General features: G+C 34.2%; 184 protein-coding genes, 2 tRNA genes and 1 pseudogene (1 of these 187 cut by a window edge). 89 read left to right on the forward strand and 98 right to left on the reverse strand.

The features are described 5' to 3' along the window. Window positions 1-541: 541 nt before the first annotated feature. From thrS to rplT, 4 genes are all read left to right on the forward strand, one after another. Window positions 542-2,476 (forward strand): threonine--tRNA ligase, encoded by a 1,935-nt coding sequence (gene thrS / locus ICJ83_RS07700; RefSeq protein ID WP_188229812.1) that lies wholly within the window; start codon window positions 542-544, stop codon window positions 2,474-2,476. A gap of 30 nt (window positions 2,477-2,506) precedes the next feature. Beyond that, window positions 2,507-3,055, forward strand: a complete 549-nt coding sequence (infC, locus tag ICJ83_RS07705) for a translation initiation factor IF-3 (RefSeq protein ID WP_394354309.1) — start codon at window positions 2,507-2,509, stop codon at window positions 3,053-3,055. Window positions 3,056-3,188: 133 nt separating this feature from the next. Further along, window positions 3,189-3,386 (forward strand): 50S ribosomal protein L35, encoded by a 198-nt coding sequence (gene rpmI / locus ICJ83_RS07710; protein WP_027138918.1) that lies wholly within the window; start codon window positions 3,189-3,191, stop codon window positions 3,384-3,386. A 103-nt stretch (window positions 3,387-3,489) separates the two neighbouring features. Beyond that, window positions 3,490-3,834, forward strand: a complete 345-nt coding sequence (rplT, locus tag ICJ83_RS07715; RefSeq protein ID WP_044626052.1) for a 50S ribosomal protein L20 — start codon at window positions 3,490-3,492, stop codon at window positions 3,832-3,834. Window positions 3,835-3,905: 71 nt separating this feature from the next. Here the strand turns inward: rplT and ICJ83_RS07720 are convergent, their stop codons facing one another. Beyond that, complete coding sequence (locus ICJ83_RS07720; RefSeq protein ID WP_188229813.1) at window positions 3,906-4,328, reverse strand: secondary thiamine-phosphate synthase enzyme YjbQ; 423 nt, start codon at window positions 4,326-4,328, stop codon at window positions 3,906-3,908. 137 nt (window positions 4,329-4,465) lie between these two features. On the opposite strand from ICJ83_RS07720, the gene ICJ83_RS07725 reads away from it, so the two are divergent. Then, a complete protein-coding gene (locus ICJ83_RS07725) occupies window positions 4,466-4,909 on the forward strand; it encodes a hypothetical protein (protein ID WP_188229814.1) in 444 nt (147 codons plus the stop codon). A 7-nt stretch (window positions 4,910-4,916) separates the two neighbouring features. On the opposite strand, the gene ICJ83_RS07730 is transcribed toward ICJ83_RS07725, so the two are convergent. The 5 genes from ICJ83_RS07730 to tgt all read right to left on the reverse strand — a co-directional run bounded on the left by ICJ83_RS07730 (window position 4,917) and on the right by tgt (window position 11,439). After that, window positions 4,917-6,101: an asparagine synthetase B gene (locus ICJ83_RS07730; protein ID WP_188230284.1), complete on the reverse strand. Its 1,185-nt coding sequence runs from the start codon at window positions 6,099-6,101 to the stop codon at window positions 4,917-4,919. A gap of 188 nt (window positions 6,102-6,289) precedes the next feature. Next, complete coding sequence (gene dnaB, locus ICJ83_RS07735) at window positions 6,290-7,828, reverse strand: replicative DNA helicase (RefSeq protein WP_188229815.1); 1,539 nt, start codon at window positions 7,826-7,828, stop codon at window positions 6,290-6,292. A 169-nt stretch (window positions 7,829-7,997) separates the two neighbouring features. Next, entirely contained in the window at window positions 7,998-8,951 is a 954-nt protein-coding gene (locus tag ICJ83_RS07740; protein ID WP_188229816.1) for an acetyl-CoA carboxylase carboxyltransferase subunit alpha, read from the reverse strand. Window positions 8,952-9,165: 214 nt separating this feature from the next. Continuing rightward, window positions 9,166-10,251 carry an LptF/LptG family permease gene (locus ICJ83_RS07745; RefSeq protein WP_188229817.1) on the reverse strand — a complete coding sequence of 362 codons (1,086 nt, stop codon included), beginning with the start codon at window positions 10,249-10,251 and terminating at the stop codon, window positions 9,166-9,168. 57 nt (window positions 10,252-10,308) lie between these two features. Further along, window positions 10,309-11,439 (reverse strand): tRNA guanosine(34) transglycosylase Tgt, encoded by a 1,131-nt coding sequence (gene tgt / locus ICJ83_RS07750; RefSeq protein ID WP_188229818.1) that lies wholly within the window; start codon window positions 11,437-11,439, stop codon window positions 10,309-10,311. A gap of 205 nt (window positions 11,440-11,644) precedes the next feature. On the opposite strand from tgt, the gene ICJ83_RS07755 reads away from it, so the two are divergent. After that, window positions 11,645-12,226, forward strand: a complete 582-nt coding sequence (locus ICJ83_RS07755; protein WP_188229819.1) for an outer membrane beta-barrel protein — start codon at window positions 11,645-11,647, stop codon at window positions 12,224-12,226. A 63-nt stretch (window positions 12,227-12,289) separates the two neighbouring features. Here the strand turns inward: ICJ83_RS07755 and ICJ83_RS07760 are convergent, their stop codons facing one another. After that, the gene (locus ICJ83_RS07760) at window positions 12,290-13,312 is read right to left on the reverse strand and encodes an FKBP-type peptidyl-prolyl cis-trans isomerase (RefSeq protein WP_188229820.1); all 1,023 of its coding nucleotides are present in this window, start codon (window positions 13,310-13,312) and stop codon (window positions 12,290-12,292) included. 152 nt (window positions 13,313-13,464) lie between these two features. Between ICJ83_RS07760 and ICJ83_RS07765 the strand changes: the two genes are divergently transcribed. Continuing rightward, window positions 13,465-13,836, forward strand: a complete 372-nt coding sequence (locus ICJ83_RS07765) for an RNA-binding S4 domain-containing protein (RefSeq protein WP_188229821.1) — start codon at window positions 13,465-13,467, stop codon at window positions 13,834-13,836. 31 nt (window positions 13,837-13,867) lie between these two features. Continuing rightward, window positions 13,868-14,371 carry a phosphoribosyltransferase family protein gene (locus ICJ83_RS07770; protein WP_188229822.1) on the forward strand — a complete coding sequence of 168 codons (504 nt, stop codon included), beginning with the start codon at window positions 13,868-13,870 and terminating at the stop codon, window positions 14,369-14,371. Here ICJ83_RS07770 and ICJ83_RS07775 read toward each other — a convergent pair. After that, the gene (locus ICJ83_RS07775; RefSeq protein ID WP_188229823.1) at window positions 14,363-14,884 is read right to left on the reverse strand and encodes a shikimate kinase; all 522 of its coding nucleotides are present in this window, start codon (window positions 14,882-14,884) and stop codon (window positions 14,363-14,365) included. The genes ICJ83_RS07770 and ICJ83_RS07775 overlap by 9 nt on opposite strands. A gap of 143 nt (window positions 14,885-15,027) precedes the next feature. Between ICJ83_RS07775 and ICJ83_RS07780 the strand changes: the two genes are divergently transcribed. Both ICJ83_RS07780 and ICJ83_RS07785 read left to right on the forward strand, forming a co-directional pair. Further along, a tRNA-Lys gene (locus ICJ83_RS07780) sits at window positions 15,028-15,100 on the forward strand. 95 nt (window positions 15,101-15,195) lie between these two features. Further along, window positions 15,196-15,280: transfer RNA gene (locus ICJ83_RS07785), tRNA-Leu, on the forward strand. A 62-nt stretch (window positions 15,281-15,342) separates the two neighbouring features. On the opposite strand, the gene ICJ83_RS07790 is transcribed toward ICJ83_RS07785, so the two are convergent. Continuing rightward, a complete protein-coding gene (locus ICJ83_RS07790; protein WP_188229824.1) occupies window positions 15,343-17,985 on the reverse strand; it encodes a glycoside hydrolase family 3 protein in 2,643 nt (880 codons plus the stop codon). Between the two features lie 202 nt (window positions 17,986-18,187). Between ICJ83_RS07790 and ICJ83_RS07795 the strand changes: the two genes are divergently transcribed. Genes ICJ83_RS07795 through ICJ83_RS07815 form a run of 5 tightly spaced genes read left to right on the forward strand, consistent with a single transcriptional unit; the run spans window position 18,188 to window position 22,595 of the window. Continuing rightward, on the forward strand, window positions 18,188-19,087 hold the full coding sequence (locus tag ICJ83_RS07795) for a MerR family transcriptional regulator (RefSeq protein ID WP_188229825.1): 900 nt from the start codon (window positions 18,188-18,190) through the stop codon (window positions 19,085-19,087). 50 nt (window positions 19,088-19,137) lie between these two features. Continuing rightward, window positions 19,138-20,604, forward strand: a complete 1,467-nt coding sequence (locus tag ICJ83_RS07800; protein WP_188229826.1) for a phytoene desaturase family protein — start codon at window positions 19,138-19,140, stop codon at window positions 20,602-20,604. Beyond that, window positions 20,601-21,440 (forward strand): phytoene/squalene synthase family protein, encoded by an 840-nt coding sequence (locus ICJ83_RS07805; protein ID WP_188229827.1) that lies wholly within the window; start codon window positions 20,601-20,603, stop codon window positions 21,438-21,440. Before ICJ83_RS07800 ends, ICJ83_RS07805 begins: the two co-directional genes overlap by 4 nt. A gap of 9 nt (window positions 21,441-21,449) precedes the next feature. Beyond that, window positions 21,450-21,902 (forward strand): sterol desaturase family protein, encoded by a 453-nt coding sequence (locus ICJ83_RS07810; RefSeq protein WP_188229828.1) that lies wholly within the window; start codon window positions 21,450-21,452, stop codon window positions 21,900-21,902. Further along, window positions 21,903-22,595: a lycopene cyclase domain-containing protein gene (locus tag ICJ83_RS07815; protein ID WP_188229829.1), complete on the forward strand. Its 693-nt coding sequence runs from the start codon at window positions 21,903-21,905 to the stop codon at window positions 22,593-22,595. A 215-nt stretch (window positions 22,596-22,810) separates the two neighbouring features. Here the strand turns inward: ICJ83_RS07815 and ICJ83_RS07820 are convergent, their stop codons facing one another. The 11 genes from ICJ83_RS07820 to ICJ83_RS07870 form a co-directional block, all read right to left on the reverse strand. After that, window positions 22,811-23,251, reverse strand: a complete 441-nt coding sequence (locus tag ICJ83_RS07820; protein ID WP_188229830.1) for a hypothetical protein — start codon at window positions 23,249-23,251, stop codon at window positions 22,811-22,813. A gap of 137 nt (window positions 23,252-23,388) precedes the next feature. Further along, complete coding sequence (locus tag ICJ83_RS07825) at window positions 23,389-23,817, reverse strand: hypothetical protein (RefSeq protein ID WP_188229831.1); 429 nt, start codon at window positions 23,815-23,817, stop codon at window positions 23,389-23,391. Between the two features lie 1,060 nt (window positions 23,818-24,877). Beyond that, window positions 24,878-25,846, reverse strand: a complete 969-nt coding sequence (locus ICJ83_RS07830; protein ID WP_188229832.1) for a D-2-hydroxyacid dehydrogenase — start codon at window positions 25,844-25,846, stop codon at window positions 24,878-24,880. Beyond that, window positions 25,839-26,420: a TlpA family protein disulfide reductase gene (locus tag ICJ83_RS07835; protein WP_188229833.1), complete on the reverse strand. Its 582-nt coding sequence runs from the start codon at window positions 26,418-26,420 to the stop codon at window positions 25,839-25,841. Before ICJ83_RS07835 ends, ICJ83_RS07830 begins: the two co-directional genes overlap by 8 nt. 107 nt (window positions 26,421-26,527) lie before the next feature. Beyond that, complete coding sequence (locus ICJ83_RS07840) at window positions 26,528-27,394, reverse strand: anti-sigma factor (RefSeq protein WP_188229834.1); 867 nt, start codon at window positions 27,392-27,394, stop codon at window positions 26,528-26,530. A gap of 61 nt (window positions 27,395-27,455) precedes the next feature. Next, entirely contained in the window at window positions 27,456-28,136 is a 681-nt protein-coding gene (locus ICJ83_RS07845; RefSeq protein ID WP_188229835.1) for a Crp/Fnr family transcriptional regulator, read from the reverse strand. A gap of 125 nt (window positions 28,137-28,261) precedes the next feature. After that, on the reverse strand, window positions 28,262-28,699 hold the full coding sequence (locus tag ICJ83_RS07850) for a DUF5606 family protein (protein WP_188229836.1): 438 nt from the start codon (window positions 28,697-28,699) through the stop codon (window positions 28,262-28,264). Between the two features lie 54 nt (window positions 28,700-28,753). Next, on the reverse strand, window positions 28,754-29,344 hold the full coding sequence (def, locus tag ICJ83_RS07855; protein WP_188229837.1) for a peptide deformylase: 591 nt from the start codon (window positions 29,342-29,344) through the stop codon (window positions 28,754-28,756). A 119-nt stretch (window positions 29,345-29,463) separates the two neighbouring features. Next, entirely contained in the window at window positions 29,464-30,069 is a 606-nt protein-coding gene (locus tag ICJ83_RS07860; protein WP_188229838.1) for a T9SS type A sorting domain-containing protein, read from the reverse strand. A 67-nt stretch (window positions 30,070-30,136) separates the two neighbouring features. After that, window positions 30,137-30,547, reverse strand: coding sequence for a Holliday junction resolvase RuvX (gene ruvX, locus ICJ83_RS07865; protein WP_188229839.1), 411 nt, complete (start codon window positions 30,545-30,547; stop codon window positions 30,137-30,139). A 141-nt stretch (window positions 30,548-30,688) separates the two neighbouring features. Beyond that, window positions 30,689-30,994, reverse strand: coding sequence for a hypothetical protein (locus ICJ83_RS07870; protein WP_188229840.1), 306 nt, complete (start codon window positions 30,992-30,994; stop codon window positions 30,689-30,691). Window positions 30,995-31,415: 421 nt separating this feature from the next. Here ICJ83_RS07870 and ICJ83_RS07875 point away from each other — a divergent pair, with 421 nt between their 5' ends. Both ICJ83_RS07875 and ICJ83_RS07880 read left to right on the forward strand, forming a co-directional pair. Beyond that, window positions 31,416-32,231, forward strand: coding sequence for a 2,3,4,5-tetrahydropyridine-2,6-dicarboxylate N-succinyltransferase (locus ICJ83_RS07875; RefSeq protein ID WP_188229841.1), 816 nt, complete (start codon window positions 31,416-31,418; stop codon window positions 32,229-32,231). 295 nt (window positions 32,232-32,526) lie between these two features. Next, a complete protein-coding gene (locus ICJ83_RS07880) occupies window positions 32,527-33,462 on the forward strand; it encodes a glycosyltransferase family 4 protein (RefSeq protein ID WP_394354310.1) in 936 nt (311 codons plus the stop codon). Here the strand turns inward: ICJ83_RS07880 and ICJ83_RS07885 are convergent. From ICJ83_RS07885 to ICJ83_RS07895, 3 genes are read right to left on the reverse strand one after another with little or no spacing between them, the layout of a single operon-like run. Then, complete coding sequence (locus tag ICJ83_RS07885; RefSeq protein WP_188229843.1) at window positions 33,452-34,627, reverse strand: polysaccharide pyruvyl transferase family protein; 1,176 nt, start codon at window positions 34,625-34,627, stop codon at window positions 33,452-33,454. The genes ICJ83_RS07880 and ICJ83_RS07885 overlap by 11 nt on opposite strands. Window positions 34,628-34,650: 23 nt before the next feature. Beyond that, window positions 34,651-35,493, reverse strand: a complete 843-nt coding sequence (locus ICJ83_RS07890; protein WP_188229844.1) for a glycosyltransferase family 2 protein — start codon at window positions 35,491-35,493, stop codon at window positions 34,651-34,653. Further along, entirely contained in the window at window positions 35,471-36,295 is an 825-nt protein-coding gene (locus tag ICJ83_RS07895; RefSeq protein ID WP_188229845.1) for a glycosyltransferase family 2 protein, read from the reverse strand. Before ICJ83_RS07895 ends, ICJ83_RS07890 begins: the two co-directional genes overlap by 23 nt. Before the next feature lie 41 nt (window positions 36,296-36,336). Between ICJ83_RS07895 and ICJ83_RS07900 the strand changes: the two genes are divergently transcribed. Then, window positions 36,337-37,098, forward strand: coding sequence for a glycosyltransferase family 2 protein (locus ICJ83_RS07900; protein ID WP_188229846.1), 762 nt, complete (start codon window positions 36,337-36,339; stop codon window positions 37,096-37,098). Here the strand turns inward: ICJ83_RS07900 and ICJ83_RS07905 are convergent. Continuing rightward, a complete protein-coding gene (locus ICJ83_RS07905; protein WP_188229847.1) occupies window positions 37,095-37,859 on the reverse strand; it encodes a lipopolysaccharide kinase InaA family protein in 765 nt (254 codons plus the stop codon). The two genes, ICJ83_RS07900 and ICJ83_RS07905, sit on opposite strands and share 4 nt — an antisense overlap. Before the next feature lie 100 nt (window positions 37,860-37,959). Here ICJ83_RS07905 and ICJ83_RS07910 point away from each other — a divergent pair, with 100 nt between their 5' ends. From ICJ83_RS07910 to ICJ83_RS07925, 4 genes are all read left to right on the forward strand, one after another. Continuing rightward, a complete protein-coding gene (locus ICJ83_RS07910; RefSeq protein WP_188229848.1) occupies window positions 37,960-38,520 on the forward strand; it encodes an L-threonylcarbamoyladenylate synthase in 561 nt (186 codons plus the stop codon). 68 nt (window positions 38,521-38,588) lie between these two features. Beyond that, window positions 38,589-40,007, forward strand: coding sequence for a CCA tRNA nucleotidyltransferase (locus tag ICJ83_RS07915; protein ID WP_188229849.1), 1,419 nt, complete (start codon window positions 38,589-38,591; stop codon window positions 40,005-40,007). A gap of 42 nt (window positions 40,008-40,049) precedes the next feature. After that, window positions 40,050-41,078, forward strand: coding sequence for a COX15/CtaA family protein (locus ICJ83_RS07920; protein ID WP_188229850.1), 1,029 nt, complete (start codon window positions 40,050-40,052; stop codon window positions 41,076-41,078). A gap of 129 nt (window positions 41,079-41,207) precedes the next feature. Beyond that, window positions 41,208-41,726, forward strand: a complete 519-nt coding sequence (locus ICJ83_RS07925; RefSeq protein WP_188229851.1) for an IS1096 element passenger TnpR family protein — start codon at window positions 41,208-41,210, stop codon at window positions 41,724-41,726. A 5-nt stretch (window positions 41,727-41,731) separates the two neighbouring features. On the opposite strand, the gene ICJ83_RS07930 is transcribed toward ICJ83_RS07925, so the two are convergent. Then, window positions 41,732-42,823, reverse strand: coding sequence for a hypothetical protein (locus ICJ83_RS07930; RefSeq protein WP_223154657.1), 1,092 nt, complete (start codon window positions 42,821-42,823; stop codon window positions 41,732-41,734). 182 nt (window positions 42,824-43,005) lie between these two features. Here ICJ83_RS07930 and ICJ83_RS07935 point away from each other — a divergent pair, with 182 nt between their 5' ends. From ICJ83_RS07935 to uvrB, 7 genes are all read left to right on the forward strand, one after another. After that, complete coding sequence (locus ICJ83_RS07935; RefSeq protein ID WP_188229852.1) at window positions 43,006-43,902, forward strand: ABC transporter ATP-binding protein; 897 nt, start codon at window positions 43,006-43,008, stop codon at window positions 43,900-43,902. Window positions 43,903-43,920: 18 nt separating this feature from the next. Further along, window positions 43,921-44,745 carry an ABC transporter permease gene (locus ICJ83_RS07940; protein ID WP_188229853.1) on the forward strand — a complete coding sequence of 275 codons (825 nt, stop codon included), beginning with the start codon at window positions 43,921-43,923 and terminating at the stop codon, window positions 44,743-44,745. A 26-nt stretch (window positions 44,746-44,771) separates the two neighbouring features. Further along, entirely contained in the window at window positions 44,772-47,492 is a 2,721-nt protein-coding gene (locus ICJ83_RS07945) for a T9SS type B sorting domain-containing protein (RefSeq protein WP_188229854.1), read from the forward strand. 111 nt (window positions 47,493-47,603) lie between these two features. Then, window positions 47,604-52,469 (forward strand): T9SS type B sorting domain-containing protein, encoded by a 4,866-nt coding sequence (locus tag ICJ83_RS07950; RefSeq protein WP_188229855.1) that lies wholly within the window; start codon window positions 47,604-47,606, stop codon window positions 52,467-52,469. A gap of 89 nt (window positions 52,470-52,558) precedes the next feature. After that, window positions 52,559-56,140: a T9SS type B sorting domain-containing protein gene (locus ICJ83_RS07955; RefSeq protein ID WP_188229856.1), complete on the forward strand. Its 3,582-nt coding sequence runs from the start codon at window positions 52,559-52,561 to the stop codon at window positions 56,138-56,140. Window positions 56,141-56,367: 227 nt separating this feature from the next. Beyond that, window positions 56,368-61,491, forward strand: a complete 5,124-nt coding sequence (locus ICJ83_RS07960; protein WP_188229857.1) for a T9SS type B sorting domain-containing protein — start codon at window positions 56,368-56,370, stop codon at window positions 61,489-61,491. 28 nt (window positions 61,492-61,519) lie between these two features. Continuing rightward, window positions 61,520-63,523, forward strand: a complete 2,004-nt coding sequence (uvrB, locus tag ICJ83_RS07965; protein ID WP_188229858.1) for an excinuclease ABC subunit UvrB — start codon at window positions 61,520-61,522, stop codon at window positions 63,521-63,523. Window positions 63,524-63,564: 41 nt separating this feature from the next. Here uvrB and ICJ83_RS07970 read toward each other — a convergent pair whose 3' ends face one another. Continuing rightward, a complete protein-coding gene (locus ICJ83_RS07970) occupies window positions 63,565-63,969 on the reverse strand; it encodes a TerB family tellurite resistance protein (protein WP_188229859.1) in 405 nt (134 codons plus the stop codon). A 371-nt stretch (window positions 63,970-64,340) separates the two neighbouring features. Here ICJ83_RS07970 and ICJ83_RS07975 point away from each other — a divergent pair, with 371 nt between their 5' ends. After that, window positions 64,341-64,589 (forward strand): DUF1456 family protein, encoded by a 249-nt coding sequence (locus ICJ83_RS07975; RefSeq protein WP_188229860.1) that lies wholly within the window; start codon window positions 64,341-64,343, stop codon window positions 64,587-64,589. Window positions 64,590-64,631: 42 nt separating this feature from the next. Here ICJ83_RS07975 and ICJ83_RS07980 read toward each other — a convergent pair whose 3' ends face one another. Further along, a complete protein-coding gene (locus tag ICJ83_RS07980; RefSeq protein ID WP_188229861.1) occupies window positions 64,632-64,970 on the reverse strand; it encodes a hypothetical protein in 339 nt (112 codons plus the stop codon). 129 nt (window positions 64,971-65,099) lie between these two features. Beyond that, on the reverse strand, window positions 65,100-66,290 hold the full coding sequence (gene sucC / locus ICJ83_RS07985; protein WP_188229862.1) for an ADP-forming succinate--CoA ligase subunit beta: 1,191 nt from the start codon (window positions 66,288-66,290) through the stop codon (window positions 65,100-65,102). 198 nt (window positions 66,291-66,488) lie between these two features. On the opposite strand from sucC, the gene lysA reads away from it, so the two are divergent. The 5 genes from lysA to ICJ83_RS08010 all read left to right on the forward strand — a co-directional run bounded on the left by lysA (window position 66,489) and on the right by ICJ83_RS08010 (window position 72,571). Continuing rightward, window positions 66,489-67,724: a diaminopimelate decarboxylase gene (lysA, locus tag ICJ83_RS07990; protein WP_188229863.1), complete on the forward strand. Its 1,236-nt coding sequence runs from the start codon at window positions 66,489-66,491 to the stop codon at window positions 67,722-67,724. A gap of 276 nt (window positions 67,725-68,000) precedes the next feature. Beyond that, on the forward strand, window positions 68,001-68,735 hold the full coding sequence (locus tag ICJ83_RS07995) for a hypothetical protein (protein ID WP_188229864.1): 735 nt from the start codon (window positions 68,001-68,003) through the stop codon (window positions 68,733-68,735). A gap of 225 nt (window positions 68,736-68,960) precedes the next feature. Beyond that, complete coding sequence (locus tag ICJ83_RS08000) at window positions 68,961-70,136, forward strand: DUF1624 domain-containing protein (protein ID WP_188229865.1); 1,176 nt, start codon at window positions 68,961-68,963, stop codon at window positions 70,134-70,136. 13 nt (window positions 70,137-70,149) lie between these two features. Further along, window positions 70,150-71,571, forward strand: coding sequence for an amidohydrolase family protein (locus tag ICJ83_RS08005; RefSeq protein WP_188229866.1), 1,422 nt, complete (start codon window positions 70,150-70,152; stop codon window positions 71,569-71,571). Between the two features lie 55 nt (window positions 71,572-71,626). Then, window positions 71,627-72,571 carry a PD40 domain-containing protein gene (locus tag ICJ83_RS08010; RefSeq protein ID WP_188229867.1) on the forward strand — a complete coding sequence of 315 codons (945 nt, stop codon included), beginning with the start codon at window positions 71,627-71,629 and terminating at the stop codon, window positions 72,569-72,571. Here the strand turns inward: ICJ83_RS08010 and ICJ83_RS08015 are convergent. Continuing rightward, a complete protein-coding gene (locus tag ICJ83_RS08015) occupies window positions 72,568-73,116 on the reverse strand; it encodes a hypothetical protein (protein ID WP_188229868.1) in 549 nt (182 codons plus the stop codon). The two genes, ICJ83_RS08010 and ICJ83_RS08015, sit on opposite strands and share 4 nt — an antisense overlap. Before the next feature lie 73 nt (window positions 73,117-73,189). Next, on the reverse strand, window positions 73,190-74,041 hold the full coding sequence (locus ICJ83_RS08020; protein ID WP_188229869.1) for a PPK2 family polyphosphate kinase: 852 nt from the start codon (window positions 74,039-74,041) through the stop codon (window positions 73,190-73,192). Window positions 74,042-74,188: 147 nt separating this feature from the next. On the opposite strand from ICJ83_RS08020, the gene ICJ83_RS08025 reads away from it, so the two are divergent. Continuing rightward, window positions 74,189-74,950, forward strand: coding sequence for a hypothetical protein (locus tag ICJ83_RS08025; protein ID WP_188229870.1), 762 nt, complete (start codon window positions 74,189-74,191; stop codon window positions 74,948-74,950). A gap of 27 nt (window positions 74,951-74,977) precedes the next feature. On the opposite strand, the gene ICJ83_RS08030 is transcribed toward ICJ83_RS08025, so the two are convergent. From ICJ83_RS08030 to mnmD, 8 genes are all read right to left on the reverse strand, one after another. Then, a complete protein-coding gene (locus tag ICJ83_RS08030) occupies window positions 74,978-76,141 on the reverse strand; it encodes a sigma-54-dependent transcriptional regulator (RefSeq protein WP_188229871.1) in 1,164 nt (387 codons plus the stop codon). Window positions 76,142-76,169: 28 nt separating this feature from the next. Next, window positions 76,170-77,120 (reverse strand): mechanosensitive ion channel family protein, encoded by a 951-nt coding sequence (locus tag ICJ83_RS08035; RefSeq protein ID WP_188229872.1) that lies wholly within the window; start codon window positions 77,118-77,120, stop codon window positions 76,170-76,172. Between the two features lies 1 nt (window position 77,121). Next, entirely contained in the window at window positions 77,122-78,429 is a 1,308-nt protein-coding gene (locus ICJ83_RS08040; protein ID WP_188229873.1) for an ABC transporter permease, read from the reverse strand. 4 nt (window positions 78,430-78,433) lie between these two features. Then, a complete protein-coding gene (locus tag ICJ83_RS08045; RefSeq protein WP_188229874.1) occupies window positions 78,434-79,363 on the reverse strand; it encodes an ABC transporter ATP-binding protein in 930 nt (309 codons plus the stop codon). A 313-nt stretch (window positions 79,364-79,676) separates the two neighbouring features. Beyond that, the gene (gene dnaJ / locus ICJ83_RS08050) at window positions 79,677-80,789 is read right to left on the reverse strand and encodes a molecular chaperone DnaJ (RefSeq protein ID WP_188229875.1); all 1,113 of its coding nucleotides are present in this window, start codon (window positions 80,787-80,789) and stop codon (window positions 79,677-79,679) included. A 9-nt stretch (window positions 80,790-80,798) separates the two neighbouring features. Beyond that, window positions 80,799-81,344 (reverse strand): nucleotide exchange factor GrpE, encoded by a 546-nt coding sequence (locus ICJ83_RS08055; RefSeq protein ID WP_188229876.1) that lies wholly within the window; start codon window positions 81,342-81,344, stop codon window positions 80,799-80,801. A 101-nt stretch (window positions 81,345-81,445) separates the two neighbouring features. Next, window positions 81,446-82,390, reverse strand: a complete 945-nt coding sequence (locus ICJ83_RS08060) for a TIGR01777 family oxidoreductase (RefSeq protein ID WP_188229877.1) — start codon at window positions 82,388-82,390, stop codon at window positions 81,446-81,448. A 203-nt stretch (window positions 82,391-82,593) separates the two neighbouring features. Next, on the reverse strand, window positions 82,594-83,280 hold the full coding sequence (mnmD, locus tag ICJ83_RS08065) for a tRNA (5-methylaminomethyl-2-thiouridine)(34)-methyltransferase MnmD (RefSeq protein ID WP_188229878.1): 687 nt from the start codon (window positions 83,278-83,280) through the stop codon (window positions 82,594-82,596). Window positions 83,281-83,510: 230 nt separating this feature from the next. Between mnmD and ICJ83_RS08070 the strand changes: the two genes are divergently transcribed. Further along, on the forward strand, window positions 83,511-84,578 hold the full coding sequence (locus ICJ83_RS08070; RefSeq protein WP_188229879.1) for a branched-chain amino acid aminotransferase: 1,068 nt from the start codon (window positions 83,511-83,513) through the stop codon (window positions 84,576-84,578). Between the two features lie 54 nt (window positions 84,579-84,632). On the opposite strand, the gene ICJ83_RS08075 is transcribed toward ICJ83_RS08070, so the two are convergent. Both ICJ83_RS08075 and ICJ83_RS08080 read right to left on the reverse strand, forming a co-directional pair. Further along, entirely contained in the window at window positions 84,633-85,019 is a 387-nt protein-coding gene (locus tag ICJ83_RS08075) for a pyrophosphohydrolase domain-containing protein (protein ID WP_188229880.1), read from the reverse strand. A gap of 510 nt (window positions 85,020-85,529) precedes the next feature. Then, a pseudogene (locus tag ICJ83_RS08080) lies at window positions 85,530-87,517 on the reverse strand (dipeptidyl-peptidase 3 family protein). Between the two features lie 201 nt (window positions 87,518-87,718). Between ICJ83_RS08080 and ICJ83_RS08085 the strand changes: the two are divergent. Continuing rightward, complete coding sequence (locus ICJ83_RS08085) at window positions 87,719-88,744, forward strand: SRPBCC family protein (protein ID WP_188229881.1); 1,026 nt, start codon at window positions 87,719-87,721, stop codon at window positions 88,742-88,744. Window positions 88,745-88,748: 4 nt separating this feature from the next. Here ICJ83_RS08085 and ICJ83_RS08090 read toward each other — a convergent pair whose 3' ends face one another. Then, the gene (locus ICJ83_RS08090; RefSeq protein ID WP_188229882.1) at window positions 88,749-89,348 is read right to left on the reverse strand and encodes a DUF1684 domain-containing protein; all 600 of its coding nucleotides are present in this window, start codon (window positions 89,346-89,348) and stop codon (window positions 88,749-88,751) included. A 234-nt stretch (window positions 89,349-89,582) separates the two neighbouring features. Here ICJ83_RS08090 and ICJ83_RS08095 point away from each other — a divergent pair, with 234 nt between their 5' ends. Genes ICJ83_RS08095 through ICJ83_RS08105 form a run of 3 tightly spaced genes read left to right on the forward strand, consistent with a single transcriptional unit; the run spans window position 89,583 to window position 92,143 of the window. After that, window positions 89,583-90,785, forward strand: coding sequence for an MFS transporter (locus ICJ83_RS08095; RefSeq protein WP_188229883.1), 1,203 nt, complete (start codon window positions 89,583-89,585; stop codon window positions 90,783-90,785). Next, window positions 90,786-91,763: a YpdA family putative bacillithiol disulfide reductase gene (locus tag ICJ83_RS08100; protein WP_188229884.1), complete on the forward strand. Its 978-nt coding sequence runs from the start codon at window positions 90,786-90,788 to the stop codon at window positions 91,761-91,763. Between the two features lie 2 nt (window positions 91,764-91,765). Further along, window positions 91,766-92,143, forward strand: a complete 378-nt coding sequence (locus tag ICJ83_RS08105) for a VOC family protein (protein ID WP_188229885.1) — start codon at window positions 91,766-91,768, stop codon at window positions 92,141-92,143. Between the two features lie 36 nt (window positions 92,144-92,179). On the opposite strand, the gene ICJ83_RS08110 is transcribed toward ICJ83_RS08105, so the two are convergent. Continuing rightward, the gene (locus ICJ83_RS08110; RefSeq protein ID WP_188229886.1) at window positions 92,180-92,623 is read right to left on the reverse strand and encodes an Lrp/AsnC family transcriptional regulator; all 444 of its coding nucleotides are present in this window, start codon (window positions 92,621-92,623) and stop codon (window positions 92,180-92,182) included. Window positions 92,624-92,744: 121 nt separating this feature from the next. On the opposite strand from ICJ83_RS08110, the gene ICJ83_RS08115 reads away from it, so the two are divergent. Next, window positions 92,745-93,143 (forward strand): hypothetical protein, encoded by a 399-nt coding sequence (locus tag ICJ83_RS08115; RefSeq protein ID WP_188229887.1) that lies wholly within the window; start codon window positions 92,745-92,747, stop codon window positions 93,141-93,143. A 202-nt stretch (window positions 93,144-93,345) separates the two neighbouring features. Here ICJ83_RS08115 and ICJ83_RS08120 read toward each other — a convergent pair whose 3' ends face one another. Beyond that, window positions 93,346-93,501 carry a hypothetical protein gene (locus ICJ83_RS08120; RefSeq protein ID WP_188229888.1) on the reverse strand — a complete coding sequence of 52 codons (156 nt, stop codon included), beginning with the start codon at window positions 93,499-93,501 and terminating at the stop codon, window positions 93,346-93,348. A gap of 201 nt (window positions 93,502-93,702) precedes the next feature. Then, complete coding sequence (locus tag ICJ83_RS08125) at window positions 93,703-97,125, reverse strand: methylmalonyl-CoA mutase family protein (protein ID WP_188229889.1); 3,423 nt, start codon at window positions 97,123-97,125, stop codon at window positions 93,703-93,705. Between the two features lie 153 nt (window positions 97,126-97,278). On the opposite strand from ICJ83_RS08125, the gene purU reads away from it, so the two are divergent. Continuing rightward, window positions 97,279-98,133 carry a formyltetrahydrofolate deformylase gene (gene purU, locus ICJ83_RS08130; protein WP_188229890.1) on the forward strand — a complete coding sequence of 285 codons (855 nt, stop codon included), beginning with the start codon at window positions 97,279-97,281 and terminating at the stop codon, window positions 98,131-98,133. Between the two features lie 216 nt (window positions 98,134-98,349). Further along, window positions 98,350-99,450 (forward strand): OmpA family protein, encoded by a 1,101-nt coding sequence (locus tag ICJ83_RS08135; RefSeq protein ID WP_188229891.1) that lies wholly within the window; start codon window positions 98,350-98,352, stop codon window positions 99,448-99,450. Between the two features lie 30 nt (window positions 99,451-99,480). Here ICJ83_RS08135 and ICJ83_RS08140 read toward each other — a convergent pair whose 3' ends face one another. Beyond that, a complete protein-coding gene (locus tag ICJ83_RS08140; RefSeq protein ID WP_188229892.1) occupies window positions 99,481-100,614 on the reverse strand; it encodes a TlpA family protein disulfide reductase in 1,134 nt (377 codons plus the stop codon). Between the two features lie 121 nt (window positions 100,615-100,735). On the opposite strand from ICJ83_RS08140, the gene ICJ83_RS08145 reads away from it, so the two are divergent. From ICJ83_RS08145 to ICJ83_RS08155, 3 genes are all read left to right on the forward strand, one after another. Continuing rightward, window positions 100,736-101,443 (forward strand): DUF4197 domain-containing protein, encoded by a 708-nt coding sequence (locus ICJ83_RS08145; protein ID WP_188229893.1) that lies wholly within the window; start codon window positions 100,736-100,738, stop codon window positions 101,441-101,443. 109 nt (window positions 101,444-101,552) lie between these two features. Further along, window positions 101,553-101,750 (forward strand): Lacal_2735 family protein, encoded by a 198-nt coding sequence (locus tag ICJ83_RS08150; protein ID WP_188229894.1) that lies wholly within the window; start codon window positions 101,553-101,555, stop codon window positions 101,748-101,750. A 75-nt stretch (window positions 101,751-101,825) separates the two neighbouring features. Further along, window positions 101,826-101,972 carry a hypothetical protein gene (locus tag ICJ83_RS08155; protein WP_188229895.1) on the forward strand — a complete coding sequence of 49 codons (147 nt, stop codon included), beginning with the start codon at window positions 101,826-101,828 and terminating at the stop codon, window positions 101,970-101,972. On the opposite strand, the gene ICJ83_RS08160 is transcribed toward ICJ83_RS08155, so the two are convergent. From ICJ83_RS08160 to ICJ83_RS08190, 7 genes are all read right to left on the reverse strand, one after another. Then, window positions 101,929-102,738, reverse strand: a complete 810-nt coding sequence (locus ICJ83_RS08160) for an ABC transporter substrate-binding protein (RefSeq protein WP_188229896.1) — start codon at window positions 102,736-102,738, stop codon at window positions 101,929-101,931. The genes ICJ83_RS08155 and ICJ83_RS08160 overlap by 44 nt on opposite strands. 25 nt (window positions 102,739-102,763) lie before the next feature. Continuing rightward, entirely contained in the window at window positions 102,764-103,579 is an 816-nt protein-coding gene (gene pyrF / locus ICJ83_RS08165; protein WP_188229897.1) for an orotidine-5'-phosphate decarboxylase, read from the reverse strand. Between the two features lie 34 nt (window positions 103,580-103,613). Beyond that, a complete protein-coding gene (gene prfA / locus ICJ83_RS08170; RefSeq protein WP_188229898.1) occupies window positions 103,614-104,690 on the reverse strand; it encodes a peptide chain release factor 1 in 1,077 nt (358 codons plus the stop codon). 152 nt (window positions 104,691-104,842) lie between these two features. Continuing rightward, window positions 104,843-107,401 carry an adenosylcobalamin-dependent ribonucleoside-diphosphate reductase gene (locus tag ICJ83_RS08175; RefSeq protein WP_188229899.1) on the reverse strand — a complete coding sequence of 853 codons (2,559 nt, stop codon included), beginning with the start codon at window positions 107,399-107,401 and terminating at the stop codon, window positions 104,843-104,845. 282 nt (window positions 107,402-107,683) lie between these two features. Beyond that, window positions 107,684-108,643, reverse strand: a complete 960-nt coding sequence (locus ICJ83_RS08180) for a DUF3078 domain-containing protein (RefSeq protein ID WP_188229900.1) — start codon at window positions 108,641-108,643, stop codon at window positions 107,684-107,686. Window positions 108,644-108,793: 150 nt separating this feature from the next. Continuing rightward, the gene (locus ICJ83_RS08185) at window positions 108,794-109,972 is read right to left on the reverse strand and encodes an AIR synthase related protein (protein ID WP_188229901.1); all 1,179 of its coding nucleotides are present in this window, start codon (window positions 109,970-109,972) and stop codon (window positions 108,794-108,796) included. Window positions 109,973-110,109: 137 nt separating this feature from the next. Next, window positions 110,110-112,296: a glutamine synthetase III family protein gene (locus ICJ83_RS08190; protein WP_188229902.1), complete on the reverse strand. Its 2,187-nt coding sequence runs from the start codon at window positions 112,294-112,296 to the stop codon at window positions 110,110-110,112. A 264-nt stretch (window positions 112,297-112,560) separates the two neighbouring features. Here ICJ83_RS08190 and ICJ83_RS08195 point away from each other — a divergent pair, with 264 nt between their 5' ends. Continuing rightward, entirely contained in the window at window positions 112,561-113,583 is a 1,023-nt protein-coding gene (locus ICJ83_RS08195; RefSeq protein WP_188229903.1) for a glutamine synthetase beta-grasp domain-containing protein, read from the forward strand. Between the two features lie 153 nt (window positions 113,584-113,736). On the opposite strand, the gene ICJ83_RS08200 is transcribed toward ICJ83_RS08195, so the two are convergent. Next, entirely contained in the window at window positions 113,737-114,684 is a 948-nt protein-coding gene (locus ICJ83_RS08200; protein WP_188229904.1) for a calcium/sodium antiporter, read from the reverse strand. Window positions 114,685-114,834: 150 nt separating this feature from the next. Between ICJ83_RS08200 and ICJ83_RS08205 the strand changes: the two genes are divergently transcribed. Both ICJ83_RS08205 and ICJ83_RS08210 read left to right on the forward strand, forming a co-directional pair. Then, a complete protein-coding gene (locus ICJ83_RS08205) occupies window positions 114,835-115,698 on the forward strand; it encodes a hypothetical protein (RefSeq protein ID WP_188229905.1) in 864 nt (287 codons plus the stop codon). 596 nt (window positions 115,699-116,294) lie between these two features. After that, window positions 116,295-116,447 (forward strand): SsrA-binding protein, encoded by a 153-nt coding sequence (locus ICJ83_RS08210; protein WP_188229906.1) that lies wholly within the window; start codon window positions 116,295-116,297, stop codon window positions 116,445-116,447. Window positions 116,448-116,501: 54 nt separating this feature from the next. On the opposite strand, the gene ICJ83_RS08215 is transcribed toward ICJ83_RS08210, so the two are convergent. Beyond that, window positions 116,502-116,870, reverse strand: coding sequence for a winged helix-turn-helix transcriptional regulator (locus ICJ83_RS08215; protein WP_188229907.1), 369 nt, complete (start codon window positions 116,868-116,870; stop codon window positions 116,502-116,504). 100 nt (window positions 116,871-116,970) lie between these two features. Between ICJ83_RS08215 and ICJ83_RS08220 the strand changes: the two genes are divergently transcribed. Next, entirely contained in the window at window positions 116,971-117,603 is a 633-nt protein-coding gene (locus ICJ83_RS08220) for an NAD(P)H-dependent oxidoreductase (RefSeq protein ID WP_188229908.1), read from the forward strand. A gap of 216 nt (window positions 117,604-117,819) precedes the next feature. Then, window positions 117,820-118,242, forward strand: coding sequence for a DoxX family protein (locus tag ICJ83_RS08225; RefSeq protein WP_188229909.1), 423 nt, complete (start codon window positions 117,820-117,822; stop codon window positions 118,240-118,242). A gap of 30 nt (window positions 118,243-118,272) precedes the next feature. Here ICJ83_RS08225 and sppA read toward each other — a convergent pair whose 3' ends face one another. From sppA to ICJ83_RS08260, 7 genes are all read right to left on the reverse strand, one after another. Continuing rightward, on the reverse strand, window positions 118,273-120,036 hold the full coding sequence (sppA, locus tag ICJ83_RS08230; protein WP_188229910.1) for a signal peptide peptidase SppA: 1,764 nt from the start codon (window positions 120,034-120,036) through the stop codon (window positions 118,273-118,275). Between the two features lie 149 nt (window positions 120,037-120,185). Next, a complete protein-coding gene (locus ICJ83_RS08235) occupies window positions 120,186-121,250 on the reverse strand; it encodes an AMP-binding protein (protein WP_188229911.1) in 1,065 nt (354 codons plus the stop codon). Between the two features lie 112 nt (window positions 121,251-121,362). After that, the gene (locus tag ICJ83_RS08240) at window positions 121,363-122,526 is read right to left on the reverse strand and encodes a CPBP family glutamic-type intramembrane protease (RefSeq protein WP_223154661.1); all 1,164 of its coding nucleotides are present in this window, start codon (window positions 122,524-122,526) and stop codon (window positions 121,363-121,365) included. A 45-nt stretch (window positions 122,527-122,571) separates the two neighbouring features. After that, window positions 122,572-123,630 carry an o-succinylbenzoate synthase gene (locus ICJ83_RS08245; RefSeq protein ID WP_188229912.1) on the reverse strand — a complete coding sequence of 353 codons (1,059 nt, stop codon included), beginning with the start codon at window positions 123,628-123,630 and terminating at the stop codon, window positions 122,572-122,574. Further along, window positions 123,631-124,308 (reverse strand): metal-dependent hydrolase, encoded by a 678-nt coding sequence (locus tag ICJ83_RS08250; protein WP_188229913.1) that lies wholly within the window; start codon window positions 124,306-124,308, stop codon window positions 123,631-123,633. Between the two features lie 205 nt (window positions 124,309-124,513). Then, the gene (gene menA / locus ICJ83_RS08255; RefSeq protein WP_188229914.1) at window positions 124,514-125,416 is read right to left on the reverse strand and encodes a 1,4-dihydroxy-2-naphthoate octaprenyltransferase; all 903 of its coding nucleotides are present in this window, start codon (window positions 125,414-125,416) and stop codon (window positions 124,514-124,516) included. A 1-nt stretch (window position 125,417) separates the two neighbouring features. After that, a complete protein-coding gene (locus ICJ83_RS08260; protein ID WP_188229915.1) occupies window positions 125,418-126,257 on the reverse strand; it encodes a 1,4-dihydroxy-2-naphthoyl-CoA synthase in 840 nt (279 codons plus the stop codon). A gap of 55 nt (window positions 126,258-126,312) precedes the next feature. Here ICJ83_RS08260 and ICJ83_RS08265 point away from each other — a divergent pair, with 55 nt between their 5' ends. Further along, window positions 126,313-127,434, forward strand: coding sequence for a C1 family peptidase (locus ICJ83_RS08265; RefSeq protein ID WP_188229916.1), 1,122 nt, complete (start codon window positions 126,313-126,315; stop codon window positions 127,432-127,434). Between the two features lie 600 nt (window positions 127,435-128,034). Here ICJ83_RS08265 and ICJ83_RS08270 read toward each other — a convergent pair. Continuing rightward, window positions 128,035-128,700, reverse strand: a complete 666-nt coding sequence (locus tag ICJ83_RS08270) for a uracil-DNA glycosylase (RefSeq protein ID WP_188229917.1) — start codon at window positions 128,698-128,700, stop codon at window positions 128,035-128,037. Between the two features lie 92 nt (window positions 128,701-128,792). Between ICJ83_RS08270 and ICJ83_RS08275 the strand changes: the two genes are divergently transcribed. Then, a complete protein-coding gene (locus ICJ83_RS08275; protein WP_188229918.1) occupies window positions 128,793-130,286 on the forward strand; it encodes a YfcC family protein in 1,494 nt (497 codons plus the stop codon). On the opposite strand, the gene holA is transcribed toward ICJ83_RS08275, so the two are convergent. Beyond that, window positions 130,283-131,287, reverse strand: a complete 1,005-nt coding sequence (holA, locus tag ICJ83_RS08280; protein ID WP_188229919.1) for a DNA polymerase III subunit delta — start codon at window positions 131,285-131,287, stop codon at window positions 130,283-130,285. The genes ICJ83_RS08275 and holA overlap by 4 nt on opposite strands. Before the next feature lie 104 nt (window positions 131,288-131,391). Between holA and ICJ83_RS08285 the strand changes: the two genes are divergently transcribed. The 4 genes from ICJ83_RS08285 (at window position 131,392) to ICJ83_RS08300 (ending at window position 135,284) form a co-directional block, all read left to right on the forward strand. Further along, window positions 131,392-131,838 carry a type I restriction enzyme HsdR N-terminal domain-containing protein gene (locus ICJ83_RS08285; RefSeq protein WP_188230287.1) on the forward strand — a complete coding sequence of 149 codons (447 nt, stop codon included), beginning with the start codon at window positions 131,392-131,394 and terminating at the stop codon, window positions 131,836-131,838. Beyond that, window positions 131,835-132,824 (forward strand): glycosyltransferase family 2 protein, encoded by a 990-nt coding sequence (locus ICJ83_RS08290; RefSeq protein WP_188229920.1) that lies wholly within the window; start codon window positions 131,835-131,837, stop codon window positions 132,822-132,824. The genes ICJ83_RS08285 and ICJ83_RS08290 overlap by 4 nt, the downstream gene beginning before the upstream one ends. A 94-nt stretch (window positions 132,825-132,918) precedes the next feature. Next, window positions 132,919-133,758 carry an OmpA/MotB family protein gene (locus tag ICJ83_RS08295; RefSeq protein ID WP_188229921.1) on the forward strand — a complete coding sequence of 280 codons (840 nt, stop codon included), beginning with the start codon at window positions 132,919-132,921 and terminating at the stop codon, window positions 133,756-133,758. Between the two features lie 140 nt (window positions 133,759-133,898). After that, entirely contained in the window at window positions 133,899-135,284 is a 1,386-nt protein-coding gene (locus tag ICJ83_RS08300) for a sulfatase (RefSeq protein WP_223154663.1), read from the forward strand. Window positions 135,285-135,288: 4 nt separating this feature from the next. Here the strand turns inward: ICJ83_RS08300 and ICJ83_RS08305 are convergent, their stop codons facing one another. Beyond that, on the reverse strand, window positions 135,289-135,909 hold the full coding sequence (locus ICJ83_RS08305; RefSeq protein WP_188229922.1) for an L-threonylcarbamoyladenylate synthase: 621 nt from the start codon (window positions 135,907-135,909) through the stop codon (window positions 135,289-135,291). 170 nt (window positions 135,910-136,079) lie between these two features. Here ICJ83_RS08305 and ICJ83_RS08310 point away from each other — a divergent pair, with 170 nt between their 5' ends. Then, complete coding sequence (locus ICJ83_RS08310) at window positions 136,080-136,901, forward strand: thioredoxin domain-containing protein (RefSeq protein ID WP_188229923.1); 822 nt, start codon at window positions 136,080-136,082, stop codon at window positions 136,899-136,901. Between the two features lie 68 nt (window positions 136,902-136,969). Here the strand turns inward: ICJ83_RS08310 and ICJ83_RS08315 are convergent, their stop codons facing one another. Beyond that, window positions 136,970-139,333, reverse strand: coding sequence for an ATP-dependent helicase (locus tag ICJ83_RS08315; protein ID WP_188229924.1), 2,364 nt, complete (start codon window positions 139,331-139,333; stop codon window positions 136,970-136,972). 146 nt (window positions 139,334-139,479) lie between these two features. Here ICJ83_RS08315 and ICJ83_RS08320 point away from each other — a divergent pair, with 146 nt between their 5' ends. The 3 genes from ICJ83_RS08320 to ICJ83_RS08330 are packed head-to-tail and all read left to right on the forward strand — an operon-like array spanning window position 139,480 to window position 142,852. Then, window positions 139,480-140,748 (forward strand): amidohydrolase, encoded by a 1,269-nt coding sequence (locus tag ICJ83_RS08320; protein WP_188229925.1) that lies wholly within the window; start codon window positions 139,480-139,482, stop codon window positions 140,746-140,748. 9 nt (window positions 140,749-140,757) lie between these two features. After that, a complete protein-coding gene (locus ICJ83_RS08325) occupies window positions 140,758-142,314 on the forward strand; it encodes an FMN-binding glutamate synthase family protein (RefSeq protein ID WP_188229926.1) in 1,557 nt (518 codons plus the stop codon). Window positions 142,315-142,330: 16 nt separating this feature from the next. Then, on the forward strand, window positions 142,331-142,852 hold the full coding sequence (locus ICJ83_RS08330; RefSeq protein WP_188229927.1) for a DUF7935 family protein: 522 nt from the start codon (window positions 142,331-142,333) through the stop codon (window positions 142,850-142,852). Window positions 142,853-142,892: 40 nt separating this feature from the next. Here the strand turns inward: ICJ83_RS08330 and ICJ83_RS08335 are convergent, their stop codons facing one another. From ICJ83_RS08335 to ICJ83_RS08345, 3 genes are read right to left on the reverse strand one after another with little or no spacing between them, the layout of a single operon-like run. Next, the gene (locus tag ICJ83_RS08335) at window positions 142,893-143,807 is read right to left on the reverse strand and encodes a patatin-like phospholipase family protein (RefSeq protein ID WP_188229928.1); all 915 of its coding nucleotides are present in this window, start codon (window positions 143,805-143,807) and stop codon (window positions 142,893-142,895) included. Window positions 143,808-143,810: 3 nt separating this feature from the next. Further along, on the reverse strand, window positions 143,811-144,713 hold the full coding sequence (locus ICJ83_RS08340; RefSeq protein ID WP_188229929.1) for a patatin-like phospholipase family protein: 903 nt from the start codon (window positions 144,711-144,713) through the stop codon (window positions 143,811-143,813). Window positions 144,714-144,715: 2 nt separating this feature from the next. After that, window positions 144,716-146,719, reverse strand: coding sequence for a M1 family metallopeptidase (locus ICJ83_RS08345; protein ID WP_188229930.1), 2,004 nt, complete (start codon window positions 146,717-146,719; stop codon window positions 144,716-144,718). 84 nt (window positions 146,720-146,803) lie between these two features. Between ICJ83_RS08345 and recG the strand changes: the two genes are divergently transcribed. The 4 genes from recG (at window position 146,804) to ICJ83_RS08365 (ending at window position 152,428) form a co-directional block, all read left to right on the forward strand. Then, window positions 146,804-148,921 (forward strand): ATP-dependent DNA helicase RecG, encoded by a 2,118-nt coding sequence (gene recG, locus ICJ83_RS08350; protein WP_188229931.1) that lies wholly within the window; start codon window positions 146,804-146,806, stop codon window positions 148,919-148,921. Window positions 148,922-148,955: 34 nt separating this feature from the next. Then, window positions 148,956-149,537, forward strand: coding sequence for a tRNA-(ms[2]io[6]A)-hydroxylase (gene miaE, locus ICJ83_RS08355; protein WP_188229932.1), 582 nt, complete (start codon window positions 148,956-148,958; stop codon window positions 149,535-149,537). A 293-nt stretch (window positions 149,538-149,830) separates the two neighbouring features. After that, entirely contained in the window at window positions 149,831-151,996 is a 2,166-nt protein-coding gene (locus ICJ83_RS08360) for an endonuclease MutS2 (protein WP_188229933.1), read from the forward strand. 12 nt (window positions 151,997-152,008) lie between these two features. Next, window positions 152,009-152,428 carry a thiol-disulfide oxidoreductase DCC family protein gene (locus ICJ83_RS08365; protein WP_188229934.1) on the forward strand — a complete coding sequence of 140 codons (420 nt, stop codon included), beginning with the start codon at window positions 152,009-152,011 and terminating at the stop codon, window positions 152,426-152,428. A 2-nt stretch (window positions 152,429-152,430) separates the two neighbouring features. On the opposite strand, the gene ICJ83_RS08370 is transcribed toward ICJ83_RS08365, so the two are convergent. From ICJ83_RS08370 to aroC, 4 genes are all read right to left on the reverse strand, one after another. Beyond that, entirely contained in the window at window positions 152,431-153,045 is a 615-nt protein-coding gene (locus tag ICJ83_RS08370; RefSeq protein WP_188229935.1) for a YiiX/YebB-like N1pC/P60 family cysteine hydrolase, read from the reverse strand. A 20-nt stretch (window positions 153,046-153,065) separates the two neighbouring features. After that, entirely contained in the window at window positions 153,066-153,884 is an 819-nt protein-coding gene (locus ICJ83_RS08375) for a sulfurtransferase (RefSeq protein ID WP_188229936.1), read from the reverse strand. Between the two features lie 5 nt (window positions 153,885-153,889). Next, window positions 153,890-155,209, reverse strand: a complete 1,320-nt coding sequence (locus ICJ83_RS08380) for a dicarboxylate/amino acid:cation symporter (protein WP_188229937.1) — start codon at window positions 155,207-155,209, stop codon at window positions 153,890-153,892. Window positions 155,210-155,355: 146 nt separating this feature from the next. Further along, complete coding sequence (aroC, locus tag ICJ83_RS08385; protein ID WP_188229938.1) at window positions 155,356-156,420, reverse strand: chorismate synthase; 1,065 nt, start codon at window positions 156,418-156,420, stop codon at window positions 155,356-155,358. 186 nt (window positions 156,421-156,606) lie between these two features. On the opposite strand from aroC, the gene ICJ83_RS08390 reads away from it, so the two are divergent. After that, on the forward strand, window positions 156,607-157,452 hold the full coding sequence (locus tag ICJ83_RS08390; protein ID WP_188229939.1) for a UDP-2,3-diacylglucosamine diphosphatase: 846 nt from the start codon (window positions 156,607-156,609) through the stop codon (window positions 157,450-157,452). 6 nt (window positions 157,453-157,458) lie between these two features. Here the strand turns inward: ICJ83_RS08390 and ICJ83_RS08395 are convergent, their stop codons facing one another. Next, window positions 157,459-160,386, reverse strand: coding sequence for an FAD-binding and (Fe-S)-binding domain-containing protein (locus ICJ83_RS08395; protein ID WP_188229940.1), 2,928 nt, complete (start codon window positions 160,384-160,386; stop codon window positions 157,459-157,461). A 149-nt stretch (window positions 160,387-160,535) separates the two neighbouring features. Here ICJ83_RS08395 and ICJ83_RS08400 point away from each other — a divergent pair, with 149 nt between their 5' ends. Then, the gene (locus tag ICJ83_RS08400; RefSeq protein ID WP_188229941.1) at window positions 160,536-161,015 is read left to right on the forward strand and encodes a porin family protein; all 480 of its coding nucleotides are present in this window, start codon (window positions 160,536-160,538) and stop codon (window positions 161,013-161,015) included. Window positions 161,016-161,127: 112 nt separating this feature from the next. Further along, window positions 161,128-161,499: a VOC family protein gene (locus ICJ83_RS08405; protein WP_188229942.1), complete on the forward strand. Its 372-nt coding sequence runs from the start codon at window positions 161,128-161,130 to the stop codon at window positions 161,497-161,499. Here ICJ83_RS08405 and bshA read toward each other — a convergent pair whose 3' ends face one another. The 8 genes from bshA to ICJ83_RS08445 form a co-directional block, all read right to left on the reverse strand. Next, window positions 161,500-162,636: an N-acetyl-alpha-D-glucosaminyl L-malate synthase BshA gene (gene bshA, locus ICJ83_RS08410; protein ID WP_188229943.1), complete on the reverse strand. Its 1,137-nt coding sequence runs from the start codon at window positions 162,634-162,636 to the stop codon at window positions 161,500-161,502. A 21-nt stretch (window positions 162,637-162,657) separates the two neighbouring features. Continuing rightward, window positions 162,658-165,576 (reverse strand): glycoside hydrolase family 3 N-terminal domain-containing protein, encoded by a 2,919-nt coding sequence (locus tag ICJ83_RS08415; RefSeq protein WP_188229944.1) that lies wholly within the window; start codon window positions 165,574-165,576, stop codon window positions 162,658-162,660. Window positions 165,577-165,779: 203 nt separating this feature from the next. Next, entirely contained in the window at window positions 165,780-166,265 is a 486-nt protein-coding gene (locus tag ICJ83_RS08420) for an ABC transporter ATPase (RefSeq protein WP_188229945.1), read from the reverse strand. A 45-nt stretch (window positions 166,266-166,310) separates the two neighbouring features. Continuing rightward, entirely contained in the window at window positions 166,311-167,099 is a 789-nt protein-coding gene (locus ICJ83_RS08425; RefSeq protein WP_188229946.1) for a (Fe-S)-binding protein, read from the reverse strand. 30 nt (window positions 167,100-167,129) lie between these two features. Then, complete coding sequence (locus tag ICJ83_RS08430; RefSeq protein ID WP_223154665.1) at window positions 167,130-167,504, reverse strand: hypothetical protein; 375 nt, start codon at window positions 167,502-167,504, stop codon at window positions 167,130-167,132. A gap of 6 nt (window positions 167,505-167,510) precedes the next feature. Beyond that, entirely contained in the window at window positions 167,511-168,818 is a 1,308-nt protein-coding gene (locus tag ICJ83_RS08435) for a (Fe-S)-binding protein (protein ID WP_188229947.1), read from the reverse strand. Window positions 168,819-168,824: 6 nt separating this feature from the next. Next, window positions 168,825-169,757, reverse strand: a complete 933-nt coding sequence (locus tag ICJ83_RS08440) for an MlaD family protein (RefSeq protein ID WP_188229948.1) — start codon at window positions 169,755-169,757, stop codon at window positions 168,825-168,827. A gap of 50 nt (window positions 169,758-169,807) precedes the next feature. Continuing rightward, window positions 169,808-170,935, reverse strand: coding sequence for an N-acetylmuramoyl-L-alanine amidase family protein (locus tag ICJ83_RS08445; protein WP_188230290.1), 1,128 nt, complete (start codon window positions 170,933-170,935; stop codon window positions 169,808-169,810). A 186-nt stretch (window positions 170,936-171,121) separates the two neighbouring features. On the opposite strand from ICJ83_RS08445, the gene ICJ83_RS08450 reads away from it, so the two are divergent. Both ICJ83_RS08450 and ICJ83_RS08455 read left to right on the forward strand, forming a co-directional pair. Then, window positions 171,122-173,902, forward strand: a complete 2,781-nt coding sequence (locus ICJ83_RS08450; RefSeq protein ID WP_188229949.1) for a putative LPS assembly protein LptD — start codon at window positions 171,122-171,124, stop codon at window positions 173,900-173,902. Window positions 173,903-173,945: 43 nt separating this feature from the next. Further along, on the forward strand, window positions 173,946-174,326 hold the full coding sequence (locus ICJ83_RS08455; RefSeq protein ID WP_188229950.1) for a RidA family protein: 381 nt from the start codon (window positions 173,946-173,948) through the stop codon (window positions 174,324-174,326). Between the two features lie 6 nt (window positions 174,327-174,332). On the opposite strand, the gene ICJ83_RS08460 is transcribed toward ICJ83_RS08455, so the two are convergent. Then, entirely contained in the window at window positions 174,333-175,574 is a 1,242-nt protein-coding gene (locus ICJ83_RS08460; protein WP_188229951.1) for a response regulator, read from the reverse strand. Window positions 175,575-175,882: 308 nt separating this feature from the next. On the opposite strand from ICJ83_RS08460, the gene ICJ83_RS08465 reads away from it, so the two are divergent. The 5 genes from ICJ83_RS08465 (at window position 175,883) to ICJ83_RS08485 (ending at window position 184,946) form a co-directional block, all read left to right on the forward strand. Further along, window positions 175,883-176,923, forward strand: a complete 1,041-nt coding sequence (locus tag ICJ83_RS08465) for a GMP reductase (protein WP_188229952.1) — start codon at window positions 175,883-175,885, stop codon at window positions 176,921-176,923. Window positions 176,924-176,940: 17 nt separating this feature from the next. Next, window positions 176,941-177,945 carry a sugar kinase gene (locus ICJ83_RS08470; RefSeq protein ID WP_188229953.1) on the forward strand — a complete coding sequence of 335 codons (1,005 nt, stop codon included), beginning with the start codon at window positions 176,941-176,943 and terminating at the stop codon, window positions 177,943-177,945. A gap of 202 nt (window positions 177,946-178,147) precedes the next feature. Next, window positions 178,148-181,471, forward strand: coding sequence for a transglutaminase family protein (locus tag ICJ83_RS08475; RefSeq protein ID WP_188229954.1), 3,324 nt, complete (start codon window positions 178,148-178,150; stop codon window positions 181,469-181,471). Between the two features lie 13 nt (window positions 181,472-181,484). Beyond that, window positions 181,485-184,043 (forward strand): circularly permuted type 2 ATP-grasp protein, encoded by a 2,559-nt coding sequence (locus ICJ83_RS08480; protein WP_188229955.1) that lies wholly within the window; start codon window positions 181,485-181,487, stop codon window positions 184,041-184,043. A 3-nt stretch (window positions 184,044-184,046) separates the two neighbouring features. Further along, a complete protein-coding gene (locus tag ICJ83_RS08485) occupies window positions 184,047-184,946 on the forward strand; it encodes a transglutaminase family protein (protein WP_188229956.1) in 900 nt (299 codons plus the stop codon). 71 nt (window positions 184,947-185,017) lie between these two features. Here ICJ83_RS08485 and ICJ83_RS08490 read toward each other — a convergent pair whose 3' ends face one another. The 5 genes from ICJ83_RS08490 to ICJ83_RS08510 all read right to left on the reverse strand — a co-directional run bounded on the left by ICJ83_RS08490 (window position 185,018) and on the right by ICJ83_RS08510 (window position 193,777). After that, entirely contained in the window at window positions 185,018-186,250 is a 1,233-nt protein-coding gene (locus ICJ83_RS08490) for an ATP-binding cassette domain-containing protein (RefSeq protein ID WP_188229957.1), read from the reverse strand. Window positions 186,251-186,272: 22 nt separating this feature from the next. Continuing rightward, the gene (locus ICJ83_RS08495; protein WP_188229958.1) at window positions 186,273-187,136 is read right to left on the reverse strand and encodes an N-acetylglucosamine kinase; all 864 of its coding nucleotides are present in this window, start codon (window positions 187,134-187,136) and stop codon (window positions 186,273-186,275) included. A gap of 84 nt (window positions 187,137-187,220) precedes the next feature. Beyond that, on the reverse strand, window positions 187,221-188,222 hold the full coding sequence (gene gap, locus ICJ83_RS08500) for a type I glyceraldehyde-3-phosphate dehydrogenase (protein ID WP_188229959.1): 1,002 nt from the start codon (window positions 188,220-188,222) through the stop codon (window positions 187,221-187,223). Between the two features lie 17 nt (window positions 188,223-188,239). Beyond that, the gene (gene pfkA, locus ICJ83_RS08505; RefSeq protein ID WP_188229960.1) at window positions 188,240-189,226 is read right to left on the reverse strand and encodes a 6-phosphofructokinase; all 987 of its coding nucleotides are present in this window, start codon (window positions 189,224-189,226) and stop codon (window positions 188,240-188,242) included. Between the two features lie 159 nt (window positions 189,227-189,385). Beyond that, complete coding sequence (locus ICJ83_RS08510; protein WP_188229961.1) at window positions 189,386-193,777, reverse strand: translocation/assembly module TamB domain-containing protein; 4,392 nt, start codon at window positions 193,775-193,777, stop codon at window positions 189,386-189,388. A 234-nt stretch (window positions 193,778-194,011) separates the two neighbouring features. On the opposite strand from ICJ83_RS08510, the gene tsaD reads away from it, so the two are divergent. The 8 genes from tsaD (at window position 194,012) to ICJ83_RS08550 (ending at window position 203,669) form a co-directional block, all read left to right on the forward strand. Next, on the forward strand, window positions 194,012-195,034 hold the full coding sequence (gene tsaD / locus ICJ83_RS08515; protein ID WP_188229962.1) for a tRNA (adenosine(37)-N6)-threonylcarbamoyltransferase complex transferase subunit TsaD: 1,023 nt from the start codon (window positions 194,012-194,014) through the stop codon (window positions 195,032-195,034). A 3-nt stretch (window positions 195,035-195,037) separates the two neighbouring features. Continuing rightward, window positions 195,038-195,748, forward strand: a complete 711-nt coding sequence (locus ICJ83_RS08520) for a 16S rRNA (uracil(1498)-N(3))-methyltransferase (RefSeq protein ID WP_188229963.1) — start codon at window positions 195,038-195,040, stop codon at window positions 195,746-195,748. 10 nt (window positions 195,749-195,758) lie between these two features. Further along, complete coding sequence (locus ICJ83_RS08525) at window positions 195,759-196,400, forward strand: DUF4159 domain-containing protein (protein ID WP_223154666.1); 642 nt, start codon at window positions 195,759-195,761, stop codon at window positions 196,398-196,400. A 400-nt stretch (window positions 196,401-196,800) separates the two neighbouring features. Continuing rightward, window positions 196,801-197,301 (forward strand): TrmH family RNA methyltransferase, encoded by a 501-nt coding sequence (locus tag ICJ83_RS08530; RefSeq protein ID WP_188229965.1) that lies wholly within the window; start codon window positions 196,801-196,803, stop codon window positions 197,299-197,301. Between the two features lie 108 nt (window positions 197,302-197,409). Then, a complete protein-coding gene (locus ICJ83_RS08535) occupies window positions 197,410-199,764 on the forward strand; it encodes a glycoside hydrolase family 95 protein (protein WP_188229966.1) in 2,355 nt (784 codons plus the stop codon). A gap of 41 nt (window positions 199,765-199,805) precedes the next feature. Continuing rightward, entirely contained in the window at window positions 199,806-200,894 is a 1,089-nt protein-coding gene (locus tag ICJ83_RS08540) for an AI-2E family transporter (RefSeq protein ID WP_188229967.1), read from the forward strand. 6 nt (window positions 200,895-200,900) lie between these two features. Further along, entirely contained in the window at window positions 200,901-202,079 is a 1,179-nt protein-coding gene (locus ICJ83_RS08545; RefSeq protein ID WP_188229968.1) for a THUMP-like domain-containing protein, read from the forward strand. Between the two features lie 3 nt (window positions 202,080-202,082). Next, window positions 202,083-203,669, forward strand: a complete 1,587-nt coding sequence (locus ICJ83_RS08550; RefSeq protein ID WP_188229969.1) for an arylsulfatase — start codon at window positions 202,083-202,085, stop codon at window positions 203,667-203,669. Window positions 203,670-203,730: 61 nt separating this feature from the next. On the opposite strand, the gene ICJ83_RS08555 is transcribed toward ICJ83_RS08550, so the two are convergent. Both ICJ83_RS08555 and ICJ83_RS08560 read right to left on the reverse strand, forming a co-directional pair. Next, a complete protein-coding gene (locus ICJ83_RS08555; RefSeq protein ID WP_188229970.1) occupies window positions 203,731-204,186 on the reverse strand; it encodes an RNA methyltransferase in 456 nt (151 codons plus the stop codon). 39 nt (window positions 204,187-204,225) lie between these two features. Then, entirely contained in the window at window positions 204,226-205,719 is a 1,494-nt protein-coding gene (locus ICJ83_RS08560) for a retropepsin-like aspartic protease (RefSeq protein ID WP_188229971.1), read from the reverse strand. A gap of 341 nt (window positions 205,720-206,060) precedes the next feature. Between ICJ83_RS08560 and ICJ83_RS08565 the strand changes: the two genes are divergently transcribed. Further along, a complete protein-coding gene (locus tag ICJ83_RS08565; protein ID WP_188229972.1) occupies window positions 206,061-206,810 on the forward strand; it encodes a GDSL-type esterase/lipase family protein in 750 nt (249 codons plus the stop codon). A gap of 75 nt (window positions 206,811-206,885) precedes the next feature. On the opposite strand, the gene ICJ83_RS08570 is transcribed toward ICJ83_RS08565, so the two are convergent. From ICJ83_RS08570 to ICJ83_RS08600, 7 genes are read right to left on the reverse strand one after another with little or no spacing between them, the layout of a single operon-like run. Beyond that, window positions 206,886-208,637: a RagB/SusD family nutrient uptake outer membrane protein gene (locus ICJ83_RS08570; RefSeq protein ID WP_188229973.1), complete on the reverse strand. Its 1,752-nt coding sequence runs from the start codon at window positions 208,635-208,637 to the stop codon at window positions 206,886-206,888. A 32-nt stretch (window positions 208,638-208,669) separates the two neighbouring features. Then, window positions 208,670-211,831 (reverse strand): SusC/RagA family TonB-linked outer membrane protein, encoded by a 3,162-nt coding sequence (locus ICJ83_RS08575; protein ID WP_223154668.1) that lies wholly within the window; start codon window positions 211,829-211,831, stop codon window positions 208,670-208,672. A 20-nt stretch (window positions 211,832-211,851) separates the two neighbouring features. Then, window positions 211,852-213,312 (reverse strand): fasciclin domain-containing protein, encoded by a 1,461-nt coding sequence (locus ICJ83_RS08580; RefSeq protein WP_188229975.1) that lies wholly within the window; start codon window positions 213,310-213,312, stop codon window positions 211,852-211,854. 37 nt (window positions 213,313-213,349) lie between these two features. After that, window positions 213,350-215,029, reverse strand: a complete 1,680-nt coding sequence (locus ICJ83_RS08585; protein WP_188229976.1) for a fasciclin domain-containing protein — start codon at window positions 215,027-215,029, stop codon at window positions 213,350-213,352. Window positions 215,030-215,040: 11 nt separating this feature from the next. Then, a complete protein-coding gene (locus ICJ83_RS08590) occupies window positions 215,041-216,531 on the reverse strand; it encodes a RagB/SusD family nutrient uptake outer membrane protein (RefSeq protein ID WP_188229977.1) in 1,491 nt (496 codons plus the stop codon). A 13-nt stretch (window positions 216,532-216,544) separates the two neighbouring features. After that, complete coding sequence (locus tag ICJ83_RS08595; protein ID WP_188229978.1) at window positions 216,545-219,829, reverse strand: SusC/RagA family TonB-linked outer membrane protein; 3,285 nt, start codon at window positions 219,827-219,829, stop codon at window positions 216,545-216,547. 1 nt (window position 219,830) lies between these two features. Next, on the reverse strand, window positions 219,831-222,065 hold the full coding sequence (locus tag ICJ83_RS08600) for a fasciclin domain-containing protein (RefSeq protein WP_188229979.1): 2,235 nt from the start codon (window positions 222,063-222,065) through the stop codon (window positions 219,831-219,833). Between the two features lie 490 nt (window positions 222,066-222,555). Between ICJ83_RS08600 and manA the strand changes: the two genes are divergently transcribed. After that, window positions 222,556-223,761, forward strand: a complete 1,206-nt coding sequence (gene manA, locus ICJ83_RS08605; protein ID WP_188229980.1) for a mannose-6-phosphate isomerase, class I — start codon at window positions 222,556-222,558, stop codon at window positions 223,759-223,761. Window positions 223,762-223,970: 209 nt separating this feature from the next. On the opposite strand, the gene ICJ83_RS08610 is transcribed toward manA, so the two are convergent. Both ICJ83_RS08610 and ICJ83_RS08615 read right to left on the reverse strand, forming a co-directional pair. Next, a complete protein-coding gene (locus tag ICJ83_RS08610; RefSeq protein WP_188229981.1) occupies window positions 223,971-225,332 on the reverse strand; it encodes a glycoside hydrolase family 88/105 protein in 1,362 nt (453 codons plus the stop codon). Between the two features lie 76 nt (window positions 225,333-225,408). Beyond that, complete coding sequence (locus ICJ83_RS08615) at window positions 225,409-227,202, reverse strand: hypothetical protein (protein ID WP_188229982.1); 1,794 nt, start codon at window positions 227,200-227,202, stop codon at window positions 225,409-225,411. A 384-nt stretch (window positions 227,203-227,586) separates the two neighbouring features. On the opposite strand from ICJ83_RS08615, the gene ICJ83_RS08620 reads away from it, so the two are divergent. The 3 genes from ICJ83_RS08620 to ICJ83_RS08630 all read left to right on the forward strand — a co-directional run. Beyond that, on the forward strand, window positions 227,587-228,465 hold the full coding sequence (locus ICJ83_RS08620) for an inositol oxygenase family protein (protein WP_188229983.1): 879 nt from the start codon (window positions 227,587-227,589) through the stop codon (window positions 228,463-228,465). 30 nt (window positions 228,466-228,495) lie between these two features. Then, window positions 228,496-230,067, forward strand: coding sequence for a solute:sodium symporter family transporter (locus ICJ83_RS08625; RefSeq protein WP_188229984.1), 1,572 nt, complete (start codon window positions 228,496-228,498; stop codon window positions 230,065-230,067). Between the two features lie 308 nt (window positions 230,068-230,375). Further along, window positions 230,376-230,686: the 5' portion of a SusC/RagA family TonB-linked outer membrane protein gene (locus ICJ83_RS08630; RefSeq protein ID WP_188229985.1), read on the forward strand. 2,647 nt of this gene lie beyond the right edge of the window; 311 of the gene's 2,958 nt are visible here — the first part of the coding sequence; its start codon is at window positions 230,376-230,378; the stop codon falls past the right edge of the window.

Here is a 230,686-nt window from a genome sequence, read left to right on the forward strand (position 1 = left end):
CTAGCAACATCGCCGCTAACGGGCTGCAAATATACCCCGCTTTTTCCTTACCAAACAAACTTTTTTTATCCTTTTTTTTACCTCCCTAGCTAAGCCCTTGTTTTCTAAAACTTTAATTTCTTTAATAATAAAAATCAATAACCGATAATGGAGAATGAAACGTTATAGTATACATATTATTATTGTTAACTGGTTTGGGTTTTACTAAATGAAAACCTTTAACTGTAATTTATTTGTTATAAGTTGTAAGCAATAAGAATCTTTAGCCTTTTGGGCTTTAGACCTAACCAAATGTTCTCGACACTATTTCTCGTAGTCTCGAACCCACCCATACTGACACTCATTTTTCCCTTGTTTGCGTTAGGGATAGTAGTGGATAGCCCACAGTGAGGTACGAGCGAGGACTTGTAACGTATAGCCCGACCCGAAGCTTAAGCGAAGGGAAACGCCCTATTCTATTAATTTAATAAAATTATACATACATATATATTGTATGTCTTTTTTTATCCTATTATCTTTGCAGTCGAATTTAAAATATTTTATGATACATATAACATTGCCCGACGGAAGTGTAAGATCGTACGAAGCGAACGTTACACCTATGGATGTCGCTAAAAGCATAAGTGAAGGATTTGCCCGAAATGTAATTTCGGCTAGTTTTAATGGTACAACAGTTGAAACAGTAACCCCTTTAACCACCGATGGCTCGCTAGTGTTATATACATGGAATGATAAAGCAGGTAAAACCGCTTTCTGGCACTCTTCTGCTCACGTATTAGCACAAGCTATTGAGGAATTATACCTTGGAGCCAAATTAACTATTGGTCCAGCGATTGATAATGGCTTTTATTACGATGTAGATTTTGGTGAACATTCGGTATCGGAAAAGGATTTTAAAGCTATTGAAAACAAAATGCTAGAAATAGCCAGAGGAAAGCATGATTTTAAAATGCGCTCAGCAACTAAGGCTGAAGCGTTGGCTTTATATGAGAACAATCCGTTTAAAACAGAATTAATTGAAAATCTGGAAGACGGTACGATCACATTTTGTGATCACTCGACTTTTACCGATTTATGTCGTGGAGGCCATATTCCTAATACTGGAATTATTAAAGCTGTAAAAATATTAAGTGTAGCTGGCGCTTACTGGAGAGGAGATGAAAACAAACCACAACTTACACGCGTGTACGGTATTTCATTTCCGAAACAAAAAGAACTAACGGAATATCTGGCTTTATTGGAAGAGGCAAAAAAACGTGACCACAGAAAATTAGGTAAAGAATTAGAGTTATTTACATTTTCGACTAAAGTTGGTCAAGGTTTACCGTTGTGGTTGCCAAAAGGTGCTGCATTACGTGAACGCTTAGAAAACTTTTTAAAGGCAGCACAAAAGAAAGCTGGATATGAAATGGTGGTAACCCCACATATAGGACAAAAAGAATTATACGAAACCTCTGGGCATTATGCTAAGTATGGTGCCGATAGTTTTCAACCTATTAATACACCAAAAGAAGGTGAAGAGTTTTTATTAAAACCTATGAACTGTCCGCACCACTGTGAAATTTACAATAACAGCCAGTGGTCGTACAAAGATTTACCAAAACGCTATGCCGAATTTGGTACCGTTTATCGTTATGAACAAAGTGGTGAATTACATGGTTTAACGCGTGTTCGTGGTTTTACTCAAGATGATGCCCACTTATTCTGTACGCCAGATCAGTTAGATGCCGAGTTTAAAAACGTGATTGATTTAGTATTGTATGTTTTTGGCTCGCTAGGTTTTGAAAACTTTACTGCACAGGTTTCTGTAAGGGATCCTGAAAATCCCGACAAATACATTGGTAAGGTTGAAAACTGGGAAAAAGCCGAACAAGCCATTATCAATGCTGCTAAAGACAAAGGATTAAATTTTGTTATAGAAACAGGCGAAGCCGCTTTTTACGGGCCAAAGCTTGATTTTATGGTAAAAGACGCGCTCGGTCGTCAATGGCAATTAGGAACGATTCAGGTAGATTACAATTTACCAGAGCGTTTCAATTTAACTTATAAAGGAAGTGACAATGAGCTGCACCGTCCAGTTATGATTCACCGTGCTCCTTTTGGAAGTATGGAACGATTTATTGCTATTTTACTCGAACATACAGCTGGAAATTTCCCGTTGTGGCTCATGCCAACACAGGCTATTATCCTGTCAATTAGCGAGAAATATGAAAAATACGCGGAAAAAGTTTTAAATTTGCTAGAAAATAACGAAATTCGCGCCCTTGTAGACCATAGAAATGAGACTATAGGGAAGAAAATTCGGGAAGCCGAAATGCAAAAACACCCGTATATGATTATAATTGGTGAGCAAGAAGCAAACGAAAACAAAATCACTGTGCGTCAACATGGTGGAAATGATTTAGGGATGATTTCAGTAGAAGATTTCTCTAAAATTATAACAGAAGAAATAAGCAAAACGTTAAAACCGTTTTAAAAATAAAGTTTAACTAAAAATTTAAGAGCCATAGCAATTAGAAGAAAATCACAGCCCAAGTCAAGGGTTTCAAAAGAGGACAAACACAGAATTAACTCTAGAATTACCGCGCCTAAAGTTCGCCTTGTTGGTGATAACGTTGAAGTTGGAATTTACTCTACAAAAGACGCTTTAAGAATAGCGCAAGAACAAGAGTTCGATTTGGTAGAGATTTCTCCAAATGCAGACCCTCCTGTTTGTAAAGTGATGGACTACAAGAAGTTCCTTTACGAACAAAAGAAACGTGATAAAGCATTAAAAGCTAAGGCTACAAAGGTAGTTATAAAAGAAATTCGTTTTGGACCGCAAACCGACGATCACGATTACGAATTTAAAAAGAAACATGCTGAAAAGTTTCTAAAAGAAGGAGCTAAACTTAAAGCATTTGTATTCTTTAAAGGACGTTCTATTATATTCAAAGAGCAAGGTCAGATACTGTTGCTTCGTTTGGCACAGGATCTTGAAGAGTATGGTAAAGTAGAACAAATGCCTAAATTAGAAGGAAAGCGTATGACTATGTTTATTGCTCCTAAAAAGTAATAAACTTTTAATCACGTAAAAAGAAATGTATTAGGTGCTGAAATGAATAAAATTTCAGCAAAAAAAGATAAGATGCTGAACTAAATTCAGCATAGAGATATTAAGCGAGATAATTAAAACCTAGGAAAAGAAGATGCCTAAAATGAAAACTAAATCTAGTGCCAAAAAACGTTTCAAGTTAACCGGTACTGGTAAAATTAAAAGAAAGCACGCGTTTAAAAGTCACATCTTAACAAAGAAGTCTAAAAAACGTAAGTTAGCTTTAACTCATGACACTTTAGTAGATAAAGCAGATGAGAACAATGTTAAAACCATGTTACGTTTAAAGTAACAAAAGTTTTAACCGGTTATTAAATAAATTATAAACCCTGGAGTTAGGCAAATAAAAGAATTCAGAATTATAGAATCGCCTACTACAAAAAACATTTTAAATTATGCCAAGATCAGTAAATTCTGTAGCAAAAAGAGCCAGAAGAAAAAAGGTTCTTAAACAAGCTAAAGGTTACTTCGGACGTCGTAAAAACGTTTGGACAGTAGCTAAAAATGCGGTTGACAAAGCGATGCAATACTCGTACAGAGACCGTAGAAACAAAAAGAGAACATTCCGTGCATTATGGATTACACGTATTAACGCTGGAGCCCGTTTACATGGTTTATCTTATTCTCAATTTATGGGGAAATTAAAAGCTAATGATATCGAATTAAACCGTAAGGTTTTAGCCGATTTAGCGATGAATAACCCAGAGGCTTTTAAAGCCGTAGTAGAGAAAGTAAAATAAGGCGTTCCGCCTATTGTAAAACATATTATATTCGCTTAATAAAAAATCCGATTCGAAAGAATCGGATTTTTTTATACCCCAAAAGCGGTAATAACCAAATGGCGTTTACCTCCATAATCACGATGCTCGCATAAATAGATACCTTGCCAAATGCCCAAATTTAATGTTCCGTTAGTAATAGGAATTTGTACCGATGTTCCCAAGAGTGAGGATTTTATGTGCGCTGGCATATCATCAGAACCTTCGTAGGTGTGCTTATAATAAGATGCATTTTCAGGAACCATTACGTTAAAATGGCTCTCAAAATCTTTACGAACGGTATAATCGGCATTTTCATTAATAGTTAAACTAGCCGAAGTGTGTTTTATAAAAACCTGTATCTGCCCCAACTTTATTTGTTTTATTTCTGGTATAGCTGCTAAAATTTCATTTGTAATTAAATGAAAGCCTCTAGAATAAGGTTTCAACGTGATTTCTTGCTGGAATATTTTCATGATAATGGGTTACGATTAATTTATAATGCAAACATGTTATCCCTATAAATTAATAGTTACAAAACTACTAAAGAAACTTTACGCAGAATCACGCAACCAATATTAATATTTTACATCTTATTTAAAAACCAATTAAAATGAAAAAACTGTTTTTAATATTAAGTTTAACCTACCTATTTAGTTGCGGTATTAGCGATGATAATTCTGATAATGTAACGCCACAGGCTGTTCGTGTAGAATGGCATCTCATAAAAGTTACCGGAGGTATATCTGGTGTAAATAACAACTTCGAATTGTACGATATTGTTTGGGAATTTAATGATGAAACAGGGCAATTCACGGTGAACAACACAAACGAAGATAGTTCAATTGAAGACGGTCTAGATAGCGGTACATATGTGTTTTCAATTTTAAAAGAAGACTCGTCAAACTATTTTATTGTAAACGACACTGAATTTGCAAATATTCTGGTTGATAATAATGCTGGAGAAATGACGCTGGATCAAAACGTAACTACAGCTGGCGTAGGTTCTGATGGCTATATTTATTATTTTAAAAGTATTATTATATACTCAGAATAAACTAACATTAAGTCTTTTGTTTCTTCTTTTTTGCAGCTGGAAATAAAATATTGTTTAAAATTAAGCGATATCCTGGTGAGTTGGGATGCAAGTCTAGCTCCGTTTTTGCATCACCTACCCTATGCTGGTAATCTTCTGGATCGTGTCCGCCATAAAAAGTAAAAAAGCCTTTTCCTTTAATGCCGTGAATATATTTTGCTTCGCCATTAGCTTTATTTTCGCCCATAACTAATACATTCGATTTTATTTCATCTCGGGAGAAAGCTGTTGTTTGTCCCATAAACCCTTTTACTAAAGCTGTATGGTTTTGGCATAACATGGTAGGGATAGGATCCCATTTTGCAGAAAACTCCATCAAAGAAAAATAATCCACCGACGAATGAATCATTCGTTTTCTTGTCATGTCTATAGATGAAAACTCATAAATTGTAGGGCTACGCTCCAAAGTAAAGTCGGTAAACGCAAAGGTTCGGTTGTAATCTATTTTATTTTGATAACGAGCATCGCTTGCATCACCATCAAACATAGGCTCGCAAATATCAACCCCTTCTGCTGCTAATGCGATATCAAAACTATCGGTAGCACTACACATAGCAAACATAAACCCTCCACCAATAACATAATCTCTTATCTTTAAAGCCACAGCAAGTTTCTCTTCAGAAACCTTATTATAACCTAATTTTGTGGCTAAAGTTTCAGCTTCTTTTTTCTCTTCTATATACCAGGATGTGGCTTTGTACGCACCATAAAATTTACCGTATTGCCCTGTGAAATCTTCATGATGCAAATGCAACCAATCGAATAATAATAAACCATCGTTTAGCACCTCCTCATCATAAACTGTTTCATACGGAATTTCGGCATATTCCAACACCATGGTAACCGCATCATCCCAAGGTAATTTTCCTTTGGGTGTGTATACCGCTACCTTTGGAGCTTTCTCTAAAACTACCGCTTCCATATTCTGGCTAGGACTACTAATTTCCTCTAGAATTTGTTCTGTTTTAGCGTTTGAAATAACTTCGAAAGATACGCCACGAATTTGGCATTCGCGCTGAATCTCCTCAGAATCGGGTAACAAAAAAGAACCTCCGCGATAATTTAGCAACCATTTCACCTTTTGTTCTTTGGTTAATATCCAATAGGTTAAACCATATGCTTTTAAATGATTTTTTTGTCCATCAGCATCCATGGGGATAAGAATATACGATGCATAGGCATTAAAACATATACCTATTAATAGGCAAGTAAAAAGTATCTTTTTCAGCATTAACAATACAGTTTAAAGGTTATCTTAATTCGAAATGACCAATAATTATGATACCTGAAAGATACTTAAAAAAAAAATTCTGTAGCGTGATTTTAACGGATTGTTAGATATTAAAATGGTACTTCGTCGTCATTATCATCGTTAAATGAACTGCCGAACGCCTGATCTGGACTCGCCTTAAAATTATCCGAGTTAAAGGTATCTTCTCCTCCTTCATTCATTTTAGAATGAAATTCGAAAGGTGAATCAAAATCATCTAAATTATCGAATTTACCTAAGTGCCCTAAGAATTTCAATCGTATATTCTCTAAGCCACCATTACGGTGCTTAGCGATAATGAATTCGGCCTGACCTTCGGTTGGTGAGCGTTCTTCATCATCCCATTCATCAATTTTATAATATTCCGGACGGTAAATAAAACTCACAATATCGGCATCCTGTTCAATAGCTCCAGATTCACGTAAATCTGATAGTAACGGACGCTTACTACCACCACGAGTTTCTACAGCACGCGAAAGCTGCGACAGTGCAATAACAGGCACCATTAATTCCTTAGCTAAAGCCTTTAAGTTTCGCGAAATCATCGATATCTCCTGCTCACGGTTACCGGCGTGGGCGCTTCCTCCAGTCATTAACTGCAAGTAATCAATCATAATAAGTTTGATACCATGCTGTGATGACAAACGGCGAGCTTTTGCTCGTAAATCGAAAATTGAAAGCGATGGTGTATCATCGATGTATAAAGGTGCTTTCTCTAAATCTTTAACCTTAACATTTAATTGTTCCCATTCGTGTTTTTCAAGCTTACCTGTTCTTAATTTTTCTGAAGACAATCCTGTTTCACTAGAAATTAAACGTGTAATTAACTGTACCGATGCCATCTCTAATGAAAAGAAAGCTACAGGAATATTTTGGTCTACCGCAATATTTCTCGCCATCGATAAGGTTAAGGCGGTTTTTCCCATACCAGGACGTGCCGCAACGATAATTAAATCGGATGGTTGCCACCCTGAGGTAAGTTTATCGAGTTTTGTAAATCCTGTTGGAATACCACTCAACCCTTCTTTATTAGAAATCTCTTCAATTTTCTTTTTTGCTTGAATTACTAATTCTTGCGCCGATTCACTCGATTTCTTTATATTTCCTTGAGTAACTTCGTATAGTTTCGATTCGGCATTATCTAATAAATCAAAAACATCTTTAGTTTCGTCGTAAGAATCTTCTATAATTTCATTCGAAATCTTAATTAAACTTCGTTGAATAAATTTTTGAAGAATAATACGCGCATGGAACTCAATATGTGCAGAAGAAGACACTTTTTGCGTTAAAGAAATGAGGTAGAAATCGCCACCTGCCAATTCTAGCTTCCCATTTTTCTTTAATTGTGTTGAAACGGTTAATAAGTCAATAGGTTCGCTATTCTCGAACAACTGAAATATAGCATCAAAAATGTGTTGATGTGAATCTTTATAAAACGCATCGGCACTTAAAATATCAATAACTTCATCAACCCCTTTTTTATCAATCATCATTGCCCCTAACACAACTTCCTCTAAATCAACAGCTTGAGGCGGTATCTTTCCTTTTTCAAGGTTGATAAGTGTACTCTTGTCTACTCTATATCCTTTAATTTGTTCGGGTTGTTTCATGTATACGAATGTAACTAAAATGAATCTTTTATCGAACAGAAAATTCATTTTGATTGTTAACTAATAGTCAACAATCTAACTGTTAATAACTTAAAATAATTGTGAATAACCATAAAAAAATCTGAAGTGTTGAACTTCAGATTTTTAATATATACTGTCTTTACAAGGCCTACCCTTTAAATACCCCCATATTAGAATATTTATCCATACGGTTAGATACTAACTCTTCTGGTGATAAGTTTTTAAGTTGATCATAAACTTTTACGATAGTATTACTAACTGTTTTGAAAGTCTTTTCTCGATCTCTATGCGCTCCACCTAACGGTTCTTTAATAATTTCATCAACTAGTTTTAATTTTTTCATATCACTAGCTGTTAATTTTAACGCTTCGGCTGCTTGCTCTTTGTATTCCCAGCTACGCCATAAAATAGAAGAACATGATTCGGGAGAAATTACCGAATACCAAGTATTTTCTAGCATTAATACCACATCTCCAACACCAATACCTAGGGCTCCACCAGAAGCTCCTTCACCAATTACTATTGTAATTACAGGAACTTTTAAGCGGGTCATTTCTAAAATGTTTCTGGCAATAGCCTCACCTTGTCCACGCTCTTCAGCTTCTAAGCCTGGATAAGCTCCTGGTGTATCCAGTAGGGTTACCACAGGAATACCAAACTTCTCTGCCGACTTCATTAAGCGAAGTGCTTTGCGGTAGCCTTCTGGGTTGGCCATTCCAAAATTTCTATATTGACGTGTTTTAGTGTTGTATCCTTTTTGCTGACCAATAAACATAAAACTTTGGTCACCAATTTTACCTAATCCACCAATCATTGCCTTATCATCTTTAAAACTGCGATCACCATGCAGTTCTAAAAACGTATCTCCACAAATTGCCTTAATATAGTCCAAGGTATATGGTCTATTTGGATGGCGCGATAATTGTACGCGCTGCCAAGGCGTTAGGTTTTTATAGATGTCTTTTTGGGTTTCTTTTAATTTACTTTCGATGTTTTTACAGGTTTCTGTAACATCTACTTCGCTTTCTTCTCCAATGACTTTACATTTTTGAAGTTGCTCTTCTAAATCTTTGATAGGGAGTTCAAATTCTAAATATTCCATAAGAATTTTTAATTATGGCTGTTTATTTATTTTAGCCTACAAACCTACATATTTTTTCATTTTAAACTAAGAAAAAATAGGAATTATTGGTTCTTGTTAATATCTGTACAAAAGTAGGCAATATCTAATACATAACGAAAAAAATAACTTACCTAACGACCTCATTTCATTAAAATTAAGTAATGGAAACTTAAGTTATGATAATAATGCAAAATTAACGTTTCGCTTTTTGTAACAAGAAAATGGATAGTATTCCAAAAATTACATTTGGAAACCAAGCGGCTATTATAGGTGAGAAATCCGATTGCTCGGCCATAACACCAAATATTTTGTCAAAAAAGACAAATACCATGGCAATACAAATTCCTATTGCCAAATTAACTCCCATACCTCCGCGACGCTTCATCGACGAAACAGCTACGGCAATTATGGTAAGTATAAACACAGAAACCGGTAAACTCCATTTTTTATAAAGTACCAGTTTAAAACGTCCTACATTAGAAGAACCTCTTGCCTCTTCTTTAGCAATAAATTCCTTTAACTCACCATATTGTTTTACTTCTGCGGCATAAATTTCTGGAGTTAAGTCTTCCACTTTAAAATCAAATAAAGTGTCTTTTCTTCGTTCTACTTCTGCCAGTATATCATCGTTTTTTCCTATAATACGTTTAACATAATTGGTTAACCGATAGGTTGTATCTTCTTCTATATACCTAATACTATTGGCTGTAATTTTATACGCCAGTTTATTATCTTCAAAATGCTCTAAAGTAAAGTTACTACCATTTTTGTTCTTCACATCAAAGCTACTAACATATATAATATCATTATCATTTAATTGTCTAAACATATCAACGTTAGCACCGTCGTAAGCACTTTTACCTCGTTTTAAATACTTATATGAAAAGTCATTAAACCCTTTACTAGCCTCTGGTGCCAAATACAGTCCTAATACTATTGACAACACTCCAACAATTAAAGCGCCAAGCATATACGGACGTAAAAATCTGTAAAAGGACACCCCTGAACTTAAAAAAGCAATAACCTCGGTATTGTTGGCTAATTTTGAAGTAAACCAAATAACCGATAAGAATAAAAATAAAGGAAAAAGGAGGTGTGCAAAATAAATGGTGAAATCTAAAAAGTATAACAACACCTCACCAATTGGTACTTCATTCTCTAAAATTTTTCCAATTTTTTCTGCTAAATGCACCGTTATACCAATAGGAATAAATAGCAAAAGCATCATGAAAAACGTAAATAAATAACGTTTTAAAATGTACCAATCTAAAATTTTCACACGCTTAAATTATTATTTTATAATAGATATTACAATCGAACTAGGTTCTTTATAGTTTTACAAACGCTTATCCATTTGCTTCACCATTTGGTCTTTCCATGTTCTAAAATCTCCTGCTAATATATGTTTTCTTGCTTCTCGAACCAACCACAAATAAAATCCTAAATTATGAATCGTTGCTATTTGTTTCCCTAAATATTCATTTACCGAAAACAAATGACGTAAATATGCTTTGGAATATTCGGTATCTACGAATGTTATGCCCATCTCATCAATAGGTGAAAAATCGTCTTCCCACTTTTTATTCTTAATATTTATGGTTCCATGAGCCGTAAACAGCATACCATTTCGAGCATTTCGAGTTGGCATTACACAATCAAACATGTCTATACCTAACGCTATATTTTCTAAAATATTGATTGGTGTTCCAACTCCCATTAAATAACGTGGCTTATCTTCGGGAAGAATTTCAGTAACCACTTCGGTCATCGCATACATTTCTTCGGCTGGTTCTCCTACCGAAAGTCCACCAATAGCGTTTCCTACAGCACCTGCATTAGCAATATACTCGGCTGATTGACGTCGCAAATCCTTGTAAGTACTTCCTTGAACAATTGGAAAAAACGCCTGATCGTAACCATACTTTAACGGTGTCTTTTCTAAATGATTAATACATCGGTCTAGCCAACGATGCGTCATGTGCATAGAACGCTTGGCATAATGATAATCGCATGGGTAAGGCGTACACTCGTCAAATGCCATGATAATATCGGCACCAATAGTACGCTGAATTTCCATCACATTTTCCGGAGTAAACGTATGGTAACTACCATCGATATGCGATTTAAACTTTACACCTTCTTCCTTTATTTTTCTATTAGAAGACAATGAATATACCTGATACCCTCCTGAATCGGTTAGTATATTTCTATCCCAGTTCATAAATTTATGCAGACCACCAGCTTGTTCCAAAATCCTGGTTTGAGGTCGTAAATATAAATGATAAGTGTTTCCCAAAATAATATCGGGATTTATATCATTTTTAAGTTCCCGCTGGTGCACACCTTTTACAGTAGCTACTGTCCCTACCGGCATAAAAATAGGTGTTTCAATCACCCCATGATCGGTTGTTATTTTACCCGCTCTTGCCTGGCTTTGCGGATCTTTTGATTTTAATTCAAATTGCATATTCCTAATTGTTCTTCCAATGGCAAACCTACATATTTTTTTAGTTTTAAATTATACTTTTCACTTGGATTTATGATTTAGTTACCCCCATGATTATTTCGCTTGAAGTAGTCGTTATTTTATTTTGGCCTGAATATTGATAAAACTGTAATACTATATTTTAAGATATAGCGTTTTTGAATTTATAAACCCTAAAAAACTAATTATGAAAAAGAACCTGTTTATTTTATTTGTAACATGTATGTCTATAGCCTCTTTCGCTCAATCTGTTCCTGGATTTGGTATAAAGGGCGGATTAAATTACAACGCTAATGGCGATTATTTTGAATCGATTAGTGACAATTACCAAAACCCTGATAGAAATGTAGGGTTTCATATTGGGCTATTTGGCAAAGTTGGAAATCAGATTTTCTTCAAACCTGAACTAGTTTACACCAGTACTAAAAGCGACTATAATGACGATAGCTTTAAAATGAAAAAACTAGACGTTCCTCTTTTAGTTGGAGCTAAAATTATTGGTCCGCTTAACGTATTTGCTGGTCCTTCATTTCAATATATTTTAGATACTGAGTTTGAAAATATCACTATTGACGATGTAGATAAAGACTTAACTGTTGGTTTAAATTTTGGCATTGGAGTTAACTTTAGAAAAGTAGGTCTAGACCTAAGATACGAGCGTGGTTTTAGTGAAAACGAAGCTACTTTTTTAAACAATAACGGTATTGGGACCGATAGAATTGACACCAGACCCGATCAGCTTATTTTAAGCTTATCATTATTGATTTAAGGTCAAAATCATTTAAATAAAAAAGCCTCGCATTAGCGAGGCTTTTTTATTATTTATCATTATTTAATTTGCTTCCGGATCTAAATAATCTGGAGTACCATCGCCATTTGAATCTATAAGCTTTACAATGGTTCCGATATAATTTCCGTTTTTATCCTTTTCTATAAAGTTTAAAAGTACCTCATCTTCAGTTAAAGGCTCAGCTAAAACTTCTTCACGCATTGTTTTAGTTACAGTTCTTACTTCAATTTCATCTGCTGTAAAAACACCATCACCGTCATCATCGGCATCAATATAATCATATCTTGGATATAATCCGAAACCATCCGAATACGTATCTTCGTCTGTGTTTTCAGTCAAACCTTCTAAATAAGAAGGAATACCATCGGCATCATGATCATTTTGCCCCATTTGTAATAATTCAAATTTAAAGACTATTGGCGAATACGCCGAAATACCACCTGTTGCGTTCGCAAAATAAGCCAATCCTGAAGGCAAAAACATCACGCCTACTCCCGAATTATTATATGAAATTGTTCCGTCACCATTATCGGTATAACTTTCGGATGTGTTGTAATCTGGGATTACATAACGCCAACCTTGAATTAATCCTGTTAAATCTAAAGGGTTATTATCAGGATAATATTTACCATCAAAAACCTTATCTTGAAGTGTAAAACCCTCATAAAGAATTTGAACATTATCTGCTAATGTTGGAGAATCGTAGCCTCCACCTTGATTTAATTTAAGAACATAATATTCGTAATCTGTATCGGCGTATTCTACAGCAATCGGATCGCCTACGGCATCGATTAACATCATATGCCCTTCTGGTAAAGTTTCACCATCAACTAATTCTGTTATAACAACATCTTCAATCCCAATATTAGGCACAGCCGCATCAATCTCAGCTTTATTGTAATAATGATTATTTAAATATTTAAGGATAGAATCATTGTCTGCTTTTTGCTGCTCAGCGCGGTCCCTTATTTCAACTTGAGGTATTTCATTATCATCATCTTTCTTACAAGACACAATACCAACCGCTAAACATAAGGCTAGCAAACTTAAACTTTTAAATTTCATGCAAGGCTATTTTTTGTCGTCTATTTAAACATTGGAATTTATAAGAAACTTTAATTGTTCCAATATTTTAATATTCTTTATTTTTGAGCACGCAAGATACAATTTTAATATAATCTTGCATAAAAGGTTAACGTAGTTTTTAGAATTTAAATATGCGAATAGATAAGTATTTATGGTGCGTAAGGTATTACAAAACTAGAAGTATTGCCACTACAGCTTGCAAAAAAGGACAAGTTAAAGTTAATGGCGACGTTGTAAAACCAAGTAGAGAAGTATACCCTTTGGACACTATTGAACTAAGAAAAGACCAGGTCAATTATAAATTAAAAGTAAACGATGTTCCCGAAAGTCGCGTAGGTGCTAAATTAGTTGAAATTTACAGAACGGATATCACACCCAAAGAAGAATTTGAAGCGCAAGACCTTTTAAAATTTGCTAAAGACTATTATAGAAAAAAAGGAACAGGCAGACCCACCAAAAAAGATAGGCGCGATATTGATGATTTTACAAACGAAATTGAGTAATTTTACCCTCTAAAAATAATACCAGCAAATTATGAACGTTACGAATAATATTATTCTAAATCATGACGAAATAAATCATAAAATTAGGCGTATCGCTTTTCAAATATATGAAAGCAACGTTTATGAATCCGAAATTATACTAGCTGGTATAGATCGTAATGGTTACATTTTTGCTGAAAAATTAAAATCTATTCTCGATGGTATTTCAGAAATTAAGCCGGTTTTATGCAAAGTAACTATTGATAAAAAACACCCGTGGAAACCGATAGAAACTTCTATAAGTAAGGAAGCCTACGAAAACAAATCGTTGGTTTTGGTTGATGATGTATTAAACTCGGGAACCACACTAATTTATGGAGTAAAACACTTCTTAGATGTCCCGCTTAAACAATTTAAAACTGCTGTTTTAATAAACCGAAATCATAAAAAATATCCGGTTAAAGCCGATTTTAAAGGTATTTCATTATCAACGTCGCTTCACGAGCATGTTCATGTGGAGCTTGATGGTAATAAGTTTGAGGCTATATTAAAATAAAGCCTCGTTTAATTCCTCCAAAATTTCCCCAACAGGTTTATTGTCGGTAGACAAAACAATACCTGACTGGTTGTAAAAAGTCGAACGCTCAAACAAATGTTTGCCTATAAATTCGGTTAACTCCTCATCTGACTCGATATGAGCAACTAAAGGACGTTTTCCTTTTTCTGTTTTTAATCGACTCACTAAGGTTGGAATTGAGGCCTTTAAGTACACACTTTTTGTGTTTTGAGCTTCCAGTATGTCCTGCATATTATTGCCATAGCAAGGCGTTCCACCACCAAGCGACAGAATTAAATTCTTGTTGCTATTAAGAAGTTCTTTTAAATATTTAGTTTCTGCTTTTCTAAAATATATTTCTCCCCTTGTTTTAAACAAAGATGCTATTGAAGTATTTTCTTTTTCTTCAATAAACTCATCTAAATCTAAAAATTCATAATTTAATTTATCAGCTAACATTCTACCCAAAGTAGACTTGCCTGAAGCCATATATCCAATTAAAATTACAATCATCCTGCAGGTTATAAATTGATTATTAAAAACATAGGTTTTCGTGTTGCAAAAAAACAAAAAATTCTTCAGAATTTCCCTTGTTTTTCTGAAAATAGGTTTTATATTTGCACCCGCAAACGCTAACGTATTGGTGTTTGAGGAAAGACTAGGTAGCTCAGTTGGTAGAGCATTTCACTTTTAATGAAAGGGTCCTGGGTTCGAGCCCCAGCCTGGTCACAGATTAAAAAGTTAAGCATTGTGCTTAACTTTTTCTATTTTTATTGCATTGTAAAATTAAATTCAGGTATTAACCGGATTTAACAAAATTTAATGCGCACGTGGCGGAATTGGTAGACGCGCCAGCTTGAGGGGCTGGTATTCGCTTAGAATGTGGAAGTTCGAGTCTTCTCGTGCGCACATCATAAAAAAAGACCTCAAGGTTTCCCTTGAGGTCTTTTTTTATCCTTTATTAGGTTTTCTTATTCTAACACGCTAAACTTAGCTTTTATGACATCGTTGGAGTTTCCGCCTACCATAACTATAAATTCACCAGGTTCAACCACTCGTTTCATATCACGATTCCAAATAGCAAGTTCATCCGAGGTTAATTCAAACTCGATAGTTTTTGTTTCGCCTTTTTTAAAGAATACTCTTTCGAATCCTTTCAACGTTTTTCTGGGTGTTGTAACAGAGCTGTAAACATCATTTATATACAATTGCACCACTTCATCACCATCATATTCACCTGTATTTTTTACATCAACCGATACTTTTACACTGCCATCAACATGTATCTTATCTGAACTAACTTTCAAATTAGAATATTCAAATTTTGTATAACTTAATCCGTATCCGAAAGTGTATAATGGATTTTCGCTTTCACTCACATAACGGTGTATCGCCGAAGGTTTCTGATTATAATAAATAGGTAGCTGACCTACTGATTTTGGAAATGAAATTGGTAAACGTCCTCCTGGGTTGTAATCACCAAATAACACATCGGCTACGGCTCTACCACCTGCTTCACCTGGAAACCAAGCTTCCAAAATTGCTGGAACATTTTCATTAATCCAATTAACAGATAGTGGTCGTCCGTTTAGCAGCACACAAACCACCGGTGTACCAGTAGCTTGTATAGCTTCAATTAACTCTTGTTGCATACCATGTAAATCTAAGGTGGCTACATCTCTATTCTCTTCCACCAACTCTCTCGATTCTCCCAGAACCACAACCGCCACATCGGCATTTTTAGCGATATCTACCGCTGGCTGTAAGTTTATTTTTTCTAGATTCCATCGGAAATGCGCTCTGGCTCCCCAGCCCCCTTCCCACATTTCTATGCGAATTTTATATTTCTTTCCTGCTTCGATGTATTTTGGTGTTGTAACAATATTTGTCGCTCCTTTTCTCCAATTATCTATCACTAACTGATCGTCTATCCACATTCTGATGCCATCATCTGAACTCAAACCAATCCAACCATCAAAAGAAGTGTCGGATTGAATATATCCCGTCCATCGAATTGAAAAATCATCATCATTAACACCTTCGCCTGGATTCCAAGGCCAATCGAATTCTAGTTTTTCATCAATTCGAGTTAACGCAGGACTACCCTCAACTTCTCTATTATTGAAATATTCCCCTTTTAATCCATGTTGTTTTCCATCTGGAGTATATAAGTATTTTGAAGGAATGATTTGCCCTTTTACAATTAAAGGTACACCTTCTTCATACAGTACATTTGTATTTTTACCTGCAACTTCTTTTATACCTTGCAAAACGGTAGTTGCCACTTTATTCTTTACAGAATACCCTCCCAATCGAGAAGCGTCTGCATTTGGCCCTATTACGGCAATAGATTTTAAATCCTTATTTAATGGCAATAAATTATTTTTGTTTTTCAATAAACTAATGGATTTTCTACCAGCCTCGAGCGCAATTTCCTGATGTTCTTTAGAATGGAAACGCTTTTCAATCAACCCTTTTTCGGTGTAAGGGTTTTCAAATAATCCTAATACAAATTTAAGTCTTAGTACGCCACCAGCAGCACGATCAATATCTGCCATTGACAGTTTTTCTTCGTTTACAAGCTCTATTAATGTGTCTTGCCAGAATTCATTAGAAAAATCATAAAACTGCATATCGACTCCTGACGAAACTGCCTGACGAATACTTTCTTTCGGGGAATCGGCCACATAATGTGTTGTTTGAATATATTTTATAGCTCCTAAATCACTTACTACAATTCCTTTAAATCCCCATTCGTTCCTTAAAACGTCTGTTAAAAGCCAATGGTTAGCAGCACAAGGAATACCATCTAATTCAGAATAAGCACACATGGCTCCCAATGCACCTCCTTGTTTATACACTTTTTCGAATGTAGGTAAAAAGTCCTCTCGAGCTGTTCTTTCCCCTACGATTACGGGAGAAGAGTTCCCTCCTGCTTGCGGATAACTATGCACCGCAAAGTGTTTTGGCTCCGAAATTATAGCCCTATCAGATGCTAAAGTATCACCTTGTATACCTTTTAACATGGCCAATCCTAATTCGCCAGCCAAATATGTATCTTCACCAAAGGTTTCGGCCACGCGTCCCCAACGTGGTTCACGACCTATACCTAAAACGGGGCCCAATCCGAAATGAACACCATGAGCTCTTGCCTCGGCTCCTATGACCCTTCCTACCTTTTCCATTAGCGCCGTATCCCAAGTAGCGCCCAAACCTATATTCATAGGGAATGCAGTGCTACCTTCATCTAAATACCCATGCAACATTTCACACATGATTAAAGCTGGAATACCCCAACGGTTATTTTTAATCACATGTTTTTGTAAGTCATTAATCATTTTTGCAGAACGCGGGTATATATCATGGATAGCCCCAACTCCAAGATCTCCAATTTTCTCATTGGTTTTTGCTCTATCGAAATCTTCGCCGTCTTTAAAAAATTCACCTTTATACATATCCATTTGGCGAACTTTCTCCTCGAGACTCATACGATTTAATAAATCAGCGATCCGCTCCTCGACAGGCAAATTAGAATTTTGATAAGGGTAGTTTTGTGCTTTTCCTTTGTAAAAAACAGCAAAAACAAATACCAAAGTTAATATTAGTTTTTTCATTTACAGTTGATTATAATTAAATTAAATTGAGTTAATACATGTTGTTTAAACGCAATATTATAAGGTATTTAGAATTTAAAATATTTTTTTCGACGAGCGGTGTAATGTATACACTTAAGGTTTATTTTGTATCATTTTTTGAGAATATGGTTCATTCTTAAAGACTTATTGTTTATTTTTGTTTAGCTAAATTCAAATATTAATGAACAAAATACAAGTTAACTTCAGCATAAAAGATCTTGAAAACCTTTCCGGAATTAAAGCCCATACTATAAGAATTTGGGAAAAACGCTATAATTTGCTAGAACCCAACCGAACCGATACCAATATCCGTACTTACAACACAAGTAGTCTACAAAAATTACTAAACATCACTTACTTATACAACAATGGCTATAAAATTTCTAAAATAGCTCGTTTAAAGGCATCCGAAATACCCGAAACCGTAAAAGCCATTGCTGAAGAAAGTAGCAAAAACAACTATGCTATTTCAACTTTAAAATTGGCAATGATTAATTTTGATCAGGATTTATTTGAAAAAACTTATCAGGAACTAAATAAAACCTTATCTTTTAAAGACATATTTTACGCTGTTTTTCTTCCTTTATTAAGCGAAATTGGTATGCTTTGGCAAACCAACACCATTACGCCTGTTCACGAGCATTTTATTTCTGTTCAAATTAAACAAAAATTATTACTTGGCATTGAAAAACTTGGTTACAATAACGATTCGCAAGATTCCAGAACCTTTGTATTGTTTTTGCCTGATAACGAAATTCACGACATCGGACTACTTTTCGTCAATTATCTATTGAAAAGTAAAGGCTACCAGACTATTTTTCTAGGTCCAAGTGTACCAATGACCAACCTTCAAGAACTTTACGAGTTTTTCGATAATATCGTATTTATTTCTTATTTTACTATCTTTCCTGAAGAAGATCAGATTGAAAATTACCTAAATGAATTCAACAACCTATTGCTTAACAACGATAAATCTCATCTTTATTTATTTGGAAATAAAATAGTTAACATTAAAAATGCTAATTTACCGGAAAAAGTTAAGGTATTTAATAGCATAGAAAATTTCATTAAAGAAATGTGATATAAAGTGTAATTTTGTTTAACTTTTTATTACATTTGTTAAACAAAATTATGAAAACAACTATTTCTATATTAGGTTCCGGATTTTCATCGTTAGCAGCCTCTTGTTATTTAGCAAAGGCAGGTTACGACGTTACAATATTTGAAAAGAATGATACTGTTGGCGGTAGAGCCCGACAATTAACCAAAGCGGGTTTTACATTTGACATAGGTCCTACATGGTACTGGATGCCAGATGTTTTTGAACGCTTCTTTAGTGATTTCAATCGAAAGCCTTCCGATTATTATCAACTTGAAAAACTCAATCCTGCTTACAGCGTATATTTTGGAAAAGGTGACTTTATTACTATTGAAGACACTTTAGACAAAATTTGTGATGCCTTTGAACGAGAAGAACCAGGCAGTTCAAAAAAGCTTAAAACATTCATAGAGACCGCTAAAAGTAATTATAACATTGCGATAAAAGATTTAGTTTACAATCCTGGTGTTTCTCCTTTAGAACTGATTACTCCAAAAACTATTACGAAACTAAATCAGTTTTTTAGCAATATTAAATCGGATGTTAGAAGGAGTTTCAAAAATAAACGATTAGCTCAAATATTAGAATTTCCTGTATTATTTCTTGGGGCTAAACCTAGTGATACGCCATCTTTTTACAGTTTTATGAATTATGCCGATTTCGGTATTGGCACATTCCATCCGCAAAAAGGCATGTATCAGGTAATTTTAGCATTAAAAAGTTTAGCTGAAGAATTAGGTGTAAAAATAAATACCAGTAGTCCAGTTAAAAAGATAGTTGTAAATGAAGGTCATGCTACAAGTATTGTATCAAACGGAAAAACGATTCATTCAGACATTGTTGTTAGTGGAGCGGATTATCATCATACCGAAACACTTTTAGAAGAACCTTACCGCCAATACTCCGAAAATTACTGGAATAAAAAAACGTTTGCCCCATCATCCCTTTTATTTTATGTTGGGTTTAACAAAAAAATTGAGCATGTAGATCATCATACCTTGTTTTTTGATGTCGATTTTGATGAACATGCAAAAGCGATTTATGATGCCCCTGAATGGCCTGAAAAACCACTTTTTTATGCTAGTTTCCCAAGTAAAACAGATAATAGCACAGCCCCTGAAGGAAAAGAGGCCGCTATATTTTTAATCCCACTGGCGCCAGGATTAAATGATACTCCTCAGCTAAGAACAACCTATTTCAACAAAATCATTAATCGATTAGAGTATTTAACCAATCAGGAATTAAAATCAGAAATCCTTTTTAAGGAAAGTTATTGTATTAACGATTTTGTAGCAGATTACAATTCATATAAAGGTAACGCCTATGGCATGGCCAATACGTTAATGCAAACCGCTTTTTTAAGACCAAAATTAAAAAGTAAAAAAGTTAACAATTTATATTTCACAGGGCAATTAACCGTCCCTGGTCCTGGAGTACCACCCTCGCTAATTTCAGGAAAATTAGTAGCCGATTTAGTAACTAAAAACCATACCCTATGAAACAACTATTCGATACCGTGTCCTGCCAATGCAGTAAACTAGTTACCAAAACTTATAGCACATCCTTTTCTCTTGCTACCAAAATGCTATCTAATGCCATTAGAGAAGATATTTACAATATTTATGGATTTGTGAGACTAGCCGACGAAATAGTCGATTCGTTTCATGATTACGATAAAACCAAACTTTTTAATGATTTCGAGGAAGACTTATATGAAGCCTTAAGTAACAAAATAAGTGTCAATCCTATTTTAAATGCGTTTCAACATACCTATCATAAATATGGTATTGAAAAAAGTATGGTTGAAGCGTTTATGAAAAGTATGCGTTTGGATTTAAATAAATCTGATTATAAAAGTCTTGAAGAATATAAAGAATACATTTATGGTTCGGCTGATGTTGTTGGTTTAATGTGTCTTAAAGTTTTTGTAAATGGTGACAACGATAAGTACAATGAATTAAAGGCATCGGCAATGTCATTGGGATCTGCTTTTCAAAAGGTCAATTTTTTAAGAGATTTAAAAGCAGATGTTGAAGGATTAAACCGTAGCTATTTTCCAAATATTAACATGGATGCCTTGGATGAAAATTCAAAACAGGAAATAATTAGCGATATAGAATACGACTTTGAACGCGGTTTACACGGAATAAAAAAACTACCTATTGAGGCTAAATTTGGTGTGTTTATGGCTTACAGATACTACAAACAACTCCTTAAAAAATTACAAAAAACACCAGCTTTACAAATTAAAAATTCAAGAATTAGAGTATCAAATCCAAAAAAAATTGAACTATTAATGCGTAGCTATGTAAAATATCAATTAAATTTAATGTAAAATTAAATTATGCAAACACTTTATTGGATACTTATCTTTCTAACCGCCTTTTGTATCATGGAATTTATGGCGTGGTTTACCCATAAATACATCATGCATGGTTTTTTATGGCATTTACATAAAGACCATCATAAAAAAGATCACGATAGTTGGTTTGAACGTAACGATATCTTTTTTATTTTTTATGCAGTAATTAGCATTGGATTTATTTTACTTTGGGAATTTGCAGGATTCTGGGCTGGCTTACCAATTGGTTTAGGTATTTTTGCTTATGGACTTTCTTATTTTTTAGTACATGATATATTTATACACCAACGGTTTAAGTGGTTTAGAAATGCTAATAATTGGTACGCTAAAGGGATAAGACGTGCACACAAAATTCATCATAAACATTTAGAAAAAAAAGATAGCGAATGCTTTGGCATGTTATTCGTACCGTTTAAATATTTTAAACAATCCTAAATGCATTACTTGTACTTGCTCCTAAATCTGGGGTCGCTTTCTGTACCTTTTATCTTTAGCTTTCACCCAAAGCTTAAGTTTTACAAACATTGGAAAGGATTAGCTATAGGCACTCTAATTGGTCTTTTGGTTTTTATTCCTTGGGATGTATTTTTTACTTTAAATAATTACTGGGGTTTTAATCCGAAATATTATCTTGGAATAACCTTGTTTGGTTTACCTATTGAAGAGTGGCTCTTTTTTTTATGTATACCTTATGCTTGTGTCTTTACACATTATGCACTTCTTTACTATTTCCCAAATTTAAAACTTAAGGCAGGTGTTACCAAACTTATTGGTTACCTCCTGATATTTATCTTTTTTATCATTACCATTTACAATTTCGACAAATGGTATACTAGTGTTAACTTTGGACTTGCTACAATTTTAACCATATTGGTAGTAAACAAAGATTACGATATACTACAATCGTATTTAATCACTTTCCTTGTTATGCTTATTCCTTTTTTTATTGTAAACGGTTTCTTAACAGGTAGTTTTATTCCTCAAGAAGTGGTATGGTACGACAATACTGAAAACTTAGGTATTAGAATGTTTACCATACCTGTAGAGGATAGTATCTACGCTTTCTCTTTAATATTACTTAATTTATTGGTTATTAAAAAAGTTGAAAATAAAAAGAAAACCACTTAAATATAAAGTTTCTACTTAAAGCCTTTTAAATTAATTAACTACGTTTTTAAGATTTCCTTTTAAATGGGCTCCAAGTCACATATCTCTTATTTTATTAAACGATTTAGAACTTCTTCTAAACCCCATGCCATATGAAGCGAAGGGATACAGTTGCAGAAAATCTTCTTTTTAATTGTATTAATATAAAATAACTGTTTTCAATATCATGCTTTAAATTATAAATCGCATTTGTCAGATTCAAACCCCTTTGGATAACCAGTTTTTATACAATCTTTGTAAAATACAATATAATTATCGGATGTATCTGCAAGAATAAGAACCTCTGTTTCTATTGTAGATACAAGATCATATACTTTTTCTTTATTTTCAGGAATAGAATTAAAAATTATTTCAAATTGGCCATAATGATATCCTAGTAGCTCTTCTGGCTTGTATACTTTAATATAGTATTTATATTTATTTATTAAAGTATCTTTATAAAATTCTTTACATATTCCATTTTTAAAAATAACTTTTTTATTTGTATCGGCAGCACAACACCAGTTTTGCTCTAATATTTCATTTAAGTGATTCTCTACTGTTTCTTTCGAATGAAAAAAACAAGAGCTATTTATTAAAACTATTATTAAATATGTAAAAATCCGTTTTCTAATCATTACAATGCATTGTTACTATAATTGACCTTACAGTAGGCACTTTTGCTCTAAAAACAGGATTTCCAATCAATTGATTAAAGTACCTATAGATTAGGACTAGATTGAAAAATTATCAATTAACTAAAGTTTCATACTATCTAAGCTTGATTAGGCACAAACTCTTCAGCTAAATAATACGTTTGAAATTTAGTGTCTGGGTCTATTGTAGTTTTTATCATAAATGATTTATAATCTGGGTAAAACTCAATAACATATATTGCTTTTTTAGTAACTATATGATTTCCCGCAGATATTCTACCTATCTTCGCACTATCAAAGCTAAAAGAATCTTGTACTTCATTATACTCTGCTAAATAATAATTTTCTGTACCAATTTTATTTTTATTCATATATAATGATAAATCATTTTGAGTGAATTGAAATACCACCTTACTGGTACTAGTAGCATCTGAACTCCAGTATTTGTTAACTAAATGACTTTGAATATTTGATGTTACCATATTTGTTTGACTGTTTACTCCTATGCTTGTAAAAAACAATGCTAATACTAATAATTTAATTTTCATTTATTTTAATTTATTAATGTAGTATATTAAAAGGATAAATATTAAAACGATAACTCTACTTATATTTTTTTGTTTTGTGCCAATTTGTATACGCATTACTTCTCTTATGTTTAACTTATAGGCTATAAATAGAGCTAGTATAATGTAAACTAGGAATACATCCCAAAAGTGTCCATCTAAATTAATACCGTTTTTAATATTAAAGATGTATTTTATTTTTTTACTTATAACTAAAAATGGAATAATTATATAGGCTCCCAACAAATTACCCATAATTAATCTTACTCTAAGAACTAAACTATTGCTTGATTTAATATATGCTAGAAATCGAGCAATTTTAAAAGTTGAAATAAGTATATAATTTTTAAGAAACATAGTATTATTACACAAATAAGAACGTCATAAATATTAAAAAGAATAACCAACCTATTAATATTCTGTGCTTAAACAGAATATTTTTAATAGATGTAACTTTCTTTAATAATAAGGTTATTACTACTAACGAAAAAAACAAAACTTACTATTACAACATACAATAAGTAAATACCAATTATATAATATATAACATCTGAGTTATACCAAATATCCATTACTTTTTCTTTACTGATAAACAGCGTAAGCGATCCTAGCACAAAAAAAACGAACACAAGAATTGTAAATAAAATTGTACTTATAAAGTTTACAAAATTAAGTTTTCTCACTAACTCTTTCATTACCAAATTAATACACGGATTACTATTTCCATTATATGTGTTCTAAACTTACTGTAGAACCATTCTTTTTTACCTGTAGAAAAGTAAATAACTTACTAGGGAAAACATTAATGGTATAATCTTTATAGGTATTAGAGGAATTTTAAATTTGGGTTTTAACACAGGAATTTGTTTGGGATTATTAAAGTCCGCAAAACTAAAAATAGTTATTAATAACCAACTATCTTTTTGTTCTTTTTGTTGCTTTTCTTAAGAAAACTCTATTAATTGCTTGTCGCTATTGTATTCTAGGCTGGCTTTTGTTAACCTGATGTTGCTCCAGCTGAATTTAATTGCAACATCATGCCTTAATTAACCACATTTACAGGACGCCCTTCAATAAAAGCTTCTAAATTCTGAACAGCTGTATGCATTAACCTGCTTCTGGCTTCTTTTGAAGCCCAGGCTATATGCGGTGTAATAATACAATTTTTAGCTTTTAATAATGCATTATCAACTTCTATGGGCTCCCGTGAAACGACATCAACTGCTGCTCCTGCTATTTTACCAGCATTTAAGGCATCAGCTAAATCTTTTTCAACAATTAAACCGCCCCTCGAGGTATTTATTAACAAAGCTCCTTCCTTCATCTTACCTATATTTGCTTCATTTATAAGCCCTTCAGTTTCTTTTGATAAAGGACAATGTAAACTTATAATATCTGATGATTCGAATAACTCATCTAGTGATACAAAACTGCATGTTTCTGTTTCTAATTCTGGTTTTATTGTTCGACTATAAACAACAACATTCAATCCAAAACCTTGAGCGATCCTAGCTGTGGCCTGTCCGATACGTCCAAACCCTATAATGCCTAATGTTTTACCATCTAACTCGATTAAAGGTGTTTTCCAGAAGCAAAAATCTGGAGATTTTGTCCATTCCCCTGATTGTACAGCTTGATTATGCAACCCAATATGATGACACATCTCTAATAATAAAGCCATAGTGAATTGCGCCACGGCCCGAGTACCATACGTGGGTATATTTGTAACAACAACATTTAGTTCTTTTGCTTTTTCAATATCCACTACATTATACCCTGTCGCTAAAACCCCAATATATTTCAAATTTGAAACCTGATTTAAAACCGCTGCAGGTAAAGGTGTTTTATTAGTAAATACTACTTCGGCATCTCCTATGGTTTTTACCACATTATTAATTTCAAAATCTGTTCGATCATGAACTATTAAATTTCCAAATTGCTTCATCCCTTCCCAGGATAAATCTCCAGGGTTTAGGGTGTAACCATCTAATACAACTATGGTTTTATTCATTTGAAGTTTCTTTTAATAAATTATCTATTGTTGTTCTTACTTTGTCACTATTCCAGTTTGCTGTTCGGTTTTCATCAATTATAATTCGACCAGATTTATCTAATAAAAAGGTTCGTGGTATGGATCTAATATTAAAATATGCAGGATAATCTTTCACAGGTCGATACACTTTAAAATTATATTGATGAGTTAATAAAAACTTGGATACTTTTTCGAAATTATCTCCGGTAACAAACAAAAATTCAATTTGGTTTTTATAGTCATCATACAACTTTTGCATACTTGGCATTTCAGCTATACATGGCGGACACCAAGTAGCCCAAAAGTTTATTAAAACTACTTTTCCTTTTGCACTAACAAAATCATAAACCTGCTTATTTTCACCAACTAATTTCCAATTGTAATGTGGAATTGTTTTTATATCTGTTTCATTTTCTAAAGAAGGTGAAAACAAAGCGATTCCACTTTGCAAAAACACCTGAATTGGTTTACGGGTTTGTGGAATAATTACTAATATAATTAGTCCCCAAAACAACACATTTCCTATTTGACGTCTGCTTAGTTTTTGAAACATGATAAATTGATACTATACTTTAAAAGTTAAAATAAAAAAAAGTATAGTGCTAAATTAAAAATATCTAACACTATACTTTACTGAATTATAAACTTTCTTAAAAGTCTTTATCTGGAAACCGTTCCTGTAAGCTCAGACAACGGACCTACAGTTAAACTTAAAGTAGCATGGTCCGCGGCGTTTGTGGGTATGTTGGCCATTAGTGGTTTAAATGCAAATGGAGCAGAACTATTGTCAGGATATGGCTCCACTGAAATAACAGTTACAGCACCTCTTAAATCCGTTGGGAAGGTAAGACCGGTAGGTGCATTTTGGATATAATCTTCACCCGGAAAAGGAGGCCCGTCGTTAATACTACCTTTAAATGTAGAAGTTGTAGCATTATCATCAAAACCAGAAACACTACTAAAAGTACCTGTGCTAATAGGCTGACCATTCATAACTACCCATCCTTCATATTTCCACCCAGAATTTAACTCAGGTAAGTCTAGACCTGTGGCTGGTGAACCACTAGATAAATCCAAAAACCAAACACCACTAAATTCATTGGTATTATTGCCGTTAGTAGGTGTTGCCAGAATATATTTTCCTGAAGATTCTGAAAAATCACCTACTACGGCTTTGGAATTAATTATGGCTTGATTCAGGGCAAAATCACCAGCTAATATTTTTGTATTGGAGGGAGCAGGGTCTGTATCATTTTTTGGCTCAATAGATAAAACAAAGGTTGTCGCAAGTTGCAAATCTTTAGCACTTACTGTAAACTCCTGAGGAAAGGTAACACTTGAGAACACACCTGTTGATATAGGTGCCCCATTAACAATTATCCAACCTTCATACACAAAATCATCACCAAGCGCCTCTAAACCTTGTAGATTTAGTGTTAAAGTGTTACTAGTATTGTCATCGTCATCGGAACAGGAAAACACGAAACTAGTTAACACCAGCAAGAGAATAAACGTTTTTTTCATCATAACTTTTAATTTTTTAAATTATTAATTAAAATTAGGTGTTATGATTTGCACAAAATGTTAGCTAGCTAACATTTGGTAATTTTTTTCGCAATCGGATTTCCTTTCGGTTAAAGTCTATGTACTGTTCTTCTTTTAGTTCTTTTAATAATATATTTAAAGTAGGTCGCGACGTCCCGATTAATGACGCAATATCCTTTTGAGTATAGGGGTGTTTTATAATAGTTTGTTCAGTTTCTTTGCAATCGTAGCCATATTCCGCACACATATCGCCAAGAAACTCTATTAACCTGGTTTTACAATCTTTAAACATTAGCAACTTTAGTCGCCGTTCTAATTTTTTAAATCGAAAACCGATGAATTTATATATTTTAAAACTAAATGTTTGATTATCGCGCATTAAATTATACATCGTATCGACACCTATAGGGCATATACTTGTTGCGTTGTCTATGGATTGAGCGAACTCTTGCCGAACAGATTCCCCTAATATAGCAGTCTCACCGAATAATTCGCCTTTTGTTAAAATAGCCTTTACAACTTCCTCACCATCTTCACCATAATAACCCAGTTTTACCTTGCCTTTTTCAATAAGGTAAACTTTACTTGCCTGGTCGTCTTCAAAATAAATATAATCGCTTTTTTTATAATGGTCGAATTCGTGATTAGCTTTATAAGCTTTAAACTTATGCGGACAAAGAATTTTAAATAAATTTACGTCTTCAAAAAACCAAATGGGGCTCATTTTTTTGTTATTTAATTAATTTACAACTCATAGACTAAAGTCGTAAATAGTTGAAAATATTACAAAAAGGCACAAAAAAACCTCCATAATAGGAGGTTTTAAAAATAAGTATTTGGACGATACTTTTATTTTTCTGTTTCGTTAGAAACAGGAGTTTCCTCTGCTTCTTCGTCATTAAAGTCTTCTAATAAACCGTGCTTTTGTAAGAGGTTATACCATTGAATAACTTTCTTAATATCGCTGGCGTACACGCGATCTTCATCGTAATCTGGTAAGATTTCAAAGAAATACTCTTCTAATTTATCTTTACTAGCCTTAGGTGCCACTGATGCTATCTCGCGGTTTTCTTTCGCTTTAATGTTTTCAAAAACCTGCTTTAATGGTACTTCTTCTGTTAAAGTATAAATAGCAATTTCACTTAAAACACTAACATTTTGTTGAATACCAACAGAAATACGTTTATTATCTATTAATGATTCTGCAACAAAACCTGCACGCGTTTGTGCTACTAATTTATACAAACCCGGTTTTCCTGCGATTGAAAGTACTTTATCTAAATTCATATTTTATTTTTTGAAAGTCGCAAATATCAACTGTTTATTGATGTCTTGCAAATATTATCGTTTCTTTTTTTGAGCTGGAAAACGCATTCTGTAATCCACATTTATTTTCCCTTTCGAGATATTTGCTAAACGTCCTTTGATTAAGCGCTTTTTTAATGCCGATAACTTATCCGTAAATAATATCCCCTCGATATGGTCGTATTCATGCTGAATGACACGAGCTATCAAACCATCGAAAACTTCGGTTTTCTCTTCAAAATTTTCATCCAAGTATTCGATAGTTATTTTAGGTTTTCTGTAAACGTCTTCACGCACATCTGGAATACTTAAACAACCTTCATTAAACCCCCATTCTTCGCCTTCCTCTTCTACAATTGTAGCATTTATAAATACACGCTTAAATCCATCTAATTCCTTTTTCTGATCTGCTGTTAATTCTTCATCTTCAGCAAAAGGAGAAGCATCTATTACAAACAATCGAATTGGTAAACCTATTTGTGGCGCTGCCAAGCCAACACCGTAAGCATTGTACATGGTTTCGAACATATTACCGATTAACTCGTCTAGTTTAGGGTAATCTTCATTTATATCTTCTCCTACTTTTTTTAAAACAGGATCGCCATAAGCTACAATAGGTAATATCATATTTGTTATCTGTTATATTTTTTGCAAAAATACAATTCTAAAAAATAAAACCTGTTAAATAAGTCCATAAAAAAACTCTCCGAATTACGGAGAGTTTTTTTTATGTTTAAAATTAAATGTTATTTAGAAATAACAATTTTTTTAGATATTGTTATTTGCTCTGTACTTAATTTAACAAGATAAAGACCATTAACCAAGTTACTGATATTTATATCTTTAGATTTAGCATCGACCATATTACCGACAAAAACTAAACGTCCGGTAATATTATAGATTTCAATTTTTGCCGATAAATTAAAAGCAGAAGCAACATTAATAATATTCCCCTTCACAACAGGGCTAGGGTAAATTTTTAATTCTTTATTAATTAATTCAAAAGCTTCAACCGGTAAAGTCCCTCCTGAATATGAGCAGCTCGTATCAAAACCACTACTCACAACAAAACCTTGTCCTGTAAGCGCATCATTTCCTGAATTTAATGTGTAAGAAGACAATGTTGAACTACATGCACTTGTATCTAAAGTAAATGTAGAGGAAACTGAAGTACCATTATCTACCACTGTAATAGACGATGGCATCGAAGCACAGGCTACAGAGTTATTAGGATAATAAAACACAATAGCTGTTCCGTTTTGGATAGCACCTCCAGATTCTGGACAGGGCTGCGCAAAACTAAAATTAACACATAGCATGAAAGCTATAAGTAAAAAGTAAATTTGTTTCATAATTAAAAATTGGTTTAGGGTTAATATGTAAAATTTGAACTTTTATCATGAAACCATAACATTCTAATTATTTAGAATACAAATAACTTTGTAAGATAAGTGTGGCACTAATTTCATCAACTAATGCTTTATTTTTTCGTTGCTTCTTTTTTAACCCGCTATCTATCATGGTTTGAAAGGCCATTTTAGAAGTAAAGCGTTCATCAACTCTAAAAACTGGTATATTTGGGATTTGTTTACTTAATTTTTCTAAAAAAGGAATAATTAATGCCTCGCTCTCAGATGCCGTATTATCCATTTGCTTAGGCTCTCCTACTACAAATAATTCTACATCTTCTTGACTCGTATAATCCTTTAAAAAGGCTATTAATTCTTTTGTATCAACTGTGGTTAGCCCAGATGCAATAATTTGTAATTCATCGGTAACAGCAATTCCTGTTCGCTTCTTCCCATAATCTATCGCTAATATTCGAGCCATTAAAAGTGTTTAATCAAAAATAGTATTTAATATTAATAAACTGACATAATTATCAAAATTATCGCTAAAAAAAATGACTACTAAGGTTAGTAGTCATTTTTATATATAAACTTAAAATATCAACATGCATCAAATGCTTTATTATGCTTTAATAACTTTATTGATTTTAGGAAATAAAAGGCTTAAATTATCTACGTTTCTAATTTTGTTATAATACTTTCTTATATCACTAGTAGATTGAGCAATTGCTTCTTTAACTTCTGAAGAATCAATAAGTTCAACCATATTTGAATTATTTGTTACCTTCTTATTAGAAGTAACAACCTCACGACTTACTTCTGAAACCTTAACAATGGTATCTTCATTATTTACTTTAGAAGTATTTTGTGCACTAGCAATAGAAACTGAAAATAAAAAAACGATTAGGATGTAGATATTTGTTTTCATATTGTTTGGGGTTGTTTGTTGAGTCAAAGATATATTCACATCGCGCGTTCATCACAAATTATTAGATGTAGCATACTGATTTTTCGTTAATTAGAACAGTGACTTTTTTTATCGACAAACAGATAAAAACACCAATTTTTACGTTTAAAAACATCTAAAATGTATTTTATCGATGATTTTATTTTCTTAAAAGACAAAACACCTAGATTTCCCAGCGGAAAATCATCGATAAACAACACTCTTAAATTGTGGTACGCCCCTATTATTAAAATAGGATTTTACACTAGTATTCAATTTTTACATCCAATAAACAACATGAAAATCCAATAAATCTCAATAATGAAAACAATCAATTTTAATTATAGTTTATTACGCCTTATTTAAGCTATACATATTATATTTGTGCAAAATTTTATTACTGATGACAGAATTAAGAGAAATCATTGAACAAGCTTGGGAAAACAGAGATCTATTAAAAGATGAAAAAACAACATCGGCTATTAGAAAAGTTGTTGACCTTATAGATAAAGGAGAATTAAGAGTTGCTGAACCAGTAGAAAATGGTTGGCAAGTAAACGAATGGGTTAAGAAAGCCGTAGTGTTGTACTTCCCGATTCAAAAAATGGAAACTATAGAATGTGGACCGTTAGAATTCCACGATAAAATTCCTTTAAAAACAGGTTATGCTGAAAAAGGAATTCGTGTCGTACCACACGCTGTTGCAAGACATGGTGCTTATATATCTCCAGGAACGATTTTAATGCCTAGTTATGTAAATATTGGTGCTTACGTAGACGAAGGCACTATGGTTGACACTTGGGCTACTGTTGGAAGTTGTGCACAAATTGGTAAAAACGTACACCTTTCTGGAGGTGTTGGAATTGGCGGTGTTTTAGAACCATTGCAAGCTGCTCCAGTAATTATTGAAGACAATGTATTTGTTGGTTCGCGTTGTATCGTTGTTGAAGGTGTTCATGTTGAAAAAGAAGCTGTATTAGGTGCTAATGTAGTTTTAACCATGAGTACTAAAATTATTGACGTAACTGGAGATGAGCCTGTTGAAATGAAAGGACGTGTTCCAGCGCGCTCTGTAGTCATTCCAGGAAGTTACACTAAAAAATTCGCTGCCGGTGAATACCAAGTACCATGTGCTTTAATCATTGGAAAACGTAAAGAAAGTACAGATAAGAAAACATCTTTAAACGATGCACTTCGTGAGAATGATGTAGCTGTTTAATACAAAAAATATTATATATAAGAAATAACTACCTTGATATACATAAATTGAGGTAGTTATTTTATTTTTATCCCAAATTAAAAGTCGATTTTAAAAAACTTTAACCATTCAAAATATGCGTATTTGCATTACCCGTTCTGAAAAATATGCCTACTCCGAAACCTTTATTCGTGACCAAATAAAAGGATTTTCTGAATTGGCAGAAGTATTCCCTGTTCATAGCGGACGCTTTCCTGAACGGGAGGAAAATGGTAAGTTACTGAGCCCTTTACCTTTTTGGGCGCTGCATAAATTATTGAAAACCTTTATAGGTAGAAATAACTTTTTCAGCAATTATGGCATGAAAACGTTTTTCAATACCCATAAAATTAATGTTGTTTTAGCTAATTATGGCATATCTGCCGCGCACATGGTTCCTGTTTGTAAGGCCTTAAATATTCCCTTAATTGTTATATTTCATGGACATGATGCAACCAATAAGAAAACACTAAAAAAGTATCATGAGAAATATTTAAAACTATTTGATTATGCATCGGTTATTGTGGCTGTTTCTGAGGTTATGAAACAAGGATTAATTAAGGAAGGTGCCAATACTGAAAAAATCTATGTAGTTCCTTGTGGCGTAGACATTGACAAATTCACAGCGAATTTACAGCTGAAGCACAATAAAGATTTTCTTGCTGTTGGACGATTTACACAAAAAAAAGGTCCGTTACATACCATAAATGCTTTCAATAAAGTTCTAGAAAAACATCCTGACGCGACTCTAACTATGGTTGGAAAACAAAATGGTTTATTTGAAGACTGCGAACAATTAGTGAAGCACTTAGGTATCGAAAAATCGGTGTGTTTTACTGGTGTATTAGATCAAAAAGATATCGCTAAGCTCATGCAAAAATCGCTAGCTTTTGTACAGCACTCTATGGTGGCACCCAATGGTGATATGGAGGGCACACCTGTAAGTATCATGGAAGCTTGTGCCTCCGGATTACCTGTAGTAAGCACTTTTCATGGAGGTATTCAGGATGCTGTAATACATGAAAAAACAGGCTATTTAGTCGAAGAAGGCCATATTGAAAATATGGCTAAATATATGATTTCTCTATGTGACAACCCAAAAAATGCACAAGAATTAGGTTTACATGGTTCAGAGCATATTAAACTAAACTACAATCAAGACAAGCAATTGAAAAAACTTTATAAACTCGCTAAACAAGCCATTACAAAGTAATTACCTGATTAGTTTTTTGTAACTCCATTTTTTCTATGAAGCAGTTTAAGTCATTTAAACTTTCTTCATGTACTTCTAAAATCTTATCGTAAAGCGAAACTTTAATGTGATGCAAATTGTTCATAAAGGCGTCTATTTTATCCATTGATTTATCTTTACAATCATTAAAATCAACTGAATACTCCTGCATTCCCAGATAGTTATAACACTCCTTGCCTTTTACTTCATAACTAATATTAAAAGCTGGTGTTCCATTAATCATCGATAATATACACATATGCAATCGTGTACCTATAACAAAAGCATATTTAGTGTTTAAATAATCTGTTAACTCATAAAAGGTATTATAGCTCGAATTAACACGAACTCTACCAACAACATCTGGCCGACTTGCTAATATGTTTCTTTTAATTTTCATTGCGGTTTTCGAATCATCTACATAGCCCTCAACGCCCTGACAAGTAGATATAAATTCAATATCGAATCCGTTATCTAAAACTCTATTACACAATGATTCTATTAACTCGTAATAAGCATCCATACTTCTGTTATCATGCTTCCAAGGACGAACAGACACTGCCACCAAATTCGATTTTTCTGCTTTAGAAACTCTTGGTTCTAATAAGAAAGCAGCATCTTTAGTTTGATAGATATCTGAATCTACAGTTGTAGAATCTACAACTTCTTTAGAAAAATTATCTCTAACTAAAATTAAATCAATAGACTGGCTATATTGATTTAGCAAGCCTTTATCTCTTTCATTTAATGGCCCGATAGACTGTGAATAAACTGCTGTTTTCTTATCATCATTCTTAGCTTTCTCTAACGGTAACAAACATTTTTTTAATCCGTAGTAAGAATTCATATAACCTCCTGGGCTTCCTACATAAACATCAAAACTTTTGTATTTTCTATTTACCAAGTAATTTGCCTTTAAAAAGATTTTTTTTACAAAGGTAGCTCCAACAAGAAGGTTGTAATCCAACAATTCTCTTACCAAAGGAAGGTTTGGATATTTTTCTTTTAAGAACTTATAATAAAAGGTAGCGATAGACACATCAAAACCTTTCTTTTTTAAAGCTTGATACAAGGCTAAAACTAATGCCATATCTCCAACATTTACGGCATAAGCATTTGTAAGTAGTACTTTTGTTTTCTTTGACATAAAGCTATATACGTTTAAAACAACTATTTAGTTCTTTTTATTCCAAAATTTGTCCATGCAAGTTTTTGGGATTTCGTATTTGCCCGTATTGCCAAATTTTTATTAATTGATTCTTGATTTTTATACCCTCTCGGATGGTCTAGATGCAAACAAATAGCACTGTAACGAATTTGTTTCGACTTGATACCTAAATTAAATAGGCGCTCACCTAATTCACGATCTTGACCACCATATTGCATACGTTCGTCAAAACCGTTTACCGCTAAAATATCCGATTTCCAGCCTGAAGCATTATGCCCGTTCCAGCTCGCATTGGTAGGCGTTAAAGTATTTAATACTTTTTCTTTTAATCCTGTGGCTGTTAATTTATTATTTTTAAAAGACGATTTTAATCCTTTTGATTTTAACCAAGGTAACTTAAAGCAATTTTGTGATAAAATATCAGCCTTTGTTATGGCTTTAGAAATAGTCATGGGCAACATAAAATACCCCCCAGATAAAAAATACCCCGCTTCCCTATTATCCATATGGACCTGAACATAATCTGCTCTAGCAATACAATCGCCATCACTCATTAAAATGTAATCGGCATTACACTTTACAATGGCTTTGTTTAATATCTGTGATTTTTGAAAACCATTATCTTCATGCCACACATGAATAATTGGATAATGCACTTCCTTCTGCATTTGCTCGATCAAATCGAATGTGGGTTGTTTCGATCCGTCGTCGGCAATGACAATTTCAAAATCTTTAAAGGTTTGCGCCTCATAACTCCAGAGCACTTTTTCTAACCATGCTTCCGAATTATAAGTACTTATAATGATAGAAATTTGTGGGGTACTATTTGTACTTTTTAATTCCAAACTTTGTAATCTTATGTTTATTCGTTTTTGTCGCTTTACGAATAGCCTTGTTGAATTTTATTACCTCTTCATTTTTATAAGGCCTATCGTGGTGCAAATGTACGCAAATCGTACTATATCTTACCTGCTTAAATTTTATTCCGTTATTAACAAGTCGTTCACCAATTTCACGGTCTTCACCTCCATATTGCATACGCTCATCAAAACCATTCACATCTAAAATAGCTTGTTTCCATCCAGAAACATTCATACCGTCAAATGTTGCTTTAGTTGGTGTAAATGTGTTTAGAAGCCAGGATTTCATTCCATCAGCAGTCAATTTATTGGTTTTAAATGATTTTTTTAATCCATTATTTAAAAGCCATTCAAGCTGAAAACAACGTTGGCTCACAATATCTTCTTTTGATATTACATTTGAAATGTGCTCAGGAAGTTTAAAATACCCCCCAGACAAAAAGGTGTTACTTGTTTTTAATTTTAAGTGCGTTTCAACAAAATCGCTTCGTGGAATACAATCCCCATCAGTAAAAATTAAATAATCTGAAGTCGTTTTTAAAATGGCTTTATTTAAAATTTTTGTTTTTCGAAACCCATCATCCTCCTGCCAAACATGCGTAATCTTTAAATGGGACGTCTCTTTAAATTTAGTTATTAACTGTTGTGTTGAAACCCCGGAACCATCATCGGCAATAATGACTTCGAAATTGGATTCGGTTTGAAGTTCATAACCCCAAAGCACCTTTTCTAACCATTCCGGTTGATTATAAGTACTAATTATTACCGATGCTTTATATACGCTCATTGCGGCAAAAATAACTATTTTTACCAACCTAAACACAGAACATGATTAAACTATCGGGGGTTATTATAACATTTAATGAAGAACGTAATATTGAAAAATGTCTGAAATCTTTAATAAATGTGGTCGATGAAATAGTTGTAGTAGACTCGTTTTCTACGGATAACACTAAAGCCATTTGTTCCAGATACAAGGTAAAGTTTATAGAACAAAAGTTTTTGGGTTACATCGAGCAAAAAAACTTTGCACTGGCACAGGCTAGCTTTAATTATATTGTCTCACTAGATGGTGACGAAGCCTTATCTGAAACTCTCCAAAAGTCCATTATTAAGCTAAAAAGCAATTGGACACTTAATGGATACTATAGCAATCGTTTTAATAATTTTTGCGGTCAATGGATAAAACATTCCGATTGGTATCCAAACAAAAAACTACGGGTTTTCGACCGACGTAAAGCCCAATGGAAAGGTATAAACCCGCACGACAATGTGGTTTTGCATCATCCAAACGATAAAACAGGCTATTTAAAAGGTGATATTTTACACTGGACTTACCAGACATATTCAGAATTTAATTTAAAAACAGAACATTTTTCAAGCATTTCCGCTAAGGCTTATTTCGATTTAGGCAAAACAGCGCCTATTTGGAAAATCGTTTTTAATCCCACTTGGGCATTTTTTAAAGCCTACTTTTTGAGGTTAGGATTTCTTGATGGATTGAATGGTTTTGTAATTTGCGTTCAAACGGCAAACATTACCTTTTTAAAATACACCAAACTCAGAGAATTAATTAAACAGACATCTTAAGTGTTCTTCCAGAATTTCAATTTTTTCTTTAATCTTTTCTTGCGATGAAAACGCTCCTGAAAGGCTTGCGTTTCACCCCACATTAAATTAAAAATCTTCTCATAATCATACCCTGAACATTTTGCATATTCATCACTCATAACTTCGACCATAGATTTATGAATAGTTAAACGGGAAAAATTCTCAATTCGGGTTTTAAAATCCAATGTTCCAAAATGCATGCGGTTTAAATCGACTAAATAAAAGCCATAAGTATCACCTTCTTTTCTTATTAAGGTGTTTCCCGGAGAATGATCTAGAAAATGAATTCCTTTTTCATGCAAGCTGAAAGTAAATCTGGTAAAAGCCCTTAAAATATTATCGTAATCTGGGTAATCAAATTGCTTTGTAAGCTCCCGATAAGTCAGGTCGCACTCCAATTGTTCGCTTACATAATAACTTTTAGTAAAAAACAAAAACGATTTATACTCGAAATAAGCTAAAGGCTTTGGGGTACCAACACCCATTTCCATAAGTTTACTCGCATATAAAAAAGAACGTTCTGCCTTACTTTTTCTAAAAAAATTATAGACAATTTTATTTAAAATATTAGGAACTTTAAAGGCCTTGATATTAATATTGCAATCTTGAACTTTTACTATTTTTATAATGTTACGTTCTCCCTCGCCTCCTTTTATAGTATCAAATTCATGAATAATCTGTTTTAATTCTTCTTTAAAATACGACTCTAAACCTTTACTAAAAACCTTAACTTCTTTCATGTATAAAAATAATGACATATAAATTAAAAATTGCCATACACAACAAATCATTTCGTCGAGTATTGTAAATTTGCAGGGTTGCAAATATAAGGTTGAAAATATGATTAAAGAAATAAATAAAGCTTTAGAAGTTTTAAAAAATGGAGGTATAATTCTTTACCCTACCGACACGGTTTGGGGTATTGGATGCGATGCTACAAATCCAGAGGCCGTTAAAAAAGTGTACAATTTAAAAAAACGTGCCGATAGCAAAGCGCTTATTTGTTTGGTAGCCGATGACCGCATGCTAAAAAAATACGTTAAGCAAGTGCCTTTAGTGGCTTTGAATATTATAGATGTTACCGATAAACCTACTACCATTATTTACGACGATGCCCGAAATTTAGCTAAAAATTTAATAGCTGAAGATGGCACTATTGCTATTAGAATTCCTGACGATGAGTTTTGTTATCAGTTAACACGCCGACTTAATGGCGCTTTAGTTTCGACATCGGCAAATATAAGTGGTGAACCCACTCCCAAAGCCTACAAAGAAATAAGCCAAGAGGTTTTAAAAGGTGTAGACTATGTTGTAAATTTGCACCACGAAAAAAAATGCGACAAACCATCATCAATCATTAAATTGAGCAATAGTGGTGTTGTGAAGATAATTAGACCTTAAAAATACATACTTTCAAAAACTAACAACCTCATAAAATATTGGTGTTTAGTGCTTGAAATTTGATAATTATGAACCATAAGCAAGCTCTAGAGCAAAACATATTTAAAGTAATTTCTCAATCTGCCAAAGAATTAAATTTAGAAAGCTACGTTATTGGTGGTTTTGTTCGCGATTATATTTTAAAACGCGGAACTGCCAAAGATGTTGATGTTGTTGCCGTAGGTGATGGTATTAAACTAGCGAAACAGGTTGCTAAAAATCTTCCCAACAAACCAAAAGTACAGGTTTTTAAAACTTACGGTACAGCTATGCTGCGCTATAACGACATTGAAATTGAATTTGTTGGCGCTCGAAAGGAGTCTTATGACGAAAACAGCAGAAACCCCGCGGTTGAAAACGGCACCTTAGCCGATGACCAAAACCGTCGTGATTTTACAATAAATGCTTTAGCGCTTAATTTAGGAGAAGACCATTTCGGAGATTTATTAGATCCATTTGATGGAATTAAGGATTTAGAAAACAAAATTATCCGTACGCCTTTAGATCCAGATATTACTTATAGCGACGACCCATTGCGTATGATGCGTGCCATTCGATTTGCTACGCAACTTGGGTTTAAAATTGAAGATGAATCACTAAAGGCAATTACTAGAAATAATCAACGTATTGAAATCATAACCAATGAGCGTATTGTTGTTGAATTAAACAAAATTCTGGAAAGCAATACGCCTTCCACAGGTTTTCTTTTATTAGAAAAAACAGGGCTCTTACTATACATTCTGCCTGAGTTAATGGCTCTTAAAGGCATCGATGAAAAAGAAGGTCAGCGCCATAAAGACAACTTTTATCACACTTTAGAGGTGGTTGATAATATTGCAAAAAACACCGACAACCTCTGGCTTCGCTGGGCCGCCTTGCTACACGATATAGGTAAAGCCCCAACAAAAAAATTCAGTAAAAAGGTTGGTTGGACCTTTCACGGACATGAGTTCGAAGGTTCTAAAATGGTGTATCACTTATTCAAAAGATTAAAAATGCCATTAAATGACAAAATGAAATTTGTTCAAAAAATGGTGCTTATGAGTTCACGTCCTATTGTCTTAGCCCAAGATATAGTAACAGATTCGGCGGTACGTCGTTTAATTTTTGATGCTGGCGATTACGTAGATGACCTAATGACGCTTTGCGAAGCCGACATTACGACTAAAAACCCTAAAAAATTTCAAAAATACCATAACAATTTTAAGATTGTTCGCGAGAAAATTATCGAAGTTGAAGCGCGCGATCACGTTCGTAATTTTCAGCCACCTGTTTCAGGCGAGGAAATTATGGAGACTTTCAACCTAAAACCATCAAGAGAAATAGGAATAATAAAAGAAGCCATAAAGGAGGCTATTTTAGAAGGCGAAATTCCTAACGAACACGAGGCGGCTTACAATTTAATGCTTAAAAAAGGGGAAAAATTAGGTTTGAAAGCAACAAAGTGATTTGGTCACGATATAATTATTAAAATTTAGACAATAAAAAACTTGAAAAGAAATAAATCAAATAAAGATAACAAAGCAGTAATTTACTGGCTTTTATCGGGGTGCTTACTCATTTTTATAATGGTTATTGTTGGTGGTATTACACGCTTAACCGACTCAGGTCTTTCAATTTCAAACTACAAGTTAATTACCGGCACTATTCCCCCAATTGGCGAACAAGAATGGCAGGAAGCTTTCGAGCTATATAAGCAATATCCAGAATATCAAAAACTTAACAGTCATTTCACCATTGAAGACTTTAAATCAATTTATTTCTGGGAATGGTTACACCGGGTTATTGGCAGAACCATTGGGTTAGTATTTATTGTACCTTTTATTTATTTCTTAATTAGAAAGAAACTCACCAAAAACACCATTAAAAAATGTATAGTTCTTTTAGCCCTTGGTGGTTTTCAAGGCTTTTTGGGGTGGTATATGGTAAAAAGTGGCTTGGTAGACATGCCCGATGTTAGTCATTTTAGATTAGCAGCACATTTAATTACTGCCTTTATAACGTTTGCAGCAACACTATGGGTTGCCCTGGATTTAATTTATCCGAACAGAAAACCAACCAACAAACCCATGAAGAAATACATTATTATTGGTTATAGCATTTTAATTCTTCAAATTATATATGGTGCATTTGTTGCTGGGTTAAAAGCTGGGTTATTACATAATCACTGGCCATTAATGAACGATGGCAAGTTTATTCATTTTACCGCTTATGTTTTGGAACCATTCTATAAAAACTTAATCGAAAACCCAAGCGGTATTCAATTTGTTCATCGTACTCTAGCATATTTAGTTGTAATTAGTATGATTCTTATTTGGCATAAATCGAAACAATATAATCTAACCACTTTACAACAAAAAGGCGTTAATAGCTTAGTTATTTTGGTTTTTGTTCAATTTATATTAGGTGTGTTTACTATATTACTTCAAGTACCTTTATGGTTAGGCGTTGCACATCAAATTGGTGCATTTTTCTTATTAAGTGCAATGACATTTACGCTACATCGCTTTGCTAAATAATTGACACTTAAAAGACTTGATTAAATATTAAAACCTAAGAAAATAATTTTTAAAAAAGCTTGCAGAGTTTACGTTGTCCTTTATTCAGTGAAACAAAAAAAACATACCTTTGCACTTTAACTTTTTACAATGATTTACAGATTTAGAGTTATACTTGATAACGATGTAGAAGAAGACGTATTTAGAGATTTAGAAATACGTGAAAGCGACACACTTGAAGACTTACATAATGCCATTACGCAATCTTTTGGATTTGACGGAAACGAAATGGCTTCATTTTATTTAAGTGATGACGAGTGGAATCAAGGTGAAGAAATCTCATTATTCGATTTAAGCGATGATAACTCGTCGCGTTTAATGAACGAAACCACAATAAACGACACTGTAAATACCAGCCAAACCAAATTAATTTACGTTTACGATTTTTTAAGCATGTGGACGTTCTTTGTTGAACTTGCTGAAATTGTTGAAGAAGCTGATGGCGTCGATTACCCAAACCTTATGTATGTTCATGGTCAAATACCTGATTCAGCTCCAGAAAAAAACTTTGAAGCCGAAGACGAATTTGATGAATTTGGTTCTGAATTTGACGATGAACTGGATTTAGACGATTACGACAGTTTCGACTTTGACGAAAACTGGAACTAAAATTTCTACTTAAACTTTAAGGGATTTACATTCTCATAATTATGGGTTAAATATTCTAAAGAACGCTTTAGGATATTTCCCATAGATTTACATTTCTTAAAATTGGTATCTAAAGTATAATCGTAAATTTTATTTTTAAGTAAATCGATGTTTTCCTTTTTTGAAATCGTATCGTTTTCCATACAAGCCAGTAACTCATCAATACGATCATGAAAACTTTTTAATCGCTTTACCAATATGGAACGTTCTTCAATTTTATATTGATCGATGGATAATCGCTGAAATGTTTCCGAAACCAATTCTACCATTTTCAGATTTTCTTTAAAAAACTGCGGACGATAAATATTAAACTTTCCTTCGTAAGACTGCTGATCAAAATCTATTGCCCTGATTTTATAAACCACATGATCGAAATCGTGTGTAGGGACAATAACATAATTATATGAGCGCATATCACCTAAAAGCCGAATCATGCAACGCTCGTTAAATTTTACAAACTCTTTGGCTATTTGTGATTTTTCAGATTTATCGCATTTGGGTAAAAATTTTTTAATAAACTCATCACCTGGAATGCCCGCAATATGCTCCTCGATTAACGTGTCTTTATACACTAAAAAATTTAAATTATAAGGCGACAACATATGCTCAAGCTCTAAACCATAAACCCTTGAAGCATCTGCCTTCTTAATATAAAAATACGTATAATTGTCGTTTAAAATGTTTCTAACTTTAATTCGGAATGGTTTCGAATTTCCGAACGTACAATAATCAATAGCGTCAACACTTAAAAAAGGTAATGTGTTTTCATTACCATCAGAATGCAAAATGGTGTAAACCTTTTTTAGCGACAATTCAATCTCTTCACGCTCAAAATCGTTGTAGTACACTCTAATCCACAATGTATCATTATCCTCTTTATCGTAAACCACAATCGACCCTTGAAACCTCAGCAAATCATCATAAAAAATAGGCAACTCAATGTTCCTGTTATATTCGGTTAAATAGGCATCTAACTTTTCGGTAATCGGGTATGAAGGTTTTCGCTTCGAAATTATTAAATCATCCATATCATGCAAACTTACGCTCAAATCTAACATTATTTTGGCGTTACCACAAGGGTCGGGCTTTCCGCTATATCTTTTTCTTGTGCAAAACGTTTTCGCTCAATAAAAAGGATGCCGCTGCAATCCCTAACGCATTTTTTAAAAATCAACCTTTAATTGTAACAAATCAATCTCATTATCGTCGTATTAGAAACGAACTTAAAAAAACGATTTATTTGGAGCCAATACTAACCATTAATAACCTTACAAAACAGTTTGGAACATTAACCGCAGTTAACAATTTATCATTTACAATAAACAAAGGGAATATTTATGGCATTTTAGGCCCTAATGGAAGTGGCAAATCTACAACTTTGGGCATAGTGCTGAATGTAGTGAATAAAACCAGCGGTGATTTTAAATGGTTCGATGGTCATACCACAACACACCATGCTTTAAAAAAAGTAGGAGCCATTATAGAACGTCCTAATTTTTACCCTTACATGACGGCTACCCAAAACTTAAAACTTGTCTGTAAAATAAAAGGCGTAAACACTAATAAAATTGATGAAACGTTAGAAACAGTAGGCCTTCTAGACCGAAAAAACAGTAGATTTAGTTCTTATTCGCTGGGTATGAAACAGCGTCTTGCCATAGCCTCTGCCCTACTTAATGATCCAGAAATATTAATACTAGACGAACCTACAAATGGTCTGGATCCACAAGGCATTCATCAAATAAGAGAAATAATTAAACAAATTGCCGAAAAAGGAACTACTATACTACTCGCCTCTCACTTACTTGATGAAGTCGAAAAAGTTTGTACACATGTGGTCGTGCTTCGAAAAGGAGTAAAACTATATTCTGGTCGCGTAGACGAAATGATTTCGAGTCATGGGTTTTTCGAGCTTAAATGTAATAATCAGGACGCCCTTATTAAGATGTTAGAAAATCACAAATCATTTTCCAAAATAAAAACAAAAGATGGTCTGATAACAGCTTTTTTAAATGAACGTATGGATAGCGGAACGTTTAACCAATTCCTCTTTGAAAACGGCATTATTCTAACTCATTTAGTGCAACGTAAAGAAAGTTTAGAAGAACAATTTTTACAACTAACCGATAAACTTTAAACGCTCAACCCACTAGCTATGATTCGATTATTAAATTTAGAATTACAGAAACTTTTACTAAACCGAACGAGTAAAATTCTTATATTCATATCGTTTATTCTACCTTTTTTGGTTATACTATTATCTTCTATAAAATTCAATGTTTTTGGTTTATTTACTTTGGAGTTAGGCGAATTGGGCGTATTTAATTTTCCTGTAATCTGGCATTTAACCACCTTCTTTGCGTCACAATTTAAGTTCTTTTTCGCTATTGTTGTGGTAAGTATGATAGGTAACGAATACAGTAACAAAACCATAAAGCAAAACTTAATTGATGGCCTAAGCAAAAAAGAATTTATTTTATCCAAATTCTATGCTATTGTTTTCTTCTCTTTAGTATCTACTATTATCATCGGGTTTATATCCTTGTGTATTGGTTTATATTACTCTAGTTATAATGAGTTTAATATTATTATTAGAGAAACCAGTTTTTTAGTCGCATATTTTGTCAAACTAGTCGGTTTTTTTAGTCTTTGTTTATTTTTTGGAATGCTTGCAAAGCGCTCGGCTTTTGCTCTGGCTTTTATCTTCATTTTATTCATTATGGAGTGGATTGGCTTCGGACTAATAACCTGGAAATTTAATGCGGATATAGCAGAAAAAATTCAAAACTTTTTTCCTTTAAAATCCATGTACAAATTAATCGACCAACCTCTTCAACGCATCGCTATGAGTAAGTTTCCTGAAAAAGAACAACTACTCTATGATTATGGTGTACACACCTATGAAATTCTTATAGTTTTAGTTTGGACAATGCTTTTTATCCTTTTATCGTACAGACTGTTAAAAAAGCGCGATTTGTAACTATCTTTTTATAGATTTGTTACAATATGAAAAAGAAAATAACGGCCTTATTAATATTCTTTTATACGCTTACAGGTTTTTCTCAAGGTGAAGCATCTAACTGGTTTTTTGGTGATAATGCCGGAATCCGGTTTAACCCCGATGGAACAATTTCTAATCTTAGTAATGGGCAATTAAGCACCACTGAAGGCTGTGCCACAATTTCTGATTCTAATGGAAACTTATTGTTTTATACAGACGGCGTTACTGTTTGGAACAAAAATCACCAAATGATGCCAAATGGTTTTGGTCTTTACGGTGATGCGTCCAGTACGCAATCGGCTATAGTAGTACCGCACCCAAGTGACTCTAATCTTTATTTTATTTTTACAGTAGACACCCGAATTTTTAGAGAAGATCCAGATTTTGGTTTTAATTATTCTATGGTCGACCTTAATAGAAATAATGGCCTTGGTGATGTGACTATTAAAAATGTTAATCTGCTTCCAAATTCTTCTGAAAAAGTTACTGCCGTTGTAAAAGACTGTCAGAGTCAATCTATTTGGGTTATTACTTTTGCCCCTGATGGCGGCCAATTTTTTGACACATTTTATGCATACGAAGTAAGCACATCTGGTCTTAATACCACGCCAGTAAAGTCTAAATTTAATATTTCTATTGTGGATGATCGCGGGTATTTAAAATTGTCGCCCGATGGTACCAAACTGGCCTGTGCTAATGCGAGTTCAGGGTTATACCTTTACGATTTCGATAAAACTACCGGTATAGTAAGTAATCAAACAAATATCAAAATTAAATTCTCACTCAATAATCGAAAACTTCAGTTGCCATACGGAGTTGAATTTGCACAAAACAACGAACTGCTTTATATATCGACATATTACGAAACTACCGAAGAAGAAGGCTTTGATCCTACTGCACAATACGGCGCTTTGCTTCAATACGATTTAACAGATACAGACATTGCAAACACCGAATTTGTTTTAGACCACAGGCAAACTTATAGAAGTGGATTGCAATTAGGACCTAACGGTAAAATATACAGGTCCATGAATATTAATTACCTAAGAGGGTTACCTTATTTGTCTGTAATAAATGAGCCAAACAAAAAAGGTGCCGATTGCCGATATGAACACAACGCTTTAAGTCTTAATCGCAATGGACGTCAAGGCTTACCGCCATTCATTACTTCCTTCTTTTCTGAAAAGATTGATATCATAGGAAACAATAGTAGCACTACAGAATTACACTTATGTGAAGGTGAAAGTTATACATTACAAGCACCAGAAATACCTGGCGCAACCTATACATGGTCTTACAATGGTACAGAAATACTAAATTCCAATTACACGCTTAATATTGATAAGGCTGGTGTTTATTCCGTTTTTATCGACCCCAATACAGGTGACTGTGATAAAACTCTAGAAGGCTTAGCAAATGTAATGTACAATTCTAATCCTCAAGCTTTCGATTATACCCTAACCCAATGTGATGAAGATGCTACGCCTGGTGGTTTTACCCGATTTAATTTAACAGAAGCTACTAGTTTTATAACCAATAATGACGACAGGATGGTGGTTGAATATTACACAGATCCCGTATTAAATAATAGAATTACTTTACCCGAAACTTACAATTTTAATGCGGATCAGCCTCAACCTGTTTATGCCAAAGTTATTAATCCTGATTTAGGATGTTATTCCGTTTCAACATTAACTCTTGATGTAAGTATTAATCAAATTCCTGATTTTACAGTAACTCCGGTTTGTGATGAAATTAATTCCGAAGACGGACTTAACACATTTAACCTTAACACTATAGCAAATCAAATTCAAACTTTAAATAACACATCGTCTTCTATTTCCTTTTACACCTCTTTTGATGACGCTTTGCTGGAGCAAAATAAACTTAGTACTAGTTTTAAAAACACAACACCTTATAGTCAAACCATCTATTCCAGAATTGAAAATAGTAATAGTTGCTTTGGAATAAACAAGGTTTTTTTAACCGTTAACAAACTACCTGAAATTGAAGCAACAGCGCAAGCTGTATATTGCTTAAACAGCTATCCTCAAACCATACAAATCGATGCTGGAATAACGAACGATGACCCTAACAATTACACCTATAGCTGGTCTAATGGAGAAACAACACACGATATCGCCATTAACGAAGTTGGTGTGTATACGGTTACAATATCAAATGTGGCAGGATGTAGCAAGGAGCGAACTGTAACGGTTGATGCTTCTAATATCGCAACAATAAACAATATAGAAGTTAAAGATGCGTCTAGTAATAATTCAATTACTGCTTTGGTTTCAGGTGAAGGAGTATATGAATTCGCACTATACACTGAAAACCATGAACCAATAACAACATACCAACAAAGCAATACCTTTACAAATATTAGAGCAGGTATATATAATGTTTATGTTAATGATGTAAAAAACAATTGTGGCACAATTTCTCAAACGGTTTCTGTAATTGGATTTCCAAAAGTGTTTACCCCCAATAATGATGGCTTTAATGATACCTGGCAAGTTTATGGCACCTCTAAAATGTTTCAAGCGAACACTAAAATTAAAATTTTTGATCGCTATGGTAAATTGCTAAAAGAATTAACTCCATTAGTTGGCGGTTGGGATGGAAGTTTAAATGGCAAAACCCTTCCAACTGATGATTACTGGTTTTTTGTCACTCTTGAAGACGGTCGTATTTTTAAAGATCATTTTACTCTAAAACGATAATTTTAGCTAAAACTCTTAGTTTCATCGTGTTTTTCTTGCATTACATCTGAAATTTAGCTAATTTTCGTGACCTAAAACTTGGCTTTAATTTGAGCTCCCAACTTTTTAACTGTGGACAAAAAAACACAAACCTACCTAAGCTTATTCTTTATCGTTATTGGTTGTCAAATTGTTCTTTCTCAACAAATAACTATAGATAATACAGTAACCGAAACCGACCTGATCGAAAATCACCTGGCTACAGGTTGTGTTGAGATTAGCAGTGTTGTTTCTCCCGTGAACGGAAGCACAAATGGCTTTTCAAGTTTTGGCTCTTTCGATAGAGGAACAACAAACTTCCCTTTAAGTAGCGGTATTGTTATTTCTAGCGGAAATGCAGCCTCCGGAGCCAATAATACAATTTCAGATGACTTGAGTGATGGGGATTTAAACTGGGGAACAGACCCAGATATTTTAAATGTTTTGGGTATTGATAATACTGCAAACGCCACAGTGGTCGAGTTTGATTTTGTAGCCATATCCGATGTTATTCAATTTAATTATTTAATGGCTTCCGAAGAGTATTATGCAAATTATCAATGTGATTCTGATGATGGCTTTGCTTTCTTAATTCGTGAAAGCACCGCTACAACATATCAAAATATAGCTTTGGTTCCTGGAACCAACGACCCCGTTACGGTTCGTAACATACATGAAGAAGTTTTAAATATTTGTGGGGCTTCTAACGAAGCTTATTTTGACGACTATAATGCTGGTAATACCAATTATAACGGAAGAACTACAGTTATGACAGCTTCCGCCAATGTCATTCCTAATACAAGATACCACATTAAACTACTCGTATTCGATTATGGTGGCGATGGCGAATTTGACACCTCTGTATTTATCGAAACCAATTCATTTTCAACTTTGTCATTAGGTGAAGACATTACAACCTGTGCTAATTCCACAACCTTGGATGCTAATTTAAATAACCCTTTAGCTACTTACCAATGGTTTCTAGATAACAACTTAATTCCAAATGAAAATGGTGAAACTTTAACAGCTACAGCAAGTGGCACCTATCGGGTTGAAGCAACAATACCTGTGGGCGATTCAACCTGTGTTGAGGATGACGAAATAGTGGTAACTCTAAACACTGAGACACCAATCGACCCGGTTTCCGATTACACCTTGTGTGATGCTAACGGTGATGACGTAGAAACGTTCGATTTGTCAACAAAAGATAATGATGTAGCAAGTGTTATCCCTTTTAGTAATTATTCATTTACTTACCATCCTTCGGAGGCCGATGCAAGAGCGAATAGCAATCCCATTTTAGCACCAATACAAAACACAACAAACCCACACCCTATATATGTTCGTATTGTTGATACCGATACTGGATGCCCAGCCTACACTTTTTTCAATTTAATAGTAAACAACCTTCCAATAATAAATACCCCTAGCAACTTACCCGTATGCGATAACGATTCTAATCTGGATGGTTTTACTGCTATCAATTTAACCCAAAAAGATGATGAAATTACTGGTGGTGACACGAATTTGGTCGTTACCTATCATGATTCGCAAATCAATGCCAACTCTGGTTCAAACCCATTAAATAGTACAAACTACACCAACTCATCGAACCCGGAAACCGTGTATGTGCGAGTTACGAACACCCAAACAGGCTGTGCTAATACAACAACCCTAACAATCGATGTTACTTTGAGCCCAAATGTTCTTCGTGACACGCAATACATAGACGCCTGTGACACCGATAGAGATGGTAATGCCATTTTCGATTTAACTATTCGGGAAGACGATATATTACAAGGACTAAATGGCGTAACCGTAACCTACCACCAATCTGTAGCTGACGCTAATTCGGGTACCAATCCTATTAATGATCCTAATAATTTCGAATATACCAACTCCACCCCAGAGCCGGGCGAGGCAACCATTTACGTTCGTATTGAAGACGATAACACGGGGTGTGCTACCGTTGTTCCTCTAGAAATACATACTAATTTACTACTTACTGGAACCGACACTAATGAGTTTGCTTTATGCGACGATGGTAATGGTAGTGGTTTTATAAACTTCGATTTATACACCGTTGAAGGCTATATTATAAACGATTTACCCTTCCCTATTTCTGTGAATTTTTATGAAAATCAAGCCGACTTAGATAATGGAAATAATATAAACAAAGCAAATCCTTATCCGGTTAGCAATACAACCCCAAAAACATTACTCATACAAATTTATAATACCGATACCGGATGTGTTGAAAATGAAGATATAGTTTTACGTGTTAATCCCATACTGCTTTTTACCCCTATCGATCCTCTCCCATTTTGTGATAATGATGATGATGGTGTCGCTAACATCGATTTAACCCTTTTTGATGATGAAATATTAAATGGAAATACAAACTTCTTTGTCACCTATTTTGCTTCCGAGGATGATGCCAGACAAAATATAGCACCTTTACCAAATCCGTATCCCGTAAATCAATCTGCAAATATTTGGGCTAGGATTCAAAGTACGACAACGGGATGTCATACCGAAAATAATTTCACTATAGAAGTCGTGCCTGCTCCAACCACTTCCCAACCTTCAGATATTATAATTTGTGATGCTGACCAAGATGGTTTTTCTATCGTAAACCTTGAAAATACATATTCTGAAATCGTATCTAATCCAAATAACCATGATATATCGTTTCATACATCTTTAGATGATGCCAGAACAGGATCCAATGCCATATCTAGCCCTAGTAGCTATAATGCCAATACGCAATTGCTATTTATTAGAATTGTCGAAACCAATGCTAATACAAGCTGTCCTGCCATTGAAGCTTTACGTATTATCGTTAATACACTTCCTGTAATTCAAGATATTAGTAATTATAAAATTTGTGTAGATAGTGGTACGACCTCAGCAAATTTCTATTTGTATGAAAAAGATGCTGAAATTTTAAATAATCAAATTGGTAAAGAGGTGTTTTATTTTGAAGATGCTGCTTATAATATACCTTTAAACAAATATTCTGCGTATAATAGCAGTGGAAGTCAGACCATATATGTTAGAGTTGAAAATACTTCGGATCCAAATTGTAATGCCACCTCTTCTTTTCAACTTGAATTAGCCACAAACCCTGAATATAACACCGGATTTACAGACTTCCCTCCTGTATGTCAATCCATACATGGTGATTACACCTTCAATTTAGAAGAAAAACGTCAGGAATTTATGCAAGGAAGTCCCGATAATTTAGTTATCAATTTTTATCTAAGTGAAGCAGACGCATTAAATAACGCCAATACAGCATTGCCAGATGCCTTTACATATACCGAACGCCAAGGCCAGTTTTATGTTCGTATTGAAAAATCTGAAAATTCCTGTGCGGTAGTTGAAGAAATTAGTTTTGTAACCTTCCCTACACCATATATTGAATCGGCTACTATTCCTGCAGTATGTGACTCCGATTACGACGGAATTACAACCATTGATTTGGAAACAACCTCATATAATATTGAAAATGTCAGATTTAGTGATGTCGAAATTTCATTCTACGAAGATTACGATGAGGATACCATGACACTCACAAACCAGATTCCGGATACGCAAATTAATACTTATCCCGTAACTACAAGTAAAACCATATATGTAAAGGCAGAAATTACCCAAACCACATGTTTTGATGTTTACGCCCTAGACCTCGTAGTTAACCTTCCTCCTGAAGTTAATACAATTGACCCTATAGTTTTTTGTGACAATACAACCAGTACATACGATTTAACCCTGGTAGACGATATGTTGGTTGATAATTCCAATAACATAACGATCACATATCACAACAGTCAACCAGACGCGGATACTGGAGCGAACCCTTTAAATAAAAACTACACATACAACAATAATAATCCTACCATTTTTGCAAGAATAGTAAATAATACAACAGGATGTTTTATAACACAAGCGTTCCAACTTCAAATTAACCCTAATCCAATTGCGAATACACCTCCTGATTTAGAAGATTGCGACGATGATTTTGATGGTTTCTTAGAATTTGATTTAACGGTAAATAATGCAGCCATTCTAGGAAATCAAAATGCAGCTGACTATACAATAACGTATTACAATGATATGAATGATGCGCTTGATGCTAGAAATCCTTTAGGTGATATTCATGCAGCAGTAAATACAGAAATAGTTTATGCCAGAATAGAGCATAACATAACCGAGTGTTTTGATGTTACGCAATTTTCAATTTATGTAAATCCATTACCCGTAATCCCTCTAGAAGATGTAGAACCCTTATGTATAAATGACCTACCTCAAACTTTTAATGCTGATACTGGAATGGCAGGAGATACTTATTTGTGGGACACTGGTGAAACTACTCCTGAAATCCAATTAGATAAAAATGATTTAGGAATGCACTGGGTACAAGTTACAACATTAAATGGTTGTTCGTTTACTAGAAACTTTGAACTAATTGAGTCTGAAGATGCGACTATTAACTTTACAACAAAAGTAGACTTCCAAGATCCTAACAGCATTACAATAGATGTAAGCGGAATTGGAAACTATGTGTATATTTTGGATGGCGGTGAACCACAAACCTCAAATGTATTTAATAATGTGACTTTCGGACTTCATCAAATTACCATACGAGATTTAAATGGTTGTGAAGATGTAATTACCGAAGTTTATGTATTTGATATTCCCAAATTTTTTACACCGAATAACGATGGTGTTTTCGATAATTGGCATGTTATAGGTATTGAGCAACTTCCTGGAACCATAGTTTATATTTACGATCGGTATGGAAAGCTTTTAAAAACACTACCACATAATAGCATTGGTTGGGATGGTACTTTTAACGGCAATAACATGCCTTCAAACGACTATTGGTTTGTAGCTAAAATAATGCAAGATGGAAACCTTAACGAAATAAAAGGACACTTTGCACTTAAGCGGTAAATTAACTTTTTCTAAGAAATTAAAAAACTAGTTTTTCAACCTCTATTAATTATTAAAATCATTATTAATTATTTATATATTTGTTAGTTATGATAACTAACAAACAACTAAACTACCTTTGCATACTATTTACTATTTGCTTCCTGAGCACTAGTAAAAAAATATATTCTCAAGCAAGTTGCTCACTAGGAAACCCTGTATTTACAGAAAATTTTGGTTCGGGTGTAGCACGCCTGGGGCCTTCGCTAAATCAAGACCCAAATGCCGATGTGCATCCTAATTTCAGGCCTGCTCAACTGTATACTTACATAGGAGGAAACGGCACAGTTGGCTATGACCAATACGGATTAATGAAAAACCCGTATGATGCCGCTCCTGGTGGCGCTACATGGAATAATAGTTTTACAGACCATACCGGTAACACCAATGGCTATATGTATTATTGTGATGCTGGGACAGATTTAAACGTATTTTATGCTCAAAAAATTGATGGTCTATGCAATGACATCGAATATGAACTATCGGCTTGGTTTGCAAAGTCAAACGAACCAGGGTACTTTATAGATCCAGATATTAAATTAATTGTAGGCTTTACCGATGCTAACGATATACCGTTAGGCAACATAATAGAAGCTAATACAGGTTCTATTTCCGGTATTGGAGCTAACCGCTGGCATCAAAAAACGTTGGTTTTTACGGTCCCTTCTGGAACCGAAAACATTTATTTCATGCTAAAGAATAATGTTTCCGGACAGGCTGGAAACGATTTGGCTATCGATGACATTGAAGTTAGACCTTGTGGCCCACTAATAGATATTAAGGATGCCGCTAACAACGTTACAAATAACGAATCGCATTGTCTGAATGGTACTGTTGACAACAATATTTCATTAAACGCAGAAATTCCTAATAATTTTGTTATGATTTGGCAAGAATCAACAACGCCAGGTGTTTGGACCGATTTGCCCAATGAAACTTCAAATACACTTAATTATACAATTTCAGCCAGCTCAAATCCGTTTCATCATTTTAGATTGAAATTTGCTCACAATGCGAACAACCTGTTAAATTCTAGTTGTAATTTCTTTTCTGACCCTATTTTATACTATTTTACAAACGCTAATACGGCGCCAAATTTAGAGTTGTGTGATGATGATAACGATGGAGAAATGACTTTCGATTTAACTCAGCAGAATAATCTCATTTCAAGTAATCCAGATGTAACCATTACGTATTACAATAGTTTAAACGATGCTCAAACTGGCCCATCATACATAGCAACACCAAACAATTTTTTAAGTACTAACACTACCATTTACGCACGAGTAGAAAACAATTATAATCCCGATTGTTTTTCAATTTCGACGTTTAAACTAGAAGTTTACCCTTCGCCTTTTCCTCTAAATTCAAATAGCATCAACCCAATTCAGGAATGCGATGACGCTTCGGTGGGAACAGATACCGATGGTTTTAAAATTACCGATATTACACAAAGAGCTAATGACATTTTAAACGGACAACCGGCTACCGACTTCACTTTAACTTATTTTACAGACGGCTTGTATGTTAATGAAATTTTAAACCCCACAACGTTTATAAACACTATTTCTGGAGGTCAAACCATTTATGTAAGAATGTCCAATAATAATAAAAGTGAATGCTATGCCGATACTAATTTTATTTTAGACATACCTGAATTACCCACAGTAATGGCACCTGGAATTTATGCCCAATGTGATGATGCTTCAAACGACGGTATTGCTCTGTTCAATCTAACTTTGAATGAAATAAAAACAGAAATTAACCCAAACTTTATGGCCGAAGGCCTAACCTTTACTTATTATAACGACCCCAATGAAGCAGAACTTAAAGGTGCCAATATTCCGTCACCCGAAAGCTATCAAAATAGTTTAGCGTTTAGTGAAACTATTTATATTCGTGTGGAAAACCCCAACACCTGCTACAGGGTTGTTCCTTTACAATTACAAGTAAATCCTTCCAGCAGTGCTTTAGATAGTTATAATCCAACAGCTATTCACCAATGTGATGACGGTGCCGATTTTAGAGATGGTATTTCTACTTTTAACATGTCCGCCATAAAAAGTCATATTTCTAACACGTTATTTTCTTCAATTCCTGCATCCGTACATTTTTATGAAAGTCAGAACGATGCCGAGTTAGAAATTAATGAAATTATTAATATCGATGCTCATGAAAACACTAATTCGCCAAACAGTCAAAATATATGGGTACGTATTAAAAGCAGTTTGGGAAATGACTGCCTTGGTTTAAAAGAATTTCAAAATTTATTAGTGGTTGAACCTTTGCCAACAGCTAACCCCGTTACCATCGCGGCGCAATGTGACTTTGACATCTCTGATAACGTTCTAAATTTTCCGTTTGACATCTCTCCAATAGAAAATATAGTATTAGGAACACAAGACCCTAATTCTGTTACCGTAAGCTACTACGACGCCAGCGGGGCAATGCTACCAAGTCCGCTACCGAATCCGTTTTTAACAGAAACGCAAACCATAACTATTCGTGTAACTAACAATGTGACACAGGATCCAGATGGTGCCTGTTACGCTGAAACCACTTTAGACTTCGTGGTGGACCAACAACCGGTGGCTCATCCTGTGGCTTCACAAATTTTTTGTGACGATGGTAGCGATGGAACAGCCATAAATGACGGATTACATACTTTCGATACATCCACGTTTTCAAATACCATTTTAGGGAATCAATCTAATATGGAAATCTATTTTTCATATGATGATATTGATGGAAATACCATTACCGACGCCACTACTCTACCAAATCCTTTGGTTTCCGATTCTCAAACAATAAACGTTAACGTTATAAACCCGATTAACACAAGCTGCGTAGCTACAACAACCATCGATTTAGTCGTTAATCCTATCCCTGAGTTTTACATGAACGAAGAAGAAATTGTTTGTACCTCAGACCCCAGTTTTACAGTGACACTAGCTCCTGTGCAAAATAACCCTTCTGAGACCTTTGATTATTCCTGGTCCTTTGAAAATGGTAACGAAATTTCCAACGATAAAACTCTTGATGTATCCACTCCTGGAACTTACAGCATCACTTTAACCAATCCAGCAACTTTATGCAGTACTACAAAATCTGTTATAGTTAAAGCTTCAGAACTAGCAACGATTACACAGGATGATATTACGGTGGTCGATATTTCAGATCATAACAGTGTTACCATTAACAACCCTGCGAGTTTAGGCTCGGGAAGCTACAAATATGCTTTAGAATCAAAAGATGGTTTAATCATTTTCCCTTATCAGGATCAACCTGTATTTAATAACGTTAGAGCCGGTGACTACACTCTATTCGTCAAGGATGATATTTGCGGAATAGCTGAATTAGATGTATTCGTAATTGGTTATCGTAAATTTTTCACGCCTAACGGCGATGGCCAGAACGATTACTGGAAAATTCAAGGTTTAGATCAATCTCAAACTACAAGTATGGTTTATATTTACGATAGGTACGGCAAATTAATAAAACAATTGGATCCTTTGGGTATTGGTTGGGATGGCACGTTTAAAGGTAAAGTTCTCAGCTCCGACGATTATTGGTTTAAAGTTCAACTTACCGATGGAAGAACCTTTATGGGGCATTTTACTTTAAAACGATAAATGGTTATAGTCTTGTTGGTTTCTAAAGTTATAAGTTTATAAAAATGCTTTTATTTTATTTAATTAAAAATCAGTAGTTATTGATGAATTTTACTATTTTGTCTAGGATATTTTTTAATAGATGTATTTTCAATAATATGTGGTAAATGGATACTAAACGCACTATTAAGAGCTTCAATTTCAAAACATAAAAATATTAACCAGAACCTTTTACACGCATTTAAAGTATGCCGCTTAAAACTAATTTTAAAATAATTACAATTATTTTAACCCTATGCTTTTCTGTAAAGGCCTTTTCTCAATTAAGTAAAACCCACTACATTCCACCACTAACAAGCGCTGAATTTGGAAACGCTAATCCTGAGGAACAATATATTTATATCTCTACTCCAAATAATGCTAATATTAACTATACGATTAAACCAGTAGGACAAACGACTACGAACTATATAACAGGGACTGTTTCTAAAACATCACCAAGAGAAATATTCATAGGATCAGGAAACGGACAACTTTTTGTGGCTTCGTCCCAAACGAGCAATATTCATAGTAATAAAGGTTATATAATAGAAGCTGACGACCCCATATATGTTTCTGTTAGAATGAATGCTGGCGGAGGTGCGCAAGCAGGTGCTTTGGTTAGTAAGGGGTCGGCAGCTTTGGGGAAAACCTTTAGAGTTGGTAGCTTTACTAATGAAAATCCGCAATCTAATTATTTAAATTTCGTTTCGGTAATGGCAACTGAAGATGACACGCAAATTACGTTTGATGACCTTCCTTCAGGATTAAATGTTGAAAATTACAGTGGTACTTTCCCCATAAATACAACGTTAAATAAAGGGGAAAGTTATATTGTGGCCACCAATTCGGCTAACAGCAGTATTAATAGGGATGGACTTATAGGTACTTTAATCACTTCAACCAAAAATATAGTTGTTAATTGTGGTTCCGCCAACGGTAGCTTTCATAACGGAAATGGTCGTGATTACGGCATTGATCAAATTGTTGATTTATCAAAAATAGGAAGCGAATACATTTTTGTTAAAGGTTCTGGAAATAATGAATGGGAGAATATTTTAGTAGTTGCCCATTCCAACAATACTGCAATTTATATTAACGGAAATGCAACTCCTATAGCTACGATAAATGCCGGACAATATTATCTTATTGAAGGTAATTATTACAACTCCAATGGCAACATGTATCTTGAAACATCGCAACCTGTATTTGTTTATCAAGGTATTGGAGCGACCACCAGTGAAGCTAATCAAGGAATGTTTTTTGTTCCTCCTCTTAGTTGTGAAGCTCGAGGTAATTTGGATAATATTGCTTTTATTGAAAACATCGGATCTACCACCTACAGCGGCGGTGTTTCGATTGTTACTAAATTGGGAGCTACCGTTACGGTAAACGGCAACCCTATAAGTGTTAGTCCTAACAGTGTTACCGGAAATCCAGATTATGTAACTTATAAGATATTGGGACTATCTGGGAACGTTTCCGTAGAAAGTACCGATGAGCTCTACTGTGCTTATTTTAATTACAACGGTGCAGCCACATCAGGCAGTTTTTATTCAGGTTTTCCTTCTCCTCCGGAAATTAATTTTAATATAGATTTAAACCCGTTAGGGATATGTATACCTAATGTTCGCTTAGAAGTTGCTAATCTTGGAAATTTCGATAGTATAGAATGGTTTTATAATGATGGAAGTGGCTATATTTCAACTGGTAGCCAGAGCTTAGAATACACACCAACGCAATCGGGAACTTATAAACTTGTTGGAGTTTTAACCTGTTCAAACCTAACTTTAGAGTCGGTTGAAGTCCCCGTAAGCATATGTCCTGACGATATTGACAATGATGGTATCATAGATAATATAGATATTGATAATGACAACGATGGAATCCTGAATTGTACAGAATCCTATGGCGACCAGCCGCTAGACTTAACTAATATTTTGTCAGGTAGCACATCCGTTGGAAACTACACCTTTAACGGAACAGTTACTACGGAAGGAAATACATCTTTAACACCAGTTTCTGGAACCTCTGATGGCACTATAATTTCTGAAACTCCAAATAAAAATGGAACTTCGGAAACCAGTGTTAACTATCAATTAAATTTTAATAAAAATATTCACCTAAAGGTTGAATACCCCTCAAGTACTCCATCAGGAAATGGAACTTTAACTGGAGATCAATCCTTTATTATTCGTGTACCCAACACCAGAACAATTACTCTTCTTGATCTGGATGACCAACTATTAATTGATACGAATTTTGATGGAATATACGAATCCAATGTCACGCAAATTTCAGCTTACGAAATCAGGTTTAAAATCAAAAGTAACACTTTAGCTTTTGGTCAAGGGACTTTTGGATTTTACGCAAACAATATAGACGCCCTTACTGTAATTCATAGAAACAACTCCGAAACGGGTGGCAATTATGCTGCTTTTTCAATTACTGCAACCTGCATCGATAAAGATACTGATGGCGATAATGTGCCCGATGCCTTGGATCTTGATAGCGATAACGATGGTGTTCCTGATTCTGTGGAAAATACAGGTATTTTAATACCACTATCCTACATAGATAATGATTTAAATGGCTTAGACGATAGTTATAACATTGCTTCTTTGCCCATGGATACAGATAACGATGGCGTTCCAGATTATTACGATCTTGATAGTGACAATGACGGTATTTTTGACCTGACCGAAACTGGTGCTTTAGGTACCTTTTTATCAGATACTGATATAAATGGCGTGATTGATAACGGAAGTTCTTTTGGAACAAATGGTTTATTAGATTTTGCTGAAACAAGTCCTGACAGCGGTATTACAACCTACGTATTGGACGATTTAGATAACGATACAATTTTTAGTTATATTGATTATGATAGTGATGGCGATGGCTGTAACGATGTAATTGAGGCTGGCTTTTCCGATGCCAATAACGACAATTATCTTGGTGATTCACCTACGTTAATAACAAACAATAATGGGGTTGTTACCAATGCTTCAGGTTATACCCTACCGCTACAAAATTACAACATTCCTGCTCCCATAATAATAACGGCTCAACCTATTAACACCGAAGTCTGTAACACTTACAACACTGAAATAACCATAACAGCAAATGCGGACAGCTATCAGTGGGAAGTGAGTAACGATGGTACAAACTGGCTTAATATCACAGATAACGCAAATTACAATGGTGCACAAACCGCAAATTTAATGATACTAAATGCACCAATAAATTCTAATAATTACCAATTCAGAGTACTACTTAATAAAACAGGAAACAGTTGTGGTTTATATTCGGATGTAGCTTTACTTACGGTCCATACTCTTCCCTTAATTAATACTCCAGTTACTTTAATTCAGTGCGATGATGATACAGATGGTATCAGCTTCTTTAACCTTACGGAAGTCAATTTTGAAATTTCAGCAAATGCATCAAACGAAAAGTTTAGCTATTTTACATCTCAAACTTCGGCTGAATCGGGAGATATAAACAGCAGTGACTTTATTGAAACACCAACAGCATACCAAAATGCAAACAATCCTTATAACGACACGGTATGGGCACGCGTTGAAAATGAATTTGGTTGTCCTTCAGTTGCACAAATTCAATTATCAGTTGGCGTTAGTCAAATTCCAAACGGAGCCATTAACGAAATACTGACAGCTTGCGATGACTTTTTGGATATTAATGGCATAGATAACATCAATAATGATAACAGAGATGGTATAGCATCCTTCGATTTTAGCTATGTGAAAACAATGGTAGAAAACCTGTTTACACCACAAACGCCTGAAATTAATTTTTACAGAAATGAAGCAGATGCTTTAGCCGAACAAAACGCCATTATAAACACCGCAAATTATCGTAACATAGGATACCCTGGCACACAAAATATATACATAAGAGTAGATAGTCCGGTTAGTAACGATTGTCAGGCCTTAGGACCCTATATCACTTTGGTGGTTGAAGAGCTCCCGGTTGTAAATTCTGTTTCTATACCCCGTGTTTGTGACGATGACTTTGATGGGGCTTACCCTTTTGATGTCTCTACCGTTGAGAACATCGTTTTAGGAAACCAATCTCTAAACGACATATCAATTGATTATTTTGATGCTTCCGGAAACCCTTTAAACGACTTTAATGGTTCTCCTGTTACAAGTCCTCTGCCAAACATCTTACTAATGGATAATCAAACCATTACCATTAGACTTACAAATAAAACCCCTAATGCCTGTTACGCTGAAACCACTTTAGACTTCGTGGTCGACCAACAACCGGTGGCTCATCCTGTGGCTACACAAATTTTTTGTGACGATGGTAGCGATGGAACAGCCATAAATGACGGATTACATACTTTCGATACATCTACGTTTTCAAATACCATTTTAGGGAATCAATCTAATATGGAAATCTATTTTTCATATGATGATATTGATGGAAATACCATTTCCGACGCCACTACTCTACCAAATCCTTGGGTTTCAGATTCTCAAACAATAAACGTTAACGTTATAAACCCGCTTAACACAAGCTGCGTAGCTACAACAACCATCGATTTAGTCGTTAATCCTATCCCTGAGTTTTACATTAATGAAGAAGAAATTGTTTGTACCTCAGACCCCAGTTTTACAGTTACTCTTGCACCGGTGCAAGATAATGCCAACGAAGTTTTAGAATATACATGGTTTGATGAAAACGGCAATCAAATCTCAAACGAAACAACGCTTGATGTGTCAACTCCTGGAAATTATTCTGTTACTTTAACCAATCCAGCAACTTTATGTAGTACTACAAAATCTGTTATAGTTAAAGCTTCAGAACTAGCAACGATTACACAGGATGATATCACGGTGGTCGATATTTCAGATCATAACAGTGTTACTATTAATAATCCATCAAGCTTAGGTTCGGGAACCTACCAATTTGCTTTAGAATCTAAAGATGGTTTAGTTATTTTCCCTTATCAGGATCAACCTGTATTTAATAACGTTAGAGCCGGTGACTACACTCTATTCGTCAAGGATGATATTTGCGGAATAGCTGAATTAGATGTATTCGTAATTGGTTATCGTAAATTTTTCACGCCTAACGGCGATGGCCAGAACGATTACTGGAAAATTCAAGGTTTAGATCAATCTCAAACTACAAGTATGGTTTATATTTACGATAGGTACGGCAAATTAATAAAACAATTGGATCCTTTGGGTATTGGTTGGGATGGCACGTTTAAAGGTAAAGTTCTCAGCTCAGACGATTACTGGTTTAAAGTTCAACTTACCGATGGAAGAACCTTTATGGGGCATTTTACTTTAAAACGATAATCGTTCATATTTTATGTAAATTTGCGTCATGCGTTTTAAAATTGAATCAGAATTTGATCCCACAGGAGACCAGCCAGAAGCTATAAAGCAATTAGCTCAAGGCATAAAATCCAATGAAAAATACCAAACCTTACTTGGAGTAACAGGTTCAGGAAAAACCTTTACAGTTGCCAATGTGATACAGGAAGTTCAACGCCCTACTTTGGTATTGGCTCATAACAAAACTTTAGCCGCTCAGTTGTATTCTGAGTTCAAACAATTTTTTCCAAATAACGCTGTTGAATACTTTGTTTCTTATTACGATTACTATCAGCCAGAAGCCTATATACCCGTAACTGGGGTTTACATTGAAAAAGATTTATCGATTAACGATGAAATCGAAAAAATGCGATTAAGCGCCACCTCTTCACTCCTTTCTGGCAGAAGAGATGTTTTAGTGGTCGCATCAGTTTCCTGTTTGTATGGTATTGGTAATCCTGTAGAATTTCAAAAGAATGTCATTTCGTTGGAACGTGATCAGGAAATTTCGCGAACTAAATTATTACATCGATTAGTCCAAAGCCTTTATTCAAGAACTGAAGCAGAATTTAATCATGGGAATTTCAGAATAAAAGGCGACACGGTAGATGTTTTTCCGAGTTATGCCGATTATGCGTTTAGAATTCACTTTTTTGGAGATGAAATTGAAGATATAGAGGCATTCGACATTCAAACGAATCAGGTTATTGAAAAATATGACCGCTTAAATATATACCCGGCGAACATGTTCGTCACCTCTCCCGATGTGCTACAAAATGCAATTAAAGACATCCAGGACGATTTAGTAAAACAACATGATTATTTTAAAGAAATTGGCAAACATCTTGAAGCCAAGCGTTTAAAAGAGCGTACTGAATTCGATTTGGAAATGATACGTGAATTGGGATATTGCTCAGGTATTGAAAATTACTCCCGCTATTTAGATGGGAGAAAACCAGGTACAAGACCTTTCTGTTTATTAGATTATTTCCCAGACGATTACTTAATGGTTGTTGACGAAAGTCACGTTACCATTTCGCAGGTACATGCCATGTATGGTGGTGACCGAAGCAGAAAAGAAAATCTGGTAGAATACGGTTTTCGATTACCGGCTGCCATGGATAACCGCCCATTAAAATTTGAAGAATTTGAGGCAATACAAAACCAGGTTATTTACGTAAGTGCCACACCCGCGGATTATGAACTAAAAAAAACTGATGGAATTTATGTGGAACAAATTATTAGACCAACAGGCTTACTGGATCCCGTAATTGAAGTACGTCCAAGTTTGAATCAAATTGATGATTTAATTGAAGAAATTCAGCAACGTGTAGAAAAGGATGAACGCACATTAGTAACAACGCTTACCAAACGGATGGCTGAAGAACTAACAAAGTATCTGGACCGTATTCAAATCCGATGCCGTTATATTCATAGCGATGTCGATACATTAGAACGTGTAGAAATCATGCAAGATCTGCGTAAAGGCTTATTTGATGTACTTGTTGGTGTAAATTTATTACGTGAAGGTCTAGATTTACCTGAAGTATCTCTTGTGGCCATTTTAGACGCCGATAAAGAAGGTTTTTTACGTTCGGCACGTTCGCTTACACAAACTGTTGGTAGAGCTGCAAGAAACTTAAACGGTAAAGCAATCATGTATGCCGATAAGATTACTAAAAGCATGCAGCAAACCATAGATGAAACGAACTATCGCAGAGAAAAACAAATTAATTATAATACCAAGTTTGGCATTACTCCTAAAGCACTAAATAAAAGCTTAGATAATGCCTTGGCTAAAAATTCGGTGAGTACTTATAGTTATGAATTGGAAGCCGCTAAAGCCGCCGAACCAGAAAGTGCATATTTAACCAAACCTGAATTAGAAAAAAAGATTAAAGAAAAGCGAAAACTCATGGAACAAGCAGCCAAAGCCTTAGACTTTATAGTGGCAGCTAAACTTAGAGATGAAATAAAAGGGTATCAGGACAAAATAGAAAAGCTAAAAGTGTAACACTTTTAGCTTTTTTATATGAGTTCCCTTAATAACGGGGTTTAGTTATACTGCGTTTTAAAAATATCTATTAATACATCAGGTGGAACAATTTTGTTTGGAAAACTTTCCATTAAGTATAACACCTTCGAAATAGATTCATGACTTAAACCCATTCGTAATCCAAAGTTATAGAGTTTTACAATTTTTTTAGAATCACTATGCTCATTATCTATATTCATTAATAAAACCAAACGATGAAACTGAACAATACGTTCACTGTGTGATTTTAAGTGAATATAATTAATGGGATGTTCAATGAGATAGTCGAAATCCTCACGAGAGATTTCAAGCTGCTTGGCAACACCTAGTAAAAAATTATATTCTATAGCTTTAATATCATTATCATGCTTTGCAAAAGCAATCATTTCAGACAAGAGGCTTAGTTTTTCGACTCTATTAATCATACTTTCAAGGGATTAATTAATTACACTATAAAGATACGAACAACCTTAAATTAATAATCGTAGATATATTGTATGTCGTCGAAAACAGCTATGTATTTGGTCGCTTTTTTTTATTATTTGGTCTTCTATGAAGTTTAAAATCTATAAATTTTTAGATTTTACACACTTATAGACACGCTGAAAATTCAGAAAAACACAATTATAAACATTTGATATTTAGATATTTACGATACATATAACTTTATTAAATTTTAAATTTTATTAATTTTATTTCTGTTACCTTTATAAAAATTACCAAAACGCTAGAAAACTTCTTCCTGTACTATATAATTAACAAAAAGTAATATTACTTTTGAGCACAAAATACAGATATGACAAATAACGATATTTTCAAAAAACTTAGGGTCGCACTTAAACTCAGAGACGACGATATTATTAAAATTTTAGAATTGGTTGACTTTAGAATTTCGAAAAGCGAATTAGGTGCTTTTTTCAGGAAAGAAGACCATCCAAAATATATGGAGTGTGGTGATCAAATATTAAGAAATTTTTTAAATGGTCTGGTTATACACATGAGAGGTCCAATGCCTCCAAAAAATGAAAAAAAGAAAAGCTCTTAAAATTAAGAGCTTTTCTTTTTTTTACACTTCGACAATATAATGTTAAGCAACTAACTTAATTGGAATTAAATATTTTTTACCTGGGTACAATCCCTGTGTATTTAGTTTATAATAATTAAGTTTATGCTTTAAAAAATACTCTAATTGCTCAGAATCTGATTCAACAGAAAGTATGACAATTTCATTTTTATTATTTAAAGTGAAATACACTTTTGCAGAGACCTCTTCATTGAATTCTATACTAGCATTCTTTAAAATCTTTTGAATCTCTTCTGAAATAGATTCATCTAAAGGTCGATTATCCTCATTTCTATTTGTTGCATACATTACGTTTGAAACAGCAAGAACTACTGTAATTAAAAATACTTTAATGGTTTTCATAGTTTTAATTTATTACGTTTTTTGATATTGATTTACACATCAAAATTATGTAATAAAAAAGAGTAGTGATTTACACTACTCTTATTAAAACTATATGGTAATATTACCAAATATGTTATTATGTTAAGCTTATGATAATACCTCTTGAACTTTATCTGCAGCTTCCTGAAATTCAGTTGCACTTAAGACATCTAATCCAGAGTTATCAATTAATTCTTTAGCAATATCTGCATTGGTACCTTGTAAACGTACAATAATTGGTACATTAATGTTACCCATGTTTTTGTAAGCATCAATTACACCTTGGGCAACACGGTCACAACGAACAATCCCACCAAATATATTAATTAAGATAGCCTTAACTGCTGGGTCTTTTAAAATAATTTTAAAAGCAGCCTCTACTCGAGCAGCGTCAGCAGTTCCTCCTACGTCTAAAAAGTTTGCAGGCTCTCCACCAGCTTGTTTAATTAAATCCATGGTTGCCATAGCTAAACCAGCTCCGTTAACCATACATCCAACGTTTCCGTCAAGGTCTACATAGTTTAAGCCTTTTTCACCAGCTTCAACTTCAATAGCACTCTCTTCACGAATATCACGTAAATCTATGTAATCTTTATGTCTGTATAAGGCGTTATCGTCGATAGTTACTTTAGCGTCTACTGCTAAAATTTTATCATCACTGGTTTTTAAAACCGGATTAATTTCAAATAAAGAAGAGTCAGACTTTACGTATGCTGTATAAAGGTTAGAAACAAACTTGGTCATTTCTTTAAATGCTGTACCTGATAATCCTAAGTTGAAAGCTATACGGCGCGCTTGGAATGGCGTTAATCCAACTGAGGGATCTATTTCTTCTGTAAAAATTAAGTGTGGCGTTTCTTCTGCAACTGTTTCAATATCCATACCGCCTTCGGTCGAATACATGACCATATTGCGTCCTGTGCTTCTGTTTAATAATACAGATACGTAAAACTCACTTGTTTCACTATCACCAGGATAATAAACATCTTCTGCAACTAATACTTGATGTACTTTTTTACCTTCGGCTGATGTTTGTGGTGTTACCAAGTTCATTCCGATTATTTGTCCGGCAATTTCTTCAACTTGCTCTAAGTTTTTAGCAAGCTTTACACCGCCACCTTTACCACGACCACCCGCATGTACTTGTGCTTTTATAACATGCCAACCGGTTCCTGTTTCTTCAGTTAATTGTTTTGCTGCTGCAACAGCTTCCTTTGCATTTTGCGCTACAATACCACGTTGGATACGTACACCAAAACTGCTTAATATTTCTTTACCTTGATATTCGTGTAAATTCATAATTCGCTAAATAGTTTAAGAGCCACAAATGTAAATAATCATGATAACTTACCCTAATATTTCATTGTGAAAACTTTACAAATAATAAACTTCTAATCTACTGTTAAATAATTAACATAATGTTTAACTTGTATAATTTTTTAGTTATTTATTTTTTATTGTATTTAAAGAAATATCTTTGCCAAAAATTTGAAAATTATGTTGGAGAATCAATTGCTTAAAATTGCAGAAGATTTTGGAAGTCCGGTTTACGTTTACGATGCCGAAAAAATAGAAGCTCAATATAACAGACTTACTAATGCCTTTAGTGGTGTAAAAAAGTTAAAACTTAATTATGCTGTAAAAGCATTATCAAATATATCAATACTAAAATTATTCAATAAACTAGGTTCTGGTATCGATACGGTGTCTTTACAAGAAATTGAATTAGGATTAAAAGCTGGATTCAAACCACAACAAATTATTTTTACGCCTAACGGTGTTTCTTTAGCTGAAATTGAGGAGGCTGCTAAACTTGGTGTTGAAATTAATATAGACAACCTTTCTATTTTAGAGCAATTTGGAACCAAACACCCAAATATCCCCGTTTGTATTCGTATTAATCCGCATATTATGGCTGGAGGAAATGCCAATATTTCTGTAGGACACATCGATTCTAAATTCGGAATTTCTATTCATCAGATTCCTCATATTTTACGCATTGTTGAAAATACCAAAATGACTATTAACGGTATTCATATGCATACCGGTAGTGATATTTTGGATATTGAAGTGTTCTTATACGCGAGTGAAATATTATTCGATACTGCAAAGCAATTTAAAAACCTAGAATTTATAGATTTTGGTTCAGGATTTAAAGTGCCTTATAAAGAAGGAGATATTGAAACCAACATTGAAGAGTTAGGCAAAAAATTAACTGCTAAGTTTAACGCATTCTGTAAAGAATACGGTAAAGACCTAACTTTAGCTTTCGAGCCGGGTAAATTTTTAGTAAGTGAATCTGGATATTTCCTAACCAAAGTTAATGCTGTAAAGCAAACAACATCAACGGTATTCGCACAGGTAGACTCAGGGTTTAATCACTTAATCCGTCCAATGTTTTACGGTTCGCATCACGATATTATCAACATTTCCAATCCTAACGGTAATGAGCGTTTTTACACGGTTGTAGGTTATATTTGTGAAACAGATACTTTTGGAAGTAACCGTCGTATAAAAGAAATTTCGGAGGGCGATGTTCTGTGTTTTAAAAATGCAGGAGCATACTGTTTTTCTATGGCGAGTAATTACAATTCCAGATTCAGACCAGCCGAAGTACTTTGGTACAACAATGAAGCACATTTAATTAGAAAAAGAGAAACCTTTGATGACATTATTAAAAATCAAATCGAGGTAGATTTCTCTTCTAAAAAAGAAAAACAACTGGTAAAATAAACAGCTGTTATAAAAATTATATCTATGTAAAAAAAGCTCAACCATTGGTTGGGCTTTTTAATTTTCTTGTGCGTCAAGAAAAAAGCAAGTAAAAATCATTAAAATTTCATATCTTTAACAAGACAATCCTTTCAAAAGGACAACATATTACCCCCTTGTTTACAAATACTTATCCATTTTAGTTTCCCAAATTGATTTTTTAGAAACCAATAGCATTAAATATTTTTTTAATGCCCGGCTATATAACAATTATTAATTCTAACCAAAATCAAAATTATGAGAAATTTATTGTATCTGTTACTCTTACTTCCTCTAGTAATGGTATCTCAGGAAAACGACAGCTTTTTATTAAACATGTCTGAAATTACAGTTAAACAAGGGCACGATTCACAATTTAAAAACGGTGTTACTGCCTGGAAAAAATGTTATAAAGATAACGAAGGTGATTTTAAATGGAGCATGTGGAAACGCATGCAAGGTAAAGGCAATGTATACACCATGACCAGTAGAATGGAAAATTGGGCCGAAATGGATGACGATAGCGCCGACGAGGCAGGTAAAAACTGTAGAATAAAAGTTATCGATTTAATTCTACCTCATGTAGAAAGCGTAAATTATAACCTTGCCAAACGAATGCCAAAAATTAGTAAATCAAATTCCAATATGTCCCCAGACACAAAAATAGTTTGGGTTTACAATGTGCAAATTAGTAACTATGATGGTTTTATGGAAGTTGTAAATGAGATTGAAAGTACAGTAAAAAAGGTTGAAGGCGATGTTAGAGGTAGCTGGTACAATGTTATGGGTGGTGGCCCAGAAGTTTCTGATTACTTCGTTGTTGTCCCTTTCAAAAAATTTGCCGATTTAGATGTTGAACGCGATGGCGTATGGAAAATTTATGAAAACGAGAAAGGCAAATCTAAAACCGAAGACCTAAAAGCTAAATTTAGAAGCAGCGTTTCTGAAGACTGGGCGTATATCTATAGCTATTTAGAAGATTTGTCGTACTAAGACAAATTCGAAATATTCCTTAACATAAGTACTTATAATGCTTGCTTTAGAAGTATAATTGTCACAAAACACGACTTGTAACAAGTTTAAAATGGCAATTATTAAATACTTTTAAGACAAGCATTTATATATTAACCGCTGTAAACTGACAACTACTAACTTTAATTGCTTATTATTCAGATTTTTACAAATATTTACTTAAATTAACTACTTCATAAATACTATATGAGTAAATCAACCAGAATTGAATCTATAGACATATTAAGAGGTCTCGTAATGATTCTCATGGCCCTAGATCATGTTAGAGATTATTTCCATCAAGGTGCATTTTTTAGTAGCCCCACCGATTTAGAAACAACAACACCTATTTTATTTTTCACAAGATTTATTACACATTTTTGCGCTCCTGTATTTATTTTTTTAGCAGGTACTTCAGCTTTTTTATATGGTAGCAAAAAAACAAAACCAGAGCTATCAAAATTCCTATTTACACGAGGTATTTGGCTGATCTTTCTGGAGATTATTTTAAACAATCTACTCTGGAAATTTGACCTTAATTACACCTCAATTGTTTTACAGGTAATTTGGGCTATTGGTCTAACCATGACATTACTATCCTTTTTAATCTATCTTAATTATAAAATTTTACTGGCATTTGGTATTGTAATTATAACATGTCATAATTTATTTGATAACGTCGTAATGGAAGGCAACCGTTTTTCATCTGTTTTATGGTATATTTTACATCAGAGATATGATATTGATTTGGCAGGTACAACCGTTGTTTTTGCTTATCCAATATTGCCCTGGTTGGGTGTTATGATTTTAGGCTATTGCTTAGGAAAACTTTATTTACCAAGTGTAAGTAAAAAAACCAGAAAATCATTGCTGTTTAAGATTGGTATTACTTCGGTGATACTGTTTTTTGTGATTAGAGGAATCAATGTGTATGGTGATTTAGTTCCTTGGGCTAGCCAAAGCACAACAATAAAAACAATATTATCCTTTTTTAACGTGACTAAATACCCGCCTTCCTTATCTTACGTACTCATCACGCTAGGACCTTCACTACTTTTTTTATATGGTATAGAATCGGTAAAAAATAAAATCACGAACTTCATGATTGTATTTGGACGTGTTCCTCTTTTTTATTACTTCCTACACATTTTTGTTATACACGTTTTAGCAATTGTTGGTATTCTAATTTTTGGCGGTGACTGGAAAATTATGATAATTACTGAAGCTGGCTTTAATAATGCAGCCTTAAAAGATTACGGATATTCACTATTTAGCGTTTATCTTATTTGGATTGGAATAGTTACGCTACTCTATTCTCCTTGTAAAAAATACATGATTTATAAAACAAATAATAAACATAAATGGTGGTTGAGCTATTTATAAAAACATTGTTAAAATGAATAGAATTAAAATATTTTTTATTGGTTTTTCTTTATCGGTTTCTGTTTTGTGGGGTCAAAAATTTTCAAAAGAAGTACAAAACTTTATATCTGTTGACACCACACTTGTTGCCATTACCCATGTAAAACTAATTGACGGCACTGGCAGTGCTGTTAAAAACAATCAAACTATTATTATTAAAAACAATAAAATTGAATCCATTGGCGCTTCAAATACTGTAAAAATACCTGAAGACGCCTACGTAATTAAGGGTTCAGGAAAAACAGTTATCCCAGGGCTTGTTATGCTCCATGAGCATTTGTTTTACCCAAAGTTTTTTGAAAACTGGTATAGCGTAAATCAGCTAACGTTTTCGTTTCCAAGACTATACTTGGCAGGAGGCGTAACAACTATGCGCACCGCAGGAAGTATTCAACCGCAAACCGATTTAAATATTAAAAAATGGATTCTTGAAGGTAAAATGACAGGTCCTAAAATGGATGTTACCAGTCCGTTTATAGACCGAGAAGGCGTACCAATTGCCTCAATAGGATTTATAAAAAACTCGAAGGAAGTAAAAGAAATAGTTAATTTTTGGGCAAACCGTGGGGTCACCTCTTTTAAACTATATAATAATGTTACAAAGGAGGATTTAAAAACATGTATCAACGAAGCTCATAAACGTGGATTAAAGGTTACTGGTCATTTATGCTCGGTTACTTACGAGGAAGCCTCTAATCTTGGTATTGATAATTTAGAACATGGTTTTAGGGTTTCTTCAGATTTTGTAAAAAATAAGGACAGCGATATTTGCGACCCTTTTGAAGTACGAAATGCATATAACAATGAACCTGTAAATAGCACCAGAATAAACACCTTAATAGCCACTTTAATAAAAAACGGAACGACCTTAACAACCACACCGAATGTATTCGAACCCTATACAGGTCGCGAGCTTATTCCCGGTGGTGGTGAAAAAGCCGTAACGCCAGAATTACTAAATGATGTTACCCAAATTTACAACCAATATGTAAATAAGGATTCCATAAGAGTAGCAGGATATAAAAAAAATATGATCTGGATAAAACGGTTTTATGATCAAGGTGGTAAACTTGTTGCTGGTACCGATCCTACCGGGGCAGGAAGAACAGTTGCTGGTTATGCAAATCAACACACCCTAGAACTTTTACATGAAGCCGGATTTCCTTTAGTTGACGTGGTAAAAATCTGCACTTTTAATGGTGCAAAATACTTAAATCAGGATCAAACTATTGGCACCATTGAAACGGGAAAAACAGCAGACTTAATTCTAATAAATGGCGACCTGGAATCTAATATTAACAACATAAGGAATATGGAAATTGTTTTTAAAGATGGTATAGGCTATGATTCTAAAAAATTATTCGATTCGGTAAATGGTTTAGTGGGACTTAAATAACCCGTCATTCGTATCATTATATTTTTTTAACTTAGTCGTATACTTATTTACAACCATGAAACATACTGCTATAATATATCCAATACTTTTAGTTTACATTTCTTTTTCTGCATTCAATTCATCAGCACAGGAAACTACTGTTAAAGAAGGTTTTAAAGAAGTTCAATTAACTTTTACCAATGGCGACAACCGCTATGCAAGTTACAATCCTGAAGGAACTAAAATTGTTTTCGAATCATATCGTGATGGCCTTTGGCAAATATATACCATGAATATAGACGGAAGTGCTCAGCAGCGATTAATGACTACAACCTCCAACGACAGGCGTCCGCGATGGCACCCTTCAAAAAATTTAATACTCTTTGAATCCGATCGAACTGGTACCAGCGAAATTTACTCCTGTGATTTTCAATCCGGAAACGTACAACAATACCCTATTAGCCTAAGAGGCAACAAGTATTACGCAAATTTTGCTCCCAATGGTGCTGAACTTATTTTCTCGTATGCCGAAAGGGCTGATATATTTGATATTTACGCGTGTTCAACAAAAGGTAAACGTCTAAAAAAACTAGTCGCTAATAAGCATAAAAATAGTTATCCTAACCTCTCCCCGAGAGGTGATAATTTGGTTTACTTTTCAAATAAAAATACACAAGGAGAAAGCAACATTATTTATAGTCACCATTTATATGTAAACGACAGAAACCGTTTAAGTTATTTTAAAGATGAAAGTAGTTTTCCCGACTGGTCGAACAAAAACGGAAGTCGCATTGTTTATACAGCTAAGGAAGATGAGATGTTACACAACGAAATTTTTATTATGCGTCACGATGGAACACATAAAATTCAAATTACTTATAACGATGTTGAAGACATTTTGCCTTGCTGGTCGCCAAACGATATAAATTTATTAATTACCGGTTTTAGGCAAGGTAACTATCAAATTTGTAAAATCCTTTTAAAAGAGCCCTTAAATCCAAATCAAAAACCGTTAGATTAGTTATTTTTCACTTTACCAGAAAACAAGCTTACGTTTGAAATAAATGGATTACCTGAAGCACGACGTAACATCACCACCTGTCCGCAATGCCAAACTGCATCTTCGAGAGGCCCATTTATTAAATTCCAAAAAGGCACTTCGGTACTGGCTAAATCAAACGCCCCGTTATTTGCCTTTAAAGCATCGGAAACTAATTTTAAATTGACTAAGGTTTGTTTTCGTTTAGCCTCAAAATTCAATTCATCTGTGGTAATATCTTTATTGTCTTTTAAAACACTATTTCTAAAAAACTTAGTAAGACCGTAAATATGGTCAATCGTTTCGGCAACCGTTCGTGAATCAGCTCCTAATTTATATGCCAAATCCTCCAATCGTAAACCTTCAGTTGCCCAATAATATCTAAAACCAAGCCCATCAATCATTCTGGCAGCCGTAGTTGCTGGTGTATATACTTCGGTATCATCCAAAATTTCATAATAGGGTAATTCATTTTGCTTTTGAGCAAAGCTTTGAAGCGTTAGCAAGAAAACAATTAAATATCGCATAAAGTCAAAATTTTAACCCAAATGTAATGTATCTTTATGGGTTGTCCTCTAAAAGAAATCATAAAAAAGTAATCTACTCATTTTCGAGCTGTTTTTTATATAAATGTAGATTTTCCAGAATTTCATCATCTAATTCTGGTTCTTCAATGTCTTTATACTGACATAATGTATCATACATAATCTTAGCAACGATATAACGCGCTGAATCCTTGTCGTCGGCAGGAATGGCATACCACGGCGCATAAGACGTTGACGTACGGTTTAAAGCATCTTGGTAACACTCCTGATACTTTTCCCAAAGTTTACGTTCTTTTAAATCTCCTGGTGAAAATTTCCAGTTTTTCTCCTGTTTTTCTAATCGCCTTAATAATCTATCTTTTTGTTCTCGTTTTGAAAGGTTTAAAAAGAACTTAAAAATTATAGTCCCATTTTCTGAAATATGTTGTTCAAATTCATTTATTTGTTGAAAACGTTTATCCCAAAAACCTTCGTTAACATCTTCTACGGTATTTACATCGGGCAGGTTTTCACCCAAAATATATTCAGGGTGAACCCTTGTTACCAATACATTTTCATAATGCGTTCTATTAAAAACACTAAATTTCCCACGAGCAGGGAGCGCAATATAATGACGCCAAAGGTAATCATGCTTCAATTCTAAATCCGTAGGGACCTTAAAACTGTGTACCACGATACCGCGTGTGTTGAAATCCCTAAACACTTCGCGTATTAAACTATCTTTTCCAGCTGTATCCATACCCTGTAAACAAACCAACACCGCGTATTTTCCATGGGCATACATAGTATCTTGTAATTTACCTAGTTTCTTTCTAACTTTTTTAAGCTCCTTTTTAGCATCATCGATTATTACTTTTGTTTCTAATTCTTTTAAAACAATATTTGTGTTTACTTTAAATTTATCCATAATCTAGTGGGGTTTTGAGGCTGTTAAAATTATCTTTTTTAGATAAACATTAAATATAACAATTTCTACATATTCGACGAATGACACCCTAAAGTTTAATGTTTTTGGTATTTTCGTTATACCTATTTATGTTTTAACCCTAATTTTATGAAAAATTTTTACTTCTTAATTGCATTAATAAGTTACCTGAATCTTCATTCGCAAAGCAAATGCGACGAAGCCAATTCTTACTTAGTAAGTGCTTACTCTCATGTTAAATCATCGTACGAAGCCAACAATATTAGTCACTTAAAATATTATGCACATCGTTCGCTAGAATCTATAAATCTGGCTAAAAAAACCTTATCAGATTGTAACTGTAATAAAGCTCTAGAACAAGCTAACAAAGCTTTAGAAGTTCTAGCTAAAGTGGATAACCAGCCCACTTACGAAGATGGCCGCTATTTTGTAAAGCGTGCTAAAGCGTTTAGCCAACAAAGTGTTATAGAGATTGATAAATGTGCAACTTCTAACTATAGTATGGCTCCTGTTGAAGACGACATCGATGTTAACGACACTAATGATTTAGCCGATTTAAAAAACGAACAAGCAGCACTACTTGCTCAACAAAAAGCATTAAAACTTAAAGAAGCTGAAATTAAGAGGCAGTTAGCTGAACAAAAAGAAAAAGAGCTGCTACTTAAAAAGGAACAGCTTGTTGTATCTTACACAAAGATTATTGATATGAATATTAAAACCTACAACGAAACATTGAATACCTGTAATTGTGGGCATCAAAAAATATCGATTAGTAACACGCTTAACGATACTTCAGAAAAAACTATAGCGGAGATAAAAAACTTTTACACCGAACAATTAAAATCTTTAGCAACATCGTATTTAACTGAACTAAATACATGTAATCCATAATAAAATCACACCAAGATGTTCAGTTAGTTATTTACTTGCAAATAACTGAACATCTTTTTCACTTACTTGACTTCCTCCTAATATAATTAATCGCTCAACTACATTTCGTAGTTCACGAATGTTACCTGTCCAATCGTAATCCTGTAGTAAATTCAAAGCCTCATCGGAAAACATCTTTTTGGCTGTACCATGTTCGTTGGCAATCTTTTCTGCAAAATGATTTACCAACAACGGAATATCATCACGACGATCGTTTAATGGTGGCACCTGAATTAAAATAACGGCAAGCCTGTGATATAAATCTTCTCGAAACTTACCATCGGCAATTTCTTTTTTCAAATCTTTATTTGTAGCAGCCACAACACGTACATTCACCTTAATATCTTTGTCACTTCCTACGCGTTGTATTCTACTTTCCTGCAAAGCTCTTAATACTTTAGCCTGTGCCGGCAAACTCATATCTCCTATTTCATCAAGGAAAATGGTTCCGCCGTTAGCGGCTTCAAACTTACCTGCTCTATCTTTTACTGCGCTTGTAAATGCCCCCTTTACATGACCGAATAATTCACTTTCAATAAGTTCACTGGGTATTGCTGCACAGTTAACCTCAATCATTGGTCCTTTACTACGTTCACTTTTTTGATGTAACCAATGTGCCACCAATTCCTTACCTGTACCATTTGGACCTGTAATTAAAACACGTGCATCGGTAGGAGCCACCTTTTCAATCATGTCTTTTATTTGACCAATGGCACTGCTGTCTCCTACCATTTCGAAATTTTTACTAACCTTCTTTTTAAGTAGTTTATTTTCAACAACAAGTTCTTTTCGATCTAAGGCGTTACGTACCGTATTTAACAATCGATTTAAATCTGGCGGTTTTGAAATATAATCGAATGCTCCTAAGCGCATCGTATTTACTGCTGTATCTAAATCACCGTGACCAGAAATCATCACAATAGGTATTTCTGGCTTTAGTTTTTTAGTCGCTTCCAACACTTCAACACCATCCATTTTAGGCATCTTTATGTCACAAAGAATTAAATCGTAATCGTCATTCTTAATTTTATCGATACCCACTAAACCATCTTCGGCTTCTTCTACAACGTAGGTATCGTTTTCTTCTGATAGAATTTTAACAAGTACACGACGAATTGCTGCTTCGTCTTCAATGATTAAAATTTTGGGCATAATTTATCTTTTTAAAATTCTGTATTTTTTATTTCTTTTCTTCTGTCTTAACTGGCAATATTGAGTCATTTAAACTCAGCTTAACACTTTGATTTGGTTTTTGAATAATGTTGATATCACGCTGTGGGAATGGAATACTCACATTGTGTTCTCTAAAGAGACGATCTATTTCAAAACGGATATCACTTTTAGGTGTAGGCGCGTTAAAACTATCTTCAATGGTAAATACGACCTTAAAATCTAGTGAGCTATCACCAAAATTCTCAAATCTAACCGTGGGCTCTGGATAAGGAATAACTGCCGGATGATTCGTGGCTGCCTCTATCAATAGCTTTTTAACCAATTGCACATCACTGCCATAAGCTACGCCAACAGCAACACTCTCTCTCGTAGATGTTCCATTTTGCGTCCAATTATACAAACTGTTTTCTAAATACAAATGATTTGGAATAATTAACACTTTATTATCGATAGTGACGGCTCTAGTAGTACGTAATTTTATTTCTTCAACACGACCAATTTTACCTTCCAGTTCGATAATATCACCTACATGCACGGTTTGATCTAAGAGTATAAATATCCCTGAAATAATGTCCTGGAATAAGGTTTGAAGCGCTAAACCAATGCCAATCATTAATGCGGCTGAGGCCGCAAAAATGGCGGTTACATCGAAATGTAAGGCATTTAGTGTTATTAAAAATATTATGAGGTAAACCAACCATCTAAAGTAGCCAAACACCACACCAAACTTAGCTTTTTCTTCGTTTGGTAATTTTTGAGTTATTAAACGTAAAACAATTCTTAAAATTATTTTTGTAACAATAAATGCCGCAATAATAATAAGGACATCCGAAACTGAAATACTTATTTTGTCAGTTATGTCGACATTAAAATGCAAAAAGTCCTTTATTTTTTGCCACCATGAACTTTTAGCTACAGCCTCTTCAATTTTTTCTAAATTTTCTATTTCCTGAATCATATTAATATTTAATCCATTTGATTAATTCTTTATAGCTAGGTTTTTTACCATACATTAAAATACCTACTCTATAGATTTTAGCAGCAAACCATACAGTTAGCATGAATGTAGCCACTAAAATTACAAAAGATAAACCTTGTTGCCAAAGCGGAACTCCAAATGGTATCCGCATTAGCATTACCACTGGCGATGTAAACGGTATAAATGAAAATATAGTTGAGACGGTTCCATGTGGATCTTCTATAACAGTAAATAATCCAATATAAACCGCTAACATTAAAGGTGTAATAATAGGTAGCATAAACTGTTGGGTATCGGTTTCATTATCTACAGCCGCTCCAATAGCTGCATATAATGAACTGTACAACAAGTAACCTCCAATAAAAAATAATATAAATGCAAAAATTAAATTCGTTAATGGTAAATTATAAAATGAGGATATTATACTTTGTACCTGAGCGTTTATTTCAGGATTGGCCATGGCCTGATTCATCATATCCTGCTGTGACGATTGCACAACATTTATCCCAAAAATTACAGAAATAACGGTTAAAAGAATACTTCCAATAATCAACCATATGATAAACTGAGTAATTCCTGCTAACGATGTTCCTATAATTTTACCAAGCATTAATTGAACAGGTTTTACTGAAGAAATGATTACCTCGATAATTCTACTGGTTTTCTCTTCGATAACACTGCGCATAATCATATTACCATAAATGATAATAAACATAAATAATAAATATCCAGCTGCACCTCCAAAAATTAATTTAACCACACTGTCGGTTTTCGATGTTTTTTCACCTTGAAAACTTTCCTGGGCTATATTTACTGATATTTTCGAAGCATTAATCATATCTACATCTACCCCGTTATCTAACAAATTTAAATTGGTTAATTTGGTTTCCAATTTGCTTTCTAAATCAGAGATTAATGATAACGAAGGAGACTCTTCTGAATAAAACTGAATGCTCTTTGAAGCTCGTTTTACATCCTTAAAATCACCAATATGAAGCAATCCGTAAGCTTCCGATTCTTTCGAAAAAGCTTTCGCCTCGTCAATGGACATATTGCTTAAAACATTGAAAGTTGTTTTGTCGTTACTTTTAAATACGTCATACACTAAACCAGATTCATCCAATATAGATACGTTACGCACTTTTTCGTTATTAAGCTGCGTTAAGTAGGCAACTACCGAAGCAAGGATAATCATGATTAATGGACTAACAAAAGTCATGACGATAAACGATTTGTTTTTAACCTTAGTCAAATACTCTCGCTTTATAATAAGTGGTAAATGATTCATTTTTTTATTGATTATTCTTTACAGTTTGAATAAAAATATCGTTAACACTTGGTATAAGTTCTACAAAATGAGACACCTCGCCTTTTGTTGTTAAATAATTTAGTAAATCATTCGGACTTGCTCCGTTAGACAATTGTATATTTAACTTTAATTCGTTGTCTAAGGTTTTGAAATTTGCCGGAGACACCGCGAATTTTTCTGATAATTCATGTTTTAAGATAGCATTATCATTTGCTTTTATGCCAACTTCGAAGGTGTTAATTTTATATTGTCTTTTTATGTCGATAAGTTTTCCATCAAGAATTTTATTAGACTTATTAATCAAGGCAATATCATCACATAATTCTTCTACAGATTCCATACGATGCGTTGAAAATATAACGGTCGCACCATCTTCACGAAGACGCAATATTTCATCCTTAATTAAATTGGCATTAATTGGGTCGAATCCAGAAAATGGTTCATCAAAAATTAATAATTTAGGTTGATGCAACACAGTAACCACAAACTGAATTTTTTGTGCCATACCCTTCGAAAGCTCCTGAATTTTTTTATTCCACCAATCGCCAATTTCTAAACGCTCAAACCAATATTTTAAACGTTCTTTAGCTTCAGATTTACTTAAACCTTTTAATTGTGCCAAATACAATGCTTGGTCACCAACTTTCATCGATTTGTACAAACCGCGCTCTTCAGGTAAATACCCGATATCTTTAATATGATTTTCGTTAAGTAATTCATTATCTATATGTACCGTGCCAGAATCAGGCATAGTTATTTGATTTATAATGCGAATTAATGTTGTTTTTCCGGCTCCATTAGGACCTAACAAACCAAATATGCTGCCTTTAGGAATAGACACAGACACATTGTTCAATGCCCTAAAGTTTCCAAAGTTTTTAGAAACCTGATTAACTTCTAATAAGTTGCTCATTCGTATATTTTATATTGACTAGTGAGTGGTAAAGATATTAAATGTTGCGCTACCTCATAATGGATTCGTAAGAATTTAATACCTGTCTTTTCTATTTATTTAAGGTTTTGTAAACGCAGATATGCTAAAAACAAAACCCACCCTTAAAAAGGATTAAGGATGGGAAAAAATTGCTATGAAAAAGAAAAATTATCACTAGAATTAAACTAGTGATGAATCAAATATAGTTTTTTTTTCTTAATTCCTATTAAAAAGAATTAAGAACTTTTTAAAAAACAATAGGTTAGTTTATAAATCTAAAGCCTATTGTTAATTAAGAAAACATATCTTTTACTTTTTCAAAAAATGATTTATCCGAACTTTCCGGTTTTGGTGCAAAGTGTTCATCTTCTTGCATCGATTCGAAAAATTCTCGTTGTTTTTTATTTAAAGTTTTTGGCGTCCAAACGTTCACGTGAACTAATAAATCTCCTTTACCATATCCATTAATACTAGGAATTCCTTTTCCGCGTAAACGTAAAATCTTACCAGACTGAACACCTGGTTCAATTTTTATACGAACTTTACCCGTTACAGTATCTATTTCTTTTGAAGTACCTAAAACAGCATCAGGAAAACTCACATATAAATCGTAATGCAGGTTATCGCCTTCACGTTGTAATTTTGCATGTTGCTCCTCTTCAATAACGACTATAATATCTCCAGGAATACCGTTACCAGGAGCTTCATTTCCCTTACCTGAAACCTTAAGTTGCATGCCATCAACAACACCTGCTGGTATTTTTATTGAAACAGTTTCTTCCGCAATTTTTAAACCTTGAGCATCTGCATCGGCAGGTTTTTTATCGATAGTTTCTCCTGCGCCTCCACAAGCATTACAAGGAGCAGATGTTTGCATTCTACCTAAAATGGTATTAGCTATGCGCGTTACCTGACCGGTACCGTTACACGTAGAACAAGTTTTATAGGTTGTGCCAGGTGCTTTTACCTTGCGTTTTACCTTTATTTTTTTATCAACCCCATTGGCTACTTCTTCTAATGTAAGCTTAACACGTATGCGTAGATTGCTTCCTTTGGCGCGACGTGTACCTCCGCCGCCAAAACCGCCAAAACCGCCACCAAAGCCGCCACCGAAGATATCACCAAACTGACTGAATATGTCGTCCATATTCATGCCGCCACCGCCAAAGCCGCCACCGTTTTCAAAAGCTTGGTGTCCAAACTGATCGTAACGTGCTTTTTTATCGGCATCACTTAGTACTTCGTAAGCTTCTGCTGCTTCCTTGAACTTAGTTTCTGCTTCTTTATTATCGGGGTTTTTGTCTGGATGAAATTCAATAGCCTTTTTACGATACGCCTTTTTAATTTCGGCCGCACTAGCTCCTTTACTTACTCCTAATACTTCGTAATAATCTCTTTTTGCCATGTTCCTTTTTTATTGTCCAATTACCACTTTAGGAAAGCGAATTACTTTATCTCCAAGCTTGTAACCTTTTTCAATAACGTCTATGATTTTTCCTTTTAAATCTTCTGAAGGCGCAGGTATTTGAGTTATCGCTTCGTGATTATCTGCATTAAAAGCATCACCTTGTGCAGCTTCAATCACTTCTAAACCTTTTTGTTGGAGTGTAGACTTTAATTTGTTATTAATTAACTCTACTCCTTTCAACAACTCTTTTTCTTCTGTCTTGGAAATTTCGGCATACGCTCTATCAAAATCATCTAAAATTGGTAATAACGCCACCATAACATCCTGACTTGCTGTTTTAAACAAATCAACACGTTCTTTAGAAGTCCTTTTTTTATAATTTTCAAACTCAGCAAATAAGCGTAAAAACTTATCTTTTTCTTGCTTTAATTCCTCTTGAAGCTTTTCTTCAACTGATTTTTCTTCTACCGGAGTGTTCTCCTCCACCTCAACAGTTTCGTTTTGAACAGCTTCCGCTTGCTCCTTTTCTATATCTTGCTCTTTTTTACTCATCTTTATTTCTAAATTTTTATGCAAACACTAAATCTAGTTGGCAAAAGTACTGCCATTATTATAAAAATGTCATAATGTCACGAAATAATTTTTACCGAAATTTAGAAAACTGAAGAATTAGCAGAAATTTTAGGTTTAGCTGCTATCAAATCATGCAATGCCGGTTGCAAATGATGGTGTTTAAAATAAAAACTTTTGTCTTCAATCTTTTTGCAACTTACACGTTGACTTTCAAACAAAATTGTGTGCATTTCACCTAAAACGAGTTTCATAAAAATCTTTGGAATATTTGGTAAGAACAGCGGCGCATCAACTTGATTAGCTATACTTTTAATTAATTCTAAATTCGTTACTGGATTGGGTGCCACCCCGTTATAAACACCAGACAATTGAAATTTTAAAACAAATAAAAACAATCGCGAAAGATCTTTTATGTGTATCCAGGATTGCCATTGATTCCCATTACCAAAAGCAGCTCCCAAACCTAATTTTACCGGCTTAAGCATTTCTTTAAGCGCGCCTCCATTATTCGATAAAACAAGACCTATTCTTATTTTTGAAACCACCACATCTAACTCAGAAAATGCATCAACCTCTGCTTCCCAAATTTGCGCAACTTTACTTAAAAATGAATGCGTTTCTTTTATCTTATAATCTTCTTCATAATAATTCGTATAAGAATCGGGATAAATACCAATTGCACTAGCCGAAATAATTTGTTTTATATGATGCACTTCACCTTTTAGACTGTTTACTAACAATCGCGTAGAGTCTTGTCTACTAGATATTATTTCCTTTTTATATTTAGATGTCCAGCGTTTAGAAATTGTTGCGCCAGCTAAATGTATTATAGCATCGACATTGTAGAAACAAGCCTTATCAATTTCCTGAGTCTTAGGGTTCCAATAGAATCCTTGATAATCTTTTTCTTGTTTAATTTTAGATTTGCTGGTTGTTAAGTAATTTACCTGTATATTTTTTTTTAGACAACTTTTAGTTATCTCGCTTCCTATTAAACCTGTTGCTCCGGTTATTAAAACTTTCATATATATTGTTTGATCGAGAAAAAGTGCACTTCGTTAAAAAACCTCTTAATTTAAAGTGAACCTCATGTCATTTAGTTAAAGTTACAAAAGAGACCAACCAAAAACTATAGATTTATACTAGGTTTAACATAATTTCTCAATTAGGCTTCTCATTTTACCTATACTACTCTTTTAGCCTCCTTTATCTCCAATTAAAACTACAATCATCGCAAATCTTCTTTGAAAGCTCTAAGCATTTCTCTTTTTCCCGGGGGGCCAGGTAACTTTTCTACTTTAAACTCTACTGCCTGCATAGCCCTACGTACACTTCCTTTTGCCGCGTAGGTTACTAAAACACCATTTAATTGAAGTGCATCATACATTTTCTGAAAAATTGATTCGGTCCATAATTCAGGTTGAACGCGTGCACCAAAAGCATCAAAATATATTAGATTATACTTCGCCTTTTCGTTAATCTCATTAAAAAAGCGTTTTTGTTTAATAAGAGTAAATTTAGATGTTACGTTATGCGACTCTTCCCAAGTTACATCGTGTAAATTATAAAATAGCTTTGCTTTAGTTTTAGCATCTAATTGTTCCGGATAATTTAACTGATGAATTTCATCTTTTAGAACAGGATAACCTTCAACACCATAATAATTTATGTTAAGTTCATATTTTTCCGATTCAAGTAAGGTTATAAAAGCATTTAAGCCTGTTCCAAAACCTATTTCCAAAATTGAAACTGAAGAAGTACCTGAATTCGTTTCAATAATATGGTGCAAACCATGTTTTATAAACACATGATAAGCCTCTTGAATAGCTCCATGTTTTGAATGATACTGTTCATTCCATTGTGGTAAATGTATGGTTGAACTCCCATCTCCTGTTATAACTACTTCCCTTTTCAATTATTTTTTCTTAATGTAAATTTCGTTGTTCGTATTTATTTCTAAACTTTTCTTTTTAATCACTTCATATAACTCTTGTTTTTTTGAAAGAAAAGAGCATAAATTAAAGAATTAATAAAAATAATTCAATTTAAACCGATTTAATTAAATTTTATATTGAATTGTTGTAAATATACTGCTTTTTTAAAAACGTTTTTACTTAAATTTGTAGCATAAAACTAATGCTATTTATGAACTCAACAATCAACCACATAGAGGTTATTAAATCGGAAACATCAAAATTAAAAGATGTAGATTTCGACAACCTAGCGTTTGGAAGTGTTTTTTCAGACCACATGCTAGAATGCAATTTTAAAGACGGAAAATGGCACGCTCCCAAGGTTGTCCCTTACCAACCAATAACACTAGATCCTTCGGCAAAGATATTTCACTATGGACAATCTGTTTTTGAAGGAATGAAAGCATATAAAGATGCTAACGAGGATGTTTATTTGTTTCGCCCACTAGATAACTTTAAGCGTTTAAATATTTCAGCTAAGCGTTTAGCGATTCCTGAATTACCAGAAAATTACTTTATGGATGGCTTAAAAGCATTATTAGAAGTGGACAAAGAATGGATACCTAAAAAAGATGGTAGCTCATTATATATTCGTCCGTTTATATTTGCTTCTGGTAATGGTTTCCATGCCTCACCTGCTAACGAATATAAATTCATTATTTGTACTGCTCCTTCTGGTGCTTATTTTTCTGGAAAAGTAAAAGTATTAATAGAACAAACCTATTCGCGTAGTGCTAACGGTGGTGTTGGATTTGCTAAAGCAGGTGGTAACTATGCCGGTCAATTTTATCCGACTCAGCTAGCAGTTGAAAAAGGATACCAACAAGTTATCTGGACCGACGATACAAGCCATGAATATATTGAAGAAGCTGGTGCGATGAATATTTTTGTGCGCATAAACGACACTTTAATCACTGCGCCAACGAGCGATAGAATTTTAGATGGAATTACGCGAAAAAGTATTGTGGAATTAGCGACTGCTGAAGGTTTAAATGTTGAAGTAAGAAAACTCTCGGTACATGAAGTAGTCGAGGCTGCTAAAAATGGTTCACTAAAAGAAATGTTTGGTGCAGGAACTGCTGCCGTAATTTCTCCTATTTCTGGTTTTGGCTACAAAGATCAAGATTTTGAATTACCTGAATTGGAAGAAACTTTTGCCGGTTTCCTTAAAAAACGCATTACAGATATTCAAACGAACAAAGTTGAAGATCCTTTTGGATGGCGATATAAAGTAGACTAATTAAATGTTTAGTTTATAGAAAACAAAAAGAGAAGCTAAAAAGCTTCTCTTTTTTTATTTGTCCAATATGGATGCTATATTTGGTTTAAAGTAATTTGGACCTTTCAAGACCTTGCCATCTTTACGATAAATGGGCTGCCCATCTTCTCCTAATTTACTCATATTACTACGCTGTATTTCTTCAAAAACCTCCTCTATTTTATGTTGCATACCATGCTCAATTATGGTTCCACATAAAATGTATAACATATCGCCTAAGGCATCGGCAACCTCGATTAAATCATTATTATTTGCTGCTTCCAAATATTCTTCGTTTTCCTCCTTCATCAGATTAAATCGTAAGGTATTCTTTTCTAAGCCCAAGTTCGCAGTAGGTGTTTCTTTATGCCCAATTTTAAAGGCCGTATGAAATGCCTTTACAGCTTCAATTTTATTTTTCATGTATTAAATATATTTGTAATCCATTTACAATAATAGAATGACTTTTACTTATTTTTGCCTAAAATTAATTATATGTTTAGTAACGGTCAAATCATTTTCGGGATTATATTTTTTATAATTTTTTCGATTATAATAGGTTTTATGTACCGAAAAGATTTAAAACTTCATAAGAAATTTTATAAAGGGAGTATTTGGATGCTATTTGCTTTTATAGGTTTTATACTGTTAATTGTTGCTATTAAATTTTTCTTAAAATAATACGCAACCTTTTAACGTTTTATGCATCAAGTTAATAACTAACTCAAATACTTTATTATGGATTTCTTGATTTTAATTGGGTGTTTACTTTTTATTAATGTGTGTCTTCTAATTTTTAGCGTAAATAAAAAACCAGAGCCCTAAAAGTTTTCCATAAACTTAATTTACAAGTACTGTTACAAAAATAAACTTCTGTAATTCATTCTTTATCTAAAGGATTCTGTTTGTTTTCTTTAGGCATAACTAGCGGTTTTAATTTTCTGTTGGCAGAAAATTATAACGCCTGCTATAATCTAACATTTGCTCAGCAAAACTATCGGGTTGTGTTATTTCAATGGCCGTAATTTCTCCGTTTTCATTAGTTACTGAAACTAGTACAGGGTTTACAAATCCACTGTAAGGAGCCGATTTAAATTGTTCATTACGGTTTAAAACTTCGGCATGTAAATCTTGATCTACTTTAACGCCATAGCCTTCAACCAAGGCTTCAACGGCATAAAAATCACCTTCAGATTTTATACGTTGTGTTTCACGCAGTAAATCGCCAAACAACTTATGTAACTTGGCATAATCGGTAATATTGTAAAATGTTTTACCATCGCGCGTTACTTTCTCTATCACATTATCGGCTTGTCCTTTATCGAATACCCACGCTGAAACCCATTGTCTGTTTCGCATATGGGCTTCCTCTACATCATCACCCAATTTTAATCGAATTAATTGAGTCATTAAACCATTACGAATGTAACCATCGTAAGCAGCTTTACCAACTTTTTCCCAATCCTCAACCAATCCTAATTCTTGTAATTTTGGATCATATAAATAGTATAGTGCTACCAAATCTGCACGTCCCTCTTCGAGGGTAGATGCATAATTTTTGAGTGTTTCCTTGGTTTCACCAACTCCTGGATTTAATCGTCCTGAAGCGTGCCCTACAACTTCATGCAAAGCTGTATGTAATTTATCGGCTAACTGACCATAAGTTTCTTCTAGTTTAAGTTCTTCTTCATCGTGAACGAATTCCTTTAATCGTTCAGAGCCACCTGAATTATTGTATGCTGCCACAATATTCCCCAGTGAAACTGATTTACTCCCTACCGCCGTGCGAATCCAATTGGCATTAGGTAAATTAACACCAATAGGTGTACTTGGTGAAGCATCACCAGATTCACCTGCAACATTAACTACTTTATACGTCACACCTACTACATTTTTCTTTTTATGTTCTTCCATAAGTGGTGAGTTATCTTCAAACCATTGCGCATTATCAGACAACACAGCCATCTTCTTTGACATATCGAAATCTTTTATTTGAACGATACTTTCGTAAGAGCCTCTGTACCCTAGTGGGTCATTATAAACTTCAATAAAACTATTTATATAATCGATGTTACCTTCGGTAGCAGCAGTCCATGCTACATTATAATCATCCCACGTTTGTAAATCTCCTGATTTGTAATAATCTATTAATAAACCAAGCGCTTCACCTTGTGCTTCGTTTTCTGCTTCGCCTTTAGCTAACTCTATCCATTTAATAATTTCATCAATAGCTTGTCCATACAAACCTCCTGATTTGTATACCCTTTCTTTTAAAACACCATCATCTTTTATTAATTGAGAATTTAAACCAAAGGACAAGGGCTTAGTAGGGTCGGGTGAACTTTTTGTTTTATAAAATTCTTCAACATCGTCATTTGTAACACCTTCTCCATAAAAATTAGTTGCAGATTCGGCAACATTATCTATTCCTTTTGCCAAGTTAACTTTTTTGGTGTCGTCGTTATTAAAAATAACATTAAAGGCATCTCCATCCAGTTTGGTGCCTGTGGCATCTAATAGCATTTTTAAGTAATCTGAAGTAAAATCTGGTTTTAACTTATCATTAGAATAATGGTGATGAATACCATTACTAAACCATACGCGCTTTAAATATACCTCGAATGCCTTCCAGTTAACAGAAGTTTTATCACCGTTATATGAAGTGTAAATTTGCTCTAAAGCCTTACGGATTTTTAAATTGTGCTTATAATTTTGATCCCAAATAATATCTCTTCCAGACAAGCCTGCCTGCGTTAAATAATACACTAACTTTTGTTCTTTTAATGTAAGGTTTTCCCATCCAGGAATTTGATATCTTAAAACTTTATATCAGCAAATTCCTCTACATTATAACTAAAAGGTGTTGTGCCCTTTTTTTCTTCTACTCCCACCGTTTTATCATTGTTAACACAAGAAAACATAATGACCGCAAATCCTAAAACCCCTAATATTTGTTTAATTTTCATTTGATTAAAATTTAAATGAATTATTAATTAAGAATAATTCATTAGTAAATACTGATTAATTTTTATTTAAATGTCTACAAATGTAATAATTTATCAATATAGAAATACAAAATGCTTATCTTTGATAATCACCTGATTTAGAAATTACATCAAATAATGAAAGCCTTTAAATATATTTTGTTTCTACTGTTAATTGCTGTTATTGGCACATCAATTTATGTCGCTATACAACCGAACGATTTTATTGTTAGTAGAACAAGAACTATCGAAGCTCCTGCATCAATAATTTATAATAACGTTATCGATTTTAAGAATTGGAAAGATTGGTCGTCTTGGGTAGAAGCCGATTCCGATATCAGGCTTATTTATCCCGAACAAACTTCAGGTATAAACGGTTCATACACATGGGAAGACGAAAGCGGCATAGGTACAATGACCACACTTGAAACGGTTCCAAATGCCACCATTTCTCAAGAAATGCAAATCGCAGATTTCCCCTCGTCTAAGGTAGACTGGACTTTTAACCCGAACCCTGATGGCACAACCGATGTTACCTGGACTATCGAAGGCAAAAATTTACCCTTCGGCTTTAAAGCTTATACAGCTTTCACTGGAAGTATGGAAGAACAGATTGGCCCGCATTACGAACGTAGTTTAGAAAAGCTAGACAGCATCGTTTTAGCACAAATGAAAAGATATTCAATCAAAGTTAATGGTATTACAAATCATGCCGGTATAAACTATATTTATATGTCCACGGTATGCAAAATTAATGAAGTTGCAACCGAAATGGATAAACTTTTTAAAACTCTAAATGGGTTTACACAAAATCATAATATAACCACCTTTGGAGCACCTTTTGTTATCTACTCATCCTGGGACGAACCTAATAACAGTGTGCAATTTTCTTCTTGTTTACCTGTAAATGAAGAACTAAATCCAATTTCTAGCAATGTTCAAATAGGCAAACTGGAGCCCTTTAAAGCAGTTAAAACTACTCTAAAAGGGAATTATAGCAACCTTAAAGAAGCGTGGGATAAAGCCTTACAATATGTACCTGATAACAGTTTAGAATTTCGAGTTAATGGTCCTATGATGGAAGTTTACATTACAGACCCAAATAACACGCCTAATCCTGCAAATTGGGTAACAGAAATTTATATTGCCATTAAAGACAATTAAAGATTTAATACTTTTTAAAAACCTTAACGCCTGCTTCTATTCGTGTTCTCAAATAATTTTCTCTGGGCACAATAGGACATGAATATTTATCGTTATATGCACAATAAGGGTTATACGCTTTATTAAAATCGATAATCATAGTATTGCCTTCTGGAATTTCTGCATCAATATAACGACCTCCACCGTAACTTTCTTCACCACTGGTTTCATCTAAAAACGGCAGAAACAAATAATCTTCCAAGCCTTCCTGAGTCATTAAATCCTTATCCTGATATATATTTAATTCCATTTTTTTTCCATGCAACACAAAATGTAAAACGCCATAAATACGTTTATGAGAAATACGACTGGTGGTAGTTTTCATAGGAACAAATTCTGAATTTGGTGTTAATTCTAGTGTTGCAGTGACGATGTAACTTGAATCAAATGGAAAAAACTCTAAACCGTTAAACGTTTTAATATCCTCGTCTTTTAAAGGCGATGTTGAAGCATCTTTGTATTCGGCATTTAACTTCCGTTGAAAATCGGTTTCACCCAAGTTATATTGCTTTTTATTCTGACACCCGGCTATTACAAAAACGCATAACATTATCGCATATTTCATTTGAATAAATTTAGATTCCAAAAATACAACTTACAATTATTTTATATAAGTTTGTAATTCAAAACATTAAAAAATGCACTTTATTATAACAATGTCTAAGAAGCAGTATACCTCTGTAAATTTAAGAGGTCGGACTTGTTATGTATTGTGGTGATATCATTATAAAACATTACTATTATAAAAGTCCGACCTAACCGTCGGACTTTTTTATTTTTAACATTCTCTAACCAAGCAATGAAGCTACTATTAAAAAATTACATAAACACCTTTAAAGGGTTATCCAAAGAAATTTGGTGGCTGGCATTAATAACATTTATTAATCGTGCAGGAACAATGGTTATTCCCTTTTTATCTCTATATCTAAAGGAAGATTTACAGTTTTCAGTAAGTCAGGTTGGTTGGATCATGAGTGCATTCGGATTAGGTTCGGTAGTAGGCTCATGGATTGGCGGAAAATTAACCGATCAAATTGGCTATTACAAAGTCATGGTTAGAAGTCTGATAGCTACTGGCATTCTCTTTATCGCACTGCAAAAGCTAAATACATTTACGTCTATTTGTATTGGCATCTTTATAGTAATGTTGGTTGCCGATGCCTTTAGACCTGCTATTTTTGTTGCTTTAAATGCTTACAGCAAACCAAAAAATAAAATTCGATCACTTACTCTAATTCGATTAGCTATAAACCTGGGTTTTTCTGCAGGTCCAGCCATAGGAGGTTTAATTATAACTGGTTTGGGCTATCGTGGTTTGTTTTGGGTAGATGGTATAACTTGTTTACTGGCTGCTATAGTTATGATAGTCGTACTAAATCCGAAAAAGGCCAAAGTGCTTGATGATCTTACAAATGAAAATCCTGTATCGGTTTATAAAGACAAAGCTTTCCTGATATTTTTTATAGCCATGGTATTGTTTGGTATTGTTTTTCTTCAATATTTCTCAACCATAACTATATATTACAAAGATATACATATGCTAAGTGAATTAGAAATAGGTTTAATTCTGGGATTAAATGGTTTGCTAATTTTTATATTTGAAATGCCTTTAATTAAATGGCTAGAAAATACGGCGTTCACAAAACTAGGCTTAGTATTTTTTGGATCAGTGCTCACAGGCTTAAGTCTTTTAATTTTAAACTTTACATCGTGGTCAGGCATTTTAATCATAGGTATGCTTTTAGTTACATTTGGTGAAATGATAGCCTTTCCGTTTTCAAATGCTTTCGCTATTGAACGTGCTAAAAATGGAAGTCAAGGCGAATATATGGCCTTGTATTCTATATCATTTTCGATAGCGCATATTTTCGGACACAACACAGGATTGCAATTAACAGCTAACTTAGGATATAATAATACATGGTATATAATTGCCGGTATTGCTGCAATTTGTGCAGTAATATTATTCACATTAAACAAAAAATTGAACAAAATAAATTAAATGAAAAATAAATTCGACGTTTTAATTATTGGTGCTGGTCCCATAGGAATAGCTTGCGCATTGGAGTGTAAAAAGCGAGGTTGGTCTTATTGTGTTATTGAAAAAGGAGCTTTAACCAACTCGCTTTTCAACTACCCAAAAAATATGACATTTTTTTCTACTTCAGAGAAATTAGAGATTGACGACATTCCATTTATAAGTAATAATCCGAAACCAAATCGAGATGAAGCTTTGGAATATTACCGTAGGGTAGTAACCAGTAATGAACTAAACATTAAGTTGTATGAAAAAGTCCTTAGCATTAATAAAACCGAAGGAATTTTTAATATATCAACTTCAAAATCAAACTACACCTCACAACGCGTTATTATCGCTACAGGATTCTACGATATTCCTAACTTAATTGGCGTTCCAGGTGAAGAATTACCTAAAGTAACTCATTACTACAAAGAAGCACACAATTATGCCTTACAAAATGTTATTGTTGTAGGCGCAAGCAATTCATCGGTTGATGCCGCCCTAGAAATATGGCGCAAAGGAGGTCATGTTACCATGGTGGTAAGAGGCGACAACATTGGGGAGCGCGTAAAATACTGGGTTAGGCCCGATATCATGAATCGCATAAAAGAAGGTAGTATAAAAGCCTATTTTAATTCTGAAATCACAAAAATAGACGTCAATACGGTAAACATAAAAACCCCATATGGCTCTGAAATTTTAGATAACGATTATGTAGTAGCGCTAACTGGTTATTTACCCGATTTTGAATTTCTAAAAAACAGCAACATTACCCTTTCAACTGATGGCAAAAGTATTCCAAATTATAATCCGGAAACTATGGAATCAAATATTCCTGGATTATATTTAGCTGGCGTTATTTGCGGGGGTACTGAAACACACAAATGGTTTATCGAAAATTCACGTATTCATGCTAAACTTATCGCAACTCACATAGAAACTAAAGAAAAAACTATCTAACAATGAATTTAAATCAAATTACAATTCCTTCGCAGAATTTAGAGAAGGCTACCGAATTTTATAAAATATTAGGATTACACCTTATAGTGGATTCAATTCATAAGTATGTTCGATTTGAATGCCCAAAAGGTGATAGTACATTTTCTATTCATCACGTCGATACTTTGGCAAGCGGAACCGGAATAACTATTTATTTTGAAGTAGAAAATCTAGATGCATCGGTTAAAAAACTTCAACAACGAGATATTAAATTTAACAGCCTTCCTGAAGATAAGCCGTGGTTGTGGCGTGAAGCCCATTTAAACGACTTAGATGGTAATCATATCATATTGTATCATGCGGGTAAAAACAGGAAAAATCCACCCTGGCGCATTAATTAAGAATGCTACGCCTTATTAGTTGAAACGTACCGAAGACTATTTAATTGGTTTTATTTCCTTAAATCTGGTTACATGCGACAACACAATTTGTGTTTTGGTTTCACCATAAATAATTAACTGATCAATAAAGGTCTCTAAATGTTTTTGATTTTTTAAAACCACCTCCATGACAATATTTTCATTTCCTGTAATTCTATAACAGTTCAATACCTCATCGTAAGTTTTAACCTTTTCCAAAAAAGGTTTTAACTTACCTATAAAGGCTCGCAAAGTTATAATTGCTTTTAATTGATATCCCATATCTAATGGCGACACTACGGTTTTGTATCCTAGAATAATTCCAGCATCTTCCATTTTCTTTATCCGTTCCGAAACTGCTGGTGAACTAATACCAACTTGACGTCCTATTTCGGCATTAGACTGCCTTGCATTCTGCTGTAAACACTTCAATATCTTCCAGTTAAGCGCATCTAATATCATTTAAAAGTTATTTTACGATAAAAAATTAATATTTAAAGTAAATATACGCATTTACTTTAAATATTAAAGCTGATTATGAAGACTAGTCAGTAATTTTGATAAAAACGCTAAAGAGAAAAAGATGAAGTCAACCAATACCCCACCAAACCTATCGGATTTACCGATTTATAGAAAAGCGTTAGAAATATTCACGCTTTCTCAAAACATTTCATCGTATTTAAATCACGATTTATCCGAACTAAAACCTGACGGTTCTGAGGATAATAATATTTATTTTTCAGGAGATATTGTACAACAATCTATTTCATTAGCTCCCGAAATTGCTAATGTGGAATTAGAGCGTTACTCAGAAAAAAGACATAAGCATATTGCAGCGCTTAAACGTCTCACTAATAAATTATACAGAAACTCGTATCGTTTAGAAAAATCGAACAGTAACGGGAAAGATTTTTTACCTATTTTACGAAGTGAATTAAAAAAATTCAAACAATTACAGCGTACTTGGTTACTGACTTTGTAAGTAGTTGATTCATCAGACTTCTTTTTCTACTTTTAATTAGATATTTATAAAACATAAACGCAGAATGAATGCCATTTTTTACATCGCTTTCACTCTGCATTTTTTTTATTAGTATCTATAAGATACATTAAACTCTTACGCTACAAAAAGCATTAAATTAAAAAGTATTTTTCTTCAATAAATTAAAACATTAAGGTTCAACTTAGCTTGCTTTATCCAGCCTTACAATATAACTATCTGTAAGATAGTATTTTTCAGATTTAATCACGTTTAATAACCAGTCTATATGATTTTTAGACTTTCTGTTGAATTTATACTTTAGGGTCGCTTCCATAATACTGTATTTTAAATTAAACATATTATTGAATTTTTGGGAAGATTTAAGATAACTAAGAATTACACTTTTACATAAAATTCTAGTCAACAAACACATTTAATCCTTTTACTTGCAGCGACTTACAAAAACATCCGATAAAATACACTCATAAAATTCATAAAATTTGAAAAAAAAATCCCGAGCTGCTACTCGGGATGATTTTTATTAAGGATTATAATTCAATTACATGTTACGTCTATATTGTCCACCTACCTCAAATAAAGCATCTGTAATCTGACCTAAAGAACATACTTTAGTTGCTTCCATTAAAACTTCAAACACATTATTATTAGTAACTGCAGCTTCTTGAACCTTAGTTAATGCAGCTTCAATCTTATTTTCGTATGTTTTATGCAGATTTTCTAAAGTTTTAATTTGAAATTGTTTTTCTTCTTCGGTGGCACGAATTACCTCTTTAGGTTGAATTGTTGGAGAACCTTTACTACTTAAAAATGTATTCACACCAATTATCGGAAAATCGCCATTATGTTTCAATGTTTCATAATACAAGCTTTCTTCCTGTATTTTACTGCGCTGATACATAGTTTCCATAGCCCCTAAAACCCCACCGCGTTCGGTAATTCGATCGAATTCAAGTAATACAGCCTCCTCCACTAAATCGGTTAATTCTTCGATAATGAAAGCGCCTTGAATAGGATTTTCATTTCGAGCTAAACCTAATTCCTTATTAATTATTAATTGAATAGCCATAGCACGTCGCACAGATTCTTCGGTAGGTGTAGTAATGGCCTCATCGTAGGCATTCGTGTGTAATGAATTGCAATTATCATAAATCGCATAGAGCGCTTGAAGTGTGGTACGTATATCGTTAAAATCAATTTCCTGCGCATGCAAACTTCGTCCTGAGGTTTGAATGTGATATTTTAACATTTGTGCTCTTGAGTTGGCGCCATACTTTTCTTTTAATGCTTTTGCCCAAATTCTACGAGCCACGCGACCTATTACCGCATATTCAGGATCGATTCCATTGGAAAAGAAAAACGATAAATTTGGTCCGAATTTATTAATATCCATCCCTCTGGAAAGATAATATTCTACATACGTAAACCCGTTCGATAAAGTTAACGCCAATTGCGTTATAGGATTAGCTCCTGCCTCAGCTATATGATAACCTGAAATGGAAACTGAATAAAAATTTCTGACATTATTATCTATGAAATACGCCTGCACGTCCCCCATTAATCGAAGCGCAAATTCTGTTGAAAATATACAGGTGTTTTGAGCTTGATCTTCTTTTAAAATATCGGCCTGAACGGTACCCCTAACCTGAGCAATGGTTTTTGATTTAATATCGTTGTATACTTCTAAAGGTAATACCTGATCACCAGTAACACCTAATAACATGAGCCCTAATCCATCATTTCCTTCTGGCAATTCTCCGTTATATATAGGACGTTTAATGCCTTTTTCCTTATAAATTGCTTCAATTTTATCTTCAACTTCTTTTTCTAGTCCCTGCTCCTTAATATAAAGTTCGCATTGCTGATCGATAGCCGTGTTCATAAAAAAGCCTAATAGCATAGGCGCAGGACCATTTATTGTCATACTAACCGATGTCATGGCATCAGCCAAATTAAAACCGGAATACAACTTTTTGGCATCATCCAAACAACAAATACTCACTCCGGCATTACCAATTTTCCCGTAAATATCTGGTCGATAATCCGGATCGTTACCATAAAGAGTAACGCTATCGAAAGCCGTAGATAATCGCTTTGCAGGCATTCCCAAACTAACATAATGAAACCTTCGGTTAGTTCGCTCCGGGCCACCTTCACCTGCAAACATTCGCGTAGGATCTTCACCGGTGCGCTTAAACGGATATAAACCTGATGTAAATGGGAATTCTCCAGGAACATTTTCTTGTAAAGTCCAACGCAGGATATCCCCCCATGCTTGATACTTTGGCAAGGCCACTTTAGGAATTTTTGTATGCGATAACGACTCAGTGTGTGTTTCAATTTTAATGTCCTTATCTCGAACTTTAAATGTGTAAATTGGATTTTTATACTTCTCAACTTTTTCTTGCCATCCGATTAGGGTTTCCCAATTATAAGGATCCAGATTCATTTTTACTCTATCGAACTCAGCAACAAGAAGTTTTACAAAATCCGCATGTGCATCGATATGTACTAATCCTTCTATATTAATTCCACCTTTTTCCAGCTGTGGGATATCTCCTGATACCGATTCTATCGTCTTATATATACCGAATAACTTTTGCGCAACTTCTACCTGCTCTTTTACTGTTTTATCATAAGCCCGATTCGATTCGGCTATTTCAGATAAATATCGTGTACGGCTTGGCGGAATTACAAAAATCTTTTCACTCATTTCCTGAGTCAACTGAAATGATGAATGTAATTCGCTTTTCGTTTTCTCAACGATTTTATCCATTACTGCCCTGTATAGTGCATTCATTCCAGGATCATTAAATTGCGAAGCAATCGTTCCGAAAACAGGCAAATCATCGTGATTGACTTCCCACAATTCATGGTTTCGCATGTATTGCTTTTTAACGTCGCGTAAAGCATCGAGGGCGCCACGTTTATCAAATTTATTTATGGCTACCAAATCGGCAAAATCGAGCATATCAATTTTTTCTAATTGGGTAGCCGCTCCAAATTCCGGGGTCATTACATACAAAGACACATTACTATGCTCGATAATTTCGGTATCCGACTGTCCAATACCAGAAGTTTCCAAAATAATTAAATCATATTGTGCTGCCTTTAAAACCTCTACAGCTTCATTTACATGTTTTGATAGGGCTAAATTAGATTGACGGGTAGCCAAACTACGCATGTATACTCTAGGATTGTTAATCGCATTCATTCTAATACGATCGCCCAACAGAGCTCCGCCTGTTTTACGCTTAGATGGATCTACAGAAATAATCCCCACCGTTTTCTCTGGGAAATCTATTAAAAATCGACGCACAAGTTCATCGACTAACGACGATTTACCTGCTCCACCAGTCCCTGTAATGCCTAATACAGGCGTTTTTGAAGATTCATTTTTATTATGTATTTCTTGTAATGCATCTTTAGCTACTTCAGGAAAATTCTCGGCCGAGGAAATAACCCGAGCTATGGATTGGATATTTTTATCTTCCAATTGATTTACCTCACCGTTCAATGTATCGCCTACGGCAAAATCTGATAGCTTAACCAAATCGTTTATCATTCCTTGTAAACCAAGTTCTCTGCCGTCATCAGGAGAGTAAATACGGGTAATGCCATAATCCATGAGTTCTTTTATTTCCTCAGGAAGGATGACCCCGCCGCCGCCGCCAAATATTTTGATATGCGACGCACCTTTTTCCTTTAGCAAATCGTACATATACTTAAAATACTCATTATGACCACCTTGATATGAAGTCATTGCTATAGCATTAGCATCTTCCTGAATCGCCGTATTAACCACTTCTTCAACACTTCTATCATGTCCTAAATGTATTACCTCTACGCCGGTAGATTGAATAATACGTCTCATTATATTTATTGCCGCATCGTGACCGTCAAAAAGTGACGCAGCAGTAACAATTCTAACTTTATATTTTGGTTTATAAGGAGCTGTTCGCATCTTTTCAAATAATTAAATAATATAACTTTATAAGGTTCAAATTTACGAAATATTCAAAAAAATCTACTATTTACAAATGATTATCTAAATTTTAAAGAACCATTTTCATACTAACTTTTTTTTAGGTTAATTTTGAGTGACTTATATAACACTATGAACAAAATTACCATTTTAATTCACTGTAAAGACCGCCCTAACATTATAGCGACGGTAACCAATTTTATTGCTAAAAATCAAGGAAACATTGTGTATATCGATCAGTTTGTTGATCGTGAACAGAACGAGTTTTTTATGCGATTGGAAAGTGAATTTACAGAAAATACTTTTAACACAGAGGACTTTAAAGCGTCATTCAAATTAAACTTAGCCAAAGTATTTAAAATGAAATGGCGCATTTATTCTTCAGAAAGTAAACCTAAAATGGCTTTATTTATTTCGAAATACGACCACTGTTTGTACGATATCCTTGGGCGTTATAATTCAGGTGAATTAAATTTAGAAATTCCTTTTATCATTAGTAATCATAAAGATTTAAAACCAATTGCTGATAGTTTTAAAATTCCATTTTACCATATTCCTGTTACTAAAGACACAAGAGAAGAGGCGGCTAAAAAACAATTGTCACTACTGGAGGAACATGGTATAAGTTTTATTGTTTTGGCACGCTATATGCAAATTATTCCTGAATTGCTTATAGATAAATTTCCTAATAAAATTATAAACATACATCACTCATTTTTACCTGCATTTATTGGCGCTAAACCCTACCATTCAGCCTATAAAAGAGGGGTAAAAATAATTGGAGCAACAAGTCATTACGTTACCGAAGAATTAGATGGTGGTCCGATAATCGAACAAGATGTTACTCGCGTGACGCATGCACACTCGATATCAGACTTAATAGCAAAGGGTCGTGATTTAGAAAAAATTGTTTTAGCTAATGCCATTAAACTTCATGCCGAGCGAAAAGTTATGGTGTATAATAATAAAACTGTGATTTTCTCTTAACCTAAGATTGTAATTCATAAATTAAATTTATACATTGCAAGTCACTCATTATCAAGAGTTAACATGTTGTATTATGTAACTATTTTCAACTAATTATAATTAACTATTATTCTATGTTTAATTAGGTTGAATTTAGTTTTATACATATAGCTATGTGACAATCTCTTCTAATAAGTGTCTCAAATCATGTATAAACCATTGACTAAATTTAATTTTATGAAAAACAGACTATTCTTTAGCCTTGCTCTATTGTTGGGTATAGGCTACTACTCTCAGGCCCAAAATTTACCTGATAATCCAGAACCTGGTAAATGTTATGTAAAATGTATTACAAAGGATGAATTTAAAGAAGTAGAGGAAACCATCGTTGTTTACCCTTCATACACTAAACTTGAAGTTATTCCGGCTACCTACAAAACTGTTGAAGAACGCGTATTGGTAAAAGAAGCCTCTAAAAAATTAGTATATGTTCCTGCCGTTTATGAAACTGTTGAAGTACCTTATGTAAAAAAGGAAGGAAGAACCGATTTAACTATTTCTCCTGCTACCTTTGGCAGCAATTCTCAAACCTTCGAGGTATATCCAAAAACCTCTGGTTGGGAATATAAAGAAACTGCCTGTGATTCTCCTAATAAAGAAGATTGTGTGGTTGCGTGTTTTGTTGAATATCCTGCACAGTTTAAAGATGTAAGTTTTACCACTTTAGATAAAGATGCAAGAACAAACAATGTTCCAGTAGACCAAATTGGCACTACTTACAAAAAACAAGTTGTAAAAACGCCTGCAAGAATGGAAGAAATTGAAATACCTGCAGAGTATGCAACCATAAAACGTCAAGTTCTTGATCAGCCGGCTACAACAAGAAGCATTACTGTTCCAGAAAAAACTCAAACGGTAAGAAGAACTGTTTTGGCTAAAAAAGGAGGAATCACCACTTGGGAAGAAGTTGATTGTGACTTACTTGATGCCAACGTATTACCTATTTTCTACGAATTAGGAAGTGCTCGTATTACACCTGAATCTAAAAAGATTATCGATGATAAGTTATTACCTTTATTAAATAGTAAACCTGTTAGTATAGAAATAATGTCTCACACAGATTCCAGAGGTAATGATGACTTTAACATGTCTCTATCGCAGCAGCGCGCTAATTCTGTTGTAAATTACTTGGTTTCAAAAGGCATTTCTAGAAGTAGATTATCGGCTAAAGGTTATGGTGAAACTCGATTAGTAAACCGCTGCTCTAACGGGGTAGATTGTACTGAAGCTGAACATCAAAAAAATAGACGTACAGAATTTAGAGTTTTAGGTAACTAAAATAACCTTCATAACATAAAAAAAGACACCTTAAAAAGGTGTCTTTTTCTTTTTATAAATAACATAAATTGGATATTCCTTATTTTCCTTTTTAACTGTTACACCGTAGGTATCTCGAAAATTATCCACCATCAGAGTAGAATATTTATAATGTATTTGCCAATCGTGTAAAACATTATCGGCTAATTTACCTTCCTCAAGTATTGGGGTTTCTAATAAATTAGACAACTGATATTTAATGTTTTTAAAGGTCACATTATCGGCTTGAATTTCTGCATCGCCGATTAAATACTGCAAATTATTGTTCCCCCAATCTATTTGATTTGTGTCCCAAAATGTGGCAGCATCAGTATTAAAAACAAAAACATCACCAACCTTATTTTCTTCCTTAATATTTAACTTTAATCCCCTTACAATATTTTTAAACAGATTTGTGTAGGCACGAGAATTATAATTCACTTTAACACGGTACGACTCATTAAATCTTGATTCCAACTGAATTTGACCTCTGCTTATCCCTTTTGCATAAGCCAATATATCCCGTATTCTGCCTCGAATTTCGACAAAGTCACCTTTATTTTCAGTCTGAAGTACTTCTCCCCAATCCTTTTCTAAACGTTCTATTTTAATGTTTTTATCGAGTGTCTCTAAATTATCAGATTCTAAAACCATATTGTATGCATTTTCTTCAAACATACTTTTAACCGATATTTGTTCCTTATTTAGTTTTAAAAACGCATCAATATCTACTGGTTTAAATTCCGCAGGATGGCCTTCCCATAAATTTTCACCTTTTGCATTAAACAAAATACCATAAGGTAAACTCTTAACATTATATTTTTTAAATGCCTCGCCATCAAAATCTATGGCTACAGCCAGTTTGGTAGGCTTATTTTCTATAAACTTCGTCACTATCTTTGAATCTTCCTGACTCAAAGATAGGACGTAAAAATCGTCTTTGTATTGCCATTGCAAAGCCTCTAGGTACTTTGAAGCATGAACGCATGGTCCGCACCAAGTTGCCCAGAAATCAATAAAATAAAGCTTATTTTGATCTTGTCTCGCCAATTCTGACGGTTTAATAAAATTAGAAATCTTTATTTGTCCTGTCATAAAAACAGGAATCAACCAAACAAAAATCACAAAAAGTCTAATTAAATTCATAGTAAGCATATTATTACATCTAAAATAATCAAATACTATGCTAAAATAATATACATCTATAAATAAGAACCATATTTACCTTATAAACTCTATATTTGTTTTGAATTAAAAACGCCCGATTATGAGAAAAGCCCTATTCACATTTGCACTAATTTTTACTTTAACATCATGCGCTGATTTGCACCACGTTATTAATCAAATACCACAAACTACAGGCGCTATAGGAAATGATCAAATAGCATCTGGACTTCGAGAAGCTCTAAATTTTGGTATCGAAAAGCAAGTTTCGAAATTAACGCAAACCGACGGATTCTATAAAAACGATTTAGTAAAAATTTTATTACCAGAAGAATTAAAACAAGTTGACTCTGGTTTAAGAAAAATTGGTTTGTCGAGTTTAGCCGACGAAGGAATAAAAGCACTAAATCGCGCTGCTGAAGATGCTGTAAAAGAGGCGACACCTATATTTGTTAATGCCGTTAAACAAATTACCTTTACCGATGCTAAAAACATTTTATTAGGCAGTGATAATGCCGCTACACAATATCTTAATAATAAAACTGAAAGTGAATTATATACTAAATTTCACCCAGTAATAAATCAATCGTTCTCTAAAGTAGGAGCTGATAAAATTTGGACCAATTTAATCAACAAATACAATAGTATACCTTTCACTAGTAAAGTAAATCCAGATTTAACCGATTATGTAACAAGTGAAGCACTGGAAGGTGTTTATACTATGATAGCTGTAGAAGAAAAAGAAATTCGTACAGATATTTCATCGAGAACCACAACTTTACTAAAACAAGTTTTCGCCTTGCAAGACTAAAAAATTAAATGGTTTCGTACACATTTCCGATGGTGAATAAAATCGCTATCGGATTTTTTTTTTATTAAATAAAAAAATGTATATTTAACTATCTGTAATTCAAGGAACAATGACTCGGCTTGATCGTATAAAACTAGACCAAGAGAAGCTTAAAAACCGTTATAAACTTCTAATTGAACAGGCGTATAATTTACGCCAGACAGATTCTGCACAAAGCGATATTTCCGAATACATGGCAATTAAACTTCTAAATAAAATAAATCGGTTAAAGTATCTTTCCAGAGAGCAGCAGAAAACGCTAGTTTAACTAAATTATCATTTATTTAACGATAATATTACATCTAAATCCCACAAAATCACGTACTTTATAAAAAAAGAAGTTATGAGTACACATTTTTGTAAAGTTGCCAGAATAAAACCTAATCTTGATAAACTAATAAGTTTAAAAGAATTAGAACGAAAAGTTGAAAATTTTGTTGATGATACTAGTAAGTTAGATTATTCTCAAGATTTAAACGGAGCGTTCTAAAGTACTGGAATGCTTTTAATAATCGAGAACCATACCAGGAAAACATTTCTCCATCTGCTAAAATAATTTGGGCATTTGGAAAAAACACCTGTACCTCTTCTTTATGCTTTTCTCGAAACGGATAAGGCTCACTAGACAGTAAAACAACTTCAACTGAATCATTTCTTCCAGAGGCCTCTAAATTAATTTCTGGATAACGTTCACAGTACTTAAACGTATTTGTAAATTTATTTAACTCCAAAAGGTGATTAATAAAAGTATTATTAGCTGCCACCATCCACGGTGATTTCCAAATAAAATAACACACCTCCAGGGTTTTTCTATCCTCTATAAAGTTTATAAAGTTTGAGACTTCTATCTTTATTTTTGCTGATAATTCATTCGCTTGCCATGGCCTATTGAACAATTTCCCATACTGTTCTATGAGTTCTCGACTATCATCAATGGTATAAATATCAGAAACATGGACTTGACAAATGAGCTCACAGGCTTTAACGATTTCTTCGGTGTTTTCTTCCTTATTACACAGAATAATATCTGGTTTCAAGGCTTTAATTTTAACCAAATTCACTTGCTTAGTCCCTCCAACCACTAGCGACTTTGTTGTTATATCGTGTGGATGACAGCAAAATTTGGTTACACCTACCAGAGCATCTTCCAGTCCTAAATCACAAAGAAGTTCAGTTTGACTAGGCACTAAAGAAATAATCCGTTTTGGTGTATTTTTTAACACAATACGGCGATGTAATTGGTCTAATACTTCCAAAACGAATTATCTTAAATTTTATAATTTAAGCTGACAGTATCTCAGCCATTTCAGTTTGTAATTCCTGTGCTTTTTTGGCAGCTTCACCGGCATAATCCTCCCCGTTTGAAGCATAAATTATACCTCTTGATGAATTTATAAGAAGCCCTACCGAATCATTCATTCCATATTTGCAGACATCTTGTAAATTACCTCCCTGTGCTCCTACTCCGGGAACTAACAAGAAACTTTCAGGAATAATTTTTCTAATATCGGCTAAAAATTCAGCTTTAGTTGCACCAACCACATACATCAAATTTTCTGAATTCACCCAGGTTTTTGATGTTTCTAAAACTTGTTTGTAAAGCTCTTTTCCTTCAACCATTTTAGTTTGAAAATCGAAAGCTCCTTTATTTGACGTTAATCCCAACATAATGGTGTGTTTGTTTTCAAAAGCCAAAAAAGGCTCTACCGAATCCTTTCCCATATATGGCGCCACAGTAACCGAGTCGAAAGCTAAATCATCAAAAAATGCTTTCGCATACATGGTACTTGTGTTTCCAATATCACCACGTTTTGCATCAGCAATAGTAAATATTTCAGGATACTCCGAATTAAGGTAATTAATGGTTTTCTCCAAAGCTTGCCACCCTTTCAAACCGTATGCTTCGTAAAATGCGGTATTTGGCTTATACGCCACACATAAATGATGTGTAGCATCTATTATGGCTTTATTAAAGGCAAAAATTGGATCTTCTTCTTTTAAAAGATGTTCCGGTATTTTGTTTAAATCAACATCCAATCCAATACATAGAAAGGATTGTTTCTTCTTAATTTGTTCTACAAGTTGTGCTGTTGTCATATATAAAAAAGCCTCTTAAAGAGGCGATTCATTTTTAAATTACGTTATCGTTAGCTTTTAACTTTTCGGTATTTTCGGCTAATTGTAACTCATCAATAATTTTTTGGATATCACCATTCACGATGTTACTTAAATCGTAAAGCGTTAATCCTATTCTATGGTCTGTTACACGACCTTGTGGATAATTATAGGTTCTAATTTTCGCACTTCTATCTCCAGAGGTCACCATACTACCACGTTTTGCCGCATCTTCTTCTTGCTTTTTGGCTAATTCCAAATCATATAAACGTGAACGTAATACTTTAAATGCTTTCTCTTTATTTTTATGCTGTGATTTCTGATCCTGACACTGCGCTACTAATCCTGTTGGTATATGCGTTAAACGCACTGCTGAATACGTCGTGTTTACCGACTGACCACCCGGACCTGACGAACAGAAAAAGTCAATTCGCACATCTTTAGGGTTTATTTCAACATCAAATTCTTCAGCTTCAGGGAAAACCATTACAGTTGCAGCACTAGTATGAACGCGCCCCTGAGTTTCGGTTTGTGGTACACGTTGTACACGGTGTACTCCTGCTTCAAATTTAAGTGTTCCGTAAACATCTTCACCAGAAACTTCAAACTGGATTTCTTTAAATCCTCCGTTAGTACCTTCGCTAAAATCTACTGTATCTACTTTCCAGCCTTTGCCTTCGCAATATTTAGTGTACATTCTAAATAAGTCACCAGCAAAAATACTCGCTTCGTCACCACCTGTACCAGCACGCAGCTCAACAACCGCATTTTTAGCATCTTCCGGATCCTTAGGAATTAAAAGGAACTTTATTTCGTCCTCTAACTTCGGAATACGCTCTTTTGCCTCATCATACTGCATTTTAGCCATTTCTACCATTTCGGCATCACTTCCATCGGCAATAATCTCTTCCGCTTCTTTAAGGTTATCGGTCACCTCAATGTACTCATCACGTTTATCAACGAGCACCTTCAGATCTTTATATTCTTTATTAAGCTGTATATAACGTTTTTGATCGGAAATAATATCCGGTTGAATGATTAAGTCACTCACTTCGTCAAAACGCTGCTTTACTATTTGTAATTTGTCTAACATCTAATTAATTTGTGTCGCAAAAATACGATAATTTATGAATTGATAAATTGTGTAATCAAAAATTGAAATAATTAATTTGACAATTTCAATCGTATTAGCCCATTAAAAAAGGAAGCCTTTCGACTTCCTTTTAAATGTATTAATAAATTTGACTATCCGCACTTAGAAGAACCGCAATCGGTACAAGTTAAACAGCCTTCCTGATAAACTAAGTTTTTAGACTTACAATTATCACATACATGACCTTTAGCCTCGGTACCATCTTCGACGTAGCGTTTTACAGCGCGCACCACACCATTTTTCCAGGTGTTTATAGAGGCATTATCCAACTGTAAACTGTTAATTAAATCAACCACTTTGTCTATAGGCATGCCATGGCGCAAGGTACTGGAGATTAACTTAGCATAATTCCAGAATTCTGGGTTAAATTTATACGAAAGACCTTCAATGGTGGTTTTATACCCTCTTTTATTTTTATACTGAAAATCGTAACGCTTGCTACCATCTTCGTTTTTTCCCTTAATAATTAAACCTTCATTAACCCAACGCGGAATTAAAATTCCATCTTCATCATCGGCTAAACCAGTAAAAATCTCATATGGCTTACCATCTATTAAACCAATAAAAGCAATCCATTTTTCTTTATTATTTTGAAATCTTACTACATCGGCTTCCAAAACTTCAGGACGTTTTACCGGGAATGTAGTTAATACTTCAGCGTTATCAGTTTCTTTCTTTTCATCGTTTGAAATAAGAACACCTGAGCGGGAACCGTCGCGATACACGGTAACTCCTTTACATCCAACTTCCCAAGCTTTTAGGTATAATTCACCAACTAAATCTTCGGACACATCGTTAGGCAAATTAATTGTTACGCTGATAGAATGATCTACCCATTTTTGAATGGCGCCTTGCATACTCACTTTGCTTAACCAGTCCACATCATTAGATGTCGCTTTATAATACGGAGATTTTTTTATCAAGTCGTCTAATTCTTCCTGAGAAAAATTCTTGGTCGTGTCTATACCATTGACTTCCATCCACTGTTTAAAGCGGTGATGAAACACCACATATTCTTCCCATGAATCTCCAACCTCATCAACAAAATCGACGCGTACATTTTTATCATTCGGGTTTACTTTTCTTCTGCGTTTGTAAACTGGCATAAAAACGGGTTCAATACCAGACGATGTTTGCGTCATTAAACTTGTTGTTCCTGTCGGAGCAATAGTTAATAAGGCTATATTACGACGACCATATTCCAACATGTCATAATATAATTTCTCATCTGCGTTTTTTATACGTTGTATTAATGGGTTATTCTTTTCACGCTCTGAATCGTAAATAGCAAAAGCTCCTCGTTCTTTTGCAGTATATACAGATGCTCTGTAAACTTCCAAACACAAGGTTTTATGTACTTCTAAAGAAAACGCGTTACCAGCTTCACTTCCGTATTGAATGCCTAAAGCAGCTAACATGTCACCTTCGGCAGTAATACCAATTCCTGTTCGTCTTCCCTCTTCAGCTTTCTTTTTTATGTTTAACCATAAATTACGCTCCACTGCTTTAACTTCATCTAACTCAGGATCATTATCAATTTTTTGTAAAACAATATTAATTTTTTCAAGTTCTAAATCAATAATATCATCCATCATGCGTTGGGCTATTGCCGCATGTTTTTTAAATAAATCGAAATTAAACTTGGCATGTGATGTAAATGGATTTTCCACATAAGACAATAAATTTATCGCCAACAAACGACAAGAATCGTAAGGACATAAAGGAATTTCTCCACACGGATTGGTTGACACCGTTTTGTAACCTAAATCAGCGTAACAATCGGGCACAGATTCATTTATTACCGTGTCCCAAAATAAGATACCTGGCTCCGCTGATTTCCATGCATTATGTACAATTTTTTTCCAAACATAGGTAGCTTGTATGGTTTTGCTGTATTTTGGATGTTCACTAAAAATAGGGTATTTCTGTGTATATGAACCATCTTCCTGCACAGCTTTCATAAACGCATCATCGATTCTTACCGAAACATTAGCACCTGTCACCTTCCCTTGTTCTAATTTGGCATCTATAAAGTCTTCAGAATCTGGATGATTAATAGAAACGGATAACATTAAAGCTCCTCGTCGTCCATCCTGTGCCACCTCTCTCGTCGAATTCGAGTAACGCTCCATAAACGGCACAATCCCTGTTGAAGTTAAAGCTGAGTTTTTTACTGGAGAGCCTTTAGGTCGAATATGCGATAAATCGTGACCAACACCACCACGACGCTTCATTAACTGTACTTGCTCCTGATCAATTTTCATAATGCCACCGTAGGAATCCGATTCACCCGAATTTCCTATTACAAAACAGTTTGATAATGACGCTGTTTGGTATGGATTACCAATACCAGCCATTGGACTTCCTTGTGGCACTATATACTTGAAATCTTTAATTAAATTAAAAATATCTTCTTCTGATAACGGATTAGCGTAATTACTTTCAACTCTTGCAATTTCCTTCGCAATACGATGGTGCATATCGTTAGGTGTCTTCTCATACAAATTACCTTCAGAATCTTTTAAGGCATACTTATTAATCCATACTCGGGCTGCTAATTCATCTCCCTTAAAATAGATTTTTGAAGCTTCGAAAGCTTCATCTTGAGTGTAAGTTGCTGGCTTTTGGTGAGTTTGCGTTTCTACAGGCATATAATTAGAATTTGATTAGGTATTTTCACCACAAAGAACGGAAAAAATACGCAATCTAAAACATGACAAAAATCATGAAGTTTACAAGAAAAAAAGACAATCAATTGATTTACAGTAATATAAAAACTTATCAACACAAAAAAGTTAACAAATTTTTGAAACAATATAATCACAAACAAAACTCAAACTTCTTTAAGAAGCCACTAAAGGAAAGCGCCCATTATTAAGAAAAATGAAAGAAAATTAATGACGTGAATTATAAAATTATCAATTTGAAAAAATTTAAAAATCCACTGCGAAACCAATACCTAAAAACTGCTTCCATTGAATTTTAGCACCAGCCTCATCAAATTCGCCTTCAACATCGGTTTCAACTAAGGTTTTTATATCGTCATCGTAGCGAAGATGAGACCCTAAGGTAGCTCTTATAAAACTATTCACTTTAAAATCGAAGTCTAAAGCCCAATCAACATCCACATTACCAAAATTATTTACATAATCAGAATACAGACTCACTCTATGTTTCATATTTACATTTTGAGTCACTTCCATTTCATAACTATTCGTAACTAAAATTCCAACCTCACGCCTTATCCGCTTACCTTCCACAAGCAAGTTACCATCAACATCATAAACCGCTGGCTCTACACCAAATTTACCGGCATTAGCTAAATCTTCATCAAACACAAAAGTGGCTTTCATCGTTACTGGTGAAAAATAAAATGAGGTTTTATCAATATTTTTACCATACTCCATACCGCCACCAAAAAACAAGTATCCTGGCGCCATAAACCTAGAGATCGGCTCATCGGTATTTGGGTATTTATACCCATTAAATAATTGAGTCCTAAAGTTTAATCGCGCCGAATAAAACCAATTAGAATTTTCATCTGGTTGAAAACCAATATTGGAGTTTAACTCAAAAAGATCGTCTGTTTTTCGTAATTCTTTAGCCTCCTGTTTATTCATACCAACACGAAGAACAGCGTTATTTTTCCAGTTAAAATATTTATCGCTGTAATTAGCTGAAGTTTCAGCACCTAACAAACCAGCAATAGAATTGGTACCTCCCGAATTCCAGTTCACAAAAGCAACTTCACTCAAATCTACAGTGACTTTGTTTTTCTGAACCCATTGCGGCCCAATATAGGCTTCGGGTTTTACTTTAAGAAATAAAGAATCGGGTTGTGCTGAAATAAATTGAAAAAAGAAACAAAAAGTTATTAATACAATGTTTTTCATTTTTGATGACATAATGCTTGTAAAATTCATAAAAACAACACCTTAAAGGCTACACTTTTTAATGCTTAGTTACCAGCTTAATTAGTTTACTTTAATAAAATACACTTGTTATCAATAACCATTCCATTTCAATGTCATTGAATAAAAAGTTTAGTAGTTAAACTCTCCGTACTCGCTTTTTATTGTAAGCTTTTTACTTTCTGAAGGCTCTACTCTACCAATTATTTGAGCGTTTACATTAAAAGATTTCGATATATTTATGATGTCTTCTGCAATTTCAGGAGACACATATAATTCCATTCTATGACCACAATTAAATACTTGATACATTTCTTTCCAATCGGTTTTACTTTGTTCCTGAATTAATTTGAACAAAGGCGGAATTGGAAACATATTATCCTTAACAATATGAAATTCATTTACAAAATGAAGAATCTTGGTTTGCGCACCACCAGAACAGTGTACCATACCATGAACCGTATCACTGTTATATTGAGATAATATTTTTTTGATAATTGGCGCATAGGTGCGTGTTGGTGACAATACAAGTTGCCCTGCATCAATAGGTGAATCCTCTACCGCATCGGTTAACTTTACATTCCCTGAATACACTAAATCCTCAGGTACCGAAGCATCAAAACTCTCTGGGTATTTTTTAGCCAAGTAATTATTAAACACATCATGTCTTGCCGATGTTAAGCCGTTACTCCCCATACCTCCATTGTATGATTTCTCGTAAGTAGCCTGGCCAAAACTCTCCAAACCAACAATAACGTCACCAGCTTTAATATTGGCATTATCAATAACATCACTACGTTTCATTCGTGCGGTTACTGTAGAATCCACAATAATTGTACGAACTAAATCTCCAACATCGGCTGTTTCTCCGCCAGTAGAATGAATAGTTACTCCAAAAGATTTTAATTCTTCTATTAACTCTTCGGTCCCATTAATAATTGCAGAAATAACTTCACCGGGAATCAAGTTTTTATTTCTTCCAATTGTAGACGACAACATAATGTTGTCGGTAGCCCCGACACATAATAAATCATCTATATTCATTATCAAGGCGTCCTGAGCGATACCTTTCCATACCGAAAGGTCACCTGTTTCTTTCCAGTACATATAGGCTAAAGACGACTTGGTTCCTGCCCCATCAGCATGCATTATTAAACAGTAATCCTCATTATTGGTTAAATAATCGGGCACTATTTTACAAAATGCCTTAGGAAACAGACCTTTATCAATGTTTTTAATTGCATTGTGAACATCTTCTTTCGATGCCGAAACGCCACGTTGTGCATAACGTTTAGAAACTTCTTGACTCATAGTATTGTATTGAGCTGCAAATTTAATTCTTTGAATTAAAAAATCCCGAATTAAAACGGGATTTTTAATATTTATTATGAATGTTAAAGTATTTCACTTTTAAGAACACTAAACTTGATTACGTTCCTTCAATAAAATTATCTAGTAAACAATAATTCACGGTATTTGGTTAACGGCCAAATTTCGTCATCAACCAATAATTCGAGTTTATCACAATGATAACGAATATCATCAAAAAGAGGTTTAACATCATTACAATAAGCCATAGCTTTTTTCTCAATATCCTCTATACCATTAGCCTCTTTTCGTGCGTTAATCATTTTTGTAACATTAGCATTAATACCCTCGATATGCTCTGAGATTTGCTCGATTAAATTAATTTGCTCTTTAGAAACATTGGTGAATTTTTTATCAAAAATCTCCTTAAGCCCTTTTACATTTTCTATTAAGACATTTTGGTATTTTACAGCAGTCGGTACAATATGATTTCGAGCAATATCACCCAACACACGCCCCTCAATTTGAATATGCATAATATAAGCTTCCATTTCAATCTCGTAACGTGCTTTAGTTTCTATAGCACTCATCACCTGCATATCTTCAAACAATTTTATGGTTTTAGCAGAAACTTTAGCTTTTAATGCTTCCGGGGTTGTTTTATTATTGCTCAAACCTCGCTTTTTAGCTTCCTCTTCCCATGCTTTCCCATAACCATTACCTTCAAATAAAATCGCTTTAGTTGACTTTATATACTCGCGTAAAACATTAAAAATAGCCTCGTCTTTCTTTAAGTCTTTTTTATCGATCAGTTTATCAACTTCAATTTTAAAATCTCTTAATTGTTGTGCTACAATGGTATTTAACACCGTCATGGGATTTCCACAGTTAGCTAGGGACCCAACAGCTCTGAATTCGAATTTATTTCCTGTAAATGCAAAAGGAGACGTTCGGTTTCTATCGGTATTATCCAATAAAACATCAGGGATTTTACCAACCACATTTAGTTTAAGCTCTGTTTTTTCTTCTGGCGACAGTTTACCTTTGGTTACACCTTCTAGTTCTTCTAACACTTTTGTTAATTGCTGACCAATGAAAACTGAAATTATTGCTGGTGGCGCTTCGTTTGCACCTAACCTATGGTCGTTACTTGCTGAAGCAATTGATGCTCGCAACAACTCCTCATGCTCATGAACAGCTTTTATCGTATTTATAAAAAAGGTTAAAAACTGTAAGTTGCTCATAGGTGTTTTTCCTGGCGCCAAAAGGTTCACGCCTGTATCGGTAGACAACGACCAGTTATTGTGTTTTCCAGAACCGTTAATACCAGCAAACGGCTTTTCATGAAATAACACTTTAAAGTTGTGTTTTGAAGCGATTCGCCCCATAATATCCATTAATAATGAATTATGATCGACTGCCAGATTAGCTTCTTCAAAAATTGGAGCTACTTCAAACTGATTTGGAGCTACCTCATTATGCCTAGTTTTTACAGGAATCCCTAACAACATACATTCGGTTTCAAGCTCACGCATAAAATTAAATGCTCGTGTTGGAATAGAGCCAAAATAATGATCATCAAGCTGTTGCCCTTTAGCGGAAGAGTGCCCTAATAAAGTACGTCCTGTTAATGTTATATCAGGTCGACTGGTTGCTAAGGCTTTATCGATTAGAAAATATTCCTGCTCCCAACCAAGTGAAGATGTTACTTTTTTAACATTCTTATCGAAATATTTACAAACTTCGGTTGCAGCATTATCTACAGCATGAAGCGCTCTCAATAACGGTGTTTTATAATCTAAAGCCTCACCCGTGTAAGCCACAAATATTGTTGGAATACAAAGTGTTGTTCCATAAATAAATGCTGGCGACGTAGGATCCCAAGCCGTATAACCCCGAGCTTCGAAAGTATTTCTAATACCTCCATGTGGAAAACTTGAGGCATCAGGCTCTTGCTGGACTAATTGATCGCCACCAAATTTCTCGATAGCAATACCTTCACTTACCGTTTCAAAAAAAGCATCATGCTTTTCGGCAGTCGTTCCTGTTAAAGGCTGAAACCAGTGCGTATAATGTGTGACTCCTTTAGACAAAGCCCAATCTTTCATTGATGAAGACACTTGGTCGGCAAGGCTTCGATCAATTTTCTTACCCAGCTTTACCGCATTCATAACTCCTACAAATGCATCCTTCGTTAAATACTGTCGCATCGTGTTTTCGTTAAAAACATTCTGACCGAATAAAACAGAACGACGTTCATTTTCTTCAATTGAAATTGGTTTATGAGAAAGTGATTCTTTAATGGCGTGAAATCTTAATGTTGGCATCCTATATAATTCGTATTTATAATTTTTAATCGTTCTTCGCAAAATTAAGAATATCCTTAATATTTATTACTTTTTATCAATTAAGAATTTTTCAATTTAAATATAAAATAATATACTTTTTTTAATGGATACCTTAAAAAAATGGGGTCTAAATAAAAATAAGTTATAGTTTTCGGAAAACACCCCTATAAAATCCAAAGTCTAAAATAAAAATATATATTTGTCGTATTAATATCAATATTATCATTTTTTAAAATATTTATTATGGCAAAAATTAAGCTAGAATACATTTGGTTAGATGGATATTTCCCTACCCAAAACATGAGAAGTAAAACTAAAGTAGAAGAGCACGAAGACTTTAAAGGAACGCTTGAAGAAATTGGAAACTGGTCATTCGACGGGTCTTCAACAAGACAAGCTGAAGGTGGTTCTTCTGACTGTATTTTAAAGCCAGTTGCTATTTATCCAGACCCAGAACGTGTTAACGGATATTTAGTAATGACTGAAGTTTTAAATCCAGATGGAACTCCTCACGTTTCAAACGGTAGAGCAACAATTGATGATGAAGATGATGATTTCTGGTTTGGTTTTGAGCAAGAGTATTTTATCATGGATACCAAAACTCAATTACCATTAGGTTTCCCTGTAGGCGGTTATCCTGCTCCACAAGGTATGTACTACTGTTCTGTAGGTGGTAAAAACACACATGGTAGAGATTTAGTAGAAGAGCATGCTGATTTATGTATTGAAGCAGGTTTAAACTTTGAAGGTATTAACCAAGAGGTTGCTTGTGGACAATGGGAATTCCAATTATTTGCTAAAGGCGCACAAAAAGCTGGTGATGAAATCTGGATTGCTAGATACTTATTAGACCGTTTAACTGAAAAATACGGTTATTACATTGAGTACCATCCAAAACCACTAGGTAAAGATATGGACTGGAATGGTTCTGGTATGCACGCAAACTTCTCTAACACAACATTAAGAACTTGTGGAGATAAAGCGGTATACGATAAAATATGTGAAGCTTTCCGTCCTGTAGTTGATGAGCACATCGCTGTTTACGGTGAGTTTAACGATCAGCGTTTAACTGGTGAGCACGAAACTGCTGCTATCACTGATTTCTCTTATGGAATTTCTGATCGTGGTGCTTCAATTCGTATTCCAATTGCAACTGTAGAAAGAGGATACAAAGGTTGGTTAGAAGATAGACGTCCAGCTTCAAATGGTGATCCTTACAAAATTGCAGCTAGAATTATCAAAACAGTTAAATCTGCAAAAATTTAAACATAAAGTTTATAATTTGTTCATAATAAAAAAGGGTTTACAAATTTGTAAACCCTTTTTTATTTTTAATTCTATGATGCTGAAACAAACTCAGCAAATCGTTGAAAACAAACTTTTAATTAGAATGTGTTTCTTAACAAAGAAAGCAAAACTTTACTTTCCGTTAGTAAATAATAAAAACATAAACACACCATAAGCCATAACCAAGAGTAAACCTTTCATCTTATTTATTTCAAAACGTTTAGGCAAAAAAACCAGAGGCAACAACACTGTAGCAAAACCTAACATCCAAAAAATATCGCGAGACAAAATAAGTGGTTCGGTAACCTCAATAGGTTTTACAATGGCTGTTAATCCCAACACGGAGCCAATATTAAAAATATTCGACCCTATTAAATTCCCTAGTGAAATCGCTTTTTCTTGCTTTGCAGCCGCAATTATAGAAGCTGCTAATTCTGGTACGCTTGTACCTATTGCGATTAAAGACACTCCTATAACAGCTTCACTAACACCTAAAGATTGCGCAACATCTTTTGCTCCCTCAACCAGCCATTCACTCCCAAAATAAAGCGCTACGGCTCCTATAAGAAGCCAAATTGTTACTTTAAAGTTAGAGACAATAGCTAGGGCTTCATCCACTTCTTCAACATCTGTATCTTTTTTTGCATATTTTATCAAAACAATCAAAAACAGCAATAAACTAACAAAAAGCGCCACCCCCTCTATGGCCGATAGTTTACCGTCATGACTTAAAAAATAATATAACGCCAGACTAAAAACCATCATAACTGGCCAGTTTAACTTATAAAAAGACTTATCGACTGCTATGGTTCCCACCAATGCCGTACAACCTAACACTAATCCTATATTTGCAATATTTGAACCTACGACATTATTTATTGCTATGGCAGAAGACCCAGATAAAGCAGCCTGCAAACTTACCAGTAATTCTGGCGCAGATGTCGCAAACGACACCACCGTCATACCGATAACCATTTTTGAAATATTAAATTTAAAAGATAAAGCCACCGACGATCTTACCAGAAACTCACCTCCTACTACCAAAAGAGCAAAACCTAATAGCACCAATACTATACTCATATAATTTTTTTTGCGAAGATAGTATTTCACAACTTTCTTTCGTCTCTTAAATTTACATTTCTTAACAATTAACTTTAAAGTTTGGTTAAACTTTAAAATTGAATTTCTATATATAATAACTTTATATGAAATCTTAAAAAAAGATATATTATGAAATCAATAAAAGCTTTAAAAATAGGAGCAAGCTTACCGTTTATTATGATTTTATGCTTGCTGTCAATAAAAACTTTTGCCCTTAAAAACATTGCAATTAATCGAACTCACTTAAACCCATTAAATAATAAAAACGAGGTAATATCGAATATTAATTATGAAGAGGATGTTACCATAACCATTGATAAAAATACTTCGGAAAAAGATTTTGAAGACATTAAAAATATGTTAATTGAAAATGGCATAACAGGCAATTTTAATCAAATAAAAAGAAACAATCAAAAAGAAATTATTGGTATACAAATAGAACTTTCAGATAGTAACAACAATAAAGCTGTTAGTAATATATCGAGTCAATTTCCAATTGGGCAAATTACTTTCGGACGAAAAGACGGGCAATTATTTATTTCGTCTGGAGCAGCAAATAGCAATCTAATGTCACTTTTAAATCAGTCTGGGTTCAATTTTAATACTGATTCTATTCCTGGTTTTTCAGGAAATCATCTTGGTAATTTTAATTTTAATGATTTTTTTAATGACGATAACGGAACCTTCTTTTTTAATGGTCAACAATTAAATTTAGATGAATTAAGAAAACAATTTGAAGAACAATTCGACTCCGAAGCCTTTTCTTCATTATTTAATCCTGAACATGGCAAACCAAATCAATTCCGATTTACAGACGACCCAAACACGAACAAACTCATCATTATAGACGGTAAAGAAAGTGATTTTAAAACACTTGATCAATTAGCTAAAGAAAATAAACTAAAAGCCGTTGACAATTTAAAACCCAAAACCGCCATGAGTATTTATGGCGACAAAGCCAAAGACGGTGCTGTAATAGCTACAACAAAGTAGTTTTCTAAAATTTTCAATTTTACAACATATTAAAAAAATAAATTAAAGAGACTACCTCTAAACATAAACATTTTAATAAAAAATAAGATGTGTTCTTGATTCAATTAAAAAAAACCGAGTTAAATAGCTCGGTTTTTTTTTATGCTTTCTATTTCATACAACAGAATAATTAAAACGGTAAAAAATGATGAAAACAACAAAAATCATCGTTTTTCAATTAAAATATGCCTTGAATTTAACATAGACCTTAAAAAAACGTCTTGAAATGTTTAATATTGAAATTAATTTTAGGTTTTTAATTTCAATATATAACATGATTTAAGATTTATGTGTTTCATATTTTTACATATTACATTTTTTTAATTACATAACTGCATTCAAATTCACAGATTTCATACAATTTATTTGTACGATATATCTTCTGTTGTATATATTGAAAAAACATTGCTTTAACCGCGTAATGTACTAACCTTAAAAACCTAATATTATGATTACACTTGTTAAGCTTATCATCTTTATTCTTCTATCGATGCTGTAAGCACATTCCAGAAAAAATGTAAAACTTAGTCTAGAATAAGTTTTACTATTTTTACAACATGAAAAAACAAGTCTTCAAAATTTTAGCAAAGGTCAATAAACTCATTCTACCTAGTTATTCTAAACGAAAATTAGATATAAGTAAAGCCACGAAATTACAGTTAGCTATTATTGGATGGCGCTGGTATGTTACTAAGCATGCATTGGATTAAATAAAAAAGACTTTCTATTTCTGGAAAGCCTTCTTTGATTATGTGTCTAATTTATTAGGATAGTTCAACCTGTTCTTCTAAAATCTTTCGCTCTTCGCGATACGCTATACCCCAATCGGCCAGTATATCTATAACGGACTTTAATGAGTTTCCCAACTCGGTTAAGGAGTATTCAACACCTACTGGTTTAGTATTTAGTATAGTGCGTTCAATCATTTTATTCATTTCGAGTTCCTTTAATTCACGACTAAGCATCTTACCAGAAATGCCTTCTACTTCATTCAAAATATCAGAATACCTTTTATTACCGTAACATAAACAGGCTATAATTGATATTTTCCACTTTCCCCCAATTAAGTACATAACATCGTGAATGGCTCTTATTTTATGCTCACAAGCTGGTTTTGAAATTTTATTTTCCATGGAATGTTACTTGGTTACTAAAAGGTTACTATTACTTTTGGTAACAAAGTTACTATTTGTCACTTAACAATCCTAACTTTGCATCAAAAATTATAATATTATGGAATTGTTAGAAGGACTAAATTGGAGGTATGCTGCGAAAAGAATGACAGGAAAAAAAGTACCTCAGGATAAATTAGATTATATACTGGAAGCTGCCAGATTAGCGCCATCTTCCTCAGGACTACAACCTTACGAGGTTTTTGTAGTTTCAAATAAAGACTTACTAGAACAAATAAAACCAATTGCCTGGAATCAGCCACAAATTACAGAATGTTCGCATTTATTAGTTTTTGCCTCTTGGGATGGTTATTCACATGATAAAATTACAAATGTGTTTAATGAAATGATGGATGCCAGAGAATTGCCTCGTAACACGATGGATGAATACAAGGAAACACTTTGGGGTTTATATGAGCCATTAGATGAATCATGGCATCAGCAACACTCGGCAAAGCAAGCTTATATTTCATTTGCTATGGCTATTGCTGCTGCTGCAGAACAAAAAGTAGACGCTACACCTATTGAAGGCTTTTTACCAGAGAAACTAGATGAGATTTTAAGCTTATCTGAAAAAGGATTAAAAAGTGCGGTTATTTTAGCTTTAGGCTACCGAGACTCAGAAAATGACTGGAATGTAAACTTAAAGAAATATAGAAAAGACAAAAACAAATTTATCCACGAGATAAAATAGTAGGTTAATTAGTTAATTAAAAATCCCGATTAAAATCGGGATTTTTTTGTTTAAAGATGAATGACTTTAAGTCCTATTCATGGAAAAAGATTTGTCTTTCTTTAGTTATTCTGAAATAAAACCAATTATTATTATAGCTACTTACAGTAAAAATAACTTTAGCATTTCTTCTCTATTTTTTGTATCTTAATATCTGTAAACCAACAAACTAAAATTATGGATACAATAAAATCACTTAATAAATGGGCCAATGCCCATACTTATTTGCCGCTCGATTTATTACGTGTTGCATTAGGTGTCTTTTTATTTATAAAAGGGATAAGTTTTATGCAAGACAGTATGATGCTAACCGAGTTATTTAAGCCCATGCAAAATATGGCAGGCGGTATGATTGCAGTTCACTATGTCGCTCCTGCTCATTTTATTGGCGGTCTACTTATAGCTTTCGGTTTACTAACCCGTTGGGCTATTGTAGGTCAGCTCCCCATATTAATAGGGGCTATATTAATCAATTTTGTAGGAGAAATGCATTCGGGTAATTTAATTCTTGCTTTAATTACATTTGTAGTTTGTCTGTTTTTTCTGTTTTATGGCTCAGGTAAACACTCCTTAGATTATTATTTCAAAATGCAACAATAAAAAAAAGCGACTTTACTAGTCGCTTTTTCTTTACTTAAAATCTAAATTATAAGGAAGGAGCAATTGGAGACCTTTGCGCTGCTGCATGGCTTTAAGCTGTTTTATAAGTCCGTAAACTTCTTCTCCCAATTCTTCTTTAAGGAGATTTTCTTTGGCTTTGGCTAACCCCAATTGTCGTAATATTTTATCCAAATCCTTTTTGTAAATTGGAAACTCCTTAATACTATATTCTGATATATCTGCAGCTTCAGCGGCATATTTTAAGGCAAGGTCTAAACCGCCCAATTCATCAACGAGTCCAATTTTTAATGCATCGGTACCCGACCAAACTCGTCCTTGAGCAATAGAATCTACATCTGCTTTTTTCATTTGTCTACCTTCGGCAACTCTGGATGTAAATAACTCATAGGTTTGAATAATATCTTCCTTGATTATATCATGTTGCCGATCGCTAAGAGGTTCAAAAAAGCTATACTTTACTGTATTCTTATTTGTAGCAACCTGTTCTGCGTTTATGCCCATTTTATGGGCTAATTTGTTTCCGTTAGGCATCATTATAAACACCCCAATACTTCCTGTAATGGTTGTAGGTTCGGCTATAATTTTATCCGCATTACAGGCGATATAATACCCCCCTGAAGCAGCTACATTTCCTAACGAAACAATGACCGGCTTTACTTTTTTGGTAAGTTCTATTTCTCGCCAAATTAACTCACTCGCCAATGCACTACCTCCTGGTGAATTAATTCGTATTACCACGGCTTTTATCTTATCATTTTGTCTGGCTTCCTGAAGTGAACGCATCATAACTCCTTGCCCTACTGAGCCTTCTTCCCCTTCACCATAAACTATTTCACCTTCGGCATAAACCACTGCAATTTTATCCTTACTGTAATTGGTTAATATCTTTGTTGCGGTATATTCAGCATAGTCAAAAATAGAAACCATTTCCAAGTCCTTTTTACCGTTTATCCCTACTGCCGTTTTCAATGCATTGATGTATTCATCGTAATAGGCTATTTTATCAATTAATTTAGATGCTTTAGCCAGTTCGGCATTTCTTGCCAGCAAGCTATCTGCAATATTATTTAACTCTTCTTCAGGAATATTTCGGCTTTCAGAAATTTCGGCTTTAACCTCTTTCCATATAGAGTTTAAAAATACTTCCATTTGCTCTCGATTAGCCTTGCTCATTTCATCTTCAAGAAAAGGCTCTACAGCGCTTTTATACTTGCCGAAACGTACCACTTCCATTTTGAAGCCAGTTTTTTCCTGAAATTCTTTGAAATACAATTGTTCGGAGTAAAACCCTTTAAATTCCATTAATCCTGCTGGATTCATAAAAATGGTGTCGGCTACTGAACTTAAGTAATAGTCCTTTTGAGTATAGATATCGGCGTAAGCGGTAATAAACTTTCCTGATTCCTTGAACTTAATTAACGCATCTCTAAGTGCTTTAGTTTGAGAAATCCCTGCATCAATAAAATTATTATCAATGGAAATTCCTTTAATATTATCGTCGGAAGCAGCATAATGAATGGCATCAATAATATTGAACAGTCCGTTTTTATCATCTTTATTCAGAAATTCATATTCTTCGAATTCTGTTTTACCTGCATAATCTTTAATAGGAAAGTCTAATTTTAAATTTAACACCGAATTAGCTTTGACTCGAACAATTTCATCTCCAGATGAGCCAAATACAATACCGGCAATTACAAGTAAAACGATACAAATACCTAAAAAAACAAAGATACCTGTAACAGTGGATAGTACACGTTTAATAAAGTTCATATAAATTAATTTTCATTTAATTACAATTGTAGAATGGGTGTTTATTATCAACTCGGTTGATACATTTTTGATCGTTTAATAACATCTTTTCCTCAACTACTTTAAGGTATTACATTTGTATATCAAAGCGATGAATTGTTACAAGAAATCTATTTATTTATTAATTGTAATGTTTTTTTTCGCTGAATTTTTCCAGAATTTGTTTCAGCAAAGGCATGCACCGCGTAAATCGCCTTTGGTTTTTCAAACTTGTTTAATTCTGAAAACACTTTTTTATCCAGACTATTACTATTTGCTTCTATTACCAAAATAAGCCGCTCTCCTAACACTTGATCGGATTCTGAAGCAACAAAAAATCTTTCTTTTAATTTTCCCTGAAGTTTTTTCTCAATCTGCTCTGGAAACAATTTTATACCGCCTGAATTAATAACATTATCAAAGCGGCCTAACCACTCAAACATCGTATTAGAATGTATCTTTACGATATCGTTTGTAACTATTTTATCAGAACTAATTTTTGGTGCTTCTATTACCAAACACTCTCGATTATCACTGGAAACTGTTACGCCGGGGACAGTATGAAAATAGAAATCGCTGTATTTGTTATGATTCAATGGCTTTAAAGCGATATGTGTAACTGTTTCGGTCATACCATAAGTTTCAAATACTTTAGTTTTTACCTTCTGTAATTTCGTTTTTAAATGGTCTGGAACAGCTACTCCTCCCAAAATTAATGTTTCAATATTATCTAATTTATCTAAAACATGCTCGACTTGCATAGGTACCATAGCACAAAAATGATAAGGTGATTTCGTATTAAAAGTCACTTCCGAAGCGGGTTCCACAATATCTATATCCAAACCTAAAATTATCGCTCTAACCAGCATCATTTTACCTGCGATGTAGGTTGCTGGTAAACAGCATAACGCTTTATTTCCTGGTTTCAAATTAAAAAAATCGCCAGTTGCTAAAGCCGAATTAACCATGGCTTGCTTACTAATCTCTATGGTTTTTGGGTTTCCGGTAGATCCTGAAGTTGTGACTTTTATTGTTTCATGATTATCTAACCATTGAAATAAAAAGTTACCTATTTCCTTTTCAAAAGGTTTTCCTTCTTTCACGAAATCATATGCTAACTCTAAAAGATATTCTTTAGTATAATGAAATCCTTCTATTTTAAATTTTGGATGAATGTTTTGATAGGTTACCTGCATAAAATTTAACTAAATAAGTCGATTATCAAGCTTAATATGTCCAATTTATAAGTCTAAATTTATATTTTGTTCGTTTGTTTAACTTAAGTCCATATTAATTCATTTGTAAATTTTAATCTATACCAACCTGATTTTCGGTATTAGGGTTAATAACGCGACCTAAAAGTTTTTGATTCCAGTTTGACCATTTGTAAACTTTGGCTAAAATGAAAAGCATTACAGGAAATACCACGAAAACAGGCACGAAAATTTCGGCTAATGCTGTTTCCGATGGGTCAGACATATCCTTTAAAATGGAATGTGTTTGAAATGCTGTCCAATCGGCAGTTACCAATAAGGCCGTAAATAAATTGTTTGCAGCATGAAATCCTAAAGCCAGTTCCATACCTTCATCCATTAAAGTCATAATACCAAGAAACAATCCGGTTCCAATATAATACACCATAATCACAGGTCCCAACTTATCTACTTCTGGATTAGCTATATGCAGCAAACCAAAAATCATCGATGTTATAATTAATGATGTTGTGTTTCGGTTTAATATTTTAAACAAAGTATTATAACTCGATAGGAGCATAATTTTTTCTGCTAATCTTGATTTTATTAATGAAATACCTACGGCTGTTACTATGATAAAAAAGCCAAATTTGGTAATTAAGCCCATTGAAAACATTGCGCTTAGACCAAAATAAAGAAAAATAACAATTAAGATATAAAGGCTTACTAAAGGGAATTTTTTAGATGTTGAAAACACGCCAATGCCCTGCATTAAATACCCTCTGAACATATACTCTTCGAAACTGGTTTGCAACGGGACAAAAATAATGGCAACCAAACATAAAAATAAGAATGGGACCAGTTTAAAATTGAACATGTAATTTTCGGGAGACATAAAATAATCTACCAAAACCAAGCTACTCGAAATCACACCCCATAGGACAAAAACAAACCAAAAACGTTTCCAATTTATTGTTTTTCTAGAGGTAGTTAACTGAGTAAAGGACTGTTTATGCAAATATTTAACTACTAAAAATAAAGCCAGCAATCCCACGGCAAACGAAAGCAACATTAGAAACAAATTCATGTTTGGTTCTAAATAACTTAGCATGGCTGTTTCATTCAATTCCGAAAGTTTTAACCCATCTTTGAAAGCTTTAAACATTACAGCAATGGTAAATGGCACTTGCCCTATAAAAACAGCAAAAACTACTATAATTACACCTAATAAATAACGCCACCAATCGTGCAATACTTTAAACGCTTGAGCTATGTACATGTTTTAAATTGTTATTAATTGTTGTTAATTTAGTTTTGTAATGGTCTATGTGGCCATAATAGTATTCAACCCCATAATATCCCAATCTTGCTTTTTACTGTATTGCAACTTACCATTTTCTACTACTAAAGGACAATCAAAATTATTGGTAAATAAACCACCGGTACCCAAGCCTTGGGGTAATGGGTTTTGTGTTTTATAGGTATACTGCGCAATGGCATTAAGGCCTATATTACTTTCTAATGCACTGGTAATCCACCATCCAATATTTTGATTTTCAGCTAGGGTAATCCACTCATCTGAACCTGCAAAACCACCAACCAAACTAGGTTTTAAAATAATATACTGCGGTTTTATAGTTTGTAATATTTTAGACTTATCTGATACATTAAATACACCGATTAATTCTTCATCTAGCGCAATGGGTAAAGGGGTTTGTTCGCATAACCGAGCCATTTCCTGAACTTGTCCCTGTTTTATGGGTTGCTCAATAGAATGCAATTCTAGTTCCGAAAGTTGTTTTAATTTTTCTAATGCCTCTAGAGTTGTAAATGCACCATTTGCATCAACGCGCAATTCAATTTCTGAAGCCGAAAAATCTTTCCGTATCGATTTTAATAATTCCATCTCAGTTTTAAAATCGATCGCACCAATTTTCATTTTTATACATGAAAAACCGGCTTTCAATTTTTCTTCTATTTGTTGCTTCATAAAGGCATCGGAACCCATCCAGATTAATCCATTAATTGGAATTGGATCTACACCTTCTGTGAAAGAAGACGGAAACAACTCGAACATGTTATAACTTTCTAATGATTTAAAAGCCATTTCAAGTCCAAACTGAATACTGGGATACTCTATAAGCGTTTCTAATAAAACTTCTAAACCTAGATTTATGTTCTGGCAAGTCCACTTTAATTTATCCTCGAAATCGGGTGTGTCGTCGGCCGATAAACCTCTAAAAACACCACATTCACCGATTCCTGTTTTTTCATTTTCACTTAAAACAATAAACCAGGTTTCTTTAGTTTTTAAGATACCTCTTGAAGTTCCAGAGGCCTGCTTAAAGTTTAAAATGTATTTTTTATAGGACGCTTTTATCATTTACAATTCTATGCTTTCTCCAATTTCTAACAGCATTAAATCTTTATCGCTATCAAAAAATTTACGTTTAGCTTCTTCATGATTAATTTCTATATAACCAAAGGTATCAAAATGATAACCAAGTACTTTATCGCAAGCAACAAAATCGCTGGCTGTAATCGCGTCATCAATGCCCATGGTAAAATTATCGCCTATGGGTAGAATTGCTAAATCTAAGTTGGTTTTTAATGGAATTAATTGCATATCGTAAGTTAAAGCAGTGTCTCCGGCAATATATATATTTTTATGCTCCCCTTCTATAACAAATCCGCCTGGTTGCCCACCATAAGATCCATCGGGAAATGACGAGGTATGTATTGCATTCACATATTTAACTGTACCGAACTCAAAATCCCATTGCCCGCCATGATTCATAGGGTGCGCTTCTAACCCTTTATTTTGGTAATAGGTTGCTATTTCATAATTAGAAACGACAACAGCATTAGTGCGTTTGGCAATAGCTTCAACATCTACTATATGATCCTGATGTGCATGCGTAACTAAAATATAATCTGCCTTTAACTCATCTATATTAATATGTGATGCTTTTGGATTGGCAGAAATAAAAGGATCGACAAGAATATGTACATCATTTACTTCTATACCTAAACTAGCGTGACCGTAAAATGTAATTTTCATAATTGATTGTTTTAATTATTCCGATATTAAAATTTCTTTCTAAACCTGCACTTTTGGGGTTCTGAAACGTTCTGCTTTAAAGATACCATAAAATGGTAAATAAAACTTATTCTTTTATTGTCTTGTAGAAAGAGGAGATTACTAAAAGTTACCCTCTAAAACGATCACTTATAACGTCGGTTTATTTCTCATATAAGAATATTATTTAAAGCAAATGGCCAACACCCATAAGAATCGACAGCAAAACAGTTGTAAGGGCTACTTTCTTCAATTCGGGGTCTAATAGCTTTGAATCTTTATTTTTAATCACAGTTTTTATATGAAGGATTAAAGGAATATATGCAATAAAATATATAAGATTAAATATAGAAGTATAGTATAAAATCCCAAATAAAGCCGATAAAACAATAGCTGAAATTACAAGAAATAAATGGTATTTTCTTGCGTTTTTAATACCTAGTTTAACGACCAAGGTAATTTTATTAGACAACCTATCAGATTCAATGTCACGCATATTATTTAAGTTTAACACCGCTGCACTAAGTAACCCTACAGTTATTGCGGGTAAAAAAACAACGTGATCGACAGTTTTAGCGTAAAGCACATAACAACCAATAACACTTACCAAACCAAAAAAAACAAACACATAAACATCGCCTAATCCTTTATACCCATAAGCATTGTTTCCCACCGTATATTTTATAGCTGCCACAACACTAAGTATACCTAAGGCAAAAAACAGCAAGGTTAATAAAAAGTGTTGAGACCTAAAAGCTACAAACACCAATAAAAAAGCCAACCCAATGGAAACTAAAACATTAATTTTAATAGCATTAAACATTTTTGCCGGAGTAATTTCTCCAGTTTGAATTGCACGTTCCGGACCAATTCTACCATTATTATCTGTACCCTTAACGCCATCGCCATAATCATTGGCTAAATTGGATAAAATTTGAAAACTTAAGGTGGTAAGTATTGCTAATGAAAAAATTAACCAATTAAAAACGCCATTGTAAGCGGCTAAACAAGAAGCTAAAACAATTCCTGAAATTGATAAAGGTAGCGTTCGTAAGCGCATGGCAGAAACCCAAATAGAAACTTTCTTCATATTAAGGTATCCATTTTTTAGGAAAATTAGGTTTGCGCTTTTCTAAAAAGGCATTTCTACCTTCAACAGCCTCATCAGTCATATAGGCTAGTCGAGTAGCTTCTCCTGCAAAAACTTGTTGCCCAACCATACCATCATCGGTTAAATTCATTGCGAATTTTAGCATTTTTATTGATGTTGGCGATTTCGCCAATATTTCCTGAGCCCATTCATAGGCCGTTTGTTCCAATTCGTTGTGGGGAATTACGGCGTTAACCATTCCCATTTCGAAGGCTTCCTGAGCTGAATAATTTCTTCCTAAGAAAAAGATTTCTCTGGCCTTTTTCTGCCCAACCATTTTGGCTAAATAAGCCGAACCATAACCACCGTCGAAACTCGTTACATCAGCATCTGTTTGTTTAAAAATAGCATGCTCTTTACTGGCTAAAGTAAGATCGCAAACCACGTGTAAACTATGTCCGCCTCCTACGGCCCAACCTGGAACAACGGCAATAACAGCCTTCGGCATAAAACGTATTAAGCGTTGCACTTCCAATATATTTAAACGGTGATATCCGTCTTCTCCAACATAACCTTGGTGACCTCTTGCCTTCTGGTCGCCACCAGAACAGAAACTCCAAACTCCGTCTTTTGTTGAAGGTCCCTCGGCCGACAATAAAACGGCGCCAATATTCACGTCTTCATTTGCGTCGTAGAATGCGTCATAAAGTTCGCTTGTTGTTTTTGGCCGAAAAGCATTTCGCACATTGGGTCGGTTAAAGGCTATACGCGCCACACCGTTACATTTCTTATAGGTAATATCTTCGTATTCTTTAGCAATTTTCCAATCTAGTTGCTCCATTTTTACATATTTTAGCCAAAAATAAATTTTATTTCAGAATATTAATTAATTCAATATGAAAAATAGCCTTTTGATTTTTACTTTCATGCTTTTCCTAACCTATGGAACTGCACAAAAACGTGATTTTAAAACCATTTACGACATTGAAGCCACGGAAGTATTGAGTCAGGGTGTAACAGGAACATGTTGGAGTTTTTCAACCTCTTCCTTTTTAGAAAGTGAAATCATAAGGAAAACAGGAAAAACTATTGACCTATCTGAAATGTATAATGTGCGTCACACTTACCTGGCAAAGGCATGGAACTATGTTATGCGACAAGGTAAAGCACAATTCAGTCAAGGTGGTTTGGCCCATGATGTTATTAATAGTATTGAAGCGCATGGCTTGGTTCCAAATAGTGTATTTACCGGCTTAGTAAATAATGAAACCTCCTACAATCATAAAAAATTAGAAGACACTCTAAAAACAATATTAGACACCTATTTGAAAGCGCCTAAAAAATATACTGGTAATTGGGAAAATGATATAAACGACATTTTAGATGCTAAAATTGGTAACGATATTACTACTTTTAATTATCAGGGAAAAACATATACTCCTAAAGCATTTCTAGAGTATACTAAAATTAACCCTAAAGACTATATCACGTTAACCTCGTTTACTCACATACCTTTTAACGAATGGAGTATCTTAAACATTCCTGATAATTTCTCCAACGGATTATTTTACAATGTACCATTAAAAACTTTAGTTGAAATCACCAATGAAGCTTTAAAAAAAGGATATACCATAGAATTGGACTGCGATGTTAGTGAAAAATCATTTTCATCTAAATATGGACTGGCCATCATACCTGAACAAGAAAATTTTGAAATTCCTTATATTTTTAAAGATATAGTTCCGGAAAAAGAAATCAATCAAGAATATAGACAACAAGAATTTGAAAATTTTAATACCACCGACGACCATTTAATGCATATAACAGGTATGCTAAAAGACCAAAACGGTACGATATTTTATAAAGTAAAAAATTCATGGGGCAAAAACTCTGATCGTGTTAATTACGGAGGCTATATTTACATGAGTGAAGCCTACTTCAAACTTAAAACCATTTCCATAATGGTAAACAAAAACGCTATTAACAAGAAGTTTACTAAAAAACGACTAAACAATTAATTTTCAAGCTATAGTCACCAAAATATTCTCTGAAAAGAAACATATTGCTTTATAAAACATAAGATTAAACCTTCATAATTGAATAAGAAAATTCGAATTCTGCCGTAATATTTAAGCACATATTTTTTCTTTCAATGAAAATCGAGCAATAGAACGCAACAAATTAATAGAAAAGTTCAAAATATTAACACTTTAATACGAATTTTAAAATAAGTATAAACACGTATTGATTCGTAGTACTTTAATTACTAATTTTGTTGTAGTATAACTCTTAACGTTAAAGTAACATGATTTCAATTTGAAAGCATTAACTTGTCGTTAAAACAAACTAATTGCCTATGCTTCTGATATCTACTATTATTATTTCAAGCTTAATCCTACTTAATTTCCTTCTTTTAAAATTTAGCTGTAACAAATCTACTCGAAAAACTAAGGTAAATAAAATGCCTGTAATTATTCGATCTGAAATTTCTTTATCGAAAGAATTCGATGAACTAGCTCCTACTGGCAGTTAAAGTTAAGGTTTAGAAAGATGTTAACGTACAAATCTGTCAATTAAAGAAAAAGGGGGTAAGCGAAGTAAATTCATCTTAATAACCCCTACCATTTAATAGGAGTCTTTTTTTGCTTGACAAGAATCTCATTGGTCGTACTAAAATGTTTATTTCCAAACCAAAATCCTCTATTAGCACTTAAAGGTGATGGATGTCCGCTGGTTAAAACATAATGCTTTTTGGTGTCTATTAATTTCACTTTCTTTTTAGCAAAACCACCCCAAAGCAGAAATACAACGTGTTCCTTATTATTACTTATATAATGAATGACAGAATCTGTAAATGTTTCCCAACCTTTTCTTTGATGGCTTCCAGCTTCATGAGCTCTAACTGTTAGAGTAGCATTAAGCAACAAAACGCCCTGTTTTGCCCATTGTTCTAAATGACCACTTTCTGGATATGGAACGCCAAGGTCAGATTCCAGTTCTTTAAAAATATTAATTAAAGACGGAGGGTGTTTAACACCATCTTCTACCGAAAAGCACAATCCATTTGCCTGACCTATATCATGATAAGGGTCTTGACCAATTATAACAACTTTTAAATCTTCTAAAGGACAATGATTAAAAGCATTAAAAATTAGATTCTCGGGTGGGAAACATAGATTTTTATTATACTCATCATCTATAAAAGACATTAACGTTTTAAAATAAGGCTTAGCAAATTCTTCTTGTAAACAATTTGCCCAGCCACTATGCAATTCCAGATTCATTTAAATAAGTTTAAATGCAAATAAAATAATACTATCTTTAATTCTGAAAAATTATAAGATTAATTCTCGTTTGTCTTTGAAGTTCCTTATTTATGAAAAAACTAAATTTCCCAACCCCACAAACCATTTTAATTCTTATCGCAGCCTTTGTAGCACTTTTAACTTGGATTATTCCTTCCGGGAAATTTGACACTCTCAAGTACGATACAACTAATCATACTTTTACAACAACGAGTATTAATAAAACAGAGCATTTACCCGCTACACAAACGACCTTAGATCAGTTAAATATTAAAATTCCTCTAGAAAAATTCACCAATGGTGATATTTGGAAACCAGTAGGTATACCAAACACTTATAAAAAAGTGACATCAACACCACAAGGTATTGGTGCATTTATTCAATCACCGATAAAGGGTATTATAGAGGCCGCCGATATTATATTTTTGGTATTATTTATTGGAGGTTTAATTGGTATAATGAATTACACCGGAGCATTTGACGCAGGAATCTCCTGGTTATCTCAAGCCCTAAAAGGGAGAGAATATTTGCTTATTATTATAGTTACATTGCTAATTGCCATTGGAGGCACCACATTCGGTCTTGCCGAAGAAACCATTGCTTTTTATCCAATTCTTATACCCATTTTTTTAGCTGCGAAATACGATGCCTTGGTAGCTTTGGCTAGCATTTATATAGGATCATCCATTGGAACCATGTGTAGTACAGTAAACCCGTTTAGCGTTATTATTGCTTCAGATGCGGCAGGTATAAACTGGACTTCAGGACTAACAATCCGTTTCATAATTTTTATTTTAGGTACTCTTATTTGTATTCTTTACATTATTAAATATGCTCAGCGGGTTAAAAAAGATCCTTCAAAATCTATTATTTATGATCAAAAGGAAGCCATTGAAATCATGTTTGGAAATTCTAACAATTCTAAGGTTGTTTTAAACACTAGACTTCGATTAATTTTATTAATTTTTGCCATGTGTTTCGCCATAATGATTTATGGTGTATCAAATTTAAAGTGGTGGTTTTTAGAAATGACAGTAGTATTTTTTGTAGGCGCTGTATTAATTGGATTTTTGGCGCGAATAAAAGAAACATTCTTTGTTGAAACTTTTGTAAAAGGAGCAGGCGATTTACTGGGGGTTGCATTAATTATTGGTATCGCTAGGGGTATTACTGTACTTATGGATAACGGTCAGATAAGCGACACGATGCTTTATTATGCCAGCTCGGCTACCGAAGGCATGCACAAAGGCATTTTTATTAACGCGTTACTTTTTATCTATAGCGGTTTATCTTTTTTCATTCCATCATCATCGGGTATGGCTGTATTAACTATGCCTATCCTATCCCCTTTAGCCGATGGCGTTGGTATAGGCCGAGAACTAATTGTAAATGCCTACCAATATGGAATGGGTTTATTCGCTTTTATAAATCCTACAGGATTAATCTTAGCATCGCTTGCTATAGTAAAAGTAGGTTACAACAAATGGCTTAAATTTGTAATGCCTTTGGTTATTATACTAACTTTATTTATTATGCTTGCCTTAACTATTAGCGTATATGTTTAATGAAATATTTTTACAAGAAGCTCCTTTAACAAATCACCTTGCGGCACCGAGTTTGAACCAACACCTTTACTTTTTACATCAAAATCCCTCAAAGTAGCGACAACTGCACTTACTTTACGCATGGGAAAATTTCGGGCTGCAGTTACATACTCATTAACAAAATATGGGTTTATTTTTAATGCCGAAGCTACATTTCGTGGAGATTTATCACTTAAACCGTGATAGTGTAATAACTGCGAAAAAAAACTAAATAATAATGATACGGTCATTACCATAGGGTTATCCTTAGGATTATCAGCAAAATATTTTACGATTTGATGCGCTTTTAATTCATCGCGATCTCCAATAGCTTTACGTAATTCAAAATTATTGAAGTCTTTACTTATCCCTATATTTTCTTCAATATGTTCAGGGGTAATTTGCGTTCCTGCTGGTAAAATTATTTTTAATTTTTCTAATTCATTATTAATCTTGCTTAAGTCGGTTCCCAAAAACTCAACTAACATTTGAGCTGCCTTGGGCTCAATGCTATATTTTTGTGAAGCTAAAACACGTCTAATCCAATCGGCTACCTGATTTTCGTAAAGCTTTTTGCTTTCCAAAATTACACCTGTCGATTTTAATGTTTTATACAGCGTTTTGCGCTTATCAAGTGTTTTATATTTATATTGTAAAACCAATACCGTAGAAGGCTGTGGGTTTTTCGCGTATGCAACGAGTTTCTCTATAGTTCTTGATAAATCTTGAGCCTCTTTAACAATTACCACCTGATATTCTGCCATCATAGGATAGCGTTTGGCATTACTTACAATATCCTCAACGGTAACATCACGTCCATAGAGTACCATTTGATTAAATCCGCGTTCTTCTTCGGCTAAAACATTGGTTTCAATATAATCTGATATTCTATCAATATAGTAAGGCTCCTCTCCCATTAAAAAATAAATAGGTTTCAGATTTCCATTTTTAATATCGGTAACTATTTGTTTTACTTCGTCCAAAATTGAAAATAATCGAAATTATACATTCTAATACCCAAAAACAGATGGTAGTATTTGGTAATTGATTAATGAACCTTAACTTTGAAATTATAAAAAAAGCAGCCTTGCAAGAACTCAATTTTCCAAAGTTTTCGTTTCGATTCAAAAGTAACGAAAATAAAATTTCTATATTCGATTGCATCCGTAAAAAGTTTGTGATATTACAGCCTGAAGAATGGGTAAGGCAACACTGTTTATTGTATTTAATGGAAGTTAAAGGTTACCCGAAATCACTTATAAATATTGAGAAAGAACTCATTATTAACGATTTAAAAAAACGTTACGACATTGTCGTTTTTAACCCCAACGGAAGCATACATCTTATTGTTGAATGCAAAGCGCCACAAGTAACGATTAATCAAGAAACTTTCGATCAAATTGCACAATACAACCAGGTATTAAATGCCAGCTACTTAATGGTAACTAATGGTTTAAATCATTATTATTGTCAAATGGATTTTATAAATAAACGTTACGATTTCTTAAGAGATATACCAGAATACACGTCATGAAACTAGCCATTGTTATATTAAACTGGAATGGAAAAAACCTTCTGGAGCAATTTTTGCCATCAGTCGTTAAGTACTCAAAAGAGGCAGAAATATATGTAGCCGACAATGCCTCTACAGACGACTCTTTACACTTTTTAGAGACTCATTTTCCTTCAGTTAACATCATAAAAAATTCTGAAAATGGCGGATATGCCAAAGGATATAATGATGCTTTAAAACATATTGATGCCGATATATACTGTCTTTTAAATAGTGACATAGAAGTGACCAAGCATTGGTTAATGCCTGTTATCGAATTATTTTTAAAAGAACCGCGTACCGCCATTCTTCAACCTAAAATTTTAGATTTTAAAAATAAAACTCAGTTTGAATATGCCGGAGCTGCAGGTGGTTTTATTGATAAATACGGTTACCCCTATTGTCGTGGTAGAATTTTTGAAACCATCGAACCTGACTTGGGTCAATTCAACGACACAACAGAAATATTTTGGGCCTCAGGAGCTTGCTTATTCATTAGGCAGGATGTTTTTAAAACTTTGAACGGTTTCGACGAATCGTTTTTTGCACATATGGAAGAAATCGATTTATGTTGGCGCGCAAAAAACTGTGGGTATACTGTTAAATATATTGGTTTATCTACAGTTTATCATGTTGGCGGAGCCACATTAAACAACCAAAACCCCAAAAAAACATTCTTAAACTTTAGAAACAGTTTATTTGCTTTAACCAAAAACGCCACTTCTCCACTTTTTCCAAAAATTTTACTAAGATTAGTTCTAGATGGCATTGCTGGCATAAAATTTGTTATTCAGATGAAACCGAAGCATGCTTTAGCCATCATTAAAGGACATTTTAGTTTTTACAGTCATTTACCAAGGTTATTAAAGCTTCGAAAAGAAATAAAAAATAAAGCGAAATATTACAATCGAACATCCATTGTGTTCGATTATTTCGTAAATAGAAAAAAACACTTCAAAAGTCTGTAGATATAGTTGATAAAAGTTTTGTTAAAATTGTTAAATCGGCTATTTTTTACATATTTTTGTGGTTATAACTTAAAATATTAATCCTTAATTAATTATGAGAAAAGTCCTATTACTTGGCGCATCTGCAATGCTTGTGCTAAGTTCATGTGTATCAAAAAAACAATTTACCGATCTTGAAGCTAAATATAAAGAATCTCAAGATTTACTTAATTCAGCAACCGTAAAATTAAACTCTTGTTTAGAGGAAAGAGCATCTGCATCAGCGCGTGCTAAAGCTCTAGAAGAGCAGGTTACGGACTTAAGAAACTATAACGAAAATTTACAAGTATTATCTGCTAAAGGAGCTTCTAACATAGAAAAAACTTTAGAGAGCATGAAAGAGAAAGATTTAAAAATCAATCGTTTACAAGATGCTCTTACAAAGAAAGACAGTGTTACTTTAGCGCTTGTTACAAGTTTAAAACGTGAAGTTGGAATTAACGATCCTGATATCGAAGTAAATGTTGAAAAAGGTGTTGTTTACATCTCTATCGCTGATAAATTATTATTCAAAAGTGGTAGCTACAACGTAACTACTCAAGCTAAAGATGTGTTAGCAAAAGTAGCGAAAGTAGTTAACAGCAAGCCTGACTTCGAATGTATGGTTGAAGGTCACACAGATAACGTACCTTACAAAAGCAATGGTGTAATACTTGACAACTGGGATTTAAGTGTTAAACGTGCTACTTCTGTTGTAAGAGTATTAGAGGACTTAGGTGTTAACCCAAGCCAACTTGTTGCTGCCGGTCGTGCTGATTATGTACCTTTAGTAGAAAACAATACTGCTGAAAACAGAGCTAGAAACCGTCGTACTCGTATTTTAGTATTACCGAAAATCGATCAGTTCTACGAAATGATTGAAAAAGAAATGAAAAACTTAGAAGCTGGCAACTAATTAGCTTTCTAAAAATAACTTTAAAGCCCGACCATTGGTCGGGCTTTTTATTTATGAAAAATTTGAGTCAACATTCATTTTGACGCTACAATTTTCATTCATAACTTGCCTACTTTAACGAACAAATACACGATAATTCTTTGAAACAACTTTTTCCTTATATCATTATTTTAGGTGCATGCATTTCAGTGTTTTCACAAAATAAAACACAGGACAAACCTAATATTTTACTTATTAACGTTGATGACCTAGGTTGGAAAGATGTAGGCTTTATGGGGAGTAAATATTATCATACCCCAAATATTGATAGTCTGGCCAGGCAAGGTATGGTATTTTCAAATGGATATGCGGCATCATCCAATTGTGCCCCAAGTAGGGCTTGCTTAATGACTGGAAAATGGACACCTCGTCATGGCATTTACACCGTGAATAATTCAGATAGAGGTGCTTCTAAAGATAGGAAAATAATACCTACAAAAAACCAGACCACCTTATCTAAAAACCATGTTATTATTCCTCAAGTTTTAAAAAACAACGGATACGCCACGTGCCATGCTGGTAAATGGCACTTAAGTGAAACTCCTTTAGAATTTGGATTTCAATTGAATATTGGCGGAGGTCATAACGGACACCCTAAAAGTTATTATCCACCCTATAAAAATGTAAATCTTCCAGAAGGAAAAAACAAGCAATTAACAGACCTCATTACAGAGCACAGCATAAAGTTTCTTGATACAGTTTCTAAGCCTTTCTTTTTATACTATGCCAGTTACGCTGTTCATACTCCTATTCAGGCTATAGATAGTTTAATGCATAAATATGAAAATAAATCCGCATGGAACGGACAGCATAATGCCGAATATGCAACAATGATTGAAAATTTAGACAGGAACATAGGGCTCTTATTAAGAAAACTAAAAAAGGCGGACCTATTTCAAAACACCTTGATTATTTTCACCTCTGATAACGGCGGTCTTTATGGTATTACCAAACAAAAGCCTTTAAGAGCAGGGAAAGGAAGTTATTACGAAGGAGGTATTCGTGAACCTTTCCTTTTTGTGTGGCAAAATCATATAAAACCGAATACCATAAATGATACACCGATTACCAATTTAGACATCTTTCCAACGCTCCTAAACGCCGTTCAAATTAAGCATTCAATAAATTTAGATGGTAAAACTTTAGTTCCAATATTAGAAGGTAACAGTCAAGATTTAAACCGAGCTTTATTTTGGCACTTTCCAATTTATTTGCAAGCGTATAACAAAGAGGATAACGAAAATAGAGATCCTTTATTTAGAACAAGACCTGGATCGGTAATAAGGTATGGCAAATGGAAACTTCATTACTATTTTGAAGACAACGATATTGAACTTTACAACTTAGAAGATGATATAAGTGAAAGCAACAATCTTGCATTAATACATCCTCGACAAGCAAATAAACTACTCAAAAGATTAAAAAAATGGTGGAAAAAAACGGATGCTCCTATACCGAAAACTTTAAACCCTAATTTCAAAAAATAATATTTTATAAAACATCCAAACTCCCCTTGCCTTCTCTAACTATTATGGCAGGAGTTTCAGACATATCAATTACGGTGGAAGGATGATTATCACCATAACCACCATCGATTACAACATCGACCAAGTTATCCCATTTTTCAAGAATTAACTCAGGATCGGTCGTATATTCTATAACCTCATCTTCATCCCGAATAGAGGTTGATATAATAGGATGTCCTAATTTTTTAACAATTTCTAGAGCAATCTTGTTATTTGGCACACGTATTCCAACGGTTTTTTTCTTTTTAAAGGGATGCGGTAAATTTTTAGAACCCGGTAAAATAAAGGTATAAGGCCCAGGCAGCGCGCGTTTTAACACTTTAAAAGTAGACGTGTCGATTTGTTTTACGTAATCACTTAAATGGCTTAAATCATGACAAATAAAAGAAAAGTTAGCTTTTTCCAGTTTAACTTGTTTAATTCGAGCTACACGTTCTAATGCTTTAATATTACTAATATCACAACCCAATCCATAAACTGTATCGGTAGGATAGATTATCAATCCGCCCCGCTTTAATATGTCCACCACTTTATCTATTTCCCTAGGGTTGGGATTTTCTTCGTAAATTCTTATAAAATCTGCCATGATACAGTTAGTTAGCTTGCGAAAACAAATTAACGACAATTTTTCAATTCTAAAACTTTTTTTTAATTCTAAGAAAATTATTACCCATTTTTAAATTTAAATCTCACAAATTAATTGTTTTTCAGTATATAATTATTTATTTTTAGTATTAACATACTCATAACATGATTATGAAACCATTTATTATTTCCCGTATTTTCGTTTGTTTATGCCTTGTTTTTTGTGCTGTAGGATTGGCGCAAGACAAAATTAAAACTAATACAAACAAACCTCCCCTTAGTCCTGAGTTAAAGGCTAAATCAAAAATTTTATTTGCTGACCAATATGAGTATAAAAAGTTAACCGTTATAAAAGGCACTTTAGATGATGCTTTTAATGAAGCTAAAGCTCAAAACAAATACTTATTTGTAGTCACCTCTTATGACAATAGATTTAGGTCAATAAGTGAAATGGCTTTGAGAAATATGGAAATAAACGAAAACATTAATGCCGAAATAACCAATGCTTTTTTGTTTTATAAATGCAACTTTTCAGACTATAGAAATAAATATTTATTTTGGGCTAATAATAGTATAGCACATCCCAGCGGATTTATTTTTGATAGCCAAGGAACGCTAATTAATATAGCTGTAGGTGCTGGTGATGTTGCAAATGGTACTACGTTGTTAGGTGACTTTAATAAAATTGACTACAAGCCATTTTGTTCTGATTTAAACTTACATGGCAAAAATGCCATTCAGTTTTTAAACACTCAAATTGCCGCATTTCAAACGCTTATAAATCCCGTCAGTAAGTATAAGGATTATGAGCAAGCCTATACTAATGTAACCCAATCTTTTGAGCAACAACAATATTACTTTAATACCTTTTTAGCTGAAAAACTTAGCGAGAAATTAGGCATGGCCGATACTGCGATTAAGTATGCTATTAAACGAAAAGAATTAGAAACGAATCCGAAAAACAAACAATTATTTGATTTACTTATTGAGTGACTAACTTAAAAAAACCTGCATTTTAAAAAATGCAGGTTTTGGTTTAATTGTTTTATATTGAATGCTGTCTAACCAATAACATCGAGCTTTGCAAAGCGCAATAATAATTTCTTTACACCCACTTGCTGGAACTTAATCTCGGCTTTTAAGTCGGCTCCGGTTCCTTCAATTTTTAATACTTCCCCTTTACCAAAACGCATATGATTTACGATATTTCCGACAGCCAATTTACCATCAAATAAATTGGTATCGCCACCAGATTTGGTTGCATCTACGGGTTTTAATTTTTTAGGTGTTGAAGCCTGGAATTTAGGCTGCTCTTTTTGAGGGGTTCCTTTCTTTAAATTAACTTGTTTAGCCGGTTTGAATCGGATATTTTGTTTAGAAACCACCTGCTGTTTGGTGTTAGGACTTACGTCCCCAAAAATATCAGCATCGAGCATCGGGTTAATGCGTCGTTCTTCAATTGGAGTGGTTATTTCTAAATATTGCTCATCAATTTCCTGAATAAATCGACTCGGATCGGCATCTGTTAATTTCCCCCAACGGTATCTTGACAAGGCATAGGTTAAATAGGCCTGTTTTTCAGCGCGGGTTAAAGCTACATAAAACAAACGGCGTTCTTCTTCAAGCTCGCTACGCGTATTCATACTCATTGCACTTGGAAATAAATCTTCTTCTAGCCCCACAATAAACACATGCGGAAACTCTAATCCTTTTGCCAAGTGAATCGTCATTAATGCAACATGGTCTACATCTTCTTTATCAGAATCCAAATCACTGGAAAGTGCTACATCCTCTAAAAATTCCGATAAGGATGCTGTTGCATCAGCCACTTCCAATTGGCCCTCAACAAAGTCTTTCATACCATTAAGTAACTCCTCGATATTTTCCATGCGAGTTACTCCTTCAGGTGTGGCATCTTTTTTAAATTCTTTTATTAAACCACTTGTGCGCGTAACATGCTCTGCCAATTCAAACACATCGGCAGTTTGATTCATTACCTGATAACTTTCAATCATAGTTACAAAATCAAAAAGCTTACCTTTTGTTCCTGAATTAATTTTAATATCAACCTTGTCGATATTTTTCATCACTTCAAAAATAGTTCGGTTATATTGGTTCGCAGCTACCACTAAACGGTCTACAGTAGTCGCTCCAATGCCACGCGGAGGGAAATTTATAACGCGTTTTAAAGCTTCTTCATCAGACGGGTTAATAACGAGTCGCAAATACGAAATTACATCCTTGATTTCTTTACGTTGATAGAATGATAATCCTCCATAAATTTTATAAGGAATATCACGTTTACGCAACGCATCTTCGATAGCTCTCGATTGGGCATTTGTACGATATAAAACAGCAAAATCCTTATTTTGTAATTGTTCGTTCATTTTGGTTTCCCAAATTGTACTAGCTACATAACGTCCTTCGTCACCATCGGTTAGGGATCGATTAACAATTATTTTGCCTCCTTCGTCATTCGCCGTCCAAACAACTTTATCAAGTTTTGTTTGGTTTTTGTCAATTATTGAGTTGGCAGCGTTTACGATATTTTTTGTTGAACGATAATTTTGTTCCAAACGATACAACTTAACATTATCATAGTCCTTCTGGAAATTTAAAATATTATTAATATTCGCTCCGCGGAAAGCATAAATACTTTGCGCATCATCACCTACAACACAAATATTTTGAAATTTATCTGATAGAGCGCGAACAATTAAATACTGCGAGTGATTAGTATCCTGATACTCGTCGACCAAAATATATCTGAAACGGTTTTGGTATTTCATTAACACTTCAGGAAAACGAGTTAGTAACTCGTTTGTTCGAAGAAGTAAATCATCAAAATCCATAGCCCCTGCTTTAAAACAACGATCTACATAAGCTTTATAGATATCACCCATTCGAGGTCGTCTGGCCATGGCATCGGCTTCTTGTAATTCTGAATTTTGAAGATAAGCCTTAACGGTAATTAAACTATTTTTATAAGAAGATATTCTTGAACGTATCGATTTTGCCTTATAAATATCTTTATCCAGCCCCATTTCTTTAATAATAGAACCTATTAATTTGTCGGAATCCTGCGAGTCGTAAATGGTAAAATTAGTTGGAAACCCAAGTTTATCCGCTTCAATACGTAATATTTTAGCAAATATGGAGTGAAACGTTCCCATCCATAAATTTCTAGCTTCACTTTCACCTACAATAGACGCGATACGTTCTTTCATTTCTCGTGCCGCCTTGTTAGTAAACGTCAACGATAAAATATTAAAAGCATCTATACCTTGACTCATTAGGTAGGCAATCCTGTAGGTTAACACACGTGTTTTACCAGAACCTGCACCGGCAATTACAATCATTGGGCCGTCCTTCTGCAGTGTTGGTGCTAGCTGTGCCTCGTTTAACTGACTTAAATACTTCTCCAAAATTAATTTAAATTTTAAGGGCTAAAATTAATCATTGCCAACCGTTTAATTAAATGGTTTTATTAATAATTATAAACAATTAGCGGGTTGGTTTGCTTTATATAATTTTTGAATATCTTTATATCAATGTAATAATCGACTTACCAATGCGTATATTCTGTTTACTGTTTCTTTTTTGTTGCTTTCAAAGTTTCCCTCAAAACACGCTTAATCAAGACATAAAGGCTATCGAATCAAAAATTATTGATTGGCGACACCATTTTCACCAATATCCGGAACTCTCCAATAGAGAATTTAAAACAGCTGCAAAAATTGCAACGCATTTAAAATCTTTAGGATTAGAAGTAAAAACTGAAGTCGCTAAAACAGGTGTTATCGGCATTCTAAAAGGTAACAGCAATGGTAAGGTAGTTGCTTTACGCGCCGATATTGATGCCTTACCTGTTACCGAACGAAACGACCTCTCTTTTAAATCGAATGAAACTACAGAGTTTTTAGGGAACACTACCGGTGTTATGCACGCCTGCGGACATGATAGCCATATAGCTATTTTAATGGGCGTTGCCGAAATATTATCGAAACACAAAAATAAAATTAAAGGCACTGTTAAATTTATTTTTCAACCAGCGGAAGAAGGTCCTCCTCCTGGTGAAGAAGGCGGGGCTAAATTAATGATTAAAGAAGGGGTATTAAAAAACCCAGATGTAGATGCTATTTTTGGTTTGCATATAAAATCCGAAATTCCCGTTGGGGAAATTAAATATAAAGCCGAAGGCATCATGGCTTCAGTTGAACGTTTTGTAGTTCAGGTAAAAGGAAAGCAAACCCATGGCTCTACCCCATGGACTGGCATAGACCCTATATATATTTCGGCAAAAATCATCGATGGCTTTCAAAGCATTATTAGTCGAGAAACCGATTTAACCGATGCCCCAGCTGTAATTACCGTTGGAAAAATAGAAGGTGGGGTACGTTATAATATCATTCCTGAAAGTGCCCAGCTAACAGGCACCATAAGAACCTTGAACCCCGTTACCAGAGAAAGAATCATTAATAGAATGACCTCAATGGCTTCAACAATTGCTGAAGCATATGGCGGTGAGGCGACTATAGAGTTTAGAAATGAAGCCGCGGTAACCTACAACGATGTTAATCTTGTAGAACAAATGCTACCTACCCTTGAGCGTGTAGCTGGGAAGGCTAATGTTAAACTTACTAAAGCCGTTACTATTGGGGAAGATTTTTCATTCTATCAGGAAAAAATTCCTGGATTTTACTTCTTCTTGGGAGGTATGACACCTGGAAATTCAAAAGCATTTCCGCATCACACACCTGATTTTAGAATTGACGATGCCGGAATGTTGCTTGGCGTTAAGGTGATGACTAATTTTGCAATAGATTTTTTAAACAACTAAACTTACTTTATGGATTTTATTTCTAACATCAGTTGGTGGATGTGGATTTTAATTATTTTAATTCTTATTGCCATTCGCGATATTTTTCTTCAAAAAAAACACACCATAAGCCACAACTATCCTATTGTTGGTCATTTACGCTATATGCTCGAGAAAATCGGCCCCGAACTACGCCAATACCTAGTAGCTAATAACCGCGAAGAACTTCCCTTTAACCGTATTGAGCGTGGGTGGATTTACGCCTCAGCTAAAAAAGAAAATAATTATGAAGGTTTTGGTACCGATCGCGACATCTATGCGCATCATCATATTTTTGTAAATAACGCCATGATACCATACCACCCGAAAGCTGGACACCCCAACGATATCGACAAAACCTTTTTACCGTGTGCCAAGGTCATGGGAGTACATAACAAACGTAAAAAACCTTATCGTCCGGCATCGGTTATTAACGTATCGGCAATGAGTTTTGGCTCACTTTCTGCAAAAGCTGTAGAATCCTTAAACAAAGGCATTAAAATGGCCGATGCATATCACAATACCGGTGAAGGCGGGTTATCGCCATACCACAGCCATGGTGGTGATGTTATTTTTCACTTCGGAACTGGCTATTTTGGTGTTCGTAATGGTGACGGAACATTTTCATTAGAAAAACTAGTGAAACTTGTTAAAGACAATTCTTTTATCCGAGCTATTGAAATTAAATTATCGCAAGGTGCAAAACCAGGTAAAGGAGGCGTTTTACCTGCTTCAAAAATAACCAAAGAAATTGCCAATATTCGCCATGTGCCCCTAGGCAAAGATGTATTATCACCACCTAATCACTCTGCCTTTTCATCTATTCCAGAACTATTAGAATTTATTGAAACAATTGCCGAAGCTACAGGTTTGCCCGTAGGAATTAAGGCAGCCATCGGAAAATTGGATCAATGGGAGGAACTTGCTAATGAGATGTTGAAAACAGAAAAAGGACCTGATTTTATTACCGTTGATGGCGGTGAGGGTGGTACAGGCGCAGCCCCTCCTAGTTTTGCTGACCACGTATCTTTACCATGGGTTTATGGCTTTAGTGATTTGTACAAACTTTTTCAAAATAAAGGATTAGCAGAGCGCATTGTATTTATTGGAAGTGGAAAATTAGGATTTCCTGCCAAAGCGGCTATGGCGTTTGCAATGGGTGCCGATTGTATTAATGTAGCTCGTGAAGCGATGATGAGTATTGGCTGTATACAAGCACAGGTGTGCCATACCAACCGCTGTCCAAGTGGTGTTGCCACGCAAAGTAAATGGTTGCAAAATGGGATAGACCCGACTTTAAAATCTATGCGACTGGCTCAGTATTTTAAAACATTTAGAAAAGAATTTATTGAAATTACGCATGCAGCAGGATATGAACACCCTTGTCAGTTTAAAATGACTGACATTGAAATTAATGTCGATGACCACAACCTATCAAAAGAATTAAACAAAACTTACATGTATAGTAAAACTCCTGTTCCATTTTCAAGTATGCAGGATTTAAAAGATTGTATATATTTGGGAGGTAGTAAACAGCCTAAACTCTAACTTAACACATATTATTATGGATTCTTCTCGAATTATTGACTTATTTTTATTTGCCATACCTTCATTAATAACAGGACTTATAGCCTACTATTTTTTTAAAGAACATACTAAAAATGAAGATGGCCGCCGCCGGTTTTTATTGCAAAAAGACCTTCAGGTTAGTGCCTTACCAACCAGACTACAGGCTTATGAACGAATGGCCTTATATCTGGAACGCATCAGTCCTTCGAAATTATTAATTCGAGTCGCTCCTACATCGTCTAACAAAAACGCTTATGAAAGAGCACTAATCCAAGCTATAGAATCGGAGTTTGAACATAATCTGGCGCAGCAAATTTACGTGAGCGATAAATGCTGGAGCATTATAAACACAGCAAAAAATGCTACAATTCAATTGATTAGAAAAGCCAGTTTACTTGAAAAAACAGATACCGCCGAGAAATTACGCGAGGTGGTTTTAACCGAAATGCTGGAACGTCGTGCCCCAAGTGATCTCGCTCTTGCTTTTATTAAAGAAGAAGTTAGCGATATATGGTAATTACTTTCACTTTAAAGTAAACCAAAAATAAACATCACTGTTAAATGAACTTACTTTCTTTTTCTACTTCATTGCCCAAGTGCTTTTCCTTCGCATACTCAAACCCATCTTCCCACCATTGCGTCATGAGTCGTTTGCTAAATATTAAGGAATTCTCTGTAAGTTGTGTTGGGGTGTAATAAATATTAAGCTTTACATTTCGGTGTTTTGCTGCCAGTTTACCAATGGCAATATCGGCTTTTTCTACCTGATCCAGCAAATGCCCAAAAAGGTTTATCATAAGTGAAAATGGATTTTTACCAAGTACTTTATTGTACTCTAAATTTTCACTTTCTAACACAATCGCATCGACTTCGGTAGCGCCTCGAAGAATGGCTTCACGAATCGGAATTACGCATCCTAAACCGCCATCGGCATATTCAAACCCGTTGCGTTTAACTAAAGACATAAACGGAATATAATTACAGGAAATCCAAATCCAATCGCAAAACTCCTCGTAACTAAAATCGTTTATCGACTTATATTCAACTCTGTTTTTCGATAAATTAGAAACAGTAACAACAACATCTTCTTTAGTGTCTCGAATTAAATTAAATTCTTCTTCACTAAAATGCTTTTTAATATGCTTTTTAAGATTTTTACTTTCCCCAAAAGTGCGTTTACGCTTAATAAATTGTAAAATAGAATTGAAATAATTTATTGAAACATATTCGCGCCCGTCTTTTTGATGCTGAATAAACGGATTAATGCTAAATATGGTTTTTTGCTTTACATTGGTAAAAATATCGTAAAGTTTACCAATATTGTGTGTTGCTAAATGCGGGACCAATAAACTACCCGTTGAAGTACCTAAAAACATATCGTACTCCTTACCTTGTTGCTCCATTAAATACTGTGCTACTCCTCCTGCGAACGATCCTTTACTGCCGCCTCCGGATATTACTAATGCCTTCATATATTAATCTTCTAATGCGCTAACTTCTTTATTTTTAAATTTGGCAAAATGATAACCACTTTCCCACCATTGGGTCATTTTTTCCTTATTAAAAATAAGTGAGTTAGTAGTTAAAACAGTTGGCGCGTAATAAAAATTAATAATTGCGTTGTGATGATTGGCAACGTGTTTTCCTATTTTAATGTTTTGCGACTCTATTCTGTCGAGCATAAATGTGAACATATTGGTCATTAATGAAAAGGGGTTTCTTGAGGGCATACGGTTATAAAGTGTTGTTTCGGTTTGTAAAATAATAGCATCGACTTCGGTAGCGCCACGGTTAATAGCCTCTTCAATAGGCACCATGTTTCCTAAACCACCATCGGCATATTCGCAACCATTTTTTTTTACTAAAGTCATAAAAGGTGTGTAATTACTTGAAATCCATATCCACTCACAAAACTCTTCATATGAAAAATCTTTAATACTCTTATATTCCACTTGATTAAGAGAAATATTGGATACCGTAACTACAATGTCTTTATGCGATTGCTTTAATGTGTTAAACTCGTCTTGCGTGAAGGTCTTTTTTATAAGGCTCTTAAGGTGATAACTCTCTCCAAAAGTTTTACTACCTCGTAGCATATTCAATAACACATTAACGTGATTTATAGCAATATTTTGGCTGCCATGCTTTTGCTTTACCACAAAAGGACACACACTAAATATATCGTTATTAGTCACGCTGGTGTATACCTTTTTAATTTTATCGATTTCCTGTAATGCCAGATGAGACACTAGTAAACTACCTGTAGAGGTACCTAAATACAATTGATAATCGCGCTTCATCTCTTCAATAAGATACTGTGCAACGCCACCTGCAAAAGCGCCTTTACTACCACCACCCGAAATTACTAAGGCTCTCATAATTAATTATTATTTATGGCTTCCAACATCGATTTTGAAAACTTTGAAAACTGCCAGTTATGATGTTGTGTTCCTTGCTTTAAATTGACTTTACACTGGTCGTTACAGGCTTTAATTTGTTGCAAATACATAAATGCATTCTGCCGAACATCAAAACTGCAATCTGGTTCTGTATAATCGGTTAACTCTTTAAAATATCCTGGTTTATTCCCTTCTTCAAAATCTTCTGTAATCAGAGCCAATGTTAACCATAGTATTCTGATATTCTTATCATGAAAACCTATCATACCTTTTGTGGCGTTTAAATATTTTTCTCTATCCTCTGGAAAATTACGCCATAAGTTAATCAACGCAGCTTCAACAGTTAAATACGACGCATCAGATAACAAGGATTCGTATTCTAACTTTAAACTTTCAGGGATTTTAGTAACCGAAGTCGCAATACCCTGTCGCACTTCTAAACTACTTTTGAAATTATCTTTTTGCACTTGATCAGGAATTTGACTAATAACTTTTACCATTGCCTTATTAGAAATCCCAGAATTTAAATAGTCGTTACATTTGGAGGAATATAATTCGCAATCCACCATTAAATACTCCTGGATAAACACCGATTTTTTCAAACTTTCTAACATCAAGTTATAATTTAAATCTTTGCTTTCCAACCAAATTTCCCTAAATTTCTTTAAATCTTGTTTACTTGCCTGTTCAACTTCCGTTATAAAATCGTTTGTGGCTACATTTTTAAAAGCATTTTTGGTTAAATAATATTTCACAGCCCGTTTAAAAGGTTTTTCTCCAACCTTTTCTCGTAGTAAATGCAATACCCAAGCGCCTTTTTTATAGAATGTAACACTACTAGATTTAGGGTTTAGAAGTGATGTACTACCTCCTGATTTATCTTGAACATCTAGCTCCTGTAAATATTCATATAATCGCCAGTAGTAGTAATTATCACCAAACACTTCTCGCTCTGCTAACAAAGCATAATAAGTAGCAAATCCTTCCTGTAGCCAGTGGTGAGTGCCCGAAGTTTCGGTAACCAAATCACCAAACCATTGATGCGCCAGTTCGTGCGCATTTACATTAACATAATTTTTATCTGTAAAAGCTGTATCGTTAACCACAAAAGCATCAGAAAATATGGTAGCCGTTGTGTTTTCCATACCGGCATATAAAAAATCCTTCACAGGAATTTGTTTATAGTTTTGCCAAGGATAAGAAACACCTATTTCGGTTTCCAGAAAATCAAAAATTTGTTTTGTATATCGGTAAGTCGGTTCAACTTTTAACGAATCATCAGTATAATAAAACATTTCTAAAGGGATACCACTTTTAGAAAATGCTTCATGCTTTTTATATTTTCCAATTACCAAAGCAACTAAATAACTAGACATTGGCGCCTTCATGTCGTAATGCCAAATCGTAGTTGTATCGTTAATAATTTTATCTTTTAGCGCTCCATTTGCGATAACCTCATACCCGTTTTGAAATGAAATACTTAAATCGAATTCTATTTTATCATTCATATCATCAATACTCGGCAGCCAATTACTCGTGTATTTACCTTGACCCTGTGTCCATATTTGAGGTCTTTTTACACATGTAAAGCAACCACGCTCTTCACTCAACTTGTTATTATTCAAATCTTTCCAATCAATAAAATACAAGGCTTTTTTCGGTTTTGCCTCGTATTTAAACATTAGCTGGTAAGTTTCGCCCCTTTTAAATTTATGTATAACTCTTAGTTTTTTACCATCATATATGAAATCGGCTGCTCGATTGTTTAATACAACTTTAGAAAATTGCATGTTTTTGGCATCCAAAAAAATGGTGTCTATAGTTTTTTTGATCTCTAAAGTATATGTCACCTCTCCAAAAACCTCAGATTCCTGAGGGTTAAAAGCCAACGAGACTGCTGCCCGTTTAAAATCAACATAATCAATTTGTTGTGCAATTAAACATCCGGTACAAAAAAAAAGAAGTATTAATAGTTTACTTTTCATGTTTTACATCTAACAAGGATTAAGCCAAAATACACAAATTTTCCATTTTTAGGATTGCTTGAAAAGGTTTAAATTCGTCCTGTTATGGCAATAAATCTTCAAACCCCTATAGATTATTTGAAAGGTGTGGGCTCTAGTCGAGCCGATTTACTTCGTAAAGAGCTTGGTATTTTTACTTATCAAGATTTGATGCATTTATTCCCTAACCGCTATATTGATCGTACCCAATATTATAAAATCAACCAGCTACAACGAAACAATGCCGATGTGCAAGTGATTGGTAAAATTGTTTCCTTTACGGAAGTGGGTCAAAAAAGAGGCAAACGATTGGTTGCTAAATTTCAGGACGGAACAGGTACTATGGAATTAGTGTGGTTTCGCGGTCATAAATGGATAAAAGACAGTTTAAAACTTAATACCCCTTATGTAGCTTTTGGAAAAACCAATTGGTTTAACGGAACATTTTCCATGGCACACCCCGAATTGGAACTGCTTGCCGAGCACGAAAAAAATTTACGTTCGGCCATGCAACCAGTTTACCCTTCTACAGAAAAATTATCCAATCGAGGGATTTCAAATAGAGTCATTAGCAAAATTATCCAGCAATTATTTATCGATGCTAACGGTAAATTTGACGAAACCTTATCGGAGTCTCTGCGAAAAGAATTGCATTTAATTGGTAAAAGCGAAGCCCTTTTTAATATTCATTTTCCTAAAAGCCCTGAACTTTTAGCAAAAGCACAATTTAGGCTAAAATTTGAAGAGTTGTTCTATATTCAATTACAGCTGATTATTAAGAATTTAATGCATAAATCGAAAATCAAAGGGTTGCCTTTTGAACATATTGGCGAACATTTCAAAACCTTTTTCGAAGAGCATTTACCATTCGAATTAACCAATGCACAAAAACGCGTACTAAAGGAAATTCGCTCTGACTTGGGAAGCAATGCTCAAATGAATCGTCTTTTGCAAGGTGATGTAGGATCTGGCAAAACTATTGTGGCTCTTATGTCTATGTTAATGGCTATAGACAATGGTTTTCAAGCCTGTTTAATGGCACCTACCGAGATTCTATCTATTCAGCATTACAACGGGTTACTTGATTTGTGTAAAAACCTAAAAATCAACATTAAACTTCTAACAGGCTCGACCAAAACATCGGAAAGAAACAAGATTTTAGAAACTTTAAAAAATGGTGAGTTAAATATTATTATTGGCACCCATGCACTTCTCGAAGACCGTGTGGAATTCAATAATTTAGGTCTGGCTATTATCGATGAACAACACCGGTTTGGTGTCGCGCAACGGAGCAAACTATGGCGCAAAGGACCAGATGCTGGAGGGGCTATCCCTCCTCACATTTTAGTCATGACTGCTACCCCAATACCACGAACGTTAGCCATGTCGGTTTACGGCGATTTAGACATCTCTATTATCGATGAATTACCGGCAGGTAGAAAACCTATAAAAACAGTACATCGTTACGATAAAAACAGACTTAATGTATTTCGCTTTGTAAAAGATGAAATTGCCAAAGGCAGGCAAATATATATCGTCTACCCCTTAATTCAGGAAAGCGAAAAAATGGATTATAAGGATTTAATGGATGGCTATGAAAGTATTGCTCGGGATTTTCCTATGCCAGACTATCAAATTTCTATTGTTCATGGTAAAATGAAACCTGCCGATAAAGATTACGAAATGCAACGTTTCATTAAAGGCGAAACTCAAATTATGGTTGCTACTACCGTGATTGAAGTTGGAGTAAACGTGCCAAATGCCTCAGTAATGATTATTGAAAGTGCTGAACGCTTTGGTTTATCACAACTTCATCAGCTGCGAGGGCGTGTTGGTCGAGGTGCTGAACAAAGTTATTGTATTTTAATGACAGGACACAAACTTAGCAGCGACAGTAAAACCCGATTGGAAACCATGGTAAAAACCAGTGATGGTTTTGAAATTGCCGAAGTCGATTTAAAACTTCGTGGTCCCGGCGACCTAATGGGAACACAACAAAGTGGTGTATTAAATCTTAAAATAGCCGACATTGTAAAAGACAAAGATGTATTACACCATGCTAGATATCACGCAAAAAAAATCTTAAATGAAGATCCGAAATTAGCAAAACAAGAACACGCTGTAATTTTAGATACCTACCGAAAATTGAGCAAATTCAAAAACATCTGGAATTATATATCGTAACACCAGAAAACTTTATTTTTGTAAAAAAATAGATATGCTTCACCTAAAACTGGAAACCGACCCGCGCTGGGCCAATCTAGCGGAGTCCAATATTGAAGAAATTTTAACCGACCATGCCTGGTGCGAACAGAAAGCAGCTTCCAGCGCCATAACTTTAATCACTCAAAACCCTGAATACCCGGATTTAGTTTCCGAATTATTAGAAATTGCTCAGGAAGAATTAGAACACTTTCAACAGGTGCATAATATCATTAAAGCGCGTGGATACGAATTAGGCCCGGAACGAAAAGATAGTTACGTTCATGAACTTTTTAAATTCATGAATAAGGGTGGAAATCGTATTCAGAGAATGGTAGACAAACTTTTACTATGCGCCATGATTGAGGCCAGAAGTTGCGAACGATTTAAGTTACTTTCAAATACCATTAAGGACGCAGAATTATCAAAGTTTTACTACAATTTAATGGTAAGTGAAGCCAGTCATTATACAACGTTTATAACTTTTGCCAGAAAATATGGTAAAGGTATCGATGTAGAAAAACGTTGGAAACAATTAGTAGCTTTTGAGAGCGATATAATCAAGGGATACGGTTCAGGAGAATCGCTACACGGCTAAATAAAATTTGGGGCAAAACAAAGCTCAACTTAGTAGAGCTGAGCTTCGCAAACTGTTCTATAGTTTGATTGATTGATGACAATAATAATACTTTCATAATATTTTCGAACAGCATCTTCATACTCAAATTCACATCTCTAAGATATTCACATTTAACAACATATATGTTATCCTTTTGTTAAAGAAATAGTTACAACTGTTAATTAACATTTTATGAGGTAATATTACTACTATATTTTTCCTTTCAGATTGTTTAACTTTGCCTGTTTTAGTATTCATTATTTAAAAATAGAATGATTAACATTCATATCAAGACATTACAAGACTTAGAATTTCCAACGGTTTTACAACAAGTAAGCGAACATTGTATTACCCCATTAGGAAATGAAAGAGCTTTAGAAATAACACCTTATAAAAATAAACCTGAACTATTAAGAAGTTTACAGCTAACTAACGAATATGTTTCATCGTTTGATAATGACAACCGTATTCCTAATCATAGTTTCGATACCATTTCGAAAGAAATAAAGCTATTGCATATTGAAAACACCTTTCTAGAAGTGCATAGTTTAAAAAAAATTGCAGCTATTTCTACGACTTCGAATGAAATCGTCCTTTTTCTTAAAAAATTTGAAGAATACTACCCACAACTTCATGATTACGCATCACATATTGAGGTTACAAAAATTGTCGTAGATAAAATTAATGGCATCATTGATCGTTTTGGCGACATTAAAGATAACGCTTCCGATAAATTGTATGAACTGCGGCAAACCATTAATAAAGTAAAAGGCCAAATTAACAGTAGTTTTGCCACAGCTTTAAATACATATCACGGTTTAGATTATTTGGATGATATACGAGAATCGGTGTTGGAAAACCGGCGTGTTTTGGCTGTTAAAGCCATGTATCGCAGAAAAATTAAAGGAACCATTTTAGGAAGTAGTAAAACGGGGAGCATTGTATATATGGAACCGGAAGCTACGCTAAAATATTCTAGAGAACTTAATAATCTGGAATACGAAGAAAAAGAAGAAATTACTCGAATTTTAAAAGAAGTTACCGAATACATTCGACCATTCGTTGATTTATTTTCTAAATATCAGGAGTTTTTAATCAACATCGATGTCATTTCAGCAAAAGCCAAGTATGCACAGTCACTAAATGCTATTCTGCCTGAAATAACAGAAGATCGTAGCATGTTTTTGCGAGAGGCTTACCACCCTTTACTTTACTTAACCAACCTTAAAAAGAAGGCTAAAACATTTCCACAAACCGTAGAGTTAAAACAAGATAGTCGCATTATTGTTATTTCCGGCCCTAATGCTGGAGGAAAAAGTATTACCTTAAAAACAGTAGGCTTGTTGCAAGTTATGCTTCAAAGTGGTATGCTCATTCCTGTACACGAACGTAGTAAGGCATTTTTATTCGATAGGGTAATGAGCGATATTGGCGACAATCAATCTATAGAAAATCATTTAAGCACCTATAGTTACCGATTAAAACAGATGAATTATTTTCTTCGGAAATGCAACAAAAACACCCTGTTTTTAATCGATGAATTTGGTACCGGTAGTGACCCTGAGTTAGGCGGCGCACTTGCCGAAACTTTTCTTGAGGAATTCTATCACCGTGAAGCTTTTGGCATTATAACAACCCATTATTCCAACTTAAAAATATTAGCGAACGAGTTGCCATACATGCTCAATGCCAACATGTTATTTGATGAGCGGACTTTAGAACCACTTTTCAAACTAGTAATTGGTCAGGCTGGTAGTAGTTTTACTTTTGAGGTCGCTCAAAAAAATGGCATACCATTCGGATTAATAAATCGTGCTAAAAAGAAAATTGAACGCAGTAAAGTCCGATTCGATGCCACCATTGCAAAGCTTCAAAAGGAACGATCTAAACTTGAAAAAACGGGACAGTCGTTAAAACTCAATGAACAAAAGAAAATTGAAGAAGCCGGTAAACTAGAAGAGATTAATAGTCGTATTCAAAAGAAACTGGAAAGTTACCAAGAACTATACGATAGTAATCAGCGTTTAATCTATTTAGGACAAAAAATTGATGATTTAGCCGAAAAATATTTTAACAATAAACAAAAACGCGCTTTAATGGACGAGTTATTTAAACTTGTTCAAGTTGAAAATTCTAAGCGTAAAAAAGTTGATAAAAAAGAAAAACAAAAAATAAAAGCCAAAGAAAACAGGGTTAAAAAAGAGGTCGAAAAGAAGGTAGAAGTTATTCGTGAAAAGAAAAAAGAAGCTAAGAAAAAAGCCATTGAAACCCCTAAACCAAAACCTATTTTAACCATTGGCGACCGCGTTAGATTGGAGGATGGTCGGGCTGTAGGCACTATTGATAAAATTGAAAAGAACAAAGCGGTAGTGAATTATGGTATTTTTACAACAAATGTGAGCATAGATCAGTTAGAACTTGTTGAACGCGTAAAATAAACATGAAACAAAATGAATATTGCACTACCTAAAAACAAACAACTCATCCTTTTTGATGGTGTTTGTAATTTGTGCAATTCTAGCGTAAATTTCATTATAAAAAACGATAAAACGAACACATTTTTATTCTCTGCTTTACAAAGTAAATCAGGAAAACAAATTATAGAAGCTTATCATATAGACACCACTAAAACCGATTCGATTTTACTTTATAATCCAGATAAAGGTATTAGTTACAAATCATCGGCTGCTTTAAAAATTGCTTGGCATTTAAAAGGTCCATTAAAGTTACTCACAGTATTTTTAATCGTCCCTAGATTTATTAGAAACTGGGTTTACGATATAATTGCCAGAAATCGGTACAGGTGGTTTGGTAAAAAAGAAGCCTGTATGGTACCTAGCCCAGAATTAAAAGATAAATTTTTGGACTAAAACTAAATCGTCCCAATAATTTTTATTTTTTTTGATTTTGAAATACCTCCTGGGTTACACCCCGGTTTTCCTTCTGGCACTTCCATGTTTAGTTTTTTAAAGTAGGATGCCCAAACTTCAAAATAATCATCTTCACCAGGCGCTTTATAAGTCATTGGAAACAATTTGAACAAAGGTTCTCCATAAGCCTCTAAAAAACAATCATAAATTAACTCAGAGCAGTAATATTTTCCATTATTGTAAAGGTATTCTACATCATACGGCACACCTATTTGTTTCTTTCCAAAACTAATAGCATGTGGTATGAGTTTTTGATATCGTTTTTTTAAACGCCCCACATACATTGGCGCTTGAGTTTTTAAAGCAAAAGCTTCATATGGTGTTAGTGTCACTCCATTGCCACTGGCTTCTAAAATGAATACTTGGTTATTTTGAATAACTACCATACCCATATGACTAAAATCATTCCCTTTGTAGCCTTCAGTGACTTGATTAATAGCATCACACAATGGCCCGCAATTAGTTGACTGAAAAAGGAAATCTCCATTTTTTAGTTTAATAGATTGTGAGTACCCAACAAAAATGAATAACAAAAATGGCAGCAATAAGAATTTCAATGGTAATAATTTTAAAAATTTCAACTTTCGGTTAAACTTCCCCACTCGGTCCAGGAACCATCGTAAACCGAAATATTGCTGTACCCACTTAATTCGGCTCCTAAAGCTAATACGCACGCCGTAATTCCAGATCCGCAAGAAAAAATAATTGGTTCATTTTTGTTTACTAACTCTAAAAACATTGATTTGATTTCCTTTTTAGATTTCAACTCGCCGTCTTGTATCAAATTAGTAAATGGTAAATTTACTGAATTGGGTATAGTCCCCATACGCAAACCTTCTCGAGGTTCAGGCTCTTCACAATTGAAACGTTCTTTTGACCGCGCATCTACAATGGTATGCGTTTTATTTTTTGAAGCGATTTTAATGTCTTCGAAAAACTTCATTGCATCAGGTTTTAGATTTGCTTTAAAATATCCCTTTTCTCCTGTATAAAGTTTCATTGGTTCGGTAGAAAAACTGGCGATTTTCCATGATGGAAATCCACCACTAAGCACCGCCACATTACGATGCCCAAAGGCTTTGAATAACCACCAGACACGAGCTGAAGAATAAATTCCTTTATCGTCGTAAACAACTATTGCACTGTTTTTGTTTATGCCAAGGGCCTGAGCTTCCTGTTCAAATTGTTGGGCCGAAGGAAAGGTACTTGGAAATGGCGCTCCCTGTAAACTAAACTTATTTTTAATATCAAAAAACCTTGCTCCTGGTATTTGCATCAAACAGGCATCGAACTCTTTGTTTATAGTACCATCAAGTACGACCAAATTTTCGTCACTTAAATGGTTTTTCAACCAATTAACTGTTACCACGGGTTCTTTAAAAACTAAATCTGCCACTGGAATTACTTTTTATAATTATCGTCCCAGTTCTTTACTCTGGGCTCATGCAATTTATCTAACGATTTGGCAACTAAAACAGATACAGTTGCATCACCAGTAACATTTACCACGGTTCTACACATATCTAAAGGTCGGTCTACAGCAAAAATTAATGCCAAACCAATAGGTAATAATTCGGCTGGAAACCCAATAGATTCTAATACAATAACCAGCATTACCATTCCTGCACTAGGAACTGCAGCGCTCCCTATAGAGGCCAATAAAGCCGTGGCAACAATTACTAACTGATTAGAAAATGTTAAACCTTCAGGCCAAATTACCTGCATGATAAATACCGCGGCAATACCTTGATATAAACTAGTTCCATCCATGTTTACGGTTGCACCAACAGGTAACACAAAACCCGATACTTCTTTATCTACCCCAATATGTTCCTCGACACGCTCCATAGTTACGGGTAATGTCGCTGCACTAGAACTGGTTGAAAATGCTAACAGCTGCGCTGGACTAATTTGTTTTAAAAACCAAAGTGGTGATTTCTTGGCATAAACACTAACCAATAATAAATAAAAACAAATCATTAAAATTAAACCACCCACCACACATATTGAGTAGTATAATAACTTTATTAAAATTTCAATATCATCGAATGCGATTATAACATTGGCTAACAAGGCGAAAACAGCATAAGGTGCGAATAACATGATTAAATCGACCATTTTCATAACAACCTCGTTGAGCGAATCGAAGAATTTTATAAGTGGTTTTGCCTTCTTTTCTGGAATTAACAATAGGCAAATACCAACAAACATAGCGAAAAATATAACCTGTAACATTGAAGCTTCGGCAAATGATTGAAAAATATTGCTTGGAAAAATATCTACCAGCGCCTGTAATGGTCCCGCGTCTTTTTGTGCCGTAGCTTTAGCTAGTTTATCTGCCACTCCAGCATCATTTTCATATTTGGCTTTAATTTTTTCTATGGTGTCCTGAGGCATGCCTTCTCCAGGCTGCACTACGTTTACAATGGTTAAACCAATAACAATGGCCACCAAGGTTGTAAAAACATAAATACCAATGGTACGTAAGCCCATGGATTTAATTTTAGAAATATCTTTTAAATCTGATATTCCTTTAATTAATGAGGCTAAAATTAATGGGACTGCAATTAACTTTAAAAGATTGATAAAAATGGTTCCGAAAGGCGCTATCCAATCGGACACAAAACCTTTACCACCATCGATACCGTTCATGATGAATCCAAAAATGATTCCCAGTACCATACCTATTATAATCTTCCAATGTAATGCTAGTTTTTTCATAAGAATTAATTTATTCTATTGGGATGAATTTACTAAATATTATTAATAACGAATCGGAGCCTAGCCCCGATTGAAGTGATATCCTTTTAATGTTTTAACCCATTATGGTTAAAATAATAAAAGATTAAACGTAAAGCGGGAAATAGCTACAAATGAATGGATTTGTTCTGTAGCCAGAAATCAGCGATTACTAATGCCGCCATGGCCTCCACGATAGGTACCGCTCTCGGCACAACACATGGATCATGACGTCCTTTACCTTGCATTTCAACAGTATTTCCGTCCTTATCTATAGTTTCATATTTTTGGATAAGCGTTGCTACAGGCTTAAAGGCAACATTGAAATAAATATCCATACCGTTACTTATTCCGCCTTGTATACCGCCCGAATAATTGGTTTTTGTAGTGCCATCGTTGTTAAAGGCATCATTATGATCACTTCCATACATAGTACTACCTTCAAAACCACTGCCATATTCAAAACCTTTTACAGCGTTTATAGATAACATAGCTTTACCTAACTCGGCATGTAATTTATCGAAAACAGGTTCTCCTAAACCTACCGGTACATTTTTAATTACACAGGTAACAACACCTCCAACGGTATCACCCTTTGAACGTACTTCCTTAATGTAAGTCTCCATTTTCTCAGCCATTTTGGCATCTGGACATCTTACAATATTTGATTCGATTTGTGTCAAATCCAAAGCCGTGTGAGGCTTGTCTAACTTCATCGTTCCAACTGCCGATACATAAGCTGTAAACTCAATGTCTTTTAGCATTTGTTTTGCTATAGCTCCAGCTACAACGCGGCTGGCTGTTTCACGTGCAGAACTTCGGCCGCCGCCGCGGTAATCGCGAAAACCGTATTTTTTATCGTAAACATAATCGGCATGACTCGGACGATAACTATCTTTTATATGCGAATAATCATGAGATTTCTGATTTGTGTTTTCAATAACAAATCCTATTGAAGTCCCAGTCGTTTTTCCTTCAAAAATTCCAGAATGAAATTTTACCGTATCGGGTTCCTTTCGTTGTGTAACAATAGCCGATTGCCCTGGTTTTCTTCTATTTAATTCTTGCTGAATAGCTTCTAGGTCTAACTCTATTCCAGAAGGACAACCATCGATAACCCCTCCTAATGCTGGGCCATGAGATTCGCCATAAGTTGTTAATGTAAATAGTTTTCCGAAGGAATTTCCCGCCATGTCTTAAATTTTGTTTGCTAAATTAATTCTATTCTTAGAGATACGAAAATGAAATTGAATGAAACCAACACAAATACCAAAAAAAACGATAACACAGGCTTAACAATATGCTGATATTTAAATAAATACTAGGTAATGATAAGATAATATGAGTTTACGTAATTTACCTACAAATATAAAATCCTTTTGAAGATTAAACGTAAAATTGAACTCGCCGTTATTTCCGATGTGCATTTAGGCACTTATGGCTGTCATGCCAAACAGCTTTACACCTATTTAAATAGCATTACACCAAAAAAATTAATATTAAACGGTGACATTATTGATGTTTGGCAATTTAGCAAACGTTACTTTCCAAAATCACACTTAAAAGTTATTAAAAAGATTATGGACATGGCAGCCGACGGTGTGGAAATCATTTACATTACTGGTAATCACGACGAAATGCTGCGTAAATTTACAGGCACCACAATAGGTAATATCTCTATTGTGGATAAACTGGTTTTAGAGTTACATGGTAAAAAAGCCTGGTTTTTTCATGGAGATGTTTTTGATGTTTCCATACAAAATGCTAAATGGCTGGCTAAACTGGGTGGTTATGGATACGATTTGCTAACCTTACTAAATCGTTGTGTAAACTGGTATTTAGAAAAACGTGGTAAAGAACGCTATTCGTTATCTAAAAAAGTAAAAAATGGCGTGAAAGGCGCTGTAAAATATATCAATGATTACGAAAAAACCATTTCTGATTTAGCTATTGAAAATGGCTATGACTTTGTGGTTTGCGGCCATATTCATCAACCCAAAATGGAGTATATTGAAAACAAACACGGCAACACCGTATATTTAAACTCCGGCGATTGGGTAGAAAATTTCACTGCATTAGAATATCAGTTTAAACGCTGGAAAATATACAATTACAACAACGATAAACTAGCGCCCTTTTATCCAGATGATGAGTTTGAAGATAAAGAAATTAAAGATTTAATTGCCGCAATAACTATTGTAGAACAAAAAAAATCAAAATCTTAATCTAATTTAATCATCCAATAGCGCTTCTCTTAAAATAGATATTGGGTGTTTAGCCTGGCGCTGGGTACCATCTTTTATTTGATGTCTGCAGCTTGTTCCGTTTGCTGAAATAATCGTGTCGAAAGCTGCATGTCTAACCGCTGGAAATAAGGTTTGCTCTCCCACATTCATACTCACCTGGTAATGTTCCTTTTCGTAACCAAAACTTCCGGCCATACCGCAACAACCACTAGGAATAATAGTAACCTTATAATTTTTAGGTAAATTCAACACATCAAAACTCGACAATTGATTTCCCATGGATTTTTGATGACAATGCCCATGAAATTTAATAGTTTTAGCTTCAGTTGTAAATTGCTCCGGTTTTATATTTCCTAATTTTATTTCTTGCTGAATAAATTCTTCTATAATAAATACATGCTTGGCTATATGTTCTGCCGAAGTTTTATCGTCTGCCAATTTTAAATATTCATCTTTAAAACTTAAAATAGCCGAAGGTTCAATACCAATAAGTGGCGTATCGGCGGAAACTATATTTTTAAAAATAGCTATGTTTTTGTTCGCTACTTTTTTAGCCTGCTCCAGTAAACCTTTTGATATAAACGTGCGGCCAGATTCAGCATGATCAATTACTTTTACTTCATAATTTAAGGCTGTTAACAATTTAAAAGCATCAACTCCTATAGAGGTATCTAAATGATTTAAAAATTCATCATTAAATAAATAAACTGTTTTTATAGGTTTACTGACATAGATTTTCTCATCGAGCGCTTTAAAAACCTTTTTAAAACTCTTTTTAGTTATCAACGGTAGTTGTCTTTCTTTAGCAATGCCAAAGGTTTTCTTTAATACAGATGAAGTCAGTTTGTTTGAAAACACCATATTGGTTAATGCAGGAAAAACACTTCCGAATCCATTCAATTTATTGTTATAAGCAAACATTTTTGTTCGCCAAGACACACCATTCGATTTTTGATACTGATAAAGAAACTCTGCTTTTAATGTTGCTATATCAACACTACTTGGGCACTCACTGGCGCAAGCCTTACAGCTTAAACACAAATCGAATACTGTTTTGAGTTCTTCGGAGTCGAATTTATTTTCCTTTTCAGAATTCGTCAAAAATTCCCGCAAGGCGTTTGCTCTTGCTCTTGTAGTATCTTTTTCGTGTCTTGTGGCTCTGTAACTCGGACACATAACACCGCCGAATTCAGGTAATTTTCGACAATCGCCGGAGCCGTTGCATTTCTCGGCTTCCCGTAAAATCCCTAAAGACGATGAAAAATCCATTATGGTTTTAATTTCGGGTTCTTTACGGTCGGGTTGATAGCGTAAATTTTTATCCATTGGAAAAGCATCAACTATTTTTCCGGGATTAAAAATATTATTAACATCAAAAGCCTGTTTAATTCGTTTTAAAATCTGATAATTAATATCGCCAATCATTAAAGCAATAAATTCTCCACGCACAATGCCATCACCATGCTCGCCACTCATAGAGCCGCCATATTTTTTTACTAGATGAGCTACATCGGTGGTGATTTTTCTAAACAAATTAACATCTTCCGATTTTTTTAAATTTAAAACAGGACGTAAATGCAATTCACCCGCCCCAGCATGAGCATAATAAATAGCCTCTTGATTATAGCCTTTCATTAAGGCTGTAAATTCCGAAATATAACTTGATAAATCAGGCAATGCTACCGCGGTATCTTCAATACATGCCGCCGACTTTTTATCTCCTTTAATATTTCCTAATAAGCCTAACCCTGCACTTCGTAAAATATTAGCCTTATTTATATCTTCACCTCGTAACTGTGGATAGGCATAACTTAATCCTGACGATTTAATACTTATTACTAATTCTTCGGCTAATTGATTAACTTCCTCTTTCGAATTTGCCCTAACCTCACACATTAAAATAGCCTTAGGATCGCCTTCAATAAATTGCCTGTTCTCCTGTTGCGTCCTATTGTTTTTTGTACAGTCTAAAATGGTTTTATCCATCATTTCGCAGGTATACAAATTGTGCGACATGACTAATTCTACGGTATTCAAACAATTTTCAATACTTTCAAAGTGCGCAGCAACCATCACACTTTCCTGCGGTGGTAAATCATCCAATTTTAAGGTGATTTGAGTAGAAAAGGCTAAAGTACCTTCACTTCCTGACAACAATTCACACATATTGAAATTAGTTGTGGAATCACTAAAAATATTAGACTTTATTAATTCATCAATAGCATACCCTGTATTACGTCGATGAATTTCTGGTTTTGGAAATTTATCTTTAATTTCCTGCTGCACTCCCTTAGAATTCAAAGCACTAAACAAAACTCTGTAAATATGTCCTTCTAAAGAATGTGCTTTAGCCTTTTTATGAAATTCCTCAGGTGTAAGCTCCTTAAAAACTGCTTCACTTCCATCTGCAAGTAAAGTTTCAATTTCTACGACTTTATCTCGTGTAACACCATACTGAATGGAAGTGGTTCCAGAGGAATTATTTCCTACCATACCACCAATCATAGCACGATTGGAAGTTGATGTTATCGGGCTGAAAAACAAACCGTATGGCTTTAAAAAGTTGTTAAGCTTATCTCTTACAACGCCAGGCTGAACGGTAACCGTTTTATTTTTTTCGTCGAATTCTATTATTTCAGTAAAATGTCTAGATACATCAACAACAATTCCATCGCCAACGCATTGCCCTGCTAAAGATGTCCCTGCCGTTCTTGGAATTAATGACGTTTTATGAGTTGTTGCAAACTCTATAAGTAACTTTAAATCTTCTTTATTCTTAGGATAAGCAACTGCTTTGGGAAGTATTCTATATACCGATGCATCTGTGGCATAAATAGCTTTAATTAAATCGTCAAAATACAGTTCTCCAGAAAGCTTTTCGCTTAATACTTGTAAATGTGAAAGTAGGGTCATTGGTTCTATAGCCTGATTAATTTAGTACAGGAAGTTAAATATAAATACAATTTTAATTTTTTATTAAAAATTTCTGATAAGTAGTAAAAATATGAACTAATTAATAAAAAACTACGTATATTTCACTAATAAACAAAACTAAAAATCTTATGAAAAAATTATTTTTATTTGCAATCGCTGTATTAGGATTTGCTTTTATGTCTAACGCTCAAGACATTTCAAAACACGCTCTTGGTTTAAGACTTGGTGATAGTGATGGTTTCGGTGCCGAAATATCTTACCAACATGCCTTAGGTTCAAACAACCGATTAGAAGCTGATTTAGGTTGGAGAGATGGAAATGGTTTTGATGGTTTTAAACTTACAGGCTTATACCAATGGGTATTCCCTCTTCAAAACAGTTTTAACTGGTATGTTGGTGCCGGTGGTGGTTTAGGATCATATGATTACGACAACGAAGCAAATGACAATGATGGTACATTCGTATTTCTTGCTGGTGACATAGGTATTGAATATAGTTTTAATATCCCTTTAATGTTATCACTGGATTTTAGACCTGAGTTAGGGTTTGGTAATCATCATGATGATCTTGATTTTGATATTGCATTAGGTATTAGATACCAATTTTAAATCTCACTATATAATTAAAAAGCGCCAATTTTGGCGCTTTTTTTATGCCTAAAAATTAAGTATTACAAACCGAATTCTTATATTTATTATCCTAACTTAAAACACATTAACTATGAAACTAGGTGCCTTCTCAGTAAGTTTAAGCGTAAAAGATATTATGGTCTCGAAAGTATTTTATGAAACCTTAGGGTTTGAAGTTTTCGCAGGAGATATCGAGAAAAAATATCTTATTATGAAAAATGAAAATACCTTAATCGGACTCTTTGAAGGGATGTTTGAAAACAATATACTTACATTCAATCCTGGATGGGATGCAAATGCCAACACGCTAGACAATTTTGATGATGTAAGGGATATTCAAAAACACCTTAAAACGGCTGGAATATTACTAAAAAGTGAAGCCGACGAAAGCACCTCAGGACCTGCCAACTGTTTGGTTTTAGACCCCGACGGCAATGCAATATTAATAGACCAGCATGTGTAATTATAACACTAAAAACTTAGCCAAAGTATCTTCGTAGATTTTCTCGTACTGAGGTACGATGGTTTGTACATCAAATTTTAGAGCTGTTTGTCGGGCGTTACCTTTAAAGGTCTCCAGACGAGCTTCATCACTTAAAATATATAATGCGTTTTTTGTCATATCGGCAACATCTCCAACATCACTTAAAAACCCTGATACCCCTTGAACATTAACCTCAGGAATTCCACCAGTATTACTCGATATAACTGGCACTCTCGAGGCCATGGCTTCAAGCGCTGCCAAGCCAAAGCTTTCGGTCTGCGACGGTAATAAAAATAAATCGCTAAACCATAATATTTTATCTATTTCATGGCTTTTCCCTAAAAAGGCTACTTTATTATAAATACCAAGCTCCACACAACGTGCCTCTATTCTTTCTCGTTCGGGACCTTCGCCAGCTAACATTAGTTTGGCAGGCATTTCTTTTTGAATATTGTAAAAAATTTCAATAACGTCGTCTACACGTTTTACCGGACGTAAATTACTAATATGAGTAATGATCTTTTCATCATCTTTTGCCAAAATAGCGCGGTGACAGTTAGAAAATGACCCCGTATATTTATCTAAATCGATAAAATTTGTAACAACTTTAATTTCGTTTTTAATATCAAAAAGACGCAGTGTATCTTCTTTTAAACTATCGGAAACTGCCGTTACAGCATCCGATTTGTTTATACTAAAGGTTACTGCCGGTTTGTAAAAAGGATGACTACCGACTAAAGTTATATCTGTACCATGTAATGTTGTTACGATAGGCACATGAATATTTTCTTCAATAAGCATTTTCTTCGCCATATAAGCAGCGTAAGCATGGGGAATAGCATAGTGCACATGTAAAATCTCTATTTTATGAAGTTTTACCATATCCACAAGCTTACTCGATAAAGCCAATTCATAAGGTTGATAATGAAATAGCGGATATTCAGGTACATTTACCTCATGATAATGCACATTATTACTAATTAATTCTAATCGAACGGGTTGATTATATGTAATAAAATGAATTTCATGACCACGTTTAGACAATTCTAAACCTAGCTCTGTGGCAACTACACCACTACCTCCAAAAGTTGGATAACAAACTATTCCTATTTTCATTTTTACTTTCTACTAAATTTCTTAATCGATAATAGCCTGATATATTAAACGCTGAATATCGGTTCTTATATTTTCTTTTAGCAACAGATTATGATCTGCGCTGGGATAGGTTCGGTTTGCCAAAAATACGTAAACTATTTCTGTCTCAGGGTCTGCCCAGGCATAAGTTCCTGTAAAACCAGAATGTCCAAAACTAGACATGGACACACAACCACAGGTTGGTCCTTCGCCACTTAACTGCGGTTTATCAAATCCGACTCCTCTCCTGTTATCTTCATTCCTGTAATAGCTTTTATTAAAACGATCTATAGTCTCAGGAAGCAAAAATTGTTTTCCTCCATAATACCCCTTTTGTAAATACATTTGCATAATTTTCGCCACATCATTAGCATTACTAAAAATTCCTGCATGCCCTCCAATACCATTTTGCATAGCGGCACCCATATCGTGCACATAACCATGTACCTCACGATATCTGTAATAATTATCGACCTCGGTAGGCACAATTTTTTTATTGCTTATTTTATGATACGGATTATACAGGGTATTATTTGCTCCTAACGGTTCGTAAAAATGACTTTGCACTAACTGCTCCAGTGTTCTGTCGTAATAATCTTCAATAAATTTCTTTAATATATAGTAGGGGAAGTCGCTATATCTATATCTTAAATTTGGTAACAACTCAGAATCTTTAATAATTTTTTGAATTGAATCTGGATAGTCAGAACGTAGATACATATTTTTAGCTACCTCTATATCGAATGCTTTGCTGCGTTCCGTGGTATAATAAGTACCACTAGGACGTTTGGTTATAGAATCTAATGTGTGATAATAAAAGGGCTCCCACGGACGTAAACGTGCATAATGCGACAACATTTGCCTAATCGTTATATCTTCCTTGTTAGACCCTTTATAATCTGGTAATAATTCACCTAATTTAGAATCTAACGAAATAATACCCTCCTGCTCCAATTCCATAACCAATGGTAATGTAGCCAATATTTTTGTTAATGAAGCTACATCGTAAATGTCATCCCAGCCTACTTGCTCCTTTCCTTTATAGGTGTGTTTTCCAAAATTTTTATTGTAAATAACCTTGCCTCTTCGTGCGATTAAAAGTTGAATACCTGGGGTCATTTTACCTGATATTGCTTTTTGGACCAGTGAATCTACTTTCTTTAATTTTTTAGAATCCATGCCAACGCGTTCCGGTATGGAATATCCTAAACGTTTAATTGCATGCCGGTGAATACCATGACCTACAGGAAAAGTTTCTCCGATTGAAACTGGTAAAACCCCATTAGCATCAATTGCACCAAAAATAAGTTGAGCCGATTTTTGTTGGGCGATTTCAGAATTTTGATAACTGCAAATTATCCCTTCAATATTTGTTACAGATTTCAGGCTGGCCAGAGCATATGGTTTTACAAATGCATCTAAAATAACGGTATGAGATGCAGCTATATTTTCAATCCAATTTAATTCTTCTTCTGAAAACTCGAAACTTTTCCAAGGATTTGCATTTGAGCGATGAAACCCGATTATAACCGTATTGTAATCCTGTAATTTAGCCGTTAATTCATCAAAATTTGGTGCTGTAATTTGATGAATTTTTCCATATTTACGTAATTCATTAAAAAACACCGAACCATCGTCATCACCCAAACCAACATAAGCCATTGTCTTTGTTTCTAAGTTCTGTATTGGTACTAAATCTCTTTCGTTTTGCACCAGAGTTATCGCGTTTTCTAATAGTTCTTCGTAGAGAATATCATCTTTTAACCGATTTAAATCGGCTACCAAATTTTTTAAAACAATAGGTTCATAATTATTTAAACCTACTTTGAATTTCGCCTGAAGTATTTTTTTAACTGAATATGCTAATCGTTGTTCTGTAATTTCACCAGCATAGTACGCTTCAGTCATTTTTGAAACACCCACACCAACATCTTCACTCATTAACATAACATCGTTTCCTGCTTTAAAAGCCGCCAAATCAATAGCTCCTGTTTCACTAAAATTAGCTGCACCTTTCATAGTTAAAGCATCGGTAAAAGTCAATCCTTGAAACTGCAATTTGCTTTGTAAAATATCGGTAACTATATGTTCAGATAAAGATGAAGGATAACCTGAGCGCGGTTCTAAACTTGGCACATTTAAGTGCGCTACCATGACACTCGAAAGCCCTTCCGCTATTAATTTTTTATACGGATATAATTCTACGGCATCAATACGCTCTTTATTGAAACTAATAGTCGGCAACGTTTTATGAGAATCCTGGTCGGTATCTCCATGACCAGGAAAATGTTTAGCATTAGCTAATACACCGGCACTTTGCATACCTTTCATAAAAGCGAGTGCCTTTTCAGTAACATTATCGCGATCCTCCCCAAACGATCGGTTTCCTATAATGGGGTTTTTAGGATTTGTATTAATATCTACCACTGGGGCAAAATTAAAATGAACCCCAATACGTTTACAATGTTCGCCTATTTGTCTTCCTGTTTGTTCAACCAGTTGATTATCCTTAATTGCTCCAAGCGTCATATTCCAAGGAAAAGCATAGGTAGAATCCAATCGCATACTTAAGCCCCACTCGGCATCCATACCTACTAGTAACGGCACTTTAGACAAGGCCTGAAGTTCGTTATTTAATTTAGCCTGACGTACAGGTCCCCCCAAAGAGTAAATAATGCCTCCTATTTTATATTCTTTAATCAGGTTTTCTATTTTCTTTTTTGTAGCCTGATCTTGATTAGACATCACTTGAACCATATAAAGCTGCCCTATTTTTTCTTTTAACGACAAGCTATTATACACGCTATCTACCCATTTTTGCTGAGCTACTGAATCTTCTGTTAATAGTGGATTTATAGCCTGCTGAGCAATTGAAACTGATGTAATAAGAAATATGTTTAAATAAAGAAAGATTTGACGCATAAAAGGATTAATTAAGTATGACTAGCTGATTAAAACTAATATCATGCCAAAATAACACTTTTAAGAGTAAGATTAAAGCACTTTTCAATAGATTTATGAAAGGTTTTAAACAGATTATTCCATAATAAATTTAAAAACTTCTGAAACTAGCTTGAACTAAGAAAACTTTCCATACTCATCGTTCAAACACCTAAAAAACAAGCCTATTTTAAAAAGCGACTATGCCAACTCTCGCTTGCAGGAACTTCCCAATTTTCATTAAATTCGGCAACATTAGCTACCAAATTATTGAATACAATCGTATTTTTTGAAACCGCCCTGTCTTTAGCCATTTTTTTAAAATCGTTAAGTGATTTGTAAGCAACATACTCACCTTGCTTATAAGATACGTTCATCTTATCCATTAAATCAACCTTATATGCTTCTTCTAATTGTTGAATGAATCGAACAGAGGCATCAATTGAACAACCTGTCGCCTTGTTTAAATTTTGATTTAAGCCTATGATTATAAAGCGTTTATATTTTATTAAATACCCTGCATTTAAATCACTGCCATGGGCCGTCCAGTTATCGATAAACACATCTAACTTTTCCTCTATTTCCTTAATCTCTTCTTCTGTAAACGATCGATTAGCCTGATATATCCAAACTCGCGATTCTTCTGGTAAAGTATTAAAATCTACTAGCATTTTTTTCAATTTTTGGTGTTGCCATTTTCATATTAACATCTACTCCTACTGAGCATTTGCTATTAATTCAGCGACATCCAGTACCGTTATTTCGTTTTCTTTTTCTTTGGCTTTTACGCCATCTGTCATCATCGTATTACAATACGGACAACCTGTAGCAATTATGTTAGGTTGTGTTTGCAAAGCATCTTCGGTCCTAAGTACATTTATGTCTTTATCGCCTTTTTCAGGCTCTTTAAACATTTGAGCTCCACCCGCACCACAACACAAAGCTGTTTTTCGATGGCGTTTCATTTCAACTAATTCAACGCCTAAAGTTTGCAGTAATGCTCGGGGTGCTTCGTACACTTCGTTTGCTCGTCCTAAATAACAGGGGTCATGAAATGTAACTCGCTTTCCTTTAAACGTGTTTTCTCCTTCAATTGTCAAACGACCACTTTTTATCAGCTCATTTATAAACTCCGTATGATGTTGTACTTTATATTGACCTCCAAGCTGCGGGTATTCATTCTTTAACGTATTATATGAATGCGGACACGCCGTTACAATGCGCTTAACTTGGTATGCATTTAAAACTTCTATATTAGTTACCGCTTGCATCTGGAATAGAAACTCATTCCCCGCTCGTTTTGCAACATCGCCAGTACAGCTTTCTTCGGTTCCTAACACTGCAAAATCAACATTTGCTTTATTAAGAATCTTTACAAATGCCTTTGTAATTTTTTTAGCTCTGTCGTCATAGCTTCCCGCAGACCCAACCCAAAATAATATTTCAGGCTGCCGTCCCTCGGCCATACATTCTGCCATGGTAGGCACGTTAAGTACTTCGCTCATTACTTTTTATTTTAAAAAAGACAATGTCTTTTAATTTCGTTGTTCATTTATGGTTAAAATTGAATCCTGCATTTGGTTTTCTTCCTTCAATCTTGCAAAATCCTTTTTGGCAATTCGAATATACATAGCATGCCTAAAGCTCCCCTTTTCCAGTCTGAATTTTCTGTTATTCCTTACTAAAAATGTTCTCCGATAGGCTTCATTACCTATCTGTTCTTTTTGGAATTTTGTACAGTAGTCACAAAAAACTTTTTTTACCCGTATAGCTTGCGGCATAAAATTTTGATAATCTATTTCAGTGTAAACTTTTATTTGTAAGGAATCCTTTTGGTATCCAACCTGCGCCATAACATTTTTAAACAAAAACAAAAATACGATTATCGATATGACGCTTAAATATTTCATGTAATGTTATTCGTCTTTCCAGTTAAGTCTGTCCATTTGATTATACGGCCATGGTGCTCCATTGTTTTCAATATTAGTCATCATGGTATTTAATTCTGTTGGTGCAGCACTCTGCTCCATAACTAAATAACGGCGCATTTCCAGAATTATTGAAAGTGGATCTATACTTACTGGGCATGCCTCGACACAAGCATTACAGGTTGTACAAGCCCAAAGCTCTTCATTAGAAATATAATCGCCTAACAATTGCTTACCATCATCTTTAAACTCTCCTCCGTTGGCGTCGATATTTTTACCTACTTCCTCCAAACGGTCTCGTGTATCCATCATTATTTTACGAGGTGATAATTTTTTCCCAGTTAAATTCGCAGGACATTCACTGGTGCAACGTCCACATTCAGTACAGGTATAGGCATTTAAAAGTTGAACCCAATTTAAATCTTGAACATCACTAGCTCCAAATTTCTCTGGCATTGCCGCTTCTGCGCCTTCTGGTGGTGCTGCAAAAGGATCCACATTCGGATCCATCATCATTTTTACTTCTTTGGTTACTGACTCTAAATTATTTAATTGTCCTTTAGGTGTTAACTTTGCGTAATACGTATTTGGGAATGCTAACAGAATGTGCAAATGTTTTGAAAAATATAGATAATTTAAGAAAACTAAAATACCTACAATATGCAACCACCATGTGCTTCGCTCAATAAGATGAAGTGTACCTTCTGAAAGTCCATTAAACCATGGCACAATAAACTGACTGATAACATTACCAGAATTCATAGTTTGAAAATGTACATCGGTGGCATTCATAACTAAAAACAGGGTCATTAATACCATTTCGAAATACAAAATGAAATTTCCATCGTTTTTAGGCCATGCAGTCATTTCGGATTTCCAAAATCTTTTAAGTTTAATTACATTTCTTCTTATCCAAAATATAATTACCGCTACAAACACCAACAAAGCAAGGACTTCAAAAGTACCTATTAAAACCCCATATGTTGCTCCAATGCCAGAAAAAATGCGGTGTGTTCCAAATAAGCCATCAATAATAATTTCTAATACTTCAATATTTATAATTATGAAGCCCAAATACACAATAATATGCAAAATACCAGCAATAGGGCGACGCACCATTTTACTTTGCCCAAGGGCTATCATTGCCATATTTTTAAAGCGCTCTGACTTATTATCGCTTACATCGACATCGCGACCTAATTTTATGTTTCGTATTAGCTTCTTTACATTTTTAGCAAAATAGCCAATACCCGCTACTAAGATTATAGCAAATAGTATATTGGGCAAGTATTCCATGCGTATTTAGTTAGTTTCTTCTTTGGTATAAGGTATTTCCTTTTTCGATAATATTCTGAAATACCGTTTAGGGTGCAGTTTTATATCTCTTAGCAGCTCTTCCATTTCTTTAGTCGCTCCTTCTAAATTATTATAAAGACCTTCGTCCTTTAGCAATTTCCCTAAAGTACCATCGCCTTGTTCTACAGTTGCTAAAACATGTTGTAAACTTTCCAGAGTTTTATTTAAAGAAACTATTGTTGCTCCCATGTCGGCTTCTTTTAAATCTGCAAGCATTATTGACAAATCGGCACTGGAAGATTTAAAGTTTCCTAAAGTTTCTTCAATAGTTTCCTTGTTATCAATAAGATACCCATTAAGATGATGCGATGTTGCTTCGAAAGCTTGTAATGTTTCATTTAATTGAGCTACAGTGCTTTTCAAACCAGTCTCACTTTGATCATTTACTACTTTATTTAAGCTTACAATTAAAGAATCTGCCGACTTTAAAGTGGACTCTAAATCGGTACTTAATCCTGAGAAATTTTTAGAGAGACTTGTTACTAACCCCATTTCAACTTCAGATTCTAAAACATCACCCGGTTTCGCTTGTTCACCTTCTTCACTGACTAAAATAGCCAATCCGTTACCTCCCATTAAACCAGTTTCGTACATTCTTATTTTAGAATTCTTCGAAAATTTCAAATTTGGATTTACAGTGAACGACACATGAGTTTTGCCTGTTTCAAAATCGTAACTTATATCTTGCACCCTTCCCACTGTATTTCCTTTTACAGTAACAACCGAAGATTTGGTGAGTGCATTATAATCGAAATCGGTGTAATACAAATCTTGTGCTTCTAGCAAATTTCTTCCTTTTAAATAGTTGAAACCAAAAACAAAAAGAACAATTCCTAATACTACTAGTACGCCTGTTTTAACTTCTCTTGATATTTTCAAAGTGTATGATTTAGTTGAACAAATTTAAAATAAATTTACAAAGAACCCTTTTAATTCGCGGTTGTTTTTAAAGCTTCAGTAAGGCTTATTCGTTTTCCATCTTTGAATGCCACAATAAAACTCGAGGTATAACCTTTTTGCTTGGCAACTTCTTCCAGTTGTTTTATTTTGTTATAATCGGATGTACTGGCATAATAGTATTTGTACAAACTACCCTCTTTTGTTCTTGATATATCATTTAAACCTTTAAAGTTATAAGGTTTCGTATCGAGTGCTGTCGAGCCTGCCGCGATTTGAATTTTAAAGGTAATATTTTCGTATATAGCTGTTTCCATTGGCGATTCATCAGGTCGTACTTGACCTACAGACTCCTCTTCAATGAAAGCATATTCCCCAATATTTCCATCAATCATATGCTTATACTCTAAGATAGCATCGGCTACTGCTGTCGACATTTCACGTTGTCCTTTGCTTGAGTTTAAATAACCGCCTTCGGCTTTATAGGTTAAAAACCCGGTTTCAACTAACACACTGGGCATTACCGTTTGAAATAAAACCACAAAACCAGCTTGTTTAACACCTCGGTTTTTTCGTTTTAATTTATTGGTAAATTTCTTCTGAATTAAACTGGCTAATTGAATACTTTGATCCAGATACTCCTCTTGACTCAGAGAGATACTCATAATTGATTCCGGTGAATTCGGGTCAAAACCACTATAATTTTTTTCATAATCTTCCTCAAGAAAAATTACGGAGTTTTCTTTTTTAGCTACCTCGAAATTGGTTTGATTTCTATGGGTTCCCAAAACATAGGTTTCTGCACCATGCGCCGCCGAGTGATGCGCATTACAATGTACAGAAACAAATAAATTTGCATTTGCTTTGTTAGCAATGGTACCGCGTTCTTTTAATCCAATAAACACATCGGTTTTGCGTGTGTAGACCACTTCAATATCAGGATTTTTACCTATAATTTTCCCAACTTCCAATACAATTTTTAATGCTATATCCTTTTCTTTATATCCATTACCTAAATTACCGGGATCATGTCCGCCATGACCAGCATCAAGTACAACAACAAACTTTCCTTTATCATCAGATGGATAGATGCCTCGAAATGAAGAAAATGTTAATACTATTATAAAAGATACGAAAAGTAATATGCTATTCGTTTTCATTTGGTAATTCATATTATATATAAAATTTTAAATCTATGGCACTTTTTTGGTGGAAACATTACAACTTATATGTTATCTAAAATTAAAAGTAAAAAAACACCCTTTATTACTCCAATAAATTGTGTATACGTTTAATTTTAAAAATTAATCAATTTATAAATCAATCACAGAAAAATATATGTAATTTTGGCTTTTCAAAAACCGAGCCATACTTTTACAAAAATACATTTAAAAGCGTTGCATACAAACAACTTTAAAATACTTTTTGCATTAAGTTTTACCGTGTTTATTAACACGTTAAGCTTCGCACAAGACATTCCGAAAAAAGGAAAAAAAATTGAACGAAGTGCCGATACGGTAAGCATAAGTGTAGATAGTATTATTGCCCCGGAAATATCAGAGAAATCGCAGGACACAACCCTAATCGATTCTGTTCAGCCTAAAAAAGAATTGCTCGAACATACGGTAAAATACCACGCTACCGACTATACACGTTTTAATAAAACAGAACATAAACTTTACTTATATAATGAAGCGTCCATTGATTATGGCGACATGAATATTAAAGCTGGTGAAATCATAATAGATTACACGTCTAATACCGTTTACGCCAAAGGAATAACAGACACGATAAATGGTTACTCGCAAAAACCTGTTTTTTCACAAGGCAGTAACGTAGTTGAGCCAGATTCCATCGTTTTTAATACAAAAACAAAACGTGCTTTAATATATAATTCCCAAACTGAACAAGGTGAAGGTACCGTTATTGCTAAGATTACCAAAAAACAAAACGACTCGGTTTATTTTTTAAAGGAAGCTAAGTATACTACCGCTGAAGATTTAGACGACCCGGAATATTATTTCAGGTTAAGAAAAGCTAAAATTGTTCCTGGAAAGAAAATTGTTACCGGATTTACGAATCTCTACATTTATGACGTTCCAACTCCTGTTGCTCTTCCTTTTGGATTTTTTCCGCAATCTGAAAAGCAAACGTCGGGGATTATCATTCCTAGTTTTGGTGAACAAAACGACCGAGGTTATTTTTTGCAAAACGGCGGATATTATTTTGCCATTAGCGATTATGTAGATTTAGCCGTTTTAGGCGATTACTACACCAACGGAAGTTATGGGTTTCGAGCCGAAAGCACCTATGCAAAGCGATATAAATTTAGAGGAAATGTTGGTATACGTTACGAGAATTTAATTACCAGTGAGCGTGGCTTCCCCGATTATTCGAGAAATACGATTTACAACATTCGATGGTCACACAGTCAGGATTCAAAGGCTAGTCCAAATTCTAGATTTTCGGCATCGGTTAACTTAGGTAGTAGTAAATATTATCGGAATTCTATTAACCAAATAAACTCAGGCTCATTCTTAAACAACACTTTATCGTCATCGGTATCGTATTCAAAAACATTTTTAGGAGAACCTGCAGTTAATTTCAGTCTTACCGCAACGCATTCCCAAAATACAAATACTGAAACTATAAACATGACACTTCCTACATTTCAAGGTAGTGTAGGCCGTATTTATCCATTTGTTCCTAAAACGGGAAGCAAAAAAGGATTGTTTCAAAATATAAACCTTCAGTACAGTGTTAGAGGAGAAAACCGTATTACTACCACAGACGAGTTTTTTTTTAAAAGTGAAATGTTTGATGATGCGCGTACAGGATTTCAGCACAGTATTCCGCTTAGTACCAACTTCAAAATATTCAAGTATTTTAGTGTAAGTGCAAGTACCAGTTATAATGAAGTGTGGAATTTTAAAACCGTAAAGAAAACTTACGATGCTGCAGAAGAGGATATGGTTACAGAAACCTTAAATGGTTTTGACGCCTTTAGAACATACAATTTTAGCACAAGCTTAGGAACTACTTTATATGGTATGTTCAATTTTGAAAAAGAAGGACAGGATAAAAAAATTAAAGCCATTCGACACGTTGTGCGCCCATCAGTTAGTTACAATATCAATCCCGCTTTCGATAAATATTACGAGTCTGCAGAAGTAGTTAATGCCGATGGATTAACACAAGGAGAATTAGACGCCATTTACGAAAATGTAAATCTGGAATACACACGTTTTCAGGAAGGTATTTTTGGCTCGCCAAGTAAAAACTTTTCAAGTTCAATGGGAATTTCGGTGTCAAATAATTTAGAAGCTAAAGTACGTGATAAAGATTCGACAGCTAAAGAACCTAAAAAAGTTACTTTATTAAATAACTTGAATTTTTCAACCGCTTATAATTTTGCAGGCGATTCACTGCAATGGAGTCCGGTTAGAATGAGTGGCGGAACCCAATTTTTCAATAACAAAATGAGTGTGAATTTTGGAGCTACATTTGATCCTTACGCCCTCGATAACAACAATAGAAAAATTGATAAATTTAATATCGATAACGGCGGGAGCTTGTTTAGATTAACGAGTGCCAACCTAACTACCAGCTGGTCTATATCAAGTAAAAAAGCAAACAAAAAAGACGACCAAAGTAAACAACGTGCTATTGAAGAAAACGTTAGAAGCGGAGGTCGAGATGATGATTTATTTGGTGTGTCTGAAGATTTTGCAAATCAGCAATTTAGCCAAGATGATGAAGAGTCTGAAGAAAGCGAAAACTCACTTTACCGATATACAATTCCATGGAGTTTACGTATTGCTTATGCTGTAAACTATTCAAATAACCGACGAGAAAATGAAATCTCTTCGCATTCCCTTATGTTTTCGGGCGATGTAAAGTTATCAGATAAATGGTCTATTGGTTATTCATCGGGTTACGATTTAAAAAACGCAGGTTTCACGTATACTCAATTGCGTTTTGAACGTGACTTAAAAAGTTGGCGTATGAATTTTAGTTGGATTCCGTTTAGTGAGAGAACATCATGGAATTTCTTTATAGGTATCAAGTCGAGTATGCTAAAAGATTTAAAATACGAAAAACGCAGACAACCAGATGCTCGTTTATAACAATTACAAAAAACAGACAGCGATCTATAATTAAAAATTAATAATGAAAAAAATAATAACAACTACTAAAGCGCCCGCTCCAATTGGCCCTTATAATCAAGCAGTACTAAGTGGTAACACTTTATACACATCAGGACAAATAGCTTTTAATCCAGAAACTGGAGATCTTGTTTTAGACGATATTAAAACAGAAACCAAACAAGTTATGGAAAACATAAAAGCCGTTCTTGATGCTGCAGACATGACTTTTGAAAATGTAGTAAAGGCATCGATTTTCATCAGCGACATGGGTGAATTTGTAAATATAAATGAAGTTTACGGCAGCTATTTTAATGAAGAAACTGCTCCTGCTCGAGAAACTGTGCAAGTGGCTTGTTTGCCTAAAAATGTAAATGTAGAAATTAGTGTTATTGCAGTAAAGTAACCTGTTTTAACCAGTCTTCTTTTCAGCTAAAAGGTATTTTATTAAAATATCTTTTAGCTTATATACATCAATAGGTTTCGACAAAAAGGCGTTTAAGCCAAATTGTTTTACTTTAAATTTATCTTCTTTAAAATCGCTGGCAGAAACAGCAATTATAGGTGTATTATATGTTTCGTAAGTTTTAGTTTGTTTTATGGCTTTAGTCGCTTCAAACCCATCTAAATCGGGCATGTACAAATCCATAAAAATCAAATCGAAGTTTGATGAATTATAAAGTTCTAAAGCTTCATTGCCATTGGTTGCAAAAGTACAATTAATGCCAAATTGTTCTAACAAATGCTTTATTACTCTTCTATTCATTCTACTATCCTCGGCAACTAAAACGTTACGCTTTTCTGTTTCCAAGGGTACAATCTCATTTTTCTCTGGATTAACACTTAATGTTTTACGTAATTGTAGACTAAAATAAAATGTAGTCCCTTCATTTTCCTGCGTTTCAATTTTTAACTCGCCCCCCATGAGTTTTACTAGTTTATGGCAGGTCGATAATCCTAAACCACCTCCCCGATAGGACTGCGTTAATACAGTTGCTTGTTTTTTCGAAGAATTAAACAGTTCCTTAACTAATTCGGTTGGCATACCTGCACCGGTATCTTTTACATAAAAAGTAATAATCTGATCGTCTTCTATGGTTATAGTTTCATCTACAATTATTGAAATTTGACCTTTATCCGTAAACTTAATCGCATTATTAACCAAATTAATTAAAACCTGTTGAATCCTTAAAACATCTCCAATAAGAGAATGTTTTGCTCCTTTAGATTGCAAAAACTGATAATCGAACATTAAGCCTTTTTCCCAGGCCTGATATTCAAATACTTTAAATAAACTTTTCAATTCAGAATGCAAATCGAAAGCTTGAGTGTTCAACACAACATTGCCGGTATTCACTTCAAAATTATTGTAAAACATATTAACCAACTGATGCATATATTTTGAAGAAATATTGGCTATTTCCAGTTGTATATGCTGGTCTTCATTTAAATCTGTTTTCTTCAACATATCCAACATTCCTAAAACTGTACTTAGCGAAGTTCGTAACTCATAACTCGTATTTGCCAAATACTCTTCACTATAATCAGCTTCCTTTTTAGCCTGTTCTAGCTTCCTTTTTAAATCATTTACCAACTCTAAAGTATGCTTTCGTTTAGCCTTGTTTTTCACACTTTTATTAAAAAATAATTGCATCAGTAATAGTTGAAGAATTACCAAAAAAAATAAAATAATTATAATCGTGTTCAACGAAAGTTGTTGTTCAATATAGCTGTAAACTAAAAAAATAATCCCTACCATTAAAATTGGTAAAAGTGCATAAATTAAATTTTTAGAAATTACTGGTTTCATATTTGAGTAAATGATAGCGAATTACTGTTTAAACAAAACTATCCATAATTACATGAATTAACAAGTGTATTACCTGCAATTAATTAAGTTAAATTATTTAATTTTTATAAATTTATACATAGATAGCTTTAAGTAACACTAACCCTACACCCATGCGCATAGAATATGATATAAAACTTGGATTTAAAGATGTTATGATTCGACCTAAACGCTCTACTTTAAAAAGCCGGTCGGAAGTGAGCTTAGAACGTGAATTCAAATTTTTGCACAGTCCCTTAAGCTGGAATGGTATACCTATTATGGCTGCTAACATGGATACAGTAGGTACTTTCGATATGGCAAAAGCCTTATCTGAAAAAAAAATTTTCACAGCAATACATAAACATTATTCTGTAACCGATTGGAATGTATTTGCATCTCAACTACCTGAAAATATTGAAAACTATATTGCCGTAAGTACAGGTATTAGCAAACAAGATTCAGAAAAACTAGCATCCATTTTTAAATTCAATTCCAATTTAAAATTCATTTGCATTGACGTGGCTAACGGATACTCTGAACATTTTGCACATTTTGTAAAAAAGACCAGAACATTATACCCCGATAAAGTTATAATTGCAGGAAATGTTGTAACAGGAGAAATGGTTGAAGAGCTTCTACTTTCTGGTGCAGATATTGTAAAAGTAGGTATTGGTCCAGGCTCCGTTTGTACAACTCGTGTTAAAACTGGTGTTGGCTATCCGCAACTTTCTGCTATTATAGAATGTGCCGATGCTGCTCATGGTTTAGGCGGACAAATAATTAGCGACGGTGGCTGTACAATCCCTGGAGACATTGCTAAAGCCTTTGGTGCTGGTGCCGATTTTGTAATGTTAGGCGGAATGCTAGCCGGACATACGGAAAGTGGTGGCGAAATAATTGAGAAAAACGGAAAGCCTTACAGAAAATTTTACGGTATGAGTTCGTCTACCGCCATGGAAAAACATGTGGGTGGTGTTGCAGAATATCGTGCTAGCGAAGGAAAAACTGTTGAAGTTCCCTATCGAGGAGATGTTGAAAATACAGTTCAGGATATTTTAGGAGGACTTCGAAGCACTTGCACATATGTTGGAGCACAACGCCTGAAAGAGCTTACCAAACGAACAACGTTTATTCGGGTAAATGAGCAAGAAAATCGCGTATATAACGAATAAATCAATAGATTAATTTCATGAAACAAATCATTACATTTGGAGAAGTTTTAATGCGTTTATCGCCGGAAGGAAACAAAAAGTTCATGCAAGCTAATTTGCTGGAATTCTATTTTGGTGGCACCGAAATAAATGTAGGTATTTCAATAGCTAATTTTGGAGAGAAAGTAAAGCACATTAGTTGTGTTTCTGATGATTTTGTTGGAGACACTGCTATTTCATACATTCAGAAATTTGGGGTCAGTACCTCAGCTATAGCGCGCTCTAACCGTCCGTTAGGTGTTTACTTCCTTGAAGTAGGAGCGGTTATGCGTCCCAGCTCTATTTCCTATAACCGTTCACACTCCTCTTTTGCCGATATTCGGCCCGAAATGGTTCCTTGGGAGAACATACTGAAAAAAGCTAAGTGGATTCACTGGACAGGTATAACACCAGCACTTTGCAAAGGAGGCTACGACACTTTAAAAGCAGGTTTATTACTGGCTAAAAAAAGTGGCATTCAAGTTTCAACCGACCCTACCTATCGCAAAGGATTATGGAAATATGGAGAAAATGCTAAGGAAGTTTTATCAGATTTAATTTCTCTCTCTACCATTTTCATTGGTGGGGTAAACGAAATAAACGAAGTACTTGAAACTAATTATTCTTATTCTAATGAAGATTTTATTGAAGCAAGTAAAGAGTTGATGAAGCATTTCCCGAACATCACAAAAATATTTGACAAAATACGAACTCCTATAAATGCTTCTTGGCATAAAATACGAGCCAGAATGTGGAATGGTAATGAATTTAGAGAAACAACCGATTTTGATATTACTCATATCATTGATCGCATTGGTACAGGTGATGCCTTTGCTGCCGGACTTATTTATGGTTTACAATCTTTCGATGACTATAAAGCTATGGAATTCGCCAGTGCTGCATGTGCTTTAAAACATACTTATGAAGGCGACGTAAATTATGCAACAGTTGATGAAGTTACAGCTATTTTAAATGGAGACGTATCAGGTAGAGTTAACCGATAAACCTAAAATTACAATTTACTTAATAAAGCAAGTTTTAATATTATATTATCGTTTTAATTCAAAAAAGATGCTCAAAATTATTTACACAACAATTTAGATAACAGAAAATTAAGCATTTTTCATTCTTAATCGTTTTTTAACACACTTGGTCTTGTTTGGTTAAAAAAACACTTAAATTGTATATCAATTTAAACGATTATCTATGGCTTTAAAAATTGTAATTTCACACAAAACAAAATATAAATACGATCGTAAAGTAGCATTATCACCACATATATTTAGGTTACGTCCCGCGCCACATTGCAGAACTCCCATTGAATCCTATTCCATAAAAATTGAGCCAAAGGAGCAATTTTTCAATTGGCAACAAGACCCCTTTGGAAATTACATTGCGCGACTGGTATTTCCCGAAAAGACAAAAGAATTATCGGTTGATGTAGAAATTATTGCCGATTTACAAACCATTAATCCATTTGATTTTTTTGTTGAAGAATATGCCGAAGAATATCCATTTAAATATGACAAAACGGTAAAAAAAGAACTATTACCATACCTTGAAATTACTGATGATGGGCCGCTATTAAAGGATTTTCTTAAAACCATAGATTACACACCTCGAAAAACCATTTTCTTCTTAATCGATATAAACCGAAAAATTTACGAATACTTAAATTACAATATTCGAATGGAGCCCGGTGTTCAATCTTGTGAAGACACCTTAAAGCTAAAAAACGGTTCTTGTCGTGATTACGCTTGGTTATTTGTTCAAACCCTACGCCATTTAGGTTTTGGCGCCCGATTTGTTTCTGGATATATTGTTCAACTAAAATCCGATGAAAAATCACTAGATGGCCCATCAGGTCCTGAAGAAGATTTTACCGATTTACATGCTTGGGCTGAAGTCTATATTCCCGGTGCTGGCTGGGTTGGTTTCGATGCAACTTCTGGTTTATTGGCTGGCGAAGGTCATATTCCTTTGGCGTGTACACCCTCCTTTGAAAGTGCTGCTCCAGTAACAGGTATGACCGATACATGTGAAACAAAATTTGAATTTGAAAATAAAGTAACCCGAATATTTGAATCACCAAGGGTTACAAAACCTTATACCGAAGAACAATGGAAAGCCATTTATAAATTAGGTCATAAAGTTGAAAAACACCTTCAAAAAGGCGATGTCAGGCTAACCATGGGTGGCGAACCTACTTTTGTTTCCATAGATGATATGGAAGCCCCCGAATGGAATACCGAAGCCGATGGACCACATAAACGCGAATTAGCTAAAAACCTTTCTGCTAGACTTTATGATACTTTTGCTAAAGGTGCAATTATTCATCAAGCGCAAGGCAAATGGTATCCGGGCGAGCCTCTACCACGTTGGCAAATTGAAATTTGCTGGCGTAAAGACGGAAAAAAAATCTGGAACAATAAAAAACTGTTTTCTCTTTTTTCTGACAAAACACAACTTCCTAAAAATGCCGATAAACTTTTCCTAGAAACACTTTCAAAATATTTAGGGATTACCAATAAAACCATTATTCCTACTTTCGAAGATTCGTTTTATTTTCTGTGGCAGGAAGGCCAAATGCCCTTAGATGTCGATCCAACAAAGGAAGACGGCAATATGCTGGTTAAAGAAAAACTTCAGCAAATATTAAAAGATGGCACTTCAAAACCCACAGGATATGTTTTACCATTAAATAAGACGGCAGGTAATTGGCACACCTGCTACTGGAAATTTCGTCGAAACCACTTATTTTTAATTCCAGGAAACTCTCCAATTGGTCTAAGATTACCGCTAAGTGCATTACTTGAAAAACCAAATGATGAGGAGTTCCCTGTTTATCAACCTGATAATTTTTCAAAAAAGAAGGCGTTGCCAAGTTACCAACGCATTGTATCAAAGCGAATTACCCAAATAACAAAACATGGCGTTCCCGAAAAGAAAACCAATTATTTTATTAGAACAGCATTATGCGCCGAAATAAGAGACAACAAATTACATTTATTTTTACCTCCCTTAGATAGTATTGAATACTTTTTAGATCTGATGGCATCTATTGAAGCTACCGCAAAAACATTATCAATACCTGTAGTACTCGAAGGCTACGATGCTCCAAAAGACAACCGACTTGACTCCCTTAAAGTTACACCAGACCCTGGTGTTATTGAGGTAAATGTTCAACCTGCAAATAACTGGGAAGAATTGTGCCATAACACCATAACTCTTTACCAGGAAGCTAAAAAATCGCGATTAGGAACGGAAAAATTTATGTTAGATGGCAAGCATACCGGAACCGGTGGTGGTAATCATGTTACTTTAGGTGGCACCTCTCCTGCCGATAGTCCGCTACTACGAAAACCTAGTTTATTACGCAGTTTACTTACATTCTGGCAGCATCACCCGGGCTTATCCTATTTGTTTTCTGGAGCATTTATAGGAGCTACTAGTCAGGCTCCAAGAATTGACGAAGCCCGTATGGAAAATCTTTATGAATTAGAAATTGCCTTTAGTCAAATTCCTAAAGATGGTAAGGTTCCCTTTTGGTTAACCGATAGATTATTTAGACATCTTCTAACCGATTTAACCGGAAACACCCATCGCGCCGAGTTTTGTATCGATAAATTATATTCTCCCGATTCATCTTCAGGAAGATTGGGTATATTAGAACTGCGTGCCTTCGATATGCCTCCTCACCCACAAATGAGCTTGATGCAAAATTTGTTAGTTCGAACTTTAGTCGCTTGGTTTTGGAAAAAACCTTATGAACATAAATTAGTAAGATGGGGTACAGAACTACATGACAAATTTTTAATTGAACATTATGTTCGCGAAGATATCAAGGATATCGTTTATCAACTTAACAAAGCTGGTTATACCTTTAAAGAAGACTGGTTTAACCCATTTTTCGAATTTAGATTTCCGTTGCATGGTATGGTCGAAATTAATAACATGCATCTGGAAATTCGAGCAGGTATTGAACCCTGGAATGTTTTAGGTGAAGAAGCTACCGGACAAGGAACTGCACGCTATGTAGACTCGTCGGTAGAACGCCTACAGGTAAAATTAAATAATTTTAATAACGATCGTTATGTATTAACTTGTAACGGCATAAAAGTGGATTTAAAAAGCACGCCTAAAAAAGAAGAGTATGTTGCTGGTGTTCGCTACAAAGCATGGAACCCATACTCAGCTCTACACCCCACAATCGATGTGGACACGCCATTGGTTTTCGATATTGTAGACACCTGGAACAAACGCTCCATTGGAGGCTGTACGTATTTTGTGTCGCATCCGGGCGGACGAAGTTATGATGCTTATCCTGTAAATAGTTATGAAGCCGAATCGAGACGCATTAGTCGATTCTGGGAATTTGGACACACCCAAGGCGAAATAGAACCTATAGCGCAGAACCTAGACGGTTCTACAAAACGTGTAAAAGAAAAAGAAAGTGCAAAAAAATTCAGTTTTAAAGTACTGCCTGCTAATTTAGAATTTCCAAATACATTAGATTTGCGAAAGAAATAAACTAAACTAATTGATGACCACAGATTTAAACATATTATTTCAGAATTATTTTTCCAAAGAGAAAAATTATGATGAAGCTTTAAAATCTGATTTAACCGTCAATCCAAATTGGAAAAAGTTGCTCGACAACGTTTCCGAAATGGACATAAAAACCTTAACCGCAAAGCAAAATGAAATTGATTGGTTAATGGATGAAAACGGCGTAACCTATAATGTTTACAACGACCCGCAAGGCATGCAACGCTCTTGGGATTTAAATATCATTCCGTTTATAATTAAAGCCAACGAATGGCATACTATTGAAAAAGGTCTTCAGCAACGTGCTGAATTATTAAACTTGATTATTAAAGATATTTATGGTAAACGAGACCTTATAAAAAAAGGCATCATTCCGCCTGAAGTCATTTTTGCCCACCGAGGTTTTTTAAGACAATGTGATCAAATTCAATACAAAACTTCTAAACATTTATTAATTTATTCCTCAGATTTAGCACGTGGACCAGATGGCAGAATGTGGGTGGTTAACGACCGAACGCAAGCACCTTCGGGTATGGGGTATGCTCTGGAAAACAGATATTCCTTGAACCGTGTTTTACCTAATTTATTTAAAGATATTAACGTAAAACAATCCTCTGGCTTCTTTTACGATTTCAATCAAATGTTAATTGATGCTGCCCCACAGAATAAGGAAAATCCTAGTATAGTTATACTTACGCCTGGCCCGCTAAATGAAACTTATTTTGAGCATGCTTATATGGCGTCTTTATTAGGATATCCACTTGTTAACGGTAACGATTTAGTAGTTAGAAATGGAAAAGTTTATTTAAAAACGCTTAAGGAACTAAAACAGGTTGATGTTATTTACCGACGTGTAGACGATGTCTTTATGGATCCTTTAGAATTAAGAGAAGATTCCTATTTAGGAGTTACCGGATTGTTAGATGTGGTCAGAAATAAAAATATTAGTATTATTAACCCTGTTGGAAGTGGCGTACTCGAAAATTCGGGTTTAATACCTTTTATGAATGCCATTTGTAATCATTTTTTTAATGAAGATTTAATATTGCCACAAATTGCTTCTTGGTGGTGTGGCCAGGAAAAAGAACGTGAGTTTGTATTTAAAAACATTAAGAACTTTGTAGTAAAACGCATAGACCGTTCCAATAGAGAAAGTTTGTTTTTTTGCGAATTTTTAGATAATAATGCTCTAGAAACCTTAAAAAAAGATATTTCTGCAAACCCTTATCGCTATGTTGCTCAAGAAAAAATAACATTTTCTACAGCGCCCGATTTTGTAAAGGACCATTTAGAAGCCCGCAAAGTTTTATGCCGAACTTTTGTTATTGCTAAAAAAGACCAGTATCAGGTCATGCCAGGCGGACTAGTAAGGGTAGCCCCGGAACGAGAAAATTTGTTTGTTTCGAATCAGCGGGGCGGGGTAAGTAAGGACCTGTGGGTACTATCCAATGATCAGGAAGATAATATAAAACATTATGCCTGGGACAATACCTGTAAAATTTCCATTTCAGATATTAACGATTTACCTAGTAATACCGCCGAAAATTTATTTTGGTCTGGTCGTTATTTAGGACGAACACTCGTTACCGCTCGCTACATAAGAATGATCCTTAACAGGATGAGTGACGAGCAGTATGACTCGAACACTTCCAGCTCCGAAAGTTTAGTGTATTTATTACATGCTTTAACGAATATCACCTCAACTTTTCCTGGATTTACAGGAAAAAATAACGAAGCTTTATTAAATAACCCTTTAAAGGAAATTATTTCATTATTGTTTGATAAAAACCGCTTAGGCTCCTTTGCACAAGCCTTGAATAGTTTTAATAACTCATATTATTCATTGCGTAATTTATGGTCTAAAGATATGTGGCGCGTTTTTGATTCGATAAAAAAGTTGTGGACTAAATTCGAACAAGCAAATGTTTATACTATACCAACAGTTACGAAGCTTTTAGATCGTACCATCACCAGACTTATTGCCTTCATGGGGTTAATAGAAGAAAGTATACTCGTTCAGCAAGGCCTTTTACTATATTTTATTGGCCTTCAAACCGAACAAGCATTAATGCAAATTTCTAAGTTTAGATCGCTTATGGTTTTCAATTACGATGAACGTTTGCAATATGATATATTAGAAGCTTTGCTTAGTAGTGATGAAAGTTTAAATATTTACCGGTACAGTTACCGATCACATTTAAGTTTAGAAAACGTTATTAATTTGACATTACTGGATAAAGAATACCCAAAATCTTTAACTTACAGACTTAAACGTATTCAAAAAGATATAGATCGCTTACCGTATACCGAAAATATTGGAAATCAATCTAACTGTCAAAAGCTAATTGATCTAGCTAATGCTAAAATTTCTAAACTTAATATTGCTGAATTAATGATTTTAAATTCAGATGAATCTTTACGAGAGCGTCTAGATGCGGAACTTACTGAATTAAGCGACTTACTTCATGAAACCTCATTATCGCTGTCGGGAACCTATTTTAATCATTCTTACCAGCAAACACAGTTAATAAATCAAAATTTCCCTTTATCATAAATTATGGTTTTTCAAGTTTCTCATACTACCAGTTACGATTACGAAAGTTATGTTACTTTTTGTCATAATATTGCAACTTTAAAACCAAAAACTTTATGTGGTCAAACACTTTTGGATTACAAACTTGAAATAACACCGAAACCTACTGAAATAACCGAGCGCGTTGATTTTTTTGGAAATTATATCACCCGATTTTCACTTCAAAAGGAACATAAAACATTAAAAGTTACTGCTACGAGTAAAGTGTCGAGAAATTTTGAAGCCCAACCAAATATTGATGATGTTCCCACAGCAAAAAACATAACCCTAGCAGATGCCTTAAAAGCTTTAAAAAGTAACGACGAGGCCATTATAGACGCCAGACAATACATTTTAGAGTCTGTTTTAATAGCAAAAATATCACCCGAAATTAAGGCCTATGCCGAAGTTTCTTTTAAACCAAACCGCTCCATATTTGATGCTGCTTTGGAGCTTATGCAGCGCATATATACAGAGTTTGATTTCGATCCCACTTTCTCTAACGTAGCGACACCTATTCACGAAGTTTTTAAAGCAAAAAAAGGGGTATGTCAAGATTTTGCTCAAATTGCCATAGCCTGTATTCGTTCGGTTGGTTTACCAGCGCGATATATAAGTGGGTATATTGAAACAATACCTCCCCCAGGAAAAGAAAAACTAATTGGAACTGATGCCTCGCACGCCTGGTTTTCTTTATATATTCCGGGATTTGGCTGGGTAGATTTTGACCCCACGAATAATCAAACACCTAAAAATCAACACATTATTGTAGCCTGGGGTAGAGACTATTATGATGTACCTCCACTAAAAGGTGTAATTTATAGTACCGGTAGTAATAAAATGCATGTAGCTGTTGATATCAGACCTTTTAATGAAGTTAAATAATTGTTATTTCTATTCTGGATTTATAGATAACTAAAATACAACTTGAAAGAATCATCGATTCTTTTAAAAAATTAATGTTTAGTCAAAATCACCTGCCCCTTTGATCCCGATTCATATGGAATTAACTCATAAATAAAATCTGGATTTAATCCATTTTCTGTTCGATGAGACACATATAAAATTGCAGTTTCGGTTTCTTTCGCTATTTTATTAATTAAGGCAGTAAACAGCTTAACATCGGCATCATCTAAACCATTGGTAGGTTCATCTAAAATAAGTAATGGTGGATGCTTTACCATGGCGCGAGCAATTAACACCAAACTTTGATAGCCTTTTGATAGGGATAAAAAGTCTTGTTTTCTAATATCAAACATATCCAACACCCGTAACCAGTGTTGCGCAATTTTTATCTGTTCGTTGGTAGGTGTTTTATACAAACCAATGGTATCGAAAAATCCAGAAACAATCATGTTTCCAATAGAATCCAGTCTTGTAAATCCTCGAAGCATATCTGACGAAAAATATCCTATTTTCTGTTTTATTTCCCAAACACTTTCGCCACTCCCCTTTTTTATCCCAAACAAGGTAATGTCTTGACCAAAAGCTTTTGGGTTATCACCAAAAATCATACTCAAGATTGTACTTTTGCCTGATCCATTAGGCCCTTTTAATTGCCAGAATTCTCCCGCTTTGATTTCCCAGTTTATTGCTGCTAAAATTGGGCGTTCTCTATAATCTACAGATACGTTAGTAAATTTTACAATTGGGTTAATTTGATCTGTAAACGATCTGTATGCCTGAGGTAATTCAACATAAAAAGGCGCGCTATTTATTTCAACCTGTTCTGCTTCTATTGTGTATTCTATGAGGTTGCCATTATCAAATTGATATGTCTTATCTATAAAAGGTAAAAGGTCTTCTTGCCGCTTTAGAATTTGAATAATTATTGCCTTATGACTTAATTTGGATAAAGTTTTTATTATTTCTTCCTGTGATTGAACATCTAAATTCCCAAATACATTATCTACGATAATATATTCTGGTTTCTTTGAAATAATATAATTGAGTAATGCCTTTTTTCTTTCGCCTTGTGAAGAAAATTCAAGGCTATTACCTGAAACTGTTTGTACGTTACACGAGCCATGTAATCGTTCTTCTTTAATGTATTTATTAATACTTATTTCTGAAAACAAAGCACCTTTTAAATGAGACCATGTACCTAACTTGGTTTCGTTTTGAATACAATCAATAAGATGTTCTTTATTAACTTTATTAGAAATGCAAATCGCTAAATGCTCATTCAAAAGGTGTCTGTTTTTCTAAGTATTATTTTAAGTTTTTTACATGGAACTCAACCAACCCTTCTATAGGTCGGCGCTCAAAATTACCAACGGTGAATCCCATTTCTTCGGCAACTTCTATTATTTGATCTTTAGCAAAATAAGCAATCGAACCTGCAAAATGCACTGGTACGTTTTTAAGTTCTTCAGCATATTGGAAAATCATAGTATCTGCGAACTGACGAATACCATTTTTTATCAACTCTAAAATATAATCCGAATCTTTATTTAAAAACATAAATTCAGCAAAATGAGCCAAATAAGCATTTGGGTTCGGTTTTTTGTACAAATTATACTTAATATAATCGGTATCCATGTTATACTTACTTTCAAAAGCCACTCTTATATTTTCAGGCATTTTGTTGAAATAGTAATCACGAATAAGCTGTTTTCCGTAATAATTACCGGATGCATCATCCATAATAATATAACCTAAGGAATTTACGCGCTGATGCAACACTTTACCATCAAAATAACTACAATTTGATCCAGTACCTAAAATACAAACCACTGCAGCTTCTGTATCGGTATTAACTGTTGAGAATACGGCTGCCATAGTATCTTCATGAACATGAACTTCAGCATTGACAAAAACCTCTTCTAAAACGCCTTGTACAACACCTTTTGGTTTTTCTGTTCCACAGCCTGCTCCATAGAAGAACACGTGCGATACCAATTTTCTGTTGGCCTTCAAATCCTCATGGTCTTTAATAATGCTTTTCATTTTTTTCTCGGAAATGATTTCAGGGTTAAGTCCCTTTGTACGCATCTTTTCCAGCATTTTATTTCCATCTTTATCTACTGCAATCCAATCGGATTTTGTAGAACCACTATCAACAATTAAAATCATGAGCTACTAATTAAAAAACTCCACAGACATTTGCTTTTATTACAATAACCTGTGGAGTGTTTATACTTTTAAAAATCTATTAAATTATATTTTGCTTATATGTTGAGCAAGATCGATTAATTTAGTTGAATAACCAAACTCGTTATCGTACCAAGAAACTAATTTAAAGAAGTTATCATTTAATGCAATACTTGCTTCAGCATCGAAAATACTGGTCATTGATTCTGATACGAAATCTTGAGAAACTACAGCTTCTTCTGTATAACCTAATACACCATTTAATGGCCCGTCTGCCGCCGCTTTTAAAGCTGCTTTAACTTCATCCCAAGATGCAGATTTTTCTGTTCTTACTGTTAAATCAACTACAGACACATCTGGAGTTGGAACACGGAAAGCCATACCAGTTAATTTTCCGTTTAATTCTGGAATTACTTTTCCAACTGCCTTCGCTGCTCCTGTAGAAGAAGGGATAATATTAGCTAATGCACTACGACCACCTCTCCAGTCTTTTCTTGAAGGACCATCAACAGTCATTTGTGTTGCTGTGGTAGCGTGAACCGTTGTCATTAAACCTTCAACAATTCCGAAGTTATCATTAATAACTTTAGCTATTGGTGCTAAACAGTTTGTAGTACAAGACGCGTTTGATACGATAGTATCGGCAGCTGTAATTTTATCGTGGTTCACACCCATTACAAACATTGGTGCATCGGCAGAAGGTGCAGAAATTGCAACTTTTTTAGCTCCTGCTGTAATGTGGGCTTGTGCTTTATCTAAAGTTGTAAAGATACCTGTACAGTCTAAAACAACTTCAGCTCCTACAGCATCCCATTTTAAATCTTCTGGGTTACGCTCGGCAGTAATTCTGATTTCGTTTCCGTTTACTACTAAGTTTCCATTTTCAATTTCAACAGTTCCATTAAATTTACCGTGTACAGAATCATACTTTAGTAAGTAAGCTAAATGCTCTACATCTAATAAATCGTTAATACCAACTATTTCTATATCTGGTCTTGACGCTGCTACTCTAAAAGCAATTCTACCTATCCTTCCAAATCCGTTGATTCCTAATTTTAATTTTGACATAATCTTTGTTATAAATGTTAAGTGCTCATGATATCTGAAACACGCAATAATTCTAAATTTATTTTTGTTTTTCCTTTAATGGCTTTTTCTATTGGAGTAAGTTCCATTTTACCATTTAACAGACCCACCATGTAATTGGTTTGCCCTCCTATTAATGACTCCACAGCTTTTACCCCCATTCTACTCGCTAGCACACGATCAAAACATGATGGTGCACCACCACGTTGCATATGCCCAAGAACAGATACTCTTACATCGTAACCTTCCATATTATCGTCTACGTATTCCTTAAGTTCAAAAATATTTTTACCTATTTTATCCCCTTCGGCAACAATAACGATACTAGATGTTTTTCCTGATTTTTTACTTCGGTTTAAAGATTCTACCAAGCGGTCTAAACCTAAATCTTCTTCGGGTATTAAAATTTCTTCAGCACCACCTGCAATACCAGCGTTTAGTGCAATATGCCCTACATCACGCCCCATAACTTCAATAAAGAATAATCGGTTATGCGAACTCGCTGTATCACGAATTTTATCAATAGCATCTACCACTGTATTTAATGCGGTATCAAAACCTAAAGTGTGTGAAGTACCAAAAATATCATTATCGATAGTTCCTGGAATACCCATTACTGGAAAACCAAATTCCTGATTAAAAATCATGGCTCCCGTAAAAGACCCGTCTCCACCAATAACAACTAAACCATCGGCTTCGATTTCCTTTATTTTTTCATAGGCTTGTTTTCTCCCTTCAGGGGTTCTAAACCTATTAGATCGTGCCGACTTTAAAAATGTTCCTCCTTTATTTATAATTCCTTTTACACTTCTTGCATTAAGTTCCTCAAAATCGCCGTCAATCAAGCCTTCATAACCACGGTAAACTCCAATGCATTGTATATTATGATATGAGCAAGTTCTAACGACAGCACGAATGGCAGCATTCATTCCTGGTGAATCGCCTCCTGATGTTAAAACTGCAATTTTTTTTATTTTTTTCGACATAAATTTTCTTATATATGAAAGTAAAATTAGTAAAGAAAAACCATATATCTATGGCATTCATTGCATTTTAATGAGGCTTTTAAAACTACAACGTTTTAGTTAATAAAAAAAACAATTAATAGCTGAAAAAATGTGATTTCCGAAATGCAAAATCAACAATTATTGGTCTTTAGCGGTCTTCATCTTAATAAATTCGGGAATTGCCGAAGTTTCAATAACTTGAGTGGTATCATTAAAAACCGGATCAGGTTTTTCGGATTTCTTGAAAAGATTTCTAATTAACTCTTTAAATGTATCAAAATCGACACTGTAAGAGGCTCCAATACCTTGGGTGTAGCCTATACCTTCTCCAAAGTTTCTTATGCTATTTTCGCGATTAAAAACTGTTGCTGTGAGCGTACCTTCTTCGTTAAGTAAAAAGTCTATTTGCACATCCCCGGCGATGACTGTTTCTGAAGCACCTGCTCCACCCACAGGTACACCAACTTTACCATTAATAAGGACACGATCGGTAATTTTAGTTTGTAGTGTTACCCCAAAGCGGTCACCCGTTTGATAATCGGGACGATTGGCTCCGGCTTCATAATTCAATCCGATATTAACTTTACCATCGCCGCCTGAAAAAATACCATTAATAATACCGTTAAGCCTGTCGGCAATTGTACCAGAAAAGTTAAGTTCGTTTAAACCTCTGGAAAATGATCCTGTAGATATTAAATACAGGGCCTGATTTTGTCTGTCGTCTGGAGATTCTAAACTGTATTGAAGTTCGGATTTTATCGTTGAATTTACGTTTGGAAATTTAAAGCTAAATTCTGGTGTAGGCTGCGTAAGTTCTCCTTTTAAATCGATATACAGCTCTACTGGAATACTTCGGTTTATAGGATTTTCCAGTAAAGGCGACGGATTGGTTTGCTCTTTTAGCACCGCTTGCATATTCAATTCGGCGTCAAGTGGATCGCCTTCCCAATTAATTGTTCCTCCCGGCTGAACTATAAATTGCTTTTGAATTAAACCGCCATATGCGAAATTATAAACACCTTCAAAAACCGAGAAATCACCCCACATATTAAATTTCCCGTTAGTGTTTATTTCAACTAATAAACCGCCACGTCCTCTCCCTTTTAATGAATGTCCAGAATCCTTATCGATAATAATTTCTAGTTCGGCATCTTCGGTTACATCGAGATCAAAGTCGAGTTCCAGTCCTTCAATTTCATTAAATACAATCTCTTTTCCACTTCTTCTGGCGTCTTTTTCTTCCTTTGTTAGGAAATGTATGTAGGTATTATCTCCAAACGACTCTGTATCACTTAAGGGTATTTTGAAAACCGTTCCTGGTTTTGTTTCTCCCAAAACACTAACTACCAACTGTTCTGTTGGTCCTTTTAACGTAGCATATCCGCCCATAAAACCGGTACCATAATACAAAGCATCTTCAGTTTCAGGCGTGTCCAGTACCAGTAAATTTGGTGTTCTAATATCTAAATCGAGATTCCATTTAGAAAAATTAACATGACTAACCGCTCCATTTAACTGTCCCTTGGATTTGTACTTACTGTCTGTAAGCTGTATTTTATTAAAGAAAAACGTTTGATCTTTTAAGGATACGGAAGAATTTTGTGCAAAATCGTAATCTACATTTAAATAAGGCACCCCTAATCCAGCATCATTCAAGACCATGTCTCCATTAATATCTGGCTTATTTAAGTTTCCTTCTACCTTGACTACACCAGTTGCCAATCCTCTTATGTTTGAAAGTACATCTTGCAATAATGGATTTAAAGGCTGCAAATTAAACGCATTAAACTCTAAATCGACATCGATACTCGAGGCTTTACCCAATACATTTATATCTCCTATAGCCCTAAACGATTTTTTTTCATCGTCCTTTATAGCAATATTAACATTATAATTTGTCAAATTTTCATTTCCTGTAATGGAAGCATCAAACGATCCTAAATCGAATTTATTAACTCTAAAATCATTAATTACAATGGTTGAATTTGGTAAATAACTACCATTTTGTTGCAATATATCTAACTTTCCATTAACCCGACCTTCGAGCGCCAAACTATCAATATCAGGAATAATTTTTGCCAGACTCACATTATCAAAATTAAGCTTTATATCCTTTTGGGTTGAGTCTTTAACAAAGCCTGAAAGCCGTACTTCTTCATTTCCATGACTGACTACGAAACGATCAATATCGAAAGCTGAAATGTCTTTATCGAACGACAATTTATTATTTCTATCGTTGTTTTCGTTAATATACCAGGTATAATCCTTTACAGTAAAATCTGATTTTTTAAACCCTACTACCGACTTATTTTCTTCGTTTATGGTATGATAAAAACTTAAATTAAAAATATCCTTATTCCGTTTACCACCTTGAAACTCCGTTCGCATGAATAAAGTATCATTTACAGTAACATTAATTAAACTGAATTTAGAAACATCGTAATACTTGGTATTCAAACTATCGGCTTCAATGTAGGTATTAAAAAGCGGGTTACTGTTATCTACTTGCAGTTCGATATTATTCACAAAATAATCGAGAAGCTTGATTTCGGGCGATTTAAATGTTAGTCTAAACTGATTCTCATCACTCTCAACCCTTCCGCGAATAAATGTATTTTTGCCCAGTTCTATTTCAGGATAAAACACCTCTATAATTTTGTTATAAATTTTAAAATTAAAATCGATACTTTGATCGCTCGATACTTTATGTGGTTCGTAATTGGTATAAATATGCCCTAACGAGTTCTGAAACAGTTTTTTTAAATCTCTAAACTTAAATCTTCCTTTTAATTCGCCTTCAACTATATCGGGTGAGTTTATCCCAATATATCGCGTACTATTTTCAAACCTTGAAAATATTTCAAACTTATCAAAGGTATAGGTGTCGTTTTGGTTTTTATACGAAGTATTTTCGAATACGACTCTACCGTAGGCGTCGTCATAACTACTCGCATTCATATTCATTTTTACACGACTTCTAAAGATGGAGATACTATCTTTTTTAACGAAATTTAGAACATTTAAATTAGCATAACCTACATTGGCCTCAAAATCATATTTACTTATGTTTTCTGAAAAATCCACCAAGCCTAAAAAATTCATTTTCAAGTTATCGTCGGTTGAAATAAAATTTCCATCAAAAATTTTATTTCGCACATTACCAGCAACCTTTATTCCTTTATAATTGTAATTGTTGTATAGGACCTCATAGACGTCACCTTTAACTTGCGTATTAATTGTTTCAGTGATAAACCCTTTTCCCTGTACATCGAAATTTAAGGAAGCCTCTCCTATTTTTGGCGATTCTAAAAAGGTTCCAAAATCAAATTTTTCGAAAATCACCTTTCCCTTGTAGGACGCATTATCAATATCATTAATCGTAGTAATTTTTAAGTCTGAATTTACCAGACCTAATTCGGTATCGATAATGACATCTGCAATTACTGTAGATGTTGTAACCTGTGAATTTCCAATAATTGTAAACTTACCAAGTCTTTCGAAAGAAGACGGAATCGATTCACCCAGAATATTAGGCAATAACCCCTTTAAATCGCCATACGTAGAAGTTAAATTTGACAAATTGGCGTTCATGTAAAAGTCATCATCTTCTTTACTAAATAGATTCTTAAAATTTATGTTGCCATAGATACGTGAATTTCTACTGGTTGTTAACCGTAGATTCTTTGTTTGTAAATCATTTAAGGTTCCTGATAAATCCACACTGAATAATGCTTCTTGACCTTTTCCAAATTCATCGTAGAAGGTATTTAATTCATCTAATAAAACCGAAGAATCATTAAAACTAGCTGTAACCGAAACCTTATCTGTAAAATACTGAAGGTCTTCTCGGAGGTAATCAAATTTTAAATCCCCCTTTAACCTCGAATTAGGTGTTTTTATATCGAGGTTAGCGAAAGTCATATTGGTTAATGTATACGAAAAATTAGTGGTTAAATTCTTAACAACTACCCCCCGACTGTCTTTAAAATTTAAAGTGTTAATACGCGCACTTACATCACTACCATTAATCAAAAAATTAGTAGCATTAATATTTAAATCTTTAAACTCTAAAACTTTAGCCGTTTCATTATTTTCATTTAATAGCCTAAAAACTCCGTTGTAAATGGATACATCGCTGGAAGACATTAAAAAATTACTCTTTTCGGTTCTTGGATTATCATCTTCAAATCTTCTTACAAAAACATCTAAATTTGTTTCGGGTTCATCTTTATAAGTTACAATATTAAACACCAAACCTTCCAAATCGATATCACCAAACGCTAGTTTCCCATTTACAAGATTTTTAAAACTAATAATAGATGAATTCAATTCAGATACACTAATTAATGTGTCCTGCTTATAATCCTGAATATAAATATCTTTCAATTCAATATCGCCGTTAATCTGCATACTTACGCGATCAATATTGATATTCGTTTTAAACTCTTCATTTAATTTTTTTGTCGCATAATTACCAAGTTGGGTTTGCACAAATGGAATAGTAAGCACCAGTATTAATATGATGAACATCAGCACAAAAAGTGCTAAAAGCTTAAGTATTATTTTGAGGACTTTTTTAATATGCGTCTAAATTAAAAATTTGCAAACAACCACCTGTTTTATCAATTTAAAGAAAACATAATAACTTGTTTTACATTTCTATTAATAAAATAATTAAGTAGTTTTGTAATTACGATAAAACAAATAATTTCAGATTGTTTATTTGTTTTCAAAATTAACAATTATTATGCCTAATTCTTATTAATGGCTACACAAAATATTTACATTCTTGGGATTGAGTCTTCATGCGACGACACGGCTGCTGCCGTTATGCATAATGGTCGCATTTTAAGTAACGTTATTGCTAATCAAAAAATACACGAAGAATACGGTGGTGTTGTTCCCGAATTGGCTTCCAGAGCGCATCAGCAAAATATTGTTCCTGTGGTACATCAAGCTTTAAAAAAAGCAGGTATTACTAAAGAACAATTGCATGCTATCGCTTTTACTAAAGGTCCCGGCTTAATGGGGTCACTATTGGTGGGTACTTCGTTTGCTAAATCCTTAGCTTATGGTTTAAACATCCCTTTAATAGATGTAAACCATATGCAAGGGCATATTTTAGCGCACTTTATAGATGAAGAAGGATTCGATAAGCCGCCTTTTCCGTTTTTAGCTATGACTATTTCCGGAGGACATACGCAAATTGTTCGTTGCGACAGTTATTTTGAGATGACGGTAATTGGAGAAACCATTGATGATGCCGTTGGTGAAGCTTTTGATAAAAGTGGAAAAATTCTAGGTTTGGGTTACCCTGCTGGCCCCGAAATAGACAAACGTGCCAAATTAGGAAATCCTCAGGCATTTAAGTTTACAAAACCAAAAGTGGATGGCTTAAATTTTAGTTTTTCTGGATTGAAAACAGCCATTTTATACTTCATTCAAAATGAGACTAAAAAAAATTCAAATTTTGTTGAAGAAAACTTAAATGATATTTGTGCTTCCATTCAATACACCATTATTGGCATTTTAATTGATAAACTCAAAAAAGCTTCCAAAGAAACAGGCATCAAGCACATTGCCATTGGTGGCGGTGTATCAGCCAATTCAGGAATTCGACAAGCTTTAAAAGATGGTGAAAAAAAATTCGGATGGACTACTTATGTTCCTAAATTTGAATTCACTACCGATAATGCCGCGATGATTGCAATTGTTGGACATTTAAAATATTTAGAAAACGAATTTGCCGACCAAAGCGTAGCTGCTTCAGCAAGACTAAAAATTTAAGTCATGCAATTATTTTACAACCCCAATATTTCTGAAGACAGCACCCAATTTACTTTCGATAAAGAAGAAAGTAAACACATTATAAAAGTGTTGCGCAAACGCATAGGAGACCTTTTACATATTACAAACGGTAAAGGCTGGTTATTTACCGCCAAAATTACCGTTGCCGACATTAAGAATTGTGTGGTTACGGTAACATCAAAAGAGCTACAAGCCAAACGACCTTGCCATTTACATTTAGCAGTAGCTCCTACAAAAATGAACGATCGTTACGAGTGGTTTTTAGAAAAAGCTACCGAAATTGGCATAGAAAGTATTACCCCAGTTTTTTGCGATCATAGTGAACGGAAAGTAATAAAAGCTGATAGATTTGAAAAAATTCTGCAATCGGCTATGAAACAATCGCTAAACTGTTACCTGCCGAAACTTCATGAGGCAACAACATTTAAAGAATTTATTAATCAAGAAATTAATGGGGATTTATTTATCGCACATTGCGAAGAAACCGATAGAAAATCTTTGAAAAAAGAATTGAAACGCAAAACAAATACCACCATATTAATTGGTCCGGAAGGCGATTTTAGTTCAAATGAAATTGAAATGGCTATGGCTAAAAACTTTATTCCTGTAACTTTGGGTGACACGCGTTTGAGAACAGAAACCGCCGCCATTGTAGCTTGCCACAGTGTTGCTTTTATAAATGAAAATGTCTAAAAAATTACGTATGAAACAGCTTGCTTCGGTTACTTTTTTACTTTTCACGTTTTTTAATTTCGCCCAAGAACTGGCATTTGTAAAATATAAAGGTGGTGGCGATTGGTATGCAAACCCCACATCATTACCTAATTTAATTTCTTTTTGCAACCAAAACATAAACACGCGTATTAATCCAAAAGTGCAAACCGTAGAAGTAGACAGCCCCGATTTATTTCAATTTCCCTTTGTACATATAACCGGCCATGGCAATGTATTTTTTAGTGACGCCGACGCTGAAAATCTTAAAAATTATCTCATCTCTGGTGGTTTTCTACACATAGATGATAATTACGGAATGCAGCCTTATATAACCAAAGAGCTCAAAAAAGTTTTCCCTGATAAAGCGCTCGTTGAATTACCAGCGAATCATGAGATTTATAACAGCGTTTATCCTTTTCAAGATGGCTTACCAAAAATTCATGAACACGATGGTAAAAGACCTCAAGCTTTTGGAATGTTTCACGAAGACCGACTTATCCTATTGTTTACTTTTGAAAGTGATTTAGGTGATGGCTGGGAAGACCCCGAAGTACATAACGACCCTGAAAATGTGCGACTAAAAGCGTTAAGGATGGGAGCGAATATTATAAAGTATGTTTTTGAGCATTAACCTTTCAATTTTAAGATGAATGGACTTATTGAAATGTTAATCGACCTGTTTTTTGACTATAAAGAAGCAAACATATGGAAAAGTGTCTTCTATTTAATTTTGAAGCTAATAGTACTGATTGTCGTTTTTTCTATAATTTATGCTGCTTTTATTGAAATGAAAACTGTAGATTTAAGTCGTTACAAACAATTATTGGATTAATTTAATTTTCATCAGTTTCAATGAATTTTGCGAGTGAAATTTGTTTCAAAATCAAGAAAATTCAAAGCAAATATGCACTTGTAGTAACAAAATTCTTTTTCAAATTTTAATCAAAAGTGAGGTTTAGATTCAGAAGTAATGTTCATATAATTCAAATTTCAACTATTAACCTATACCTAATAACTTTTAGCATAGAAAAATGCAACTCACACATTATACTTCAAATTTTAAAACACAAAAATTTCCTATTACAGTAATTAGTGACCAGGTAACTAATGCGCCTAATATTGGAAGTCTATTTAGAATTTGCGACGCTTTCGGAGTTCAGAAACTCATACTTTGCGGTGAAGGGATTAACTTAGGAAGAAAAACAGCTAAAACCTCAAGAGCTACCGAAAAAGTAGTCGAATATGCTATTTGTAAATCGGCGTTACATGAAGTTAAACTACTCAAGGAAGAAGGGGTTTCTATAATAGCTTTAGAAATCACCGAAAATAGTCATCCCATTCACAAATTTAATTTCCCGTTTAATCACCCCCTAGCGTTAGTTATCGGTGATGAAAACTTTGGTATCTCTGAATCTATATTAAACATTGCCGATGCTGTTATACATATAGATATGTTCGGGCAAAACACGAGTATGAATGTCGTTCAGGCTACAAACATTGCCTTATATGAAATCACCAAACAACTCAGGTAATCGATGATTTTTTAATTTAACCACTGTTAAAAAACGAATAATCCCCCCTATTTTTAGGTATTTTTGATCTTCTTTGTAAACCAATTACTTTTTAAACAACAAACTAAAATGAGTTACCGAATTCACATTAAATTTAATCCATTCTTTTTTTTACTGCTATTTTTTATATCAATCTGTCAAGGTCAGGAACATCTCCTCTGGTACAACAGTCCTGCCGAAAACTGGAATGAAGCCCTTCCGTTAGGCAATGGAAAAATAGGTGTTATGGTTTTTGGAAACCCCATTAGCGAGCGGATACAACTAAACGATGATTCTATGTGGCCAGGAAATGATCCTAGCTGGGTAGAGCCCGAAGGCAACAAACAAGATCTTGAAAATATTAGATCTTATTTATTTGTTGGCAATAATAAGGCCGCTGACAGCCTTTTTGTTGAAAAATTTTCTCGAAAATCTATTGTGCGATCACATCAAACTCTAGGTGATCTATTTATCAATTACCAACATGAAAACATTACCGATTATCGACGCGAATTAAACATCGAAAAGGCCACTTCTAAAGTAACATTTAAAGCAAACGGACATCAATTTACACAAGATATTTTCGTTTCGCATCCGCATAAGGCTATTGTCATAAAATTAACTACCCAAGACCCAAATGGGCTAAATGCCATCCTTAGGCTAAGTCGACCTAAAGACGCTAGTTTTGATACTGCAACCACCTTTTCTACAGATGAAGGACTGCTTATCATGCAAGGTGAAGTAACACAGCGTGAAGGCAAATTTAATTCTGAACCTTCACCTATTTTGAACGGTGTTAAGTTTGAAACAGCTCTAAAAACAAATATCCAAGGAGGCTCGGTTGCTACAAAAAACAATCAAATTGATTTAAAAAATGTTAAACAAGCGACCCTATATATTGTTAACAATACATCCTATTATTTTGAAGATTATAGTAATCAAAATAGAAAGGATCTAAAATCTATAGGTTCGAAAACTTACGAAGAGCTTGAGAAGGCTCATATAAAAGACTATCAACAATTTTATAATCGTGTAACGCTTCGGTTAAATGATAATGATAAATCGAATATCCCAACCAATGAAAGACTAGAAGCTATAAAAAAAGGAGAAATAGACACGGGATTAGAAAGTTTATTATTTAATTACGGTCGCTATTTACTCATTGCTTCGTCCAGAGAAGGTACTAATCCAGCCAATTTACAAGGTTTATGGAATCAACATATAAATGCACCTTGGAATGCTGATTATCACCTAAATATAAATCTTCAAATGAATTATTGGCTTGCCGATGTCACAGGCTTAAGCGAACTTAACAACCCTTTATTTGATTATTTAGACAGACTCGTAGAAAGCGGCAAATCAACAGCTTCTATTAATTTTGGTTGTGAGGGTTCATTTATTCCTCATGCCTCCGATTTATGGGTACCTACCTGGATGCGTGCTCCAACGGCTTTTTGGGGCTGTTCCATGGGTGCTGGTGGATGGGCCATGCAACATTATTGGCAACATTACAGATTTACAAAAGATGAAAAATTCTTAAAAAACAGGCTATTTCCCGCACTTCATGAAATCACTAAGTTTTACAGTGATTGGATTATTGTCGATCCAAGAGATGGTACGCTTATTTCAGCGCCATCTACTTCTCCCGAAAATCAATTTATCAATGCTAACGGTAATAGCGTAGCCAGTTGTTTGGGAAGTGCTATGGATCAACAAGTTATTCATGAAGTATTTGAAAACTATTTAAAAACCTGTGAAATTCTAAATATTAATAATGACTTTATTGAAAAAATTAAAACACAAAAAAACAAACTTCGACCAGGCTTTGTTTTAGGGGAAGACGGACGAATTTTAGAATGGGACAGACCTTATAAAGAACCGGAACCAGGACACAGGCATATGTCTCATTTATATGGATTTCACCCTGGAAATAGCGTCACAAAAGAAAGCCATCCCGAAATTTTTGAAGCGGTAAGAAAAACACTAGATTATCGATTAGACCACGGCGGAGCAGGGACCGGATGGAGTCGTGCTTGGTTAATAAACTGTAGTGCCCGATTGTTAGACGAGAAAATGGCACACGAGCACATACAATTATTATTTCAAAAATCGATATCGAAAAACTTATTCGATTTACATCCACCATTTCAAATTGACGGCAATTTTGGTTACACTGCAGGTATTGCCGAAATGTTAATTCAATCGCATGAAGAGGATGTTGTTCGTATTTTACCCGTATTACCCGACGCTTGGAAAAATGGTTTTGTAAAAGGATTAAAAGCAAGAGGAGGCTTAACATTAAATTTGTCATGGAGCAACAACAGCCTTGATGAAGCTAAAATTACCTCTGCTTACAATTATCAATTTAAACTTATTTATAAAAACTTTAGTGAAACAATTACATTAAAAAAAGGAGAAACATATACTTTTAAGCCTAATTTTTAAGCATGTAAACAAATTCTTAACCGATTTACTATATTTACTAAATGAACTCAAAAATCATTGCGAACGGTATATTAAGAGCCATAGCCATTTTGGTTGGTATTGCGCTTTTGCTTTTTTTCTTTTATAAAATACAATCGGTTATTAGCTATCTGGTAATTGCTTCTGTAATATCATTAATTGGCAGACCAATTGTAATGTTTTTAACAAGTCGACTAAAGTTTTCGAGCACTTTGGCCGTTGTAGTGACTATAGTATTTTTATTAGGTGCTGTTATTGGTTTAGTTACTATGTTTATTCCTTTAATTGTAGAACAAGGCCATAAGTTATCGCTCTTAAATATAAATCAATTACAAACTAATATCGATAATTTATACCGTGAAATTGTAAATCATTTCAGTATTAGAAATATAAATTTAGAGCAATCAATTGAAGAATGGAATTTGATGTCGAAACTGGATTTATCCTTAATACCTGCCTTTTTAAATTCGGTAGTTAGCGGTGTTGGTAGTTTCAGTGTTGCGTTGTTTTCAGTTTTGTTTATCTCTTTTTTCTTTTTAAAAGACAGTCATTTATTTGAAAATGGCATTTTAACCTTTATTCCAGACAATAAAGAATTGCAATGGAAAAATTCATCAACCAAAATTAAAGATTTACTATCGCGGTATTTTGTTGGTTTAATTTTACAAATATCCATATTGTTCATAATATACACCACCGGACTTCTTATTATAGGGGTCGAGAATCCTATTGTCATTGCCTTTCTATGCGCACTACTTAATTTAATACCGTATGTTGGTCCGCTTATTGGTGCTGCATTAATGCTAACCTTAACCATGACAAGCCATTTGGGAGAAAGTTTTAGCGTCGTAATTTTACCTAAAACCTTATGGGTTTTTGTTGTATTCATAATCGGGCAACTGGTCGATAACTTTTTTAGTCAGCCATTTATATTTTCAAAAAGTGTAAAATCACATCCCTTAGAAATTTTTCTGGTTATTTTAATTACTGGTATTTTATTTGGTGTTATTGGATTAATTTTGGCAGTTCCCGTGTATACTGCGATAAAAGTAATTTTAAAAGAATTTTTATCAGAAAATAGTATTGTTAAAAAACTGACTAAAGATTTATAGCCTCTTTTGAATATTGACATTCTAAATACCGAAGTTCAAGAATTTATAAATAAAAACTTAAATTCCAACATTTCTACATTGGTACTTAAAGGCACACCATTTCGCCAAATTGACTCTAAAGACATCATAGAACAAATTGAAGCCAAAAAGCGATGTGAAAAAAAATTACCGATTTGGTTCAATACAAAAAATATTTATTACCCAAATAAGTTAAATATTGAGCAAACCTCCTCTGAAATCACTGCGGCTTATAAAGCACAACTTTTATCAGGCGAATCTATAATAGATTTAACAGGCGGTTTTGGAGTTGATTGTTTTTACTTTTCAAAAATTTTTCAAACAGTAACCCATTGCGAAATTAACGAAGCTCTATCCTCCATTGTTAAACATAACAACGAGCAACTAGCTGTTGCAAACATTGAAACACATGCCTGCAATGGTTTAGAATATCTTAAAAATCATAACAACACGTACAACTGGATTTACATAGACCCCTCACGACGTCACGACAGTAAGGGCAAAGTATTTTTCTTAAATGACTGTTTACCTAACGTACCTGAGCATTTAAACCTTTTATTTAGCCGATCGAAAAATATACTCACTAAAACCTCTCCTCTACTCGATTTTTCCATTGGCATCGAAGAGTTAAAACATGTTAAAACCATTCATGTCGTGGCCTTAAACAACGAAGTTAAAGAACTGTTGTGGATTTTGGAACAAGATTTTTCAGGTGCAATTTCTATAGAAACTGTAAACCTAAAAATAACAAGTAACGAAAAATTTAATTTTTCACTTGAAGAGGAAAAAAATTTAACCTCTAATTACAGTGAACCTCTAAACTATTTATACGAACCTAACAGTGCCATATTAAAAGCTGGTGGATTTCATTCCATTAGTAATCAACTTAAAATTTACAAATTACATAAGCATTCACATTTATATACAAGTGAAAATGTTCTAGATTTTCCTGGAAGACGTTTTAAAATTGAACGTATTGTGAAATATAACAAAAAGGAACTAAAAAAGCTGGGGATTACAAAAGCCAATATCACTACGCGAAATTTCCCTGAATCGGTTGAACAACTTCGTAAAAAATTCAAAATTAAAGATGGAGGGAATACCTACTTGTTTTTCACAACCGATTATCAAGAGAACAAAATTGTAGTTTTATGTGAAAAAATATAAAACATGAAAGAAAAACGATATCATTCTGTCATAACTTTTGTCATTGCTTTTTTAATCGGTATCCATTGGATTTCGGCTCAAAAAAAAGAAAAAAAACGCACACCAAACGTTATCTTTATTATGGCCGACGATTTAGGTCCTGGAATGCTATCGTATTATGGTCAAAAATATATTAGCACTCCAAACATAGATAGATTGGCAAAAGAAGGTATGGTGTTTAACAACTCTTATTCGAGTACGTTTTGTGCGCCATCCAGAGCAACATTTATAACAGGATATAATGATTGTCGCAATAATAAATACGTGCTAACCAGTGGCAAGGGTTATAAAGAAGTGGCTACTAACCCTACTAAAGAAGAATCGGTTCAAAACAGAATTAATGATGCAATTGGTGATGAACCCGACATTACTTACTTACCGCAAATATTCAAAGCTGCAGGCTATGTAACAGGTGAAATTGGGAAACTGGATTATGGTTTTCAAACGACTACAAAACAAATGAATAATCATGGCTGGGACTATCATTATGGCTACTACGATCATATTCAGTGTCATGGTTTTTACCCTATGTTTTTACATGAAAATGGGAAACGCATTACAATTCCAGGAAACACCCATCCTGATGCGGCTAAAACAGGAGAAACAGGTTCTGATGAACATGAAAAAGCACGTTGGGATATGAACGGAAAATCTGTGTATTCACAGGATTTATTCTTAAATAAATTACTTGAATTCATTCGAAACAATAAAAAACAACCTTTCTTTTTATATCACCCAACACAGTTACCACATGGTCCTGTTGCTATCCCAACTATTCATCCGGAAGTTGCTTTTAATGATGAACTAAGTCAACTTGAAAAAGCCTATGCTTCTATGGTAAAAAGATTAGATGATGATTTGGGTGTCATTATGGCTGAATTAAATGGGCTTGGGATCGCCGAAAATACCATGATTATTTTTTCTTCAGATAATGGACATGAATTGTATTATGATTACAAAGGTAAGCCTACAAAACCCTATAAAAATATGGAGACGGGTGAAACTTTCAATAATATCACCGATAAATTTTACAGTGAAATAGGTGGAGATATTTTTGACGGAAATGGTGGTCAGGCTGGATTAAAAAGAAGTAACTGGAATGGTGGTGTTAAAGTGCCTTTATTTGTGTATTGGCCAAAGAAAATAAAAGGTGGGAAAATATCAAATCAATTAGTTGCTAATTACGATTTTATGGCAACGATGGCCGACATGCTAAATGTAAATATTGAAGAAGAAAAAGATGGTGTATCCTATAAAAATATATTATTTAAAAAGAATAACAGCACTAAGGACGGGCATTCATCCATAGTTTTTGCCTCATTTATGGGCCCTGCCTTAGTCACTCACGATGGTTGGAAGCTGAGATACTTTGCGCCAAGTAAAATTTACCAATTATACTACCTTCCAGATGATTACAGGGAAAAAAACGATCTTTCAATAAAGTACCCAGAAAAGGTGAATACCTTAAAAAATGAACTACTTAAAAAATGTGACGGTAATTTGGAAAATGGTTGGATTAGTTATGGCAGACATTTTGTAACTGTAGATTAAAATCAATAAAATAAAAAATGGAGCCCTAAACTCCATTTATATTTTATTAGGTAACGCTCTACTAAGAGCGTGGTTTATTTATTCCTCTGTCGTACATAACAATACTTCCTGCAACCGAAACATTCAAGCTTAATTCGGACTTAAATTTCACCAAAAAATGTGATTTTTCTATAGCTAGTTTAGATAATCCATGATCCTCTGCTCCCAACAAATACACACAACGTCTTGGATGATGGAAGGTTTCCAGAGGTACGGCTTCATCAGTAAGCTCCACGCCTACTAATCGCGCTCCCTTTGGTAAATTATTAAAAAAATCATCAAAGTTTTCATAATGAAAATAAGGCATTGCTTTTACTGCATTATGCGTATCGCAGGCCTGTTTAGCGTAACGGTTTCCTATGGTAAAAATAAAACTTGCCCCTAAATTTTGTGCCGATCGCCACAAAACGCCCAAATTTTCGGGTGTTTTTCCATTTTGAATGCCTATTCCGAAAAATTCATTTGTAAAATTATCCATAGGGCAAAAATAAAAAACTTAAATTGAACAAACTTACGGCTAGATCTCAATATTTAGCATTTGCCCTCTTCTGTAAATTTGTATTGGTACTTTCTTATTTTTTTGAAATTCCTTAATTTTGTTTGAATCTAAATCCTTGAATGACACCCCATCAATACTCATAATTCTATCCCATTGTTTTAATGTCAAATCATCTGTATTTGAGGTTACCACAACCTCTTTTAAATGGCGTTTAACTACTAAAACATTATTCACATAACCTAATAGATAATCTCCTAAAACAAAATCCAATGGCAACATACTTTCGGTATGCTTTTGCGTATAAAAATGGTAAGTATTTAAATCTATCACCCAGTTTAAACGCCTTAAAAACTGAATTCCTATGGACCCTAATACCTCATGTGCGGCATGGCGCTCAGCATCATAAGCTTCAACAGCTAAGCTAGCATCTTTAAACGTTAAACCCGCAAAACTTATACTATCAACTAATCCCATTTCAACAGGGTTTTTATGCCCTACACTTGTGTTATAAGTTGTAAACAATGGCCTCATGGACTGAGCTAATAAAGCCTCATCTTGTTGCTTTGTACCAGACCCAAACATTATAGCTTGATAATTGGCTCCTGCATCTAAAATAAATTCCGACTCAAAAGTATTACCTTGGGATGATATAACAATTGGAATGGTAGGAACGCCCTGTGAATACCTAAATGAAGTTACCTCATAATCTTCGAAAAAATTATTCTCTCCAAATGTATACAATCGAATTTGAGATAATTCAAAATTAACTTCAGTAATATAATTTCTAAAAAAATTAGAACCTCCAACAATACCATCAATACCTTCACGAATTCGAGGGAACATGACCATATTTTGATTCTCCAATTTAAAATCGCCTAACTCAATACTATTTTCTTTGGAATAATTTACGGTTATCTCCCCCCCTGGAACAAATACATTACGCTTAGAAGAAACCTTTACATTCATGGCTTTTTGTAAGTCTGATTTTAACGCTAACCCATCGGCTCCTGTATCAAACAACATATTTAATTCACGTTCAGACCCATTTAATTTCACCTTTAATATAATTGCTCCCTGGTTGTATTTAAAGGGAATAGTTGCTACTTTTTTTGATGTTCCGTAGCGATCAAAATTAAATGCTTTTTTATCTAAATAATCGCTGTAAAGTAGTTTTCCTTTTTTAGAAAAAATCACATTCGAAACCTCTTCGTGATCCGAAAACACATAATGAACTTTACAGTATCGTTTCCCTTGCTTTTCTAAAACGGCATCCCAAAACATTGTATTGGGGCGCGTTATATTTTCAATTACATCTCCAAAATACTTTGTTGCCATTGGGCTTTGATAAACCCCTACTCTAAAATCTTCAGAAATAAAGTCCTCAATATCTTGTGTCTCTCCCTTAAGAATACAAGATTTATAGGCATTTAAGGTATTAAACTCTTCGGTATTTCCCTGTGAATAGGTTTTAAATACAATTAATAGTATTAATGTAATGCTCCAGATTTTCATAATTATAGTTACTTTTAAACGTTAAAAAAGGGTTACTTTTTGGGCAACCCTTTTTATTTACCTCACTAACATGAGTGACTAATTCAAACTTATATCATAAAGAAATAAAGTCTAGTGAGAACAAAAATTCTCCCTCCCTAAATGTTTCTCTCTCATAAAACGCATCGGAAAGGTTCCTTTTTATTAAAACTTCATAAAAAACAAATACCCTTACTACAATCTATTTTTTATGATTTTTTTAGGAAATTCATTTTTTAACGTAATAGAATGCCAATCAACTTATTCTTCTTATTTTCGAAGTATTGCATTCATATAATTCCAACTAACAACTAATTCTAAAATTGAAAACAACATCCTTATTTACTATTTTATTAATAGTTATTAGCGCAACAAGTATTGCGCAATCCAACATAAATCATGAATTATACCCAACTAAAGAAATAACATCGAAATACCACAATGATTGGACTATTAATCACTATAAAAAACGCATTAAAACCTTTAAAGACGATCCATTGAAATATGGTAAAATTGTTTTTTTGGGTAACAGTATAACAGAACAAGGCCGAAACTGGAATGAAAAATTTAACACCAACCACATATATAATCGTGGCATAGGTGGAGATGTTACAGATGGAGTTATTAAACGCTTAGATGAGATAACATATTACAAACCAAAAGCGGTATTTATACTAATTGGAATAAATGATTTATCCAGTTTACATTACGAAGATACCGACCAACGTTTTAAGTACATTAAGAACGTACCATCGGTAAAATACATTGCAAAAAATATATTGAAAATCGCAAAAATAATTCATAAAAAATCGCCAAAAACGGAAGTCTATGTACGCAGCATATTGCCCACTCGCAGAGATTATCTAAATGATGATGTTGCACGTACTAACAACTTGATAAAAACTTATGAAACCAAAGGCTATTATAAGGTTATCGATTTATATACTGAATTCGTTGACGATAAAGGCGCTCTCAAAAAGGATTTAACTTACGACGGCGTACACCTTAACCAAAAGGGCTATAACAAATGGGTTTCTTTTGAAAAACCTATTCTTATGCGATTTATAAAATAACCAAAACAAATAAAAAACTCCGAAGCCAAAACGCCCCGGAGCTAAAACATAAATAAACTAAATTGAATAATAACTTTATTCGTCTTCTTTCCAAACAAATGGCAAATACCAATTATTTGTACTCATTAATTTACTGCGTACTTCACTGGCTTTTGGGTTGCCATCATTATAAAGTTTCTCATATACTTTATCCGCCAAAAAAGCTGGATCGTTGCGACGTAGCGCCACGCGAACGAGATCGCCCCAGCGGTTTCCTTCGTAAGCCAGTTCTAAAGCACCTTCTTTTATTAAATTATTTTCTATAGATGTTAAACTATCACCTAAAACTTCTGCGCGCTCTACATAGGCTCGACCACGAACTCCTGTATTACGATACCAATTACCTCTAAAGAAAGGGAAATCGCCCTGTCTGGCATCGAAATCGTAAGGAAACGGTAAGTGCGTTTGTTCTATATCTGTAACATCGGTTACACCAGCGACTGTATATGCATTTTGAATTCCAAAATTTAAAAGTGCATCGGCAATTTTATGCTGATTATCGCGATTTGCAGCCTCAGCATATCTTAAATGTAATTTAGCAGCACGATATAAAAACCAGTCTCCGCCCGTTTGAAAAATATCGAATGGCAACTGTGTATCGGTATCGATATATTTAAACAAATATTTCATTATTACTGGCTGACCATTTATCATATTATATGAAAACTTTTCCCCTCTGGCGTCATAAGCAAATCCATTACGTTGTGTTTGATCGTCCCAAAGTTGCATGGCTCGTCCTGATGGTTTTACTAAATATTCTCCACCTTGATTTGAAAACATATCGATAAATGGATTTTTAGGAGCAAAGTTACTATCAAATGGTAAAGACCAAATCCACTCCGTATTCCATAAAGCATCCTGTTCTCTTGCAAACATAGAACGCCATCCTTGCGTATTATTGTTAACAAGCGCCTGGGCGTCTTGTTCGCGGTATCGTATATAACCTACGGCTAAATCATTATTACTTGCTATTTCAGCCCATTTAACACGGTAAACGTCATAGCGTTCTGAATCGGATCCGCTATTACTAGCTGTTTCCATTACCGTTTTGTAATGCGATGCTGCCTGAGTATAATTATTGGCCCATAATTGTAAGTCACCTAATAAACACTCTTTATTAATAAAGAATTTAGCGGTATTATAACCATCTACATCGATTACTAAAGTACTACCTGCGCTATACGGATTGCTGTATGGTAACCCTTCGGTAAAATCGATTAACTGATTTACTAACTCTGGTAATGCTAACCTTGGATAAAGATTTTCATTTTGCACATCATCAATATTTGCGATAGGTTCTGTAACATATGGTACTTCCCCGTAATGCATACCGAGCTGTAAATACAACCAGCTTCGAAGTGTGCCAATATCTGAATAACGCTCGTTAAATTCGCCTGTATCCATTTTATTTTCAGAGTTCATTATTTGAAAATTCTTAAGCGCGTCATTACAGTTATTTATAACCTCATAAAAATCTTTAGGATTGGCGTAAGGATTGTCTAAAGTTACCGCATGCTCATTAATTTGTTGCAAATACATATCGGCATTATCGGTTGGACTCATGAGATCGGCTCTAAGCTCATTTAAAATGATATACTTTTCTGCCAGTCCCATAAACTTACCGTAAATCCCCACTACAGCAGCGTCGGCATCGAAAATATCTCGATAAACCTGATCGCTGTTTAATTTGTCTTTCGGTTCTATATCTAAATAATCTTGACAAGACGTAAGACTTAAAAGCGCAGCCAAGGCTCCTATAGTGACTTTATTTCTAGTTATTTTAATCATTGTCTTCATGTTTTTCTCTAAAATTAATTTCATTACAATCCTAAGCGTAATCCTAATTGAACGGTCATAAACTGAGGTACAAGTCCTACATCGGCACCTTGACCGAAAATAGAAGAAGTAGCACTAAACTCAGGATCAAAACCTAAATAATCGGTTATGGTAAATAAATTATTTCCACTAGCGTATAATTTTAGGTATCTCACAAAATTTGAATCCAATTCAATGTCATATGACACCATAAGGGTTTTTAATCGCAGATAAGAACCATCTTCTATCCAACGGCTAGAAAATGCGGCATTCCCCATAGGATCTCCCCATGTTGCTTTAGGAATTGTGGTTTCTTGCCCTTCGGCCACCCAGCGATTATTAATGGCTATGCTTTGATTATCAAAACCACTCATCGATTCTAAATTGCGACGAACTCCATTGTAGATATCGTTACCCACCGAAAAATTAAATAGTCCAGAAATTGTAAACCTTTTAAAGGTTAGGTTTGCACTAACACTTCCTGTTAAATCCGGGTTCGGATTTCCAATAATCTTGCGATCGCTTTCGTCGATAATCTTATCTCCATTTAAATCTTCAAAAATAACATCACCACCTCCAAACGGCATTAAAGTTCCATTATCTAAACGACGGAATAAACCATCAGCACTAGCCTGTGCGGTTGTGCTATAAACACCGTTGGCTTGGTATCCATAGAATAAATTTGCTTCCAGCCCTGGGTATGTTATATATGTAGCGCCTGCAAAATTGGTGATAATGCGATCGTTTGGCAGATTTAATATTTCATTTTCATAGGCACTTAAATTCACTCCCAAATCGAATTGTACATCAGGGGAATTAATAAGTCTGCTATTAATACCTAAATCAAAACCTTTGGTTTGCATGCTTCCACTATTGGTTACCATATAATCGAAACCTGAGGTTGTATTAGTGGTTTGATAAGTAATCATATCGGTGGTTTTATTAGAGTACATATCAAAACTTGCATTAAAGCGTTCTTTAAATAAAGCCACATCTAAACCTACATTTAATTTGGTAACCTTTTCATGTTTTAAATCGGGATTACCAATATTTCCTCTTACAAGTCCTTGCATACCTAATAAGTTTTGCGACACGTAAAGTTGTTGTGCAGTATAATTACCAATATCATCATTACCACTAATTCCTGCTGAAGCTCTAAGTTTTATAAGATCGATTGCGCTGGCATTCTTTAAAAAGTTTTCAGATGAAATTAACCATCCTGCGGATAAGGATCCCATAGGTGCAAAATTTACACTTTCACCAAAACGACTCGATCCGTCGTATGCTGTATTTAATGTTAAGAAGTATTTATTTACATAATTATAATCTAAACTTAAATAATTATTTACCCATTTCCAGTCTCCTATTTGGCCTCCAACATATCTCAAAAGGTTGCTACCAGACCCTACAGTTGTAAAATCATCAGTAGCCGAATTGTAGCCCAAACCTAAATCGCTTTCCGATTCATTGGATTGTGTACGAGAACCAATACGTACATCAAAATTGTGTTTAAAATTAATACTTTTGGTATAGGTTAAATATGCATCAGTAAATAAAGAATAATAACGTTGTACTTCACTACCACTTCTATTACCAGCAATTGCTGTTGGTAAGGCAATGTCGGCAACACCAAAATCTGGTATAAAGAAACGCTCTCTTTCTTTATTGTAATTTAAACCGATAATTAAATTAGCTTTTAAATTATCATTGAGCTCATAATTGAAGTTTAAGTTTCCAAAGAAACGGTAGTTCTTATTTATTCCAATACCATTCTCTAATATAGAAACTGGATTACCAATATTAAACATATCCACATCTGATAAGTTAGGTGACTCGTCTCCTTGATAATCAAACACATTTACCGCCGTAAAAGGTGATTTTGTAAGCGCTAAATGTAATGGACTGGTTTTATAGGCAGGCCCTTGATCATAAAGATTTTCTTCATTAAAAATAAATGATAAATTGGTATCTACCGATAACTTATCGGTAAGTCTTAATGCTGCATTAAGCCTGGTACTATAGCGTTTTAAATCGGATTTTCCAATAACCCCTTCATTATTTAAAAAGCCAATAGATAAACCATATTTAGCTATATCATCTCCACCACGTACTTTTAAAAAATAATTTTTGTTTGTACTACTTTTAAATACTTGATCCTGCCAATCGGTATTGTTGTGATACGCATAGTAATTATCACTTTGGGAGTCATTTGTCATCCAAGGCATATTTGCTATTTGCTGTTGGCTATCGCCTCGTGTAGCTAATACCTGAGACAAATACGGTCTGAATTCCCAAGGTTTCATAACTGGCATGTGTTTCGGGTCTTCATTTATACCAGAGTACATAGTAAAGTCTATTTTTGTACTTAACTCTGTTGGTCGTGTGGTTGTAATAACAATAACGCCGTTAGCCCCTTTTACGCCATAAATTGATGATCCATCTTTTAAAACAGTAATATCTTCAATATCTTTTACATCAATCATAGCTAATGGAGAAGAACTGTTGTATTGTAATATACCTGAACCATAGTCGTTATCGTCGTAAACCATACCATCAACTACAATTAATGGTCTGTTAGTTGCGTAAAGAGAATTAAATCCTCGTATGGTTAAATAAGCTCCTGCACCTGGCACACCAGATTTACCAACGCTGTTTAAACCAGCAACTCGCCCTTGCAGGAAATTACCAACAGATTGATTAACAGGGTTACCCCATTGGTCTTTGTTTAAGTCGATAACATTTGAAGCTTTGGTATTTGTGTATTGCAACTCATCGCCTCCGGGTAATGTCGCCGACCTGTAAAAATGTGAATAATCTTCTTCAAACAGATATATTTCTACACCAGAAGACCTGTTATTTAAAGGTTCAACTTTTGTTTGATATCCTTCGGCACTTACCAGTAACAATACGTTTAAATGAGGAACATTAATAGAAAATTTACCATCATCGTCTGAAATGGCTGCTGAAAACTCTTTAACAGCTATATTAATACCGGTTATTCCCTCTCCTGTTTTAGCATTTTTTATAAGGCCTTTAATTTCAATACCCTTATTCGTTTGGGTACTTTCTGCATTAGAATCTTCGTTGTTTTGCGCATTAAGATTCACTAAAGCCCCTCCAAAAAGCAGTATTAAAAATAGACCGGTTAGTTTAAATATTTTGTGCATAATAGTTGGTTTAAAAAACATTATTTAATAACTGGTACTAGTTTTATATAATCTAAGGTTAGCGTGTTCACTCCGTTACTACCCGAATTGGCTGCAATTAATGATATGAGGTCTAAGCTACCTGCTTCATCAAGTGTAAATTCACCTATATATACTTCGTTGTAATCATTTGGAGGCACATCGGTATAATCCAGAATTGCAATTTCATCTACTACGTCTCCCATTTCATTAATCATACCACCAAACCGTAAGCGCTGCTGAAACGTATTCGACTGAATATCGTTTATAGCTCTCCAATACACCTTGTATGTGGTACTGTATAGGTTTTGTGCGCTGTAAAAAATAGAGAACAATGGTTCTCCATGGTTTTGTACCATAATATCTTCAAATGGCATACCATCTAAATCTTCCTTCTCACGGTAATACGTATTACCTCGTTTATCGCCTTGACTAAATCCTATTGGATTTTCGCCTTCAATTTGCTGAGTTAACAAACGTGTTTCTAAAGGCACATCCAAGGCACTCATTACATATAAAACACCATTACTTAAATGCACCTCTTCAACAATATTCGATTTATCGATTGGAACTTTAACTCCAAATCTAGACACCAGTGTATCGGGTAGATTTTCCTGTGCTACCGATTTATGAAATGCAAAATCTCTGGTATTAAAATAACTGGCATAGGTTGTTGTAGAATCGGCATTACTTTTTGTTAAATAAGGCTCTAATTTTTGAACCTCTGTATTATAAGCGTCATCTTCAAGTAAAAAGAATGTGTATTTATTCTTCTCATTATTTAAGTTATATACATTTTTCAAGTACGAATTACTTAACGAATCTGCATAAATTCCTGGAAAAGTTTCAGCGGTTACCTTCGCAATACTATCAGATTGATAAATATTAAATTCATCCAGAGACGCCAGATAGGTACTCATGGCATTACTACCGTTCATTCCTTTGATATATTGCCATATATTTTCTCGCGGTATTAGGGCATCACCTACAATGTGATATAAACCATTAGAGGTGTACTGATCGGCTGTTACCACGGGTGCTCCATCCATTACCGAACCATTTATAAATTCGAGATATTTGGTAGATAACATTTCAACAGTAACTGTATCTTGTGTTGAAACCGACCCGAATTCTGTTAATGCAATATGGTTACTTACAAAGCGTTTTTTACTTTGCATATCGCTCAATTCACTACTTGGAACTGCAGCAATAGCGGCGTTATTAGGAGCCCACACAGTATATGATTTAGATCCTGCCAAAATGCGGTCGTAACCCGTTTCGGTAAGCAACTTACCAAATTCCGAAGTTTCGGAAATACTGGTAAGACGTTCACCTAAATTCTGTTTTAAATTCTCGTCTGAACTCTTTGCATGGTCATCCCAGGGATCGGAACATGAAACCACAGCCAAAAGAGATAAACTTGCTATGATAGCTTTAGAATATGTGTTTATTGATATCTTCATCCTAATTGGATTAGTTTAATTATTAGTTTTCCTTTTATTACTCGTAAATTAGTCCGTCACCTCCAGCTTCAAACTTTGGATATAATTGATCCATATCCACAGGTCTAAACTCTAAAACATCGAACCAACTGTTACCTCCTGCATACGCTAAAGATTGTAGTCTGAATTTATGTCTTCCTGTCGTTTCAACGTTTATAATTCCTAAGAGTCTACAGTTGTAACGTGATGTGAAAGGATCAATATGTCGTTTATAACCTTGCGATTCTAAAACACGTTCTGGTGTACTGCTATCGCCATATTCCTGCATATTAAAGGTTCTTGCCAATTGCGTATCATTAAAATATGCACGAACAGAATTTGGAGCACGACTATTCTGACGCCATGAAATCCAAACTTTGTACTGCCCTTTAATAATTACAGGAGTATCAAACTCGATATTATTAATATATCCATCACGTAAGCGCAATACATCCAACACGTCTCCATGCCATCCTGGTCTGCTCGAGCTACCTAGATCGAAACAGGTATAGGTTATACTCGGGCTTCCTTCCCATGTCATGTTAGAAAGTTCAGAATCAGATAATGAAGCCCACATGCCAGGAACTCTAAACACCGAACTTAACTGACGGAATTCTGGCTGGTCTGCCATATCAAAATATACAGGGGCAGGTAAACGTTTCTTGATGAAGTAATTTTCCTTAACAAGATGTAAAACTCCATTGGTTGCGGTTTCATCACTAGGCTCTCTATCAATTTGAACACCTTTTTCAAGAATACCATTAAAGGTTTCTTCATTGATTAAAAGACTATCTGCCGATAATTTAATACTAATAACTTCTAAAGGAGCTTTTGTTAATAACGCTGGGGTAACAGCTAAATCCGCCAAGTAGTTTAAGCCTGGAGAAATTCTGTAAGCCACAAACAAGTTTAAACTGTCTTCTGGATTCATTGGATCGTTTAAATGACTGTAACGCGCTTTTAAATCGTCTAAATTGCTGTATCCTGCTTCTTCAAAAACAGCATTAGTTTGCGCAATTACACTTAAATAAGATGGCACACTATCAACATAAGTAATTGGTCTATCTAACTCATCATACCAACCTGTAGCTTTTAAAGCTTCGGTAAATAATGATAATGACGGCTCATCTTCTATAGTTTGAGCTAAGGTTTTTGTAGCTACTATAAGAACTTTATCTATTTCATGGATAATCCCATTACCTACTTCGAGGTTTGAAGTGGTAATTTTAGCAGATTTATTTACGGTAATACTCGATCCGTCGGCACTATTTGTAGCACCTGTAATTAAAAACTGTCCTTGCATACTTGGTGTTGCAATCTTTCCGTCGGTAAAGGAAGTGGTTTCAATTTTTTGTTCGAGAATATGTAATTTTGCTAGTTCCTGAAGATCTTCTAAAGGAATATTTTCTAATGAACTTACTCCGTAATCGGTCATAAAAGCTTCTACTGCCTCGTTTGTAGGCAGGAACAAAGTATATGTTCCGTAGGTGTTCATAAACGATGCATAATCGGTGATATCTAAAATCTGTAGAAAAAGCGAATATTGATCGGTATTGGCTCTTAAATATTCTGTGATATTCAACGTCTCATCCGTTGACTCTTTAAACTTTTCGTCGGAGCAATTATATACAACCAACGTTGCAAAAAGGGTCAAGCACACAAATCTTAACATACTAGGTAATTTGAATATATTTTTCATGACACAATTTTTTATTTGTAAAACGGATTTTGCTCAAGTGCTTTATTGGTATACAGCTCATACTCATAAATTGGTAAGTAATGGCTGTTAGGATCTTTAAGTTTCGCAACAATACTTTGTTGCTGATTAGCTGGTGCGGTTGCAATGGCAATTCCTAAAATGATATCTATGTTAGCATAACTATCTTTTCTGGCATTACGTAACACGTCGAACCAACGTTTCCCTTCAAAAGCAAATTCACGGGCTCTTTCGGCTAAAATGTACATGCGTACGCCATTTTTATCATCTCCAGTAACTTGTTCTTCTGTTAATTCAATAGCTAAACGAGATTCTCTAATTCTTTCTATAATCTCAAGAGCTTCATCGCCGCGGTCTAATTCATTCAGTGCTTCGGCTTTCATAAGTAATACATCGGCAAAACGATAAACAAACCAATGCGTATCCGATTCTGAAAAGGATTTTCTTAGGTCGGCATTTAGTCCTGTAAATTTGTATATTTCATTCGTTCCCGGAACTAATGAAGCGCGTTCGCCACGAATATCCTTATTTTCAGGGTCTTCGAAATCTAACCCGAAAACATCATCTAAAACACTGGCTTCAGCTAAGTATTCTGGACGTTGTAAAAAGATAGAGTAAAATGGTCCTCTGTTTTCTGGCGTATATTGAAATTCAAAAATGCTTTCTGTAGAATTTCCTCTTGCAAATACAGTGGTGAACCAAGACGGTCCTCCTGGAATTAACTCGTAACCAAGACTTGAATTAATAACTGCATCGGCTGCAATTAAAGCATTGGGATAATCCTCTTGCCATAAATACACATCGGTAAGCATGGCATTAATAGCATCCTTTGTAATTCTTCCTTTGTTTGAAGGGTTATCGCCATAATCTTCAACAGCCCAACCTAAAGCAGTTGTCAAATCGGTAACCACTTGTGAAAAAATTTCGTCTTGAGTCGACGTTGGAATTTGAAAATTATCATCGTCCGATAATGTGGCATTTAACTTTAAAGGCACATCTCTAAACGTTCTTGCTAAGGTAAAATATAAATACGCCCTTACTGCTAACGCTTCAGATAAATACTGATTTAGTTGTTCTTGCGTAAATGTAGGATCTAAAGCAAGTACGTCTGGAGCTAAATCGATTACTGTGTTACAATAGTTTATAACTGTATAGAACGTTCCCCAATTCGAAATTGTATTCGATGGTAATATATTTGATGTTATTATATCTCTTTGGTCATCACTTGAAATTGCTCCGGCTCCTACCATACCCCCACGTAATTCGCCATACATAAAACTGTATTCTGCGATAGTAGTTCCAGATCCAGGCGTATTTAATAGTCCTGAATATATTCCTATTACGGCTGCCTGAACATCTTCTTTTGTTTTCCAGAATTCGTCACGAGTTGTTCCGTTTTCCGGCTGCAAATCTAGATAACTATCACAAGCCTGTGCAAGGAGTGCAACAATTAAAACTAGGTTATATATTATTTTATTTCTCATGTTGAATTAGTTTTTAAAATCTGGTTCTTAATCCTAAGGTGAAACGTCTAGTTGGCGGTGTACGCGCATTATCTATAGCAATTCCGAAAGGATCGCCTCCACGCATATTTACCTCTGGATCCTGACCACGATACTTAGTAAATGTCATAATGTTGTCGGCAGTAAAAAACAGGTTTAAATCGTCTAATTTTAAACTCTTTAAAAACTTGTCTCCAAACTTATAACTAAAGGTTGCCGAACGGAATCTCAAAAACGAAGCATCTTCTACATAACGGCTAGAACCTAACCAGTTATAACCGCCTCTGTATATAGCTCTCGGCATATCGGTTTGGTCTCCAGGATTTCTCCAACGCGATAATACCGCGGTACTTTGATTATCGAAACCATACATATTGGTTGTAATCATATCGGTTCCATTAATAATATCGTAATCTAAACGGTAAGTAAAGAACAGCTGTAATTTAAACTGTTTGTTATACGAGAACGACGGTCCAAAACCACCAGTAAATTTAGGATTGCTGTTTCCTAAGTAAACCACGTCGCGACTGTCGATGTTTCCATCCTTATTAATATCCTCGTAGATGGCATCTCCGGGTTGGAAGGTGTAGTCTATATTCGGATAATTAAAGCGCATATACACTTCTTGTCCGTTTGGCCCAATAATTACGTTACCATTGGCATCAAGTGCTTTTGTAGATTCTAAATCGGAATATACCCCTTTGAATTTGTACCCGTAAAACGACCCAAATGGATTATCCACCTGCAAAAAGCGTTTGTACTCGCCATTACGGTCTATATTACCACTTTCGTTAGGATAAAATTCTGAAATTTCACGTATAACATTTTCATTTCTAGAAATATTGAAATTGAAATCAATAGTCCATTTATCATTTTTAAATGGTGTAGTATACAAACCTATTTCCCATCCTTGATTATCTAAAACACCTACGTTTTGATCGGATAAATTAGAATACCCCGAAACTGAAGTGATGTCTATATTTCTAAACAATAAGTCTTCGGTTCTGTTCTTATACAAATCAATATCCATCATTATGCGTTTATCGAATAATTGAATATTAAATCCTAAGTTAGAACCTGTTAAGGTTTCCCATCGCAAATTATTTAATTGAATGTTTGCGGGATAAATTCCGTTTAAGCCCAAATACTCTGTCGCATAATTGCTATAAATATTAAAATAACGGTAGTCGTTACGTGGAGCTCTACCAGATTGTCCTAAACTGGCACGAATACTAAAATCGTCAACCCAATCTAGACTTTCCATAAACTTCTCTGAAGACACTCTCCAACGTGTAGATACAGATGGAAATAAAGCGTAACGGTTTTCTGGTCCAAATTTTGAATTTCCATCGGCACGAAGCCCTACATTAAAAAGGTATTTATCGTTATAGCCGTACTGCGCATTAATAAGTGCACCTACATTTCTGGATTGTCCATTAAAAGTATTTAAGACTAATTCTGAATTTTGTGTTCGCGACGGCACCGAAGGGTCAGTCAGTAAAGAAGATGCAGTATTTGATGTTAAAACTTCATGCGTTTCTACACGTACATCATTAGATTGTAATGACAAAATAGACTGAAAACTATGTTTCTCTCCTAAATCTGGTGTATATACAATATTGGTCTTTGTAGTAATACTGGTTATATCTACATCTGAATCGGAAGCTCTATTAACTACAGTTTCGGTAAACGGTCTACCTGTAGCATTTTGTGGTAAAAATGATTTCGCCTTTGTGCTATTAAAGTCATACTGAATATCGAAAGTAGAAATTAGACGGTTTGGAATTAAATCGACTTTCAAATTAAAGTGCGGTACAATACGCTCTCCAATCTGGTTATTGGTAGCAAATTCTGCCATCGCCACAGGGTTATAAGTCCTTGGGTAAGCGCCTTGAATATTGATTGCTGGCGAAAAATAATTGGGTGTTATATCTCCGACATCATCATATTCGTAAATACTCATATTTGGCATTTTCACATAGGCTACACTTCTTAGTAAGTCATAATCTCTTGATCTATCAAAAGAATTCACATAATTTCTATCGGTATCGGAGTGCGTATACGAAATATCAGCTTTAAAGCGAATGCGATCGGAAACTACATAGTCTAAATTTAAACGACCATTAATACGTTCGTAAGCAGTTCCTTTTGTTACCCCTCTTGAGTTATAATACCCTACCGAAGAATAGTAACGCGCTCGCTCGCCACCACCTTGCAGTGAAATATTGTGCTCTCCGGTAAGGCCGGTTTGCGTGATTGCCTCAACCCAATCGGTATTATTGCCATAGTTTTTATAGTAATATACTTCTTGCGGATCGTACTGGAACTCTGGTAACGATGTAGGTAATGGTGTTCCTGTACGATTCATGTAAGCTTCGGGGATTAATTGCGAATACTGATCTCCATTAAGCATCGGGATAGTATTAGGTAATTCCATGTAAGTTCCCGTAAATGAATAGCCAATTTTAGGCGATCCTACAGCCCCACGTTTTGTATTAATAATTAACACCCCAGCTGCAGCACGGGCACCCCACATAGCAGTGGCTGCGGCATCTTTTAAAATGGTAATGCTTTCAATATCGGAAGGTGCAATATTTAATAGTGCTGCATAGCCTTGTTGATCGGCAGTTCCAAAGTTAAAATCATCTGGAATAGACGTTTCATAAGGCATCCCGTCTACAACAATTAACGGATCGGAAGATCCTGTAATAGACGAAGTACCTCTAATACGAATTTGCATCCCTGCCCCGGGATCTCCAGAGTTTGCTGTAATATCTACCCCAGGTACACGACCTTGAAGGGCCTCATCAATAGATGCTGCTTGAGTATTTTGAATATCACTAGCCTTAACGGTTACCACACTAGTTGTTAAATTTCTGTCGGCTATGTTCAATAAACCATCATCGGCTCCTTTTGCAGCCGTAATAACAATTTCATCTAAGCCTTCTACCTTTTCAACTAAAGCCACCTTAAATTCTCGTATTACTCCTATCTCTAGTGCTTGTGTGGTGTAGCCTATAGTTGAAACTACTAGTTTGTGGTTTGTATTTTTAATTCGGATGGCAAAGTTACCATCGAAATCGGTAACTACCCCCGTTACGGTTCTGTTTTCGGCATCCTGCTCAATAACAGTTGCCCCCAAAATGGGTTCGTTGGTTTTAGCATCGACAACTTGACCTCTTACCACTTGATCTGAAGTTTGCGCAGATAGTTGGAATGATGTAAAGAAAATCAATACCAGTGAAACACTATAAAGTAAGTTGGTTATATTATATTTCATTTTATTCCGTGTATAAAAGATAGTTATCTACTAAATGAATAAGTGTACGATCGGCTAAATGATTACTTTCTAAAGGAATGTAGTTTGCAACGCGGTTGCCAGCATCAACAAAGCTTAAATCACCTGGTGCAGAAACAATGTTCACATAAGTTTTTTCTCCAAATTCGGTTTTAAGTAAGGTTTCTGTTAACCCGTTAATTAAACCATCATCCGACGCTGTACGAGTCGCTAAGAAATGGTATTTAACAAAGTTTGCTATACCTTCTCTCTCAGTATCATTAGCAGGTGTAAAATTTGGAACCCCTGTTACGGCATCCCCTGGTAAAACACCATCCATAACCGCTTGCATGATCGCATCGTTACTTGGAATAACAAAAGTAAAAGGCGTACCTAATTCTACTCCGTCTATTGCACCCGAGGCCTCATCATAAAGTCCGCTACTTTTTAAGTATTCATAAAAATATTCATATTGCGACCCTGCTTCTGTAGCTAATTCGGCTAAGTCTACACCTTGAAATTCTTCACTGAATTCCAAAATATTATCAATATAATAAGTACGACCGTTTTGTTGATCTTCATAACCTAAAATATTCACACGATTACCCAATACTTCGTTACCTGCGGCATAAACCTGATTGCTTTCCCATTTAATATACTCTCCCGGTAAATCGAAATCTCCTGATCGAATAATTCCTGACCCAGATAGGTCGTTCATTTCCATATTTGGTGTTGGTACAATTCCGTTGTATAACACTCTGGCAATACGTGCACGTGCTAAGCTTCCACGTACTTCATTTCCTGTTTCAGGTGAATTATAAACCCATTCTGACCTGTTAATGTCGTAGTCGAAACCTAGCCCCATTAACACCTCATCCGAAGGAAGAAATAATGTATAATTTCTATAAATATTACTTGCTATTTCTCGGTATCCTGAACCATCATTAAATAATCGAGTAGCCAAGGTAAAATCAGGATCTAAATACGCCGAAGTATACACGCTAAAGAATAAATTTGAAGCCTGTATTTTATTCGTTCCGTAGAAAAACCCATTACTAAGTAATTCTGCCTCAACAACATCGTTATCCATATCTATGCGTATATCTTCCTCTAAAGCGTTACTGTAACCAGTAACTTTAGATGGCCATACGGCTGCCTGAATCATATGAGCATTGATAAAATCTTGAAATACGTAAATAGGTAGTTTATCTAATGCTGAATAATTTTTCAACAACACCTCATCAATAAATCCTTGTAAAACAGAGTTCTCCGGAACAATTAAAGTATAGCCATCACTTTGTCCGTCATTATCGGTAACTTTTAAAAAGTTTTCATTATTAGGCGAAAATGATAAGGTTGGATCGTATACTTTTACATAAACATCTTCTGAACTTTGTGTATAATTTTGATACGTTGTTGTGGCTTCCTGATCAAATGAATAGGTAATTAAATTGTCGTTTAATAATTTATAGAATAAACTGTAATTTGGACTGCCTTCAATTTTCTGATCTAGGTTTAATGGTGGTAAGGTTACCCTATTAACTTCATGGATTATTCCATTTTCAGCAACAATATCAGCTTTTACCACTTCCGAACTCATGACATTAAATCCAGTATATGTCGAATTTGGAAAGAAATAATTGTAATCGTAGCTCCCTAACGAAGCTGCACTCATATACTCTTCGGTAAAATAAGTAACATATTTATTGTTGTTATCTCCTGAGATGTAATAATCGCCGCCCTCAACATTGTTACGGTTCGACCCAACAACAATTGTAGGTGTACCATCAATAACTTTCTCTTGAAAGCCGTCGTAATAGGCTGTTCTTCTTCTAAAAGCTAAATCTTCTTCCCAACCAATATTAGATTGAAAATCGGATAGCCGTTCTGTGCGAAATGCGTTATAAATTAAAGCATATTTTACAATTTTTGATGCAGTTAGAGAATCGATGCTCGATACGTCAGAAATTCCCTGGGCTTGGAAATACGCGTTAAACGCATCATCATTAGGAGCCATCATGGTCCAATACCCTGCCTTTCCAAGAATATCTTTATATCCTGCAAGGTCGATAAGCGTTAATAAGTTTGTGAAATTTCCTTGAGCTTCTAATTGCTGATAAATAGGTGGTTCAAGATTGTCAGGTCTTGCATAGTACTCATCAACTTCTTTTTTGCTACAACTAGCTAGAAAAAAGACAAGTAGAGAAAAAAGCAAATAATAGCGTATTCTTTTCTTCATTATAGTTTGACTTATTTAGATTGTTAAAAATTAAAAAACGGTGTTGCCGAATTTTATATAAAAGGAATGTCTTTTAAGGAATAGATAGATAGTTTAATTGTTAATAATTTAGTTTAGTTGTTGTTGTTTTAAGGTTATCGATTACATAACCCTGTAAATATTAATACAATATCTTGTAATTAACTATTCAAATTAAAAGTTAAAATTCTGTTAATCCATCCTGCACTATCCTGTTCAAATAAAGAATTTTACAGGGAAGGCTCTATTTAAGTGCCTAACCTCCCTTTTTGTATTTTTACCTGATTCCAGCATCAGGAAGACAAGCTGCTCCTAATTCACTAGAACTTATTAATAAGCGTATACATTTATAATCGTTACTTTAGTACAACTAACATTTGTAAAATTATTTCTTCTGTTTTAGTATATTTTTAGAGGAAACCATAATTTTACCACACTAAAACAGAATTAGAATAACACTTAAACGAAAAGAATGAAGCTATTTAAAATTAGGGGAGTTATACAAAATTATGATTGGGGCGGAAGTACATTTATACCAAATTTACTAGGCCTAGAACCAACAAACGATAAATGTGCCGAGTACTGGATGGGCGCTCACGATAAAGCACCTTCAATTATTTTAGAATCAGATGAAAAACTAAACGATTATATAAACAATAAACCCGAGCAAGTTTTAGGTAAAGCCGTTTATGAAAAATTTGGAAAACTACCATTTTTGTTTAAAGTCCTAGATGTGTCTGACATGCTTTCAATTCAAGTGCATCCATCGAAAACAGAAGCAGAAAAAGGTTTTAAAAAGGAAAACGAACTAAATATTCCGCTTACCGCCAGTTATAGAAATTACAAAGACGACAACCATAAACCCGAAATTATGGTGGCCTTAAGTGAATTTTGGTTACTGCATGGTTTTAAACCAGAAAATGAATTAATTGAAACCCTTAATAACACACCAGAATTACAAAATCTAATATCGGTTTTTAAAGACGGAGGCTATCGCGAACTGTATGAATTTGTGATGAAGGAAGAACAAAGTAAAACCAATGCCGTTTTACAACCACTTATAGATCGTATTTTACCACTTTACAAAGAAAACAAACTCGACAAAACCACTCCAGAATTCTGGGCAGCAAAAGCTTATTTAACATTTTGTCCAGGAGGCGATTTAGATAAAGGTATTTATTCTATATATTTCTTTAATATCGTAAAAGCGCTTCCTGGTGAAGCTGTTTTTCAGGATGCAGGAATTCCGCATGCCTATATGGAAGGACAAAACATGGAGCTAATGGCTAATTCAGACAATGTGTTACGTGGTGGATTAACACCAAAACATGTTGACGTTGATGAGCTATTAAAGCATGTGGCTTTTGAAGAAACGATTCCTAACATATTAACAGGTGATTTACAAAATCAGGTTGAACGTGTTTTTAAAAGTCCAGCCCCCGATTTTGAACTTAGCTCAATAAAAATTGATGTTAACCAAAATTACACCCACGCTTCAAATACTTTAGAAATTATTATTGCATTGGAAGGTTCGGTTGAAATTAAAGATGACAAGAATACAATTAATTTAAGGAAAGGAGAAGTAATTGTAATAGTTGCTAACACCAATTATATAATAACTAATAACACAAACGACATCGCTATTTTATACAAAGCTAAATGTCCAGTTGTAGATTAAATCAACTTACATAAAGAACAATAAAAAAGCCTGATGAATCTCATCAGGCTTTTTTGTCGGGGTGGCAGGAAAACCTGAAACTCCTATTTGTGATTTTAAAATATTCTTCACATATGTTTTCATATAAATAGGGTACTGAACGTCATTTAAATAGTATTATAAATTTATCTGAATACTATGGATTAGTTCATTTTTCACACTTTATAACATCACATTTTATTGTATTTTAGTTGTAACGAGCTATCGTTAATCTCAAATTCATTATTTTTAATTAGGTGAAGAATTTCTGCTCCTGCCAAAATCACCGGCCCATAGCCGTGAGCTGCAAAAATATGAATAGGTCTATTGTAATAAAAAGCTGGATCAAAACCCATTCCAGTCCCTACACAAGTACCCTCAACTTCCCCCGTTTGAGAAACTTTTGTTGATATGGCATTCCATGCTAAAAGCACAACTGGTGAATATGCTTTTTTATCGATTAGGCCTTTATTAATTGCCTTAGCTAGAGAATAAGTAAAAATAGCAGTAGCCGATGTTTCCAAATAACTATCATTCCTGTCTATTAGCTGATGCCAAAATCCCGTCTGATCTTGAAATTTTGATAAACCCGCCGAATGAAGTTTAAGTTGTTTCAATATCAAAGGGTACCCCGAATGACTTTCTGGAAGTACATCTAACAATTCTATAATTGCCATTATTGCCCATCCATTTGCTCTTGCCCAATGATACTGCGGATGCATTTCCATATCCTGAACCCAACCATGCATATATAGTCCTTTCTCACTATTAAACATACGCTCAGAAAACTGTAGCACCTGTTTAACTGCATCATCATAATATTTTTTTTCACCTGTAAGCTTTCCCATTTGGGCTAGCGCCGGAACGCTCATAAATAAATCGTCTAACCATAATGTATTAGCCTGAGGACGATTTCTTGCCAAAGTACCATCTTTCAATCGATATTGATTAAAACTTATGTAATCAATAAAATTCTTTATTAATGGATCAAGATCTTTACCTTTACCCAGTCGTTTTAATTTTATCATAGCAGCACAAATAGCTCCGGCATCATCTAAAGCCTTAGGATGCAAAACCGAATGAATTGATTTTGGTATTTCAATGTCATCGCTATCCATTGATTTAAAATATTTCGCTAAAACCGCTATTTGATTTAATCGTTCAATTGTATATTTGGAAAACTTTTCATTTTGAGTTTCTTGACCCGCAAGAAGCATTCCTGCATACGTAACCCCCCATTCATAACTGGTTAATCTAAAAAGTCCCTCTGCAAAATCCGCATAATCATTTAATTGACTTAATTCCTCTTGTGTTCTTTTATCAATTATTTTCGTAGGTGTAGATTTATCCAAAAACCTATATATACTATTTAATGTTTCAATAACTTTTTCTTGAGATGTTGGGCCATAGGGTGTTGGATAATCTGGCTGTAAAAGATGTAATGGTTTAGTTACATCGTTCACTGGTTTGTTTTGAGAAGTGGAAATACCACTTACTAACACAAACATAATAACATTGAAAAATTTAAAGCCGTTAAAAAAGTATGTCTTCATTTTTTAGTCTATTTATAATATCTTATTCTAATAATATTAGATTAATTTAATTAAAATACATTTTACTTTAATAATATTATCTTAAAGTCATTTTATGTTTAAAAGGAGTAAAACCTGTAATATAAACATGTGTCCCCTCTGTGCGTAAAGTGCCTTGGTGATAGGTGTATTCTTCACTATCTAACTTACTAACATTTTTATGTCCAATCTTGCCAGGACCTATTTTTATTGAGTCAGTTCCCTTTGATAATAGGCCTTCTCCCAAATCTAAAAAATAATTTCCTTCTGCATCTTTAAATCCTCCTGTAAATTGGCTTCCTTGATCAAAGCACATTTCTATGGTTACCTCGACATTAGGGGGGCCATCCACTTTAAAATCCAATTCTAAGGCTCCTTTATTTTCTGTTATTTCAATAATTGTAATTTGCTTTTTTACATTACTTGTTCTTCGAGAACTGAAATCCATTTTATTCCAAAATCTTCCATCCAAAGATGGTGATAACTCGTAATCTCCATCTGGTTTTTGATAAGCCTCTTGGAGAGGTTGATAATAATCAGCCTTTTTAGTTTCCTTTAAAACATACTTATTTCCTACTTTTTCAATGCCATCGCTACTAAAATACCCCATTCTGAAAAACGATGTAGAAAGTCGCATGTATTTTAATATGGCATCACCCTTACGATACATCAAAAAATTAGGATTTGACGATCTTCCTGAAACAATCATTACAGGTTTATCGTTGCCCCCAAAGAGAGTAATAGATGTGTTTTCCCTTTTAATTCTAACTAAGTTTGTTAAAGGAAAAAACTTCTCATAATTATTGGATCCATTCGCTGTTAGTGGGACCTGGTTTTGCAGCAATTCATCTTCCATAAAAAACACTAGGTCATTAGATAAAATAGCACTTTTAAAATCGGGAAGTGTTTCTATAAATTTAACCATAAAGGCAAAAACCGAATTTTCCTTTTTGATTGCCATATAACGATACTGCAAATAAAATTTTGTAACGGTTAAAGTCATAAACTGATCTTGTCTTCTGGATTCAACTGAAACCAAATCTCCATTGTCTTCAGTATGATAGTAATAAGTCATTAAGTTTTGGTTAACATAATTCAATAGTTCAGGCTTATCAAGATGTCTCGCCATAGTTATAAAGGCTTTATTTATTACAGCCGAGTATACACCACTACGCTCAGAATAATGACCATCTTTAGTAAAATAAATCCCTTCTGCCAACCATTGATTAACCCTTTGAATGTATTTAGGCTCTGGATAAAGCGAATTTATATTTGCTAAGGCAGCACTAATAACCCATCTATGATTTGGGGTATGAACTCCTCCTGTAGCCATAGCCTCTCCTGCGTTTATGATAAATGTTTTCAACTTTTCTTTTGAATCATTTAGTTGGGCAAGTTTATTTTGACCTAAAACTGACGCAGCTGCACACATATACTCCAATATAAAAGCTGTATCAGGAGGAGACTGTCTATTTCCTCCAGCATCCAAAGTACCATCTTCATACTGAACTTCGAGCATAGCATCCAAATACTGATTTAGTTTCTCTATTAAAAATTTTGAATTATAATATTTAGAATTTTCATTACATAACGCAGCAGTCATAATTGATACATCTTTTCCTAGATGCCGAAATGAACTAAGCAAATGAATTTCAGCCAATACATTCCCCTCTAAAATACTTTTTGTTTTTAAATCGTTATTTATTACGAGCCTTTTTAATAACTCTAAATCCAAAGTTTTAAGTTCTTTTTTAAAAGCGCTACTAGCAAAAGCAAAATTGGTTGTTATTGCACCTAATAAGGTTAGCCCTCCTAGTTTGATAAATTCGCATCGAGATACTTTATTGTTCATTTTCTGGCGTTTAAAATTGAAATAACATGTTTTTTGATAAATTTATAAGTTTAATACACAATCAAAATGGACAATTTCTTCAAAAACATGGAGTGCCAATAATTTCATGTAAATGCATTAAGGTCCAAACTACTTACTTAATTAAATAAATTGAAAAAGGCTATTATATCCATGTTTTTGAATAAAACATCCATTACAAGATATTATTTCATTTATAAATTTGAGAAATAAGTCGTTTTAATTCATACTCATATGCTAAGCTATATTTGAATTCATCTAATGAATTGAAAAGTAAACGATTAAGTATTAATAAAAACAAATTGCGTAGTTAACAGTGTATTTCAATTAATATCTTCAACAATTAAAAATCTTAAAAATTAAATTATGGGATCTGTATCTAAAACCAATAAAGGAAACCCGATGCTCAACATTGATGATTGGGAAGAAAATTTAAAACAACGCTATCCTGAACCTGAAATGCCTGTAAAAAACAAAGAGGAATTTCGGAATTATGTAGATTCAGACCGCGCCAAAACAGTAAGAGAGTTTTACCGACTCAATCATAAACTTCAAACGTACGACTTTGTAAGTAAAAAGGAAGAAGAGTTTCTAAAATTCAATAAAAAAGAAATGTCTCTGTGGGAAGCCGTAGACTTTCTAAACACTTTAGTTGACGACAGTGACCCCGATATTGATTTAGACCAATTACAACATTTGCTACAAACATCAGAAGCTATAAGAGCCGATGGGCATCCCGATTGGTTTGTACTTACTGGTTTTTTACATGACATCGGTAAAGTTCTTTGTCTTTTTGGTGAGCCGCAATGGGCTGTAGTTGGAGACACATTTCCTGTGGGTTGCAAATTTTCGAACAAAATAGTGTATCCTGAATTTTTTAAAGAAAATCCTGATTCAAAAGACGAACGTTATAACACACATTATGGTATCTATACTCCAAAGTGCGGTCTAGATCAAGTAAAAATGAGTTGGGGCCACGACGAATATCTATATCAAATCATGAAAAACTATTTACCTGAACCGGCACTATATATAATTCGTTACCATTCCTTTTACGCCCAACATAGAGAGAATGCCTATACACATTTAATGAACAAAAAGGACATTGAAATGTTTGAATGGGTAAAGAAATTTAATCCTTACGATTTATATACTAAGGCACCTAAAAAACCAAACTCAAAACAACTAAAACCTTATTATGAAGATTTGGTAAGTAAGTATTTGCCAGCCACTTTAAAATTCTAACAGACTACCAGTTAATTAAAAATTTTTATTATGCTCTTTACCTATTTGGGGTTCTTCGGATTTACGTTATTTGTAATTTTGTACACGACTTATAAACTACGAAAAGATAAATTCACAACATCCAAAGGGTACTTTTTAGCAGGAAAAAGTCTTACAGGCCCCATTATTGCGGGCTCGATGATACTTACCAACATTTCCACAGAACACCTAATAGGAATGAACGGTAATTCTTATAAAAATGGAATCATCGTCATCGCATGGGAAGTAACATCGGCTATTGCATTGGTTATTGCTGCCATATATTTTATTCCCAAATTTATAAGGATGGGGCTAACAACAATTCCCGAATTCCTAGAAAAACGTTTTGATGGAGCTATCAGGACCATAGTTGCTTTTTTACTAATGTCTTCTTTTGTTGTAACCTTACTGCCCATTGTATTATACTCTGGCGCTATTAATATTGAAAGTGTATTTGATTTTTCATTGATGTTTAATATCTCCAAAGAACAATCCTTAATTTACACGATTCTAACCATTGGTATTATAGGTTCTTTATATGCTATTTTTGGCGGTTTAAAGGCTGTTGCCTATTCGGATTCCCTAAATGGCATTGGGCTTATTTTAGGAGGTTTATTAGTTCCTGTAATTGCGCTTTATCAAATTGGAGATGGACATATCTTTAACGGCCTAAGTAAAGTATATAATTTTGATCCTGAAAAGTTCAACATTATCGGAAAGCCAGACTCCACTTTACCATTTTCGGTATTATTCACTGGTTTAATGATTAATCAATTGTACTTTTGGGGTATGAACCAAGCCATAGTGCAAAGAGCATTTGGTGCAAAAAATTTGGTAGAAGCACAAAAAGGACTTATTTACACAGGGGTTTTAAAATTATTTGTTCCCGCTATTATCGTCTTACCAGGATTAATTGGATTTTACTACTTCCAAGACCAATATTATGATAGCCCCGATTTAATATACCCCTTATTAGTAAAAAAGGTTTTACCAACTTATCTTTATGGTTTCTTTGCAGCAGTTATATTAGGGGCTGTTTTAAGTACCTTTAATAGTGTTTTAAATTCCGCAAGTACTATTTTTTGTTTAGACATTTATAAAAAACTTATAAATAAAAATGCCGAAGATTCAAAAGTTGTTCGATACGGTAAACTGTCTTCTGTTATTTTAGCCGTTATATCAATTTCAGTAGCACCACTGGTTGCCTTTGCACCCGAAGGTCTCTACCAACTATTACAACAATTAAATGGTATCTTTTTCATTCCTATATCGTCAATAATTATTGCCGGCATCTTTTTTAAACAAATAAACACTGTAGGAGCTAAAGCGGGTTTATTTTTCGGCTTTTCATTTTATATATTAACCACCTTTATTCTAAACTTAGATATCCACTTCGTACACCTTTGGGGTATCGAATTTGTCTTAAATTTTTTGATCATGTTTTCTGTTTCAAAATTATTCCCAAAAAATGAAACACATCCAGAAATGCAAAAAGGACAAGAAGAAAAATCTTGGAAACATGTTAAATTAGGTGGTTTTATATTGGTTTCCCTTACCATTTTAATTTACATACTACTTTCGTAAGATTAATTTTTACTGTTTTTCTGTCTTCTTTATTAAAATTATAATTTAAGTTTTTAATTGAAATAAAAAGAAACTAAACAGTAAAACTTTAAGCATTATACATGTAAAAGAAGAACTCTTCAATAGCTGTATTAGTCTTAACTTTTTTACCTAAAAAATCCCTTATAAAACATTTTTATAGCATTTTCATGAAGATTCTAAAATATCCTCATCTTACTGTGGTTCATCCATGTTTTTGACTTAAAAATCCATGTAAAATGTAAACTATGTGTATAGTTTTATAACAACTAATCTAAAGTTTATTAATTATGATGAAAAAACTCTTAATGATTTGTATATCGCTAGGATCTCTGTTAACAGTTTATGGACAGAATCTCGCAATCACGGGAAGCGTAACAGATCAAAATGGTGTACCATTACCGGGTACAAGTATTGTGGAAAAAGGAACTTCAAATGGAAGCGTTACAAGTTTTGATGGTAACTTTAATATTACCGTAAGCAATTCAGATGCGACTTTAGTGGTTTCTTACATAGGATACAAAACCCTCGAAATCCCAGTAAATGGGCAAGCAAATATCCAAATTAAACTTGAAGAAGATTCTGCACAATTAGACGAGGT

Source organism: Aestuariibaculum sediminum (assembly GCF_014596945.1).
GTDB classification, from domain to species: domain Bacteria; phylum Bacteroidota; class Bacteroidia; order Flavobacteriales; family Flavobacteriaceae; genus Aestuariibaculum; species Aestuariibaculum sediminum.

Excerpts from the sequence above, each read along its gene's own strand:
- thrS (WP_188229812.1), top strand. The coding sequence starts at position 542 with ATGATACATATAACATTGCCCGACGGAAGTGTAAGATCGTACGAAGCG.
- rpmI (WP_027138918.1), top strand. The coding sequence starts at position 3,189 with ATGCCTAAAATGAAAACTAAATCTAGTGCCAAAAAACGTTTCAAGTTA.
- rplT (WP_044626052.1), top strand. The coding sequence starts at position 3,490 with ATGCCAAGATCAGTAAATTCTGTAGCAAAAAGAGCCAGAAGAAAAAAG.
- ICJ83_RS07720 (WP_188229813.1), bottom strand. The coding sequence starts at position 4,328 with ATGAAAATATTCCAGCAAGAAATCACGTTGAAACCTTATTCTAGAGGC.
- ICJ83_RS07725 (WP_188229814.1), top strand. The coding sequence starts at position 4,466 with ATGAAAAAACTGTTTTTAATATTAAGTTTAACCTACCTATTTAGTTGC.
- ICJ83_RS07730 (WP_188230284.1), bottom strand. The coding sequence starts at position 6,101 with ATGGATGCTGATGGACAAAAAAATCATTTAAAAGCATATGGTTTAACC.
- dnaB (WP_188229815.1), bottom strand. The coding sequence starts at position 7,828 with ATGAAACAACCCGAACAAATTAAAGGATATAGAGTAGACAAGAGTACA.
- ICJ83_RS07740 (WP_188229816.1), bottom strand. The coding sequence starts at position 8,951 with ATGGAATATTTAGAATTTGAACTCCCTATCAAAGATTTAGAAGAGCAA.
- tgt (WP_188229818.1), bottom strand. The coding sequence starts at position 11,439 with ATGCAATTTGAATTAAAATCAAAAGATCCGCAAAGCCAGGCAAGAGCG.
- ICJ83_RS07755 (WP_188229819.1), top strand. The coding sequence starts at position 11,645 with ATGAAAAAGAACCTGTTTATTTTATTTGTAACATGTATGTCTATAGCC.
- ICJ83_RS07760 (WP_188229820.1), bottom strand. The coding sequence starts at position 13,312 with ATGAAATTTAAAAGTTTAAGTTTGCTAGCCTTATGTTTAGCGGTTGGT.
- ICJ83_RS07765 (WP_188229821.1), top strand. The coding sequence starts at position 13,465 with ATGCGAATAGATAAGTATTTATGGTGCGTAAGGTATTACAAAACTAGA.
- ICJ83_RS07770 (WP_188229822.1), top strand. The coding sequence starts at position 13,868 with ATGAACGTTACGAATAATATTATTCTAAATCATGACGAAATAAATCAT.
- ICJ83_RS07775 (WP_188229823.1), bottom strand. The coding sequence starts at position 14,884 with ATGATTGTAATTTTAATTGGATATATGGCTTCAGGCAAGTCTACTTTG.
- ICJ83_RS07790 (WP_188229824.1), bottom strand. The coding sequence starts at position 17,985 with ATGAAAAAACTAATATTAACTTTGGTATTTGTTTTTGCTGTTTTTTAC.
- ICJ83_RS07795 (WP_188229825.1), top strand. The coding sequence starts at position 18,188 with ATGAACAAAATACAAGTTAACTTCAGCATAAAAGATCTTGAAAACCTT.
- ICJ83_RS07800 (WP_188229826.1), top strand. The coding sequence starts at position 19,138 with ATGAAAACAACTATTTCTATATTAGGTTCCGGATTTTCATCGTTAGCA.
- ICJ83_RS07805 (WP_188229827.1), top strand. The coding sequence starts at position 20,601 with ATGAAACAACTATTCGATACCGTGTCCTGCCAATGCAGTAAACTAGTT.
- ICJ83_RS07810 (WP_188229828.1), top strand. The coding sequence starts at position 21,450 with ATGCAAACACTTTATTGGATACTTATCTTTCTAACCGCCTTTTGTATC.
- ICJ83_RS07815 (WP_188229829.1), top strand. The coding sequence starts at position 21,903 with ATGCATTACTTGTACTTGCTCCTAAATCTGGGGTCGCTTTCTGTACCT.
- ICJ83_RS07820 (WP_188229830.1), bottom strand. The coding sequence starts at position 23,251 with ATGATTAGAAAACGGATTTTTACATATTTAATAATAGTTTTAATAAAT.
- ICJ83_RS07825 (WP_188229831.1), bottom strand. The coding sequence starts at position 23,817 with ATGAAAATTAAATTATTAGTATTAGCATTGTTTTTTACAAGCATAGGA.
- ICJ83_RS07830 (WP_188229832.1), bottom strand. The coding sequence starts at position 25,846 with ATGAATAAAACCATAGTTGTATTAGATGGTTACACCCTAAACCCTGGA.
- ICJ83_RS07835 (WP_188229833.1), bottom strand. The coding sequence starts at position 26,420 with ATGTTTCAAAAACTAAGCAGACGTCAAATAGGAAATGTGTTGTTTTGG.
- ICJ83_RS07840 (WP_188229834.1), bottom strand. The coding sequence starts at position 27,394 with ATGATGAAAAAAACGTTTATTCTCTTGCTGGTGTTAACTAGTTTCGTG.
- ICJ83_RS07845 (WP_188229835.1), bottom strand. The coding sequence starts at position 28,136 with ATGAGCCCCATTTGGTTTTTTGAAGACGTAAATTTATTTAAAATTCTT.
- ICJ83_RS07850 (WP_188229836.1), bottom strand. The coding sequence starts at position 28,699 with ATGAATTTAGATAAAGTACTTTCAATCGCAGGAAAACCGGGTTTGTAT.
- def (WP_188229837.1), bottom strand. The coding sequence starts at position 29,344 with ATGATATTACCTATTGTAGCTTATGGCGATCCTGTTTTAAAAAAAGTA.
- ICJ83_RS07860 (WP_188229838.1), bottom strand. The coding sequence starts at position 30,069 with ATGAAACAAATTTACTTTTTACTTATAGCTTTCATGCTATGTGTTAAT.
- ruvX (WP_188229839.1), bottom strand. The coding sequence starts at position 30,547 with ATGGCTCGAATATTAGCGATAGATTATGGGAAGAAGCGAACAGGAATT.
- ICJ83_RS07870 (WP_188229840.1), bottom strand. The coding sequence starts at position 30,994 with ATGAAAACAAATATCTACATCCTAATCGTTTTTTTATTTTCAGTTTCT.
- ICJ83_RS07875 (WP_188229841.1), top strand. The coding sequence starts at position 31,416 with ATGACAGAATTAAGAGAAATCATTGAACAAGCTTGGGAAAACAGAGAT.
- ICJ83_RS07885 (WP_188229843.1), bottom strand. The coding sequence starts at position 34,627 with ATGTCAAAGAAAACAAAAGTACTACTTACAAATGCTTATGCCGTAAAT.
- ICJ83_RS07895 (WP_188229845.1), bottom strand. The coding sequence starts at position 36,295 with ATGAGCGTATATAAAGCATCGGTAATAATTAGTACTTATAATCAACCG.
- ICJ83_RS07900 (WP_188229846.1), top strand. The coding sequence starts at position 36,337 with ATGATTAAACTATCGGGGGTTATTATAACATTTAATGAAGAACGTAAT.
- ICJ83_RS07905 (WP_188229847.1), bottom strand. The coding sequence starts at position 37,859 with ATGAAAGAAGTTAAGGTTTTTAGTAAAGGTTTAGAGTCGTATTTTAAA.
- ICJ83_RS07910 (WP_188229848.1), top strand. The coding sequence starts at position 37,960 with ATGATTAAAGAAATAAATAAAGCTTTAGAAGTTTTAAAAAATGGAGGT.
- ICJ83_RS07915 (WP_188229849.1), top strand. The coding sequence starts at position 38,589 with ATGAACCATAAGCAAGCTCTAGAGCAAAACATATTTAAAGTAATTTCT.
- ICJ83_RS07925 (WP_188229851.1), top strand. The coding sequence starts at position 41,208 with ATGATTTACAGATTTAGAGTTATACTTGATAACGATGTAGAAGAAGAC.
- ICJ83_RS07930 (WP_223154657.1), bottom strand. The coding sequence starts at position 42,823 with ATGTTAGATTTGAGCGTAAGTTTGCATGATATGGATGATTTAATAATT.
- ICJ83_RS07940 (WP_188229853.1), top strand. The coding sequence starts at position 43,921 with ATGATTCGATTATTAAATTTAGAATTACAGAAACTTTTACTAAACCGA.
- ICJ83_RS07945 (WP_188229854.1), top strand. The coding sequence starts at position 44,772 with ATGAAAAAGAAAATAACGGCCTTATTAATATTCTTTTATACGCTTACA.
- ICJ83_RS07955 (WP_188229856.1), top strand. The coding sequence starts at position 52,559 with ATGATAACTAACAAACAACTAAACTACCTTTGCATACTATTTACTATT.
- ICJ83_RS07960 (WP_188229857.1), top strand. The coding sequence starts at position 56,368 with ATGCCGCTTAAAACTAATTTTAAAATAATTACAATTATTTTAACCCTA.
- uvrB (WP_188229858.1), top strand. The coding sequence starts at position 61,520 with ATGCGTTTTAAAATTGAATCAGAATTTGATCCCACAGGAGACCAGCCA.
- ICJ83_RS07970 (WP_188229859.1), bottom strand. The coding sequence starts at position 63,969 with ATGATTAATAGAGTCGAAAAACTAAGCCTCTTGTCTGAAATGATTGCT.
- ICJ83_RS07975 (WP_188229860.1), top strand. The coding sequence starts at position 64,341 with ATGACAAATAACGATATTTTCAAAAAACTTAGGGTCGCACTTAAACTC.
- ICJ83_RS07980 (WP_188229861.1), bottom strand. The coding sequence starts at position 64,970 with ATGAAAACCATTAAAGTATTTTTAATTACAGTAGTTCTTGCTGTTTCA.
- sucC (WP_188229862.1), bottom strand. The coding sequence starts at position 66,290 with ATGAATTTACACGAATATCAAGGTAAAGAAATATTAAGCAGTTTTGGT.
- lysA (WP_188229863.1), top strand. The coding sequence starts at position 66,489 with ATGTTGGAGAATCAATTGCTTAAAATTGCAGAAGATTTTGGAAGTCCG.
- ICJ83_RS07995 (WP_188229864.1), top strand. The coding sequence starts at position 68,001 with ATGAGAAATTTATTGTATCTGTTACTCTTACTTCCTCTAGTAATGGTA.
- ICJ83_RS08000 (WP_188229865.1), top strand. The coding sequence starts at position 68,961 with ATGAGTAAATCAACCAGAATTGAATCTATAGACATATTAAGAGGTCTC.
- ICJ83_RS08005 (WP_188229866.1), top strand. The coding sequence starts at position 70,150 with ATGAATAGAATTAAAATATTTTTTATTGGTTTTTCTTTATCGGTTTCT.
- ICJ83_RS08010 (WP_188229867.1), top strand. The coding sequence starts at position 71,627 with ATGAAACATACTGCTATAATATATCCAATACTTTTAGTTTACATTTCT.
- ICJ83_RS08015 (WP_188229868.1), bottom strand. The coding sequence starts at position 73,116 with ATGCGATATTTAATTGTTTTCTTGCTAACGCTTCAAAGCTTTGCTCAA.
- ICJ83_RS08020 (WP_188229869.1), bottom strand. The coding sequence starts at position 74,041 with ATGGATAAATTTAAAGTAAACACAAATATTGTTTTAAAAGAATTAGAA.
- ICJ83_RS08025 (WP_188229870.1), top strand. The coding sequence starts at position 74,189 with ATGAAAAATTTTTACTTCTTAATTGCATTAATAAGTTACCTGAATCTT.
- ICJ83_RS08030 (WP_188229871.1), bottom strand. The coding sequence starts at position 76,141 with ATGCCCAAAATTTTAATCATTGAAGACGAAGCAGCAATTCGTCGTGTA.
- ICJ83_RS08035 (WP_188229872.1), bottom strand. The coding sequence starts at position 77,120 with ATGATTCAGGAAATAGAAAATTTAGAAAAAATTGAAGAGGCTGTAGCT.
- ICJ83_RS08040 (WP_188229873.1), bottom strand. The coding sequence starts at position 78,429 with ATGAATCATTTACCACTTATTATAAAGCGAGAGTATTTGACTAAGGTT.
- ICJ83_RS08045 (WP_188229874.1), bottom strand. The coding sequence starts at position 79,363 with ATGAGCAACTTATTAGAAGTTAATCAGGTTTCTAAAAACTTTGGAAAC.
- dnaJ (WP_188229875.1), bottom strand. The coding sequence starts at position 80,789 with ATGGCAAAAAGAGATTATTACGAAGTATTAGGAGTAAGTAAAGGAGCT.
- ICJ83_RS08055 (WP_188229876.1), bottom strand. The coding sequence starts at position 81,344 with ATGAGTAAAAAAGAGCAAGATATAGAAAAGGAGCAAGCGGAAGCTGTT.
- ICJ83_RS08060 (WP_188229877.1), bottom strand. The coding sequence starts at position 82,390 with ATGAAAGTTTTAATAACCGGAGCAACAGGTTTAATAGGAAGCGAGATA.
- ICJ83_RS08070 (WP_188229879.1), top strand. The coding sequence starts at position 83,511 with ATGAACTCAACAATCAACCACATAGAGGTTATTAAATCGGAAACATCA.
- ICJ83_RS08075 (WP_188229880.1), bottom strand. The coding sequence starts at position 85,019 with ATGAAAAATAAAATTGAAGCTGTAAAGGCATTTCATACGGCCTTTAAA.
- ICJ83_RS08085 (WP_188229881.1), top strand. The coding sequence starts at position 87,719 with ATGAAAGCCTTTAAATATATTTTGTTTCTACTGTTAATTGCTGTTATT.
- ICJ83_RS08090 (WP_188229882.1), bottom strand. The coding sequence starts at position 89,348 with ATGAAATATGCGATAATGTTATGCGTTTTTGTAATAGCCGGGTGTCAG.
- ICJ83_RS08095 (WP_188229883.1), top strand. The coding sequence starts at position 89,583 with ATGAAGCTACTATTAAAAAATTACATAAACACCTTTAAAGGGTTATCC.
- ICJ83_RS08100 (WP_188229884.1), top strand. The coding sequence starts at position 90,786 with ATGAAAAATAAATTCGACGTTTTAATTATTGGTGCTGGTCCCATAGGA.
- ICJ83_RS08105 (WP_188229885.1), top strand. The coding sequence starts at position 91,766 with ATGAATTTAAATCAAATTACAATTCCTTCGCAGAATTTAGAGAAGGCT.
- ICJ83_RS08110 (WP_188229886.1), bottom strand. The coding sequence starts at position 92,623 with ATGATATTAGATGCGCTTAACTGGAAGATATTGAAGTGTTTACAGCAG.
- ICJ83_RS08115 (WP_188229887.1), top strand. The coding sequence starts at position 92,745 with ATGAAGTCAACCAATACCCCACCAAACCTATCGGATTTACCGATTTAT.
- ICJ83_RS08120 (WP_188229888.1), bottom strand. The coding sequence starts at position 93,501 with ATGTTTAATTTAAAATACAGTATTATGGAAGCGACCCTAAAGTATAAA.
- ICJ83_RS08125 (WP_188229889.1), bottom strand. The coding sequence starts at position 97,125 with ATGCGAACAGCTCCTTATAAACCAAAATATAAAGTTAGAATTGTTACT.
- purU (WP_188229890.1), top strand. The coding sequence starts at position 97,279 with ATGAACAAAATTACCATTTTAATTCACTGTAAAGACCGCCCTAACATT.
- ICJ83_RS08135 (WP_188229891.1), top strand. The coding sequence starts at position 98,350 with ATGAAAAACAGACTATTCTTTAGCCTTGCTCTATTGTTGGGTATAGGC.
- ICJ83_RS08140 (WP_188229892.1), bottom strand. The coding sequence starts at position 100,614 with ATGAATTTAATTAGACTTTTTGTGATTTTTGTTTGGTTGATTCCTGTT.
- ICJ83_RS08145 (WP_188229893.1), top strand. The coding sequence starts at position 100,736 with ATGAGAAAAGCCCTATTCACATTTGCACTAATTTTTACTTTAACATCA.
- ICJ83_RS08150 (WP_188229894.1), top strand. The coding sequence starts at position 101,553 with ATGACTCGGCTTGATCGTATAAAACTAGACCAAGAGAAGCTTAAAAAC.
- ICJ83_RS08155 (WP_188229895.1), top strand. The coding sequence starts at position 101,826 with ATGAGTACACATTTTTGTAAAGTTGCCAGAATAAAACCTAATCTTGAT.
- pyrF (WP_188229897.1), bottom strand. The coding sequence starts at position 103,579 with ATGACAACAGCACAACTTGTAGAACAAATTAAGAAGAAACAATCCTTT.
- prfA (WP_188229898.1), bottom strand. The coding sequence starts at position 104,690 with ATGTTAGACAAATTACAAATAGTAAAGCAGCGTTTTGACGAAGTGAGT.
- ICJ83_RS08175 (WP_188229899.1), bottom strand. The coding sequence starts at position 107,401 with ATGCCTGTAGAAACGCAAACTCACCAAAAGCCAGCAACTTACACTCAA.
- ICJ83_RS08180 (WP_188229900.1), bottom strand. The coding sequence starts at position 108,643 with ATGAAAAACATTGTATTAATAACTTTTTGTTTCTTTTTTCAATTTATT.
- ICJ83_RS08185 (WP_188229901.1), bottom strand. The coding sequence starts at position 109,972 with ATGAGTCAAGAAGTTTCTAAACGTTATGCACAACGTGGCGTTTCGGCA.
- ICJ83_RS08190 (WP_188229902.1), bottom strand. The coding sequence starts at position 112,296 with ATGCCAACATTAAGATTTCACGCCATTAAAGAATCACTTTCTCATAAA.
- ICJ83_RS08195 (WP_188229903.1), top strand. The coding sequence starts at position 112,561 with ATGGCAAAAATTAAGCTAGAATACATTTGGTTAGATGGATATTTCCCT.
- ICJ83_RS08200 (WP_188229904.1), bottom strand. The coding sequence starts at position 114,684 with ATGAGTATAGTATTGGTGCTATTAGGTTTTGCTCTTTTGGTAGTAGGA.
- ICJ83_RS08205 (WP_188229905.1), top strand. The coding sequence starts at position 114,835 with ATGAAATCAATAAAAGCTTTAAAAATAGGAGCAAGCTTACCGTTTATT.
- ICJ83_RS08210 (WP_188229906.1), top strand. The coding sequence starts at position 116,295 with ATGAAAAAACAAGTCTTCAAAATTTTAGCAAAGGTCAATAAACTCATT.
- ICJ83_RS08215 (WP_188229907.1), bottom strand. The coding sequence starts at position 116,870 with ATGGAAAATAAAATTTCAAAACCAGCTTGTGAGCATAAAATAAGAGCC.
- ICJ83_RS08220 (WP_188229908.1), top strand. The coding sequence starts at position 116,971 with ATGGAATTGTTAGAAGGACTAAATTGGAGGTATGCTGCGAAAAGAATG.
- ICJ83_RS08225 (WP_188229909.1), top strand. The coding sequence starts at position 117,820 with ATGGATACAATAAAATCACTTAATAAATGGGCCAATGCCCATACTTAT.
- sppA (WP_188229910.1), bottom strand. The coding sequence starts at position 120,036 with ATGAACTTTATTAAACGTGTACTATCCACTGTTACAGGTATCTTTGTT.
- ICJ83_RS08235 (WP_188229911.1), bottom strand. The coding sequence starts at position 121,250 with ATGCAGGTAACCTATCAAAACATTCATCCAAAATTTAAAATAGAAGGA.
- ICJ83_RS08240 (WP_223154661.1), bottom strand. The coding sequence starts at position 122,526 with ATGTACATAGCTCAAGCGTTTAAAGTATTGCACGATTGGTGGCGTTAT.
- ICJ83_RS08245 (WP_188229912.1), bottom strand. The coding sequence starts at position 123,630 with ATGATAAAAGCGTCCTATAAAAAATACATTTTAAACTTTAAGCAGGCC.
- ICJ83_RS08250 (WP_188229913.1), bottom strand. The coding sequence starts at position 124,308 with ATGAAAATTACATTTTACGGTCACGCTAGTTTAGGTATAGAAGTAAAT.
- menA (WP_188229914.1), bottom strand. The coding sequence starts at position 125,416 with ATGAAGAAAGTTTCTATTTGGGTTTCTGCCATGCGCTTACGAACGCTA.
- ICJ83_RS08260 (WP_188229915.1), bottom strand. The coding sequence starts at position 126,257 with ATGGAGCAACTAGATTGGAAAATTGCTAAAGAATACGAAGATATTACC.
- ICJ83_RS08265 (WP_188229916.1), top strand. The coding sequence starts at position 126,313 with ATGAAAAATAGCCTTTTGATTTTTACTTTCATGCTTTTCCTAACCTAT.
- ICJ83_RS08270 (WP_188229917.1), bottom strand. The coding sequence starts at position 128,700 with ATGAATCTGGAATTGCATAGTGGCTGGGCAAATTGTTTACAAGAAGAA.
- ICJ83_RS08275 (WP_188229918.1), top strand. The coding sequence starts at position 128,793 with ATGAAAAAACTAAATTTCCCAACCCCACAAACCATTTTAATTCTTATC.
- ICJ83_RS08290 (WP_188229920.1), top strand. The coding sequence starts at position 131,835 with ATGAAACTAGCCATTGTTATATTAAACTGGAATGGAAAAAACCTTCTG.
- ICJ83_RS08295 (WP_188229921.1), top strand. The coding sequence starts at position 132,919 with ATGAGAAAAGTCCTATTACTTGGCGCATCTGCAATGCTTGTGCTAAGT.
- ICJ83_RS08305 (WP_188229922.1), bottom strand. The coding sequence starts at position 135,909 with ATGGCAGATTTTATAAGAATTTACGAAGAAAATCCCAACCCTAGGGAA.
- ICJ83_RS08310 (WP_188229923.1), top strand. The coding sequence starts at position 136,080 with ATGAAACCATTTATTATTTCCCGTATTTTCGTTTGTTTATGCCTTGTT.
- ICJ83_RS08320 (WP_188229925.1), top strand. The coding sequence starts at position 139,480 with ATGCGTATATTCTGTTTACTGTTTCTTTTTTGTTGCTTTCAAAGTTTC.
- ICJ83_RS08325 (WP_188229926.1), top strand. The coding sequence starts at position 140,758 with ATGGATTTTATTTCTAACATCAGTTGGTGGATGTGGATTTTAATTATT.
- ICJ83_RS08330 (WP_188229927.1), top strand. The coding sequence starts at position 142,331 with ATGGATTCTTCTCGAATTATTGACTTATTTTTATTTGCCATACCTTCA.
- ICJ83_RS08335 (WP_188229928.1), bottom strand. The coding sequence starts at position 143,807 with ATGAAGGCATTAGTAATATCCGGAGGCGGCAGTAAAGGATCGTTCGCA.
- ICJ83_RS08340 (WP_188229929.1), bottom strand. The coding sequence starts at position 144,713 with ATGAGAGCCTTAGTAATTTCGGGTGGTGGTAGTAAAGGCGCTTTTGCA.
- ICJ83_RS08345 (WP_188229930.1), bottom strand. The coding sequence starts at position 146,719 with ATGAAAAGTAAACTATTAATACTTCTTTTTTTTTGTACCGGATGTTTA.
- recG (WP_188229931.1), top strand. The coding sequence starts at position 146,804 with ATGGCAATAAATCTTCAAACCCCTATAGATTATTTGAAAGGTGTGGGC.
- miaE (WP_188229932.1), top strand. The coding sequence starts at position 148,956 with ATGCTTCACCTAAAACTGGAAACCGACCCGCGCTGGGCCAATCTAGCG.
- ICJ83_RS08360 (WP_188229933.1), top strand. The coding sequence starts at position 149,831 with ATGATTAACATTCATATCAAGACATTACAAGACTTAGAATTTCCAACG.
- ICJ83_RS08365 (WP_188229934.1), top strand. The coding sequence starts at position 152,009 with ATGAATATTGCACTACCTAAAAACAAACAACTCATCCTTTTTGATGGT.
- ICJ83_RS08380 (WP_188229937.1), bottom strand. The coding sequence starts at position 155,209 with ATGAAAAAACTAGCATTACATTGGAAGATTATAATAGGTATGGTACTG.
- aroC (WP_188229938.1), bottom strand. The coding sequence starts at position 156,420 with ATGGCGGGAAATTCCTTCGGAAAACTATTTACATTAACAACTTATGGC.
- ICJ83_RS08395 (WP_188229940.1), bottom strand. The coding sequence starts at position 160,386 with ATGACCCTACTTTCACATTTACAAGTATTAAGCGAAAAGCTTTCTGGA.
- ICJ83_RS08400 (WP_188229941.1), top strand. The coding sequence starts at position 160,536 with ATGAAAAAATTATTTTTATTTGCAATCGCTGTATTAGGATTTGCTTTT.
- ICJ83_RS08405 (WP_188229942.1), top strand. The coding sequence starts at position 161,128 with ATGAAACTAGGTGCCTTCTCAGTAAGTTTAAGCGTAAAAGATATTATG.
- bshA (WP_188229943.1), bottom strand. The coding sequence starts at position 162,636 with ATGAAAATAGGAATAGTTTGTTATCCAACTTTTGGAGGTAGTGGTGTA.
- ICJ83_RS08415 (WP_188229944.1), bottom strand. The coding sequence starts at position 165,576 with ATGCGTCAAATCTTTCTTTATTTAAACATATTTCTTATTACATCAGTT.
- ICJ83_RS08420 (WP_188229945.1), bottom strand. The coding sequence starts at position 166,265 with ATGCTAGTAGATTTTAATACTTTACCAGAAGAATCGCGAGTTTGGATA.
- ICJ83_RS08425 (WP_188229946.1), bottom strand. The coding sequence starts at position 167,099 with ATGAGCGAAGTACTTAACGTGCCTACCATGGCAGAATGTATGGCCGAG.
- ICJ83_RS08430 (WP_223154665.1), bottom strand. The coding sequence starts at position 167,504 with ATGAAATATTTAAGCGTCATATCGATAATCGTATTTTTGTTTTTGTTT.
- ICJ83_RS08435 (WP_188229947.1), bottom strand. The coding sequence starts at position 168,818 with ATGGAATACTTGCCCAATATACTATTTGCTATAATCTTAGTAGCGGGT.
- ICJ83_RS08445 (WP_188230290.1), bottom strand. The coding sequence starts at position 170,935 with ATGAAAACGAATAGCATATTACTTTTCGTATCTTTTATAATAGTATTA.
- ICJ83_RS08455 (WP_188229950.1), top strand. The coding sequence starts at position 173,946 with ATGAAAAAAATAATAACAACTACTAAAGCGCCCGCTCCAATTGGCCCT.
- ICJ83_RS08460 (WP_188229951.1), bottom strand. The coding sequence starts at position 175,574 with ATGCAATTATTTTTTAATAAAAGTGTGAAAAACAAGGCTAAACGAAAG.
- ICJ83_RS08465 (WP_188229952.1), top strand. The coding sequence starts at position 175,883 with ATGCGCATAGAATATGATATAAAACTTGGATTTAAAGATGTTATGATT.
- ICJ83_RS08470 (WP_188229953.1), top strand. The coding sequence starts at position 176,941 with ATGAAACAAATCATTACATTTGGAGAAGTTTTAATGCGTTTATCGCCG.
- ICJ83_RS08475 (WP_188229954.1), top strand. The coding sequence starts at position 178,148 with ATGGCTTTAAAAATTGTAATTTCACACAAAACAAAATATAAATACGAT.
- ICJ83_RS08480 (WP_188229955.1), top strand. The coding sequence starts at position 181,485 with ATGACCACAGATTTAAACATATTATTTCAGAATTATTTTTCCAAAGAG.
- ICJ83_RS08485 (WP_188229956.1), top strand. The coding sequence starts at position 184,047 with ATGGTTTTTCAAGTTTCTCATACTACCAGTTACGATTACGAAAGTTAT.
- ICJ83_RS08495 (WP_188229958.1), bottom strand. The coding sequence starts at position 187,136 with ATGATTTTAATTGTTGATAGTGGTTCTACAAAATCCGATTGGATTGCA.
- gap (WP_188229959.1), bottom strand. The coding sequence starts at position 188,222 with ATGTCAAAATTAAAATTAGGAATCAACGGATTTGGAAGGATAGGTAGA.
- pfkA (WP_188229960.1), bottom strand. The coding sequence starts at position 189,226 with ATGTCGAAAAAAATAAAAAAAATTGCAGTTTTAACATCAGGAGGCGAT.
- ICJ83_RS08510 (WP_188229961.1), bottom strand. The coding sequence starts at position 193,777 with ATGTTCATCATATTAATACTGGTGCTTACTATTCCATTTGTGCAAACC.
- tsaD (WP_188229962.1), top strand. The coding sequence starts at position 194,012 with ATGGCTACACAAAATATTTACATTCTTGGGATTGAGTCTTCATGCGAC.
- ICJ83_RS08520 (WP_188229963.1), top strand. The coding sequence starts at position 195,038 with ATGCAATTATTTTACAACCCCAATATTTCTGAAGACAGCACCCAATTT.
- ICJ83_RS08525 (WP_223154666.1), top strand. The coding sequence starts at position 195,759 with ATGAAACAGCTTGCTTCGGTTACTTTTTTACTTTTCACGTTTTTTAAT.
- ICJ83_RS08530 (WP_188229965.1), top strand. The coding sequence starts at position 196,801 with ATGCAACTCACACATTATACTTCAAATTTTAAAACACAAAAATTTCCT.
- ICJ83_RS08535 (WP_188229966.1), top strand. The coding sequence starts at position 197,410 with ATGAGTTACCGAATTCACATTAAATTTAATCCATTCTTTTTTTTACTG.
- ICJ83_RS08540 (WP_188229967.1), top strand. The coding sequence starts at position 199,806 with ATGAACTCAAAAATCATTGCGAACGGTATATTAAGAGCCATAGCCATT.
- ICJ83_RS08550 (WP_188229969.1), top strand. The coding sequence starts at position 202,083 with ATGAAAGAAAAACGATATCATTCTGTCATAACTTTTGTCATTGCTTTT.
- ICJ83_RS08555 (WP_188229970.1), bottom strand. The coding sequence starts at position 204,186 with ATGGATAATTTTACAAATGAATTTTTCGGAATAGGCATTCAAAATGGA.
- ICJ83_RS08560 (WP_188229971.1), bottom strand. The coding sequence starts at position 205,719 with ATGAAAATCTGGAGCATTACATTAATACTATTAATTGTATTTAAAACC.
- ICJ83_RS08570 (WP_188229973.1), bottom strand. The coding sequence starts at position 208,637 with ATGATTAAAATAACTAGAAATAAAGTCACTATAGGAGCCTTGGCTGCG.
- ICJ83_RS08575 (WP_223154668.1), bottom strand. The coding sequence starts at position 211,831 with ATGCACAAAATATTTAAACTAACCGGTCTATTTTTAATACTGCTTTTT.
- ICJ83_RS08580 (WP_188229975.1), bottom strand. The coding sequence starts at position 213,312 with ATGAAGATATCAATAAACACATATTCTAAAGCTATCATAGCAAGTTTA.
- ICJ83_RS08585 (WP_188229976.1), bottom strand. The coding sequence starts at position 215,029 with ATGAAAAATATATTCAAATTACCTAGTATGTTAAGATTTGTGTGCTTG.
- ICJ83_RS08590 (WP_188229977.1), bottom strand. The coding sequence starts at position 216,531 with ATGAGAAATAAAATAATATATAACCTAGTTTTAATTGTTGCACTCCTT.
- ICJ83_RS08595 (WP_188229978.1), bottom strand. The coding sequence starts at position 219,829 with ATGAAATATAATATAACCAACTTACTTTATAGTGTTTCACTGGTATTG.
- ICJ83_RS08600 (WP_188229979.1), bottom strand. The coding sequence starts at position 222,065 with ATGAAGAAAAGAATACGCTATTATTTGCTTTTTTCTCTACTTGTCTTT.
- manA (WP_188229980.1), top strand. The coding sequence starts at position 222,556 with ATGAAGCTATTTAAAATTAGGGGAGTTATACAAAATTATGATTGGGGC.
- ICJ83_RS08610 (WP_188229981.1), bottom strand. The coding sequence starts at position 225,332 with ATGAAGACATACTTTTTTAACGGCTTTAAATTTTTCAATGTTATTATG.
- ICJ83_RS08615 (WP_188229982.1), bottom strand. The coding sequence starts at position 227,202 with ATGAACAATAAAGTATCTCGATGCGAATTTATCAAACTAGGAGGGCTA.
- ICJ83_RS08620 (WP_188229983.1), top strand. The coding sequence starts at position 227,587 with ATGGGATCTGTATCTAAAACCAATAAAGGAAACCCGATGCTCAACATT.
- ICJ83_RS08625 (WP_188229984.1), top strand. The coding sequence starts at position 228,496 with ATGCTCTTTACCTATTTGGGGTTCTTCGGATTTACGTTATTTGTAATT.